This window comes from Rhizobium sp. Pop5 (assembly GCF_024721175.1).
Lineage (GTDB): Bacteria > Pseudomonadota > Alphaproteobacteria > Rhizobiales > Rhizobiaceae > Rhizobium.
This window is the reverse complement of the sequence record NZ_CP099399.1, coordinates 3,409,586-3,577,500: the sequence shown is the minus strand read 5'-3', so window position 1 is coordinate 3,577,500 and position 167,915 is coordinate 3,409,586. Positions and strand designations below refer to the sequence as shown.

The window sequence follows — 167,915 nt, the reverse complement described above, 5'->3', positions numbered from 1 at the left end:
GCTTTGAGCCTGATGCCTGTTCTGCATACATTGTGAAGAGAAGATTGATCTGGAGGCTTCCAGGTGTTGTGGGTTTTGGCCCATGGCGTCCGAGCCCAGTTCTGCTGATCCTATGGATGGCCTAGCCGGCCGGATATAGGGGAAGGACTGGAGGTAGGTAGGAAGCTTGTCGCTCTGGATCGTCAGCGCAAACCGCATAGCGGTTTGTCGCGTGTTGTTCGTGGCCTTTGGGCCACGTCTGACGGACGATCGGATTACCGTTGCCTGACCGCGCGGTATCGGATCAAATCTCGAGAAGCTGGTCTTAAGACCTGACACAAGCGAGCTGCTCGGCGTAGCTCCAATAAAGTGATCAGGTCGAACACGTCGATGGCATTGTTGGATTGACTGGGTTGTAAAAGGTAACCCGGTCTGTTGCCGTTTCCTTCGGGATGCGGGCAGCGAGATGATGAGCATTGGCAATGAGAACGATTAAGTGTCGTAAGGGCATTTGGTGGATGCCTTGGCATGCACAGGCGATGAAGGACGTGATACGCTGCGAAAAGCCGTGGGGAGCTGCGAATGAGCTTTGATCCATGGATCTCCGAATGGGGCAACCCACCTTAAATGCTTGGAAAATCCAAACTGACTGCGGTCGGCTTGGGTTTCCAAGCATTGTGATAAGGTATCTACACCTGAATACATAGGGTGTAAGAAGCGAACGCAGGGAACTGAAACATCTAAGTACCTGCAGGAAAGGACATCAACCGAGACTCCGCAAGTAGTGGCGAGCGAACGCGGACCAGGCCAGTGGCAATTGTGATTAAAGTGGAACGCTCTGGAAAGTGCGGCCGTAGTGGGTGACAGCCCCGTACGCGTAGATATCACGATTGTCCTAGAGTAGGGCGGGACACGAGAAATCCTGTCTGAACATGGGGAGACCACTCTCCAAGCCTAAGTACTCGTGCATGACCGATAGCGAACAAGTACCGTGAGGGAAAGGTGAAAAGCACCCCGACAAGGGGAGTGAAATAGAACCTGAAACCGGATGCCTACAAACAGTCGGAGCCTGTAAGGGTGACGGCGTACCTTTTGTATAATGGGTCAACGACTTAGTGTAACAAGCAAGCTTAAGCCGGTAGGTGTAGGCGCAGCGAAAGCGAGTCTGAATAGGGCGATATAGTTTGTTGCATTAGACCCGAAACCGAGTGATCTAGCCATGAGCAGGTTGAAGGTTGGGTAACACCAACTGGAGGACCGAACCCGCATCTGTTGCAATAGATTGGGATGACTTGTGGCTAGGGGTGAAAGGCCAATCAAACTCGGAAATAGCTGGTTCTCCGCGAAATCTATTTAGGTAGAGCGTCGAGCGAATACCCCCGGGGGTAGAGCACTGGATGGGCTATGGGGACTCACCGTCTTACTGATCCTAACCAAACTCCGAATACCGGGGAGTACTACTCGGCAGACACACGGCGGGTGCTAACGTCCGTCGTGAAAAGGGCAACAACCCTAACCTCCAGCTAAGGTCCCCAAGTCATGGCTAAGTGGGAAAGGATGTGAGGATCCCAAAACAACCAGGATGTTGGCTTAGAAGCAGCCATCATTTAAAGAAAGCGTAACAGCTCACTGGTCTAAATAAGGGTCTTTGCGCCGAAAATGTAACGGGGCTGAAGCCATGCACCGAAGCTGAGGATGTGTAGCAATACACGTGGTAGCGGAGCGTTCCGTAAGCTGATGAAGGGAGACCTGTGAGGGCTCCTGGAGGTATCGGAAGTGCGAATGTTGACATGAGTAACGATAAAGAGGGTGAGAGACCCTCTCGCCGAAAGACCAAGGGTTCCTGCTTAAAGTTAATCTGAGCAGGGTTAGCCGGCCCCTAAGACGAGGCGGACACGCGTAGTCGATGGGAACCACGTTAATATTCGTGGGCCTGGTGGTAGTGACGGATTGCACAAGTTGTTCATTCTTATTGGATTGGATGGGCAGCGGAGCGGTTCCAGGAAATAGCTCCACCGTATAGACCGTACCCGAAACCGACACAGGTGGTCAGGTAGAGTATACCAAGGCGCTTGAGAGAACTATGTTGAAGGAACTCGGCAAATTGCACGCGTAACTTCGGAAGAAGCGTGACCCCATGCTAGGCAACTATTATGGGGTGGCACAGACCAGGGGGTAGCGACTGTTTATCAAAAACACAGGGCTCTGCGAAGTCGCAAGACGACGTATAGGGTCTGACGCCTGCCCGGTGCTGGAAGGTTAAGAGGAGAGGTGCAAGCTTTGAATCGAAGCCCCAGTAAACGGCGGCCGTAACTATAACGGTCCTAAGGTAGCGAAATTCCTTGTCGGGTAAGTTCCGACCTGCACGAATGGCGTAACGACTTCCCCGCTGTCTCCAACATAGACTCAGTGAAATTGAATTCCCCGTGAAGATGCGGGGTTCCTGCGGTCAGACGGAAAGACCCCGTGCACCTTTACTATAGCTTTACACTGGCATTCGTGTCGGCATGTGTAGGATAGGTGGTAGGCTTTGAAGCGGGGACGCCAGTTTCCGTGGAGCCATCCTTGAAATACCACCCTTATCGTCATGGATGTCTAACCGCGACCCGTCATCCGGGTCCGGGACAGTGTATGGTGGGTAGTTTGACTGGGGCGGTCGCCTCCGAAAGAGTAACGGAGGCGCGCGATGGTGGGCTCAGACCGGTCGGAAATCGGTCGTCGAGTGCAATGGCATAAGCCCGCCTGACTGCGAGACTGACAAGTCGAGCAGAGACGAAAGTCGGTCATAGTGATCCGGTGGTCCCGCGTGGAAGGGCCATCGCTCAACGGATAAAAGGTACGCCGGGGATAACAGGCTGATGACCCCCAAGAGTCCATATCGACGGGGTTGTTTGGCACCTCGATGTCGGCTCATCGCATCCTGGGGCTGGAGCAGGTCCCAAGGGTTTGGCTGTTCGCCAATTAAAGCGGTACGTGAGCTGGGTTCAGAACGTCGTGAGACAGTTCGGTCCCTATCTGCCGTGGGTGTAGGAATATTGACAGGATCTGTCCCTAGTACGAGAGGACCGGGATGGACATATCTCTGGTGGACCTGTTGTCCTGCCAAGGGCATAGCAGGGTAGCTATATATGGACGGGATAACCGCTGAAGGCATCTAAGCGGGAAACCCACCTGAAAACGAGTGTTCCCTATCAGAGCCGTGGAAGACGACCACGTTGATAGGCCGGGTGTGGAAGTGCGGCAACGCATGAAGCTTACCGGTACTAATAGCTCGATCGGCTTGATCGTTCTCATTGACTATGCTCATCGAACAAAGTTCGATGAGCCTGACCTTCTGTCCTCACGCGCCAAAGGCGCTGCGGACGCGCCTTGCGCTTGCGGCCTCTGGCCGACGGCCATCGCGAAAGGTAAGACGTGTTCAAAAAAACAGGCTAACGCCTGCCAGCTTCTCAAACATTAAGTTGCGCTTTGCCGACCTGGTGGTTATGGCGGGGTGGCTGCACCCGTTCCCTTTCCGAACACGGCCGTGAAACGCCCCTGCGCCCATGGTACTTCGTCTTAAGACGCGGGAGAGTAGGTCGCTGCCAGGTCTGCAAAGCGCAACTCAATATCTTCTCTGAACAGCAAACGGCCCATGCCGTCACTAAAGGGCCGCTTAACGCGGCCTTTTGTGTTAATATACTGACGCAAATCAAAACGATTTGCGATGGCGCGGGGTGGAGCAGCCCGGTAGCTCGTCAGGCTCATAACCTGAAGGCCGCAGGTTCAAATCCTGCCCCCGCAACCAAATCTCTTCCCTTTATGGACTACCAAATAGCCCGCTATCAGCGGGCTTTTTGCGTTTCTGGACCTCAACAAAACAATCCAGCTCGGGTCAAAAATGCCGAAGCCGGAACCGCCTCGAGAACAGCGGCCGTTTCCTCGCCAGCGAGAGACCCGGAAAGGCCTTCCCAGGCGTCTTGCCCAGCTCGCGCTGCGTGCGCAATCTGCGCTGGAGGTATGGCAAAGGAATCGTCGATGAAGTTGAAGCTGCTGGTGTTTGGCGTTGGCGCAGGGGCAGCGGCAATTGCAGGGATTGCTATTCTTGGACGGGATGCCGGGCCGTCCCTGCCTGCAGATGCGCGGGCCGATTCCGTCTTCATCGACAAGACCGGCCATACGATGACACTATTCAGCGGTGGGCAGACCTTGAGAACCTATGCCGTTTCCTTGGGGCGTGGTGGTCTGAAAGCGAAGACGCGGGAAGGGGATAACCGGACGCCGGAGGGGAGCTACCTGATCGATGCGCGGAACCCGCGCAGCGCTTTCCACCTCTCGCTGCACATCAGCTATCCCGATGCTCGGGACACTGCGGCCGCCGTCGTGCGCGGTGAGAAACCTGGTGACGACATCATGATCCATGGCATTCGCAACGGCCTCGGTTGGCTGGGGATCTTTCACCGCTGGGTGGACTGGACGGCGGGCTGTGTGGCTGTCACCGATGTGGAAATGGAAGAGGTCTGGCGGGTGGTGCCGGATGGTACGCCGGTCGAAATCAGGCGGTAGAAGCGGGCGGTCCGGCAAAAGCATGCGATCGATTTTCGATGTATCGACCTGAAATCGGAACCGATCTCGAAAGGAAGTATGTCGTCCAAAAGGACGCCACCGTTCGGCATCGAGATAGGCAGAAAGCCTGGGACTTGAAGTGCGGCTGGCATATCTGAAAGGTTGTGTCACGCTTTAGATAGTTGCTAAAATAATAATATTCCAATATATGTAGATCAGGCGCTCTAATATTTCCATTCAGTAAGCAACGTCCGTCCATTCTTGGCGGCGGCCGTCGTTCTTTTCAGAAAGACGGCGCGGTTTGATAAAGTAAATCAAAGCGTTACGGGAGGGGGTAATGCGAAAACGGGCATCTTCTCTACTGACGCCTCCATATCGGAGACGTTGTCTTTTGTCGGCAAAATCGGGCTTCCTAGCGCTCTGCGCAATGGTGCTCTCTGCCGGCATTGCTTCCGCACAAGCGCCGACCGAAGAGCAGCGCAATGCGATAAAGTCAGAGTGCCGCTCCGACTTCATGGCGCAATGCTCGGGAGTGACGCCGGGGGGCATTGAGGCGCTCACATGCCTGCAACAGCATAGCGCCACGCTTTCGGCAGGCTGCCGGAAGGCTGTATCGGCGATTAGCACCAAGCCCAAATCGACATCGGCTGAGCCGGCCCCGGCGGCACCTGCGACGACCGGGGCGACAACACCGGCACCCGCGACCGGCACGCCCGCGCATCAGCCGACGCAGGCGCAGCGCAATGCGGTCAAATCGGCCTGCCAGCGCGATTTCATGGCGCAATGTTCCGGCGTAACGCCGGGAGGCGCCGAGGCGCTCAGTTGCCTGCAGCAGCATAACGCTGCTTTATCGGCGCCATGCCAGCAGGCCGTTGCAGCATTGGGAGGATCGGCCCCGGCATCCGGTAATGCTGGCGCGGCGCCGGCGACTACGCCGGCTCCCGCGGGCATGATGCCGGCTTTTTCTCCACGCGAGGAATTGATGATCCTCAGGGAGACCTGCGGACCGGACTTCCGGGCCTTGTGCCGCAGGGTGCCCCTGGGAGGAGGGCGGGGCATTGCCTGCCTGCGGGACAATCTGCAGCGCGTGTCGCCGGCCTGCCATAGGGTTCTGACCTCGGGATTGTAGCGCCCGTTCGAAAGCTGCTCCCCGGAAGAGGCTATCGCGCTCCGGCGGGAAATTCGACGAGCGCGGTGCCGCCAAGGCAGGAAAGGCCCTTCGCCTGCCTGCATGCATGGTTTGCATCTCTCACATTTCATATCCGGCTGCGGCATGCCCCGGAGCCGTCATCTGCAATTCGATGAAATCAATGACGACACGAACGAAAGGCATTGCCATGTCATCGACTTTCCCTTTTCCGCGATTGAAGCGGATGTTCATATATGCGTCGGTTTCCGTCAGTTTGGCGCTGCCGACGAGCGCCTGGGCGGATGATGCAAAAGAGCTGCTCAAGAAGATGTCCGATTTTCTGGCGGCGCAGAAGACAATATCGTTTACCTACCAATCGTCGCTCGAAGCGGTGACGCCTGATTTCGAGAAGCTCCAGTTCGTCAGCTCCGGCACCGCCAATCTGACGCGTCCCGACAAGCTGCGTGTCACGCGGACCGGCGGCTTTGCCGACGTCGATGTCAGTTTCGATGGCTCGTCGCTGACGGTTCACGGCAAGAACCTCGACGCCTATGCCAAGATCGATGGCAAAGGTTCGCTCGATGATCTGATCGACAGGATGATGACCGCAGGCGTGGAGGCGCCGGGCGCGGATCTGCTGTCCTCCGACGTCTATGACGTGCTGATGACCGATGTCACCGAGGCGAAGCACATTTCCAGCGCTTTCGTGGACGGCGTCGAGTGCGACTACTTGGCCTTCCGAACACCTGAGATCGATTGGCAGATCTGGATACAGGCCGGTTCGCAACCCATACCGCGCCGTTACGTCATCACCAGCAAACACATCGTCCAGGCGCCGCAATACACGCTCGAAATCAGCGATTTCAAGAGCGGGGCTGATGTCGCGGCTGCTTCCTACAGCATCGAGATTCCAGCGGGCGCGAAGACGGTCGATCTCAGCGAATTGCAATCGCTCGATGAGCTTCCGGCCCCTGCCGATACGGGAGAAGTGAAATGAACCGCAACAAGCTGCTGCTCGCTCTCGGCCTTGCCGGAGTCCTGACATTTACCGACTTTCGCATCGAAGGGCAGGGAGCCATTCCGTTGTCGATCGGCTTTGCCACGCCGGCGGGGGCGGTCATCGGCCGGCCGCTGACGCCGCTCTCCTATGCGGGTGTTGCCCGCCGAACGACGCGCCGGGTCGTGCGGACGGCGACGACGATCGCCGTGCTTCCGCCGGGGTGCCTCTACGGCCCTTATTACGGCGGTTACTACTATCGATGCGGCTCCCTTTATTACGCCAAGAGCGGCGGCGTTTACGTGCAGGTGATCGTGCAGTAGCGATTGCGGCTGCCCTATCCCACCTTCGATATTTCGGCTTTTGAAACCTCTTCGGCCTTGGGGCGGCGCTTCCAATACTCCTCGAGGCGCTGCAACAGGACGTAGAAGGACGGCACGAAGAGCACGGCAAGGCATGTCGAGGCGATCATGCCGCTGAAGACCGATATGCCGATCGATTTGCGGGCCGATGCACCGGCGCCTGTCGCGAGCACCAGCGGCAGGACGCCGAGGATAAAGGCGAAGGAGGTCATCAGAATGGGCCGGAAACGCAGGCGCGCCGCCTCGACGGCCGCGTCGAGGATTTCCATGCCTTCCGCCCGCTTTTCCCTCGCATATTCGACGATAAGGATGGCATTCTTGGCTGCGAGCGCAATCAGCAGGATGATGCCGATCTGGGTATAGAGATTATTGGCGGCCCCCACCGCCATCAGCACCGCCACCGTGCCGAGGAGAGCGAGCGGCACGGCCAATATGACCGCCAGCGGTAGAATCCAGCTTTCGTATTGGCCCGCCAGGACGAAATAGACGAGGAGCATGGCGAGCGCGAAGACGAAATAGATCTGACCGCCGACCGCCTTCTCCTGGTAGGAGAGCGCCGTCCATTCGAAGCCGACGCCTGGGGGCAGCGTGTGATCGGCAATCTGCTCCATGACATCGAGCGCCTGGCCGGAGCTGAAACCGGCGGCCGGCGCGCCAACGATGGTGGCCGTGGGATAGAGGTTGTAGAGGCTGATCAGAGAAGGACCTTGCGTCATGGTGACATCGACGACCGTGCCGAGCGGCACCATCGTCCCGTCGCCGGCCTTGACCTTGAGGTTGCGAATGTCTTCGGGGCTGACGCGGAAATCGGATGCGGCTTGCACATAGACCTGGAAGGTGCGGCCGAATTTGTTGAACTGGGTCACATAGCTCGATCCGACATAGCCGGAGAGAGCAGAAAAGACCTGGCTTACCGCGATTCCCAGTGTCTCAGCCTTGATGCGATCCACGGAAACGGCAAGTTGCGGCACGTTCGAGCGGAAAGGCGTACTCAGCCTCTGTAGCGACGATTGGGCATCGCCGTTCTTGACGATCGTATCGGCAAGCGATTGCAGCAGCGGATAGTCGGAAACGCCGTTCCTGATCTCGACCTGCATGGTGAAGCCGCTGGCGTTGCCGACGCCCTGGATCGGAGGCGGCACGACGACAAGCGTCTTGGCGGACAGCACGCTTTGCAGCGCGCCATTCAAATGCTGGTAGATCGACAGCAGGTCCTGCCCTTTCTCCTTGCCGCGCTCATCCCAATCCTTGAGGACGACATAGGCCACACCGGCATTCTGCAGGCTGGCATTGTTGTCGAGAACGGAAATTCCGCTGATGGTCAGAACCTGATCGACGCCCGGCGTGGCCTCGGCGATCTTGCCGACCTCTTCCATCACGGCATCCGTCCGTTCCTTCGAGGCGCCGTCGGGCAATTGCGTGCTGATCAGCACATAGCCCTGATCCTCGATGGGCAGGAACGCGGTCGGCAGGCGCGTCAGCCCCCAGACGGCGACGCCGATCAGCGCAAGGGCCGCGAGGGCCATGATGCCGCTGTGGCGGGTCATCGATCCGATCAGGCCGGCATAGTGGCGTTCGCCCCAATCGTAGCCCCTGTTGAAGCCACGGTAAAAGACATTGCGTTTTTCCAAAGGCACCGGCGCCCGCAGCCAGAGGGCGCATTGGGTCGGTTTCAGCGTGACGGCATTGATGGCGCTGATCAGTGCCGTTGCGGCGATGACAAGTGCGAACTGCCGGTAGAGCTGGCCGGTCAGGCCGGGCAGGAAGGCGGCCGGGATGAAGACGGCCATCAGCACCAGCGTGATGCCGATGACGGGGCCGAGCAGTTCCTCCATCGCCTTCTCCGCCGCCTTGCGGCCTGACATGCCCGCCTCGATGTGCCGGGCGACGCCCTCGACGATGACGATGGCATCATCGACGACGATGCCGATGGCAAGAACGATGGCAAAGAGCGTCGACAGGTTGACGGTAAAACCCAATGCCGCCATGGCGGCGAAGGCGCCAATGATGGTGACCGGAACCGTGGTCGCGGGTACGAGCATCGCCCGCCAATCCTGCAGGAAAACGAGAATGACGATGAGAACGAGCACGCCCGCCTCGATCAGCGTGACGTAGACCTCATCGATGGAGGCCTTGACGAATTTCGTCGTGTCGAACGGCAGATGATATTCGAGGCCTTGCGGGAAGCTCTTGGAGAGCTCCTCCATCTTCGCGTTCACCGCCTGCGCGACGGCAATGGCGTTCGCCTCGGGCAGCTGGAAAATGCCGATGCCGGCTGCGGGCCGGCCGTTCTGCATGAAGGACTGGCTGTAGGTCTGGGCGCCGAGTTCGACGCGACCGATATCGCGCACGCGCGTGATGCGGCCACCCTGTCCGGTTTCGACCTTGACGATGATGTTCTCGTAATCGGGCGCATCGTTCAGCCGGCCGTTGACATTCAGCGTATACTGGAAGACCTGCCCCTTCGGCACGGGCGGGATGCCGATCTGGCCGGCCGCGACTTCTTGGCTCTGCTGCTGCACGACATTGACGACATCCTGCGGGGTCAACCCGCGCGCCTGCAGCAGGTTCGGATCCATCCAGATCCGCATGGCATATTGGCCGGCGCCGAACACGGTCACGTTGCCGACTCCGGGCAGGCGGGCGAGTTCGTTCTGCAGATTGATGACGGCATAGTTCGACAGAAACAGGCTGTCATAGCGGCTGTCGGGCGAGGTCAGGGTTACGAAGCCGAGGATCGCTGTCGATTTCTTCTGGGTCGTGACGCCCTGAAGCTGCACTGCTTCGGGAAGCGACGACATGGCGATGGCGACGCGGTTCTGCACCAGAACCTGCGCCTGATCAGGATCCGTTCCGATGGCAAAGGTCACGATCAAGGAATAGGTGCCGTCGCTGGCGCTCGTCGACTGCATATAGAGCATGTCCTGAACGCCGTTGACCTGCTGTTCGATCGGCAGTGCGACGGTATCGACGAGGGTCTGCGCGCTGGCGCCGGGAAAGCGCGTCGTGACCTGCACGGTCGGCGGAACGACGTTCGGATATTGCGCCACGGGCAGTTGGAACAGGGCGACAGCGCCGATGAGCACGAAGACCAGCGCCAGAACATTGGCGAGTACCGGTCGCTCGATGAAGAAGCGCGAGATCATGCTGTTGTCCTTGGACGTTCAGATGAAGCCTGGTGGTGAATTCATTGCATCGTGGTCGTGGCCTTTGCATCGCCGGCAGCACTCGCCGCCGGGTTCATTTCCATCTTCTCGGGCGTAACCTTGCTGCCCGGGATTGCAAGCTGGACGCCTTGGATGACGACCTGATCAGTTGGATCGAGGCCGGACTCGATGACGCGAAGCGCACCTTCGCGCTGGCCCGTCTTGACCTGCTTCTGTTCGATGACATTGTCCTTGCCGAGAACGAGCACGTAGCTGCCCAGCTGGTTGGTGCCGATTGCGTCGTCACGCACCAGCAATGCCTTGTCGTTATGGCCGACCGGTACGCGCACCCTGACGAAGAGGCCGGGCAACATGGCGTGATCCTTGTTGTCGAACAGGGCGCGCACCTGAAGCGTGCCTGTGGAGGCATCGAGCTGAGGCGATACGTAGTCGAGATGCCCCTTGTGCGGATAACCTTCCTCCGTCTGCAAGCCGAGTTCCGCCGGTATGTTCGGAAGGTCCGTCTGCCTGAAAGTGCGCCCCTGCTTGACCAGATCTTGCTTGATCATCAGAACCTGCGTCTCGCTGACGTTGAAATAGGCATAGAGCGGATCGGTCTGGACGATGCTGGCGAGTTTGGTGGGACCGGATATGCCGACGAGCGCGCCGATATCGACGAGATGATCCGTGACGATGCCGTCGAAGGGGGCTAGAACCTGGGTATAGCCGAGATTGATGGTCGCAAGTTCGAGATTGGCCTGGGCATTGAGGATGGCGGCATTCGCCTCGTCGAGCGTCGCCTTGGCGCTGTCGACCGCGGTCTGGGTGGTCACCTGTTGTTTCATTAGATTGACCTGTCGGTCATATTCCTGCTGCGCGCCGACCTGGGAGGCTTGTTGCGAGGCAAGCGACGCTTTCGCCTGATCCAACTGCGCCTGATAGGTGTCGCGCTCGATGCCGAAGAGCTTGGCGCCCTTCTTCACCATCATGCCGTCCTGATAGTCGATGGATTGGATATAGCCCTGGACGCGCGCCTCGATATCGACGGAATTGAGCGGCGCGGTATTGCCGGTGAGTTCGAAATAGAGCGTTACCGGCTGCTGGACCGGCTGCGCGACGCGAACCGAAGGCGGCGGAGGAGGAACATAGGTGTTGCCGCTCTCCTCGCAGCCGGCGAGAATTGCCATTCCGGCAAGTGTTACGAAAAATTGCAGAGCCTGATGCACTCTCCCACGCATTGCCGCCGCCCCGACATTCACGAGCCCCAGTCTTCATGCGCGCCTCGACGGCGGCTCCCGGGCCTGCCGAAGGTTCAAGGCATGTGATATTATGTCGCGGCATTGCTACAAATTGCAATAGCCCTTGGTGCGCAATTGAACTGCCGAAGCACGGAGACGTCGCTACGGCTTTCCGAGCCGTTCGAGGGCGGATTGCAAAGGTGCCTCCGAAACGCGGACTAGTCCGACATAAGGATTGGCCATATCCGAGATCAGGAAGACTGCACCTGCGACGGATAGGGCACAAACGAACAGGATTGAGAGCACTGTTGGATTTACCGGCGCCTGCAGCCCGAAGGTGGAGAAAAGCAATCCGAGCCAACAGACGAGAACGGCGAGAAATGCCCAGGGCAAGCCCTCACGGCCGGATTCGACCAGCAGCCAATGGGTTTCGGCGACCATGCCGCTCACTTCAAGCGCGCGCGCCTGGAGAGACCGCTGCACGTCATCCCGCGGCGACAACGATCGAAGGTCGCCCTGAACCGCTTCGATATCTTGATATTCCCCCAGCGCCGTACCTGATGCCTCGTCGGTGGTCTCGGCCGTCCAACCGCGGCTCAACCGCTTCTCTATGAGTTCCCGCAGCAGCCGGCGCGCATCGTCGGTTTCCGGGCCGTAATGGGCCATGACGCGGTCCAATAGCAATATTCGCGCTGCGGCTGTTCTCATTTCCGCTTCGGCATTGTCGTAGCTCGATTTGGCGGATGCGATCAGCAGGCCGAGCGCTAGGGCAGACAGCGTTCCCACCACCGCGGTCGCGAGCCGGATAACGTCTTTGGATTCCGAATTGAGATGGTGATCCGGCAGGCGGGCGCGGACCATCATTCCTATCGACGTTGCCGCCGACAGAAAAACAAATACAAGCCCGCCAAGCAACAATGAGCTCAAGTCCGGCCTCCAGGTTGTCACGTCGATCCCGCAGGCGACGCTATTGCCTGCGGGATGAGTGACATTTTCCGGGATCATAGCGGAAGACGAACGAAGCGTGGAATCTTTACTTTTCTGTTCTTTAGCCGCGGCTGCAAGACAGCAGGAAGACATTTCCTGCGGGGGTCATTGCTGGAAAATGAGCAGCACGTAAGCCAGGAAAAGCACCAGATGGACCGCGCCTTGCATGAGATGCGTGCGGCCGCTGGCGAAGGTGATGATGCTGACGGCCAGCGTGAGCAGGAGCATCACCAGATCCCCATGTTCCAGGCCAAGCGTTACCGGGTGCCCGTAGAGACGGCTGATGACGAGCATTGCCGGCACCGTCAACCCGATCGTGGACAAGACCGAACCCAGGAAAATATTGATGGAGCGCTGCAGATTATTGGCGATGGATGCGCGCACGGCGCTGATCGCCTCGGGTGTTGCGACAAGGATGGCCATGACGACACCGCCGAACGCGGTCGGAGCACGCAGGGTTTCGATGATGTAGTCGATCGGCAGGGCAAGCTGTTCGACCAGAAAGACCACGGGACCCATGTAGGCGAAAAGCAGGACGGCATGAGGCCAGACCGGCCCACGAGGAGGGGCTTGATCGCTCTGATGCTCATGATGGTTGCTGTCGGCGGCGAAATATTCGTGATGACGACCGGCCTGAAGGAAGAGAAACGTGGTGTAAAGGCCGACCGATATCACGCCGAGTATCAGTTGCCGCGGAGCCGATGGATGTGGTCCGTCCGGGCCGGCAAGAAATGTCGGCATGACCAGGCTGAGCGTTGCCAGCGGTACGATGACCCCGAGATAGGCATTGGCGCCCTGAAGGTTGTGCTGCTGTTCCGGCCGCCGCCAGGCGCCGAGCAGCAACGACAGACCGACCATGCCGTTCAGGATGATCATGACGACCGCAAACAGGGTGTCGCGCGCCAACGTTGGGTTGTTCTCGCCATGAATCATGACGGCTGAGATTGCCATCACTTCGATCGAGGTGATGGCAAGCGTCAGAATGAGTGTGCCGTAAGGCTCTTTCAGCCGTTCGGCCAGACGATCGGCATGCCGAACGACCGACAAGGCGGAGCCGAGAACGACGGCAAACAGCCACCCGAAAACGACGATGAACCAAAACGGGTGGGAAAGCTGCCCGAAGAGCTGTTGCGGGAAGGCGATGAATATCAGGCTGGTTGCGATGCTGACGCCGAGGAACCATTCCCCGCGGAGGCTGGTTTCGCCGATACTTCGTACTGCCGGCCCGTCAGTCATGGGAACCGCCGCCAGGCAAATTTCGCCGCAATAGGATCATCAACGCCATCGTGTGCCCCAGCTCCCGCTGTCTTGCGTCCGCCGCATTAGGGACCGCGTGAAACGATTGCCCTCATGCGAAAGCCCCTCTCCGAGACTATCAAAACGACCGTACCTCACACCAGAGGCCCATCACCGGCTGGAAGGACGAATCCTTTCGCTATTCGCGGCCGGTCGCCGGGATTGCCGCGCCGGTGACGACGGCTGCGGCCGGCGAAATCAGAAAGGCGACGAGGCGGGCGATCGATTGCGGCGATACCCAGCCGTCCGTCTTCGCGTTGGGCATGGCTGCGCGATTCTCGGGCGTGTCGATCGTTCCTGGCAGGATGCAGTTGGCGGTGATGCGGTCGTCGCGGCATTCGGCCGCGATTGCTTCGGTCAATCGGATGACGGCGGCTTTCGATGCAGCATAAGCCGCCTGGTTTGCACCGGCCTTCAGGCCGGGCGCGGCGGCGATGTGAACGATGCGGCCGTAGCCGGCGGCTTTCATCGTCGGGAGAACCGCGGCGCTGATCGTCAGCGCGGTACGGGCGTTCGCCGTCATCATCATGTCCCATTGCGCAGGCGCCTCGGGCCCGACCGGCCCCATCCGGAAACCGCCGACGGTGTTGACCAATGCGCTGATGCCGCCGAAGCGCTTGACCGCCCGGGCGACGGCGGTGGCGCACGAGGCGTAATCGGTGAGCTCCGTTCCGGCGATCGATAAAAACTCGGTGGAGGGGGGAAGTTCGCCGGCCAAGGCTTCCAGCTCCTGGCTCGAACGGTTCATGCAGACGAGCTTCGCGCCTGATGCGGCCAGTTCGCGAACGACGGCGCTGCCGAGATTGCCGCCGGCTCCCGTGACGATCACGGCTTTCTGGTCGTTCATAGCTCGATCTCCTGGCTACGCCTGTCTTGTCGGCGCCCATGCATTTTTGATCCAGGCTGCCTGGCAGCGCAAGCCCAGCGCCGAAGACAAGATCGAGCATATTGCGGAACTGCCCGCGGAGCTATCTGCGGGCAGTGCCTTTCATCATCAGCCGATGGACCCGTCGGGCTGGCTCTTCAGTGATATTTCGCTCGCTCGCGGCCAAGGATTACAGGCGCGTCGAGGTCTGCGATCGGACGGGTAACATCCGCCGGGATGTCGCCGGTGAGCTGCAGGTCAAGATAGCGGGCGCAGCAGACCCGCAGGAAGGAGGTGAAGTTGCCGAGATCGTGGCCGGCATCGATCGATTCATGGTGCAGGCGGGTGATCAGCTGGACCACATTCATGCTGTCGCGCCGGGCGATTTCCTCCAGCTTCGACCAGAAGAAATTCTCAAGCCGGACGCTGGTGACCATGCCATCGATGCGCAGCGAGCGGGTGGTGCTTTCCCAAAGCCGCGCATCCGCCTTGATGAACAATTCGCACATGTCGTCCTCCCGATCTCGCCTTCCTCAGGCGGCGTTGCTTTCCAGCAGAGCTGCGGCATCGAGCACGGCCATGAACTGGCGCAGCCACGATGGATTTGCCGGCCAGGCCGGCGCCGTCACCAAGTTGCCGTCGGAGACCGCATCGGTGATTGCAATATCGGCGTAGATGCCGCCGGCAAGTTCGACTTCCGGTCGGCAGGCGGGATAGGCCGAGCAGGTCCGGCCCTTGAGCACGCCGGCGGCGGCAAGCAGTTGCGCGCCGTGGCAGATGGCGGCGACGGGTTTTCCGGCATCGAAGAAGTGCCGGACGGATTTGATGACGTCGGCATTCAGGCGCAGATATTCCGGTGCGCGGCCGCCGGGGATGACGAGAGCATCGTAATCTTCGGCGCGTATGCTGTCGAACGTGGCGTTCAGCGCGAAATTATGCCCCCGTTTTTCGGAGTAGGTCTGGTCGCCCTCGAAATCGTGAATGGCGGTGGCGACGCTCTCGCCCGCCTTCTTGCCCGGGCAGACGGCGTCGACCGTATAGCCGCAGGCAAGCAACGTCTGAAACGGAACCATCGTTTCGTAATCTTCGGTGAAGTCACCCGTGATCATCAGGATCTTTGAGGCTGGCATCGTATCCTCCTTTGAAACCAACGGACAGAGATTAACAAAGAGCGGCGGTCAGAAGGTACTATGGGAATACTACAGGTGAAAAACTACGCGCACGAGGTCTGTACGACCCGCATCAGACAGCCTTGACGGCCACATCCGGCACAGCGCAGGCCTCACCGCCGCCGAAGAGGCGGGAGCGGGTGAGGAAGCGTTTCTCGCGGCCGTTATCGAGCGAGAACATGCCGCCGCGGCCTGGCACGACATCGATGATCAACTGCGTATGCTTCCATGCCTCGAACTGGCTGGCGCTGATATAGACCGGCACGCCGCCGATTTCGCCGAGCTTGACGTCGCTGTCGCCGATCATGAATTCATCGGCAGGATAACACATAGGCGAGGAGCCGTCGCAGCAGCCCCCGGATTGGTGGAAGAGGATATCGGGGTGGTCACGCCGGATTTCCGTAATCAGATCGAGGGCTGCGTCGGTTGCGAGAACACGCGGTTCGCCGTTGACGGTGGTTTCCATTGTTCTTCCTCCAAGAGTTGGAGGGAATTCCCCTCCCCAACCCCTCCCCACAAGGGGGAGGGGCTATCGTGCCGCTCCGGCAATTTTCCTCGCCGAAGTCTCGGCAAGGAGATGCGCGAATTCCAAAGCAAGACAGTTCAGCGGGTTAAGCCCCTCCCCCTTGTGGGGAGGGGTTGGGGAGGGGTTTTGACCCCTCCCGCCAGGCTAAGCTTCTCAGAAGAAGCCTAGCGCCTTCGGGCTGTAGCTGACCAGCATGTTCTTGGTCTGCTGGTAATGCTCGAGCATCATCTTGTGGGTTTCACGGCCGATGCCGGACTGTTTGTAGCCGCCGAAGGCGGCATGGGCCGGGTAGGCGTGGTAGCAGTTGGTCCAGACGCGACCGGCCTGGATCTCGCGTCCGAAACGGTAGCAGCGGTTGGCGTCGCGGCTCCAGACGCCGGCGCCGAGGCCGTAGAGCGTGTCGTTGGCGATTTCGAGCGCTTCCTTCTCGGTCTTGAAGGTCGTGACCGAGACCACCGGTCCGAAGATTTCCTCCTGGAACACACGCATTTTGTTGTGCCCCTTGAAGACCGTCGGTTTGACGTAGTAGCCGTTGGCCAGTTCGCCGCCGAGATCGTTGCGAGAGCCGCCCGTCAATACTTCCGCGCCTTCCTGCTTGCCGATGTCGAGATAGGCGAGGATCTTTTCGAGCTGCTCGGTCGAGGCCTGGGCGCCGATCATTGTCGCGGTGTCGAGCGGATTGCCCTGCTTGATCGCCTCGACGCGTTTGACGGCCTTTTCCATGAAGCGGTCGTAGATCGATTCCTGGACGAGGGCGCGGCTCGGGCAGGTGCAGACTTCGCCCTGGTTCAAGGCAAACATCGCAAAGCCTTCGAGCGCCTTGTCGAAGAAGTCGTCGTCTTCGGCCATCACATCGGCGAAGAAGATGTTCGGTGACTTGCCGCCGAGTTCTAGTGTCACCGGAATAAGGTTCTGGCTGGCATATTGCATGATGAGCCGGCCGGTCGTCGTCTCGCCGGTGAAGGCGATCTTGGCGATGCGGGGGCTTGTTGCCAGCGGCTTGCCGGCCTCGATACCGAAGCCGTTGACGATGTTGAGTACGCCGGGCGGCAGGAGATCGCCGACGAGTTCGGCCCAGAGCAGGATCGATGCCGGGGTCTGCTCGGCGGGCTTCAGCACCACGCAGTTGCCGGCGGCAAGTGCCGGCGCCAGTTTCCAGGTCGCCATCAGGATGGGGAAGTTCCACGGAATGATCTGGCCGACGACGCCGAGCGGCTCGTGGAAGTGATAGGCGATGGTATCGTGGTCGATCTCGCCGATCGAACCTTCCTGGGCACGGATGCAGGAGGCGAAGTAGCGGAAATGGTCGATCGCCAGCGGAATGTCGGCGGCCATGGTTTCGCGGATCGGCTTGCCGTTGTCCCAGGTCTCGGCCTGGGCGAGCAATTCCAGCTTGTCCTCCATGCGCTGGGCGATCTTCATGAGGATGTTGGAGCGCTCGGCGGCGGAGGTGCGCCCCCATTTTTCCTTGGCCGCATGGGCGGCGTCGAGCGCCAGATTGATGTCCTTTTCATCGGAACGGGGAATGTCGCAGAGTTTGCCGCCGGTGACGGGCGTCAGGTTTTCGAAGTATTTGCCTTCGACCGGCTCGCGCCATTCGCCGCCGATGTAGTTGCCATATTTCAGCTTGAACGGTGACTCGACGACCTTTTGATGAAGCATGTCATCCTCCCTTGATGATCCAGGTTCCCAAGTGAACCAGTGGGAGGAAAATGTGCGCGTTTTGTCGAAGGGAACAGGGAGGCTCTTCGATACCGCAGCGCACAGTGTCGCAGACTTGCGACAGGATCGGCTTCCGATTGCCGCAACGGCGGAACCTTTGAGCCGATCAGTGCAGGTCGAGCTTCTTCATCTTCCGGTGCAGGGTGGCGCGGCTGATGCCGAGGGCTATCGCCGCCTGGGAGACGTTGCCGCCGGCGCGCGACAGCGCCCGCAGCAAGGCTGCCTTTTCCGCCTCGACCATCTCTTCCTGCTGCGAGACGCTCGCCTCGCGGAGAGCATCGGCGGCCGGGATGCCGGCGGCGATCCGCTTGTCGTCCAGCTGCAGCGCGATGCGGGCGGCACGCGTCGCCCCGAGCACGAGGTCATGACGGTCGACGGCAAGCAGGGCGGCGGCCGAATTGGCGCCGGCCGGAACCATCAGGAAGCGGGCGCTGGGAAAGGCTGAACGAAAGAGGTTAAGCTCGATGCGCATCGCCGCATCGCGGACGGTCTGCGTCAGGATTGCCAGGGTCATCTCGTTGACGTCTTCACGGCAGGTGGAGATGTCGAGGGCCGCGGCCAGCTGGCCACGGTGATCGCGGATCGGCGCCGTCGTGCAGCTGAGGCTGGTATTGGCGCAGAAGAAGTGCTGGTCGCGGAAGATGGCGACGGCGCGTTCATCGGCAAGCGCGGTGCCGATGCCGTTGGTGCCGATGCTTGCCTCGGTCCAGACGGAACCGGTCCAGAGGCCGAGTTCGCGGAATTCCTTGTCGTCGCCGGCCGCTCCCCGCCGCTCCAGCGCAATGCCATTCTTGTCAGTCAGAAGCAGGCAGCAGCCGGCCTTGCCGACGGTGGTGAAGAGGCGATCGAGTTCTTCCGTCGCGCTGGCGATCAGCTGCCCGGACTGTTCGCGGGCACGGCGGAATTCCTCATCGGTCAGGCGCAGCGGCGCCCGTTCGTCCTCGGGGGCGAGCTGGTGCATGGTCATGCATCGCCGCCAGGAGGCGACCACCGGAGAACTGGCCGCCGCGGAATCGCGCTGGGCAGAGGTGTAGACATGCTCTGCATGCGCTGATTGTTCGTGCATCTGCTCCTCCCACGGAACTTCAGCACAGTCTGATAGAAAAGCCGCTGGTTTGCAATCAGGTGGCGCGTGGCTGTTGTCAGTGTGCGGCGAAGGGCGCGGCATCACATTTCGGTGTTTGAGCGGTGAGAATGTAACAAAGACTTCTCCCGCCCGTATTTCCCTACAGAACAAGCCTTTGCCATATGGGGAGATCCCGATCATGCTGAACAGACGATTGTTGCTGATGACTACCGTTTTCGGGGCGCTTGCCCTTCGCTCTGGCCTGGCCGGCAAGGCGATCGCTGCCGAAACGTTTGCAGTGACCCACACCGATGAGGAATGGCGTAAGCTGCTGACGCCGGATCAGTTTGTCATCCTGCGTCAGGCTGGGACGGAAAGTCCCTTTACCAGCGCCCTGCTGCATGAGGAGCGGAAAGGAAATTTCGCCTGTGTCGGCTGCGACCAAAAGCTCTTTTCTTCGGCAACGAAATTCGATAGCGGCACCGGCTGGCCGAGCTTTTGGGCACCGCTCGACCATGCCGTTGGCACCACGAACGACACCACTTTCGGGATGGCGCGCACAGCGGTCCATTGTAGCCGCTGTGGCGGCCATCTCGGCCACGTCTTCGACGATGGTCCGAAGCCAACCGGACTTCGCTACTGCATGAACGGCCTTGTCCTGACATTTCATCCAGCCTCGGCCTGATTGAAGCAAGTTCTTGTTTGCTGTTCAGGGCTGCGAGCGCCAGCGCCTATCCGTGCAGCCACGCATCGATGCCGCGCGCGGCGGCGCGGCCGGTCGCCAGGCAGGCCGTGAGGAGGTAACCGCCGGTCGGCGCCTCCCAATCGAGCATCTCGCCGGCGGCGAAGACGCCCGGCAGAGCCTTCAACATGAAGCTCTCGTCGATGCCGCTCCAGCGGATGCCGCCGGCAGACGAGATTGCCTCGCCGATGGGCCGCGTGTCGAGAACAGGCACGGGCAGGGCCTTGATGATGCCGGCGAGCCGCCCGGGATCGGTCCGCTCGCGTTCGGGCACGAGTTCCCGCAACAAAGCCGCCTTGACGCCGTCAAGACCGGCGCCCTTGCGCAGGCGGTTTGAAAAGCTCGATTTGGCGCCCTGCCGCGCAAGGTCGCGCGCCAGCCTTTCGATCGGCCGGCCCGGTGCAAGGTCGAGCGTCAGGACGGCACTGTCATCGCTCCGTAACCGGTCGCGCAACGCGGCTGCATGAGAGTAAACAAGGCTGCCCTCGATGCCGCTTTTTGTAATGACGAATTCGCCGGGAAGCGTGCCGGCCTCGGAGGCGGCGGTGACCGACTTCACCGGTTCGCCGGCGAAACGCTCGCTGAAGCTTGCGCTCCAGCCGACGATGAAGCCGCAATTGGCGGGCTGGAAGGCGTCGATCTCGACGCCCCTCTCCGAGAGTAGGGGCAACCAACCGGCATCGGAGCCGAGGCGCGGCCAGCTTGCGCCGCCGAGCGCCAGCAGGGCAGCATCGCAATGGACTGTGACGCGTCCCTCCGGCGTTTCGAAAACATAGCCCCCTTCGGCAAAGCCGGTCCAGCGATGGCGGGTGCGCAATGTAACGCCTTGGTTTTCCAGCCGCCGGAGCCAGGCGCGCAGCAGCGGAGAGGCCTTCATCACCTTCGGGAAAACCCGGCCAGAGGAACCGACGAAGGTCTCGGTCCCGAGCCCTGCAGCCCAATCCCTGACATCAGCGGGCGTGAAGGCATCGAGGGCCGGGCGCAGATGGGCGGAAGCCGTGCCGAAGCGCGTGGCGAAACGGGCATAGTCCTCGGAATGCGTGATGTTGAGACCCGATTTGCCGGCCAGCAGGAACTTGCGGGCGAAGGTCGGCATGGCGTCATAGACGGTCACCGCATGGCCGGAGAGCGAAAGCAGTTCGGCGGCCGCAAGGCCTGCCGGGCCGCCACCGATGATGGCAATCCGCTTCTGGTTCATGGGTGCCTCGCGCGATTCTGTCTCAGGCAGTTTTGGTGCGGGCGCGGGTCACCTTCAATGGCGCAAGCCGTCAATGGTGCGAATGCCTGCACTGGCCGTGGTCGGCGAGGACTTCGATGACGCGGCATTGGTCGACGCGGCCATGGCCGCAGCCTTCCACCATGGTTTCCAGCTCGGCTTTTAGCGCCATCAGGCTGCGGATGCGCTGCTCGACCTCGACGAGGCGGGCCTTGGCGATGGCGTCGGCCGAGGCACAGGACTGGTTCGGATCGTCCTGCAGGGTCAGCAGCGTGCGGATCGCCTCGATCTCGAAGCCGAGCTCGCGGGCATGACGGATAAAGGCGAGGCGGCTGATGTCGGCGGGCTCGAAGGAGCGCTGGTTGCCTTCGCTGCGGTTCGGCGCCGCAAGCAGGCCGATGCTCTCGTAATAACGCACCGTCGGCACCTTCACGCCGCTTTGGCGCGCAGCTTCACCAATCGTAATCTTTTTCATTATTTTTCTCTTGCACCTCTAGTCGCTAGAGGATGTAGGAGAGATGCTTCTGTTTGGCAAGGAAGCGACGATGGCTGAAACGAGCGAGACGCGATACCGGGTCGGCGGCATGGACTGCGCCGCCTGTGCAACCAAGATCGACACGGCGGTCCGGCGCGTGGCTGGTGTTGCCGATGTTTCCGTCTCGGTGATGGCGGGCACGATGACCGTCCGGCATGACGGCAGCAGTGACCTCAAGGCGATCGAGAAGAGGGTGACGGGGCTCGGCTATTCAGTCGCGCCGCTTGCCGCAGGTGCGGCGCCTGCGCATGAACACGGCACGCATGACCATCACGACCATGACCATGGGCACGATCACGCGGGCCACGACCACGATCACGGCGATCATGCGGGCCATGATCACGATCACGAAGGTCATGATCACGACCATGCCGGCCATGACCATGATCATGGGGATCACGACCACGCTCATGGTGAAAAGGAAATCGAGGGCCTGCACGGGCACGACCACGCGCCGATGTCCGGCCCCTGGTGGCAGAGCAAGAAGGGGCGGCTGACCATCCTTTCCGGTGCAGCGCTCGTTGCCGCCTATGCCGCCGGCCATCTCGTGCCGGCAATCGCCCCCTATGCCTTCATCGTCGCCATGCTGGTCGGTCTCGTGCCGATCGCGCGGCGTGCGGTCATGGCGGCCCTATCGGGCACACCGTTTTCGATCGAGATGCTGATGACGATCGCCGCTGTCGGCGCCGTCATCATCAATGCCGGTGAGGAAGCGGCAACCGTCGTGTTCCTGTTCCTTGTCGGCGAGATGCTGGAGGGTGTGGCTGCGGGCAAGGCGCGCGAAAGCATCCAGTCGCTGACGACGCTGGTGCCGAAGAATGCGCTGCTTGAAGACAATGGGCAGACGCGGGAAGTGCCTGCGGAGAGCCTCGCCGTCGGTGCGATCATCATGGTTCGCCCCGGCGACCGCATCTCGGCAGACGGCGTCATTGTATCAGGCGAGAGCGCGATCGACGAGGCTCCGGTGACGGGCGAAAGCACGCCGGTGCGCAAGGGCGTGGATGCCGTCGTCTTCGCCGGCACGGTCAATGGCGATGCGGTGCTCAGGGTTCGCGTCACGGCGGCCGCCGCCGACAATACCATCGCCCGCGTCGTCAAGTTGGTGGAGGAAGCGCAGGAATCGAAGGCGCCGACGGAGCGCTTCATCGATCGGTTCTCACGCTATTATACGCCGGGCGTGGTGGTTGTCGCAGCCCTCGTTGCGGTCGTTCCGCCGCTGTTTTTCGGCGGTTCATGGAGCGAATGGATCTACAAGGGGCTGGCGCTCCTCTTGATCGGCTGCCCTTGCGCCCTCGTCATCTCGACGCCGGCGGCGATCGCTGCTTCGCTGTCGGCCGGCGCCCGGCGCGGGCTCTTGATGAAGGGCGGCGCGGTCTTGGAAACGCTCGGCAAGGTGACGATGGTCGCCTTCGACAAGACGGGTACGCTGACGGCAGGCAAACCTCAGGTGACCGACATCGTTTCCTTCGGCTTGAGCGAAGCGCAGGTCCTGTCGCGCGCGGCGGTGCTGGAGCAAGGTTCCAGCCATCCGCTGGCGCTGGCAATCCTCAATCGCGCCAAGGCCGGCGGCGTTCCCGTGCCGCCGGCCTTCGAGCTGGAGGCGCTGCCGGGCAAGGGCGTCACCGGCAAAGTCGGGGGCGAGACCCTGGATCTGCTGTCGCCGTCCGCAACTCGCGAGCGCGGGGCGCTCGATGGAGAGCAGGATGGGCGCATCACGGCGCTGAATGACGAAGGCAAGAGCGTATCGGTGCTGCTCGTCAATGGCGCAGCCGCGGGCCTGATCGCCATGCGCGACGAGCCGCGCGAGGATGCCGGGGCTGGACTTTCCGCGCTCAAATCGGCAGGCGTGAAGGCAATGATGCTGACGGGCGACAACAAACGCACGGCGGCGGCCGTTGCCGGCATGCTCGGCATCGACTGGCGCGGCGAGATGATGCCGGAGGACAAACAGCGGGTCGTCGGCGAATTGAAGCGTGAAGGCTTCACCGTCGCCAAGGTGGGCGACGGCATCAACGACGCGCCGGCGCTGGCGGCGGCCGATATCGGCATCGCCATGGGCGGCGGCACGGATGTGGCGCTGGAGACGGCGGATGCCGCCGTGCTGCACGGGCGCGTCGGGGACGTGGCGCGGATGATCGCGCTTTCCAAGCGGACCATGCGCAACATCCTGCAGAACATCACAATCGCGCTCGGCCTGAAGGCGGTCTTCCTCGTGACGACGATCGCCGGCATTACCGGGCTCTGGCCGGCAATCCTCGCCGATACCGGCGCCACCGTGCTGGTGACGATCAATGCGCTCAGGCTGCTTCGCTTAAAGGGATGAATTTTTCCCGAATGGCGATGTAAAGACCACCGATTTGGGCGCGATCGAGAATCCAAACCGCGGAGCGGGCCATCGCTTAGGCCGGCTCTCAGTTTGTCGACAAGGTCTCTCCGTCATGCTCGGCCTTGTGCCGAGCATCTGACCGCTGTAATTGTTTGACAAGAAACCATTTATTTTCAGGTGCTTAATTGAGCGGCGCAGATCCTCGGCACAAGGCCGAGGATGACGTTGCGAGTTTTGCATGGCTTGTCCCAGCCTGGGAGTTGGCGACAGGCCGGGTCTCTTTATCGGACCCTTCTCTACAGCGTCTTTTCGTTAAGCCTTCGTTATCCCTGTTTTTCACAGGAATGCAGTGATTTCAAACCTCCCGTAACGCGATGCACAAACCATCCGTTGACGCGAATTGGGATTCGCGTACTATATCTAGTGTTTGAGGTTCCTTCGATTCGTGAGGATCGGGGGCTAAGATGGGAATACGGTGCGCTTCGCCATTACGGCGCGGCAATGCCGGAGCTGCCCCCGCAACTGTGAGCGGCGAGCAACTGTCCGATTTCAGGTCACTGGAGCATGAGGTTCCGGGAAGGCTGGGCAGGGTGCTTCGACCCGTGAGCCAGGAGACCTGCCTCGAACGAAACGTCCACGGGCGGGGTGTCCGGAAGGTCGCGTGCATGAAGACGGAATCTATCCGTGCCTGTTGCACTGCCCCCGAACATCCGCATGAGCACTTCGGGGTTTGAAGTCATGTCGAGAACATCAAGGCCGCCACCCGCGCACATCCTGCGAGGGATGCTATTGGGCGTTTAAAGCGCCAACTTTGCCAGATCATTATCAAACTTTGCCCCGGACGCCGCATGGCGCCCGATCCCAGTCCTGCGTCCTGAATTCATTGACATCACGAGGAACATGATGAGCGTTACCGTTTACAGCAAGCCTGCCTGCGTTCAGTGCACCGCCACCTATCGCGCCCTGGATCGCCTGGGGGTAGACTATGACATCGTCGATATTTCCCAGGACACCGAGGCGCTCGATCGCGTGCGCGGCATGGGCTACATGCAGGTTCCGGTCGTCGTTGCCGGCGAGAACCACTGGGCGGGCTTCCGTCCCGATATGATCAGCGCGCTCTCCTGATCGGAGAAGAGCGGTGGGGCTGATCGTCTATTATTCCAGCCGATCCGGGAATACCCATCGTTTCGTCGAGAAGCTGGGATTGCGCGCGGCGCGCATTCCCCTCAGCGCTGAAGATATCCACATTCGCGAACCCTACGTGCTGATCTCGCCTACTTATTGCGGGGACGGCGGTAAAGGGGCCGTGCCCAAGCAGGTGATCCGTTTCCTCAATGATGCGGAAAACCGCTCCAACATCCGGGGCGTGATCGCCGCGGGCAACAGCAATTTCGGCGAGACCTACGGGCTTGCCGGCGATGTCATCTCGAAGAAGTGCCAGGTGCCGTACCTCTACAGGTTCGAGCTCCTGGGAACCTCCGAGGATGTCGCCAATGTCAAAGATGGGATGGGACGATTTTGGACACGGGAACAAATTTGACGCGGGATGTGGGCGCAAAGCCGCTGAAGGCTGCGGAAACGCTCGATTATCACGCGCTGAACGCGATGCTGAACCTCTATGACGACGAGGGCAAGATCCAGCTCGACAAAGACCGAATGGCGGCCAAGCAGTATTTTCTGCAGCATGTGAACCAGAACACGGTGTTCTTCCATAACCTCAGGGAGAAGCTCGATTATCTGGTCACTGAAGGCTATTACGAGCAGGAAGTGCTCGACCAGTATTCCTTCAATTTCGTCCGTGACCTGTTCGACCAGGCCTATGCCAGGAAATTCCGGTTCCCCACGTTTCTCGGCGCCTTCAAATATTACACCAGCTACACGCTGAAAACCTTCGACGGGAAGCGCTATCTGGAGCGCTACGAAGACCGCATCTGCATGGTGGCACTGACTTTGGCCCGCGGCGACGAGACCCTTGCCCGCGACATGGTCGATGAGATCATTTCCGGCCGGTTCCAGCCGGCGACGCCGACTTTTTTGAATGCCGGCAAGAAGCAGCGCGGCGAGCTCGTCTCCTGCTTCCTTTTGCGTGTCGAGGACAATATGGAATCGATCGGCCGGTCGATCAATTCGGCGCTGCAACTGTCGAAGCGCGGCGGCGGCGTGGCGCTGTCGCTGACGAATATTCGCGAAGCCGGCGCGCCGATCAAACAGATCGAGAACCAATCCTCCGGCATCATACCCATCATGAAGCTGCTCGAAGACTCGTTCTCCTATGCCAACCAGCTCGGCGCGCGCCAGGGCGCGGGCGCGGTCTATCTCCACGCCCATCACCCCGACATCATGCGCTTCCTCGATACCAAGCGCGAAAATGCCGACGAGAAGATCCGCATCAAGACGCTGTCGCTCGGCGTCGTCGTGCCCGACATCACCTTCGAACTCGCCAAAAACAATGAGGATATGTACCTCTTCTCGCCCTACGACGTGGAGCGCGTCTACGGCGCGCCGTTCACCGAAATCTCGGTGACGGAGAAGTACCGTGAGATGGTGGCGGATGCCCGCATCTCCAAGAAGAAGATCAAGGCACGCGAATTCTTTCAGGTGATCGCCGAGATCCAGTTCGAGAGCGGTTATCCCTACATCATGTTCGAGGACACGGTGAACCGGGCGAACCCGGTCGCCGGGCGCATCTCCATGAGCAATCTCTGCTCGGAGATCCTGCAGGTGAGCGAGGCGAGCGAATACAATGACGACCTCTCCTACCAGACGATGGGCAAGGATATTTCCTGCAATCTTGGCTCTCTGAACATCGCGGCGGCGATGGATTCCGCCGATTTCGGCAAGACGATCGAAACCTCGATCCGGGCGCTGACGGCAGTTTCCGACATGAGCCACATCTCCTCGGTGCCTTCGATCGAAAAGGGCAATGACGAGAGCCATGCGATCGGCCTCGGACAGATGAACCTGCACGGCTATCTCGCCCGCGAGCGCATCTTTTATGGCTCCGAGGAAGGCGTCGATTTCACGAATATCTATTTCTATGCGGTGACCTATCACGCGATCCGCGCTTCGAACCTGCTGGCGGTCGAGCGGGGCACGAGCTTCAAGGGCTTCGAAAATTCGAAATATGCCTCCGGCGACTATTTCGACAAATATATCGAGCAGGAATGGAAGCCGGCGACGGAGAAGGTTCGCGCAATTTTCGACGATGCCGGCATCCACATTCCGACGCAGGAAGACTGGGCGGCGCTCAAGAAAACGGTGATGGCTTCCGGTCTCTATAACCAGAACCTGCAGGCGGTGCCGCCGACAGGGTCGATCTCCTACATCAACCACTCCACCTCCTCGATCCATCCGATCGTCTCGAAGATCGAGATCCGCAAGGAAGGCAAGATCGGCCGCGTCTATTACCCGGCGCCGTTCATGACCAACGACAATCTCGATTATTACCAGGACGCCTATGAGATCGGGGCGGAGAAGATCATCGACACCTACGCGGCGGCGACCCAGCATGTCGACCAGGGCCTGTCGCTGACCTTGTTCTTCCGCGACACCGCAACCACGCGCGACATCAACAAGGCGCAGATTTACGCCTGGAAGAAGGGCATCAAGACGATCTATTACATTCGCCTTCGCCAGATGGCGCTGTCCGGCACGGAGGTGCAGGGCTGCGTTTCCTGCACGCTGTGAATTGATTTCGGCCGCGAGCCGTTGAGCAAATGGCCCCCTCATTCGCCTGCCGGCACCTTCTCCCCGATGGGGAGAAGACATTTGCGGCAGACGCGACATCCCCTCTCCCCTCGGGGAGAGGGCGGGGTGAGGGGGCTCCGAGCGCAATCAGATATTGGAAGGACTTAATCACCATGAACATCGCCGTAAAGCCAATCAGCCGCGTGCGCGCCATCAACTGGAACCGCATCGAGGACGACAAGGATCTCGAAGTCTGGAACCGTCTCACCGGCAATTTCTGGCTGCCGGAAAAAGTGCCGCTTTCCAACGACATTCCCTCATGGGCAACGCTGACGCCGGCAGAGCAGCAGCTGACGATCCGCGTGTTCACCGGATTGACGTTGCTCGACACGATCCAGAACGGCGTCGGCGCCATTAGGTTGATGGAAGATGCCGCGACGCCGCACGAGGAGGCGGTGCTTTCCAACGTCTCCTTCATGGAGGCGGTGCATGCCCGCTCCTATTCCTCGATCTTCTCGACGCTGTGCTCGACACCCGATGTCGACGACGCCTATCGCTGGTCTGAGGAAAACGAGTTCCTGCAGCGCAAATCGGCGCTGATCATGGAGCAATATGCTTCAGGCGACCCTTTGAAAAAGAAGGTCGCGAGCGTCTTCCTCGAAAGCTTCCTGTTCTATTCCGGCTTCTACCTACCGATGTACTGGTCGAGCCGCGCCAAGCTCACCAATACGGCCGATATGATCCGGCTGATCATCCGCGACGAGGCCGTGCACGGTTATTATATCGGCTACAAATTCCAGCGTGGGCTGGAGCGACTTGGCAATGAGCGGAAACAGGAGATCAAGGACTTCGCCTTCGACCTGCTGCTTGAGCTCTATGACAATGAGGCAAGATATACCGAAGCTCTCTATGACGGCGTCGGGCTGACCGAGGACGTCAAGAAATTCCTGCATTACAACGCCAACAAGGCGCTGATGAACCTCGGCTATGAAGCGCTCTTCCCGGCCGAGGCCTGCAAGGTCAATCCGGCGATCCTGTCGGCACTGTCGCCGAATGCCGACGAGAACCACGACTTCTTCTCCGGTTCGGGTTCCTCCTATGTCATCGGCAAGGCGGTCGCGACCGAGGACGAGGACTGGGATTTCTGAGACTTAATTTCAGCTTCCCCTTATCATTTGCCTCTTCATCGACCACATTCAGCGAAACTGGATTCGGTACTCGCCGAAAGTGTGGTTTAGCGGGAGTTTCTGATGTCGTCTTTTCTGAACAAGGCCAAAGCTGCCGTTGAAACGGACGAGGGCATCTGGCCGGTCCGTCGGAGGCGGATTCTCGACTGGCTGGTGAACGAGACGCGCGACGAGCGCTTCATCGACAACATCCTGGTGGAAATGTGCGGGAAGCTGATGGCGGCAGGGGTGCCGGTCGCCCGCGCGACTTTGCATTTCAGGACGAACCATCCGCAATGGATCGGCGCCCGTATCCTCTGGAAGGAGGGCCTGACGGAGGCGAAGATCAACACATTCGCCTATGGTATCGAAAATACACCGGAGTTCCTGACGAGTCCGATCAATGCGATCCATCAGGGTGCCGAAGAGATCCGCAGACAGCTGGAAAGCATAGCCGACGGCGACGCGGATTCATTCTACCGGGAACTGCGCGACGATGGCCTCACCGAATATATCGCCTGGCCGGTTGAACACACGTTCGGCAAACGGCACGTCGTGACATTTTCCACCAGCCGGCCGGGCGGTTTTACGAATGAGCACGTCGATTTCCTGCGCGATCTCTTGCCGGCGCTGACGCTCGTCAGCGAGATCAGGCTGAAAAACATCATGGCGCGCACGCTGCTGCAGACCTATGTGGGGCCGCATGCGAGCGAGCAGATCCTGTCGGGGGTCACGACGCGCGGCAGCGGCGCGACCGTCGGCGCGGCCATCATGATCTGCGATCTGCGCGACTTTACGGCGATCTCGGATCTCTGGCCCCGCGACGATGTCATCCATCTGCTGAACGATTATTTCGATGCCATATCGGACCCGATCGAACGCTATGGCGGTGAGATCCTGAAGTTCATGGGCGACGGATTGCTGGCAATCTTCCCGCTGACCAAGGAAACGGCCTGCACCGATCTGTTGCAGGCGATCCGCGAAGGGCAGGAGTCGATGGCGCAACTGAACCGGCAGCATGAGGGTAACGGACGCGAACCGCTGCGCTACGGCGTCGGCGTGCATGTCGGCGACGTCATGTACGGCAATATCGGCTCGCGCCGGCGGCTGGATTTCACCGTCATCGGCCCGGCGGTCAATATCGCCTCGCGGCTGGAAAGCCTGACCAAGGAGGTCAAGCGTCCGGTGCTCCTGTCGCGGGCCTTCGTTGAAATGGCGGGTTGCGCGAAAGACATGGACGAGCTCGGCACCTTCTCCCTGCGCGGGCTGGGCGAACCCGTCGATGTCTTTGCTTTTCAGGAGCGCTAGGCTTCCCACGGGGTCATACCCCGCGTTTGTTTCCCCAAAGCAGCACGTGCAATTGAGGCAACACACGCGCGTCAAACCATTGGTCGGCGGTCACCTTCCCGACAAGCCAGTGCATCCGGTCCATTACGCCGTCAATATCGATACGGGCGTCGTCGTCATCGGGCGCCGGCGGCGTGTGGTTGCCGGGCTGGAGGAACAAGGGAATATCGGGATAGCGCTGGCTCACCTCTTGGGCGAATGCGTAGTCGGCATCGTCGAAGACGACGATTTTCAACGCGACCTCCGGCCCGCCGGCGGCAAGTCGAAGACAGTTGCCGACCTGCTCCCAGTCCGTCTGCATTCCGCTCGAAGGCGGCTTGGGGCTCAAGACCAGGGTGTCGAGATCGCGAAACCAGTCCCGCGCTACGCTCCCCTGTGTTTCCAGCGCGAAGCGGTATCCGTTGGAATGGCCGAGTTCGATCAGCGGCCCTAGCGGCTGGATCGCCGGATTGCCCCCGGAAAGCGACACCGTCAACGGTTTGCCTCCGGAGAGTTTCGTGACCTCCTGCCAAATCGCCTCAACCGACATGGACATCCATTGATCCCGGAAGGCGCTGTCGACCGCGTGAAGGCTGTCGCACCAGGAACAGCGGTAGTCACAGCCACCCGTCCTGACGAACACGGTCGGCAATCCGATCAACGCGCCTTCGCCTTGTATGGTCGGGCCGAATATCTCGCTGACGCGAATGGTCTCCGCGCTCACGGCCTGTACTCCGCCCAGGTCTTCGGCGTCTCGCTGACGCGGACAGACGATGTCTCGGGGAAGCGCTGCTTGCACCACTCGTAAAAATGCCTGGCCAGGAATTCGGACGTGACTTTGGAATGACCGAATACGTCGTTCAGGTGGCGATGATCGAGAGCCTCGTCGATATAGCGCTTGAGCGGCGCGAGGTCGTGATAGTCGCGAACGAAGCCGTCCTCATTCAGGGTTTCTGCGGAGAGTTCGACGACCACGATGTAGTTGTGGCCATGGAGCCGGGCACATTGATGATCAGTCGGCAGGTGATCCAATTGATGCGAGGCGGAGAGATGAAATTCCTTGGTGATGCGGTACATCAACGCACCTCCGTCGCGGCATATTGCGACACCGCCGCCTTCCAGAAGTCGCGGTCCTCGTATTCCGTGGGATCGGCGACGCCGGCAAGATGGAAGGCTTCGCGGCGTTCCACACAGGTTCCGCAGCGCCCGCAATGGAGGCTGCCGCCCTTGTAGCAGGACCAGGTTTCCGCGAACGGTGTGCCGTGTTTCGCGCCGTCGGCCACGATTGCCGCTTTGGAAACCTCGACATAGGGTGCGAGCAGTTTGACGCTGGCGTAACCGTCGAGCGCCGCGTTCTGCATGCGCTGGAAGGCGTCGATAAAGCCCGGGCGGCAGTCGGGGTAAATGAAGTGATCGCCGCCATGGACGGCGACGGCAACGGCATCCGCCTTCTGCGCGGCCGCCAGACCGAAGGCGATGGCCAGCATGATGGCGTTGCGGTTCGGCACCACGGTGGCCTTCATGGTCTCCTCGGCATAGTGGCCGTCCGGAACCTCGACGTTGTCGGTTAGGGCCGATCCGCTAAGATGACCGCCGATGGCCGCGATGTCGATGATATGGTGCGGAACCGCGAGCCGCGCTGCACATTTGGCGGCGAAGTCGAGTTCCTTGCGGTGGCGCTGGCCGTAGTCGAAGGAGACGAGACCGACAAGCTGTGCTTCTCCTGCCATTCTGTGGGCAAGCGAAACGGAGTCGAGTCCGCCGGAGCAGACGACGATGGTTTTCATATTTTGGATTCCCTTGTTTTGACCGGGTGGGCTGCGACCGGATTACGGCGTGCTTTTAGGATAAATCACGCGCCAGGGAAATAGGTTTAAGATGCCAACCTTCAGAGCGGGGTCTAACCGACTGGAAAATTGATCTGCGGCGGCAGCAGGAGATGCAGATCTGCGGCGTCGGGATTGTTGATGCGCTGCAGCAGCATGCGTCCGAGATCTTCGCCGGCCGCCGTCAGATCCTCGTGGATCGTATCGACCTTCGGCTGCAATTGCGTGAGAAGACGGGACGTCTCCTTGGCAGCGATATCGTAATCGACGGCAAGTGCGCGGCCGGCGTCGCTCATGCCGCTGATGACGGCAAGCGCGGACACCTCGCCGGGACAGATGAAGCCGTCAGGCGCGTCCGGGGCGGCTGCGCGGGCGCGGATAAAGTCACGCAGCAAATCGGCCGGCGTATCGAGATCGACCGCCTCGGGGATCTCATAGGCGATGCCGGCCTCCCGAACCGCCGTCATGAAGCCGTGCAGGATATGCTGGCAGAAAGTCAGCCGTTTCGGCGGCAGGATCACCGTCACTTTTCCGCGGCCCTTTGCAATCAACCGGCGCGTCGCCTCATAGGCGAAGGTGAAATTGTCATAGTCGACATAGGGATGCGGCGTCGAAAATTCGGTGCGGCCATGACAGATGAAGGGAAAGCCGGTTTCGAGCAGCAGGCGGACGCGGGGGTCGAGCGGTTCGGTCCGCGTGAAGATCAGTCCGTCGGCCAGGTGGTTGCGGATGATGTAGTCGGCGGCCTCGACATTGGTCGTCGACAGGAAGTTCGGGGCAACGACAAGATGGTAGGAGGTCTCTTTCAGCGCTTTGGCTATGCCGTACATGATCGAGGTGCTGAAGCCGACCACTTCCTCGTGCGAATCGAGCAGGATGGCGATGACGTTGGTGCGGCCCGTCTTGAGGCGTTGTGCGGCCCGGTCGGGAAGATAGCCGATCTCACGGGCGATGCGATGCACCCGCTGACGGGTCTCGAGCGAAATTTGCGGGGCATCGGAGAGTGCCCGCGACACCGTCGTCACCGCAAGGCCGGCGATCGTGGCGATCGTTCGCAAGGTCGGCTTGCCGCGCTTCGGCATGACGTCGAGATTTTCGCCGCGTTGCGGTCGGGAGGATTCGCTCACTCTGGCTTCCTATGCTGAAATTGCCGGTACAATAACACGATGAGACCTGTGCGCAATCAACGAATGAAAACGTTTTAAATTTTAACACTTCGCTAGCCATCCGGAAAACATTTATATAATTCAATTGGATGATGAAGTAATCATATTTTTCTCGGGTGTCGAGAAAGGGCTTGACGGCCAAGGCTTTATAACGTTTTAAATTAGCAACCGCGCGGAGGAGCGCGGCCGTATGTCGCCCGCCGCAACGGCGGGAAGCATCGGGCGGCAGGGGAGGTCCCGCCGTCGATTTTCAATGGGAGGAAATTCATGCGCAAGTTTTTAAGCTCGGCGGCGATTGCTGTCGTGATGGTTTCTGGTTTGGGTGGGGCTCAGGCTGCCGATGTGAAGGAAGTGCAGATGCTGCACTGGTGGACGTCGGGCGGCGAGGCTGCGGCCTTGAACGTGTTGAAGCAGGATCTGTCGAAGGAAGGCTTTGCCTGGAAGGACGTCCCGGTTGCCGGCGGCGGCGGTGATGCGGCGATGACGGCGCTGAAGGCGATGGTGGCGGCCGGCACCTATCCGACAGCCTCGCAGATGCTGGGCTATACCGTGCTCGACTATGCCCAGGCCGGCGTCATGGGTGATCTGACGGAGACGGCCAAGAAGGAAGGCTGGGACAAGTCGGTGCCGGCGGCATTGCAGAAGTTCTCCGTCTATGACGGCAAGTGGGTCGCAGCCCCGGTTAACGTCCACTCGGTCAACTGGCTGTGGATCAACAAGGCTGTGATGGACAAGATCGGCGGCAAGCAGCCGAAGAGCTTCGACGATCTGATCGCCCTGCTCGACAAGGCGAAGGCGGCCGGTGTCATCCCGCTGGCGCTCGGCGGCCAGAACTGGCAGGAAGCGACGATGTTCGATTCGATCGTGCTGTCGACCGGTGGCCCGGAGTTCTACAAGAAGGCCTTCAACGATCTCGACGAGGCGTCGCTGAAGTCGGACACGATGAAGAAGTCCTTCGACAACCTGGCGAAGATCGTCAAATATGTCGATCCGAACTTCTCCGGCCGCGACTGGAACCTGGCGACCGCCATGGTCATCAAGGGTGATGCGCTGGTGCAGGTGATGGGCGACTGGGCCAAGGGCGAGTTCGTCGCCGCCAAGAAGACGCCGGACAAGGACTTCCTCTGCTACCGCTTCCCCGGCACCGAAGGCAGCGTGATCTACAACTCCGACATGTTCGGCATGTTCAACGTTCCCGACGACCGCAAGGCCGCCCAGGTGGCGCTGGCGACCGCAACACTGTCGAAGAGCTTCCAGTCGGCCTTCAACGTCGTCAAGGGCTCGGTCCCGGCCCGCACCGACGTTCCCGACACCGACTTCGACGCCTGCGGCAAGAAGGGTATTGCCGACCTGAAGGCGGCCAACGAGGGCGGCACGCTGTTCGGTTCGCTCGCCCAGGGTTACGGCGCGCCTCCGGCAATCGCCAATGCCTATAAGGACGTCGTCTCGAAGTTCGTCCACGGCCAGATCAAGAGCTCCGACGAAGCTGTCAAGCAGCTCGTCCAGGCGATCGACGACGCCCGCTGAGTTCTGCCGATGAACACGGCTTCCCCGCGTCGTTCGCGGGGAAGCTTCAGCCCCTGACGGATATGTGGGGGCGATCATGCGGGGACGGCATGCGGGCCAGAAGCCCATGACGACATGCATGACGACATGCAGGGAGGAGATGCATTCGATGAGCACAGTTGCCACCACCGATCCGGTTCTGACGCCGGAGCAAGCGGGCGGGATGTCGATCAGAAGCCGGCTGCAGGATGCGCTGCCGAAGATCGTGCTGGCGCCGAGCTTCGTCATCACGCTGATCTTCGTCTACGGCTTCATCGTCTGGACGGCCTATCTCTCCTTCACCAATTCCAAGACCTTTCCCTCCTATGAACTGACCGGCGCGCGCGCCTATCAGCGGCTGTGGCGCTGGACCTTCGAGAACGATCCGCCGTCTTCCTGGTATACCTCGATCACCAACATGGCGATCTTCGGCTTCCTCTATGTCGGCATCTGCCTGGCGCTTGGCCTGCTGCTCGCCATCCTGCTCGACCAGAAGATCCGCGGCGAGGGGTTGCTCAGACCGATCTTCCTCTATCCGATGGCGCTTTCCTTCATCGTCACCGGGGTCGCCTGGAAGTGGTTCCTCGATCCCGGCCTCGGGCTTGAACAGACGCTGCACCACTTCGGCTGGACGAGCTTCCACTTCGACTGGATCAAGAACAAGGACTTCGTCATCTATACCGTCGTCATCGCCGGTGTCTGGCAGGCCTCCGGTTTCGTCATGGCGATGTTCCTCGCCGGTCTGCGCGGCATCGACGGCGAGATCATGAAGGCGGCGCAGATCGATGGCGCCTCGCCCTTTCAGCTCTATCGCCGCATCATCATCCCGCTGTTGCGCCCGATCTTCCTGTCGACCTTCATCGTGCTCGCCCATATGGCGATCAAGTCCTATGACCTGGTGGTGGCGCTGACCTCGGGCGGTCCCGGCGGCTCGGCCTGGCTGCCGTCGAACTTCATGTATGAATATACCTTCAAGCGCAACGAGATGGCCGTCGGCTCGGCCAGCGCCATCATCATGCTGATGACGATCTCGGCGATCATCGTTCCCTATCTCTATTCCGAACTGAAGGAGAAGGCCCGATGAGCGGCGTCACCTCTGCGATCGGCACGTCCTCATCGGCAGCGGCGGCCAAAGCTCTCGAGCGCGGCAACAGCGCCCGCTGGATCGGCCGCATCGTCATCTACGGTCTGCTGGTGATCTTCGCCATCCTCTACCTGATGCCGCTCTTCGTCATGCTGACGACCTCGTTCAAGACGATGGACGAGATCCAGAACGGCAACATGCTGGCGCTGCCGCAGGCGCCGACCTTCGATCCCTGGGTGAAGGCCTGGGGCGAGGCCTGCGTCGGGCTGACCTGCGCCGGCATCAAGGGCTACTTCTGGAACTCGATCAAGATGGTGGTGCCGGCGGTGGCGATCTCCACCTTCATGGGCGCGCTGAACGGTTATGTCCTGACCAAGTGGCGCTTCCCCGGCCATACGCTGGTGTTCGGGCTGATGCTGTTTGCCTGCTTCATTCCGTTCCAGTCGGTGCTCTTGCCGATGGCGACCATCCTCGGCTCGCTCGGCCGCTTCGGGGTGACGCTGCAGAACGCCACCGGCCTCAGCTTCGGCTTCGGCAATTCCACCGTCAATCTGGTCTTCGTCCATGTCGTCTATGGCTTGGGCTTCACGACGCTGTTCTTCCGCAATTTCTACGAGGCCTTCCCGACCGAGCTGGTCCGGGCCGCCCAGGTCGATGGCGCCAGTTTCTTCCAGATCTTCCGCCGCATCATGCTGCCGAACTCGCTGCCGATCATCGTCGTCACCGTCATCTACCAGTTCACCAACATCTGGAACGACTTCCTGTTTGCCTCGGCCTATGCCGGCACCGGTGACTCCATGCCGATGACGGTGGCGCTCAACAATGTCGTCAACACCTCGACCGGGGTGGTCGAATACAATGTCAACATGGCGGCGGCGATGATCGCCGCCGTGCCGACGCTCATCGTCTATATCCTCGCCGGCCGCTACTTCGTGCGTGGCCTGATGGCGGGCGCAGTCAAAGGGTAACCCATGGCTTTCCTGGAAATCTCCGGCCTCAGAAAGCGCTTCGGCGCCGTCGACATCCTCAAGGGGATCGATCTCGAACTCGAAAAGGGCGGCTTCCTGGTGCTGGTCGGCCCGTCCGGCTGCGGCAAGTCGACCCTGCTCAACACCATTGCCGGGCTGGAGACGATCACCTCGGGCGAGATCAGGATCGACGGGCGCGCCGTCAACGGCCTGCATCCTTCCAAGCGCGACATCGCCATGGTGTTCCAGTCCTATGCGCTCTATCCGAACATGACGGTGGCGGGCAACATCGCCTTCGGCATGGAGATGCGCGGCGTGCCGCAGGAAGAGCGCAAGCAGGCGATCGACAAGGTCGCCAAGGTGCTGCAGATCGGCCATCTGCTTGACCGCAAGCCGAGCCAGCTCTCCGGCGGCCAGCGCCAGCGCGTCGCCATGGGCCGGGCGCTCGTGCGCGATCCCAAGCTCTTCCTGTTCGACGAGCCCTTATCCAACCTCGACGCCAAGCTCCGCGTCGACATGCGCATCGAGATCAAGCGGCTGCATCAGGCGACTGGCAAGACCATCGTCTATGTCACCCACGACCAGATCGAGGCGATGACGCTGGCGACCAAGATCGCCGTGATGAAGGATGGCATCGTCCAGCAGTTCGGCACGCCGGCCGAGATCTACAACAATCCCGCCAACATGTTCGTCGCCGACTTCATGGGCTCACCGGCGATGAACCTGGTCAAGGCCTCGGTCGAGAACGGCGCCGGCGGCCTTGCCGTCTCGCTCGAGCGGCCGAATGCCGCGCCGCTGACGCTGCCCGTCACGACAGGCGCCAACGGCCTCTCCTCCTATGCCGGCCGGCAGGTGATCTTCGGCATCCGCCCCGAGGCGCTGACCGATCCTGACGGCGCCGACCGCAATGCCCGCTCGCTCACCGAAGGCGACTGCCTGATCGAGGTCGTCGAACCCGCCGGTTCCGACACCTTCGCCGTCACCAAGCTCGGCGGCAAGGAAGTCGTCGCCCGCCTGCGCGCCGATGCCGGCATCGCTCCAGGCCAGCACACTCGCCTCGCCTTCAATCTCGACAAGGCCGTCTTCTTCGATCCCGAAACACAGGCAAGGATCGCGTGAGGTCATTATGCGCCGCGCGTCCGACAAGGAGCGCGGCGCACTAATATTTTGAGCTATGCGTCAGGCGACGGCCGTCACGGCAAGCGTTACCGGCGCGAAACGCGAAGAAACCGCTTCGACGGTGATCTCGCCGGTCAGTCCAGTCGCCTCCAGCCAGAAGCCCGCTGTGCCGCCCTGCAGCGGCACATTGGTCGGACCGACGATCTTTGCCGGGCCATGCACCTTCAGCGAAACGCTGTCGTTCATGAATGGCAGGCGCTGGCCGCACTGATCGAGCGCGCGGATGATGACGCGGGTGCTGTCGCGTTCGCGGGCTTTCAGCGTCTGGCTGTCAGCAACGATCTCAAGCGTCGTCGGCAAGGGATCGGCCGCCAGCGTCAGGCTCGCCACCGGCTGGCCGCCGATATAGCCGGTGAGGGTGCCGTCGATCCATTCGAGACCCCACGTGCCGAGTTCATCGGCCGTAAAGTGCCGGTGGTCGAGAACGATTGGCGGATGCGGCAGATGCGGGTAGTTCTCACGGTCCGGACCGATGCGCTTGGAAAGCGCGCCATATTGCAACTCGATCTCGTCGCAATTGGTCAGGATGATCAGCGGCAATACGCCGCCGATATTGCGCTCGCCGCGCGCCCAGAAGGTCGCCGGCTTCATAACGATCTCCTCGGAAGGATCGCATTGGCTGATATAGGCATAGGCCGCGAATTTCGGCTCGCGGAACATATCCATGACGCCGTGATAGCAGATGCGGTCGCCGGAGCCGAAATCCTTGTGGGTGTTGTAATCGAACATGCACCAGCCGATCGCGCCCGAAATGTCAGGATCGCCGTAGGCTGCATTCAGCACCTCCAGGTGACGGCGCACATGTTCGGCCTGACGCTGCTCCTGGTCATAGATCTTCGTCGGGTGCATGTGGCCGTTGAACTCGGTGATGAGGTACGGCACCTTCTGCGACAGACCGGTATTTTCCTGCTGGCCGCGCAGCGCCGTGCGCGGGCGGTTGGAGCCCGGCAGTTCTTCGTTGCCGAGGATGAAGTCGTTCATCGTGTAGACGTCTTCGAGCAGTTCGCTTTCGGTGATATAACGTACGCCGCCGGTCTGGCGGGTGCTGTCCAGCTCACGGGCCAGGCGGTTGGTCTCGACGTAGAAATCGTGGCTATCCTGCGACTCGTTGATGCGCACGCCCCAGATGATGATCGATGGATGGTTCCAGTCGCGCTCGATCATGCGGCGGACATTCTCGATCGATTCCTTCTGCCAGTCGGTATCGCCGATATGCTGCCAGCCAGGGATCTCCTCGAAAACGAGGAGGCCGATCGCGTCGCAGCGGTCGAGGAACCATTTCGACTGCGGATAATGCGAGGTCCGGACGATATTGCACTTCAGCACCGTCTTCATGATGTCGGCATCGCGCTCCTGGGCGGAGCGGCCGGCGGCATAACCGACATAGGGGAAGGCTTGGTGGCGGTTGAGGCCGCGCAGCTTCAGCGGCTTGCCGTTGAGCAGGAAGCCTTCGGGTGTGAATTCAGCGGTGCGGAAACCGAAGCGAGTGGAGAGACGGTCGGAACCGTGCTCGGTCCTAAGCTCGACGGTGACCTCGTAAAGGTTGGGATCGGTAATATCCCAGAGCACGATGCCGGTAAGGCCGCCGAAAGAAAGCCTGGTGCGCTCGCCGATCGTCTCGGTTGCCGCGGTGGCGATAAGGGTGCCGTCGGCCTGCTTCAGCGTGGCGGTGACGGTCGCCGAGAAGCTGCGGCCTTCCGGGTTGGCGATATCGACACGGACGGTCGCCGATTTCTCAGGGGCGAGAACGTCTGCTGTTTCGATCTTGAGATTGCGGATCGAGACCGGATCGGTGACCTTAAGCCAGACGTCGCGATAGATACCGGCATAGGTCAGGTAGTCGATGCGGCCGCCGAAGGGTGGAATGGCCGGGTTTTCGCTGCCGTCGATCTTCACGGTTAGTAGGTTTTCGCCCTTGATCAGCTTGCCGGTGAGGCGGGCCTCGAAGGGGGTGTAGCCGTCTTTGTGAGCGATGATCTCCTCGCCGTTCAGATAGACGACGCTATCGGCCATGGCGGCGTCAAAGATCAGCGAAACCTCGCGGCCCTCGAATTCCGGCAGCCAGCGCACCACCTTCTGATAGGTGAAGGCGCGCTGGTAGCTGGTCTCATCAAAATAGTTAAAGGGCAGCTCGACGGCGGTGTGCGGCAGGCTGACCGACTTGGCGGCGTCGAAGCTTTCGAGCAGACGCTGGCCGAAGCCTTCATGGAAACTCCAGCCTTCGTTGAAGGAAACGACGGAACGCATTCAGGCTCTCCCGATCATGGCATCAGGAGCGGCGCGGCGCATTTCGGCGCGTGAAAATCGGGTCATCGGATATTCCTCCTTGATGCGATAAGGCGCGGGCCGTGCAGGCGCTTCGCGTCAAATCTGATTCATGCGATGCGCTTTAGCTTTTTTCGGTGATGCCGTCATCCGGAACCGCCTCATCCGCCTTGACGGCAAGCATCAGGCGGTCGAGCCCCAGCGGGGGTTGCAGGTGAGCGTGATATTGTGCGGGCCTTCGATCTCGGCGTCGTGGCGTTCGATCAGTTCGACGACCGCGTCGATGAAAGCGGTGTGGTCGAGGCTCAGCGTCGTGAGGTCGTTGCAATCCCAGGCGGCCATGGCAATGCCATCCTGGCCGACGATGGCGATATCCTCCGGCGTGTTTTTGCCAAGCACGCGGCGCGCGGCATCACGCGCGCCGATCGCCATGACGTCGTTACCACAGATGATCGCATCGACCTTGTCGCGGTGCAGCAGGAGCACGGCTTCCTTGAAGCCGGAATCATAGGAATAGTCGCCGAAGGCCTGCGCTTCGAAGGCGAGACCGCGTTTGGCGAGCGCCTCGGCGAACCATCCGCGCCTTAACTTGTCGATCCAGCTTGAATTGGTGCCGGAGAGATAGGCGAAGCGTTTCTTGTCGTCCCGGACGATCTTGTCGATGATCTCATCGGCGGCTTTGGAACCGTCGATGCGGATGCTGGAGACGTTTTCGTTTTCGAGCGGCTCGAAGGAGACGATGATCGGCTTCGTCGTGTGGAAGATATCGACTGCGTCCTGCATCGACACCATGTCGGAAAAGATGACGACGTGGTCGACCTGATAGGTGGAGGCAAGCCGCATCAACTGCAGCCGATCGGAATGGTCGGCGCAGCAGAGGATGATCGGCAGCAGCTGCCGCGCCTGCAGGCGATGGACGAGGAGCTGCTGTTCTTCAGCCTCGCAAGGGTTGCCGATCGCATTGACGACGAGAGCGACGAGGCGTGAGCGTTGGTTGTTCAATGATCGAGCAATGGCGTTCGGCTGGTAGCCATATTCACGCGCGACGGCGAGAATGCGGTCGCGCGTCGCGGGGCCGATGCGCGAATCCGGCGAGAAGGCGCGGGAGATGGTGGCGGAGGAGACGCCGGCGAGTTTCGCCAGCTCTTTCGAGGTAATCCGCCGTTTGTTCATTCCGCTCATCTTCGCCTGTCAGGCGGCGATCCTGACGGGGGCGCCGCCGGCCGCTGCCGATTCCTTGATTGCATCCCACAGCCTAGCGAATCTGAGGCCCATTTCAACGGAGCCGGAGTTTTCCATTTTCCCCTCGCGGATAGCGAGGAAATTCTTCATGGGATTACCGAGAATTTCGGCCGCCTCGCGCGGCGCGGCGGTGCGGCCGGCGCTGATCTCGCGCCAGCCGCCCCAGGCGTCGATGCGCACGATCGATTTCGAATAGAAGAAGGTGATGTCCGAGGCGCAGCCGGGAGGGCCTTCGCCGGCCGCCGTCAGCGTCGCCAGTGCGCCGTTCTTCAGCCGGGCGGAGACGGCGGTTGATATGTCGACCTGTTTGCCGTGATTGTTCATATAGGCCGACACGCTATCGAAATCGGAATTGGCCAGCAGGCAGACGGTGTTCATCATGTGAGCGCCGGTATCGAACATGAAGCCGCCACCTGATATTTCCGGCTGCTGTTTCCAGTGGCCATCATAGTTGGACGCCCAGCTTTCCCAGATCATGCCCGATATGGCGATCAATTCGCCGAATTCGCCGGCAAGCGCCCGCTTGCGCGTGTCGAGCACCAGCGGCGACAGGCCGCCCTGGAAGGCGGTGACGATGGTAACGCCGCTTTTTTTCTGCGCGGCGATCAGTCGCTCGGCCTCGGCGACCGTCGTCACCATCGGCTTTTCCAGGAAGAGGTCGAGGCCTGCCGCGGCGACGGCGGTCGCCTGCTCTGCATGGAAGGCATGGGGGGTGGAGACATAGACGATGTCGAGCTTGCTTTTCATTTCGGCGAGCATCTCGCGATAGTCCTCGAACCCCTTCGGTTCGGGCGCGCCGGCAGCGAGGCAGACGTCGATCAGGCGCTGACGCGAGGCCGCAGTCGTGTCAGCCAGTGCTGCGAATTCGATCTCCGGCATCTTGGCCCAGCTCGTGGCATATTCCGCCGCCTTCAACCCGGCGCCGATAACGCCGAGGCGTAATTTCCCAGACATGAAAATTCCTCCCTGAAGATATTGTGTACACGATTACACAAACTGATCGGTGGAAGCAAGCCGTATATATTTATGTTAAATCAATGATTTAAAGCGGCTCATCGATTCTTTTCAGAATCCGTCTTGTCAGTAATTGGAATGCGTGTACATTTTGTGCCGCCGGTGCTGGAGGGCGCCGTGTCTCTAAAAAAGGGAGGATTTTCGTTGAAGAAGACGGTTCTTGGTGGCCTGTGCGCCATCCTGCTGAGCGCGGTTTCGACGCTGGCGCAGGCTGAAACAATCCGAATTGCAAATCACGGCCAGGCCGGCATCGATGCGATGAAGTCGACGGTCGAACGGATCGAAAAGAAATACGGGGTGACCGTCGAGGTCGTCGAATATCCGGCCCCCGACAAGGATTACCTGACCAAGCTGCTGACGGAACTCGGCGCCGGCAACGCGCCAGACCTGTTCTCCATCCCGACGACGGCTGCCGTCGCCGACATGGTGGAGGCCGGCTACCTCGCGCCCGTTACCACGGAGTTCAAGGCCTGGGACGGTTACGCCAATCTCTATGACGTCGCCAAGGCGCTTGCCGTCAGCCCGGATGGCGAAACCTATGTGATGCCGTTCATGCTCGGTATCCAGGAAATCTATTACCGCAAGGACGTTCTCGAAAAGGCCGGCATCTCCACCGAACAGCCGAAGACATGGCGGGAGCTTCTCGATCGGGCGGCTGAAATCAAGCAGAAGACCGGCGCCTATGGCCTGCTCTTCCCCGCCGGCGTCTCCTGGGGCAGCGGCGCTTTCGACGAAGGCTTCCAGCACCTGCTCGTCGGTTCCAAGACGCCGCAGCTTGCCGATGCCGATGGTAAGCTGGATCTCAACGGTGAGGGCATCAAGGATGTCTTCGGCGTCTACAAGGAACTGATCGACAAGGATCTGATGCCGACGCAGCCGTTGCTCGGGCCCGAGCCCTGGGTCGTGCCGAAGTACCAGATGTTCCCGGCCGGCAAACTCGCCGCGACCACCTGCGGCTCCTGGTGCTACATTTTCGACTGGGGCCGCGAAAGCAAGAACCCGATCCCTGAGGTGACGAAGGTGGTCGGCACCTGGACGGTTCCCGGCCAGAACAGCGGCCAGTACGTGCTCGCCAATCTTGCCGCGCCGTGGGCCGTCAATGCGAAATCGGCCAACACCGAGCTTGCGATCAAGGCGCTGATGGAGATCGGCTCCATCGAAACCCAGGTGTCCTATGCCGCCCGCATCGGCAACATTCCGGCCAGCAAGGACGCTGCAAAGAATGCCGACTTCCAGAAGCTGGCGGAACTCGTTCCGATCCATGCGGCGGCTGAGAACGGCGTATTCCTGAAGCAGGCTTCCGGCTTCGGCACGGTCGCGGAAGGTGTCGCGCGCGCCACCGAAGCGCTGCTGCGCAAGGAAACCGATGCTGCCGGCGCCCAGAAGATCCTTGTCGACTACGTCAAGGAAACGCTCGGTGACGACAAGGTGAAGTAAGTTTCCGCTTTCTTCCCAGCGAATGGGGACGCGGCGCTATTGCCCGCGTCTTCCCGCGTTCATCTGGTAAGCCGCTTCATTCGGCAAGGTTGTCAGCTTCCATGGCCCGAAACTCTCATGAAAAGCGCGCCGAGCGGCAATGGCTGTTGATCCTGCTGCCTTCGCTCGTACTGCTTCTGGCCTTCGTCATCTACCCGGCGATCTATTCCATCTATCTGAGTTTCACCAACGAGGCCCTGACCGGGGCGGCGGCACTTCGGCCGCGCTTCGTCGGCTTCAGGAACTATGCCAGGCTCTTCAACGACGCCAAGTTCTGGAATGCGCTGTTCGTCACCTTCGTCTTCGTCATCGGGTCCGCCGTCATCGGCCAGTTCGTGCTCGGCTTGATCTCGGCAATGGCGCTGCGCCGGCCGATCCGCTTCCGCAGGCTCTTCTCGTCGATCATCCTGCTGCCGAATGCCGCTCCGGAAGTCGTCGCCGGCTTTATGTGGATTTCGATGTTGGCGGGCGGCAACAATGCCACCCTCAGCCGCATCGTCGGCTTCTTCGGAGTCACCCCGGCCGACTGGCTGCAGGTTTTTCCCCTGTCGATGATCATCGTCGTCAATACCTGGCGCGGCATTGCCACCGCGATGATCCTGCTGACCGCGGGCCTCAGCACCATTCCCGCCGAGATCTACGAGGCGGCGCGCATGGACGGCGCGACACCCTCGCAGACGTTCCGCCGCATCACTCTGCCGCTGATGATGCCGACGATCCTGCTCTACATGCTAATCTCGGCCGTCTCAACCATCGCCGTCTTCGGCCTCGTCTATGCGCTGACGCGCGGCGGACCGGGCGGGGCGACCGAAGTCATCAGCATCTATATCTACAACCAGTCCTTCACGGCGTTCCAGCTGGGATATGGCGCCGCGGTCGCCGTCGTCGCGCTCGTGATCTCGCTGATCCTGGGCATCGCCTATGTGCGAGCCATGAAGGTGGAGGTCTGAGATGGCCGTCGTTTCCCCGAGCGAAAGCGCAAACAAGGGCCGTTCCGACCTCATCGCCTATGCGACCTTGTCGCTGATCTCGATTTTCTGCGCCGTGCCGTTCTTCTGGGTGCTGCTCGCCTCGTTTGACGGCAATTCGCAGCTTTTTCTCCATTGGCCGGAGCAGTGGACCTTCGCCAATTATGTCAGGGTCTTCACCAAGGAGGACGGAGCGAAGTGGCTGTTCAACTCGCTCTTCGTGGTCGGCAGCGCCACGTTGCTGGTCATGGTACTTGCCGGGCTCGGCGGTTATGCGCTGTCGCGCACCAGGGCCTGGTGGAAGCTGCCTTTCCTCTATGCGATCCTGCTCATCCGGGTGCTGCCGCCGACGGCCCTCGTCGTGCCGCTCTACAAGTTCCTGCTGACGCTGAACAATGCCGAAGCGGCAGTGCTGCGGCCGATCTTCGGCAGCTATGCGCGCGACATCATGCGCTGGACCGGCTTCATCGACGGCTATCTCGGCCTGATCCTGGTGCTGGCGACGATGCAGTTGCCGCTGGCGCTCTGGATCATGAAGACCTTCTTCGACGGCCTGCCGAGGGACTACGAAGAGGCGGCGCTGATGGACGGGGCGACGCTCATCCAGCGCATCCGCCGGGTGCTGATCCCGCTGGCGCTGCCGGGGCTGGCGGCCGCCGGGCTCTTCGCCTTCATGTCGGCCTGGGGCGACTTCCTGCTGCCGCTGATCTTCCTGTCGTCGCCGGAGCTGCAGACGCTGCCGCTCGGTCTCTTCCGCGCCTTCCTGCGCATCAACGAGATCGACTACGGCCTGCTGACGGCGCTCGCCTTCATCTACCTGCTGCCCGCCGTCGTCGCCTTCGGCTTTGCGCGGCGCTTCCTCGTCCAGACGTTCTCGGGCGGCGTGAAGGGCTGAGATCAGAAAGAGAAACGGATGATCAATCTCAGAAACGTTCGCAAATTCTACGGTGCGCTCGAGGTCATCAAAGGCGTCGACATCACGGTGGAAGACGGGGAATTCGCCGTCTTCGTCGGTCCGTCCGGATGTGGCAAGTCGACGCTGCTGCGCATGATCGCCGGCCTTGAAGGCATCGACGAGGGTGATCTTATCCTCAATGGCAAGCGCATCAACGATGTGCCGCCCGACAAACGCGGCATTGCCATGGTGTTCCAGTCCTATGCGCTCTATCCGCATATGAGCGTTGCCGAAAACATCGGTTTCTCCCTCAGCCTGAAGAAGGTGCCGGGGGCGGAAATCCGCCGGCAGGTGGAAGGGGTCGCCGAGATCCTGCAGCTCACCGACTATCTCGACCGCCGTCCGGCCGCTCTTTCCGGCGGCCAGCGCCAGCGCGTGGCGATCGGCCGGGCCATCATCAAGAAGCCGGCGCTGATCCTGTTCGACGAGCCGCTGTCGAACCTCGATTCGGCGCTCCGCGTGCAGATGCGCGCGGAGCTGCAGCGCCTGCACCGCGAGTTGAAGGCGACCGTCGTTTACGTCACCCACGACCAGGTGGAGGCGATGACGATGGCGGATCGTATCGTGGTGCTGAACAAGGGCGTGGTGGCACAGGAAGGGGCGCCGATGTCGCTCTACCATCAGCCGGACAATGAATTCGTCGCGACCTTCATCGGCTCACCGAAGATGAACATCATCCCGGTCACCGCGACCCGGGCCTCGGCAGGCTCGCTGCATCTTGCGAGCCCGATCGGGCTTTCACTCGATCTCGCCGACGCCGGTGGCGCCGTGCCGCAGGGTGAGGCCAAGCTCGGCATCCGGCCGGAGCATCTGAAGATCGCGTCCGAGGGCCAAGGCAACTTTACCGCCGAGGTCGTCATCGTCGAGCGCCTGGGCGTTGAGACCTACATGACCGTCGGCTCGCAACAGCAGCCGATCGTCGTGCGCGCCGAAGGCGATATCGCGACACGGCCGGGCGACCGTGTGTCGCTGACGACCGATCCCGCCGCCTGCCACCTGTTCGATTCCGCCGGCCGGGTGATCCGTCCGGCAACCGCCTGACATCAAAGATCGAGGAATTCCATGACAATCAAGGTTACCATCTGGAACGAGGGACGCCACGAGCAGCTCCACAGGGAAGTCCAGGAGATTTATCCCGACCGCATCGACGGGGCGATCGCCGCCGGCATTGCTCATCCGGATTTCGAAATCCGTCGGGGTACGCTCGACGATCCCGACGAGGGCCTGCCGGACAGCGTGCTCAGCGATACTGACGTGCTGCTCTGGTGGGGGCATATGGCACATGAGGAGGTCAGCGACGGGCTGATCGACCGCGTGCAGCAGCGTGTTCTCAAGGGCATGGGTCTGCTGGTGCTGCATTCCGGCCACCATTCGAAGCTTTTTCGCCGGCTAATGGGTACCAATGCCAATCTTTCCTGGCGCGAGACGCCGGACGGCGATCTGGAACGCGTCTGGGTGGTCAATCCCTCGCATCCGATCGCCGAGGGCCTGCCGCCCTATTTCGAAGTCAATGCCTCGGAAATGTACGGCGAACCCTTCGACATTCCGCAGCCGGACGAGCTGGTGTTCATTTCATGGTATTCCGGCGGCGAGGTGTTCCGCAGCGGCTGCACCTTCCAGCGCGGGCGGGGGCGCATCTTCTTCTTCAGCCCCGGCCACGAGACTTACCCGATCTATCACGACAAGACCGTGCATAAGGTGATTTCGAACGGGATCCGCTGGGCGCGGCAGAAACACACGGATGGCCGCATCCTGGAGAACTGGCATCGCGCCCAGCCGCTGCACGGCAGGCCGCATGCCATGAAAGGCTAAAGCTACCCGCGTATTTCGGCGGCGCGCTCTGCCCTTAGGGATATTGTGCGCCGTTCGTCTTCGTATAGATCGAATAGACCGAGCGCGTTGCGGTGATGAAGAGCCGGTTTTTCTTGGGGCCGCCGAAGGTGAGATTGGACACCGTCTGCGGCACCTTGACCTTGCCGAGCAGGGTGCCATCAGGCGAGAAGCAGTGCACGCCATCGCAAGCGCTGGTCCAGAGATTGCCGCTGACGTCGAAGCGGAAACCATCGGGGTTGCCGGCATCGAGGCTGCAGAAATAGCGGCTGTTTTCGAGCCTCCTGCCGTCGACGACGTCGAAAACTCTTATATGGCGCGGCACGTCATGGTTTGCCGAGCCGGAATCGGCGATGTAGAGCTTCGTCTCGTCGGGCGAGAAGGCGAGGCCGTTCGGCTGAATGAAATCCTCCACGACGGCTTCGATCGCGCCGCTGGCGGGGTCGATCCGGTAAACGTTGCGGCTGGGTTGTTCGGGCTCTGCCTTGTGGCCTTCGTAGTCCGACAGAATGCCGTAAGTCGGATCGGTGAACCAGATCCCACCATCGGAATGGACGACGACGTCGTTCGGCGAGTTCAGGCGTTTTCCCCGGTAGCTATCGGCGAGAACCGTGATCGTGCCGTCCGTCTCCGTGCGGGTGACGCGGCGGCCGCCATGTTCGCAGGAGACCAGCCGGCCTTGCCGATCACGGGTGTTGCCGTTGACATAGTTGGAGGGCGAGCGGAAGACGGAGACGGTACCGTCCGGCGTCCAGCGCATCATGCGTTCGTTCGGGATATCGCTCCAGAGAAGGCAGTTCAGATCGGAAAACCAGACCGGGCCTTCCGTCCAGCGGCAGTCCGAATAGAGCTCGTCGAGGGCTGCGCTGCCGATGACCAGAGCGCCGAAACGTTCATCGCGGATATCGTAAAGCGGATTGTCGGCCACGCCAGTTTCCTCCTGAATGCTGTCGCTCCCTTGGTAGCGGCAAATACCGGGAGGTGCCAGAGCCCGGCGGCGGAAATGCCGGGCTCCGGTTGCGTCAGAGGGCCGCGACAGGGTGCGGGGAACCGTCGTAAGCTCCCCAGATCGACTGGTCGAAGCAGATGACCGAGCCGGTCATCAAGCCGGATTCGGAAGACGACAGGTAGGCGCAGGCACGCGCCACCTCATGCGGATCGACGAGACGGCCGAAGGGCTGGCCTGATGCCGCCTTCTCGAGCCAGTCGGCCGGTGCATTGTGATATTCGCGCTGGATGCGGTCCTCGCCTTCGGAGGCCATCCAGCCGATGTTGAGGCCGTTGACACGGATGCGGTTGCGCAAGAGTGCATAGGCAGTGTTCTTCGTCAGCGTTTCCAATGCGCCCTTGGAGGCGCAATAGGCAGCGATGAAAGGCTGGCCAGCCTTGGCCGACATCGAGCCGATGTTGACGATTGTCCCCTCGATCTTTTCCCGGCGCATGATCTTTACCGTTTCCTGCATCAGGAAGAACGGCGCGCGCACATTGACGGCAAACATCGCGTCGAAGAGTTCCGGGCTTGTATCGAGGATGGTGCCGCGGTCGGTGATGGCGGCGGCATTGACGAGCGCATCGACCCGGCCGAAAGCCTCGTCGCAGGCGCGCACGACATTTTGCGCGTCCGCGACCCTGGCGAGGTCGGCCTTGACATAGACGATCTTCACGCCGGTCGCGTCCGAAATCTCGGCCGCCTTCGCCTTGCCCTTGGCTTCGTTGCGGCCGCAGATGGCGATGCCTTCCGCGCCGCGTTCGGCGAAGAGGCGGGCAATGGTGGCCCCTAACCCTTGTGTACCGCCTGTGACGATGGCGATCTTGCCGTCAAGGCGGCCGTGGTCCGTGCTCATGTGGTTCCTCCGTTGATTGATGTGCGAATGGCCCCCTGCGCAGGCGGGAGGATATTATGTCGGTGCCGTGTGGCCCCCTCATCCGCCCTACGGGCACCTTCTCCCCGCTGGGGCGAAGGGGGATAGAGACGTTGCCGCGAATTTCTTCTCCCCCGCGGGGAGAAGGTGCCGGCAGGCGGATGAGGGGGCCCCACCCTCTAAGTCAACTCAACTTCTTCCGCGCCTGCTCAGCAAGCGCTGCCGTAAAGACTTCGCCGCACCAGCCCTCTCGCAACGCCTCATGCATCAGCTGCGCCTGTGTCTTCGGCGCCAGCCCGCCGAGTGGCGGGTCGCGGTCGAGGTTGGTCGGGAAGGAATAGCCCTCGGCGCAGGCGGCGACGGCGTTGGCGATTTCATCGGGTGAGAGTTTGCCCTGCAAGGTCTTCAAGGCGGGAAAGAGCATGGCGCTCATTCTTTCGCGGTTGACGGTTTCCATTGCCCGGCCGAAGGCGGAGGAGACCTGCAGGAGGTTGGCGACACGCTTGATATCGGCCGAGCGGTTGGTTCCGGCGGCGTGGAAGAGGGCGGGATTGAAGAAGACGACGTCACCCTTTTCGAGCGGCAGCTGGACATGGTTGGCCTCGAAATAGTCCCGGAACTCCTGCCGTTTGAGGGCAAGATAGCCCGGCACATAGGGCTGGCTGTGCGGCAGGAAGAGTGTCGGGCCGCTTTCGAGCGGCATGTCGCAATGGGCGACCGCGCCCTGCAGTGTCAGTACCGGCGACAGCCGATGCACATGCGCCGGAAACTGCTGGATTATCTCAGATGACTGGAAGCCGAGATGGTAATCGCGATGGGCCGACTGCGCTGCGCCACCCGGATTGACGCGGTTGACTTGCGCCGTCATCTGGTAGCTCGGGCCGAGCCAGGCTTCGCTTGCCAGCGCGATAATGGAGTTGCCGTAATATTCTGCGAAATTCGCGGGATCGGCGAGGCAGTGTTTTTCCAGCGAATTCCAGATGCGGTCGTTGGCGCCGGGCTTGGCGAAGTGATCGCCGCCGCCGGTTGCGGTACGGTGTTGTTCCTCGATGATCGCGTCGAAGATCGTGCTGGCGCGGTCGATGATGCCGGTGTCTTCGTAAGCATGTTTGAACACGACGACGCCGGGACCTTCGCCGAAGGCCTCGCAGATTTCGGCCAGCACGGCGCGCCGGCCTTCCGGCGTAGCGGCCGCTGCCGTCATCTTGCGGCTGTCATAGATCAGGATGTTTTTTTCGACCGCCGATGCCGTAGGGTATTCGCCAAGGATGGTCGTCTTCTCCGCAAGCCGTCTGAAATCGTCGAGATCGCAGGCGTCTTCGCTGAGCCAGACGCGGTCGGCACGCAATTTCTGCAGGTTATCGGTTTTCATAGCGGTTCCTCCCTGGTTCCGATGGCGGCACTATACGCCGGGCTGCGAAGTGATATAGATCAGCAATCCATCAAAAAACCATCAGACGGAGCTCATGGCGCATCTCTTTCTCGTCAAAGACATCGCCTTTCAGGCCGGCCTCAGCACCGCGACCGTCGACCGGGTGCTGAACGGCAGGCCGGGTGTGCGCCGGCAGACGGAAATGCGGGTGAGAGCGGCGATCGCCGAGCTGGAGAAACAGCAGGCCGGTGCAATGGGCAGCGGGCGAACGCTGGCGATCGATATCGTGATGGAGACGCCGCAGCGGTTCAGCGACGCGGTGCGCGCCGCCTTCGAGGCGGAGATGGCGGCTTTCCTGCCCGGCGTCTTCCGCTGCCGGTTCCACTTTGCCGAGGTGATGAAGCCGGCCGAACTGGTCCAGCTTCTCGATCGCATCCGGCTGCGCGGCACGCATGGCATCGTGCTCAAGGCACCTGACGTTGCCGAGGTGGCCGCTGCCGTTGCACGGGCCGATGCCGCCGGCATTCCCGTGGTAACGCTGGTGACAGATTTGCCGAATTCGGCGCGCATCGCCTATGCCGGCGCCGACAACCGGGCGGCGGGGGAGACGGCAGCCTATCTGATTGGGGAATTCCTCGGAAGTGATGGCGGCAAGGTACTGGTGACGTTGTCGAGCGGGCGGTTCCGCGGTGAGGAAGAGCGTGAAATCGGATTTCGCCGGATCATTCGTACCCATTACCCGGATATCGGCATCACCGAGATCAGCGAGGGGCACGGCACCGATGCCGCGACGGGAACGCTTGCAGCGGCAGCCCTTGCGGCTAACCCCGCTATCAATGCCGTCTATTCGATCGGCGGCGGCAATCGGGCGGTGCTCGCGGCCTTCGATGCGGCCAAGCGTCCGGTCCGTGTTTTCGTCGCCCATGATCTGGATGCGGATAATCGCGCTCTGCTTGCTGCACGGCGGATTGGCTTCGTACTGCATCACGATCTCAGAACCGATGCGCGCTCGGCCTTCAGGGCGATCATGAGCCGGACTTCGGCAGCGGGGCGGGCGGTTCCCGCCTCGCTTTCTTCCATCGAAATCGTTACGCCCTACAATATGCCCTCTGGCGATTGAGCCAATCGGGTTTCCTTCCATGGCGAATTCGCGCTACAGCTTCGCATGAACGGGGTGAGTGACATGGATTACAGCGACGTCAGCAGTATCGCAGCCTGGGTCACGGAGCAGGGGCTGAAGGGCGCTTCCGAAGCCGAGCTGATGACCGGCTTCTGCGCGGCCTGTCGGGATGCGGGCCTGCCGCTTGACCGCGGCATGGCGCTGATGGACACGCTACACCCGGTTCATGAAGGCCGGGCCTTCCGCTGGGACAGCGAGGAGGAGATAGAGACTGAATTCGAATATGGTCCGACGAGTTCGGGCGAAGCGGCGTCGAGCTGGCAGCGTTCGGCCTTCTACCATCTCTGGTCGGGCAACGAGCGGGAGGTGCGCCGACGCATCGGCTTCGGCGATCCGATCGATTTCACCATGCTCGACAAGATCGTGGAAGCCGGCAACACCGATTTCGTGGCGATGATGCATCGTTTCAGCGAAGCCGGCACGATCGGTGAAATGGATTGCTTTTTCTCGCATTTCGCGACCAAACATCCCGAGGGCTTTTCCGACCACGATCTCGCCATCTTGCGCAAGCTCGTGCCGGTCCTCGGGCTGGCGATCAAGTGCATCGCGCTCGGGCGTATCGCGCGCACCATAGCGGAAGTCTATCTCGGCGAGGATGCGGCGCGCCAGGTGATGGAAGGCAAGATCACCCGCGGCAAATCGGAACGGATTTCGGCCGCGCTCTGGTTTTCCGATTTGTTGAACTACACCAAGATTTCCGATCGCGTGCCACCGGAGGAAATCATCCCGCTGCTCAACGATTACAGCGAGGTGGCGATCTCGGCGGTCCATGAGGCGGGTGGCAACGTGCTGAAGCTCATCGGCGACGGCGTACTCGCCATCTTCAAGGGCGAGGTGCCGGCCGAGATGTGCCGCGCTGCACTTAGCGCCGAATCGCTGCTGCGGGAAAAGCTCGCCAAGCTGAACGCCGCGCGCGCGGCCGACGGCAGGCCGACGACCGACGTCTATATCGGCCTGCACATCGGCGATGTGTTCTACGGCAATATCGGCAGCCAGGACCGGCTGGACTTCACGGTGATCGGCCCTGCCGTCAACGAGGTCAGCCGCATTGCCTCGATGTGCCGTTCGGTCGATCTCAACCTGTTGATCTCGTCCGATTTTGCAGCGGCGATACCGGAGGAACAGCGCGCATCCCTCGCTTGCGTCGGGCGCTATGCGTTGCGTGGCGTACAGCGTGCGCGGGAACTTTACACGCTCGACAGTGCCCGGCTGAACAACTGATCTCCGAATTGCCTTATCGCAGCAGGCTCAATATCCCGGCAGGTTTCCAGCACCTCGCTTTCCGTGCGGCTGAGAACCGCGACCCCTGCGCCTTCGGCGGCGAGCTTCAATGCGGTCGCCTTGCCGATGCCGGAGCCTGCCCCCGTCACCAATGCGCTCTTTCCTTCCAGCACCATGAGCCACTCCTCTTTGCCTGACCGCGGAGAAGCAATGATCGCAAGGGCTCTTGGTTCCGGAACGATATTGAACCGAAACCTTATTTGACCAGGCTGTGGCGAAGCGCCCATTTTTCCGGGCCGTGGACCGCGGCAAAAAGCAGGCCGGCGAAGAAGGTGAAGTGATCGACGAAGAAGCCGAATTCGGCTTGGTTCTGCTGCCAATGGGAAGGGCCGTGGAAGGAGAAGGCAAGGAAGATCACGTAGATGCCCGCAAGCAGACTCGCCTCGGTGAAGAAGGCGCCCGATATGAAGGCGAGAGCCAGGGCGATCTCGAAGAAGGCAGCGACCCAGGTGAGGAAGGTCGCCATCGGGAAGCCGGCTGCGGCGATATAGCCTGCCGTCGCGCCGATATCGGCGAACTTGAAGCCGGCTGCCATGAAGAAGATGAAGCTGAAGATGATGCGGGCGATGATGATTGCGATTGCTCTGGCCATTCCGAACTCTCCTATTTGAGCTTCCATTATGACGGACGAAGCGCCCGATATCCGACACGGCGAATAAAAAATCTCGCTTGCGCAACCCTTCCATTCTTACCGCCCGGCGAAGCTGCCGTCGGCACTGAGGATTTGGGTTATGAAGCTGTCGTCTTCGTCCGATAGAGCGTTATATTGCCGGTGGGGACGTCGACGTCCTCTTTCCGGATGGGCGGCATTCCGCCGCCCTCGAAAGCTCAATCGAAACAGGAGGACGGCATGCAGATCAATCGCACGGCTTCGGCTCATTGGAGCGGCGGCCTCAAGGACGGCAAGGGCCTGATCTCGACCCAGAGCGGCGCCCTGAAGGATTATCCCTACGGCTTTGCGAGCCGCTTCGAAGGCATTCCCGGCACCAACCCGGAAGAACTGATAGGTGCCGCCCATGCCGGCTGCTTCACCATGGCGCTGTCTTTGATCCTCGGCGAAGCCGGCTTTACCGCCGAGCATATGGAAACCTCTGCCAAGGTGACGCTCGAAAGCGTCGAGGGCGGCTTTGCCATTACCGCCATCCATCTCTCGCTCTCCGGCCGCATCCCCGGCGCCGACGAGGCGACTTTCACCGAGCTCGCCAACAAGGCAAAGGCCGGCTGCCCGATTTCCAAGGCGCTGGCAGCCGTTCCGGTTACGCTCGACGTCAAGCTTGCCTGATTTTTCTCCTTTTATCGATGAAGTGCCGCGCGTTTGACGTCGCGGCACTTTTCAATTGTGGCTGACGCTCGTCGCCACATCTTCTCGAAAATTGACCATGCTCAAGCCGCCGGCCTCCGCGCGCAGCTTGACAAATGATGCCTGATATTTTACGACTGACGAAATTCAAAAATCGTCAGTCGTAATTCGAGGCATCGAAACTCATGGACGACACCACGGAAAATACGCTCGACATCACGCGGCAAGAGAATGTCACGCGCATTCTGGATTCGGCCGAGCGGCTGTTCCGTCACTACGGCTACAGCAAGACGACAGTGGCCGACATCGCCCGCGATCTCGGCATGTCGCCCGCCAATATCTATCGCTTCTTTGCCTCCAAGGTTGAGATCCACCAGGCTCTCTGCGGGCGCATGCTCGCCACCTGCTATCAGCTCGCTTATGACATCCGCCACCAGCCGCTCAGCGCCAGCGAACGGCTGCGCCTCTATGTCGAGACCCAGTATCAATGGACGATGGATACGATGCTCGACGAGATGAAGGTGCACGAGATGATCATCGTCGCGATCGAGCGCGACTGGCATGTCATCGAGAAACATATCGATCGCGTCCATGATCTCATTGCCGAAATCATTGCCGAAGGCATCGCCACTGGCGAGTTTGCCGAGCAGGACCCGGTCGTCGCCTCGCGCTGCTTCGGCGCGGCGACGATCAATCTCTGCCACCCGCAAATGGTGGCGCAATGCCTTGCGAAAACCAACCGCGCAAGCGTCGACGAACTGATCGACTACGTGATCAGAGCCCTGAAGAAATAACGGACGGCAGCCGCCGTCATGACCCCCGAAACGATCCAGGAGTGCGGAAGATGTTTTCGCTCAAGACCCTCAGCCATCGCATGCCGTCCGCCGCCGGCCTCGTGCTCATCGGCGCCATCGGCATCGGCGTTTCCGCCTGTTCGGAGGAAAAGGCTGAGGTCAAGGAAGTCGTCCGCCCAGTGAAAGTCGTCGAGATCGCCAAGGCCGGCGATACGCGCAAGCTCGATTATTCCGGTTCGGTCAAGGCGCGCACGGAGATGAACCTCGGCTTTCGTGTCGCCGGCAAGATCACCGAGCGTCTCGTCGATATCGGTGACCGGGTAACGCCGGGCGATGTTCTCGCCCGTGTCGACGCCACGGATTATCAGCTCGCGGTCAAGACGGCGGACGCCAATCTCGCCTCGGCGGAAAGGGGCGTGGAAACCGCCGATCTCGCCAACAAGCGCGCCGAGCAGCTTTTCGACAAGAGCGTCGCGCCGAAGTCGCAGCTCGAACAAGCAGCGCTCAGCCACGACCAGGCAATCTCGCAGCGCGATGCCGCGCTGTCCGCACTTGATCAGGCGAAAAACCAGGTGAGCTATACCGAGCTAAAGGCCGGCCAGACCGGCATTGTGACCGCGATCAACGCCGATATCGGCCAGGTCGTCGGCTCCGGCAGCCCCGTCGTCACCGTCGCCGTCGACGGCGAGAAGGAGGTGCAGATCGCAGTTCCGGAAAACGACATTGCTGAATTCAAGCCCGGCAAGACGGTCAAGGCAAGCTTCTGGGCCGACGACAAACTGGTGCTCGACGGCAAGGTGCGCGAGGTTTCCGGCAGCGCCGACCAGCAGTCGCGCACTTTCGCGGTCCGGGTGAGCCTGCCGAACGATCCGCGCATCCTGCTCGGCATGACCGCGACGATCGAGGCCAATGTCAGCAACGCCAACAGCTATGTCTCGATTCCGCTCAGCGCGCTTGCTGAAAAGGACGGCAAGAAGATGGTCTGGACCGTCGACCGCGACACGGCGACCGTGCATGGCCGCGACATCAAGGTCGCCGATTTCACCGGCGACGGCGTGCATGTGACCGAAGGCCTGGATACCGGCGATCTCGTCGTATCGGCCGGCACCCAGTTCATGCACGAGGACCTGAAGGTGAAGGTGCCGAACCAGCAGTCGGCCCTGGCCGATACCGACCAGGCCGTTCGCTAATCGCGTCGCAAGAGGGAAACAGGACCATGGACGCCACCACGGAAAAGCGGCCCTTCAATCTGTCGCGCTGGGCGATCGGGCATCCGAGCATTGCCCGTTTCCTCTTCGGGCTGATCATCATCACCGGCGTGCTCGGCCTGATGCGCATGGGCCAGCGCGAAGATCCCGAATTCACATTCCGCGTCATGGTCGTCCAGGCGATCTGGCCGGGCGCTTCCATTCAGGAAATGGAAGATCAGGTCGTCAACAAGATCGAGCGCAAACTGCAGGAAACGCCGCATCTCGACTGGGTGAAGTCCTATACGCGGGCGGGCAGCACGATCATTATGCTGCAGGTCAAGGGCGACACCAATTCGAAGGATGTGGCGGATGCCTTCTACCAGGTGCGCAAGAAGGTCGGCGACATTTCCAACGAACTGCCGCAGAGCCTGCTCGGCCCCTATTTCAACGACGAGTTCGGCGATACCTTCATCACGCTGCATTCGATCAGCGGCGACGGCTATTCCTATCCGGAACTGAAGAAGTTCGCGATCCAGGCGCGCGACATGCTGTTGACGACGCCGGGAGTCGAGAAGGCCGTCATCATCGGCGACCAGCCGGAGAAGATCTATATCGACGTCTCCTCCAAGTCCCTCGCCGAGCGCGGCCTGACCATCCCAGATCTGCAGAACGCCATCAAGGGCCAGAACAATGTCGATCCGGCAGGCTCCGTCGATACCGGCCTGCGCTCGGTGCGCATTTCGGTCGAAGGCGATGTCAAGAAGGCGGCCGATATCCGCGAGCTGCGCCTTCGCGCCGGCGGCCAGGTGACGCGACTTGGCGATATCGCCACCGTCAGTTCCGGGCTTGAAGACCCCTATCAGCGCAAGTACCGTTTCAACGGCCACGAAAGCGTTCAGGTCGGCGTCGTCATGGCCAAGGGCTTCAACGTCACCGATGTCGGCAAGGATGTGGAGGCGACCTATCAGCGCTTCGAGGAGGCGCTGCCCTACGGTGTCGCGGTCGATCAGATCGCCAACCAGCCCGACGTGGTGACGGACGCGATCAGCGAGTTCATGCATGCGCTCGGCGAGGCACTTATCATCGTGCTTGTCGTCTCGTTCCTGTCGATCGGCTGGCGCTCGGGCCTCGTCATCGCCATCGCCATTCCGCTGGTGCTCGCCGCCACCTTCGCGCTGATGTACGAACTCGGCATCGACCTGCAGCGCATCTCGCTCGGCGCGCTCATCATCGCGCTCGGCCTGCTCGTCGACGACGCGATGATCGTCGTCGAAATGATGGAGCGAAAACTCGAGGAAGGGCTCGTCAAGATCGACGCGGCAAGTTTTGCCTATTCGTCGACCGCCTTCCCGATGCTGACGGGTACGTTGATCACCACGGCCGGCTTCATTCCCGTTGGTTTCGCCGCATCGACGGCCGGCGAATACGTCCGTTCGCTGTTTTATGTCGTCGGCATCGCGCTGGTCACCTCGTGGTTCGTCGCGGTCTATTTCACGCCATGGCTCGGCTACATGATCCTCAAGCAGCGTCATCACGCCGGCGAGCATCGCGACGCTTTCGACACGAGCTTCTACCGGCGGCTGCGCGGCACGGTCGCCTGGGCGGTTCGCCATCGGGTCATCGTGCTGCTCTTGACGCTCGGCACGTTCGTCACCAGCCTCTGGGCGTTCCAGTTCATTCCGCAGAATTTCTTCCCGCAATCCTCGCGGCCGGAAATCCTCGTCGATCTCTGGCTGCCCGAAGGCACCAGCATCAAAGAAGTCGAGGTGCAGGCGAAGGCGCTCGAAGCGAAGATGATGGACGATCCCGACAAGCGGTTCATCGCCACCTATATCGGCGAAGGCGCTCCGCGTTTCTTCCTGCCGCTCGACCAGCAGCTGCGCAATCCGAACTTCGCCCAGCTTCTCGTCATGGCCAAGGACGAACCAGCGCGCGAACGGCTGATCGTCAAGCTGCGCACGATCCTTGCGGAGGACTTCCCCTCGATCCGCGGCAAGGTCGACCGCCTGTTCCTCGGCCCGCCCACAGGCTGGCCGGTGCAGATGCGCGTCATGGGGCCTGACCGCCAGGAAGTGCGTGAAATCGCCGATCAGGTGAAGGCACGCTTCGAGGCTAACCCGATGCTCGGCGCCATCCATGACGATTGGCTGGAACAGGTGCCGGCGATGAAGCTGGTGATCGACCAGGATCGTGCCCGGGCGCTCGGCGTCACCTCGCAGCGCGTGCGCCAGATGCTGCAGACCGCCATGTCCGGCGCGCCGCTCGACGATTTCCGCGACGGAGAAGAGACGGTCTCGATCGTCGCCCGTGAGCCGGAGGCCAGCCGCTCGCTGCTCTCCGCGGTCAACTCCGTCTACGTCCCGACGGATTTCGGTGGCTTCGTGCCGGTCTCGCAAGTCGCCAAGGTCGTGCCTGTCATGGAGCAGGGCATTGAATGGCGGCGCAACCGGCTGCCGACGATCACCGTGCGCGCGACGCTGCCCGACGGCGTGCAGCCGAACGACGTCGTCATGAAGATGTATGCCGACATGAAGGACCTGCGCGACAGCCTTCCGGCCGGCTACAAGGTCGAAATCCAGGGCGGCGCCGAGGATGCGGCGGAAAGCCAGATGTCGATCGCCGCCAAAGCGCCGATCATGCTCGCCGTCATCGTCGTGCTGCTGATGGTGCAGCTCCAGCATTTCGGCAAGGCGATGCTGGTGCTCGCGACCGGACCACTCGGAATCATCGGGGCTGCGGCCGCATTGCTGATCAGCGGCGCACCTTTCGGCTTCGTGGCGATCCTCGGCGTCATCGCGCTGCTTGGCATCATCATGCGCAACTCGATCATCCTGGTCGACCAGATCGACCAGGATATCAAGGCCGGCATGCACCGGCAGGAGGCGATCGTCGGCGCGGCCGTGCGGCGTTTCCGGCCGATCATGCTGACGGCGCTGACCGCCGTGCTGGCGCTGATCCCGATCTCGCGCGGTGTCTTCTGGGGGCCGCTCGCCTACGCGATGATGGGCGGCATCCTCGTCGCGACAGTGCTTACCATTCTGGTTCTGCCCGCCGGTTACGCCCTTTTCTTCGGCCGGGAGCCGAAGACGAAGGACGAGCCAGGCCGGGATGCCGACGCCACCCAGGAAGAGGCGGATGACAGATATCCGCCGGCGTTGGCAGCTGAGTGAGGACGGCGCGGCGAAAGCCGCGCCGTTTTCCCTGCAGGGCGCTGCCGTCAAAGCGTGCCGCTACGGATTCTCGTCGCAAGCCGTTTCCCTGCCTCGCCCCGATTCCATTGCCGTCTCGGAAAAGCTAAGCTGTGAGAGCGTGCCGGGAGACAAGCCACGATCCCGGCCGTTTAGAGCAGTTTCGCTTCATGGAAACGAAGATCCGCTCTGAATTTTTGTTTTTACGCAATTCCAGACGGAAAGCCGCTTCGCACTTTTCCTGGAATTGCTCCGGTGACCGGGAGGGCGCGACCATGGCCGAGTATCGTCTGGAAACAAGCTGGCACCCTGTCGAAGGCGGCTTCGGACGCTTGACCTTCACGCTCTTCAACCTTTCGGCCGAGCCGCTGTCCGGCTTCTCGCTCGCCTATACTTCGGAGACGCGGGTAGCCGACGAACATGCCTGCAATGGCGGCAGCCTGAAGCGGCGGGTCGCGCATTTCCACGAATTCCTGCCGCATGATGGGCTGATCGTGCCGCCGGGCGGTCACTGGCGCTTTACCGTCGAGGGACTGACCAGAGAGCCGAAACATGCCACGGCGGGCGTCAAATCGGCCTATCTGACACTTGGCGATGGTCGCCATGTTCCTGTCGCCTTCGGCGATCTGGTGATCGAAGGCCGGGATGGCGGGGTGGCGCCGCCGCTTCTGCCACCGGGGCGGATCGAGCAACCCTATTCGCTGCTGCCCTGGCCGCTGTCGCTCGGGCTGAAAGCCGGAGACCTGCCGGATATTCTCTATCCGGCCGCGAAGACCAAGCCCGACGCGATCAAGGCGCTTTCCCTGGTTCTCGAGCTTTATCAACGGCTCTATCCGGCCGACAACGTGCCGTTTTCGCTCAGTGCCGTAAAGGGCGGTCGGGCCATTCGTTTCGTCACCGAATCGTCGATCGCTGAGTTTGCCTACGAATTGCGCTTTACCGCGCATGAGATCGTGCTTTCGAGCGCGGATGCGGCGGGCCGGCAATATGGGCTGATCAGTCTGGCGCAGCTGCTGCATGGGGCCCATACGGAGCGGGAGATTTTCAAATTCCCGAATTTCGGCACGGTCGCCGACCAGCCACGCTATGACTGGCGCGGCTGCCATCTCGATGTGTCCAGGCAATTCTATCCGGTCGCTGATATCATGCGTCTGATCGATATTCTCGCCTGGAACAAGCTTAACATTTTTCACTGGCATCTGACCGACGACGAGGCCTGGCGGCTGGAGATCAGGGCCTATCCCGCGCTGACGGAGATCGGCGCCCGGCGTGGGCCGGATGAAGTGCTCGTGCCGCAGCTCGGTGACGGGGCGGAACCGCGCTCCGGCTATTACACGCAGGACGACGTCAGGCGGATCGTTGCGCATGCGGCCTCGCTGCATGTCGAGGTGGTGCCGGAGATCGACATTCCCGGCCACAGCACCGCAACACTGCTCTCGCTGCCCGAGCTCGTCGACGGGCAAGAGGCGCCGGACAGTTACCGCTCGGTGCAGGGTTATCCCAACAACGCCCTCAACCCGGCGGTCGAATTCACCTATGAATTCCTCGGCAAGGTGTTCGACGAGATGGTCACGCTGTTTCCCGGCGAATATCTCCATATCGGCGGTGACGAAGTGGCGCGTGGCTCCTGGCTTGCCTCGCCGCTTTGCAAGGCGCTGATGGAGCGGGAGAAACTTGCCGGCACCGCTGAGCTGCAATCCTATTTCCTGAAGCGGATCAAGGCCATGCTTGCGGAACGCGGCAAGAAGCTTGCCGGGTGGAACGAGGTCTCGCATGGCGGCGGCGTCGATCGAGACGGCACTTTGCTGATGGCGTGGGAAAAGCCTGCCGTCGGCATCGAGCTGGCGCAAGTAGGCTACGACGTGGTGATGACGCCCGGCCAGGCCTATTATCTCGACATGGCGCAGGCCGAAGCCTGGGCCGAGCCCGGCGCGGCATGGGCGGGCTACGCTTCGCCGGAGCAAACCTATGCCTACGAGGCCGAGGGCGAACTGCCGGAGGCGCTGCAGGAGAAGATGCGCGGCATCCAGGCCTGCATCTATGCGGCATTCGCTAGGCACCACCAGCGGGCGGTCAAACTTGCGCAGGATGCGGGCGCGAACTGCTTGATCGAGCTCGGCAAGCAGCGGCTCGACATTGGAAAGCCCGCCGCCGACCGGAACGATCGTTGCGCCTGTGATGTTGACCGTCAGCGCCAGGGGCGAGGCGACGAGATCGACATAGACATCGATGGTCCGGGTCGCCTTTTCATCTCCCAGCCGCCACTCTGCGATGATCTCTTCGCTGGAAAGGTCGAGGTCGTGCAGCGTCTTGTGCAGGCGCTCCAGACCGCGGGCGCCGCCGACGGTGTCGACGCAGCCCTTCTGGCCGCAGCCGCAGGCGTAGGCGGGAATGGCGACGGGCGGATTGCCGGCCGCGGACGCAATGATCGGGCCGTGACCCCATTCGCCGGCAAAGCCGCCGGCCTCGTTGACGAGACGGCCGTCGGCGACCAGGCCGCCGCCGACACCGGTGCCGAGAATGGCGCCGAAGACGATGCGATGGCCGCGGCCGGCGCCGAGGCCGGCTTCGGCCATGGCGAAACAGTCCGCGTCGTTGGCGATCAGCACCGGCAGACCGAGTTCCACTTCGAGGTCGGCCGCGAGCGTGCGGCCGTGGATGCACGGAATATTGGCGCAGGTCAGCCGCTGCGTATCGGGATCGACGACGCCGGCGATAGAGAGGGCGATGCGACTCGGCTGTTCGCCGGTCTCGGCTATGATGCCGCGCAAGGCTCCGACGAAAGCGGCAAAATCATCCTTTGGCGTCGGGTGGCGGCCGAGAGCGACGATGTCTGTCTCGGAGCGAGCGATGCCGCCTTTGATGGCGGAGCCGCCGATATCGAATGAAATGATCATTGCCAATCTGCCGTTTCTCTGGTCTTGCAGTGCGTCTGCTCGCACTGTTGGCAGGGAATTACAAGTCTTCATTCGTCGGCAAAGATGGGCGCCACATCGTGTCGAAGGCCAGGCATGATTGAGGCTCCGATCACCTCGGCCGCGCTGCCGCCGCAATTTCCAACCACCCAAGTCATTCAAATGGCATATTGCGCGGCCAAAACTCCAAGCCTGCACTTCTATCACCCATTGGTATCATGACCATCGAAAACGCTGAGTCCCAGAGACGAAGAAGACCACGTCCCAAAGGCCGTCGCCTCTCATCCGTCTTGCGACAGCTGGCCGCCGACCAGAGCCGGGAGCGGATTTCGATCGGCGACCTGTTCCAGACGATGGGCGACAGGGCGATCAGCGCGCTGATGCTGATCTTCGCGCTGCCGAACGCCTTTCCCACCCCGCCCGGCACCTCCGCCCTGCTCGGCGCGCCGCTGGTCTTCCTGGCGGTACAGCTGACCTTCGGGTTGAAACCCTGGCTGCCGCAGGCGATTGCTGCCCGTTCGATACGTCGGGAGGACTTCGAGACCATCGTCGTGCGCATCCATCGCTGGCTCGCCTGGGCGGAGCGCATGCTGCAGCCGCGGCTTGCGATTTTCGCCGAACCGCCGGCGGAATATCTCGCCGGTCTTTCATGCCTGCTCCTGTCGATCGTGCTGGTGCTGCCGGTCCCGCTCGGCAACATCCTGCCGGCGATCACGATCTCGATCTTCGCTTTCGGCATCATGGGCCGTGACGGGCTCTTCGCGCTCATCGGCTTTATCATGACGACCGTGTCGCTCGTCGTCGCCGGCGGCGTGATTTACGGTCTCGTGAAGGCCGGGATCTATCTCGTCATGCAGTGGTTTGTCTGAGCGAGCCCGGTTATTCGGCGGGTCTTGCTCAACAGGCTCGACATTTTCAGGAATTTTGTTTTGATCTGGCACGATAAAGACTCGAATTGTTGTTCAGCGCCGGCAAGGCCGGCTTACTTTGCGCGGTAGGCATTCAATGGCAAAAAGAACCGAGACCCCTGGACGGCTCGACGATGCGGCGCGTGCCGGCTGGCTTTACTATGTCGCTGGGCGCACGCAGGACGAAATCGCCGCCTCGATGGGCATCTCGCGGCAATCGGCACAGCGGCTGGTATCGCTGGCGGTTGCCGAACGCCTCATCAAGGTGCGGCTCGACCATCCGATCGCAGCGTGCCTCGAGCTTGCCAGTCAGCTGCGGCGGAAATTCGGGTTGAAACAAGTAGAGGTGGTGCCAAGCGATCCTGGTTCCTCATCCACGACGGTCGGCATTGCCGAAGCGGCGGCGGCCGAAATCGAGCGCTGGCTGAAGCGGCCGGAGCCGATCGTGCTTGCGGTCGGAACCGGCCGGACGCTGAAGGCGGCCGTCGACCAGCTTCCGGCCATCGAATGTCCCAACCATCGCATCGTTTCGCTCACCGGCAACATCGCGCCGGACGGATCGGCGGCCTATTACAACGTCATCTTCAGCATGGCGGATGCGGTGAAGGCGCGGCACTACCCGATGCCGCTGCCGGTGCTCGTCACTTCGGCCGAGGAACGGGAATTGCTGCACGGCCAGCAACTCGTGCGCTCCACGCTCGACATGAGCGCGCAGGCCGACGTCACCTTCGTCGGCATCGGCGAACTCGGCATCGACGGCCCGCTTTGCGTCGACGGTTTTCTCGAGAAGGACGAGATGATGGAACTCATGCGCGGAGGGGCCGCGGGCGAGATCTGCGGCTGGATCTTCGATGCCGACGGCAAGCTGATCGACAACCCGATCAATGAGCGTGTCGCGTCCGCGCCGATCCCCTCGCGCGAGTCGTCGACGGTCATCGGGCTGGCCAAGGGCAAGCGGAAATACAAGGCGATCAGGGCGGCCGTTGTTGGCCACCAGATCAATTCGCTGATTACCGATGAAGACACCGCTGAGTTTTTGCTCAAGAGCTGAGCAAAAATTTTTCCTTCTAAATCAATAACGTAAGTGTCTCCTTCGGCATCGCAGCAACGATTGCCGATTGACTTTCTTTGCTGTTTGATGAGTAATTGCTCATGAGCAAAGCGAATGCTCACATCTCATCTTCTGGGAGGAAGATATGACATTGAGAACTTTACTGCTGGGCGCCTGCTCAGCATTGGCGTTTGCCGGCATGGCTTCGGCCGAGACGCTGACAATCGCGACCGTGAACAACGGCGACATGATCCGGATGCAGAAGCTGACGGATGACTTCAAGGCGAAGAATCCCGGCATCGACCTTGAATGGGTAACCCTCGAAGAAAACGTGCTGCGCCAGAAGGTCACGACCGACATCGCGACCAAAGGCGGCCAGTATGACGTTTTGACGATCGGCACCTATGAAGTTCCGATCTGGGCAAAGCAGGGCTGGCTGCTGCCGCTCGACAATCTCGGCGACGCCTATGACGTGAATGACTTGCTGCCGGCCATCCGCAGCGGCATCAGCCAGGACGGCAAACTCTATGCAGCGCCGTTCTACGGCGAAAGCTCCATGGTCATGTACCGCAAGGACCTGTTCGACGCCGCCGGCCTGAAGATGCCCGACGCGCCGACCTGGGACTTCATCGCCGACGCTGCGAAGAAGATCACCAACAAGGACAAGGAAATCTACGGCATCTGCCTGCGCGGCAAGGCCGGCTGGGGCGAAAACATGGCCTTCCTGACGGCTATGTCGAACTCCTTCGGCGCGCGCTGGTTCGATGAAAAGTGGAAGCCGCAGTTCGATCAGCCCGAGTGGAAGGACACGCTGAACTTCTACGTCAACCTGATGAAGGAAGCCGGTCCTCCCGGCGCTTCTTCCAACGGTTTCAACGAGAACCTGGCGCTCTTCCAGACCGGCAAGTGCGGCATGTGGATCGACGCAACGGTGGCCGCGTCCTTCGTCTCCGACCCGAAGCAGTCGCAGGTCGCCGACAAGGTCGGCTTCGCGCTGGCCCCGGACAAGGGCCTCGGCAAGCGCGGCAACTGGCTCTGGGCCTGGAACCTCGCTATCCCGGCAGGTTCGCAGAAGGTCGAAGCCGCCGAGAAGTTCGTCGCCTGGGCAACGAGCAAGGAATACACCAATCTCGTCGCCGAGAAGGAAGGGTGGCTGAACGCCCCTCCCGGTACCCGCACCTCGCTCTACGCGAATGCCGACTACCAGAAGGCCGCTGCCTTCGCCAAGATGACGCTGGACTCGATCAACTCGGCCGACCCGACCAAGCCGACCGTCAAACCGGTCCCCTATGTCGGCGTCCAGTTCGTGGCGATCCCGGAATTCCAGGGCATTGGCACGGCGGTGGGCCAGCAGTTCTCGGCAGCCCTTGCCGGCCAGATGTCGGTCGATCAGGCGTTGAAGAGCGCACAGCAGCTGGTAACCCGCGAAATGACCAAAGCCGGCTACATTAAATAAAACCTCCTGAGCAAGAGGCGGATACTTGACAATCCGCCCCTCTGGGCCGCCGACTGCCCGAACTGCATCGGCGGCCTCTTTTTTCAGAAAAACCGTCCCGCGACCGGCCCCCGCTTCAGACCAGATCGGTGATTGCCATGGCAACCTTACACACCCGCTCCGCAGCGCGCCTGATGATCGCGCCCTCCGTGCTGCTCCTTTTTGCATGGATGATCGTCCCGCTCGCGATGACCATCTACTTCTCGACGCTGAACTACAATCTGCTCAGCCCCGGCATGGAAAGCTTTGTCGGCTTCCTGAACTACGAATATTTCCTGTCCGATCCGGCCTTCATCGCAGCGCTGATCAATACGCTCGTGCTGGTCGCCGGCGTACTCCTGATCACCGTCATCGGCGGCATCGCCTTCGCGCTCCTGCTCGACCAGCCGATGTACGGGCAGGGGATCGTGCGCATCCTGGTGATCGCGCCGTTCTTCGTCATGCCGACGGTGGCAGCGCTCGTGTGGAAGAACATGTTCATGAACCCGGTCAACGGGCTCTTCGCGCATCTTGCCAAGGCGCTCGGCCTGCAGCCGATCGACTTCCTGGCGAATGCGCCGCTGTTTTCCGTCATTCTCATCGTCGCCTGGCAGTGGCTGCCCTTCGCCACCCTCATCATGCTGACCGCGCTGCAGTCTCTCGACGAGGAGCAGAAGGAGGCGGCTGAAATGGACGGCGCCGGGGCGATTTCGAAGTTCATCTACATCATCCTGCCGCACATGGCACGCGCCATCACCGTGGTGATCCTGATCCAGACGATCTTCCTGCTTTCGGTCTTTGCCGAAATCCTCGTCACCACCAATGGCGGCCCAGGCACCGACAGCACCAACCTCACCTATCTCGTCTATGCGCAGGCGCTCCTGCAATTCGATATCGGCGGCGCTTCGGCGGGCGGCATCGTCGCAGTCGTGCTTGCCAATATCGTCGCGATCTTCCTCGTCCGCCTCGTCGGCAAGAATCTGGAGGCTTGAGATGGCCAGAAAAGTCACAACCCGGCACAAGGTCATCGTGACAGCGGTCGCCTGGGCGCTCGGCATCCTGATCTTCTTCCCGATCCTCTGGACGTTCCTGACCAGCTTCAAGTCGGAAGCCGACGCCATCGCCTCGCCGCCGCAGTTCCTGTTCTTCCACTGGACGACGGAGAACTATGCGGAGGTGCAGAGCCGATCGAACTACCTCAGCCACTTCATGAACTCGGTGATCATTTCCTTCGGCTCGACGCTGATCGGCCTGATCATCGCCATTCCGGCCGCCTGGGCGATGGCATTTTCGCCGACCAAGCGGACCAAGGACGTGCTGATGTGGATGCTGTCGACCAAGATGATGCCGCCTGTGGGCGCCCTGATCCCGATCTATCTGCTGTTCCGCAATTCGGGCCTGCTCGATACGCGCATCGGTCTGGTGATCGTGCTGACGCTGATCAACCTGCCGATCATCGTCTGGATGCTCTACACCTACTTCAAGGAAATCCCCGGCGAGATCCTCGAAGCCGCTCGCATGGACGGGGCGTCGCTAATGAAGGAGATCGTCTACGTGCTGACGCCGATGGCGGTGCCGGGCATTGCCTCGACGCTGCTTCTGAACATCATCCTTGCCTGGAACGAGGCCTTCTGGACGCTCAACCTCACCGCTTCGAAGGCGGCGCCGCTGACGGCCTTCATCGCTTCCTATTCCAGCCCCGAGGGTCTGTTCTACGCCAAGCTGTCGGCGGCTTCGACCATGGCGATCGCGCCGATCCTGATCCTCGGCTGGTTCAGCCAGAAACAACTTGTCCGCGGCCTGACCTTCGGCGCAGTGAAATAAGAAAAGGGAGAGAAACATGGGCAGCATTACCCTCCAGAAGGTTTCCAAGGTCTTCGGCGAAGCCAAGGTCATCCCTTCGATCGATCTCGATATCAATGACGGCGAATTCGTCGTCTTCGTCGGCCCGTCGGGCTGCGGCAAGTCCACTCTGCTGCGGCTGATCGCCGGCCTCGAAGACGTCTCCGCCGGCAAGATCGTCATCGACGGCAGGGACGCCACCGAAAAGGCGCCCTCGGAACGCGGCCTTGCCATGGTGTTCCAGTCCTACGCGCTCTATCCGCATATGAGCGTGCGCAACAATATCGCCTTCCCGCTGAAGATGGCGGGCATGGACAAAGCGGAAATCGACCGCAAGGTGGCCGACGCCGCGCGGGTGCTGAACCTCACCGACTATCTGGAGCGCAAGCCGCGCCAGCTCTCCGGCGGGCAGCGCCAGCGCGTCGCGATCGGCCGCGCTATCGTGCGCCAGCCATCGGCCTTTCTCTTCGATGAGCCGCTGTCGAACCTCGATGCAGCACTGCGCGTCAACATGCGCCTCGAAATCAGCGAACTGCATCAGCAGCTGAAGACGACGATGATCTACGTCACCCACGACCAGGTCGAGGCCATGACCATGGCCGACAAGATCGTGGTGCTGAACAGGGGCAATATCGAGCAGGTCGGCTCGCCACTCGAACTCTACAGCCGCCCGCGCAATCTTTTCGTCGCCGGCTTCATCGGTTCGCCGAAGATGAATTTCATCAAGGGCCAGGACGCGGCCCAGCTTGGGGCGCATACGATCGGCATCCGTCCCGAACATGTGCTGCTGTCGATGGAGAGCGGCGACTGGAAGGGTAAGGTCGTCGTCGCCGAGCATCTCGGCTCCGACACCTTCCTGCATATCGATGTCGAAGGGATCGGCATGGTGACAGCGCGCGGCAGCGGCGATTTCGCCGCCAAGGCGGGCGATATAGTCTATCTGACGCCGGATCGCTCGCGCATTCACAAATTCAACGAGGGCGGTCTCGCGATCTGAGGCGAGCTGCCGGGCTGGGGGCAGGCATGCGAGCCGGACGATGCCGCCCGGCCGTCTCGGCAAGACCTTCAAGAGGACTGAATCATGACGTGCAAACTATCGCTGGCAACGCTTTCCGACGCGGCGCGCACTGCCGCCATCCCCAGCTATGACAGGGCCTCGCTGAAAGCCGGTATCGTGCACTTCGGCGTCGGCAATTTCCACCGCGCCCATCAGGCGGTCTATCTCGACGATCTCTTCAACCAGGGCGCCGATCACGACTGGGCGATCGTCGGCGCCGGCGTGCTGCCGTCTGATGCCGCCATGCGCGAAAAGCTCGCGGCCCAGGATTTCCTGACGACAGTGGTCGAGCAGGACAACAACAAGACGGCGGCGCGTGTCACCGCGCCGATGATCGATATCCTTCCGGTCGGCGATGCCGCCGCGATCATTGCCAGGCTTGCCGATCCCGACATCCGCATCGTCTCGATGACGATCACCGAGGGCGGCTATTTCATCGATGCATCAGGCACGTTCAATCCGGCCCATCCTGATATCGCCGCCGATGGCCAAAATCCCGGCGCGCCGAAGACGGTCTTCGGCCTTGTTGTCGCTGGCCTGAAGGCACGCAAGGACAAAGGCATCGGACCCTTCACCGTGATGTCCTGCGACAACATTCCCCATAACGGCATCGTCACCGCCAATGCGGTAATCGGCACGGCGGCTCTTTCCGATCCCGCGCTTGCCGATTGGATCCGGGCCAATGTCGCCTTCCCGAACGCGATGGTCGACCGTATCACGCCTGCGACCGGCCAGCGGGAGATCGATTTCCTCAAGGACCATTTCCAGATCGAGGACAACTGGCCGGTCTATTGCGAAGAATTCAAGCAATGGGTGCTCGAAGACAAGTTCACGGCCGGCCGGCCGGCGCTGGAAATGGTCGGCGTAACCTTTGTTCCCGATGTCACGCCCTACGAGCACATGAAGATCCGCATCCTGAACGGCGGGCATGCGGCAATCGCCTATCCTGCGGCGCTGATGGATATTCACTTCGTTCATGACTCCATGGAGGAGCCGCTGATCCGCGCCTTCCTCGCCAAGCTCGAGAAGGACGAGATCATCCCGATCGTGCCGCCAGTGCCGAACACGGCGCTGACGGATTATTTCGCCCTGATCGAGCATCGCCTGCTCAATCCGAAGATCGCCGACACCATTCCGCGGCTCGCCCAGGACGGCTCGAACCGCCAGCCGAAATTCATCCTGCCGTCGACGCTCGACAATCTGCGCCAGGGCAGGGACGTTGTCGGCCTGGCGCTGGTGTCGGCGCTCTGGTGCCGTTATTTCGCCGGCAAGACCGACAGCGGCAAGGATATCGTCTTCAATGATGCCAGCGCCGAGCGACTGCATGTGGCAGCCCTGAAAGCAAAGGACGATCCTTCGGCTTTCCTCGTCTTCGACGATATTTTCGGCGAAGTGGCGAAATCCGAGCTTTTCCGCAAGCGTTTTGCCCATGCGCTCAAAAGCCTGTGGGAAAAGGGCACGCGGGAGACGCTGCAGCTCTATCTCGACGGCAAGCTCGCGGTGTAGGAAATCCGGATGGCGGCATCGCTGCCGCCATCCATCCGGCTTTTCGGACGAAGCGGGGCGGTCATGCGTCCGAATTGAACTCAGGTTGGGTTTTTCATGGCTGATGCTGAACCAGGGCTGGTCATCTTCGATTGCGACGGCGTGCTCGTCGACAGCGAGCCGATCTCGATCAGTGTGCTCGTCGGCGCAATGAGCGATTTCGGGGTCTCGATCACAGAGGACCAGGCCTATGAGCGTTTTCTCGGACGTAGCCTTGCGACGGTCATCGACACGCTGGAAACTGAATTCAACGTCCACGCCGGGGAGGAATTCCTCGAGCGCATCCGCACCGATCTCTACGCCCGTTTCCGCACCGAATTGAAGCCGATCGACGGGATCGCGGCGACGATCGACGAGCTCGGCATTCCCTGCTGCGTCGCCTCTTCAAGTCAGATGGAGCGGATTCGGCTGTCGCTTTCCGTCACCGGTCTGCTTGACAAACTGCCTGATATCTTCAGCGCGACGATGGTCAAGCGCGGCAAGCCGGCGCCCGATCTCTTCCTGCATGCGGCCCGGCAGATGCATGTGGAACCCGCATCCTGCCTCGTTATCGAGGACAGCCCGGCCGGCATCGCGGCCGCCAAGGCGGCGGGCATGACGGTCTTTGCCTTCACCGGCGGATCGCACGCCAACTTCGCCGGATACCGCGCCGAACTCGATCGTCTTTCGCCTGCGGTGGTGTTTGACGCCATGCCGGATTTGATACACCTTGTCCGCAAACACAAGCTGGACGGGACCAAATCTTGATGCGTGATCATGTGGTTGCGGTGGATATCGGCACGGGCAGCGCGCGCGCCGGCGTCTTTAATGCAAGCGGCCGGCTGCTTGCCAAGGCCGAACATCCGATCGTCATGAACCGGCCGCGCGAAAATCATGCCGAACATGATTCCGAGGACATTTGGTCGGCCGCCTGTGTGGCGGTGCGCAGTGCGATGGAGCAATCGGGAATCGCTGCCGGCTCAGTCGGAGCGATCGGTTTCGACGCCACATGTTCGCTCGTGGTGCGCGACGTCGATGGGCGCCAGATCAGCGTTTCCACCGGCGGCGAGAGACGTTTCGACACGATCGTCTGGCTCGACCACAGGGCGCTGAAGGAAGCCGATTTCTGCACAGCGACGGAGCACAGGGTGCTCGAACATTCCGGCTACGTGATGTCGCCTGAGATGGAAATGCCGAAGCTCATGTGGCTGAAGAAGAAGCTGCCCGCCACATGGGAAAAAGCCGGCTACTTCTTTGACCTCGCCGATTTCATGACGTGGAAATCGACCGGATCGCTTGCCCGCTCGCGCTGCACGCTGACGGCGAAGTGGAACTATCTCGCTCATCTCGAGAGAGGCTGGCAGCAGGATTTCCTGGAGCGGATCGGCCTAGAGGATCTTCAGACACGCGGCCAGCTGCCTGAAGAGACCGCGCCTGTCGGAGAGAGCGTCGGCCGGCTGACAGCCGAAGCGGCCGAGGCGCTCGGGCTGACCACGGACTGCCATGTCTCAGCCGGCATGATCGACGCCTATGCCGGCGCGCTCGGCTCACTCGGCGGTTATGCCGCCGACCCTGTGAAGCGCGAGCATCAGTTGGCGCTGATCGCCGGCACGTCGAGCTGCATCGTCGCCTTCTCGCAGGAACGCAAGCCGAGCCACGGCATGTGGGGCCCCTATTATGAGGCGGTCTTCCCCCAATGCTGGCTGGTGGAGGCCGGGCAATCGGCGACCGGCGCGCTGCTCGATCATATCGTGCGCATGCATGCGGCCGGCGGCGAACCGACCGCCGCGTTGCATCAGAAGATCGTAGCGAGGATCGCCGAATTGCGGGCAGAGGAGGGGGATGACTTCGGTGCGCGCATCTTCGTGCTGCCGGATTTTCACGGCAACCGCTCGCCGCTCGCCGATCCGCATGCCGTCGGCGTCATCAGCGGGCTGACGCTTGATGCCTCCTTCGACAATCTCTGCGCCCTCTATTGGCGCACGGCAATGGCGATCGCCCTCGGCATCCGCCACATCCTTGAGAAGATGAAGGAATATGGCTACGTGCCCGATACGCTGCACATCGCCGGCGGGCATGTGAAAAATCCGGTGCTCATGGAACTCTATAGCGACGCCACCGGCTGCAAGGTCGTGGTGCCGAAGATGAACGAGGCGGTGCTGCTCGGCACGGCAATCGCGGCGTCGGTCGCCTGCGGCCTGCACAAGGATTTGGCGGCGGCGGGCGAAGCGATGTATCCGGGCGGCGAGGAGCGGCTTCCCGACAAGACCAAACAGGCGCTCTACGACCGCGACTACCGCCGCCTGCTTGCCATGCACCGGCACCGGGCCGAACTGGAAGCGATGCAATAGGTGTTCAGTGGTTTGCCGCCTCGCCGAGGACGGTCGCAAATTCCAGCATGCGGCGGCGGCGGAGCGCCGCCTCCTCTCCGACTTGCAGGATGACGGATTCCGATAGGCAATCGAGCAGGGCGATCAACGGCGGAAGATTATCGAGATCGGGAGCGCGTGCGGCCGGCAGCGGCAGCATGACGTTCGACTGGTCTGCCATCCAATCCGCCTGCTGCGGCGAAATAAGAACGACCTTGTAGCCGTAGCGCCGCGCGGTCCGGGCAAGCAGGCGTGCCTTGGCGAAGCGGCGACAGTCGATGATGACGAGCAGCGCATCGTCGACCGCCGGCCTGGCGAAGAGTTCGGCGAAACGATTGTCGGCGCCGTCGAGCGGGCGCACGCCGTCGCGGGCCTGCGTCAGCCGCTGACAGAAATGATTGGCGAGACTCGCAAGCCGAGCATGGGTGGCGATCGACACTTCGCGGGCCGTGCTGATCAAGCTGACGGCTTCCGTCCAGTTCGGCTGCGCCGTCAGATGGTAGATATGATGGAGCGCCTGGATTTGTTCGGCGACAAGCACGGCGAGCGGTTTGCCGTCAGCGGCGTCCTGATGCAGCTCGGTCATGGCGCTCTGCAATTGCGCCGGCGACGTCGTCACCGTCTCGCGAATTTCTACTTTGACGCTGTCCAATCCCTGATAGCCGAGCGCACGCAGGAAACGTCCGACGGTCATCGGCGAGAGATCAAGCCTGTCGGCGACGGACGCGGCTGTCTCAAACGGCAGGTCGTTCAGGTGCTCGGTGAAATATTTCGCGATACGACGCTCGGCCGGTGTGCCGGTTTTTGCGTATTGCCTGAGTTTGTGAACAAAATCTTCCACATCAGCCTCCCCCCGTCTTCCCTCAGAGGCGCTCCGCGGACGCGCTATTGCGACCCGTTGTTTTTGCAACTATTACGGAATCTGCTTCTCAGGCCCATACATATTCTGATATCTGACAATATTATATTAGCATTTAATTTTCGACAAGTTTTCTAGTACAGCACGCAATTTTATTCTCTCTTGCCGCTGGCGTCGGCCTTTCCTACATCTTTCGCGCAACCGGAGACGCCGAAGATATGATCCTTGACGCCGCTCGACTATCGCTTTCCAATCTGTTCGCGCCGGAGACACGGTCTGTCTTCTGGAAGGTGCTCGGCCTGACGATTCTCGTCCTTGTCGGCCTCTGGTTCGCGCTGCGCGGGGCCTTCATGGCCTTCCTCTTTCCCTGGCTGACGAGTTTCTTCCCCGATATGCCGGATTGGGCGGGATGGTTGGCCCTGGTTTTCGCGATCCTCGCCGGCGTCGGCCTTGCTCTCGTGCTGGCGCTGCTGCTTTCTCCGGTGACGGCTTTGATCGCCGGCCTGTTCCTCGACGACGTCGCCGATGTCATCGAAAGGCGCGACTATCCCAAGGACGCTCCGGGCACAGCCTTGCCGCTCGGTCCGGCGATGGCAAGTTCGATCAAATTCCTGGGCGTGGTGATCCTCGGCAATATCGTGGCATTGCTCCTCTTGTTCATACCCGGCGTCAATCTGATCGCCTTCTTTCTGGTGAACGGCTATCTGCTCGGTCGGGAATTCTTCGAATTCGCCGCCATGCGCTTCCGTCCGGCGCAGGAGGCGCGGCTCTTCCGCGCCAAACATGCGCCGACCGTCTTTCTCGGCGGATTGGTGATCGCGCTCTTCCTGGCAATTCCCATCGTCAATCTTCTGACGCCGCTCTTTGCAGCCGGCATGATGGTGCACCTGCACAAGCTGATTTCGGCAAGGGACCCGGCTTTTCGAGCCTGAGCTTCAGTGGGGCAGAGCGGAAGCGTCGTACATCGCCGCGAATTCGGCGCTTGGCGGGATCGGCTTGATGATGTCGATCAGCACGCCGTTGGGGTCGGCGGTGATGAAATGCCGTTGGCCGAAATCCTCATCGCGGATTTCTCTCAGAATCGGCAGGCCGGCGCTCCGGCAGACCTTATAGACACGATCGACATCCTCGACTTCGAAATTGAGCAGTAAGCCGCGGACTTCGCCGCGTGCAATGGGGGGAATGGTCTCGTGGCTGCCGTCAAGGATGGCGAGCGCGACGTGTTCCGCTTCGCTCGATTGCAGGTGGACATACCAGTCGTTTTCGAAGAGCGCTTTGAAGCCGAAGTGGGTGCAGTAAAAGGCGGCGGTGCCCGCAACGTCGCCGGTCATAATGACAGGATAATAGCTGGTCGATTTCATTTATCGCTCCCTTGAGATTTACATACAGATTGTATGTTTTTATCTATTAACATACATGCGGTTTGTATGTAAACGGCTTCTATGAGCCGCAGCAATCGCGAGAGAACGGAACAGACAAGACAGGCGCTGATCGACGCTGGACGGCGCATCTTCGTCGATAAAGGTTATGCCGAAACGGCGACACCGGAGATCGTCGCGGCGGCAGGAGTGACGCGGGGCGCTCTCTACCACCATTTCGAGGACAAGAAGGCGCTTTTCCAGGCGGTGATCGAGTGTGAGGCGCAGGAAGTGGCCAGAGCGATCGAGGCCTCTTCAGCGCCGGAAGAGGGGCCGCGGGCTGCACTGATGGCCGGTGCTTCGGCCTATTTCACCGCGATGCGAAAGCCTGGGCGAACACGGCTGCTGCTGATGGAAGCTCCCGCCGTCCTCGGGTCGCCGGCGGCCGCGGCAGTGGATGCCGAGAATGCGGAAGCGAGTCTGCGTGCCGGGCTTGCGGCGCTTGTGCCTGAGGCAGGAGCACTGCTCGACCCACTGACATCACTGCTATCGGCGGCCTTCGACCGCGCCGCGATTGCGATCGAAGGCGGCGGGGAGAGACGGGATTACGAGCAGGCGATTTTGGCCCTACTCGACGGCCTCGCCGATCACCTGCGGCGGTAGCTCGACCAGCGGAGCCGGGATGTCGCAGCTCTTTTCCGGCGACTTGCAGATATCGGCGATGACGCAGCGCTCGCATTCCGGACGCCGCGCCTTGCAGGTATAGCGGCCGTGCAGGATCAGCCAGTGATGGGCGTGATAGAGGTAATGTTTCGGCACGACCTTCATCAGTCGCTCTTCCACCTCATCGGGCGTTTTGCCCGGCGCGAGTCCGACGCGGTTGGCGATGCGGAAGATATGGGTGTCGACGGCCATGGTCGCCTGGCCGAAGGCCATGGAGAGCACGACATTGGCGGTCTTGCGGCCGACGCCCGGCAGGCGCACCAGCTCCTCGCGCGTCTCGGGCACCTTGCCTGCGAATTCATCGACCAGCATCCGCGATAGGGCTATGACGTTCTTGGCCTTGTTGCGATAGAGGCCGATCGTCTTGATGTAGTCGCGGACCTTCTCCTCGCCGAGATCGAGCATTTTCTGCGGCGTATCGGCGGCCTTGAAGAGCGCCCGTGTCGCCTTGTTGACGCCGGCGTCCGTGGCCTGGGCGGAGAGCGCCACCGCCACGACAAGGGTGAAGGGGTTGGTATGCTCCAGTTCACCCCGCGGCTCGGGCCGCTGGATCGAAAAGCGACGGAAAATCTCCTCGCGCTCGGACAGGGAATAGGCGGTCTTCACCGCGGCCGCCGGTTTACGGCGGGTGATCACATTCGAGTTTTGCGATGATCTGGTAACGGATTTGAGTTTCGGATTCGCCATGGAGAATCTATACTCAACGGCCATGATGGAAAGCAACGCCGACAGCTTCAACGAGCAGCCTGTTTTCGCAGCCGAGCTTTTCCCCCACCGTTCGCTCGGACGCAAGGGATTCAAGGTGATGCTAGCCGTCTCCGGCGCTATCTGCTTTCTCTATGGCATGTTCTTTATCGCCACCGGTGCCTGGCCGATCGGCTTCTTCTTCGGGCTGGATTTCGCGCTGCTTTACGGCGCCTTTTGGCTGAACTACCGCTCCGGAAGGGCGCGCGAAGAAGTTACCGTGTCGCGTACCGATGTTTCTGTGCGCAAGTTTGCGCCGTCGGGACGGATGGTGGAGCATCATTTCAATCCGTTCTGGACCCGTTTCCTCGTGCGCCGGCATCAGGAGATCGGCATTCTCTCCATGCATATTTTCGGCCAGGGCCGGCGCACCGATATCGGCTCCTTTCTCAATCCTGACGATCGCGAAAGTTTCGCCAAGGCCTTCAAGGGAGCGCTTGCCACGGTCAAGCAGCGTATCTGACGCATTCCGCAAGAATCGGGTGGTTTGGCGGACTGCCCTTGATTATCTCCTGTCTAAAGGAGAAAAACGATGAATATGATCGCGAAGCTCGACACAGATATCACCCCTGAAGGTCCGGACTACGATACCGTCCGCCAGGTCATCGAACTCATCAGCGAAGAATATCGCGACCAGCCCTCGCTGGAAGCGATCGCGGCGCGGCTGAACCAATCGCCGACGCAGCTTCAGAAGACCTTTACCCGCTGGGCCGGCCTTTCGCCGAAGGCATTCCTGCAGGCCGTCACGCTTGACCATGCAAAGCGGCTGCTGCGCAAGGAAGAGATGCCGTTGCTCGAAACCTCCATCGAGGTCGGTCTTTCCGGCCCGAGCCGCCTGCACGACCTGTTCGTGACGCATGAGGCGATGTCTCCGGGGGAATGGAAGGCCAAGGGCGGCGGATTGACGATCCGCTACGGGTTTCACACCTGCCCCTTCGGAGCGGCGCTCGTCATGGTCACGGATCGCGGCCTTGCAGGCCTTGCCTTCAGCGATGCCGGCGATGAGAAGGCCTGCCTCGAGGACATGAGCTGCCGCTGGCCGCATGCGGAATACATCGAGGACCGGCAGGCGACGGTGCCCTATGCGGAGCGCATCTTCCAGCCGGGTCGTTGGACGTCGGACCAGCCGTTGCGCGTCGTTCTGATCGGTACGGATTTCCAGGTCAGCGTCTGGCAGAGCCTCTTGAAGATCCCCTTCGGCAAGGCGGTGACCTATAGCGATATCGCCAGGGATATCGGCCGTCCCACAGCGATGCGTGCTGTCGGTGCCGCCGTCGGTGCCAACCCGATCTCCTTCGTCGTGCCCTGCCATCGCGCGCTCGGCAAGAATGGAGCATTGACGGGATACCATTGGGGCCTGACCCGCAAGCGGGCGATGCTCGGCTGGGAGTCGGGCCACGCCTGAGCGGCGGTGGTTCCGTTCAGCGAGATTGGATCAAGTCTGTTCTGCCAGTTCCAGCAACGCCCGTGCCGCGCTTTCATCCGTGATCAGCGTGTTGCAGCCGATGCGTTTGATCGTGGCGCGGATAGCGATGGCGCGGTGGGCGCCGCCGGAGGAAAGCACGATGTGCCTTGCCTCCTTCAACATGTCGAGATCGACCGACATGACGCGCCGATTGATCGAGTGATCGACCGAATTGCCGTCCTTGTCGAGGAAGTTGAACATGGTGTCGCAGACGCAGCCGGCATCGACCAGTTCCTGCAGCTCGGCCTTCGATATCCAGCCCTCCGACAGCGAAGTCGAATGCGGGCCGATATCGCCGCAGCTGACGATCGCGAGATCGAGGTTCTCGGCGAGACGGTAAATCGTGTCCAGCCCGCATTTTTCGATCAGATTGCGTTTGGTCTCGATGGAATCGACGAGTAGCGGCGCCAGGAACATGTAACATTCGGCGCCGAGCTGGTTTGCCAGCCGCCATGTATAGTCGATCGGGTTCGTCTGATGGACAGCGACGATGCCGCCAAGCAGCGAAACGATCTTGCAATTGTCACGTCGCGGCGGGCGGAAGCTTGCAAGCGAGGCCGTCATGGTGCGGCCCCAGCCGACGCCGATCGTGTAATCGTCCGGAATGGCTTCCGAGAGGAACTGCCCCAGCGCCAGGCCGACATTCTTTGCCAACGAATCGACGTCGCACGTGGTCGGCGCCGGCACGACGATCGCCTCGTCGAGGCCGTAAGCACGCTCGAGCTTGACCGAAAGTTCGACGCAGTCGCCGATCGAATCGTTGATCCAGATCTGCACTTCGCTGCGTTTCATCGCCTCGTCGAGCAGGCGGATGACGGTGGTGCGGCTAATGCCGAGCTGTTCGGCAACGTCCTTCTGGGTCAGGCCTTCGTTATAATAGAGCCACGCCGCCCTCAACCGCAGCGAGGATGCCTCGGTATAGGCCGTATGCGTGCCGCGTTTGAGCTTGACCACATCTCCTCCCGCACGATTCCCGCCCTCAATCCTTCACAGGGATGAAGGAGCGCAACGACGCGCTTGTTGCCGGGATAATGACGAGTCTGGCACTTATGTCAATTGAAATGCACAAATGTCCTTGACTTTTCCGTGGCGGGATGGCGATAGTCCTCCCGACACAAGTCGTTCTTGTCCGTCCGAGGAGGACATAGTGCGGGCATGCCGAAAGTCACGACCGGCCTTCGAGCCGCAGGCGGCGCCGCTTGCGTTCGGGCAGCCGTTCGTTCGCGGGAACACGGCCACTGTCCTCCACGTTTATGAATCATCCGTGACGGATGCGCGTATCTTTACCTGCAGCATGCAAAGCATCGGTCCCTAGCTCACCTTTTTGCCGGGCGGAACGCGCCGGTCCGCATCCCAAATTCAACAAGGATTATTGACCATGACATCCAAGCTTGACCAACTCCGCGAGATTACCACGGTCGTCGCCGACACCGGCGACATCGAAGCCGTCGCCCGTCTGAAACCGGTGGATTGCACGACGAACCCGAGCATCGTGCTCAAGGCGCTCGGCACGCCGATGTTCGCCGACGCCATCAAGGAAGCCGTCGCCTGGGGCAAGAAGCAGGGTGGCAATCCCGAAGCCGTTTCCTCCGCTGTCGCCGATCGCCTCGCCATCTCCGTCGGCGCAGCCCTTGTAAAGCTCGTCCCGGGTCGCGTCTCGACCGAGGTCGACGCCGATCTTTCCTTCGATACCGAGGCTTCCCTTGCCAAGGCGCGTGCGATCATCGCGGCCTACAAGGATCGCGGCATCGAACGGGACCGCATTCTCATCAAGCTCGCTTCCACCTGGGAAGGCATCCGCGCCGCGGAAGTGCTGCAGAAGGAAGGCATCGACTGCAACCTGACGCTTCTCTTCAGCAAGGCTCAGGCGATTGCCTGCGCCGACGCCAAGGTGTTCCTGATCTCGCCCTTCGTCGGCCGCATCCTCGACTGGTACAAGAAGTCGACCGGTAACGACTACACCGCTGAGGAAGATCCGGGCGTCATCTCCGTCCGTGACATCTACAATTATTACAAGACGAACGACATCAAGACGATCGTCATGGGCGCCTCCTTCCGCAACGCCGGCGAAATCGAAGCTCTTGCCGGTTGCGACCGCCTGACCATCAGCCCGGCGCTGCTCGACGAACTCGCAAAGGACGAGGGCAAGCTGGAGCGCAAGCTCTCGCCGGAGAGCCGCAAGCCGGATGCGAAGGTCTCGGTCGACGAAAAGACCTTCCGCTGGATGATGAACGAGGACGCGATGGCGACGGAAAAACTCGCCGAGGGCATTCGCGCCTTCGCCAAGGATCTGGGAACGCTGCGCACCATGGTGCAGAAGGAACTGCAGCTCGCTGCCGCTTGATAAGGTAGCGCAAACAATCGGAGGCGCGGCTGCCGGCTGGCAGGCGCGCCTTTTTCGTGCTGTTATCAAGGGCATATGCTGTCGGAGACCGATATGGCGGAGAGGGAATGGGCAAATTCGGTTGCGGCATTTGCCTACAAGCATGCGAGCTTCATCATCGCCGTTCTTGGCGGACTGGTGGTCTTTTTGCTTCTGACCTCGCGCGAAGTCAGCGCCGGCAATATCTTGTTAGGCTGGAATGTCAGCGCCGGCGTTTTTGTCGCGCTGAGCTGGCGCAAGATGCTGCGGGCGACGGTTGAGGGTATTCGGAAACGCTCCGCGGATCTCGATTTCTCCGATACGGTTCTGCTGGCTCTTTCGATCGGCGCCGCCCTTGCCAGCATCGCCGGCATCGGCCTCGAGCTTCATTCGATCAAGGAGGCAACACCCGATGTCGCGCTGGCGCGGGCAGGTGCGGCGATTCTGACGATCCTGATCTCCTGGATCTTCCTGCACACGCTCTTCACCATCCACTATGCCCATTATTTCTATGGCGGGGCAGACGAGGAGGGTGGGCTCAAATTTCCCGACGGGATCACGGAGCCCGGCTATTGGGATTTCCTCTACTACTCCTTCACGATCGGCGTTGCAGCGCAGACGGCGGATGTCGCGGTCAGCTCGACCAGCATGCGCAAGTTGACGCTGCTGCATGCCGTGCTCTCGTTCCTGTTCAACACGACGATCCTGGCACTTGCAATCAACGTCGGGGCGAGCCTGCTTTAGATCATCATGCTCTCGCCGCCGCTCTGAAAAGCGACGCGAACTCGGCCAGGTCGCCCGGTGCGACATCGGAAATCGCCCAGAATACGAGCCCGCCATCAGACCACTGCGTCATGTTGTAGCCGTCATGCACTGCTGTCGCCCGCGCTGCCGATGCCGCGGGCCAGATGAACAGGTTGATGACGTGACCGTGGCGCCGGTAGACCAGGGCCGCGACGGCCCGACCACCGATATAGTCGACACGTCCGCCGACCAGCGGAAAGCCTTCCTTGGAGAGATCGCTCACCGGCGGGGAAAAATCGATCTTGCCGTTGAACCAGGGCTTTACCGTATGCTGATCGGAGGTCAGCACGTCGGTGAGATGGTCGGCCATCATCGACCTGACATGGCTTGCCATGATCTGGTTCTGCAAAAGCAGGGTCTGCGACGGTGCGTTGGCGAAAAGGAAGGCGCCTGTTGCCAGAACCGCAAGCGAAGGCACGAAGCTCCATTGCCTTATGAAATCCAGGGCACGGCGCCAGACAGGCGCCTGGCGCGGCAGGCTGGATGCCGTTGCCAGCTGTTCGAAAGACAGCATTGACAAGACTTGCGAACGCAGCGCCTCCGGTGGTCGCCACTTGACGTCATCCTGATCGATGATCTCCCTCACCGTACGGACCCCTTCCATCTCAGTCCTGCAATTCGCACAGGTGGCAAGATGATCCTCGAATTGCGCCGCTTGGACGGAATCGAGTTCGCCATCGACAAAGCCGTGCAGCATGATGCGCCATTCGGGGCAGCCTTTCTGTTGAGCTTCGCTCATCCCGCCGTCTCGCTTTTGCTGCATGCATCCCAGGCTTCACCGAATTCACGCCGCGCCCTGGCAAGCCGCGACATGACGGTGCCTATCGGCGTGTCGATGATTTCGGCGATCTGCCGATAGGAGAGATCCTCAAGTTCGCGCAAGACGAGGATTTCCCGCATTGTCTCCGGAAGTCGGCTGATAACAGCGCGCACGCGCTGCTGCTCGCTTCGCCGGATCGTCGCCGTCTCCGGTGAATCCTCCTCCGAGGCGACCTGGTACCCTTCGCCGTCGTCGAGATCGGCATCGCCGTTGTTGCCGAGATGCCGCTCGAAACGCGCTTTGCGCCGATCCTGCTGACGCCAGGCATGGCAGCAATTCCTGACGATGGCAAAGAGCCAGGCGCGCGGGTCGCCACCACGATAAGTTTCGAAATTGCGGTAGGCGCGAAGGAACGCTTCCTGAACAATGTCCTGCGCGGCATCGGCGTCGCGGCTGAGGAACCGGGCAAAATTGTAGGCGGCGTCAAGATGCGGAACGATCATGTGCTGAAAGCGCTGTAGGAGCTCGTGCTGCGCAGTCGCATCGGCTGCTCGAGCGACGCGATCGCCGTTTGTTTTTTCCGAGAACACAAGGTGGAACAGCCGTACGGCGTTGCCGAGAAGCGCAGCCAGCAGCGAGGGTCGAATGCGAACCTGCGACCTCTGCCGGGCCGGCAGCGACCAGCCGTTCGATTCGATGGGATAGGCGATCTGAGCGTTTGTCATGATCCTCCCTGCCTCAAGAGCAGCCGAATTTAGGCGTGAGACCCGCAGTTCTGCAATGCGGTCCCTTGCCGTCTAGACCGATTGGCGCGCGATTTTATTCCATGTCGCCGCCAATTTATTTGCGCGCCGAGGGGCGTCGGTCACGTGCGATGGAAATGATGAAGCAGTTTCAATTGCTTGAAGGAAAAGTGCCCGGGGTCGGGAATAAGCGCTCTCCGCCGGCGATCTAGTTCGTCAGCGAGGACATCTGAGCAATTGCGTCTTCGCCACCGGAAATGCCGTCAACAAGAGGAGGCATATTCATGTTTACCATGTCACGTCGCGCCGTGCTGGGCTCGGCTGCTGCTGCGGCGGCATTCGGCCTGTCGTCGAAGCTCGAATTCGTCATGCCGGCGCTCGCCGCAACGCCGCTGGAGCCGATGGTCGGCTACTACAAATACAAGGTCGGGGATGTCGAGGTCACGGCGATCTACGACGGCATCTGGAAAAAACCGCATGACCCGACTTTCATCAAGAACGCCTCGATCGAGGACACCAAGGAGGCGCTTTCCAAGGCGGGATTGACGACCGAATTCATGCCGATCCCGCTGACGGTGGTCGTCCTGAAGCTCGGCGATCGCCTGATCATGATGGATGCTGGCTCGGGCGTCGGTCAGTGGCAGGCGAATGCCACGCACCTCCCGGCGAACATGGCAGCCGCCGGCATCGACTACAAGAAGATCGACACGATCTTGCTCTCGCATTTCCACCCGGATCACGTCTGGGGCTTGATGGAAAAGGGAACGAACGATCCTGTCTTCCCGAACGCCGAACTCATCGTCAACGCCGTCGAATATAACTGGTGGACGGAGCCTGGCCGGGTCGAGAAGCTTGCCGAAGGCCGCAAGCCGGCCGGCAAGCGCATCGCCGACGTCTTTCCGAAATGGAAGAACTGGAAGCTCGTCGCCGATGGCACGGAAGTGGCCCCTGGCATGCAGCTTCTCGCGGCGCCTGGCCATACGCCCGGGCATTCGACCTATCTCGTCACCTCCGGCAGCAGGCAGCTGCTCGTCTCGGCCGACATCATGTATGTCCCAGCCCTGCTCGCGCCGCATCCCGAATGGCAAGGCAGCTACGACCAGGATGGGCCAATGGCTGTCGACACGCGCCGGCGCCTGATCGATCGCATCATCGCCGACAATATCGCGATCTGCGGCTCGCACTTCCCCTTCCCCGGCTCGGGCACTTTCGTCAAGGACGGAAGCGCCTATGGCTTCACACCGACAATCCAGGCCTGAAAGGCCGAAAGGAGATTACCATGACGAAATATGCAATTCTCGGATTCGTCTGGCTTTGCGCCATAATTGCCGGCTTTTCCGCGGTGACAGCGCTTCCGGCCTTTGCGGTCGACAACATGCAATCGACGGATGCTCCCGACCTGACGTCGGTACGCGCCAAGATCGATGCCAAGAATTATGCCGGCGCTCTGCTGGAGCTTCGCGGCCTTGCCGAAGACAATCAGCAGGCGGATGTCTATAATCTGATGGGATATACGCTGCGCAAGACCGGCGACTACAGGACGTCGCTGACCTACTATACCAAGGCGCTGGAGCTTCAGCCCGATCACAAGGCAGCGCGTGAATATCTCGGCGAACTCTATGTCGAAACAGGCGAGATGGCGAAGGCCGAGGAGCAGGTGGCATCGCTGAAGCAACTTTGCCCTGATGGTTGCGAGGAACTGGAAGACCTGCAAAAGGCCGTTGCGGCCAAGGCCGGCAACTGACGGGCATATGAACGCAAGGGCAGGCGGATGAACTGCCTGCTCTGCAAACGGAGGATATGATGGAAAACGCTCCAAGCCGGCTGGCCGATCTCACTCTTCTCGTGGGGAGGCTTCTCCTGGCGCTGATCTTCCTGCACGAAGGTTCGACGCTCGCAGCTGATATCGCGGCGACCATCGACACTTTCGCTACGCTCGGCCTGTCAGCGCCGGTGGCACTTGCGGTCATTGTCCTTCAGATCGGCGCTGGCCTTTCCGTTGCGGCGGGTTTTCTCAGCCGGCTTGGCGCACTGGCACTCGGCCTATTTTGTCTGGCAACGGCCTTTCTCTTCCACACCAATTTTGCCAGCCAGAACGAGCTCCTGCATTTCGAGAAGGACCTGGCGATTGCGGGCGGCATGTTCGTCCTGGCCGCCTCGGGTGCGGGATCGATATCGATCGACAATCTGCTGAAACGGCGAATACGCGAAATGCCTGCCTGGTTGAGGGCACTGTTGTAACACCGCGACCAAACGAACTTCACTTCGACGCTACGCCGTTTTCAACAAGCCCGGCGCCTGGTCAGAGGATCGCCTGCCCCGCCAGCAGCGCAAGGACGAGGAAGATCAGGAAGATCACCAGCGCGATGCCGAAGAGGACGCGCGCGATCGTCGCGGTAGCGGCGGATACACCTGAGAAGCCGAAAAAGCCGGCGACGATCGAAATCACGAAAAATATCAGAGCCCATTTCAGCATGGCAGCATCCTTTGCGTTTGCTTGAGAAGACGCTGCAGACGGCAAATTGTTCCGGCTCTTTTCCAAGCCGGCATGATCTGTGTCGGGCACGACTTGATCGGGAGCGGCGGCGGACAATTGCCGGCGCCTTGCGGCCCCGTGACCTGAGATCTCCCGGCGAACCGGGGAGATCCATGTCGAGTGCGTCGCGATCCTTCCCGCCGATCAGCCGTGATTGATCATCACGTGGCGCACGGCGGTATAGTCCTCCAGCGCATAGACCGACATGTCCTTGCCGTAGCCCGATTGTTTAAGGCCGCCATGCGGCATCTCGTTGACCAGCATGAAATGTGTGTTGATCCAGGTGCAGCCATATTGCAGACGGGCGGCGGTCTTCATGCCGCGGCCGATATCCTTGGTCCATACGGAGGAGGCCAGGCCGTAATCGCTGTCGTTTGCCCAGGCGATGGCGTCATCGGCATCGGAGAAGCGAGTGACCGAGACGACTGGGCCGAAGACCTCGCGGCGGACGATCTCGTCGTCCTGCAGGGCGCCCGCTATGACAGTCGGGGTGAAGAAGAAGCCCTTGTCTCCGGACACGGTGCCGCCGGTGGTGATCTCCATGTGTTTGTGCTCGGAGGCGCGGGCGACGAAGCTTTCGACGCGGTCGCGCTGGCGCCTGGAGATCAGCGGCCCGATCTCGTTTGCGGTATCGTCGGCCTGGTTGAAGCGGATGCTCGCGACCGCCGAGGAGAGGTCCGCGACGAAATTGTCGTAGACCTTTGCATCGGCATAGATGCGGCAGGCGGCCGTGCAGTCCTGGCCGGCATTGTAATAGCCGAAGGTGCGGATGCCGGCGACGACGGCGTCGATATCGGCATCGTCAAAGACGATGACCGGGGCTTTGCCGCCGAGCTCGAGATGGGTGCGTTTGACCGTCTTGGCGGCGGCCTGCAGCACCTTCTTGCCGGTCGCGATATCGCCGGTGATCGAGATCATGTTGACCTTGGCATTGTTGATCAGGGCGTTGCCCACGCTTTCACCGCGACCAAGGATGACGTTGACGACGCCCTCGGGCAGGATTTCGGAAAGCAGTTTCGCCATCTTCAGCGCCGTCAGCGGCGTCTGCTCAGAGGGTTTGAAGACAACGGTATTGCCGCCGGCGATCGCCGGCGCCAGCTTCCAGGCCATCATCATCAGCGGATAGTTCCACGGTGCGATCGAGCCGACGATGCCGATCGGATCGCGGCGGATCATCGAGGTATGGCCGGGCAGGTACTCACCGGCGGCCGGTCCGTGCAGGTTGCGCACGGCGCCCGCGAAGAAGCGATAACAATCGACGATCGCCGGGATTTCGTCGTTCAGCACCGAGTTGATCGGTTTGCCGCAGTTCAGCGCCTCAAGCGTGGCGAAACCTGCGTCATCCTTCTCGATGGCGTCGGCGATCTTCAGGAGATAGCCGGAGCGCTCGGACGGCGTCGTCTGCGACCAGCTTGCAAAGGCTTTTTCGGCGGCATCGACAGCGGCGTCGACCTGGGAGAGCGAGGCTTCGGGGAGGTCGATCACCGTTTCGCCCGTCCTCGGATTCAGGATGTGTTCTTCCGTTTCCGTGCCTTTCACGAAACGGGAACCGATCAGCATTTGGGTATCCATGATGTTCTCCCTGTTATTTGCCGGCGCCGGCGATCTGGTCGCCGTCGCGGGTGAGGTAGTAGGCTGCCAGGATCGGCAGGAAGGTGACGAGCACCACGACCATGGCCACCACATTGGTCACGGGGCGCTGGCGCGGGCGGATGAGTTCTTCGAGCATCCAGATCGGCAGGGTCGATTGCTGGCCGCCGGTGAAGGTGGTGACGATGACTTCGTCGAAGGAAAGGGCGAACGCCAACATGCCACCGGCGAGCAGGGCAGTGCCGATATTCGGCAGGATGATATGGCGGAAGGTCTGGAAGCCGTCGGCGCCAAGATCCATCGAGGCCTCGATCAGCGAGCCGGAGGTGCGGCGGAAGCGGGCGACCGCATTGTTGTAAACGACGACCACGCAGAAAGTGGCGTGGCCGAGCACGATGGTCCAGACCGAAAACGGGATATCGAAAAGGCTGAAGGCGGAGCGCAGCGCAATGCCGGTGATGATGCCGGGAAGGGCGATCGGCAGGATGACGAGCAGCGAGATCGCCTCGCGGCCGAAGAACTTCGTCTGGCTGACGGCGGCCGCGCAGAGCGTGCCGAGGATGAGCGCGATCGCCGTGGCGATGACGGCGACCTGCACGGAGAGGCCGAGCGCCGACCAGACATCCGGCCGGCTCCAGGCGATGGCGAACCATTGCAGCGTCAGGCCGGGCGGCGGCCATTGATAGCTCTTCTCCTCCGTCGTGAAGGCATAGACGAAGATCAACACGATCGGTAGGTGCAGGAAGAGCAGCCCACCGGCAGCGGTGATCTTCAAGGGCAGTGGCGATGTCTTGAGATCAGAGCGCATCGAAGGCCCCCATGCGTTTGGCGAGCGAGAGATAGAGCGCCATGATGACGATCGGCACGACGGAGAAGGCGGCCGCCAGCGGCACGTTGCCGGCCGTTCCCTGCTGGGCATAGACGGCCTGGCCGATGAAGAGCCTGGAGGAGCCGATGATCTGCGGGATGATGTAGTCGCCCAATGTCAGCGAGAAGGTAAAGATCGAGCCGGCGACGATGCCGGGGAGAGCGAGCGGCAGCAGCACCGTGCCGAAAGTTTGGCGCGGCGTAGCACCGAGATCCGCCGAGGCCTCGATCAGGTTGCCGGGCACGCGCTCGAGCGCTGCCTGTGTTGGCAGGATCATATAGGGCAGCCAGATATAGACGAAGACGATGAAGGTGCCGAGATAGCTGACCGACAGCGAATTGCCGCCGACGACGGGCAGGTTCAGGATGCCGTCGAGCAGCCAGGAAAGGTGGAGCTTCTCGAAGATCCAGGTGAGGATGCCTTCCTTGGCGAGGATCAGCTTCCAGGCGTAGATCTTGACGAGATAGCTCGACCAGAGCGGCAGCATGACGCCGAGATAGAAGAGCGCCTTCCATTTTCCCTGCGCATAACGCGCCGCGTAGTAGGCGATCGGGAAGGCGATCAGGGCGGCGGCTACGGTGACGAGTGCGGCCATCACGACGGTGCGGATGATGATGTCGAAATTCGTCGGGCTCAGCAGCTGAGCATAAGTCGAGAGCGTGAATTCGTAGTTCACCAGACCCGAGAAATCGTCGATCGAGAAGAAGCTCTGCAAGAGCAAGGCGATCAGCGAGCCGATATAGATGATGCCGAGCCAGAGCAGCGGCGGCGTCAGCATCAGGAGGAGTAAGAGCTTCGGGTGCCGCCAGAACGTATCCGACAGCCCGCCGAAGAAGCCGCCGCGGCGAGGAAGGATCGAGGTCTTGCCGCCTGACATGATAAGCGCCGTCATGCTGCGTCGTCCATGTAATGGATATCGGCAGGCTGCCAGGCAAGCCGGATACCGGCGCCGACAACGGGCACGGCCGTGCCGGCCGGCAGCATGACATGCAACCGGCTGCCCTTGATGTCGACGCTGAGGCGTGTGGCTGCGCCGAGGAAGCTTGCGTTTTCGACTTTCGCCTCGACGCCATCGCTTGCCAGCCGGATCGCTTCGGGGCGCAGGCTCGCCCAGCGCTTCTCGCCGCCGAGCGAGGCCATCAGATCGGGCGCGATCACGTTCGACGAGCCGACGAAATCGGCAACGAAGCGCGTCTTTGGGCAGCTGTAGATATCTTGGGGCGTGCCCTGCTGGACGATGTTGCCGTTATTGAAGACCGCAACGCGGTCTGCCATGGAGAGCGCCTCACCCTGATCATGCGTGACGAAGACGAAGGTAATGCCGAGTGCGCGCTGCAGGCTCTTCAATTCCTCCTGCATCTGTTCACGCAGCTTCAGGTCCAGCGCGCCGAGCGGCTCGTCGAGCAGCAGCACCTTCGGCTTGTTGACCAGCGCGCGGGCGAGTGCGACGCGCTGACGCTGGCCGCCCGAGAGCTGGCCGGGGCGGCGAGCGCCATAGCCCGGCAACTTGACGAGTTCGAGGGCATCGCCCGCGGCCTTGATCCGCTCCGCCTTGCCGACCCCCTTGACCATCAGCCCGTAAGCAACGTTGTCGAGGATATTGAGATGCGGGAAGAGCGCGTAATCCTGGAACACGGTGTTGACGTTGCGGCGATAGGGCGGAATGCCCTCGGCCGTCTCGCCGAAGATCTGGATATGGCCCGCGGTCGGCTGCTCGAAGCCGGCTATCAACCGCAGGCAGGTCGTCTTGCCCGAGCCGGAGGGGCCGAGCATGGCGAAGAATTCGCCTGGCGCGATTTCGAGGTTGACGCCGTCGACGGCGCGAACCTGGCCGAAATGACGCGATACCTGTTGGAAACGGACGGCTGACGTCATGGGAGACTCCGGGTCATGCATTTTCAGCGAGGGCTTTGGTCTTAGCTAATAAAACCCCGCCCCAAACCCCTCCCCACAAGGAGGAGGGGCTTAACCTGCCGTAACCTTTTGCAAATACCTTGGTGTTTCGGCAGGATTCGGCGGTGCCACTCTTAGCCCTCCCCCTTGTGGGGAAGGGTTGGGGAGGGGATCTTACGCATACGAGCGGATCGGCTCACCTTCCGCCGATCACGCCGATGTAATCCGACACCCAGCGATGGTACGGCACGCACTCGCCCTGGGTCGCGCACTTGGCGACCGGCGTCTTCCAGAACTTAATCTTGTCGAAGTGATCGAAGCCGTTGGTGGCGCAGCCGGTATCGCCCATCAGTTCGTTGCCCTTGCAGGCGGCGGGAACGGAGGGCACGGCGCCGAACCAGGCCGCGGCATCACCCTGTACCTTGGCTTTCAGCGAATGCTCCATCCACATATAGGCGCAGTTCGGATGTTCGCTGTCGGCATGCAGCATAGTCGTATCTGCCCAGCCGGTGACGCCTTCCTCAGGGAAGGTCGAGGCGATCTTCTGCTTGTCGGCCTGCAGCAGGTTCACCTGGAAGGGCCAGGAGCCAGAGGCGACGACGCCTTCGTTCTTGAAGTCGTCGATCTGGATCATCGCGTCGTGCCAATAGCGGGAGACCAGTTTGCGCTGGCCACGCAGCAGGTCGAGTGCGGCCTTGTACTGGTCCTCGGTCAGTTCGTAGGGGTCCTTGATGCCGAGATCCGGTTTGTGGGCCATCAGATACATGGCCGCGTCGGCGATGTAGATCGCGCCGTCATAGGCCTGGACGCGGCCCTTGTTCGATTTGCCGTCCGGCAGGGTCTGCTCCTCGAAGACGACATTCCAACTGGTCGGCGCCTTGTCCTTGAAGGTATCGGAATTGTACATCAACACGTTCGGTCCCCAGAGATAGGGGACGCCGTAATGCACGCCGCCGACCGTATACCAGGGCCCGTTCTGCAGGCGCTCATCGACATTCTTGAAGCCCGGGATCAGATCGGTGTTGATCGGCTGCACGCGCTTGCCGGCGATAAGGCGGAGCGAGGCGTCGCCCGATGCCGTGACGAGATCGAAGCCGCCTTCGTTCATCAGCGACACCATTTCATCCGAAGTGGCAGCGGTCTTGACGGAGACCTTGCAGCCGGTCTCCTTTTCGAAATCGGTGACCCAGTCGTAGTTCTTGTCGGTTTCGCCGCGTTCGATATAGCCGGCCCAGGCGACAATGCTGACCGCGCCTTCGCCCTTGCCGAGGGCCTTCAGCGGTTCGGCGGCGACAACCTGTGTCGCGAAGCCCAGGCAGGCGAGCACTGCCGTGCAGGATTTCAAGAGATTCGTCATCATCCGTCTCCCAGTTTTTCTGCCACTTTTGTGGCGGTTCGTTCCCTGGTGAAAAGGTGACGCGAAAATGCCGCTTTCGCAAATTCATTTATCAGAAAGGCGATATCGGAAATTCCGATATCAGCGGACGCGGCCGGACCGCAAACTTTCGGCAATACCGACGAAGTCGCGCGCCGCCTGCGGCAGGCTGGAGCCCTTGCGCCAGACCATCCCGACCTGGACGACCGGTAGCGAGCCGGAGACGTCGCGGCTCTCGATACGGTCGCCTTCCAGCGACCAGGGGCGGTAGACGAGATCGGGGAGCAGCGCGACACCGGCGCCTGTCGCAACAAGGCTGCGCACTGCTTCCACCGAGCGGGTACGGAAGGCGACATGCGGGCGGGCGCCGAGTGCCGAAAGCAGCTTGCCGGTATTCTCCTCGATTTCGTCGACCGTCAGCATGATCAGCGGTTCGCGGGCGATATCGGCGACCGAGATGATGTCGGCCGATACCAGCGGATGGCCCATCGGCAGCCAGAGCCGATAGGGCGAGGTTTCAAGGATTTCCGCCTGCAGCGCCATGCGGTCGCGCAGGTTGGAGATTACCATGACGGCGACATCGAGTTCGCCGCCGACCAGGAGATGTTCGAGATAGCCGCCATTGTCTTCGATCGCGCTGACTTCGATGCCTGGACAGGCGCGCCGGTATCGCGCCAGGAGGTCGGATAGCACGTAGCCGGCGACAAGCGAGGTGACGCCGATGTTCAGCGTGCCGGAAAGCGCGCTTTGCTGGCCGGAAAAGCTGGTACGTGCATCGGAGACGGAGGCGAGGATCTTCGTGGCGTGGCGCAGGAACTGGTGGCCGTTATGAGTGATCGTCAGCCCGCGCGGATGGCGCTCGAAGAGCGCGACGCCGAGGTCGGTTTCGAGCTCCTTCAGCGCTTCCGTCACCGAGGATTGCGAGATCGAAAGGTTCTGCGCTGCCCGGGTCACCGAACCCTGTTCGGCGACGGCGACGAAATATTGGATCTGGCGAAGGGTGAAGGCCATGGCCGTTTAGAGCATGGCGGAATGCGCAGTGGCAAGCGGCCGAAAAAATCGGACCTTTTTTGGTATTTTCCTGAAAGGGGACAGGCTCGGAGTGACCACTTAAACTTTCGGAAACGTCATTTCATTAGCGTTCTCAACACCAGTCCTGCGTTGGAGTTTCAGATGGCGGAGCAGTTGGCGTGAAGGCCTTACTGCGCATATTCCGGCCCTCCCGGAAATTGACAATCATTATCGGCGGAGTCGCTCTTCTGGCGGGCGTTTCCGGCGGCGCGGCGGTGTATGTCGGCAAGGACAGGCTGATCGGTTCCTCGGATGGCGCCTACGGGCTCGAGTGCAGCGACGTCAACCTGGTGACGATCAAGAAGCAGGATCACATCTGGGTTCGGAAATACATCAAGACCGAACCGACCGACGGGATGACACGCGTCACGACCGCACTTCGCGTCGCCCAGGCCATCTATGCCGCGCAGAAGCCGGATCTGGTGCAGGTTGTGGTACTCGACGAGAACGGTCCGACGATTCGCGCCGACATTCGCGGCCGGGCGATCGGCGCCGATGTCGTCTATATCCCGCATCCCGACAAGACCGTTCCCGGCCTGGACGACAAGCCCTACACGGCGCGCTATTATGACGGCAAGGCCAGCGAAAACGGGCTGTTCTTCGGCGAGCGGATAGACATGCCGTCCGACGAGATCGCCATGATCAGCGCTGCTTTCAAGGACCCCGAGGATTGCGTCGATCCGGTTGCGGTTGGCTCGACGAAAAAGGGCGACAAGGACAAGGAAAAGAAGGCTGCCGGCGGTGCCCATGGCGCAGCACCGGCGACCGAAGGCGAAACCACGCCTCCTGCCGAAGGCGGCAGCGCCGATGTCGTCGCGGAGGCCCCGGCTGAAGAGCCGCCGGCAGAAGCCGTCAAGACACACTGAACGAATGGCATGAAAAAGCGGAGCGCCAGCCGGCACTCCGCTTCGTTCTTATGTGCTTCTTATCAGTCGGCTTTGTTGCGGCGCGCCGGGAATAGGATGACGTCGCGGATCGACGGCGCGTTGGTCAAAAGCATGATGAGACGGTCGACGCCGATGCCGAGACCGCCGGCGGGCGGCATGCCCTGGTCGATCGCGTCGAGGAATTCCTCGTCCAGCTGCTTTTCCTTCTCGCCGCGGGCATGCGCCTGTTCGAGCTGCTCCACCATGCGGCGGCGCTGCTCCTCGGGGTCGTTCAGCTCGGAGAAGGCGTTCCCGAGTTCCCAGGCATTGCAATAGGTCTCGAAACGTTCGACCAAACGTGGCTCGCCCGGCACTTCCTTGGCGAAGGGCGAGATGTCCTTCGGGAAATGCGTGACGTGGGACGGCTGGATCAGCGTGGCTTCAACCTTTTCCTCAAAGATGAAGGCGAGACATTCGCCCCAGGTCCAATCCTTCTCGACCGCGAAACCGGCAGCCTTGGCGGCGGCGCGGGCCTCTTCGTCGGTCTTGATAGCGAGGAAATCGATGCCGGTCGCTTCCTTGACGGCATCAGGCATCGGAACGCGCTTGAACGGCCCCTTGAAAGACATGGTCTTGTCGCCGAAGGGGAATTCCGTCGTGCCGTGGATGGAGAGCGCCAGGCTCTCGAACAGCCGCTCGACGAGGTCCATGACGTCCTCGTAGTCGGCATAAGCCCAATAGCACTCCATCATCGTGAATTCGGGATTGTGCCGGGTGGAGACGCCTTCGTTGCGGAAGTTGCGGTTGATCTCGAAGACCTTGTCGGTCAGGCCCGAGACCAGCGTGCGCTTCAGGAACAGTTCCGGCGCGATGCGCAGGTACATGTCGAGCTTCAGCGTGTTGTGATGCGTCTTGAACGGCTCGGCGGTGGCGCCGCCGTAGACCGAATGCAGCATCGGCGTCTCGACTTCCATGAAGCCGTCATTTTCCATGAAACGGCGGATGCCGGAGACGATCTTCGAGCGCTGCTGGAAGCGCAGCTTCGAATCCTCATTGGTCATGATGTCGAGATGGCGCTTGCGATAACGCAGCTCGATGTCGGAGAGACCGTGCCACTTCTCGGGCATCGGCAGCAGCGACTTCGTCAGCATCTCGATCTTCTGCGCGTTGATCGTCAGTTCGCCGCGCTTGGTGCGGCGCACGATGCCGGTGACACCGATGATGTCGCCGATATCGATCATCGGCAGCAGGGCGCGAGCTTCCTCGCCGGTAACATCCTTGTGCGAGAAGATCTGGATCTTGCCCGAGGCGTCGTGGATATCCATGAACATGCCCGAGTTGCGCGAGGAATAGACGCGGCCGGCGACGGTGACGATATCCTGCGTCTCGACGTCGGGTTCCAGGCTCTCGTATTTCGTACCGAGCTCGGCATTGGTCAGCGTGCGATGGAAATGCGCCGGGTAGACCTCGCCGATCTGCTCGCGCAGCAGCTTCAGCTTCTGGGCGCGCACTTCCGTTGCGTCGGAGGAGAGGGTGTTTTCGGTCTTGTTGTCAGCCACTGTCGAGATCCTCTGACTGTTCTTACTTTGCGCCGACGAGGGCGGCGACCGCCTGGGCGGCGAGCTTCAGGCGCTGGCGCACGACGGATCGGCCGAGGATCGCCATGGAATCGAAGAGCGGCAGCGAGCGCGACGAGCCGGAAACGGCAACGAAGAGCGGGGCTACCACGACCTTCAGCTTCTTGCCCATGCGGTCGGCGACGGCACGCAGTTCGGCTTCGATTGTCTCGACGTTCCATTCCAGGATCTTTTCGAGATCCGGCTGGACGGTGTTGAGGATCTCCAGGATCTCTTCCGGCGGCGACTTGATCTTGGCGAAATCGGAGGGCTGCAGGCCGAGGTCGGACTTCAGCAGGAAGCCGGCGAGATCGGGCAGCTCGCCGAGCTTGGAAATGCGCGTCTGCGACAGGCGCAGGCCGGCCGTCAGGCGCTCGTTTTCCATCGCCCAGGCAATTACGCGCGCCTGGAATTCTTCTTCGGACAGTTTTTCGCGGATCCAGCGGCCGTTCAGCCAGTCAAGCTTCTGGATGTCGAAGATCGCGCCGGCCTTGGAGAGATTGTCCGGATCGAACTTTTCGGACAGTTCTTCCATCGTCAGAAGCTCTTCGCCTTCGGCGATCTGGATGAAGAACAGGCCAAGGAAGTTCATCAGCGCTTCGGGGATATAGCCGAGCGCGGTATAATAGGAGATTGAAGTCGGGTTCTTGCGCTTCGACAGCTTCGACTTGTCGGCGTTGCGCATCAGCGACAGATGCATGAAGACCGGCTGGTCCCAGCCGAAATAGCGATAGAGCAGGATGTGCTTCGGCACCGAAGCCAGCCATTCCTCACCGCGCGCCACATGGGTGATCTTCATCAGATGATCGTCGATGACATTGGCCATGTGATAGGTCGGCATGCCGTCGCCCTTGATGAGCACCTGCATATCCACAGAATCCCACGGGATCGACACGTCGCCATAAACGCCGTCGGTAAAGTCGCAGGAACCTTCCGTCGGAATCTTCATGCGGATGACGGAGCTTTCGCCTGATGTCATCTTGGCCGTGACTTCTTCAGCTGTAAGGCTCAGGCAGAGGCCGTCATATTTCGGCTGCTTGCCGGCGGCGCGTTGCGTTTCGCGCATCTGCTCCAACCGCTCGGGCGTGCAGAAGCAGCGGAAGGCGTGGCCCCTGTCCAGCAACTCCTGTGCGTAGGGCTGGTACATCGGCTTGCGGTCGGACTGGCGATAGGGGCCGTAAGGGCCGCCGATATCGGGGCCCTCCTTCCATTCCAGCCCGCACCACTTCAGCGCGTCCAGCACTTTCGTCTCGAATTCCGGGGTCGAGCGTGTCGCATCCGTGTCTTCGATGCGCAGGATGAACTCGCCGCCGTGCTTCTTGGCGAAAAGATAGTTGAAGAGAGCGATATAAGCGGTGCCGACATGCGGCTCGCCGGTCGGCGAGGGAGCGATGCGGACGCGGACGCCGGAAGCTGTCATTGTATGTGCCCGTCAATGAATGCCGGACGGTTCTCGCTGGAATGCGACGTTCGACCGGAAGGATGCAGATATCTTCATCGGCAAACCGGCCGAAAAAGGGCATTCGCCCGCACCATTCGCCGATCGTCCGTTCGGCTGGCCTTAGGCCATATTCAACCCGGCGCGTCAAGAAAAACCGCGTCCGCAAGGGCTCATGGCGCTGCGGGGAGGGCGCGCGCCGGTTGCGGCACGCCCTCCCGCATCAGCCTCAATGCGCGCCGCCGCGTTTCCGCTTGCGGGCGTTGCGTGCAAACATGTTCAGCACCTCGACCAGCGCGGAGAAGGCCATGGCAGCGTAGACATAGCCCTTCGGCACGTGGAAGCCCATGCCTTCGGCGATCAAAGTCGTGCCGATCATCAGCAGGAAGGCGAGCGCCAGCATGACGATCGTCGGGTTCCTCTCGATGAAGTTGGCAAGCGGGGTCGCGGCAACAAGCATGACGGTGACGGCTGCGATGACGGCGATCACCATGATCGGCAGATGCGGCGTCATGCCGACGGCGGTGATGATGCTGTCTACCGAGAAGACCAGGTCGAGCAGCAGGATCTGGCCGATGGCCGATGCAAAGCCGGTCGTTACCGATGTGGCAATGAAATCTTCCTGATGGTCGATGGGATCGACGCTGTGGTGAATTTCCTTGGTAGCCTTCCAGACGAGGAACAGGCCGCCGCCGATCAGGATCAGATCCTTCCAGGAGAAGCCGTGGCCGAAGGCTTCGAAGAGCGGTTCGGTCAACTGTACGATCCAGGCGACGGTGCCGAGCAGCGCCAGGCGCATGACGAGGGCAAGGCCGATGCCAATCTTGCGGGCTTTCTCGCGGTGCTCGGGCGGCAGTTTGTTGGTCAGAATGGAAATGAAGATGAGGTTGTCGATACCGAGAACGACTTCCATCACCACCAGAGTGATGAGCGCCACCCAGGCGGCCGGATCCTGAATGAGCGTCATGATTTCCTGCATCAGCGTATACCCTCTTTGCGTCACATGATGAGACGACGCGCGCAATGTAATGTCGCCTGCCCGTCAGACAAGCGCCGTAAGGGGGTATACGAAACTGATGCGACTTTTATTCCCTGGAGTATGATGTCTTCCGAAAACCGCCCGCACTTTTCGGCATCATGCTCTGATCGGCAACCAGATCTCGGTGACGCCCATGCCGGTATAAGGATCGAAGCGCTCATCGTAGCGCTCGAACATATCAGGCGTGTCGCCGTGCTCCAGGCCGGAGGTTGGCCACCAAGTGTCGAAAATCCGGTGCATGGTCGACGGGATGCCTGAGACATGGCCGCGATGGCTGAAGACGACGTAGCGCTGGCCTGGAAGCTTGAGCGTCTTGAAATCCGCTGGCAGGTCGCCGGCATCGGAGATTTCTGCGGCGGCCATATAGCGGAATTTTTCCGTTTCCCCGTCGATATGCGTGCAGATGCCATAGGCGACATTGCCTTTCTGACCTGGGATATGGCCAAAATGAGCATTGAACTTCTGCCAGAGGGACGGGATGGCGGCATTGCCGCCATAGGGGTAGATCTCCTGCAGGCCGGCAAAGAGCATCGGTTGAAGGGTTTCGAAGCGGGGCGGTTCGAGGTCGTTAAGGCGGGCGGGGTCCATTCTGATCGGCTCCAGTAAAACAAGATTGCGGGCGTGCCCCTGTCTGCGCACCGCATCCGGCGTCATGCCGAACTGGTCGCGGAAGGCACGGGTGAAAGCCTCGTGCGAGCCATAGCCCGCACAAAGCGCAACCTCGAGAATGGTGGACGAACCGCCGACGAGCGCAGGCACGGCGCGGCTGAGGCGCCGCCCTCTGATATAGCCGCTGATCGAGTGGCCGGTGACGAGCCCGAAGACGCGCGACAGATGGTAACGCGACAACCCGGCTGCTCCGGATATTTCTTCCAGCGATAGATCGCTTTCGAAATGGCTCTCTATGAACCAGATCGCCCGTGCGATGGCGCTCATTCTCACTCCCTACAGCGCCGCGCGTCCTTTGAGACGCGCAAAGGACGCTGTAGCACTTTGAATTGCTGCATAGTTATGCAGCGGTTGCGGCTTCTTCCTTAGAGAAAAGCCGGCAGCCGGGTTTGATCGTTATTGCGGAATTTTGGGCGATGAAAGGCTGCCGTCAAGGACGGCTCAGGCGTTCTCGTGCTGGCGCACACCGTAGGCGGCCATGAAGACCCGGATGGCGCCGCGGATGACACGCTCGATTTCGTCGCGCGGTGGCGGCTCTTCCATGCTTCCAAACAGGCGAAGCTTGAAGAAGCTGCCGCTGGCAAGATCGAGAAACTGACCGGCGGCCAGTTCGATATCGTCAATCTCAAGCGCGCCATCGGCGATGCGCCGTTCCAGGAAGTCGCGCAGGACGGTGCGCAGGTTTTCAGGCCCCTTGAAGAAGCGCTGACAGAGGACCGGCATGCGATCGCGAACACCAAGAACGGTGCGCATCGCGCTGATGACCTTTTCGTCGGTCATATGGGTGACGAAGCTGATGCCGAATTCGTACAGGCCGGCTTCCGGATCGTCGTGTTCGGCAAGCGCCGTGCGCATGGTCGCCAGGAAGGTGGCGCGCTCGGCCTCGATCATCGCCGAAAACAGTTCTTCCTTGTTGGTGAAATAGACGTAGAGCGTACCCTTGGAGACACCGGCCTCGCGCGTCACGTCGTTCATGCTGGCGGCGTCGAAGCCCATCTTCATGAAGACGCGTTTGGCGCCGGCGAGAATCTGCTGGCGCTTGTTCGGATCTTCGCCCGCGGCAAATCGGCCTCCGGCAGCGGGAGGACTGAATACGGCGGCGTTGTCGGGTTTAAGCGTCATATCTCCTTAACCGTATTTACGGTTTCGCATTTTCCTTAAAGAAATCGAACCGATTGGTTCTATACATCTTGATATGACGATAGAACAGGTTTATGTCAACTGAACCGAACCGTTCAGTTCGATTATTTACTCCAAGATCGGTAAAGTGGCCATGTCGAGCAACCAGAAGAGCAACGTCGCGCGTATTGTCAGCGAAAATGCCGAGGCCGAAGAGGCAAAGGCCGATGTCGCGGTCGTCGCAGACGCTCCAAAGTCGGAAGCCCGCGAAACGCCGCCAGCGCCAGCCCAGTCGGCGCCGGCCCAGGCTCCGGTTGCCCCTCCCGCTGCCGCGAAAAAGCGCCGTAGCCCGGTGCTGCCGATCGTCGTGCTCGCCCTTCTGGCGGGCGGCGGCTGGTATGGATACGAATGGTGGACGAACGGCCGGTTCATGGTGTCGACCGACGACGCCTATATCGAAGGCGATATCGCGACCATCTCGCCGAAGGTTACCGGCTATGTCGCGAAGGTGAATGTTGTTGCCAACCAGGAAGTCAAGGCAGGAGATATTCTCGCTACCCTTGATAACGGCGACTACCAGAATGCCCTCGAACAGGCGAATGCCCAGATCGCGACCGAGCAGCTTTCGCTGAGCCGTATCGATGCGCAGATCGAAGGCGCCAAGGCGAGCCTCGTGCAGGCTCAGGCGCAGAAGACTGCCCTTGAAGCCACGGTTCGCGGCGCGGAAATCAAGCAGAAGCGCCAGAGCGACCTGCAGGCAAAGTCGGTCGGCACCACCGCAGATCTCGATGATGCCAATACCGCACTCGATCAGGCCAAGGCCAATCTCGCAGGTGGCGATGCCAATATCGTGGCTGCGCAGGCCAATATTGCCATCCTCGAAGCGCAGCGCAAGGAGGCCGAAGGCTCGGTCCGCTCGCTGGAGATCTCTCGAGACAAGGCCGCCCGCGATCTCTCCTTCACAGTGCTCAAGGCGCCGTATGACGGCATCGTCGGTAATCGCTCGGTCCAGGAAGGCGATCTCGTCTCGCCCGGCCAGCGCCTGATGGCGCTTGTGCCGGTACATGAACTCTATATCGACGCCAATTTCAAGGAAACGCAGATCCAGCATCTCGTTCCCGGCTCGAAGGTCAACGTCCACGTCGATGCCTATAGCGATCATCCTGTCGTCGCCACCGTCGAGTCGATCTCACCGGCGTCCGGCTCGGTCTTTTCGCTGCTGCCGCCGGAAAACGCCACCGGCAACTTCACCAAGGTGATCCAGCGCGTACCGGTGCGCATCGCGCTGCCGCAGGATGCCCTCGATAGCGGGCGCCTGCGCGCGGGCCTCAGCGTCGTCGTCGACGTCGATACGCGTACAGCGCCGAGCAAGTAGCCTTTTAAAGGGCGGAGGTGGTCCGATGGCCGGGAGCGCGACAGCAACAGCAGGAACGATTCCGGCAGCGCCTGCCCATGCGGGGGATCGCATGGATCCGAAGAAGCTCATCGCTTTCTTCGCGATGGTGCTCGGCATGTTCATGTCGATCCTCGACATTCAGATCGTCTCGGCCTCGCTTGCCGAAATCCAGGCCGGCCTTTCAGCCGGCAGCGACGAAATCGGCTGGGTGCAGACGGCTTATCTGATCGCCGAAGTGATCATGATCCCGCTTTCGGGCACGCTCGCCCGCATTATCTCGACGCGATATCTCTTCGCGATCTCGGCCGCCGGCTTCACCATGGCGAGCGCGCTCGCGGCGACGGCTACGAATATCGATCAGATGATCGTCTACCGCGCCATCCAGGGTTTTATCGGCGGCGGCATGATTCCGTCCGTCTTCGCGGCCGCCTTCACCATCTTCCCGCCGTCGAAGCGCAGCATCGTCTCGCCGATCATCGGCTTGATCGCGACGCTGGCGCCGACCATCGGCCCGACCGTCGGCGGCTATCTCAGCCACGCCTTCTCCTGGCATTGGCTGTTCCTCGTCAATATCGTTCCCGGCATCATCGTCACGCTCGTCACCTGGAACTTCATCGATTTCGACAAGCCGGAACTGTCGCTCTTCAAGAAGTTCGACTGGTGGGGATTGATCTCGATGGGCGTCTTCCTCGGCACGCTGGAATATGTGCTCGAAGAGGGCAATTCGAACGACTGGTTCAACGATAATTCCATCGCCATTGCAGCGGTTGTTTCCGGCATCGCAGCGATCGTCTTCTTCTACCGCGCCTTCTCGGTGGAATTCCCCGTCGTCGATCTCAAGGCTTTTGCGAACCGGAATTTTTCGTTCGGCTCTGTCTTCTCCTTCATCATGGGGATCGGGCTTTACGGCCTCACCTATATTTATCCCGTCTATCTCGGGCGCATACGCGGCTATGATTCGCTGATGATCGGCGAGACCATGTTCGTCTCGGGGCTTGCGATGTTCTTCACCGCGCCGATCGCTGGGCGGCTGTCGACCAAGATGGACCTGCGCCTGATGATGGTGATCGGCTTCCTAAGCTTCGCCGCCGGCACGTTCATCATGGTGCATCTGACGGCGGACTGGGATTTCTACGAGCTGTTCATCCCGCAAATCCTGCGCGGGTTCGGCCTGATGATGTGCATGGTGCCGATCAACAACATTGCGCTCGGTACGATGCCGCCCTCGCGCATTCGCGGCGCATCCGGCCTGTTCAACCTGACCAGAAACCTCGGCGGCGCTGTCGGCCTCGCCGTCATCAACACGGTGCTCACCAACCGGCAGGACGTGCATTACGAGCGGTTGCGGGAGAATATGGATTGGGGCAATCCGGCGGCGATCGACCAGATGAACAACATGACCGCCAATTTCAACACCTATGGCATGGATGGTGCTTCGGTCGCGATCAAGCAGATGGTCGGCCTTGCCACCAGACAGGCGGTTATCCTTTCCTTCAGCGATGTGTTCCTCATTCTGACCGCGCTTTTCGTTGCGATGATCTTTGGTGTCGCCATGATCAAGAAACCCGCGCCGCAAGGCGGGGAGGAGGTGGCGGCGGCCACTGACCTCCGGCCTGCCGCCCCTTGAAAAGGCCCTCTTCGGAGGGCCTTTTTGTTTGCCGTTTTCGGGGTTATCGTGTCATCAGCCGTATGATCGGTGGTTGACTCGGCGGGCCGCAAGACCGGAAAAATGACGTTGAATCCGCCTCCTTCGATTTTTTGATTTACGTACATCAAAATTGGCGCTAATGGTCTCGCCAGGAGGAATGATGAGGCCAACCGTTCACGATATCGCCGCTGCCGCAGGCGTCAGTCTCGCGACTGTCGACCGGGTTCTCAACCATCGTCCCGGCGTGCGCCACGTCACGCGGGAAAAGGTCGAGACCGCCATTCGCGAGCTCGGCTATATCAGGGATGTTGCCGCCGCCAACCTCGCCAAGGGGCGCACCTATCCGCTGGTCTTCATCCTGCCGGCGAGCGACAATTCCTTCATGCACGGGCTCAATGCCGAGATCCGGCAGGCGATTCTCCGCTCGCCCGCGGAGCGCACCGACATCCGCACCATCGAGGTCCCGGCCTTCGATCCCGCCGCGCTCGTCGCCGTGCTCGAAGAACTTTCCCGGGAAAAGCCTTGCGGCATTGCGATGGTTGCGACCGATGCGCCCGAAGTGCGTGCCGTCGTCGACAGGCTGGTGCGCGCGGGCTTTCCCATCGTCACCCTGGTTTCCGACCTCACCGGCTCGCTTCGCCATCACTATGCCGGTGTCGACAACATCGCTGCCGGTCGCACGGCTGCGCGCCTGCTCGGCCGGTTTCTCGGCCCGCGACAAGGCGAGATCGCGGTGCTTGCCGGCTCCATGCTGGTGCGCGACCATCGCGAGCGGCTGGAGGGCTTCACGTCCGTGATGACCGAGGAATTTCCCGATCTTGCGATCCTGCCGGTTCTTGAAGGCCGCGACGATCCCGAGATCGCTCATATGCTGGTTGCCGATGCACTATCGAGAAACGCCGGCATCATCGGCGTCTACAGCCTCGGCGCCGGCAATCGCGGCCTGGTGCGGGCGCTGAAGGAGAAGGCCGTCGACCGGACGCTGACCGTTATTGCTCACGAACTGACTACCCATACGCGCGCGGCACTCATCGACCACACGATCGATGCGATCCTCAACCAGGACGCCGGACATGAGGTGCGAAGCGCGGTCCGCGTACTGAAAGCCAAGGCGGACGGGCTTGCCGTCATTGAAGCGCAGGAACGCATCCGCCTCGACATATTCCTGAAAGACAATCTGCCGTAACGGCAAAGGAGAATACCAGATGTATCTCGGTCTCGATCTCGGAACCTCCGGCGTCAAGGCGATGCTGATCGACGGCGATCAGAAGATCGTCGGCTCCGCCAATGGTTCGCTCGACGTCTCGCGTCCGCATTCCGGCTGGTCGGAGCAGGAGCCGGCCCACTGGGTGCGCGCCACGGAAGAGGCCGTAGCCGGCCTCAAGGCAAAACATCCCAAGGAGTTCGCCGCGGTCAAGGGCATCGGCCTTTCCGGGCAGATGCATGGTGCGACGCTCATCGATGCCTCCGACAAGGTGCTGCGCCCCTGTATCCTGTGGAACGATACGCGCAGCTACGTCGAGGCCGCAGCCCTCGATGCCGATCCGCGCTTCCGCGCGCTTACCGGCAACATCGTCTTCCCGGGCTTCACTGCGCCGAAGCTCGCCTGGGTCGAGAAGCACGAGCCCGAAATCTTCGCCAAGATCGCCAAGGTTCTGTTGCCGAAGGACTATCTGCGTCTTTGGCTGACCGGCGAGTATCTCTCTGAAATGTCGGATTCGGCCGGTACCTCCTGGCTCGACACCGGCAAGCGCGCATGGTCCTCTGAACTGCTTGCCGCCACCCACCTTTCGGAAGAACAGATGCCGGCGCTTGTCGAGGGTACAGAACAGGCCGGCACGCTGCGGCCTGAACTGGCGGCGCAATGGGGTATCTCCGGGACGGTCGTCGTTGCCGGCGGTGCGGGCGACAACGCGGCTTCGGCCTGCGGCATGGGTACAGTCAGCGATGGCGCCGCCTTCGTCTCGCTCGGTACGTCGGGCGTGCTTTTTGCTGCCAACGGCTCCTATCTGCCGAAGCCCGAAAGCGCCGTGCATGCCTTCTGCCACGCGCTGCCGAACACCTGGCACCAGATGGGCGTCATCCTGTCGGCCACCGACGCGCTCAACTGGCACTCCGGCGTCACCGGCAAGTCGGCGGCTGATCTCACCGGCGAACTCGGCGAAACGCTGAAGGCGCCCACCGGCGTCACCTTCCTGCCTTACCTCTCAGGCGAACGCACGCCGCATAATGATGCCGTCATTCGCGGCGCCTTCATCGGCCTCGAACATGAAAGCAGCCGCGTCGTGCTAACCCAGGCCGTACTCGAAGGCGTGGCCTTCGCCATCCGCGACAATCTCGAAGCGTTGCGTTCGGCCGGTACCGGCATCTCCCGCGTCACGGCGATCGGCGGCGGTTCGCGCTCGCGTTACTGGCTGGCCTCGATCGCGACCGCGCTCGGCGTTCCGGTCGATCTGCCCGCTGATGGCGATTTTGGCGCAGCCTTCGGCGCAGCACGCCTCGGCCTGATCGCGGCAACGGGCGCGGACCCGATCGCAGTCTGCACGCCGCCGGTGACGGCAGGGACGATCGAGCCGGCAACGGCGCTGAGCGGTGCTTATGAGGATGCCTATAAGCGCTACCGGGCGCTTTATCCGGCGATCAAGTCGCTGGCGCATTGAGAACTGGAGCCTGTGGCCCCCTCATCCGACCCTTCGGGCCACCTTCTCCCCGAGGGGAGAAGGAAAAAGAGGCGCTGCAACCCGTCTCTTCTCCCCTCGGGGAGAAGGTGCCGGCAGGCGGATGAGGGGGCCTCTGGCGTAGACCAACGACTGAGAACTTCGAAAAGATACGAACCCAAGGAGACCCAGTATGAGCACCGGATTTTTCGGCGATATCCAGAAAATAAAGTACGAGGGGCCGGACAGCACCAATCCGCTGGCCTTCCGCTATTACCAGCCGGACGAGATCGTCCTCGGCAAGCGCATGGAAGACCATCTGCGTTTTGCGGTGGCCTATTGGCACACCTTCACCTGGCCGGGCGGCGATCCCTTCGGCGGCCAGACCTTCCTGCGCCCCTGGTTCGAAGACACGATGAAGGCTGCAAAGCTCAAGGCCGACGTCGCCTTCGAATTCTTCTCGCTGCTCGGTGCGCCCTACTACTGCTTCCACGACGCCGACGTGCGCCCGGAAGGCAAGAACTTTGCCGAGAACACCAAGAACCTCAACGAGATCGTCGACTATTTTGCCGAGAAGCAGGCCGCAACCGGCACCAAGCTGCTCTGGGGCACGGCGAACCTCTTCTCCAACCGACGCTACATGTCGGGTGCGGCGACCAATCCGGATCCCGATGTCTTCGCTTTCGCAGCCGCGACGGTGAAGACCTGCATCGATGCCACGCAGAAGCTCGGCGGTGAGAACTACGTGCTCTGGGGCGGCCGCGAAGGCTACGAGACGCTGCTCAACACGGATCTCAAGCGCGAGCTCGACCAGCTCGGCCGCTTCCTCAACCTCGTCGTCGAATACAAGCACAAGATCGGCTTCAAGGGCACGATCCTGATCGAGCCGAAGCCGCAGGAGCCGACCAAGCATCAGTATGACTACGACGTCGCGACCGTCTACGGCTTCCTCAAGAAGCACGGTCTCGAAAACGAGGTGAAGGTCAATATCGAGCAGGGCCATGCGATCCTTGCCGGTCATTCCTTCGAGCACGAGCTGGCGCTGGCCAATGCGCTCGGTATTTTCGGCTCGATCGACATGAACCGCAACGACTACCAGTCCGGCTGGGATACCGACCAGTTCCCGAACAACGTTCCCGAGATGGCGCTCGCCTATTACCACGTTCTGGCAGGCGGCGGCTTCAAGACCGGCGGCACCAACTTCGATGCGAAGCTGCGCCGCCAGTCGCTCGACCCGGCTGATCTGCTGATCGGCCATATCGGCGGTATGGATTGCTGTGCCCGCGGCCTGAAGGCAGCCGCCAGGATGATCGAGGACAAGGCTCTGTCGCAGCCGCTCGCCGATCGTTACGCCGGCTGGGAATCGGCCGAGGCGCAGAAGCTCTTCCGCGGCGAATATTCGCTGGACGAGATCACGAACTGGGTCGAAAGCAAGGACGTCAATCCGCAGCCGAGATCCGGCAGGCAGGAACTGCTCGAGAACGTCGTCAATCGTTACGTCTGATGACAGGCGCCGGCGGCCATGGGTCGCCGGCGCTATTCTTCCGGCCGCTACTGCCGGCTCAACGCTTCAACCAGTTGCGCGACGGTGCGGAAACTGAATTTCGCACCACCAGATCCGGCCTCAGCAGAATTTCCGTTTCGGCCGGCCGGCCGTCGGACAGGAGTTCCAGCAGCAGCGCCATCGCCTGTTTGCCGATCGCCGTTCGTGGCTGGCGGATCGTGGTCAGCGACGGCGAGATGAAGACGGCCTGCGGCACGTCATCGAAGCCCGTCACCGAGAAATCCCGGGGAATATCGTAACCTCGCGCGCCAAGCCCGACCATGACGCCGATCGCGGTCTGGTCGTTGACGCACATGAAGGCGGTCGGAAGCGTGTCGCGCATGAAAAGCTGTTCGACCGCATGTCGTCCGCTTTCGATGGTGCCGTCGCCTTCGAGCACGATCCTGGTGTCTGGCGGGACGCCGGCGGCGTCCAGGCCGGCATCGTAACCCATGCGGCGCCTGGTGTAGGCGAGCCGGGTGCGGGAATCGCCGATGAAGGCGATCTTGCGATGTCCCTCGGCCAGCAGCAGGTCCACGGCCTTTCGCGCGCCCTCGGTGTCATCGACGCCGACATAGGGAATGCCGCCGTTGAAGACCGGTTCGAAAACGCCGACGCTCGGCGGCAGCCGGGCGGTCATCGTCTGGTGGCCGAAGGGGAGGATGCCGGTGAAGAGGATCAGGCCGGCGGCCTGATTGGAATTGAAGAACTTCAGATATTCGAGGCCCCGCTGAGCATCGTTCTGGGTGTGGCCGATCAGGATGCCGTAGCCATGGGCGCGCGCCTCGTTCTCCAGTCCGACGAGAATGTTGGAGAAGTTGGGATCGCCGATATCGGGCGCCACCACGAGGATCATGTTGGAGCGGCCGAGCCTCAGGCTGCGCGCCATGGCATTGGTCGTATAGCCGGTGATGGCGATCGCCTGGTTGACCTTGAGCCGCGTCGAGTTGGCGACCTTCTCCGGCATGTGGATCGCCCGGGAAACCGTCGCGATGGAGACCTCGGCGATCCGGGCGACGTCTTCGATTGTTGCGGGCGTAGAATTCGACACTGGCTCTGCCTTGGGGCTGTCTTCGCCGCGACACTACACAGACTTGCCGATAGGTCAAAGGCAGGCTTCGACGGTTCTGCGTAAATCCACCATGTAAACCTTTACATAGGTGATGTAAAGGTTTACACAAAGGTCAAAGCGGACGGGAGCCGCGAGTGCATGGCACTTTGAAGACCGGAGGCGGTTTTCAGAAGGGGAATGTGCACTAGTTCAAGGTGAGGGAGCGTCGCCGGGCGGGTAGCCGGCATATAGCGCTTCCTGGGGGAGGCATGATGACCGTGGAAATCGCCGACACCGCGCCCGTGGTGCTGTCCGCCAGGCGCATCTGCAAATCCTTCAGCGGCGTGCAGGTCCTTTTCAGCGTGAACTTCGATCTTCGCCCCGGCGAAATCCACGCCCTCATGGGGGAGAATGGCGCCGGCAAATCCACGCTCGTCAAGGTGCTGTCGGGTTTCGAGCAGCCGAGTTCCGGCGAGATCCTGCTCGACGGCCAGCCTGTCGTGCTGCCGCCCAATGGTGGTGCGGAAGCGCTCGGCATCGTTATCATCCATCAAGAATTCAACCTGGCCGAACATCTGACCGTGACGGAGAGCCTTTTCCTGGGGCGCGAGGTCACCCGTTTCGGCTTGCTCGACCGCAAATACATGCGTTCCGAGACGCGCAAGGTTCTCGACGTGCTCGGTTCGCATGTCGACGAGAATGCACTGATCAGTACACTTTCCATCGCCGACAAGCAGATGGTCGAGATCGCCAAGGCGATCAGCCGCGATGCGCGCGTGGTGTTCATGGATGAGCCGACCGCCGTCCTGTCACGGGAAGAGATCAGCATGCTCTTCAAGCAGGTCCGCAAGCTGCGCGACCAGGGCACCAGCTTCGTCTTCGTTTCCCACAAACTCGACGAGGTGATGGAGCTGACCGACCGGGTCACGGTCCTGCGCGACGGCCAGTGGATCAAGACGTCGCCGACATCCATTCTGGACGGTGAATCGATCGCGCAGCTGATGGTCGGTCGCGAGCTTTCCAGCCTCTATCCGGCCAAGGTCGAGCCCGATGTCGACGAGGAGGTCGTTCTCAGAGTCTCTTCGGTTTCGACCGGCTATGTCAGGGATGCGAGCTTCGAGGTCCGCAAGGGCGAGATCATCGGCTTCTCCGGCCTGATCGGCTCCGGCCGGACAGAGCTGATGGAGGCGATCGCGGGGTTGCGGACCCGTCTCGAAGGCGAGGTGGTCATCAAGGGGGAGGCGGTTCCTTCGGGTGACGTGCATGCGGCCAATCGCTGCGGGCTCGCCTACATGACCAAGGACCGCAAATCGAAGGGCCTGCTGCTGCGCTCCGGCATGGCGACCAATCTGACCCTGCAATCGCTCGGAAGGCATTCGCGCCATGGCTATCTCAGCCCGAGCAGCGAGGCAGCCGCCCTGGCGAAGGCCAAACGCCGTTTTGACATCAGGGTGCGCGACACCAATATCGTCGCCGGCCGCATGTCGGGCGGAAACCAGCAGAAGCTGCTGCTCGCCAAGGTCATGGAGACCGATCCTGACATCATCATCATCGACGAGCCGACGCGCGGCATCGATGTCGGCACCAAGCAGCAGATCTATCATTTCATCTCGGCGCTCGCCCGGGACGGCCGGTCGATCATCGTCGTTTCGTCGGAGATGCCTGAAGTCATCGGCCTCTGCACGCGGGTGGTGGTGATGCGCGAAGGGCATATCGTCGGCGTGCTCGAGGGAGACGAGATTTCCGAGCAGGAGATCATGCGCTACGCCGCCGGCCTCAAAAGGAAGGCGGCCGCCTGACGCATGTCGCCCAAAAGTGTGCCGCGGTTTTGGGAGGACGACATGCACGGAACAAAGATGAGGGCGCAGCGGGACTTCGCCGAAGCGGAAAATGGATAAGGTGCCCAGAGGTTCTGGGACGGGAGGTTGGTTTTGGACATGAGTGTTAACGAGGAGACCAGGGAAATCCGGCGCAGGTCCTGGCGTGACGTCGATCTGCGCGCGGTTGCCCCGTTTGCCGCCTTGGCCTTGCTTCTGATCGTCGGTGCACTGGTCAATCCGAATTTCATCGGCATCACCAATCTTGCCAACGTTGCGACGCGCTGCGCTTTCATCGCCATTATCGCCGTCGGCGCAACCTTCGTGATCTCCGCCGGAGATCTCGACCTTTCCGTCGGCTCGATGGTGGCCTTCGTCGCCAGCCTGATGATCCTGCTCATCAATTCCGGCGTCATTGCCGACCCGGTGCTGATGCTGACGGCTGCCGCGGCCTTTACCGTCGTTGCAGGGGCGCTTTGCGGCCTCGCCAACGGCCTCATCACCACTGTCGGGAAGATCGAACCTTTCATTGCTACGCTCGGCACCATGGGCATTTTTCGCGGTCTGACCACATGGCTGTCGCAGGGCGGCGCGATCACGTTGCGCTCGAGCGAAATCCAGACGCTCTACCGTCCGGCCTATTTCGGCAACATCCTCGGCATCCCGGTTCCGATCGTGGTGATCCTCGTCGTGACCGCGATCGCGGCCTTCATCCTGTATCGCACGCGTTACGGCCGCCATGTCGTGGCAGTCGGCTCGAACAGCGACGTCGCGCGCTATTCGGGCATTGCCGTCAATCGGGTGCGCACCATTGCCTTCGTGATCCAGGGTCTCTGTGTGGCGATCGCGGTACTGCTTTATGTGCCGCGTCTCGGCTCTACCTCGGCAACAACAGGCATCCTGTGGGAGCTGCAGGCGATTACCGCTGTCGTCGTTGGCGGCACGGCTCTCAAGGGTGGCGCCGGCCGTGTCTGGGGCACGATCTGCGGTGCCTTCATTCTCGAACTCGTCGGCAACATCATGCTGCTGTCGAACTTCATCAGCGAGTATCTCATCGGCGCGATCCAGGGTGCGATCATCATCATCGCTATGCTGGTGCAGCGGTCGCTGGTGCGCAAATCCTAAAGCGTGTCGCGATCTTTCAGATTCGCTTGTCACGCTTTAGGTCTTTGTTTTTACGCATGTCTTTATCGCAAAACCACTGCACACTTTTGCGAGACATGCTCTAGGCAGACGGTTCTCGGATTGGTCGGGCTTTACAGGGCACCCGGCTCGGATTGGACAAGTCCCTGATATTTTTGGGAGGAAATAAGCATGCGCAAGCTCATGTTGGGTCTGGCCGTTGCGGGGGTGGCTTTTGCCAGCGCAGCCTACGCCCAGGACAAGAACTACACGATCGGTGTGTCCATTCCGGCCGCCGATCACGGCTGGACCTCTGGCGTCGTGTTCCATGCCGAGCGTATTGCCAAGAAGCTGATGGCCGAACATCCGGGCCTGAACGTCATCGTCAAGACCTCGCCGGATGCCGCCACACAGGCAAACGCCGTGCAGGACCTCGATACGCAGGGCATCGACGCGCTCGTCATCCTGCCGTCGGATCCGGATCCGCTTGTCAACGCCATCAAGGAAGTCAAGGGCAAGGGCAAGTTCGTGGCGCTTGTCGACCGTGCACCTAGTAGTAACGACAATTCCGTGCGTGACCTCTATGTCGCCGGCAACAACCCGGCGCTCGGCGAAGTCGCCGGCAAATATATTGCTGAAAAGACGCCTGACGCCGAAGTCGTCGTCATCCGCGGCCTGCCGATCCCGATCGACCAGCAGCGCCAGGACGGTTTCGACAAGGGCATTGCCGGCTCCAAGGTCAAGGTTCTCGACCGCCAGTATGGCAACTGGAACCGCGACGACGCCTTCAAGGTTATGCAGGACTATCTGACGAAGTACCCGAAGATCGACGTCGTATGGTGCCAGGACGACGACATGGCGGTCGGCGTTCTCCAGGCGATCGAGCAGGCCAAGCGCACCGACATCAAGTATGTCGTCGCTGGCGCCGGCTCCAAGGACATGGTCAAGAAGGTCATGGACGGCGACAAGCTGATCCCGGTCGACGTTCTCTATCCGCCGGCAATGGTCGGCACGGCGATGGAACTGACGGCTGCTGCGCTCTATGACCAAGTCCCGGTTCACGGCAACTACATTCTCGACGCGACGCTCGTCACCAAGGAGAATGCCAAGGACTTCTACTTCCCGGATTCTCCGTTCTGATCCCGCTGCAGAAGGCGCGCCCATTCGAAAGGATGGGCGCATTTTTTTATGTTTTCCCGATGGCGGGCGGTTGAAAATTGCCGCACGTACATCTTGCCCGACAATGTCCGTCATGGTTAGCTCGCAGCCATACCCATCCGGCTTCACGCCAAATACGCCAGCAAGCAAAGAAGCGTCTTGCTCCAGAAAAATTGCGTGCTACAAGTTCTTCAGAAACGTTTACGGTCGATATTCAGGGAGGAATCTGACATGAAAACGATCAAGGGCCCCGGCCTTTTCCTTGGCCAGTTCGCGGGCGATACCGCTCCTTTCAATTCCTGGGACGCGATCACCAAATGGGCTGCCGACATCGGTTACAAGGGCGTCCAGGTGCCGACCTGGGCGAGCCAGCTGATTGATCTGAAGAAGGCTGCCACGTCGAAGGATTATTGCGACGAATTCGCCGGCAAGGCCCGCGAAAACGGCATCGAGATCACCGAGCTCTCGACCCATCTGCAGGGTCAGCTTGTCGCCGTTCATCCGGCTTATGACGAGGCCTTCGACGGGTTTGCGGCACCTGAGGTGCGTGGCAATCCGAAGGCGCGGCAGGAATGGGCGGTCGAGCAGGTCAAGATGGCGTTGACGGCATCGAAGAACCTCGGCCTCAAGGCGCATGCAACCTTCTCCGGCGCGCTTGCCTGGCCCTTCATCTATCCCTGGCCGCAGCGCCCGGCTGGCCTCGTCGAGACCGCCTTCGACGAACTTGCCCGCCGCTGGACGCCGATCCTCAACCATGCCGATGAGAACGGTATCGACGTCTGCTACGAAATCCATCCGGGTGAAGACCTGCATGACGGCATCACCTTCGAGATGTTCCTGGAGCGGGTGAAGAACCATCCGCGTGCCAACATGCTCTACGATCCCTCGCACTACGTCCTGCAGTGCCTCGATTATCTCGACAATATCGACATCTACAAGGACCGCATCAAGATGTTCCACGTCAAGGATGCGGAGTTCAATCCGACGGGGCGTCAGGGCGTTTACGGCGGCTATCAGGGCTGGGTCGAACGCGCCGGCCGCTTCCGCTCGCTCGGCGACGGCCAGGTCGATTTCGGCGCGGTCTTCTCAAAGATGACGGCCAACAATTTCGACGGCTGGGCCGTGGTCGAATGGGAATGCGCGCTGAAGCATCCGGAGGACGGGGCCCGCGAAGGGGCTGAGTTCGTAGCGGCCCATATCATCCGCGTCACCGAGAAAGCTTTCGACGATTTCGCCGGCAGCGGCACGGATCAGGCGGCCAACCGGCGGATGCTGGGGCTTTAAGTTTCATTTTCCCTTCTCCCCAGCGGGGAGAAGATGCCCGTTAGGGCAGATGAGGGAGATGAGGAGCGATAGCGACGAATGCCTTGAGCGACAAGCGAAAGGCAACTGCCGCGAAGCTCCTTCATCCGACCCTTCGGGCCACCTTCTCCGCGCTGGGGAGAAGGGAAGAAAGATTGAGGAGGACCAGAATGGCAATCGAAGCATCATCCGAACAGACCCGCGAGCCGCGCATCCGGCTCGGCATGGTGGGCGGCGGCGCGGGCGCGTTCATCGGTGCGGTGCACCGTATCGCGGCGCGCATCGACGATCAGTACGACCTCATCGCCGGAGCGCTGTCGTCGACGCCAGAGAAGGCCGTCCAGTCCGGCCGTGACCTCGGTCTCGATCCGTCGCGCACCTATTCCAGCTACCGCGAGATGGCAATCCGCGAGGCGAAGCTGAAGAACGGCATCGAGGCGGTGGCGATCGTCACGCCGAACCACGTGCATTACGACGCAGCCAAGGAATTCCTGAGGCGCGGTATCCATGTCATCTGCGACAAGCCGCTGACATCGAACCTTGCCGATGCGAAGAAGCTGAAGAAGGTCGCCGACGAGAGTGGCGCGCTCTTCGTGCTGACGCATAATTACACCGGCTATCCGATGGTCCGCCAGGCACGCGAAATGATCGCGAACGGCGAGCTTGGCGATATCAGAGTGGTCCAGGCCGAATATCCGCAGGACTGGCTGACGGAAGCGGTCGAGCAGACCGGCCAGAAACAGGCCGCATGGCGCACCGACCCGGCACAGTCGGGCGTCGGCGGGTCCACAGGCGATATCGGCACGCATGCCTATAATCTTGCCTCCTTCATCACCGGGCTGGAACTCGACAGCCTGGCTGCCGATCTCGACAGCTTCGTTCCGGGCCGCCGGCTTGATGATAATGCCCACGTCATGTTGCGCTTCAAGGCCAAGGGCTCGGAGAAGCCGGCTAAGGGTATGCTCTGGTGCAGCCAGGTGGCGCCCGGCCATGAAAACGGCCTGATGGTGCGCGTCTACGGCACCAAGGGCGGGCTGGAATGGACCCAGAAGGACCCCAACTACCTCTGGTACACGCCTTTCGGCGAGCCGAAGCGACTGATCACCCGTGGCGGCGCCGGCGCCGGCGCGGCTGCCGGCCGCGTTACGCGCGTGCCATCTGGGCATCCGGAAGGTTATCTCGAGGCGTTTGCGACGATCTATACGGAAGCCGCGCATGCGATCAACGCCCGCAAGAAGGGCAAGGACGTCGACAAGGCGGTGGTCTATCCCACGGTCGATGACGGCGTAAAGGGTGTGGCCTTCGTCGAAGCCTGCGTCGCGTCTTCCAAGAAGAACGGGGCATGGGTCAAGGTCTGAATTGTCCGATCCGACCCGCGCGTAGCGCTTGATGAAAATGCCGAGGCGGCTGGAGCCGCCTCGGCATTTTTGTTTCAATCTTGATCAGGCAGCAGCGGCATGGCCTTCCTGTAACGTTGCAGTTTTTATCGCCGCCGGCCTGTACTTTGCCCTCGGCCTTGGCTAAATCCCGCGCAAAGGGCCTCAGCTGAAGCGTGGCGCGATCTTTTAGATTCGCCTGCCCCACTTTAGATTTTTGATTTTCCGCATGTCGTCGTGGCAAAACCGCTGCACACATTTGCGCGACATGCTTTAGAGATAGGATTCCAGATGATCGATCCGAAAAAACTCGCAGAGCGCTTTCCCGGCGACTTCACCTTTGGCGTCGCCACCGCCGCGTTTCAGATCGAGGGCGCCAGCAAGGCCGACGGCCGCAAGCCGTCGATCTGGGACGCCTTCTGCAATATGCCGGGCCGCGTCTATCATCGCCACAATGGCAATATCGCTTGCGACCACTATAACCGGCTTGATCAGGATCTGGATCTCATCAAGGAGATGGGTGTCGAAGCCTATCGTTTCTCCATCGCCTGGCCGCGCATCATTCCCGACGGCACGGGTCCGGTGAACGAGGCCGGCCTCGATTTCTACGATCGGCTGGTCGACGGCTGCAAGGCGCGGGGGATCAAGACCTTCGCGACGCTTTACCATTGGGACCTGCCTCTGCTGCTTGCCGGCGACGGCGGCTGGACGGCGCGTTCGACAGCCTATGCCTTTCAGCGTTATGCCAAGACTGTCGTGAACCGCCTCGGCGATCGTCTCGACACAGTTGCCACCTTCAACGAGCCCTGGTGCATCGTCTGGCTGAGCCACCTCTACGGCATCCATGCGCCGGGTGAGCGCAACATGCAGGCCGCTCTCCACGCCATGCATCATATGAACCTTGCCCACGGTCTCGGCGTCGAGGCAATCCGCTCGGAAGCGCCAAACGTGCCTGTCGGGCTCGTGCTCAATGCCGCATCGATCATTCCCGGCTCCGACGGCGCAGCCGATCTTGCCGCCGCCGAACGCGCGCATCAGTTCCACAACGGCGCCTTCTTCGATCCCGTCTTCAAGGGCGAATATCCGAAGGAGTTCGTCGAGGCGCTCGGTGAGCGCATGCCCGTCATAGAGGACGGCGATATGAAGCTCATCAGCCAGAAGCTCGACTGGTGGGGTCTGAATTACTACACGCCCGAGCGCGTTACCGACGATGCCGAACGAAAAGGCGATTTCCCCTGGACGGTGAAAGCGCCGCCGGCAAGTGACGTCAAGACCGACATCGGCTGGGAAATCTATGCGCCCGGATTGAGGCGCCTGGTCGAGGACCTCTATCGCCGCTACGATCTGCCGGAATGCTACATCACCGAGAATGGCGCTTGCGACAACACTAGTGTCGTCGATGGCGCGGTTGACGACACGATGCGCCTCGACTATCTCGGCGACCATCTCGACATCGTGGCGGATCTCATCAAGGACGGGCATCCGATGCGTGGTTATTTCGCCTGGAGCCTGATGGACAACTTCGAATGGGCGGAAGGCTACCGCATGCGCTTCGGCCTCGTCCATGTCAACTACGAGACCCAGGTGCGCACGGTGAAGAAGAGCGGCAAGTGGTACAGCGACTTGGCGGCGCAATTCCCGAAGGGCAACCACACGGCGCCCTAGATTTCATCCTCGTTAAGTGACTGACATTGCTTGGCAGAAGCTTCGCGTCATCGGCAGATGCAGAAATAGATCGCCGGAAAATCTTCAACAGGCGGTTGCTTAAACGTTTTTGAACCCTTGACTGGCAAAATCCGACGGTCAGGGAGTTGTAATGCGTACAGTTGCAAAATCGAGGAGCAGGGGATCGGGAATAGGCCGTCACACCACCGTCACGGGTGTGCTTTTCTCCTTCGCCGTCATTGTCGCCGTCGTTACCATCATGGTGCTGACGGCGCTCGAACGGGTGGCCGAAAATGCCAATCTTCTCGACGACGAGCGCTCGCGCGAAACGACGATCGGCGCGTTGAAGACCTTCGAGGATCAACTCGGCGCGACGCTTGACGATTATGCCGCATGGGACGACGCCGCCACCAATGTCTATGCCCCCGACGGCATGGCCTGGACGGTGAGCAATTACGGCGAGATGTCGGTCAACAGCGCGCTTTTCGACATGGCGATCGTCATCGACGATGAGAGGAAGGCGATCATCGCCTATCGCGACGGCCAGCCGATGGAGGAGTCGCTCACGGATTTCTTCGCGCCGTCACTCTGGACCCTGCTCGACAAGGTCAAGGCCGCCGGCCCTGCCGATCGTCCCCAAGCGGCCGGTTTCGTCACCACCAAACGCGGTATTGCCGCAGTTGGCGTCGCACTGGTGCGGAAAAAATCCGGTGCGCTGGAGGCGCCCGCGGGCCAGCATCGCTATCTTGTTTTCGCCCGTCATCTCGACGATGACAGGGTGACAGGGCTCGGCCAGACCTATGTTATCGGCGGGCTGAGGCTGGCGCCGCCGGCCCTCGAGGCCGATTATTTCGTGCCGATCGCCGATCCGACCGGGGCAATGCTTGCCAAGCTCGTCTGGACCTCGCGTTCGCCCGGCGATGTCGCCTATGCGCAGGTGCGGCCGATGGTCATCCAGGCGCTCGGACTGGTCGGGCTGTTCTTCATGGTGCTGCTTGTCATCGGCTGGCTTGCCGGCCGCCGATTGAAAGGCGAGGAAAACAGCGCCCGTGAGGAGGCGCTGCGCGACAGAGCTGAGCGGTCTTTCCAACCGCGATGGCCTCGGGCTCGCCGTCGATCGCTTCGTCATCGAGGCACGCCAGACCAAGCGCAACGTGCTGCTCCTCTATCTCGACCTCGACGGCTTCAAGGAAGTCAACGACAGCTATGGCCACGGCACCGGCGACCAGTTGATCCGCGCGGTCGCAGCCGGTCTCGATGTGCTCATCCCGCAAGGCGCGGTCCTCGCCCGCATCGGCGGAGACGAGTTCGCCATCGCCTTTCTCTCTGACGGGGAACATGCCGCCGCTCTGCAGCTTTCCGAACAGATCCTCGATTTCCTCGCCGAGCCGCTGGAGATCGGTCGCCGTGTCGTGGTCGTCGGGGCAAGCATCGGCATTGCCATGTCGCCGGCCGGCGCCACCGAACGTGAGGAGCTGGTGCGCCGCTCCGACCTTGCGATGTACAAGGCGAAGGAGGCCGGCCGCGCGCGCATGACGCTCTATGATCCGTCGATGGACGCCGACCGGGAGCAGCGCAATGCGCTGGAAATCGATCTGCGGATCGCCATCGAAAGCGGCGATCTCACGCTCGCCTATCAGCCGCTGGTCGATGCGACGACACATGCGATCACCGGCGTCGAGGCGCTGGTGCGCTGGAACCGCCCGGGCCATGGGCCTGTTTCGCCCGAAGTATTCATCCCGATCGCCGAGACGAGCGGCCTCATCGAATCGCTCGGCCTGTTCGTGCTGCGCAAGGCCTGCGAGACGGCCAAGCAATGGCCTGGCCTCAACATCTCCGTCAACGTCTCGCCGGGCCAGTTCCGTAATCCTGCCTTCACCGACTATGTGCGCTACGTGCTGAAGCAGACGGAGATCGAGGCCGGCCGCGTTACGCTCGAAATCACCGAAGGCTACATGATCCAGAATCCGCAGCGCACCCGCCAGTCGATCGAGCGGCTGAAGGGGCTGGGTGTGAAGGTGGCGCTTGACGATTTCGGTTCCGGCTTCTCCTCCATCGGTTATCTCAGGCAGTTCGGCTTCGACCGCATCAAGATCGACCGTTCGCTGGTCATGGGCGTCAATGAAGACAAACGGCAGCGCGAGATGCTGCAGGCGACGGTGGCGCTTGCCCGCTCGCTCGATATTCCCGTCACGGCCGAAGGCATCGAGACCGAGGCGCAGGCGGTGGCGATGCGCCTGTTCGGATGCGATTGCCTGCAGGGCTATTTTTTCGGAAAGCCTGTCACATCAGATCTCATCTCCGAGATGCTGGAGGAGCGACAGGCAGTGGAGCCAGAAGCCCGGCGTCGTCTCGGCGCTGCCTAAACGGCTACGGGGTTCGGCCGGCCTCACAAAGAATCCAGATTCAGCTGCCGATATGGCGCTGCCCGCGCTTTTTCGCGAGCGCGATCTGGTGCTGCCGCTGGCGGTAGCGCAACCGGTCTTCTTCAGTGCGCGTGTGGTAACAGTGGCTGCAGGAGACGCCTTCCTCGTAGAGCGGTGAGCTGATTTCCTCTGATGTGATCGGGTTTCGGCAGGCGTGGCAGAGCTTGTGTTCGCCTTCCCTAAGCCCGTGCTCGACAGAGACGCGCTCGTCGAAGACGAAGCAGGCGCCGTCCCAGAGGCTTTCTTCGTGCGGCACTTCCTCCAGATATTTCAGGATACCGCCCTTCAGGTGATAGACCTCGTCGAAACCCTCAGCCTTCATGAAAGCGGTGGCCTTCTCGCAGCGTATGCCGCCGGTGCAGTACATGGCGATCTTCGGCTTGTTGTGCAGGCCGGTGTTCTGCCGCACCCACCCGGGAAACTCGCGGAACGTCTTGGTCTTCGGATCGACTGCGCCGCGAAAGGTGCCGATCGCCGTTTCGTAGTCGTTGCGGGTGTCGATGACGATCGTATCGGGATCGGAAATCAGCGCGTTCCAATCCTGAGGCGCGACATAGGTGCCGACCACCTTGTTGGGATCGATGTCCTCGACGCCCATGGTGACGATTTCCTTCTTCAGCTTCACCTTCATGCGCAGGAACGGCATTTTGGAAGCGCGGCTCTCCTTGTGCTCCAGGCCCGAAAACTCCGGCTGGGCGCGCAAGAAGGAGAGCACGGCGCCAATGCCGGTATCCGGTCCGGCGATCGTGCCGTTGATGCCCTCATGCGCCAGAAGCAGCGTTCCCTTGACGCCGTTTTCCTCGCAGAGCGCCTGCAACGGCTCCTGCAGGCTCGCAAAACGCGGCACGGAAACGAAATGGTAGAGCGCCGCCACGAGGAACGGGCTGGTGTGTGTCAGGCTGTCGGTCATCGGCCGGAAATACAGAAAATCGGCGAGCAGCGCAATTGCCTTCACCAATGGCGGCTGCTTCTCAGCTTCCCGCCGTCAGCCAGAGAAGTTCGATACGCTCCGCTTCGTCGTCGGGATCGTCGGTGAAGACAGCTTCGGCCTTGGCAAGCGCCAGCCGCCGGTCTTCCTGCTGGCGGAAGATGATGGCGTCGAGCAGATGCGCCAGATCGTCATTGCGGGTGAAGAGCTGCGGTTCGGACTCGACCAGTTCGGAAAGCACGGTGAGATCGTGAATGTGACCGAGATCCTCGACGAGTTCCTTGGCCGCATCGCGCTTGGCCTGCATCGCGCCCGGCCAGACGTCGCGCAGGAGGCCATGGAAGAGCCGGTAGTCATAGGTGCGTTTGCGCAGATCGTGGAAATCGTCGGCCGATGCCTCGCCGTGGCAGGCCGCAAGGGCAGCCTTCGCCTTGCGCGCCGTGCGGCGCCAGCTTTTCCCGAGCATGCGGGCATTCTTGCGGTGGCCGCCGTCGAAGGCAACCGTATCCACGGCAGCGATCGCTTCCTTCAGAACGTCTGAGGCTTCCATCAGCCGCTGCTCCAGGCCGCTTTCGGCTTCTGCCATCCAATCGCGGCGTCCTTCGAGAATGGTGACGATGCGGCCAAGCGCCTCGCTCTCTTCCTTTTCGCGGGCGGTTTTGTGCAGATATTGGGCGGTGCCGATGAGGGCGGCAGCGTCGCGGATTGCCGAAAGCGATCCAGCGGCATCGCGCAGCCGCACATTTTCCTGCGCCTGGAAATCCGGCACCTCGCGGCGCACCAAGCGGTAGAGCGAGCGCGCGCGCTTCAGGTTCTTGCGGAAGGAATGGATCGCCTCATGCGCACCCTCCGGCCGCTCTTCGAGAACCGTGACGGCGCGGTTTAACTGCTCGGTGGCGACGCTACGGAATTCCTCGGTGAAATCGGCGTCAGGCCGTATGCGATAGGCCATGCCGGTCGTGCCCATATTCTGTGGCTAGGGCCTGGTTGGAATAGCGGAAATCGCCGGTCACTTCGCGGCCAAGCCATGAGGGCAGAGCCGGACTGTCGGCTTCCGACCTCATTTCGACCTCGGCGATGACCAATCCTCGGTGTTCACCGGCAAAGACATCGACCTCCCAGACGAAGCCTTCATGCGGAACGCGGTAGCGCGTTTTCTCGATGACGATGCCAATGGCGTTCTGCAACAGCTCTTCGGCATCGGCGACCGGAATGTCATATTCGAATTCATCGCGGGTGATGGCGCTGCGGCCGATCTTGATCGTCAGTCTGGCCTTCTTGTCGTCGAGGGTGCGCACCCGGACGGAACGATCGTCCATCGAGGCGATGTAACCCTGCTTCAGGACGGATTTGGCTTCGACGGCGGAACGCCATCCATCGCTGCGTACAAGGAACTTCCGTTCGATCTCTTTCGCCATGCCGATGAACCTTTTGTGACGATTGCGACACGGTAGCCCAATTTCCACGCATTTCATACCCATGCTGTAACGTGAACTGGTTTTATCTCGACAAGGTTCCGCGGGGGCGTTATTCGGAATCGGAATTCAATCGTTTCAAGTCAAGAAAGTCGTACGACCATGGGCGAGAAAACAGAGAAGCTCCTTTCCATCCTGAAACTTCAGCCGGTCGTTCCGGTGTTGATCGTCGACGACGCGAAGTCGGCCGTATCGCTGGCCCGCGCGCTCGTCGCGGGCGGTCTGAAAGCGATCGAGATCACTATGCGCACGCCGGCGGCGCTCGAAGCCGTGCGCGCTGTCGCCGCAGAGGTCGAGGGCGCCGAAGTCGGCGCAGGTACGATCCTGAACGCGGCCCATTGGGAAGCCGCCGTTCAGGCCGGTTCGAAATTCATCGTCAGCCCGGGCACCACGCAGGAGCTGTTGGATGCGGCCGCCGATTCCGACGTGCCGCTGCTTCCCGGCGCTGCGACCGCCAGCGAAGTCATGGCTTTGCGCGAAGAAGGCTACCAGGTGCTGAAGTTCTTCCCCGCCGAGCAGGCCGGGGGTGCTGCCTATCTCAAGGCGCTCTCCTCGCCGCTCGCCGGCACATTGTTCTGCCCGACCGGCGGCATTTCGCTGAAGAACGCCAATGATTACCTCTCGCTGCCGAACGTCATCTGCGTCGGCGGCTCCTGGGTGGCCCCGAAGGAACTGGTCACCGCCGGCGATTGGGCTGGCATTACCAAGCTCGCGGCGGAGGCCGCCGCGCTGAAGGCCTGAGGTCGTATATCTGGGGGTAGGGCACGCTTCCCGGCGAGCCCTCCCATTTGTATTTCACCCGTCGCAAACCTATGTTCTCCTCCAGCCTCAAACAGGGAGATGACGACGGATGTTCGACGCAAAGAAGCTTCTCGACCAGTTTTTGGGTTCACAGGTGCCTGGCCTCGGCGGCACGGTCCGCGACAGGGCGGGCGAGGCCGTGCAGACGGCCAGGAACAATCCGCTGGCGACGGGCGCGATCGCAGCCGTGCTTCTCGGCACCAAGACCGGCCGCGGCATTGCCGGCAACGCGCTGGCGATCGGAGGTCTTGCCGCCATTGCGGGCCTCGGCTACCAGGCCTACAAGAATTACCAGTCGGGCCAGGCGCCGGCTGCTCCCTCGGATGCGCCATCGGCCAACAATCCGGTCCTCCTGCCGCCGCCTGTCGAATCCGGCTTCGGGCCGGCGTCGCCTGCCGGCAGCAATGAATTCGTGCTGGTGTTGATCCGGGCAATGATCGCCGCGGCCAAGGCCGACGGCCATATCGACGATGCCGAGCGCGCCCTTATCATGGACAAGATCAAGGCGGCCGATGTCAGCGGCGAGGCTGCGGCTTTCATCGAGCGGGAACTCGCTTCGCCGACGGATATCGATGCGCTTGTCGTCGCCGCGACGACGGAAGAGCAGCGCGTCGAGCTCTACACCGCCTCGCGGCTCACCATCGAACCGGATTCGCGGGCCGAGCGCGGTTATCTCGATTTGCTCGCGGGCCGGCTCGGCCTTGCCGACCAGCTGGTCGATCATATCGAGGCGACGGTCTCTTCCGCCAAGGTTACCTTGTCACAGTAACATCTAGGCCGGTTGCCTTTGTCAGGCGGCTGGCCTATCCCACTCTTCTGAAAAGTGGAGTGAACATGCGCGATCTTTCGAATTTCAAGGGCTGCCCGGCACCGAAGCCGGTCACGCTGAAAGGCCGTTTCGTCACCGTGGAGCCCTATCGGCGCGCGGAACATCTTGAGGCGCTGTGGGAAGGGCTCGGCGGCATGGGCATCAACCCGCTGCTTCTCTATTTCGCGCAGGACGATTTCTCCGGCATCGACGATTTCGCCAACTGGCTGGAGACCGTCTACACCAAATCCGGCTGGCTCACCCATATCTTCCGCGACAACGCCACCGGCAAGATCGTGGGCATGGCGAACTACATGCGCGCCGACCCGGCAAACGGCGTCGTCGAGATCGGCGGCGTGGCCCACGGCCCGGAGATGAAGCGGTCGCCGCTTTCGACCGAAGCGCATTACCTGATGGCCAAGCACGTGTTCGAAGATCTCGGCTACCGCCGTTACGAGTGGAAATGCGACAACAAGAACGAGGCGAGCAAGACGACGGCTGCGCGTTACGGCTTCAGCTTCGAGGGCGTCTTCCGCCAGCACATGATCTCCAAGCGCCGCAACCGCGACACCGCCTGGTTCTCGATGATCGACAGTGAATGGCCACTGATCAACGATGCCTTCGAAGCCTGGCTTTCGCCCGAGAATTTCGACGCTACCGGCGATCAGATCCGCCGACTGCAGGATATCCGCGCAGATCTGGAAAAGGAAAGGCTCGCGTGAGCCCCGAGAGCCGTTCGCAGGCGATCGCCGCCGCCATTATTCTGTTCGGCGCCGGCCTCGTCCTCTATTTCCTGCCGACCATCGTGCTGTGGATCGGCAGCTTCTCGCCGGTGCTGGCGATCTTCGTCGGCGTCTGCCTGATCATGGCGTTTTTCGCGGTCTTCTGGCTGCGGGCGCGCTACCAGCGGGGCAGGGGCAAGTAGGCTCTAACCCTGCAACGAAGCGCCGAGCAGCAGGGCGCCCATCGCGATGACGAGCAGGGCGCCGAAGATTTCGATGGCGTTGCCGACCCAGACCGAAGCCGTCGAGCCGCGTCCGGAGAGGCGAACGGCGGCGCCCTTGGCCGTGACGGCAAGGGTCGCGAGCAGGGAAACGGTGATTGCCGTGCCGAGCGACATGGCGGCGACCGAAAGCATGCCACCGAGATAAAGCCCGTTCAGCAGCGAGAAGGTCATGACCAGCAACGCGCCGGAGCAGGGGCGAAGGCCGACGGCAACGATTGCCGACCAGGCCTCTCGGGCGCTGAACCTGTCGCCGCCGAGCAGCGCCGGGTCAGGCACATGGGCGTTGCCGCAGGTTTCGCAGACCATTCCGGGAACGAAGGTGTGGCCGACTTCCACTGGCTGCGCCTTGCCGTTGAAGGCATAGGCCTTGCGTTCGGCCGCGTTGTCTTTCCAGTCGAGCATCATGGAGGCCGGACCGGCCGGCGTCGCCAATAGCCGGCGGCGCGGCAGATTGCCTGCCATCGAGCGCAGTTTGCGAAACAGCAGCCAGGCGCCAAAGAGAATGACCATGACGAAGCTTGCGATCTCCATCGCATGGGTCGCCGCCGTCAAGGTAATGCCGGTGCCGCGCAGCACCAGCCAGGCGCCGCCGACGAGCGCCACCGCGACCACACCCTGGACGAAGGCCGAGATGAAGGAGATCACTACGCCGCGCTTCAGCTCCACCTCGTTGGCGATCATATAGGAAGAGATGACCGCCTTGCCGTGGCCGGGGCCTGCTGCATGGAAGACGCCGTAGGCGAAGGAGAGGCCGATCAGCGAAGTCAGTTGCCAGGGGTCTTCGCGCATCGCCTTCAAGGCGCCGGTCAGCGCCCGATAAAACGCCTGCTGTTCATAGTTCACATAAAGCAGAAGCGGCGCGAGCGGCCCTCCGGTCGGCTGGAAGCTCGGCTCCGCCGTGCCGATGCCGAGCGGCGATTGCGCATGGGCGAGGCTTGCCGTGGCGAAAAGCGCAAGAACGCCGGCGGATAGAAGGACGAGCGGCAGGCGTTTCGTCAGCATGTGACCTCCAGCCGGGTGGCGAAGAGCTTGGACATGTTGGTGCCTGTGGGATCGTTGAAGAAAGCGTCCGTCAGCGATTGCTTGTTTTGCGAGATGACCTCATCGGCATCCGGCCTTACTACCTGGTGCTTGCAGGTCTTGAAGCCATCGCCGACGATTGCCAGTTCGTTGTCTGTGGGAAAATCGATCGAGGTATAGAGGGTCGGATCGTAGATGCCGAAGGTGAGTTTGCCCTTGAGCGGCATCTTTTCCGCCGGCTTCACCGCGAAGAACATCAGCAGCTGGCCGTCCTTATAGTCGACATGGATGGTGTCGGGCTTCTGGACGGTGATGTTCTTCCCGTTGATCGTCAGGTTCATATAGTAGTCGTAGTCGGCAAGCGATTGCTTCACCGTTTTTCCGACTTCCGCGAGCTCGTCCGGCTCCAGCTTCAGGTCGGTGTTCTTGTCGAAATCCATGACGACGGAGGAGGAGAAGACCTCGTCGAAGCGCCAGACGTTGCGCAATTCCTCGACGCTGCCATCTTTGCCGGCGACGACTTCGAGGCGTGCCTCCACGAAGATGTGCGGATGGGCAAAGGCGGCGGCCGGCGCCAGCGAAAGAAGCGCGGCCATCAGTATCGTCGAATATCTCATCTATCCCGCTGCCCTGTTCGGTGACCCTGACTTCTTGCCAGAAATTGGGACGGAATTGGGACCGGATTCCGCGCCGGAATCATGTGAGGGGCGGCTGGCGCGGGACGGGATGTCGCAGCGCGGCGCAGGCAACGCTAAGGGTGCTTCTTAAACCAGTTGTGCAGATAATCGACGAAGATCCTCACCTTAGCCGGCAGATAGCGCCGGTGCGGGTAGACGGCATAGATGCCGCGGTCGGTCGGGATGTAATCATTGAAGAGCGTCACCAATTCGCCGGTCTCGATCGGCTTGCGTGCGATGAAATCCGGAACGAGGGCGATGCCGATGCCGGCGAGCGCTGCGCGTAATGTCGCATGCGGGCTGTTGACCTCGATCGGCCCTGATATGGCGACGGCAAAGGTGGTGTTGTCAGGGTTGTAGAAGCGGATGCTCGCCTGGGTCCGCGCATTGGTATCGACAATGAAGGGGACGTTGGAAAGATCCGCCGGATGTTCGAGATCAGGATAGCGTTCGAGAAAATCGGGTGTGGCGCAGAGATGGACGCGGAAATCGGAGATCTTGCGCGCGATCATGCCGGAATCCTCGAGCTTGGTGATGCGGATTGCCACGTCGAAACCTTCCTCGATCAGATCGACGAAACGATCGTCGGCAGCGATTTCAAGCGACAGGTCCGGGTTTTCCCTGGCGAAATCGATCAACGACTGACCGACATCGGCATCGACGAAGGTGCGCGGCACCGAGATGCGCAGGCGCCCCTTCAACTGCGCATTGTTTTCGCGCACGAGATCGGCAAGGTTGTCGATCTCCTTGAGAATATCGGAGGCGGTGCGGTAATAGGTGTGGCCGGCTTCGGTCATGGAGAACTGCCGGGTGGTGCGGTTGAGCAGCAGTGCGCCGAGCTCATCCTCCAGTTCGCGCACATATTTGGAGAGCAGCGCCTTGGAGCGGCCGGTACGCCGTGCGGCGGCGGAAAAGCCTTCGGCCTCGACGACATCGATGAAGGCACGTATGCGGGTCAAGGTATCCATGCAAACCCCCGAAGCTGTTTTGGAATATTGAACAAATCGTGCCGATTTGTTCAATTATTTTTTTGACGGCCAGATCAAAAAAACGCTTGATTATGAAGGCGAATATTCTTATTTCCCACTCAGCCCAAAGTCGCACGTGCCCATGGGTGTCCGCCGAACCCTCGAATTGGTGAGGAAATCGGTAAGGTACCTGGAATTAACCCCTCCAGTCGCTATTCCGGCCAACCGGAAAATGCGAGGACGCCTGAAGCAACGACGGTGCGGGCCTTTTTGTTCTCTCCCTGCTTTCCATCAGCGGGGGTTACTGAAGAGGCACACCATCATTGCCGGAAGTGCGGTTGGGATTCTCCCTCCAATCCATGGCAGACAAAGCCGAACTTACACCGCGTCCGCGGCGTTGGTTCACTATCCGCGCATCGAGCGCTTGCTATGGTTCCGGGGTCTCCACCGGCTGGTTCCAATGCGAGTTCTCGTATGCCCTTTGTCCTCCGGTTGATGCCGGAGCTCTGGAATTGGAAGAGGGAATCGATATGACCACCCAGCGCATCCGCGACTTTCTCGCAACCCGACGTCCCGACGGTCCCTGCCTCGTGGTTGACCTCGACGTCGTTCGCGACAATTTCCACGCCTTCCGTCACGCCATGCCGGACAGCGCCATCTACTACGCCGTCAAGGCAAACCCGGCTCCGGAAGTGCTGAAGCTGCTCGCAAACCTCGGCTCCAATTTCGATTGCGCATCCGTTGCCGAAATCGAAATGGCGCTCGAAGCCGGTGCGACCGCCGCCCGCATCTCCTTCGGCAACACGATCAAGAAGGAACGCGACGTTGCCCGCGCTCATGCGCTCGGCGTCAGCCTCTTTGCGGTCGACAGCCACGAGGAAGTCGAGAAGATCTCGCGCGCCGCTCCCGGCGCCCGTGTCTTCTGCCGTGTCCTGACGGATGGCGAAGGCGCCGAATGGCCGCTGTCGCGCAAGTTCGGCTGCGTTCCGCAGATGGCCGTCGACGTTCTCGTCTACGCTCATCAGCTCGGCCTGCAGTCCTACGGCGTCTCGTTCCATGTCGGCTCGCAGATGACCAAAGTCGATGCCTGGGATTCGGCTCTTGCCGATGCCAAGCGCGTCTTCGTCCAGCTTGCCAAGCAGGGCATCTACCTGCAGATGGTCAACATGGGCGGCGGCTTCCCGACCAAGTACCTGCGCGACGTTCCGTCCGCCGAGGCTTACGGCAAGTCAATCTACCAGGCGCTGCGCAAGCATTTCGGCAACCAGATCCCGCAGACGATCATCGAGCCGGGTCGCGGCATGGTCGGCAACGCAGGCGTTATCAAGGCTGAAGTCGTCCTGATCTCCAAGAAGTCGGACAATGACGATGCGCGCTGGGTCTTCCTCGACATCGGCAAGTTCGGCGGTCTCGCCGAAACGATGGACGAAGCCATCCGCTACCCGATTCGCACGGATCGCGACGGCGACGAGATGGAGCCCTGCGTCATCGCCGGCCCGACCTGCGATTCGGCCGACGTGCTCTACGAGAAGAACCTCTATCCGCTGCCGATCTCCCTTTCGATCGGCGACGAGGTCCTGATCGAAGGCACCGGCGCCTACACGACGACCTATTCGGCGGTCGCTTTCAACGGTTTCGAACCGCTGAAGGCCTACGTCATCTAAGGTCGTTTCCGCCGGCCCCGTAACCAGCCGGGGCGGCAATTTCACAATTTCCTTCATCGCCGCTGATAACGGTATTGGGTACGGGAGGCCAAGATGGCCGCTGTTCTTGATTCTGTCCGCGCATTCTTTGCGCCCACCACCTTCACCATCGAGGCCGAAAATCCCTCTGATGTCGTTGCTCGCGAGAACCTGCTCAACCGCGTCATGGGACCGGATCGCCGCAAGAAGTCTTCCGAGAAGATCCGCCGCAACCGCGTTCCGGCCGAGGGCCTTGCGCTCGTCGCACGCGACCGCGATGGCCATGTCATCGGCTCGGTACGGCTCTGGAACATCGAGGCCGGTGTCAACGATGAAGGCACGGCGATCAATGCGCTGCTGCTCGGGCCGCTTGCGGTTTCCCCTCACCACGGCGGCAAGGGCATCGGCTCGGCGCTGATGCGCGCGGCGCTCCTCGAAGCGAAGAATCGCGGGCACGGCGCCGTCCTGCTCGTTGGCGATGCAGCCTATTACGAGCGCTTCGGCTTCTTTGCCGAAAAGGCTCGCCATCTTGTCATGCCGGGTCCGTTCGAACGCTCGCGCTTTCTGGCGCTCGAGCTCACGGAAGGCTGGCTTGACGGCGCGGCCGGGATGATCGTCCCGTCGGGGCGCATGCTGGCTAGCGCGCCGGTTCGCCGCGCAGCCTGACGCATCAGGGCCTGAAAATCGGATCGATTTTCGGAAGACGCGATGCGGGGGTGAAGCTGTTATGGCGTCCTTCGCGTGTCTGAACAGGCGCGCGGCGCCGCAAGGCCCAGCCGATCGGCCGGCCGGGGTTGGGAACCTCTCTCCGGCTGGCAATATCCGCGCCGCTTGACCATGGAGGCAGGCGGGCCTGCCGTGGTTGCGGCGCGGATTGTCTTTTGAGAGCGGCGGGTTCGCCCCGGATACATCGCCGAAAAGTGCCGCCGGCACGCGAAGATGCCGCAGCCAGACCTTTCGCGAACTCTATCCCGGAACGATACTAGATGTTCTGATCCATCGTCTCGGCGGGGATTTCGTCGGCGCGATGGATGCGTACGACGGCTGCCGGCACGCCGGCGACCGTGCAATGCGGGGGAACCGCTTTCAGTACGACGCTACCGGCGGCGATTTTGCTGAAAGCGCCGATTTCGATGTTGCCCAAGATCTTGGCGCCCGCGCCGATCATCACGCCATGACGGATCTTCGGATGACGGTCTCCCGTTTCCTTGCCGGTGCCGCCGAGCGTGACGTTTTGCAGAATCGACACTTCGTCCTCGATGACAGCCGTTTCACCGATGACGATGCCCGAGCCATGGTCCAGCATGATGGACGCGCCGATCTTCGCCGCAGGATGGATATCCGGCCCGAAGACCAGCGAAGCAAGGTTGGAGAGCCAGCTTGCGATCTCTCGCCGGCCGTCGCTCCAGAGCGCATGGGCGACGCGGTGGGTCTGCAGCGCATGAAAGCCCTTGAGATTGAGGAGCGCGTGCAGGAATGTCGTGCAGGCCGGATCGCGTTCGCGCACCGCGAGGAGGTCGGCCTCGACCTTGCGCATGATATCGTCATCAAGCGTGGACAGGATGAGGTCGAACAGATCGTCCGTTTCCACCTGCGCTGCGCAGAGCCGCGCGGCCAGCACGCGGGCGACCAGTTCATTATTGCCAGCGGTGTCCATGACCTCCATGGCAAGCAGCCGCCGCAAAATCGGCTCGCGCGCGGCAAGCGCGGCCGCCTCAGAGCGGATCACCGCCCAGACGGACGTGTCGCCCGAGGGCTGCGGCGGTTGCTCGGCCGAGCCGAGGCCGGTCGATTTCGGCATTTCCCGTTTCCTCTGTCAGCCGCGGCGCAAGACGCTTCCTGCGCTGAGTTCATGTTTCGCCCGTGCAAGGAATTTGGCAAGCCCCAATAGCCTATGCCTTGGGCGCGCGATCCCATATTCTAACCGCCGGTCGGTTGCAGACCGAGTGTCAGCTCCGGAAGCCGGCGCCAGTGATAGAGCACGTCAGGCTCTTTTTCCTCGTTGTCGAGGCCATCTGTCTCCTCCCCGGCGGTAAACCCATGCCGCTCGTAAAAGGCGTGCGCACCGGCATTGCGCTGGAATGTCCAGAGCCGGATCTCGTTCATTTCCTCCTTGGCGCAGTCGAGAAGCAGGGAGCCGATGCCGATACCCTGGAAATCCGGGAGAACGTAAAGTTGCTCTATCCAATCATCGCCATAGGCGATGACGCCGACGAGCTTGCTTCCCACGGCGGCGCCGAGGATCGTGCAGTTCGGCAGGAGATGCATGCGCCAATATTGCTCTTCTTCCTCAGGCGTGTGCAGAACGGGCAGCCAAGGCAGACGCTGCCAGAGCGCTATCCGCCTGATCCCTGCCGCCGCCTGCATGTGGTCGACGCCAAGGATGACGATTTCGGGTTCCGTCAGGACATCGTCCATTTCAGGCAACGCGGCCTCAAGCCGAGATGTCGATGACGCCGCAATCGCCGGCTTCGGAGGCGAAGGCGAGCAGTTTGCCGTTCCCACTCCAACTCATCGCCGTGATTGCACCCTTGCCGGGCCGGCGTAGCAGCGCCTCCTTGCTGTCGGTAATGCGCACGGCCAGGATCATGCCGTCGACGAAGCCGATGGCGAGGATATCCTCCAGCGGATGGAATCTCACCGAGGTCGCCATGATGTTGGCGCGGGTGCCGAGTTCCAGCGGCGCCTTGCCCATCGGCCCGTCCTTGCCCTGAAAAGGCCAGACGATTGCCGCAGGCGCACCCGAGGAGGCGAGCCATTTTCCCTTGACGGACCAGGAGAGGGACTTCACCTTGGCGGGATAGCCGGTCATGCGCATGTGGCGGGCTTCTGCGCCCGGCTTGCTGTCGAGCTTCCAGCCATGCAGGGCGTTTTCCTGCATCGAGGTGACGAGGAAATTGCCGTCAGGCGAGAAGGTGACGCCGGTATGCGCGCCCTTCCATTCGAGATCGACCGGTTTGGCGCTCATGCCGACCCAGTGCAGCGACACCCCGTTATAACGTGCGGCCGCAATGCGCAGCCCCTTCGGTGCGAAGGCAATACCTTCGACCGTGCGCTCCTCGGGAAATTCCTTGGTCGTGCCGTCGGCGAGGCGCACGAGCGAACTCTTGCCGTAGGAGTAGGCAATGGCGCCCTGCGGGCCGGCCGCGACCTGTGAAATCCACTTGCGTGGGGCGACGGCAAGCTCGCTGACGCTCCCGTCGGCCGCGATGCGCAGGACCTTGCCGTCCTCGCCACCTGAGATCAGGCTCTCGCTATAGGGATCGCGGATTGCGGTGAGCATGCCCTGATGGGCTTCTGAAACCCTCTCGCCGCCGTCCAGCCGGTGAAACGTGCCGGCCGCGTTCGCGAAGAAGGGAACATCACCTAAAAATTCGACGGCCAGAACGTGGCCGTCGAGATCAAGCGGTGCAACTGTCGGCATCAGGCGGCTGCCTCGCAGGCCTTGAAGGAGGCTTCTAGCTTTTCACGGTCGAGATCACGGCCGATGAAGACGAGACGGCTTTCATGCTTCTCGCCGTCCTTCCACGGACGCTGGTGGTCACCCTCGATGATCATGTGCACGCCCTGGACGACATAGCGCTCAGGATCGTCCTTGAAGGCGACGATGCCCTTGAGGCGAAGAATGTTGGGTCCCTGCACCTGGGTGATCTTCTGGACCCAGGGGAAGAAACGCTCGGCGTTCATTTCGCCGCCGCGCAGCGATACCGATTGCACCGTCACATCGTGGATCGCCGACATCGCGCCGTGGTGATGATGATCGTGATCATGATGATGGTCGTGATCGCAATCCGGGCCGCAGACGTGGTCGTCATGGCCGTGTTCCAGGAAATGCGGATCGTTTTCGAGCGCGCGCTCCAGGTTGAAGGCGCCCTGATCGAGCACACGGGCAAGGTCGACGCCGGAGCGGCTGGTCTTGTAGACGCGAGCGGCCGGATTGATGGCGCGGACGATGTCTTCGATGACATCAAGTTCTTCCGGGGTGACGAGATCGCTCTTGTTGATGACCACGACGTCGGCGAAAGCGATCTGGTCTTCGGCCTCGCGGCTGTCCTTCAGGCGCAGCGGCAGGTGCTTGGCGTCGACGAGGGCGATGACGGCGTCGAGCTCGGTCTTGGCGCGCACGTCGTCGTCCATGAAGAAGGTCTGGGCGACCGGGACGGGATCGGCAAGGCCCGTCGTTTCGACGATGATGCCGTCGAACCGGCCGGGGCGGCGCATCAGGCCTTCGACGACACGGATCAGGTCGCCGCGCACCGTGCAACAGACGCAGCCGTTGTTCATTTCGTAGATTTCCTCGTCGGACTCGACGATCAGGTCGTTATCGATGCCAATTTCGCCGAACTCGTTGACGATGACCGCATATTTCTTGCCGTGGTTTTCGGAGAGGATGCGGTTGAGCAGCGTCGTCTTGCCGGCGCCGAGATAGCCGGTGAGCACGGTGACGGGAATAGGCTTCTGGGTGGAGATCGCGTCGGTCATGAGAACCTCTAGGATTAGGCGTGCGGCCGACCCGCTTGGATCGGCTGCTTCAGCGGTTGGTCTCATATAATGGCATGGGCACGGCAGTTCAAAGGGTTTTATATGTTATAAGATCACGTCGCCTGGTCGGCGCCCATGGCCGTATCAGCGAAGCTGCGTAACGTCGAAGGCGTCGACATCTTCCAGCAGTTCCAGCAACCCTTTCACCGCATGCGCAATCAGCGCCTCACCCTTTTCAGCCGTCGCCGCCGCGGCATTGCCTGCCACCCCCTGCGCACCGAGATCCGACATCTTCCAGCCGAAGGCATGCGGCCCGTAGGCGCGCAGATGTGTGAAGCGAGCGGCGAACTCCGTCTGCCGCGAGGGAAAATCCTGCGCTTTCGTCATGTCGACCCTGTCGGGATGCAGCGCCAGCATCACCGAGGTCTCGATATCCCCGCCATGGATGCCGATCGCCTTTTCCTCCGGCGCCACCACGCCATCGGGAAGGCCGAAACGGGTCCAGCTCGTCGCCACTGCCAGCATGGCAAAGCGGACCCTTGCCTCGGTCGCGACGATAGTCATGAGAGGCGAATTGCCGCCATGGGCATTCAGCATCACGAATTTGCGGATTCCCTGCGTCGCCAACCCTTCGGCAATGCCGAGCCAGCGGTTGACCGCTTCGTCGAAGGCGAGCGTCTTCGTTCCTTCAACATCCATGTGCTCTATGGAATAGCCGACCGATTCGGCGGGCAGGAAGGTGACCGGCAGGCCGGCGCGCAGTGCCATCTTCAAGCGCCCGACGATGCCTTCGGCGATCAGGGTGTCGGTTTCGAAGGGCAGGTGAGGGCCGTGCTGCTCATGGGCGCCGAGCGGCAGCACGGCGATCGGGCGGCGTTCGTCATGGGCAAAAGCGGGATCGCTATCTTCGAAGCGGAGCGAAGGCGTCATCATCCGGTGGTTGCCTCTTGTTTATGACGAGATCCTGGGCAATGTCATATCGCAGTGGCGCTGGGGCTTAAAGATCAAAGGGATGGCTATGGGCAAGAAGCATAAGGACGGCAAAAAGAACAAGTCCAAAAAGAAGGACCAGACCGAGTATACGCTCGTCGATCTTTCTCCGGCGCTGACCCAGGCGGCTCGTTCCATGCGCACGGTGCTCTCGCGCAACCTGCTCGAAAGCGGGCTCTATGCCGGCCAGGACGGCGTCATTCTCTCGCTTGCAGAGAGCGACGGCATGACGGCCGGCGGCCTTGCCCAGAAGCTCGGCGTCAAGGCGCCGACGATGACGCGCACGATCGGCCGCATGGAGGCGCAGGGCTTCCTCGAGCGCAAGCCCGATGCCGAGGACGCGCGTCTCACCAAGGTCTATCTCACCGAACTCGGCCGCGGCAGCGTGCAGGCGATCGAAATGGCGGCTTCGGCCTGCGACAGGCTGGCGACGCTGGAATTCTCCGAAAAGGAAATCCGCAACCTCGTCCGCCTGCTGAAGGCCATCGACGGCAATCTGCAGGCCGAAGCCCTTCATATCGAAGAACCGGACGAAGAGTGAAATTTCCCTCGAGAGACAAATTGCTTCCGGCGGTTAAATCTTTTAATTAAACATTTTAAGGGGCCGCGCCGGTTTGCCGGTGGGGCCTTGCTGTCTTGCGTGCTGCCTGGAGGAGGACACGTGGTCCAGAAGATCAAGCTTTCGACGATCGCCGAAACGCTCGGCATTTCAACGGCGACCGTATCGCTTGCCTTACGCGACAGTCCGCTCGTCGCCGGCAATACGCGGGAGAAGATCAAGGAACAGGCGCGCGCACTCGGCTATATCTACAATCGCCGCGCCGCCAGCCTTCGCACCTCCCGTTCCGGCATCATCGGCGTCGTCGTGCACGACATCATGAACCCCTTCTACGGGGAGATCCTGAAGGCGATCGAAAGCGAACTCGATCGCAGCCGTCACACCTTCATCCTTTCCAACCATTACGACAATGTCGAAAAGCAGCGCACCTTCATCGAGACGCTGCTGCAGCTTGGCGGCGATGGTGTCATCATGTCGCCGGCGATCGGCACGCCGCCTGAGGACGTGCAGCTGGCGGAAGAAAACGGCATGCCGGCCATCCTCGTCGCCCGTTCGATGGAAGGGCAGGACCTGCCGACCTATCGCGGCGACGACAGCTACGGCATTTCGCTCGCCACCAACCACCTGATCGGCCTCGGCCACCGCTCGATCGCCATGATCGGCGGCACGGATCAGACGTCCACCGGCCGCGACCGCTACCAGGGTTATGTCAACGCGCTGCGCAAGGCCGGTATCGAGGTCGATCCGAACTTGCGCATTCCTGGCCCGCGCTCGAAGCAGGGCGGTTTCGAGGCGGCGGTGCATTTCCTCTCGCTGCCGCAGAAGCCGACGGCGGCTGTCTGCTGGAACGATCTCGTTGCGATCGGCCTGATGAACGGCATCGCGCGCGCCGGCCTGGTGCCGGGGCGCGATATTTCCGTCACCGGTTATGACGATCTCGAGGAAGCTTCGATCGCCACGCCGGCGTTGACGACGGTGTGGAACGGCCAGACCGAGGTCGGGCGCCTCGCCGCCCGGGCGCTCCTCGACCGCCTCGCCGGCAGCCACGAGCCAGACGGAATGCATCTCATCAAGCCGGAAATGCGCATTCGCCAGTCCACCAGTCCCCATCGGCCGCGCGCCTGAACCAGACCGCCACCCAAGAGGAAAAGCCATGTCCCGCATCGCCATTCTCGTTCCTGGGAAGATACACGACCGTGTTCTCGAAAGGCTGAAGGATCGTTTTGAGATCATCGCCGTCGCGCGCGAGGAAAGGCTTGCGTTGGACGGCGAAACCGCCGGCCGCATTCGCGGCGTCGCCGTCTCCGGCACCTTCTCCGGCGCCTGGATGGACCAGTTGCCTAATGCCGAGGTGATCGCCAGTTTCGGCGTCGGCTACGACGGCATGGATGTGAAGCGTGCCGCCGAAAAGGGCATCGTTGTCACCAATACGCCCGATGTTCTGAACGACGAGGTCGCCGATACCGCGATCGGCCTACTCTTGAACACGATCCGCGAATTGCCGCGGGCCGAAGCCTGGCTGCGCGCGGGCAACTGGAAGCCGGGTGCTGCCTATCCGCTGTCGCGCTACTCGCTCAAGGGCCGCCATATCGGGCTCTACGGCCTCGGCCGCATCGGGCTCGAAATCGCCAAGCGGCTGGAGCCTTTCAAGGTGAAGATCAGCTATCACACGCGCTCGCGCAATGCCGATGCGCCCTACGATTATCACCCGACGCTGAAAGAGCTGGCGGAAGCGGTGGATACGCTGATCGCCATCGTTCCGAAGACGCCGCAGACGCACAAGACGATCAATGCCGATATCCTCGCCGCTCTCGGCCCGGACGGCATTCTCGTCAATGTCGGCCGTGGCTGGACCGTGGACGAGGAGGCGTTGAGCGCTGCCCTTGCATCGGGCGCCCTTGGAGCGGCCGGCCTTGACGTTTTCTACGAAGAGCCGACCGTTCCGGCCGGCTTGCTTGCGCCCGAGAATGCCGTGCTGCTGCCGCATGTGGCTTCCGCATCCGTGCCGACGCGCAATGCCATGGCCGATCTCGTCGCAGACAATCTCATATCCTGGTTCGAGAGCGGGGCGGCGCTGACGCCGGTGCCGGAGACGCCGCAAAAAGCTTAGGCGCATCGCACAGAAGTTGATTCATCAGAGGCAGCTCAGATCTTCGATATCCAGGCGGCTCCGTCAATCGACTGTTATTCTTGGGCGATATGTTGCCGGGCGCGATACCTTCGGTTACATTCGCGTCGATTTTTTACAACCGGGTTCGCAACCCTTCCGTGCGGCTGATGCCGTATCCATGGGGCAGCCAAAAGGGGGACTGGCGGCATGTCCGAGCCGAGCGCATCGAATACGACGACCCTCGAGACCGGCCGGGGTCTGATTCCGGCGCTTTCGACCGGCAGCCTTCCCGCCGTCGTGACGGTCATTCTTCCCCCGGAGAAAGTCGGTGAGGCCACCGATCTGGCGGAGCGGTACAGGCTGGCAACGGTGGAGCCGCATGGTCTCATCACCTTCGGCCAGGAAGCCATCGGCGGCTTCGGCGCCAAGCTCGACGCCATCCTCTCGCAAATCACCAATGCGCAGTCGCCGGTGCTGTTCGAATTGTTCCGGACGATCCGGGACGGCATTAATGATGCCGATCTCAAAGGGCTCGAAGCGAGCATTCGCGAGAAGCTGAAGGGGAGCTTCTTCGAGCGCCTGCTGATGGCCGTCGGCCTTGGCGACCCGGCCAGGCGACTCAAGACGGTAACGGACGAGGTTCGCGGCATGCTGCAGAGCAAGGCCAAGTCTCTCGGCGATCTGGTCAAGCCAATGGAGGCTCAGATCGAGGAGGAGAGCGGCAAGCTCATTCTCGAAGTATCGCGTATGAGCACACTGGCGCAGGGATATCGCGATACGATCGTGTCTCTCGGCGTTTTCGTCGAGGCCGGCCGACGCATCCTTGCCGATGCCGGCCGCGAGCTCGATCGGCTGACGAAGGAGGCGGCCTCCGGCGATCCGCTCAAGGTACAGGAAGCCCGCGACTTCTCGCAGAAACTCGACATCTTCCAGAACCGGGTGCTGGTTCTCGAAACCGCCTATGCCAAGGCGCCGGCCGATCTCGATTCAATCGGAATTGCCCGAGGTGCCGCGCTCGCGACCCTTGCGGATACGGTCACGTCGGCGAATGCCGAGTTCAACGACATCAAATCGATCCTGATCCGGCTGCATGCGCTTTTCCAGATGCAGTCGATCCATCAGATGAACGCCATGCGGCGCGAACTGCGCGCATCGCTCCAGCAATATGGATTGCAGGTGCTTGAGGATGTCTCGGTCAATTCGGTCAAGGCCTCCGGCGAGACCCGGCTTGCCGATGCCGAACTGGTGCTCGGCACCGCCCAGCGGCTACGAGCTATCGCCGACAAGGTGGTTGCCGAAGGCGAACGGAACAAAGAGCGTTATGCCGCCGCCCGCGCCAAACTCGAACAAGCACGGCAAATCGTGACCGATCGCCCGATCTGAAGATTGCAGGAGAAAGACAGCGCATGGCAACGTTCAAGCTCAACAAGGGTCAATCATTCCAGATCCAGAAGGAGATCCAGCTCGTCCATTCAGGACTTGTCTGGGATCCGCCCGAGGGTTCGGGGCCGGCCTTCGACCTTGATGTGCATTGTTTTGCGCTTGTCCACCCCGGCGGCGATGCGAACCGGGCGCGGCTCTACAATGAAGGTTCGCATGCACTCTGCTATGCTTTCGTGCGCAGCTCCGGCAATCCGGAAGGGTCGCTCACCAAGAATGCCGACGGTTCCTTTCAGACCGACGACGGCTCGATGTGGCACGAACGCGACGACCGCACCGGGCGCGGCGGCCTGATCAAAAAGTCGGAACCTGACGAGGACGATGATGATGACCATCACGGCGGCGGTCATCATGACGAAGGGTTCCGCGAGGAGTTCAAGATCGTGCTGGCAAAGCTGCCGAAGGAGATTTCGGAGCTGGCAGTCTGGGCGACAATCCATGACGCGGAGCGCAAGAAACAGGACTTCGGCAAGGTCAAGAACGCCTATATCGAGGTCTGCGATGCGATGGACGACGAGCTTTGCCGTTATCAGCTGACGGCCGAGTTTGCCGGCAAGACGACGATACAGGTGGCGTCCTTCCTGAAGCAGCCGGACGGATCCTGGAGATTCCACGCCGTCGGCGCGGGTTCGAACGCCGGACTCGGCGACGTCATCAACGCCTATTTCGGCTGAACAGAAAGTTCATTTGATGAACGGCAAGGCAGACGGACCGCCGGAAAGGCAACCGGGCCAGTCGCCGAAGGTGCTTTTTCCGGAAAGCGCCTCGCCTGATGTTGCCGATCACCCCCGACAGTCCATCGAGCCGAAAGTCCTGTTCGGTTCGCCACGCCCGCCGACACCCAAGGGTGACAAGCCGCGGGTTCTTGCTGCGGGAGAAATTCGCCAGCGGATTCCCTGCAGCGCGGAGGCGCTCCTGAGGATCGACGCCGGTGCCGATATGCCGGTTGCGACGGCGGCGCTGCGCATCATCGATGGGACCAATCTCGACGACCATTATTTCGACGATGTCGTGCGCTTCGGCGCGCGCCTGCAGACCGAGCATGGCAAGCTTGCCGAAAGAGAACTCGCCCTTGCCGATAGCGAGACGTTGGCGAGGGGGAGACAGCTTGGCGCCGAGTTGCTCCAGCGCCTTGGCGATCTTGATCCGGACCGTGTATTTGCCGTGCGCGGCGGCGTCCTGAACGCGATCAAGGCGCTGGCGGCGCCGCGCGATCCCGACACTCTCTTTTTTCAGCTCTATCCCGGGATACAGGCCTCGGCGAGAGAACTCGATGCGCTTGCGCCTGACATCGTCGCGGTCGCCAAGCGGCTTCGTGCGGTCGGCAAAGCCTACGCGGCGCTCGATCGTGATCTTTGTGCCCATATCCTGGCGGGGCGTTTCCTGGTCGATTATGCCGGCGGCGTCCAGCTTGCCGATCGCGAGCGGCAGGCGCATTACGCCTCGCAAGCCGATGCGATCGAGACGAGGGTCGCCAGCCTCTCGGCCACGAAGGCGACGATCGAAATGAGCATGCGCACCGTTGCCGGGATGGCACGGCACGTCGACGCATTGGGACACGCCGCGGAAGGCCTGCTGAATGAGGAGCTGCCGGCCTGGCATGCGGCCTACTCGGCGGCGCTGACAGCGGCCCGAACCCCACAACCGCCAGCTCAGGTAAGCGCCAGATCACTGCTTCGCGACATTCACACACGCATTCTTGCAAAACTCAGACCGGAGGGATGACTTTGACGACATTCAAGCTGCACAAGCCCGAGGAAGAAGTTCGCCGCGTCGGCTTCGTCCTTCAGAAACAGGGCATTCACGAGCGCATTCCTGCGCAGGTTGGTATCAATATCGATGTCTCGGGCTCGATGAACGGCCTTTTTAAATCCGGAGCGGTCCAGGCGGCGATCGAGCGTATTCTTCCTGTCGCTCTTTATTTCGACGATGACGGGCGCATCGACACCTGGGTCTTTTCCAACGGAAACGCAATGGCCTCGATCATCCCGGCGACAGCGAAAAACTATGAAGATTATGTCGAGCGCGAAATCATCACTAACCCGGCTCTTGACGGCGTGCTCTGGGGCGGCACCGACTACGGTCCGGTCATCCGCTCGAACCTGATGGCATATGGTTTGATGGAGGAACAGAACGCCGGCGGCCTGCTCGGCATGATCTTCGGCATGCGGCGTGACCGGTTCGGCGAGGAGACGCGTTCCGGCGTTCCCGCGATCAACTATTTCCTCACGGACGGCGAGAATGCTGACCGGGATGCAGCTTGGGAGTTGCTGGAGAAGGCTGAACATGCCGAATCCCAAATCTACTACGTTATGGTCGGCATCGGCGATGAACGTTTCGACTTCCTGCGCGAAGCGGCCGAGCAATTTCCAAATGTCGGCTTCGTCAGGGTCAAGGATCTTGGGGAATTTGTCGGCAGCGACGACGCCTATCAGAAACTGCTGCCGGCCGAACTCTGCGCATGGCTCAAGCACGAGCATGACGACGAGGACGACGATCACCACTGATAACAGGGCCTGCCGGCCTGCCGACGCGTGCCGTCAGGCGATCGCCTGTGCCGGGACTATCTGCAGTTTTCCAGCGGCGTGACTGCGCACGGCGTCGCCGAAAGCGGCAAACAGCTTGTTCGAAGGCTTATCGGTTTCGGCCCAATATTCCGGATGCCATTGCACTCCGACGGCAAAGGCCTTGGCGTCGATGACGGAGACCGCCTCTACCGTGCCGTCTTCGGCGATGGCTTCCACCTGCAGGCGCGGTGCGGTTCTGGCGATCGCCTGGCGATGCAGGGAATTCACGCGGATTTCGCCCGCGCCGAGAATGCCTGCGATGCAGGAGCCTTCCTTGACGTGGACGGTCTGGCGGATGGCATACATGCCGTCGCGGTCGACGCCTTCAGGGCGACGGTGGTCCCAGATGCCCGGCTGCTCCTGGATCTCGGTTGCGAGCGAGCCGCCGAGAGCGACGTTCAGCTCCTGAATACCGCGGCAAATGGCGAGCATCGGGATGGCGCGGTCGATGGCGCGGCGGATGAGGGGCAGGCTGGTGGCGTCTCGGGCGGAGTCGAAGGGGCCGTCCCTTTCAGTTGCGTCGGCGCCGTAGAGCGAGGGATGCACATTGCTGGCCGAGCCGGAAACCAGGAGGCCGTCGACGCGATCGAGGATCGCGTCCGCATCGTAGCCTTGCTCGAAGGCGGGGATAATGAAGGCCATGACGCCGGCCGCATTCAGCGCGGCACGCAAATATTGATGCTGCACGGCGTGCCAGGTCGCGCCGTCGAAACTGCGGATATCGGCAGGAATGGCAACGATCGGTTTCGTCATGTTTGCACCGGTTAAATCTTTCTGTGTCGTTTTGGCGCCAGAACTGCCGCCAAGTCAACGCTTGGCTGTGTCCGATGGCCAAATTGCGGCATAGACGGCTCGGCAGCGGCCCTAATTTGCCGCTAAGCTGCTGATTTTGATAGATACGCTGATATTGTCTTATTGTCGTCTTGATGCCAAAGGCTAATAGACTAAAGCTTGAATCGCGGCCTTCGCCATGCTTAGCTCTGCCCTCGCTGCGGGTAGGGGTGAAGATTGGCCGCGCAGTGCCATCTATACGGGAGGTTTTTGATGGATCGTCGTTCGTTTTTCAAGAAGGCGGGGACTGCCGGCGCCGGAGCGGTTGCTGCAACGGCATTGGCAGCGCCTGCGATCGCGCAGGAGAATCCGAAGATCGCATGGCGCATGACGTCGTCCTTTCCGAAGAGCCTGGACACGATCTATGGTGGCGCTGAGGATATCGCCAAGCATGTCGCCGCCGCAACGGATGGCAATTTCACGATCCAGCCTTTCGCCGCCGGCGAAATCGTCCCCGGCCTGCAGGCCGTCGATGCCGTAGCCGCCGGCACGGTCGAGGCAGCGCACACCACCTCCTATTATTTCGTCGGCAAGGACCCGACCTACGCCATCGGAACTGCCATTCCGTTCGGCTTGAACAGCCGCCTGACCAATGCCTGGTTTTTCGAGGGCAACGGCAACAAGCTGATGAATGAATTCTATGCCACACAGGGCATGTATGCGCTGCCGGCCGGCAATACCGGCGCGCAGATGGGCGGCTGGTTCCGCAAGGAAATCAATACGCTCGACGACCTCAAGGGCGTGAAGATGCGCATTGCCGGCCTGGCCGGCCGCGTCATGGAGAAGGTCGGCGTCATTCCGCAGCAGATTGCCGGCGGCGATATCTATCCGGCGCTGGAAAAGGGCACGATCGACGCGGCCGAATTCGTCGGTCCCTATGACGACCTGAAGCTCGGCTTCCACAAGGTGGCGAAGTACTATTACTATCCGGGTTGGTGGGAAGGTGGCCCGACCGTGCATGCCTTCTTCAATCTCGAAAAGTGGAGCAACCTGCCGAAGCATTATCAGGCGGCGCTCACCGACGCTTGCGCCTTCGCCAACACTAACATGCTCGCGAAATACGACACGAAGAACCCGACGGCGCTGAAGCAGCTCGTTGCCGAAGGCGCGACGTTGCGCCCGTTCAGCCAGGAGATCATGGAAGCCTGCTTCCAGGCGGCGACCGGCATCTACACTGAAATCTCCGGCACGAACCAGTATTTCAAGAAGATCTACGACGACCAGACCGCCTTCAAGCGGGACGCCTATCTCTGGATGCAGCTTTCGGAATATACCTTCGATACGTTCATGATGATCCAGCAGCGGGCCGGAAAGCTTTAAGCTTTTCTCCGACGTCATCCGTCGACGCTTGATCCCAGCAGATGACAAAACCCCCGGATTTCGGTCCGGGGGTTTTCTTTTCCAGGTTATTTGGCGGGCGCCGGCGGCGATCCTGGCAGGCCGTTCAGTGGCGGCAAGGTCAAGCCGGGGATCTGCGGCGCGTTGTTGCCGCCGCCGCCCACCGGCGGGAGGCCGAGCTGGCCGCCGGGCACTTCGATCTTGATCGAGTTCGGGTCCACTTTCGGGCCGTGGTCCAGCCAGTAGGTGACCGATTGCGGCCAGAAGATCACGATCGCCACCAGAATGAGCTGCATGCCGACCCAGGGGAGCGCGCCCATATAGATATCCGAGGTCTTGACGTCCTTGCTGGCGATCGAGCGCAGGTAGAAGAGCGCGAAGCCGAAGGGCGGGTGCATGAAGCTCGTCTGCATGTTGACGCAGATCAAGACGCCGAACCAGATCAGGTCGATGCCGAGATTGGAGGCGACGGGGGCGAGCATCGGGATGACGATGAAGGCGATCTCGAAGAAATCGAGAAAGAAGGCGAGTACGAAAATGAAGATGTTGACGAAGATCAGGAAGCCGACCGGGCCGCCGGGGAGACCCGAGAGCATATGCTCGATCCAGCGCGAGCCGTCCATCCCCTGGAAGACCAGGCTGAAACAGGTGGAGCCTATGAGGATCATCACCACCATCGAGGTGATATGCGTGGTCGATGTCATCGCCTCACGGATCAGCGGCCAGGTGAGGCGGCGATTCATGGCGGCGAGCGCCATGGCACCGACGACGCCGAGCGCGCCTGCCTCCGTCGGCGTCGCAAGGCCCATGAAGATCGTGCCGAGCACCAGGAAGATAAGCACGATCGAGGGCACCATGCCCATCAGCACCCTTACCAGCAGCGCCCGGTTGAAATCGCCGCGCACTTCCTTCGGCAGCGGCGGCATCGATTTCGGCCGGATGATCGACATCACCGCGATGAAGAGCACGAAGATCGTCACCTGCAGGATCGAGGGGCCGATGGCGCCGAGATACATGTCGCCCACCGACCGCCCGAGCTGATCGGCAAGAACGACGAGCACCAGCGAGGGCGGGATCACCTGGGTGATCGTGCCCGAGGCGGCGATGACGCCGGTGGCAAGGCGCGGGCTGTAACCATAGCGCAGCATGATCGGCAGCGAGATCACCCCCATGGTGATGACGGAGGCCGCCACCGTGCCGGTGATCGCGCCAAGCACGGCGCCGACGAGAATGACGGCATAGGCGAGACCGCCGGGAATGCCGCCGAAGAGCTTGCCAGTGCCTTCGAGCAGGTCTTCGGCAAGGCCGCAGCGCTCCAGCACCGCTCCCATGAAGGTGAAGAAGGGGATGGCGAGCAGCAGGTCGTTGGAAACAATGCCGAAGAAGCGCAGCGGCAAGGCTTGCAGAAAGACCTCGCCGAAATGGCCCGTGGCGATGCCGATGATGCCGAAGAACAGCCCGACGGCGGCGAGCGAGAAAGCGACCGGAAAACCGTAGAGCATGAAGATGACCATGCCCAGGAACATGGCCGGCGGGATGATGCCGAAATCAAACAAATCCGTTCCTCCCCATCCGCCTTACTGCAGCGGCTTTTCGTATGTCGTGTCGATCCGGATGGTGCCGGTCAGTGCTGCTATCCGCTTGATCAGTTCGGACACACCCTGAAGGGAAAGCAATGCGAAGCCGGCGACGAGGATGAGCTTGACGGGCCAGCGGATCAGCCCGCCGGCATTGCCGGATATTTCGCCCTGTTGATAGGAGATCGCGAAAAAGGGCCAGCACAGCCAGGTGAGATAGATACATGCAGGAAGGAGAAAGAAAATCAGGCCGATGATGTCGATCCAGATCTTCGCCTTGTCGGAAACGGCGCCGTAGATCAGATCGACGCGGACATGCTCGTTGTTGCGCAGTGCATGCGAAGCACCGAGCATGACGACGAAGGCGAAGAGATACCACTGGATCTCAAGCCAGCCGTTCGAACTGTAGTTGAAGGCATAGCGGACGATAGCGTTTCCAGCGCTGATCAGACAGCAAAACAGCACCATATATTCGGAAAGTTTGCCCATGATCCGACTGACCGAGTCAATCAGCCGGCTGGCGGCCAGAAGTGCCGACATTCGCCTCCCCTTCTTCTTATCCTGCCGGTGTTTCGGCAGTTTTCCCTCTTTGCAATCGATGTAGACCACGGCCTTTGAAAATGGAAGGATAAATGCCTCGCCTTGGAGCATAGTCTTAGGTGCAGAACGCAGGCTGCGCGTTCGCCGAATATTCGGACAACCCAGGCGTGGATAAATTATTTCAATAATCTCGCGAGTAGGCTGCATTATCTCGCGTAGGATGTAGGGTTCACGCTCTGGTTTTAGAAAATTTGACCAAATGTTTGATTCCATTGAAATCAATTTTTAAAGGGTTGGCCCTAGAATTCCCGCGCACAGGGAAAGTGTGGATGAAGCCAGATAACCCGAACAGGGTCCCTACAGATGTGTATCTGTCGTTTGTGAGCTCCCTTTCGGGGAATCGCATGACGTTGCTTGTTGGCGTCATCGTGCATGTCGCGACATGCCTCGCCGTAGCCGCCAAGACGCAATACTCCATCTACATCTTGCTGTCGGTCGCCTTCCTTCTGGTCTTCGGCGTCCGCATGGCCATCTTCCGGCAGTTCGATCGTGTCGACAAGCAGACCCTGTCGCACGCCGGGATCGAGCGTTGGGAGAGGGTTCTCGTTGCCACCGGAGCCTGCACCACCGCTCTTCTCGGCTTCGCCAGCGGCTACGCCATCTTCGTCGTGCACGATTCCTTTGCGGAGCTTGCCTGCATTTCCGTCACCATGGCGACCATGGTTTCCGTCGTCGGCCGCAACTACGGGTCGCGCTTCGCAGTCGATCTCCAGACGTTCTTCTGCTGCCTGCCGATGATCGTCTGCAGCCTGCTGGCGATGGATTTCTATCGCGGCGTGCTGTCGATCTTCCTCATTCCTTTCTGGCTGACAACGCGGGCGATGGCGAACGGCGTGCGCGAGTTTCTCTACGAGAACGTCATTGCGCGCCGGGAAATCACCATTATCGCCGACCGTTTCGATACGGCCCTCAACAATATGCCGCACGGCCTCGTCATGGTCGATGCCGAAAACCGTGTCCAGGTCATCAACCGCAAGGCCTGCGAGCTTCTGAAGATCGGTGCGCCGGAGCGGCTAAAGGACCGCGATCTCGAGGCCGTGCTGCGCTATGGCGCACGCTACAGCTTCATGGATGCCTCGCAGCCGGAGCTCATCCTGCGCCAACTCACCCAGGTCGCCGAGGGAAGCCTGTCGCGCACGCTCATTCATTTTCCCGAGAGCCTGTCGCTCGAATTCTCCGCAAGCCGAAGGGCCGATGGCGGTGCCGTGCTGATCTTCGAAGATGTGTCGAGCCGGGTGAAGGCGGAACAGAAGATCATGCATATGGTCCGCTTCGATGCGCTGACCGGCCTGCCGAACCGCCAATATTTCGGCCAGCTCGTGCAGGAATATCTTGCCAAACATTCGAGGAAGTCCGGGCCGCTCGGCTTCATGGTGCTCGATATCGACGAGTTCAAACATGTCAACGACATGCGCGGCCATGTCACCGGGGATCATCTGCTCTGTGCGATCGCCGCCCGCATCAGGCAGGCCTCCGGCAATGCTATCCTCGGCCGCCTGATGGGAGACCAGTTCATCCTGTTCTTCCCGCATGCGAAGCATCCAACCTCGCTCGACCTCGAGATTCGCCGAGTGCACGCCGCAATTCAGGGCAACTACGAGGTCGACGAGCTGACTTTCCTCGTTTCGCTCAGCGCCGGTTATGCGATCCTCGAAAGCGACGCATTTGCGCTGGACGAATGGAGCGTCAAGGCGGATCTCGCGCTGTTCGAGAGCAAGTCGCGCTTCAAGGGCGGTATTTCAGGCTTCGAGCGCGAGATGGACGGACGCTATATCGAGCAGCAGAAGCTGAAGGCGGATCTGCGCGAAGCGGTCGCCGCACAGGCGCTGCATCTCGTCTTCCAGCCGATGTTCCGGGCTGACGGATCAAGGATCGAATGCGCCGAGGCCTTAGCGCGCTGGGTGCATCCGGAGAAGGGCTCGATCCCGCCCGACGTCTTCATCCGGCTCGCCGAGGATATGGGCATCATCTCCGACATCACCCGCTTCGTGCTGTTCAAGGCCTGCAGCGAATGCATGACCTGGCCGGAGCATATCGCCGTCTCGGTCAACCTTTCTGCGCGGGATCTGCGCAATGCCGACATCCTGTCCGTAGTCGCCGACGCGCTTGCCCATTCCGGCCTCGACGCGGCGCGGCTGCATCTTGAAGTCACCGAGAGCTGCCTGATCGACGAGCCGGCGGCGGTGCGCGCCATCCTGGCAGAGCTCAGATCCCGCGGCATCACCATCGCCATCGACGATTTCGGAACCGGCTTCTCCAGCCTCAGCTATCTCGACACGCTGCCGCTCGACATCGTCAAGATCGACCGCTCCTTCGTGCGCAACATCGTCGAGGATACCCGCCGCCTCAAGCTCTTGCGCGGTACGGTCAATCTCGCTCGGGAACTCGGCCTGAAGATCGTCATCGAGGGCGTCGAGACCGAGGAACAGCTCGCTCTGCTCAACAAGCACCGCAGCACCGATCTCGTTCAGGGCTATGTTTTCTCGCCGCCGGTGCCTTCTCAGAATATCACCCTGCTGCAACAGGGCGTCGGCCGCCGCACCGTCCAGCGCCGCCGCAACAAGGTCGCCTGAGCGCCCGCCAACGGCCGGTTTTCCCGCTGGAAATCTCCACCCGCGTTAACCTTAATACTTTGAATCCGACGCCATTTGCCGGATTTCCTTGCCTAAATGGCGTGGGCGTATGATTAATGATTCGTTAACAACGGATCATGAGAATGTCAGAGTTACTGTTCACGCGTAGCGATTTCAGCACGAAAATCTTGGAAATTCTGGATCATGTGGAGTATCGCCGCGTCGAGAGCAGCGAAGACATGGAGGAGGTGGAGCGCCTGCGCTACAAGGCTTACAAGGCCCATGGCGCGCTGTCCCTTGCCCCGGAAGGCCTATTGGACGACGTCGATTTCGACAGCCATGCCTATATCTTCGGACTGTACTATTATGGTGAACTGATCAGTACGATCCGCATTCACCACGTGACGCCGGAGCATCGTGTCAGCCGGTCCGGAGAAGCCTTTCCCGAGGCGATGGATGAACTCTTGGACGCCGGGCTGACCTTGATAGACCCGGCGCGCTTCGCGGCCGATCCGGAGCTCACCGCCAACCTGCCATGGGTTCCCTATCTGACGCTGAGACCCGCCATCGTTGCGGCAGCGTATTTCCGGGCTGACCGCGTTATTCAGTCCGTCCGGCCCCCGCATGCCGCCTTCTACAAGCGGGTCTTCTATGCCGATACCATTGTGCCCGGCCGACTGGCGGAGAGTTACGGGGTTGACGTGACATTGATGGCGACGAATGTGATCGAGGTCGGGCGCAAGCTGCTGACGCGCTATCCCTTCTTCATCTCCAGCGCCAGCGAACAGCGCATGATGTTTTCGCGCAATCCCAACGACACGCTGCCGCCGCTCACCATCATTCCGACGGCGCGTTTCGTGCCGCCAGGCGAACTCGGCACCGATCTGCCGCTCTGATTTCTTCTTCTCCCCCGCCTCGAGAGAAGGTGGTTGCGAAGCGGCGGCTGCGGCATTCTCATGCATTGCGCTTTCGCCTGTCATTGTGTAATCCCTGCAGCTAGGGATGTCCCTCGTTCGGCGAGGGAATCAGGCTGCGCAAAGGCATTTGAGGGAGACGAATTTTATGGCCGAACATCATACCGGACCGGTCGAGACCGGCGCGCCGATGGATTACAAGGAACATGAGCAGACCTACAACATGTTCATTGCCGGCACGAAATACGGCACGATGCTTCTCGTCGTCCTCCTGCTTGCGATGACCGCCGGTTTCTTCGGCGGCGCCGGCCTTCTCGGTGGCCTTTTCGTCTTCATCGTTCTTCTCGCCGTGGGCATCGCCCTGTTCCGCTGATCGCGTAGATTCAGAGGAGCAGAGCGTCCTTTGCGCGTCCGAAAGGACGCATGGCGCTCTGAGGGAGGAGAAGCTTCTCCGAAGCTTTGTGAATTAGATGCTCGGCCCGCGCGGGGGAGCCTGCGGCGGTCTGGCTGACCCGGAGGAGGGGGCAGTTGGGCAATATTATTTTCGTTGCGAGGGAAAACACGGACGGGGAGACACGTGTCTCCGCCTCCGCCGAGACCGTGAAGAAGATGAAGAGTTTCGGCTTCGACGTCGTCGTCGAAGCCGGCGCCGGCGTGCCGTCGCGCATTCCGGACGCCGAGTTCGAGGCCGTGGGGGCCAGGATCGGCAGTTTTGCCGATGCCGCCTCCGCCGACGTGGTACTGAAGGTGCGCCGTCCAAGCGCATCCGAGATCTCGGGTTATAAGAGCGGCGCCGTCGTCATCGCCGTCATGGATCCTTATGGCAATGACGAAGCGATCGCGGCTCTGGCAAGTGCGGGCCTTTCGGCATTCGCCATGGAGCTGATGCCGCGCATTACCCGCGCCCAGTCGATGGACGTGCTGTCGTCCCAGGCCAATCTCGCCGGCTATCAGGCCGTCATCGAAGCGGCTGGTGTCTACGACCGCGCCATGCCGATGATGATGACGGCGGCAGGTACCGTGCCGGCTGCCAAGGTCTTCGTCATGGGCGCCGGCGTCGCCGGTCTTCAGGCGATCGCGACCGCGCGCCGCCTGGGTGCTGCGGTCTCGGCCACCGACGTCCGCCCGGCCGCCAAGGAGCAGGTCGCTTCCCTCGGCGCCAAGTTCATCGCCGTCGAGGACGAGGAGTTCAAGGCGGCGGAAACGGCAGGCGGCTACGCCAAGGAGATGTCTGCCGAGTATCAGGCCAAGCAGGCAGCCCTGGTGGCGGAACATATCGCCAAGCAGGACATCGTCATCACCACCGCCCTCATTCCCGGCCGCCCGGCGCCGCGGCTCGTGTCGCGCGCCATGCTCGCCTCGATGAAGCCGGGCGCGGTCGCCGTCGACCTCGCAGTCGAGCGCGGCGGCAATATCGAAGGCGTCGTCGCCGGCGAGATCGCCGATGTCGAAGGCGTCAGGGTGATCGGGTTCGCCAATATGCCGGGCAGGGTCGCGGCCAGCGCCTCGGCGCTCTACGCCAAGAACCTCGTCACTTTCCTCGAGACCATGGTCAACAAGGAAAGCGCGAGCGTCGTCGTCAATCTCGACGACGAACTCGTCAAGGCGACGATGCTGACCTATGCCGGCGACGTCGTTCATCCCGCCTTCGGCGGCGCGAAGAAGGGAGACAGCTAATGGCCAGTGAAGCAATGGACAAAGCGCTGGAGCAGCTCGATCAGGCCGTGACCGCCGTCATCACGGCGGCGGCCCAGGCGCCGGAAGCGGCGAGTGCGGCGACCGGGGGAGCGATCGATCCTTTCGTCTTCCAGTTCGCGATCTTCGTCTTGTCGATCTTCGTCGGCTATTACGTCGTATGGTCGGTGACGCCGGCGCTGCATACGCCGCTGATGGCCGTCACCAATGCGATCTCCTCCGTCATCGTCGTCGGCGCGCTTCTGGCGGTCGGTATCTCCACCAGCGGGCTTGCGACTGGCTTCGGTTTCGTTGCCCTGGTGCTTGTTTCGGTGAATATCTTCGGCGGCTTCCTCGTCACGCAGCGGATGCTTTCGATGTACCGCAAGAAGGACAGGTGAGGGATCGATGACCAATATCGCAGCCTTCCTTTATCTCGTCTCCGGCGTCCTCTTCATCCTGGCGCTGCGCGGCCTGTCGCATCCGGCCACCAGTCGCAAGGGCAATCTCTACGGCATGGTCGGCATGGGGATCGCGATCCTGACGACGCTCGTGCTGGCGACGCCCAACTTCGGCGGCTTCGTGCTGATCATTCTCGGCCTTGCCATCGGCGGCAGCGTCGGTGCCTACGTCGCCCGTACCATCGCGATGACCTCGATGCCGCAGCTCGTCGCGGGCTTCCATTCGCTGGTCGGCCTCGCCGCCGTGCTGGTCGCGGCCTCCGCGCTCTACACGCCTGCTTCCTTCGGCATCGGTGAGATCGGCCATATCCACACCGAGGCGCGCATCGAGATGGCGCTTGGCGTCGCGATCGGGGCGCTGACCTTCACCGGCTCGATCATCGCCTTCCTGAAGCTCGACGGCCGAATGTCCGGCAAGCCGATCCTGCTGCCCTATCGGCATTTGATCAATGCGACCCTGCTGGTGCTGATCGTGCTCTTCATCATCGGGCTTGCCGCCACTGAAAGCCATTTCGACTTCTGGGCCGTTGTGGCGCTGTCGCTGGCGCTCGGCGTCCTGCTGATCGTGCCGATCGGCGGGGCGGATATGCCCGTCGTCGTCTCGATGCTGAACTCCTATTCCGGCTGGGCCGCAGCCGGCATCGGCTTTACGCTCGGCAACCTGGCGCTGATCATCACCGGCGCGCTCGTCGGCTCCTCCGGTGCGATCCTCTCCTACATCATGTGCAAGGGCATGAACCGTTCCTTCATCTCCGTCATCCTCGGTGGCTTCGGCGGCGAGACGGCATCGGGTGCGGCCGATACCTCAGACAGGACCGTCAAGCTCGGCTCGGCGGAGGACGCGGCCTATCTGATGGCGAATGCCTCCAAGGTCATCATCGTGCCCGGTTACGGCATGGCGGTCGCCCAGGCCCAGCATGCGTTGCGCGAGCTCGCCGACAATCTCAAGAAGAACGGCGTCGAGGTGAAATATGCGATCCACCCGGTCGCAGGCCGCATGCCCGGCCACATGAACGTGCTGCTCGCCGAAGCCAATGTTCCCTATGACGAAGTCTTCGAGCTCGAGGACATCAATTCGGAATTCGCCCAGGCCGACGTCGCCTATGTTATCGGCGCCAATGACGTCACCAATCCGGCTGCGCGCGACGACAAGACCTCGCCGATCTACGGCATGCCGATCCTCGACGTCGACCGGGCCAAGACCTGCCTCTTCGTCAAGCGCTCGCTCGGCTCCGGTTATGCCGGCATCGACAATACGCTGTTCTATAAGGACGGCACGATGATGCTGCTCGGCGATGCCAAGAAGATGACCGAGGATATCAACAAGGCGATCGCGCATTGATTGACCCAGATACAGCCGCCCCTTGGGCGGCTGTTCGATTCAGTGGGCCGTGCGTCGCGGCTTACATCATATCTCGCCCGGCACGAGCGTCATCTTCTCGACGCCGATCGCGAGATTCAGCCCTTCCTGGGCCTGAACATTCAGCGGCTGCAGCATGAAAGCCTTGTTGGTGCCGCCGGCGATCACCTTGGCGCCGGCGCCCGCACCGATGCTCGCATCGGCGCCGATCCCGTAATATTCGCCGGCAAGGGCGAATTGCGGAATATCCGTACCGGTCTTTGCCAGCACCTGCCAGATCATGACGCTCTTGCCGGTCTGGCCGACATCGAGGCCGAATTTTTCGACCTTGCCGGCATAGACCGCCTTGGCGCCGCCTGACGCCGGCGTATAGGTGCAGATGAGATTCTTCTGTGAGGTGATGATCAGGCCCTGGCCGCCATCCGATCCACAGACGAGACGGCCAAGCGTGACATAATTTTCCGCGCCCGCCGGGCCTGCCCAGGCTGCGGCCGCCAGCGCCGCGGCTGCGATCATCCTTTGCTTGAACATGGTCTTTCTCCTTTGGAACGACCTGTCCGAAACGAGTGGAGATGGTGATTGTTCCTGGGGTCTATGCCCGCTCCAGCGTGGCGCGTTGCGCCGTCAGCACCCATAACAGGCCTTCGGGCCGGAAATCGACGTCTACCGTGCCGCGGAAGGCGGCGGCGGCATGAGCCTTGATAACGGTCGTGCCGAAGCCGGAACGCGACGGCTCTACGACCGTCGGGCCGCCGCTCTCCTCCCATGTGAAACGGAGCAGAGGCTCCGGCTTGTCTTCCTCCCTGACATCCCGCCATTGGAATCGGACGCGGCCCTGCGGCACGGAGAGAGCGCCGTATTTCACCGAATTGGTGGCGAGTTCATGCAAGGCGAGGCCGAGATTTTGCACCGCATCCGGTTTCAGCACGAAATCATCGCCGCTGATTTCTATCTGCTCGCTTGCTTGCGGGAAGGCCTGCAGATGGATGTCGACGACCCGCCGCAGCGACACGCCTCCCCATTGTTCGCTGGTCAGAAGCTCGATCGATCGCACAAGCCCCTGGAGGCGATCAGCGACGGCGGCCTGGAAGGTCTCGACGCTGTCGGCCTGTTTGGCGAGCTGGCGCATCATCGCCTGGGCGAGCGTCAGAAGGTTTTTGGTGCGGTGAACGAGTTCATGCATGACGAAACGCAGCCGGTCCTCGGTCTGGCTGCGATCGAAGGAGGCATTCGAAAGGGCGATCGCCACCTGGTTCGCCTCGATGACGCTGGTCTCGACGGGCGAGACGATGTGGCCTTCGCCCATGCGGTTCGCCATATCGGCGATCTCGCGGATGGTGGTGCGCACCTGCCTTGCGACGGCATAGGCGGCGAGCACGGCGACGAGCACCAGCGCGATGCCGCCGATAATCAGGAAGCGCCAGGTGCTGAGGATCGAAGCCTGCGCGACCGGTCCCCAGATCACCGTCTTCCACGACCAGCCGGGGATCTGGGCATAACCGAGCAGCATGTGCGGCAGGATCGTCTCGTCCTGGAAGACACCGCGGGAAGCCCTCAGCGCTGGCAGGATCCGCGGGTCGAAGGGCGTGCCGGGCTCGAGATGGGTGGGGCCCGTGGAGGCGACGACGTGGCCGCTCTGGTCGATGACGGCGGCCGACCAGCCGAGGGCAAGGCCCTCCGTCGTCACGAGCTTGCCCAGATCCCTGGCGTCCTGCGTGATGATGAGGGCTGCGACCGGATTGCCGTCACGCGGCAGGGTGACGTTGTAGACCCAGTCGCCGCTGATCCGACCGCGGAAAACGTCGGACGCCTCGATGCGGCCGGAGGCCATGGCCGACTCGAGGGCAGGCATGTTCGCAATCTTCTCGAGCGGTGTGGCGAACGCCCGGCGCGTGTTCAGGAGCTGCTGGCCAGTACGGTCGACGGCGATGACGAACATCGTATTGTCGCGCAGGGCTGTTTCCGTACGCTCGTGGAAGGCTGCGAGGTTGCCGTTTTCGAGCTCCGGGGAGCTCGACAGCAGCCGTAGCGTCGTTGCCATATCCTGAAGCTGACGGTCGATGATGCGGGAAAGGGCGAGCGCATCCTGCGTCGTCTCACGCTTGAGTGTCGAACGCTGATTATCCTCCAACTGCAGCAGAAGCAGCGCCACGAAGGCGAAGATCGGCAGTGCGATCGCCACTGCCATGGCGACGAGATAGGTGCCGATCGAGGCCTTGGGGAAGAACAGAGTGACGATCTTCATCTATTGCGCCATGTCGTAGGCGCGCAGCCCGCAACAGTTTTCGCTCGCGGTCAGGAAAGCAAAGATCCGCATCTCTCGCAAACCGCCCTCAACAGGTTTTCGGACGCCCGATAGCAAGCTATCGAAGCGGACCCATGTTAGGGGGAGCAAGAGCGGGTTGCAACATACTATGACAGGCGGTCGAGGACGGCGGCCGTTTTTTCGCCAGGCTTTTCGACACGGCGGATCTGCCTGGCTGCAGCAGGCGACCGGTGGTCCGGGCCGCCCTGCTGATCTTCTTAGCCGGCTGAGGCAACGCCGACGCGGGCGAGGCCGTCGCGAGCCGGCTGGTATTTCGGATCGAGGCCGACGGCGTGACGATAAGAGCGGGCGGCCTTTGCTTTGTCACCACGGCGTTCGTAAACAAGCGCCTGGTTGGCCCAGGATTCGGCGATGTTGCTGTTGAGTTCGATCGCGTGATTGAAATCGGCGAAGGCGTTATCGTCGTCGTTCAGCGCGATATAGGAAATGCCACGGCCATTATAGGGCTCGGGCGAATTCGGCGCGAGCGAGATCGCCTTCGAGAAATCGTCGATCGCCTTATCCTGCTGATTGCGCTTCTGGTAGATCAGGCCGCGATTGTGATAGGCGCGACCATCGGTGGTGCCGAGTTGGATCGCCTTGCTGAAATCGTTGAAGGCCGGATCGTCCTGGCCGGCCATGCGATAGACATTGCCGCGGCCGATATAGGCGACGTCATAGCTTGGATTGATCTGCAGGGCGGCGTTGTAATCGGCGATCGCCTGCGGCTGCTGGCCCATGTTGCGATAGACGAGTGCGCGGTTGGCATAGGCCTGGAAGAAGCGCGGATTGATCTGCAACGCCGTGTTGAAATCGTTCAGAGCCTGGCGGAATTGGCCGGCGCGACCGTAGGCGGAGCCGCGGACGTTATAGCCTTCCGGGTCTTTGGGATTGGCATTGATGACCGCCGTCAGTGATGCAATGTTCTCTTCCGAACCTTGCGCCTTGTCGATGTGGATCACGGCGTCCGAGGTGGACGTCGTGTCGCAGCCGGCGAGACCGAACATTGCCGCCAGCGCCAAAGCGGGCAGGAATGCGGCTTTCTGCAGGCGCGAGGCGCGGGACGGATTGAAGGTGGTAACAGCCATTCGGGCTCGCTTTCCCCATGCGGCATATCCGGTTCGCGGATATGCGATCTTCAGCGGCAAACTAAAAAGGCGGCGGCGAACCTATCGCCCCCGCCACAATGCATCTGAAAACGTCGAAAAAACGACGGCAACGCTTAGCGTGCGACCAGGCCTTCGCGCTGGGCGCGCTTGCGGGCCAGCTTGCGAACGCGGCGAACGGCCTCGGCCTTTTCGCGGGCACGCTTCTGCGACGGCTTCTCGTAGTAGTCGCGCATCTTCATTTCGCGGAAAATGCCTTCGCGCTGCATCTTCTTCTTGAGAGCGCGGAGAGCCTGATCGACATTGTTATCGCGGACAAGTACCTGCACGAGAATCACGTTCCTTTGGTTTGGTTGATGCCTGAGGCGGCGCAGCGCCAGGGGCAAAAAAATAACGTTCGCGCGGCCGCAGCCTTGCGATTGGTGATGCGGGATAGCAGATCGGGTACGGGAAGTCCAGACAGATATGGGAAGGCGGCCGGAAAAATCACCCTTCGCCCGATATCCGGTTACGATCCGGGGTTTCGGGCTGGGCTTCATCAAGCGCGGCAATCGCCTCCTTGAGCGCCGCGCGGACCCGCAGCCGGTCGGCGGGCTCCAACCGGCTCATATCCAGATGCAGGTCGAGTCCGGAGAGATGCTCACTCAAGACGCGGCTCTTGTGGTCGGCGCCGAGCGTCAGCCCGTCCACGGCATAGGGCACGATCGCGCGCTGTATACCCTTCATCGTGATCGGCGGCAGGGGATGGGCGTCGACGATTTCGTTCACCAACGCATAGGTTTCGTAGCTGATGACGATTTCTCCGCCCTGGGCGATCGATTGCAGACGAGCTGCGAGATTGGCCTCCGCTCCGATGATCGTGTAGTCCATCCGGTCGTTGCTGCCGAAATTGCCGACGTTGCAGTAGCCGCTGTTAATTCCCATGCGCACGACGAAAGGCTCTTCGGTGCCGTTTCTGCGCCATCTGTCCTTGAGTTCGCCGAGACGGCGCTGCATGTCGACGGCCATGCGCAGGCATGCCTTCGCATCTTCCTCCGGCCCCTTCGTTTCCGGATCGCCGAAGAAGACCAGCATCGCGTCACCGATGAACTTGTCCACCGTGCCGCCGTGCGCGAGCGCAATGTTCGACATTTCGGTCAGATATTCGTTGAGCATCTCCGTCAGGGCTTCGGGCTGCAGGCGCTCGGTGGTCGCCGTGAAATCCTTGATGTCGGAGAAGAAGATCGTCAGGCGCTTGCGCTCGGTATGAACGACGACGTCCTTCTGGCCGCTGAAGATGCTCTTGTAGATCTGCGGCGAGAGATAGCGCGAAATCTTCAGGGAAACGCTGGCGAGGAATTCATTCGCCATTTCCAGATCCTGGTTGGCGCTGTGGATTGCGCGTGTCTGCTGCCGCTGGAGCACGATGAAGCTGATGCCGATGACGGCGACGAAAAGGAAATAGCAGAGCAGGTATTTGAAGGCGAAGACGTTGCTCGCGTAGGGCTGCCTTATGATGACTTCCTGAATGCCGCGCACATCGCCGACCTTCCAATCGGTCTTCGGGCTTTCGGGATGGGTATTGTGGCAGGCGACGCAGGCCTGCCCCATGACGACAGGGGTGACGAAGCGCAGGGTATCCGTCAATCCGACGCGGGTGAGATCGTTCAGCGTCTGCTGCGGATTGGCGCGCAAGGCGGTGAGCGCCTGTTTCTCGAAGTCGTCCAGTTCGTGGGATGCGCGGCTCTTGAAGGGAAGGTCGGAGACGAAGCGGTAGGTAATGTTGGCCTGCTGTTCCTTGATGACGTCGCCGAGTTCCAGAGAAAGCGTGGCCGGCAGCGGGATAGCGCCCGGTATATTCGCATAGTTATGGGAGACGACCGTCCCTTCGGTTGCGCCGCTGGCATGCGCGGCCAGAACGCGCCCCACGACATTCGCGGAATAATAGGAGCGGATGCTCGATATCAGCGAGCTCATGTCGCGCGCCTGACGCCGCAGCGTATTTCCCGAGAGATCGCTGATATCGAGCCAGACGGCAAGCGGCAGCCCTGCGAGCATTGCCAGCACGACGACGATCAACCAGTAACCGCTTCGGCGCGCGGCGGTTTCGGAAATCAAGGCGCCCCTCATTCTTTTCTGGAAAACATCCGATTTTCGATCGCTACAAGAACATTTCGCCGCCTGCTCGGCAAGATCGAAGCCTTGTCATTCCCGCCAAAACTAAGCGTCGCACGAGAGGCCGAAAGTAAGGATCGGGAACGCATCTGCGAATGGCGTTTGGATCGAAAGCGGCGTAGCCTGTCTGTCGGCAGGAGCGGATCGCCCCGCCGGCCGCGGAGGGGACTGCCGGTAAGATCATGACGCGCGCGCAGCAAATCGGTGTCGTTATCGGCTTGGCGATCGTGGCTTTCCTCACGATGCTGCGGGCTGGCGATCCCGGGATGTTCAAGCTGATCCGCGGCGTGACTTTCGACGAGTATCAGCGGCTGCTCCCCCGCACCTTCGAGCCGATGCCGGTCCGGGTGATCGACATCGACGAGGCTTCGTTGCGGGAATTCGGCCAATGGCCCTGGCCACGAGACCGGCTGGCCCTCTTGGTGGACCGGCTTTCTAATATGGGTGCCTCGGCCATTGCCTTCGATGTCCTCTTTTCCGAGCCGGACCGGCTGTCGCCGCGCAATGTTGTCCGAGAGGTCGCGGGGGTCGATCCTTCGCTTGCAGAGAAATTGCCCGATAATGACGAGATATTCGCCCGCTCGATTTCCGAAAAGCCTGTCGTGCTCGGTTTCGGCCTTTCCAATAAGGGCAATTACCGGCCGCCGGTGAAAGCGCACTTCGCCATCAAGGACGAAAGCCCCGTCGAGGCTCCGCCCTATCTCGGCGCCTCGACACCGCTCAGGCCGCAGTTGGAGGCCAGTGCGGCAGGACTCGGTCATATCAGCCTGAACCCCGGCAATCCGTCGCCGGTGGTGCGCGCCGTTCCCTTGTTCCTGACCGATGGCCAGCAGCTCTATCCCAATCTCGCGATCGAGGCGCTACGCGTCGCGCAGGGAGAAACGACCTATGTGGTCTCCGGAGCGCCCGAGCGAGCCGGCATCATGACATCGGTGAAGATCGGGGAATACGTCGTGCCGTTGACGGCGGCGGGCGAACTCTGGCTCTATGTCACGCCCGACCGGGCCGAGCGGTATATATCCGTCCGGCAGGTGCTTGCCGCCGAAGGCCCCTCGCCAGAGGTCGCCGCCGCCATCGAGGGCAGCATCGTTTTCGTCGGCACATCGGCCGCCGGCCTGCAGGATATTCGTGTCACCGCGCTCGGCGAGAACGTTCCCGGCGTTTCGCTGCATGCGCAGGCGGTCGAGCAGATCCTCTCCGGCCGTTTCCTGTCGCGGCCGGATTGGGCCGATGGGCTTGAGATCATGACGATCGCGATCCTCGGATGCCTGCTCGTGGTGGTGACGACCTTCGTCAGCCCCGCCGTCGCTCTGATCTGTGGACTGTTGATCACGGCGATGGCGCTCGTGGCGTCCTGGTTGTCATTTCTCTATGCCGGGCTTCTGTTCGATCCGCTGGCTCCGATCATCAGCGGCTCGATCACCCATTTTGCCGCGACTTCGTTCCGCATCCTGGTGATCGACCGGGAGCGGCGCGAGGTGCGGCGTGCCTTTGGCCATTATCTCTCTCCGTCGCTGCTCCATCGCATCGAACACAATCGTGATGCCTTGCGCCTCGGCGGAGACGATCGCGAATTGACGGTGATGTTCGTCGACGTCAGGAGCTTTACCGAAATCAGCGAGCGGCTGGCGCCGACCGATGTCGTTGCCTTTCTGAATACTCTGCTCGATGCGCTGAGCCGCCATGTGGTCGCCAATGAAGGCACGCTCGACAAGTTCATCGGCGATTCGATCATGGCCTTCTGGAACGCGCCCGTCGACGTGGCGGACCATGCAACCAAAGCGGTTCGCGCTGCCCTTGCCATGCGCGAGACGCTCACGGAATTGAATGCCGGCGACGCTTTCGGCTTCGGACCGGGACAGGAGGTCGGGATCGGCATCGGCATTCATACCGGGCTTGCCTGCGTCGGCAATATGGGTGCCAAGACACGCTTCAACTATTCGGCGGTCGGCGATGCCGTCAATGTCGCGGCGCGGATCGAGTCGTGCTGCAAGGAAGTCGGCTTCGATATCCTCATCTCCGACAGCACCGCACGATTGGTGCAGGGAATGGCGGTGATCGAGGCCGGCGCCCTCCCGCTCAAGGGCAAGAGCAGCCGAACGCAGATCCTTGCCGTCGTTGGCGACGAGCGTGTCGCGGCATCCGCGGAATTCGCCGCTCTCGAGGTCGTTCACCGGCAGCTGACGCAGGCCCTGCATTCGCATTCGAGGAACAGCAGAAAGCTCATCGCCACCGCAAAGCTCAGGGCGACGCAGGTGATCGGCGGTCTGGCGGAATTCTACCAACGAATATCAAGCAGGACCGATCATTTCCGGGAGGCGCCGGACGAGGTCGAAAAGAGCGCCGCCGATTGACGGGTCTTAGCGATCGTGGCTGAAGTTCCGGCCGCTGTCGCGGTCGTGATGTCCGTCCCGATTACCGTCGTGGCCGCCGCCGCGATGGTGATCTCCATCATGATCATGATCTCGGTCGTGGTCGTGCCCGCCGTCATCGCCGCGGTCTCCATGGTCGTCGTGGCTTTCCGGCCTGTCATGATGATCGTCACGATCGCGATCTTCGTGGCCCTCCGGCTTATCATACCCGTCATGCCTGTCTGGCTTGTCGTGATGGGGCCTGTCAGGCTTTTCCGGCCGTTCCTTCTGCGGCTCGGCGCGTCTTTCCGGCGGTTCCTGCCGCGGCGGACTGGGAGGCGGGCTGGGCGGCAGGGCGGGATCTGGTGCAGGTTTGTCGCTCCTTTCCGGTGCGGCCGAAGCCATGTTGCAGCCGCCGAGCAGGCCGAGGCGGCCCGAAAGTCGCTGGTTGCCGGAAAGGAAGGGCAGGGCCCGCTGATTTCCGAGCGCCGCGAGAACGCGGCGGTCGGCGGGTCGGGTCGCCGTCATATTGCCGTTCGGCTTGGCGACGACGCAGTCGCAATGTTGCTGCAACTGTCGGCAGCCGCCCGGACCGCAGAAACTGGCCGCCCCGTTCAGCAGCACGACGGCGGTGGTGCCGTCCGGGCCGACATAGAAATCGAATGCGGTGCCGCGCACGCCGATGGTGCCTGCTGGCGTCAGGATCTGGTAGGCTGAGGATTTCGAATTGCCGCTGACCCAGCGAAAGGTTCCCTTCGCCGCCCTGATAGTGAGCTTCTGGACGGATTGTGAATCGTCGAAGACGTATTTATCGATGACGACCGAAGACCCCCAGCCGACCGCCAGCTTGGTGCCATCCCGGAAAAGGAACTGGCCGAGACCGGATTGCGATGTCCGGATGCGCTCGTCGCGATGAACGCTAGTGTTGACCTCAATCGGGCCATCCTGTCCCGTCACTTCGGTCTTGATAACGACAGCCTGGCCGACCGGCTCTGCTGCGGGCGCGGGCTGCGCGCTTCCGAGCGCGATGCAAAGCGCCGCGATGTATGAACTCCGACCCCACATGATACACGTACCCCGGGAACATAAGGAGAATTAACATTTCGGTAACTGCTTGTCTTCTCGCCCAGTTGGGCTAAGCGTGCCGGTGGGCGAGCGGGCGTGCAGGCTTCCGCCCCTCCGTGCAAACGGTATCGCCGGAGATCCGAGGCCAAGCATGGCGTCGACAGAAAACCGCGCAGTTTTCGGCGTCATGTCGCGCAGTGTCAAAAGCAGGGCTCTCGCGCGTCGCAAAAGAACCGTTGTGCCGCATTTGGATTTGCGATTTGTATGGGCGCGGAGAACAGCCCTTGCCCTATAGGAGAAGAAGGCGGATGCGGAAATATTCGGTTTTTGCCGTGGCGCGGGAGGCCATGCGTGGCCACAGAGGCTGGGAGAAGCAGTGGACTTCACCGGAGCCGCGCGCCGAATACGACGTGGTCATCATCGGCGCCGGCGGTCATGGTCTGGGCGCTGCCTATTATCTCGCCAAGGAGCATGGCATCACCAATGTCGCGGTGATCGAGAAGGGCTGGCTTGGCGGCGGCAATACCGGGCGCAACACCACGATCATCCGCTCGAACTATCTCTACGAAGAGAGCATGCAGATCTACGAGCATTCGATGAAGCTCTGGGAAGGGCTTTCTCAGGAGCTCAACTACAATGTGATGTATTCGCCGCGCGGCGTGATGATGCTTTCGCACAATATTCACGACCAGCAGTCCTTCAAGCGGCACATCCATGCCAACCGGCTCTACGGCATCGACAATGAATGGCTGACGCCCGAGCAGGCCAAGGCCTATTGTCCGCCGCTCGATATTTCGGCCAGCGCGCGCTATCCGATCAATGGCGCGGCCCTGCAGCGGCGTGGCGGCACGGCGCGTCACGATGCGGTCGCCTGGGGTTATGCCCGTGCGGCATCAGACCGCGGTGTCCATATCATCCAGAATTGCGAAGTGACGGGCATCCGGCGCGGTCCTGACGGACGGGTGACCGGCGTCGAGACCTCGCGTGGCTTTATCGGCGCCAAAAAGATCGCCGTGTCGGCCGCCGGCCACACGACGACAGTCATGAAGATGGCAGATGTGCGCGTGCCGCTGCAATCGAGCCCGCTCCAGGCGCTGGTTTCCGAGCCGCTGAAGCCGATCTTCCCGTGCGTTGTCATGTCGAACACGGTGCATGCCTATATTTCCCAGTCCGACAAGGGAGAGCTTGTCATCGGCGCCGGCACCGACCAGTACAATTCCTATTCCCAGACGGGCGGGCTGCAGATCATCACGCACACGCTCGATGCCATCTGCGAACTCTTCCCGATGTTCCGGCGCGTCAAGATGATGCGGCAGTGGGGCGGCATCGTCGACAATACGCCGGACCGTTCGGCGATCCAGTCGAAGACGCCGGTTCCGGGGCTTTACGTCAATTGCGGCTGGGGCACCGGCGGCTTCAAGGCGACGCCGGGCTCGGCCAATCTGTTTGCGCACCTGATCGCCCGCGACGAGCCGCATAAGTTCAATGCCGGGTTGACGCTGGAGCGCTTCCGCAGCGGCCGGTTGATCGACGAGGCGGCTGCGGCGGCGGTGGCGCATTGATGAGTGCTTTCGCTCAGATGCTCGCTGCTTTCGTCGCTCACCCCCTCATCCGTCTTGCAGGCGCCTTCTCTCCGCTGGGGAGAAGGGGAGGAGAAGGAATTTCCACATGCTGCTGATCCATTGCCCTTACTGCCAGGAAGAGCGCTCCGAGCTCGAATTCCGCGGCGCGGGTGACGCGCATATCGCGCGGCCCACCGATATCGCTTCGATTTCAGACGAGGAATTCGAGGCCTACTTCTTTCTGCGCGACAATCCGAAGGGGCTGATCTTCGAACGTTGGCGTCATATTCACGGCTGCGGACGCTTCTTCAATGCGGCGCGCGACACGGTGAGCGACAAGTTCATCATGACCTATAAGGCCGGTGAGCCGAAGCCGCGGATCGGCGCGGAAGCCGAGCAGCATAGTCCTGTCGAGACATATGAAGCCCTGGAAGGAGAGGCGCAATGAGCGGCGTCAACCGTATTGCCGGCAAGGGGCGCCTGACGCCAGCCAAGACCGCGCGCTTCAGCTTCGACGGTCAGACCTATGCGGCGCTTGAAGGCGATACCGTCGCCTCGGCGCTGATCGCCCACGGCGTGCATCTCGTCGGCCGGTCGTTCAAGTATCACCGCCCGCGCGGCATTCTCTCGGCCGGCGCCGAGGAGCCGAATGCGCTGATCGATGTCGCCCGCGACGCGGCGCGCAAGCAGCCGAACGTGCGCGCGACGGTTCAGGAAGTCTTTGACGGCATGATCGTCAAGTCGCAGAACCGCTGGCCCTCGCTCGCCCGCGATATCGGCGCCATCAACAATCTGATGTCGCCATTCTTCGCCGCCGGTTTCTACTACAAGACCTTCATGTGGCCGCGCGCCGCCTGGAAGCATGTCTACGAACCGCTTATCCGTCGCGCCGCCGGCCTCGGCGTCGCGCCGACTGAAGGCGATCCGGATCATTATGCGAGCCGCTATGCCCATTGCGACGTGCTGGTTGTCGGCGCTGGCGTTGCCGGTCTTTCGGCGGCGCTGGCCGCGGCTCAGACCGGCGCCAGGGTGATCCTCTGCGACGAACAGCCAGAAGCCGGCGGGGCGCTGCGCTACGATACCGGCGCGAAAATCGACGGACAGGAAGGCTTCGCCTGGGCGCAGAAGACCCTGGCGCAGCTGAAGGCGATGGACAATGTCGAAGTGCTGCTGCGCACGACCGCGTTCGGCTACTACAACCACAATTTCGTCGGCCTTGCCGAACGCGTCACCGATCATCTCGCCAATCCCTCCCATGACCTGCCGCGCGAGCGGCTCTGGCAGATCCGGGCCAAGCGGGTGATCCTCGCCAATGGCGCGATCGAACGGCACATGGTATTTCCGAACAACGACCGACCGGGCATCATGCTCGCCTCGGCGGCGCGGACTTATCTCAACCATTACGGCGTTGCCGTTGGCAAGAACATCGGCATCTATACGGCGCATGACTCGGCTTACGAGGCGGCTTTCGACCTGAAGCGGGCTGGTGTTTCGATCGCCGCCATCGTCGATGTCGAACAGGCGCCGGGTGCGGCGGTGCTGGCAGAGGCGCGCGCGCTCGGCATCGATGTTCTGGCTGGCCAGTCAGTGGTGAATACGGCAGGACGGTTGCGCATCTCGTCGATGACGGTTGCGCGCAACGGCGGCGGTTCGTCGCGTAAGATCGCGGTCGATGCGCTCCTGGTTTCTGCCGGCTGGACGCCGTCCGTTCATCTGTTCTCGCAGTCACGCGGCAAGGTCGCTTTCGATGCCGAAAGCCAGCGCTTCCTGCCCGGAACCTATGCGCAGGACTGCCTTTCGGTCGGCGCGTGCAACGGCACTGACGACCTGCAGCGGACGATCGAGGAATCGCTTGCCGCCGGCGAGCTGATGGCGAAGGCCAGCGGCAAGAGCGGTGGCACGAAGATCGCGCTCTCGGGCGAACAGGCCTATGATTGGACGGGTGGCATGATCGGCGCTGCCGAAGGCGCCGGGCCGAAAACCAACGCCAAGGCCTTCATCGATTTCCAGCATGACGTTTGTGCCAAGGATATCCGCCTTGCCGTGCGCGAAGGCATGCATTCGATCGAGCATATCAAGCGCTTCACGACCAACGGCATGGCCTCGGACCAGGGCAAGCTTTCCAACATGCACGGCCTGGCGATCGCCGCCGAAATGCTCGGCAAGGAAATCCCGCAGGTCGGTCTCACCACCTTCCGCGCGCCTTATACGCCTGTGACCTACGGCACGCTGATCGGCCATTCTCGCGGAGAGCTGTTCGATCCGACGCGAAAGACGCCGCTGCACAGCTGGGAAGAAGCCCATGGCGCCGTCTTCGAAGATGTCGGTAACTGGAAACGCGCCTGGTTCTATCCCCGGGCCGGCGAGACCATGCATCAGGCGGTCGCGCGCGAATGCCGGACTGCACGCGAGACGGCGGGCATCTTCGACGCTTCGACGCTCGGCAAGATCGAGGTTGTGGGGCCGGATGCGGCGAAATTCCTCAACCTCATCTATACGAATGCCTGGGACACGCTGAAGCCCGGCAAAGCCCGCTACGGCATCATGACGCGCGAGGACGGCTTCGTTTACGACGACGGCGTCGTCGGACGTCTCGCGGAGGACCGTTTCCATGTGACGACGACGACCGGCGGTGCGCCGCGCGTTCTCCATCACATGGAAGACTACCTGCAGACCGAATTCCCGGATCTGAAGGTATGGCTGACCTCGGTGACCGAACAATGGGCTGTTATCGCCGTTCAGGGACCGAAGGCGCGCGAGATCGTCGCGCCACTGGTCGAAGGGGTCGACCTTTCGAATGAGGCCTTCCCGCATATGAGCGTTGCCGAGTGCACGGTCTGCGGCGTGCCGGCACGGCTCTTCCGGGTCTCCTTCACCGGCGAGATCGGCTTCGAAATCAACGTGCCGGCCGACTACGGCCAGTCGGTGCTCGAAGCCGTCTGGGCCAATGCCGAGCCGCTCGGCGCTTGCGTTTACGGCACCGAGACGATGCACGTCCTGCGCGCCGAAAAGGGGTACATTATCGTCGGGCAGGATACTGACGGCACTGTGACCCCCGATGACGCGGGAGTTGCCTGGGCGGTTTCCAAGAAAAAGAAGGATTTCGTCGGCATTCGCGGTCTTCAGCGGCCGGACCTCGTCAAAGAGGGACGCAAGCAACTCGTCGGCCTCGTCACCAAGGATCCGAAGCTGGTGCTCGAAGAAGGTGCGCAGGTCGTTGCCAACCCGAACGAGCAGAAGCCGATGACGATGCTTGGTCATGTCACCTCGGCATACTGGTCGGATAATTGCGGCAGGTCGATCGCCTTCGCGCTGATCGCCGGCGGCCGGGCGCGGATGGGCGAGACGCTCTACGTGCCGATGCCGGACCGGACGATCGCCGTCGAAGTGACGGATCTGGTGTTCTTTGACAAGGAAGGAGGCCGCATCCATGGCTGATGTCGCAATTCGCAAGCCCGTGCTTGCCGGCCGTCTCGGCGGCTCCGCAAACGTGCGGCTCACGGTGGCCCCGGCCGCGAGCCGGGTAGCGCTGCGCGCGCCGGCGGAATCGCTCGCCGCACTTTCCTCCGCTCTCGGTGTGTCCGTGCCGACCGCCCCGAAGACATCGAGCCGGGCCGGCGCCCGATCGGTGCTCTGGATCGGGCCTGATGAGTGGCTGGTGATCGATGAGGCAGGCGCCGATCTGATGGCAATATTTGCCGGCGCCGGAGCGCTGCATTCGGCGACCGACGTTTCCCACCGCAATGTCGCGATCATCGTCTCGGGACCAGGCGCGGAGGATACGCTTTCGGCCGGTTGCCCGCAGGATCTGTCGCTGTATTCCTTTCCGGTCGGCGCCGCATCGCGCACGATTTTCGGCAAGGCGGAGATCGTGCTGCTCCGCACCGAAGACGACACGTTCCGGGTCGAGTGCTGGCGGTCGTTTTCGGACTTCGTCTTCGGACTGCTGGCCGAAGCGGCTGGCGATGCGGGACATTGAGGCCGAGGCAATTCCCGCATAGTCCTCCGTTCAAGGGATAGACAGATGCTGCATCATGCTTCCCTCGGCGTTTCCGATATCGAGCGGTCGGCGGCATTTTACGATGCTGCCTTCGCTGCGCTCGGTTATGTCAGGGTCTGGGACGATATCAGGCCGGGGCAGACGGGGCAGGCGGTCGGCTACGGCCCTCCCGGTGGTGGAGACAAGCTGGCGATCAAGCATCGGCCGGAGGGCCAACGTCCGCCCGGTCCGGGCTTTCATCTGGCTTTTGCCGCGTCGAGTCGCGCGGCGGTCGATCAGTTTCATGCGGCGGCGATCGCGCATGGCGGCCGTGACAATGGCGGTCCCGGCCTGCGGCCCGACTATGGCGCGCATTATTATGCCGCCTTCGTTATCGATCCCGACGGACACGCGCTCGAAGCGGTCTTCAATTCGCCGGAGCAATAAGAGCAGCGTTTTGCTCAGGCGTCCTCGGGGCGGTCCTTCGGATCGAACTGGATGATGGTGATCCATTTTGCCGTCAGGGCCGGCTTCTTCTCGTTTTCGATTTCGATGGTCACGTCATAGGTGGTCATCAGCATGCCGCCGCCACGGAACCGGGCATCGGAGAGCAGGAAGCGACCACGGACGCGGGCGCCACTCTTCACCGGCGTCATGAAGCGGACGCGATCGAACCCATAATTGATGCCCATGGTCTGCTCGCGCACTTTCGGCAGGCAATTGTAGTTCATCGCCGACAGCAGAGACAGCGTCAGGAAACCATGGGCAATGGTACCGCCGAAGGGGCTCTCGGCCGCCGCGCGCTCCGGATCGACATGAATGAACTGATGGTCGTCGGTGGCTCCCGCGAAGGCGTCGATCATCGTCTGGTCGACGGTGATCCAATCCGAAAGGCCTGTTTCCATGCCGATCAATCCCCGCACGTCGGAGAGTGAAATTTCCGTGCCCATGCATTCCTCGTGAGATAAGCGCGCCACTTCAAAGCCTTATCGCGCATTTATGACGATTGCGACAAGGATTCGTCCGGGCGGACCCAGGGGTTCATTTTTCCACGAAAAAGGCGACGGAGCGTGGCTCGACGGTAACGTCGGCACCGGCTTTTTTTGTCCCCTCCGGCGTCAGTTGCCGCCAGGCCTCGCCTTTCGAGGGAAGCGTGAATATCTGGCGGCTGTCCGACCGGTTGAAGAGCACGGCAAGCCGGGTCTGCTCGCCTCGAGAGGAGCGGTCGCTGGTCGCAAGCAGCATGCCGAGGGTCGAGAGCGACGGCGTCTCCCATTCAGCGACGGTCATCGCTTCGCCAGAGAGCGAAATCCATTCGACATCGCCATCGCCGGAGAGGAAGCCGGTTTCCCAAAAGGCGGTGAAGCGGCGGCGCAGCCCTGACACGAAGGCGGTGTGGGCGACAAGATCTTCGTTCAGCGTCTTCCAGTCCAGCCAGGTGATCTCGTTATCCTGACAATAGGCATTGTTGTTACCGCGCTGGCTGCGGCCGCCCTCGTCGCCGGCCGTCAGCATGATGCTGCCCCGAGTGGCAAAGAGCGTCGAAATCAGCGCCATGACGTCGTTGATCCGGCGCTTGCGGATGCTGGGATAGTGGGTTTCGCCCTCGACGCCGTTGTTCCAGGAATGGTTCTCGTTGTGGCCGTCGCGATTGTGCTCGCCATTGGCATCGTTGTGCTTGCCGGCATAGGAGACAAGGTCGATCAGCGTGAAGCCGTCGTGAGCGGCGAGGAAATTGACGCTGCGGGTATCCTTGCCGTCATTGCGGGAGAAGATGTCGGAGGAGCCGGCAAGCGCCGTGGCGAGCGAACCCGTCTTCCATTGATCGCCGCGCCAGTAGCAGCGCAGGTCGTCACGAACCCGGTCGTTCCATTCCAGGAAGGGTCGCGGGAAATTGCCGAGCTGGTAGCCGCCGGGGCCGATATCCCAGGGTTCGGCAATCATGACGCGGTCGGCAAGCACATCGTCGGCCAGGATCGCCGCAAGTGTACCATTGGGCTCGAAGCCCGTGGCGGTGCGGCCGAGGACCGGGGCGAGATCGAAACGAAAACCGTCGACGCCGGCGTTGAGCACGAAATGACGCAGGCTGTCGATAACGAGACGCCTGACCTCGGGGTGATCACAGGCGATCGTATTGCCGGTGCCCGTGTCGTTGACGAGTTCACCGGGGCTGTTCTGAGCGTGACGGTAATAATGCAGGTTGTCGAGGCCGCGCAGCGACAGTGTCGCGCCATAGCGATCGCTCTCGCCGGTATGGTTGAAGACGAGGTCGAGAATGACCGCGATGCCTTCGGCGTGGAGAGCCGCGACCGTCTCGCGCAGTTCCGCCATGCCGCCGGGAACAAGCCGTGGATCGAGCGCCATCAGGCCGACGGGATTATAGCCCCAGCCATTGGTGAGGCCGAGCGGCGGCAGGTGGCGTTCGTCGATCCAGGCAGTGATCGGCATCAGCTCGACAGCATCGACGCCGATCCGCTTCAGATGCGCGATGACGGAGGGATGGGCAAGGGCTGCGACGGTGCCACGCTGAGCCTCCGGCACATCCGGGTGAAGGATGGTGAAAGGACGAACCGCCACCTCATAGATAAAGCCGCCCGGTTTGAAGAGCGGCTTTTCGATTGCAGCTGGGGTATCGGTGGTGAC

The 167,915-nt window shown here is 61.4% G+C and carries 146 protein-coding genes, 1 tRNA gene, 2 rRNA genes, 5 pseudogenes and 1 riboswitch (1 of these 155 cut by a window edge); of the genes and pseudogenes, 87 read left to right on the top strand and 67 right to left on the bottom strand.

All coding sequences use genetic code 11. The features are described from left to right. Positions 1-469: 469 nt before the first annotated feature. From NE852_RS19745 to NE852_RS19725, 5 genes are all read left to right on the top strand, one after another. Positions 470-3,267 (top strand): 23S ribosomal RNA (locus tag NE852_RS19745). 187 nt (positions 3,268-3,454) lie between these two features. Further along, positions 3,455-3,569 (top strand): 5S ribosomal RNA (gene rrf, locus NE852_RS19740). A gap of 120 nt (positions 3,570-3,689) precedes the next feature. Further along, a tRNA-Met gene (locus tag NE852_RS19735) sits at positions 3,690-3,766 on the top strand. Between the two features lie 230 nt (positions 3,767-3,996). Beyond that, complete coding sequence (locus tag NE852_RS19730; protein ID WP_008536805.1) at positions 3,997-4,524, top strand: murein L,D-transpeptidase family protein; 528 nt, start codon at positions 3,997-3,999, stop codon at positions 4,522-4,524. A gap of 337 nt (positions 4,525-4,861) precedes the next feature. Beyond that, positions 4,862-5,653: a hypothetical protein gene (locus tag NE852_RS19725; protein ID WP_258155973.1), complete on the top strand. Its 792-nt coding sequence runs from the start codon at positions 4,862-4,864 to the stop codon at positions 5,651-5,653. A gap of 120 nt (positions 5,654-5,773) precedes the next feature. Here NE852_RS19725 and NE852_RS19720 read toward each other — a convergent pair whose 3' ends face one another. Then, entirely contained in the window at positions 5,774-5,905 is a 132-nt protein-coding gene (locus NE852_RS19720) for a hypothetical protein (protein WP_258156727.1), read from the bottom strand. Between NE852_RS19720 and NE852_RS19715 the strand changes: the two genes are divergently transcribed. Both NE852_RS19715 and NE852_RS19710 read left to right on the top strand, forming a co-directional pair. After that, on the top strand, positions 5,862-6,650 hold the full coding sequence (locus NE852_RS19715) for a DUF2092 domain-containing protein (RefSeq protein WP_037175735.1): 789 nt from the start codon (positions 5,862-5,864) through the stop codon (positions 6,648-6,650). The two genes, NE852_RS19720 and NE852_RS19715, sit on opposite strands and share 44 nt — an antisense overlap. Continuing rightward, positions 6,647-6,973, top strand: a complete 327-nt coding sequence (locus NE852_RS19710; RefSeq protein ID WP_008536578.1) for a hypothetical protein — start codon at positions 6,647-6,649, stop codon at positions 6,971-6,973. The genes NE852_RS19715 and NE852_RS19710 overlap by 4 nt, the downstream gene beginning before the upstream one ends. Before the next feature lie 14 nt (positions 6,974-6,987). Here NE852_RS19710 and NE852_RS19705 read toward each other — a convergent pair whose 3' ends face one another. The 10 genes from NE852_RS19705 to NE852_RS19660 form a co-directional block, all read right to left on the bottom strand. Continuing rightward, complete coding sequence (locus NE852_RS19705; RefSeq protein ID WP_258155972.1) at positions 6,988-10,158, bottom strand: efflux RND transporter permease subunit; 3,171 nt, start codon at positions 10,156-10,158, stop codon at positions 6,988-6,990. 41 nt (positions 10,159-10,199) lie between these two features. Continuing rightward, positions 10,200-11,396, bottom strand: coding sequence for an efflux RND transporter periplasmic adaptor subunit (locus NE852_RS19700; protein ID WP_037175742.1), 1,197 nt, complete (start codon positions 11,394-11,396; stop codon positions 10,200-10,202). A 162-nt stretch (positions 11,397-11,558) separates the two neighbouring features. Then, entirely contained in the window at positions 11,559-12,323 is a 765-nt protein-coding gene (locus tag NE852_RS19695) for a DUF4239 domain-containing protein (protein ID WP_258155971.1), read from the bottom strand. A gap of 165 nt (positions 12,324-12,488) precedes the next feature. Beyond that, entirely contained in the window at positions 12,489-13,619 is a 1,131-nt protein-coding gene (locus tag NE852_RS19690) for a calcium:proton antiporter (RefSeq protein WP_008536589.1), read from the bottom strand. A 199-nt stretch (positions 13,620-13,818) separates the two neighbouring features. Next, positions 13,819-14,526, bottom strand: a complete 708-nt coding sequence (locus NE852_RS19685; protein WP_008536590.1) for an SDR family NAD(P)-dependent oxidoreductase — start codon at positions 14,524-14,526, stop codon at positions 13,819-13,821. Between the two features lie 176 nt (positions 14,527-14,702). Beyond that, positions 14,703-15,053 carry a ribbon-helix-helix domain-containing protein gene (locus tag NE852_RS19680; RefSeq protein WP_008536591.1) on the bottom strand — a complete coding sequence of 117 codons (351 nt, stop codon included), beginning with the start codon at positions 15,051-15,053 and terminating at the stop codon, positions 14,703-14,705. Positions 15,054-15,077: 24 nt separating this feature from the next. Next, entirely contained in the window at positions 15,078-15,674 is a 597-nt protein-coding gene (locus tag NE852_RS19675; RefSeq protein ID WP_258155970.1) for a DJ-1/PfpI family protein, read from the bottom strand. A 112-nt stretch (positions 15,675-15,786) separates the two neighbouring features. Then, entirely contained in the window at positions 15,787-16,179 is a 393-nt protein-coding gene (locus NE852_RS19670) for a DUF779 domain-containing protein (protein ID WP_008536592.1), read from the bottom strand. A gap of 213 nt (positions 16,180-16,392) precedes the next feature. Continuing rightward, on the bottom strand, positions 16,393-17,901 hold the full coding sequence (gene adh / locus NE852_RS19665; protein WP_008536595.1) for an aldehyde dehydrogenase: 1,509 nt from the start codon (positions 17,899-17,901) through the stop codon (positions 16,393-16,395). A 166-nt stretch (positions 17,902-18,067) separates the two neighbouring features. Further along, positions 18,068-19,027 carry a helix-turn-helix domain-containing protein gene (locus tag NE852_RS19660; protein ID WP_008536597.1) on the bottom strand — a complete coding sequence of 320 codons (960 nt, stop codon included), beginning with the start codon at positions 19,025-19,027 and terminating at the stop codon, positions 18,068-18,070. Between the two features lie 199 nt (positions 19,028-19,226). Here NE852_RS19660 and msrB point away from each other — a divergent pair, with 199 nt between their 5' ends. After that, positions 19,227-19,712 carry a peptide-methionine (R)-S-oxide reductase MsrB gene (gene msrB, locus NE852_RS19655; RefSeq protein WP_008536598.1) on the top strand — a complete coding sequence of 162 codons (486 nt, stop codon included), beginning with the start codon at positions 19,227-19,229 and terminating at the stop codon, positions 19,710-19,712. A 46-nt stretch (positions 19,713-19,758) separates the two neighbouring features. Here the strand turns inward: msrB and NE852_RS19650 are convergent, their stop codons facing one another. Together NE852_RS19650 and NE852_RS19645 are read right to left on the bottom strand one after the other, a co-directional pair. Continuing rightward, the gene (locus tag NE852_RS19650) at positions 19,759-20,967 is read right to left on the bottom strand and encodes a TIGR03862 family flavoprotein (RefSeq protein ID WP_008536600.1); all 1,209 of its coding nucleotides are present in this window, start codon (positions 20,965-20,967) and stop codon (positions 19,759-19,761) included. A 70-nt stretch (positions 20,968-21,037) separates the two neighbouring features. After that, positions 21,038-21,460, bottom strand: coding sequence for a helix-turn-helix domain-containing protein (locus NE852_RS19645; protein WP_008536602.1), 423 nt, complete (start codon positions 21,458-21,460; stop codon positions 21,038-21,040). A gap of 70 nt (positions 21,461-21,530) precedes the next feature. Between NE852_RS19645 and NE852_RS19640 the strand changes: the two genes are divergently transcribed. The 6 genes from NE852_RS19640 to NE852_RS19615 all read left to right on the top strand — a co-directional run bounded on the left by NE852_RS19640 (position 21,531) and on the right by NE852_RS19615 (position 30,007). Further along, positions 21,531-23,843 carry a heavy metal translocating P-type ATPase gene (locus NE852_RS19640; RefSeq protein ID WP_258155969.1) on the top strand — a complete coding sequence of 771 codons (2,313 nt, stop codon included), beginning with the start codon at positions 21,531-21,533 and terminating at the stop codon, positions 23,841-23,843. 416 nt (positions 23,844-24,259) lie between these two features. Beyond that, positions 24,260-24,485: riboswitch (cobalamin riboswitch) on the top strand. A 264-nt stretch (positions 24,486-24,749) separates the two neighbouring features. Further along, on the top strand, positions 24,750-24,971 hold the full coding sequence (nrdH, locus tag NE852_RS19635; protein ID WP_008536608.1) for a glutaredoxin-like protein NrdH: 222 nt from the start codon (positions 24,750-24,752) through the stop codon (positions 24,969-24,971). 13 nt (positions 24,972-24,984) lie between these two features. Then, the gene (nrdI, locus tag NE852_RS19630; RefSeq protein ID WP_008536609.1) at positions 24,985-25,386 is read left to right on the top strand and encodes a class Ib ribonucleoside-diphosphate reductase assembly flavoprotein NrdI; all 402 of its coding nucleotides are present in this window, start codon (positions 24,985-24,987) and stop codon (positions 25,384-25,386) included. Next, complete coding sequence (gene nrdE, locus NE852_RS19625) at positions 25,365-27,533, top strand: class 1b ribonucleoside-diphosphate reductase subunit alpha (RefSeq protein WP_258155968.1); 2,169 nt, start codon at positions 25,365-25,367, stop codon at positions 27,531-27,533. The genes nrdI and nrdE overlap by 22 nt, the downstream gene beginning before the upstream one ends. 173 nt (positions 27,534-27,706) lie before the next feature. Next, positions 27,707-28,681: a class 1b ribonucleoside-diphosphate reductase subunit beta gene (gene nrdF / locus NE852_RS19620; protein ID WP_008536615.1), complete on the top strand. Its 975-nt coding sequence runs from the start codon at positions 27,707-27,709 to the stop codon at positions 28,679-28,681. Between the two features lie 102 nt (positions 28,682-28,783). After that, positions 28,784-30,007 carry an adenylate/guanylate cyclase domain-containing protein gene (locus NE852_RS19615; protein WP_258155967.1) on the top strand — a complete coding sequence of 408 codons (1,224 nt, stop codon included), beginning with the start codon at positions 28,784-28,786 and terminating at the stop codon, positions 30,005-30,007. A gap of 13 nt (positions 30,008-30,020) precedes the next feature. On the opposite strand, the gene queE is transcribed toward NE852_RS19615, so the two are convergent. The 4 genes from queE to NE852_RS19595 all read right to left on the bottom strand — a co-directional run bounded on the left by queE (position 30,021) and on the right by NE852_RS19595 (position 32,978). Continuing rightward, positions 30,021-30,749, bottom strand: coding sequence for a 7-carboxy-7-deazaguanine synthase QueE (gene queE, locus NE852_RS19610; RefSeq protein WP_008536619.1), 729 nt, complete (start codon positions 30,747-30,749; stop codon positions 30,021-30,023). Then, positions 30,746-31,102 carry a 6-carboxytetrahydropterin synthase QueD gene (gene queD, locus NE852_RS19605; protein WP_008536620.1) on the bottom strand — a complete coding sequence of 119 codons (357 nt, stop codon included), beginning with the start codon at positions 31,100-31,102 and terminating at the stop codon, positions 30,746-30,748. The genes queE and queD overlap by 4 nt, the downstream gene beginning before the upstream one ends. Then, the gene (gene queC, locus NE852_RS19600; protein ID WP_008536622.1) at positions 31,102-31,812 is read right to left on the bottom strand and encodes a 7-cyano-7-deazaguanine synthase QueC; all 711 of its coding nucleotides are present in this window, start codon (positions 31,810-31,812) and stop codon (positions 31,102-31,104) included. The genes queD and queC overlap by 1 nt, the downstream gene beginning before the upstream one ends. Positions 31,813-31,925: 113 nt before the next feature. Continuing rightward, positions 31,926-32,978, bottom strand: a complete 1,053-nt coding sequence (locus NE852_RS19595) for a LacI family DNA-binding transcriptional regulator (RefSeq protein WP_258155966.1) — start codon at positions 32,976-32,978, stop codon at positions 31,926-31,928. A gap of 306 nt (positions 32,979-33,284) precedes the next feature. Between NE852_RS19595 and NE852_RS19590 the strand changes: the two genes are divergently transcribed. The 4 genes from NE852_RS19590 (at position 33,285) to NE852_RS19575 (ending at position 37,733) form a co-directional block, all read left to right on the top strand. After that, positions 33,285-34,544, top strand: coding sequence for an ABC transporter substrate-binding protein (locus NE852_RS19590; RefSeq protein WP_258155965.1), 1,260 nt, complete (start codon positions 33,285-33,287; stop codon positions 34,542-34,544). 148 nt (positions 34,545-34,692) lie between these two features. Next, positions 34,693-35,646: a carbohydrate ABC transporter permease gene (locus tag NE852_RS19585; RefSeq protein WP_008521180.1), complete on the top strand. Its 954-nt coding sequence runs from the start codon at positions 34,693-34,695 to the stop codon at positions 35,644-35,646. Beyond that, on the top strand, positions 35,643-36,614 hold the full coding sequence (locus NE852_RS19580) for a carbohydrate ABC transporter permease (protein ID WP_008521178.1): 972 nt from the start codon (positions 35,643-35,645) through the stop codon (positions 36,612-36,614). Before NE852_RS19585 ends, NE852_RS19580 begins: the two co-directional genes overlap by 4 nt. Before the next feature lie 3 nt (positions 36,615-36,617). Next, positions 36,618-37,733 carry an ABC transporter ATP-binding protein gene (locus NE852_RS19575; protein WP_258155964.1) on the top strand — a complete coding sequence of 372 codons (1,116 nt, stop codon included), beginning with the start codon at positions 36,618-36,620 and terminating at the stop codon, positions 37,731-37,733. A 60-nt stretch (positions 37,734-37,793) separates the two neighbouring features. On the opposite strand, the gene NE852_RS19570 is transcribed toward NE852_RS19575, so the two are convergent. The 3 genes from NE852_RS19570 to NE852_RS19560 all read right to left on the bottom strand — a co-directional run bounded on the left by NE852_RS19570 (position 37,794) and on the right by NE852_RS19560 (position 42,254). After that, positions 37,794-40,040, bottom strand: coding sequence for a glycoside hydrolase family 2 protein (locus tag NE852_RS19570; protein ID WP_008533465.1), 2,247 nt, complete (start codon positions 40,038-40,040; stop codon positions 37,794-37,796). 201 nt (positions 40,041-40,241) lie between these two features. Beyond that, a complete protein-coding gene (locus tag NE852_RS19565; RefSeq protein WP_258155963.1) occupies positions 40,242-41,240 on the bottom strand; it encodes a LacI family DNA-binding transcriptional regulator in 999 nt (332 codons plus the stop codon). Between the two features lie 9 nt (positions 41,241-41,249). Continuing rightward, positions 41,250-42,254: a Gfo/Idh/MocA family protein gene (locus NE852_RS19560; RefSeq protein WP_258155962.1), complete on the bottom strand. Its 1,005-nt coding sequence runs from the start codon at positions 42,252-42,254 to the stop codon at positions 41,250-41,252. Positions 42,255-42,458: 204 nt separating this feature from the next. On the opposite strand from NE852_RS19560, the gene NE852_RS19555 reads away from it, so the two are divergent. From NE852_RS19555 to NE852_RS19535, 5 genes are all read left to right on the top strand, one after another. After that, positions 42,459-43,751 carry an ABC transporter substrate-binding protein gene (locus tag NE852_RS19555; RefSeq protein WP_008533458.1) on the top strand — a complete coding sequence of 431 codons (1,293 nt, stop codon included), beginning with the start codon at positions 42,459-42,461 and terminating at the stop codon, positions 43,749-43,751. Between the two features lie 101 nt (positions 43,752-43,852). Next, positions 43,853-44,740 (top strand): carbohydrate ABC transporter permease, encoded by an 888-nt coding sequence (locus NE852_RS19550; protein WP_008533457.1) that lies wholly within the window; start codon positions 43,853-43,855, stop codon positions 44,738-44,740. Between the two features lies 1 nt (position 44,741). Further along, the gene (locus NE852_RS19545; RefSeq protein WP_037174562.1) at positions 44,742-45,653 is read left to right on the top strand and encodes a carbohydrate ABC transporter permease; all 912 of its coding nucleotides are present in this window, start codon (positions 44,742-44,744) and stop codon (positions 45,651-45,653) included. Positions 45,654-45,671: 18 nt separating this feature from the next. Continuing rightward, positions 45,672-46,754 (top strand): ABC transporter ATP-binding protein, encoded by a 1,083-nt coding sequence (locus tag NE852_RS19540; protein ID WP_258155961.1) that lies wholly within the window; start codon positions 45,672-45,674, stop codon positions 46,752-46,754. Between the two features lie 21 nt (positions 46,755-46,775). Beyond that, entirely contained in the window at positions 46,776-47,525 is a 750-nt protein-coding gene (locus tag NE852_RS19535) for a ThuA domain-containing protein (RefSeq protein ID WP_008536888.1), read from the top strand. 34 nt (positions 47,526-47,559) lie between these two features. Here the strand turns inward: NE852_RS19535 and NE852_RS19530 are convergent, their stop codons facing one another. From NE852_RS19530 to NE852_RS19520, 3 genes are all read right to left on the bottom strand, one after another. Beyond that, positions 47,560-48,471: an SMP-30/gluconolactonase/LRE family protein gene (locus NE852_RS19530; RefSeq protein WP_258155960.1), complete on the bottom strand. Its 912-nt coding sequence runs from the start codon at positions 48,469-48,471 to the stop codon at positions 47,560-47,562. Between the two features lie 94 nt (positions 48,472-48,565). Further along, positions 48,566-49,387: an SDR family oxidoreductase gene (locus NE852_RS19525; RefSeq protein ID WP_258155959.1), complete on the bottom strand. Its 822-nt coding sequence runs from the start codon at positions 49,385-49,387 to the stop codon at positions 48,566-48,568. 202 nt (positions 49,388-49,589) lie between these two features. Then, on the bottom strand, positions 49,590-50,777 hold the full coding sequence (locus tag NE852_RS19520; RefSeq protein ID WP_008533453.1) for a phytanoyl-CoA dioxygenase family protein: 1,188 nt from the start codon (positions 50,775-50,777) through the stop codon (positions 49,590-49,592). Between the two features lie 94 nt (positions 50,778-50,871). On the opposite strand from NE852_RS19520, the gene NE852_RS19515 reads away from it, so the two are divergent. After that, positions 50,872-51,897: a LacI family DNA-binding transcriptional regulator gene (locus tag NE852_RS19515; protein ID WP_008533452.1), complete on the top strand. Its 1,026-nt coding sequence runs from the start codon at positions 50,872-50,874 to the stop codon at positions 51,895-51,897. A 63-nt stretch (positions 51,898-51,960) separates the two neighbouring features. After that, positions 51,961-53,178, top strand: a complete 1,218-nt coding sequence (locus tag NE852_RS19510) for an adenylate/guanylate cyclase domain-containing protein (RefSeq protein WP_008533448.1) — start codon at positions 51,961-51,963, stop codon at positions 53,176-53,178. Positions 53,179-53,198: 20 nt separating this feature from the next. On the opposite strand, the pseudogene NE852_RS19505 reads toward NE852_RS19510, so the two are convergent. Together NE852_RS19505 and NE852_RS19500 are read right to left on the bottom strand one after the other, a co-directional pair. Then, a pseudogene (locus NE852_RS19505) lies at positions 53,199-53,354 on the bottom strand (SDR family NAD(P)-dependent oxidoreductase); the annotation flags it as partial. 80 nt (positions 53,355-53,434) lie between these two features. Next, on the bottom strand, positions 53,435-53,830 hold the full coding sequence (locus NE852_RS19500; protein ID WP_008533446.1) for a DoxX family protein: 396 nt from the start codon (positions 53,828-53,830) through the stop codon (positions 53,435-53,437). A gap of 258 nt (positions 53,831-54,088) precedes the next feature. On the opposite strand from NE852_RS19500, the gene NE852_RS19495 reads away from it, so the two are divergent. The 5 genes and pseudogenes from NE852_RS19495 to NE852_RS19475 all read left to right on the top strand — a co-directional run. Next, positions 54,089-54,520 carry an OsmC family protein gene (locus tag NE852_RS19495; RefSeq protein WP_008533445.1) on the top strand — a complete coding sequence of 144 codons (432 nt, stop codon included), beginning with the start codon at positions 54,089-54,091 and terminating at the stop codon, positions 54,518-54,520. A gap of 203 nt (positions 54,521-54,723) precedes the next feature. Beyond that, a complete protein-coding gene (locus NE852_RS19490; RefSeq protein WP_008533444.1) occupies positions 54,724-55,332 on the top strand; it encodes a TetR family transcriptional regulator in 609 nt (202 codons plus the stop codon). Between the two features lie 50 nt (positions 55,333-55,382). Next, positions 55,383-56,522, top strand: a complete 1,140-nt coding sequence (locus NE852_RS19485) for an efflux RND transporter periplasmic adaptor subunit (protein WP_008533443.1) — start codon at positions 55,383-55,385, stop codon at positions 56,520-56,522. Between the two features lie 26 nt (positions 56,523-56,548). Beyond that, entirely contained in the window at positions 56,549-59,692 is a 3,144-nt protein-coding gene (locus tag NE852_RS19480) for an efflux RND transporter permease subunit (RefSeq protein WP_258155958.1), read from the top strand. Positions 59,693-59,985: 293 nt separating this feature from the next. Next, positions 59,986-61,752 (top strand): annotated as a pseudogene (locus NE852_RS19475) (beta-N-acetylhexosaminidase); the annotation flags it as partial. Here the strand turns inward: NE852_RS19475 and NE852_RS19470 are convergent. Further along, a pseudogene (locus NE852_RS19470) lies at positions 61,720-62,607 on the bottom strand (ROK family protein); the annotation flags it as partial. The pseudogenes NE852_RS19475 and NE852_RS19470 sit on opposite strands and share 33 nt — an antisense overlap. A 308-nt stretch (positions 62,608-62,915) precedes the next feature. Between NE852_RS19470 and NE852_RS19465 the strand changes: the two are divergent. The 9 genes from NE852_RS19465 (at position 62,916) to NE852_RS19425 (ending at position 72,832) form a co-directional block, all read left to right on the top strand. Then, positions 62,916-63,494, top strand: a complete 579-nt coding sequence (locus NE852_RS19465; protein ID WP_008533435.1) for an exopolysaccharide biosynthesis protein — start codon at positions 62,916-62,918, stop codon at positions 63,492-63,494. 136 nt (positions 63,495-63,630) lie between these two features. After that, entirely contained in the window at positions 63,631-64,584 is a 954-nt protein-coding gene (locus tag NE852_RS19460) for a sugar-binding transcriptional regulator (protein WP_008533434.1), read from the top strand. A 145-nt stretch (positions 64,585-64,729) separates the two neighbouring features. After that, positions 64,730-66,040 carry a sugar ABC transporter substrate-binding protein gene (locus NE852_RS19455; RefSeq protein WP_008533433.1) on the top strand — a complete coding sequence of 437 codons (1,311 nt, stop codon included), beginning with the start codon at positions 64,730-64,732 and terminating at the stop codon, positions 66,038-66,040. A gap of 137 nt (positions 66,041-66,177) precedes the next feature. Further along, positions 66,178-67,050, top strand: coding sequence for a carbohydrate ABC transporter permease (locus tag NE852_RS19450; RefSeq protein WP_008533432.1), 873 nt, complete (start codon positions 66,178-66,180; stop codon positions 67,048-67,050). Between the two features lies 1 nt (position 67,051). Then, positions 67,052-67,882, top strand: coding sequence for a carbohydrate ABC transporter permease (locus NE852_RS19445; RefSeq protein WP_008533431.1), 831 nt, complete (start codon positions 67,052-67,054; stop codon positions 67,880-67,882). 16 nt (positions 67,883-67,898) lie between these two features. Next, positions 67,899-68,897 carry an ABC transporter ATP-binding protein gene (locus NE852_RS19440; RefSeq protein WP_008533429.1) on the top strand — a complete coding sequence of 333 codons (999 nt, stop codon included), beginning with the start codon at positions 67,899-67,901 and terminating at the stop codon, positions 68,895-68,897. A gap of 84 nt (positions 68,898-68,981) precedes the next feature. Beyond that, entirely contained in the window at positions 68,982-70,463 is a 1,482-nt protein-coding gene (locus NE852_RS19435; protein WP_008533428.1) for a mannitol dehydrogenase family protein, read from the top strand. A gap of 96 nt (positions 70,464-70,559) precedes the next feature. Continuing rightward, positions 70,560-71,249 carry an HAD family hydrolase gene (locus tag NE852_RS19430; protein ID WP_008533427.1) on the top strand — a complete coding sequence of 230 codons (690 nt, stop codon included), beginning with the start codon at positions 70,560-70,562 and terminating at the stop codon, positions 71,247-71,249. Continuing rightward, positions 71,249-72,832 carry an FGGY-family carbohydrate kinase gene (locus NE852_RS19425; RefSeq protein ID WP_008533426.1) on the top strand — a complete coding sequence of 528 codons (1,584 nt, stop codon included), beginning with the start codon at positions 71,249-71,251 and terminating at the stop codon, positions 72,830-72,832. The genes NE852_RS19430 and NE852_RS19425 overlap by 1 nt, the downstream gene beginning before the upstream one ends. A 4-nt stretch (positions 72,833-72,836) precedes the next feature. Here NE852_RS19425 and NE852_RS19420 read toward each other — a convergent pair whose 3' ends face one another. Then, on the bottom strand, positions 72,837-73,691 hold the full coding sequence (locus tag NE852_RS19420) for a MurR/RpiR family transcriptional regulator (RefSeq protein WP_258155957.1): 855 nt from the start codon (positions 73,689-73,691) through the stop codon (positions 72,837-72,839). Between the two features lie 236 nt (positions 73,692-73,927). Here NE852_RS19420 and NE852_RS19415 point away from each other — a divergent pair, with 236 nt between their 5' ends. Then, complete coding sequence (locus NE852_RS19415) at positions 73,928-74,641, top strand: sulfate transporter family protein (protein ID WP_008533423.1); 714 nt, start codon at positions 73,928-73,930, stop codon at positions 74,639-74,641. A 3-nt stretch (positions 74,642-74,644) separates the two neighbouring features. Here the strand turns inward: NE852_RS19415 and NE852_RS19410 are convergent, their stop codons facing one another. Further along, entirely contained in the window at positions 74,645-75,070 is a 426-nt protein-coding gene (locus NE852_RS19410; protein WP_008533421.1) for a VOC family protein, read from the bottom strand. An 81-nt stretch (positions 75,071-75,151) separates the two neighbouring features. On the opposite strand from NE852_RS19410, the gene NE852_RS19405 reads away from it, so the two are divergent. Next, positions 75,152-75,730 carry a TetR/AcrR family transcriptional regulator gene (locus NE852_RS19405; protein WP_008533420.1) on the top strand — a complete coding sequence of 193 codons (579 nt, stop codon included), beginning with the start codon at positions 75,152-75,154 and terminating at the stop codon, positions 75,728-75,730. Here NE852_RS19405 and nth read toward each other — a convergent pair. Further along, on the bottom strand, positions 75,695-76,477 hold the full coding sequence (gene nth / locus NE852_RS19400; protein ID WP_258155956.1) for an endonuclease III: 783 nt from the start codon (positions 76,475-76,477) through the stop codon (positions 75,695-75,697). The genes NE852_RS19405 and nth overlap by 36 nt on opposite strands. Positions 76,478-76,499: 22 nt before the next feature. On the opposite strand from nth, the gene NE852_RS19395 reads away from it, so the two are divergent. After that, positions 76,500-76,997 carry a DUF2244 domain-containing protein gene (locus NE852_RS19395; protein ID WP_008533416.1) on the top strand — a complete coding sequence of 166 codons (498 nt, stop codon included), beginning with the start codon at positions 76,500-76,502 and terminating at the stop codon, positions 76,995-76,997. Positions 76,998-77,066: 69 nt separating this feature from the next. Continuing rightward, positions 77,067-77,939 carry a bifunctional helix-turn-helix domain-containing protein/methylated-DNA--[protein]-cysteine S-methyltransferase gene (locus NE852_RS19390; protein WP_258155955.1) on the top strand — a complete coding sequence of 291 codons (873 nt, stop codon included), beginning with the start codon at positions 77,067-77,069 and terminating at the stop codon, positions 77,937-77,939. Positions 77,940-77,969: 30 nt separating this feature from the next. Here the strand turns inward: NE852_RS19390 and NE852_RS19385 are convergent, their stop codons facing one another. Then, complete coding sequence (locus tag NE852_RS19385) at positions 77,970-78,953, bottom strand: sugar-binding transcriptional regulator (RefSeq protein ID WP_008533415.1); 984 nt, start codon at positions 78,951-78,953, stop codon at positions 77,970-77,972. 424 nt (positions 78,954-79,377) lie between these two features. Here NE852_RS19385 and tal point away from each other — a divergent pair, with 424 nt between their 5' ends. After that, entirely contained in the window at positions 79,378-80,343 is a 966-nt protein-coding gene (gene tal / locus NE852_RS19380) for a transaldolase (protein WP_008533414.1), read from the top strand. Positions 80,344-80,436: 93 nt separating this feature from the next. Then, complete coding sequence (locus tag NE852_RS19375) at positions 80,437-81,105, top strand: DUF1345 domain-containing protein (protein WP_008533413.1); 669 nt, start codon at positions 80,437-80,439, stop codon at positions 81,103-81,105. Positions 81,106-81,109: 4 nt separating this feature from the next. On the opposite strand, the gene NE852_RS19370 is transcribed toward NE852_RS19375, so the two are convergent. Both NE852_RS19370 and NE852_RS19365 read right to left on the bottom strand, forming a co-directional pair. After that, positions 81,110-81,904, bottom strand: a complete 795-nt coding sequence (locus tag NE852_RS19370) for an anti-sigma factor (RefSeq protein WP_008533412.1) — start codon at positions 81,902-81,904, stop codon at positions 81,110-81,112. Then, positions 81,901-82,653, bottom strand: a complete 753-nt coding sequence (locus NE852_RS19365) for a sigma-70 family RNA polymerase sigma factor (RefSeq protein ID WP_205621982.1) — start codon at positions 82,651-82,653, stop codon at positions 81,901-81,903. Before NE852_RS19365 ends, NE852_RS19370 begins: the two co-directional genes overlap by 4 nt. A gap of 299 nt (positions 82,654-82,952) precedes the next feature. Here NE852_RS19365 and NE852_RS19360 point away from each other — a divergent pair, with 299 nt between their 5' ends. The 3 genes from NE852_RS19360 to NE852_RS19350 are packed head-to-tail and all read left to right on the top strand — an operon-like array spanning position 82,953 to position 84,909. After that, on the top strand, positions 82,953-83,927 hold the full coding sequence (locus NE852_RS19360; protein WP_008533410.1) for an MBL fold metallo-hydrolase: 975 nt from the start codon (positions 82,953-82,955) through the stop codon (positions 83,925-83,927). 20 nt (positions 83,928-83,947) lie between these two features. Then, positions 83,948-84,412, top strand: a complete 465-nt coding sequence (locus tag NE852_RS19355) for a tetratricopeptide repeat protein (RefSeq protein WP_008533408.1) — start codon at positions 83,948-83,950, stop codon at positions 84,410-84,412. A 56-nt stretch (positions 84,413-84,468) separates the two neighbouring features. Continuing rightward, positions 84,469-84,909: a DoxX family protein gene (locus tag NE852_RS19350; RefSeq protein WP_008533407.1), complete on the top strand. Its 441-nt coding sequence runs from the start codon at positions 84,469-84,471 to the stop codon at positions 84,907-84,909. Between the two features lie 61 nt (positions 84,910-84,970). Here NE852_RS19350 and NE852_RS19345 read toward each other — a convergent pair whose 3' ends face one another. The 7 genes from NE852_RS19345 to NE852_RS19315 form a co-directional block, all read right to left on the bottom strand. Beyond that, the gene (locus tag NE852_RS19345) at positions 84,971-85,144 is read right to left on the bottom strand and encodes a DUF1328 domain-containing protein (RefSeq protein ID WP_008533406.1); all 174 of its coding nucleotides are present in this window, start codon (positions 85,142-85,144) and stop codon (positions 84,971-84,973) included. Between the two features lie 204 nt (positions 85,145-85,348). Next, a complete protein-coding gene (locus NE852_RS19340) occupies positions 85,349-86,776 on the bottom strand; it encodes a gamma-aminobutyraldehyde dehydrogenase (protein ID WP_008533405.1) in 1,428 nt (475 codons plus the stop codon). A gap of 13 nt (positions 86,777-86,789) precedes the next feature. Next, positions 86,790-87,602, bottom strand: a complete 813-nt coding sequence (locus NE852_RS19335; protein WP_008533404.1) for an ABC transporter permease — start codon at positions 87,600-87,602, stop codon at positions 86,790-86,792. Next, positions 87,592-88,554 (bottom strand): ABC transporter permease, encoded by a 963-nt coding sequence (locus NE852_RS19330; protein WP_008533403.1) that lies wholly within the window; start codon positions 88,552-88,554, stop codon positions 87,592-87,594. The genes NE852_RS19335 and NE852_RS19330 overlap by 11 nt, the downstream gene beginning before the upstream one ends. Then, entirely contained in the window at positions 88,551-89,537 is a 987-nt protein-coding gene (locus NE852_RS19325; protein ID WP_258155954.1) for an ABC transporter ATP-binding protein, read from the bottom strand. Before NE852_RS19325 ends, NE852_RS19330 begins: the two co-directional genes overlap by 4 nt. A gap of 214 nt (positions 89,538-89,751) precedes the next feature. Continuing rightward, a complete protein-coding gene (locus NE852_RS19320) occupies positions 89,752-90,912 on the bottom strand; it encodes an ABC transporter substrate-binding protein (RefSeq protein WP_008533398.1) in 1,161 nt (386 codons plus the stop codon). 120 nt (positions 90,913-91,032) lie between these two features. Then, a complete protein-coding gene (locus NE852_RS19315) occupies positions 91,033-91,941 on the bottom strand; it encodes a LysR family transcriptional regulator (RefSeq protein ID WP_008533397.1) in 909 nt (302 codons plus the stop codon). Positions 91,942-92,120: 179 nt separating this feature from the next. Between NE852_RS19315 and NE852_RS19310 the strand changes: the two genes are divergently transcribed. Further along, positions 92,121-92,867 (top strand): hypothetical protein, encoded by a 747-nt coding sequence (locus tag NE852_RS19310; protein WP_008533396.1) that lies wholly within the window; start codon positions 92,121-92,123, stop codon positions 92,865-92,867. A 62-nt stretch (positions 92,868-92,929) separates the two neighbouring features. On the opposite strand, the gene lysS is transcribed toward NE852_RS19310, so the two are convergent. The 5 genes from lysS to NE852_RS19285 all read right to left on the bottom strand — a co-directional run bounded on the left by lysS (position 92,930) and on the right by NE852_RS19285 (position 98,751). After that, positions 92,930-94,426, bottom strand: coding sequence for a lysine--tRNA ligase (gene lysS / locus NE852_RS19305; protein WP_258155953.1), 1,497 nt, complete (start codon positions 94,424-94,426; stop codon positions 92,930-92,932). A gap of 22 nt (positions 94,427-94,448) precedes the next feature. Further along, positions 94,449-95,903, bottom strand: coding sequence for a glutamate--tRNA ligase (gene gltX / locus NE852_RS19300; RefSeq protein WP_008533392.1), 1,455 nt, complete (start codon positions 95,901-95,903; stop codon positions 94,449-94,451). A gap of 247 nt (positions 95,904-96,150) precedes the next feature. Beyond that, positions 96,151-96,900, bottom strand: coding sequence for a TerC family protein (locus NE852_RS19295; RefSeq protein WP_008533391.1), 750 nt, complete (start codon positions 96,898-96,900; stop codon positions 96,151-96,153). A gap of 156 nt (positions 96,901-97,056) precedes the next feature. After that, entirely contained in the window at positions 97,057-97,896 is an 840-nt protein-coding gene (locus NE852_RS19290) for an AraC family transcriptional regulator (RefSeq protein WP_258155952.1), read from the bottom strand. 174 nt (positions 97,897-98,070) lie between these two features. Further along, positions 98,071-98,751: a TetR/AcrR family transcriptional regulator gene (locus tag NE852_RS19285; RefSeq protein WP_008533389.1), complete on the bottom strand. Its 681-nt coding sequence runs from the start codon at positions 98,749-98,751 to the stop codon at positions 98,071-98,073. Between the two features lie 151 nt (positions 98,752-98,902). On the opposite strand from NE852_RS19285, the gene NE852_RS19280 reads away from it, so the two are divergent. The 5 genes and pseudogenes from NE852_RS19280 to xylA all read left to right on the top strand — a co-directional run bounded on the left by NE852_RS19280 (position 98,903) and on the right by xylA (position 105,953). After that, positions 98,903-100,123, top strand: a complete 1,221-nt coding sequence (locus NE852_RS19280) for an HlyD family secretion protein (RefSeq protein WP_008533387.1) — start codon at positions 98,903-98,905, stop codon at positions 100,121-100,123. 25 nt (positions 100,124-100,148) lie between these two features. Further along, positions 100,149-101,749 (top strand): annotated as a pseudogene (locus tag NE852_RS19275) (DHA2 family efflux MFS transporter permease subunit). A 203-nt stretch (positions 101,750-101,952) separates the two neighbouring features. Then, entirely contained in the window at positions 101,953-102,978 is a 1,026-nt protein-coding gene (locus NE852_RS19270; protein ID WP_008533382.1) for a LacI family DNA-binding transcriptional regulator, read from the top strand. Positions 102,979-102,997: 19 nt separating this feature from the next. Continuing rightward, entirely contained in the window at positions 102,998-104,452 is a 1,455-nt protein-coding gene (gene xylB, locus NE852_RS19265) for a xylulokinase (protein ID WP_008533379.1), read from the top strand. Between the two features lie 190 nt (positions 104,453-104,642). After that, on the top strand, positions 104,643-105,953 hold the full coding sequence (gene xylA, locus NE852_RS19260) for a xylose isomerase (protein WP_008533378.1): 1,311 nt from the start codon (positions 104,643-104,645) through the stop codon (positions 105,951-105,953). 58 nt (positions 105,954-106,011) lie between these two features. Here xylA and NE852_RS19255 read toward each other — a convergent pair whose 3' ends face one another. Next, the gene (locus NE852_RS19255) at positions 106,012-107,043 is read right to left on the bottom strand and encodes a LacI family DNA-binding transcriptional regulator (RefSeq protein ID WP_008533377.1); all 1,032 of its coding nucleotides are present in this window, start codon (positions 107,041-107,043) and stop codon (positions 106,012-106,014) included. Between the two features lie 272 nt (positions 107,044-107,315). Between NE852_RS19255 and NE852_RS19250 the strand changes: the two genes are divergently transcribed. From NE852_RS19250 to NE852_RS19220, 7 genes and pseudogenes are all read left to right on the top strand, one after another. Next, on the top strand, positions 107,316-108,842 hold the full coding sequence (locus NE852_RS19250; protein WP_258156714.1) for a sugar ABC transporter ATP-binding protein: 1,527 nt from the start codon (positions 107,316-107,318) through the stop codon (positions 108,840-108,842). A gap of 138 nt (positions 108,843-108,980) precedes the next feature. Next, positions 108,981-109,985, top strand: a complete 1,005-nt coding sequence (locus NE852_RS19245; protein WP_008533371.1) for an ABC transporter permease — start codon at positions 108,981-108,983, stop codon at positions 109,983-109,985. A gap of 189 nt (positions 109,986-110,174) precedes the next feature. Further along, entirely contained in the window at positions 110,175-111,122 is a 948-nt protein-coding gene (locus NE852_RS19240; protein ID WP_008533369.1) for a substrate-binding domain-containing protein, read from the top strand. A 249-nt stretch (positions 111,123-111,371) separates the two neighbouring features. Next, on the top strand, positions 111,372-112,424 hold the full coding sequence (locus tag NE852_RS19235; protein ID WP_012759029.1) for a sugar phosphate isomerase/epimerase: 1,053 nt from the start codon (positions 111,372-111,374) through the stop codon (positions 112,422-112,424). Between the two features lie 188 nt (positions 112,425-112,612). Continuing rightward, positions 112,613-113,800 (top strand): Gfo/Idh/MocA family protein, encoded by a 1,188-nt coding sequence (locus tag NE852_RS19230; protein ID WP_258155951.1) that lies wholly within the window; start codon positions 112,613-112,615, stop codon positions 113,798-113,800. 309 nt (positions 113,801-114,109) lie between these two features. Further along, the gene (locus tag NE852_RS19225; RefSeq protein WP_258155950.1) at positions 114,110-115,483 is read left to right on the top strand and encodes a GH1 family beta-glucosidase; all 1,374 of its coding nucleotides are present in this window, start codon (positions 114,110-114,112) and stop codon (positions 115,481-115,483) included. A 151-nt stretch (positions 115,484-115,634) separates the two neighbouring features. Next, positions 115,635-117,849 (top strand): annotated as a pseudogene (locus tag NE852_RS19220) (putative bifunctional diguanylate cyclase/phosphodiesterase). 40 nt (positions 117,850-117,889) lie between these two features. Here the strand turns inward: NE852_RS19220 and NE852_RS19215 are convergent. The 3 genes from NE852_RS19215 to NE852_RS19205 all read right to left on the bottom strand — a co-directional run bounded on the left by NE852_RS19215 (position 117,890) and on the right by NE852_RS19205 (position 120,255). After that, the gene (locus NE852_RS19215; protein ID WP_008533358.1) at positions 117,890-118,819 is read right to left on the bottom strand and encodes a rhodanese-related sulfurtransferase; all 930 of its coding nucleotides are present in this window, start codon (positions 118,817-118,819) and stop codon (positions 117,890-117,892) included. A gap of 61 nt (positions 118,820-118,880) precedes the next feature. Then, positions 118,881-119,789, bottom strand: a complete 909-nt coding sequence (locus NE852_RS19210; protein ID WP_008533355.1) for a CHAD domain-containing protein — start codon at positions 119,787-119,789, stop codon at positions 118,881-118,883. Further along, complete coding sequence (locus NE852_RS19205; RefSeq protein ID WP_008533354.1) at positions 119,767-120,255, bottom strand: CYTH domain-containing protein; 489 nt, start codon at positions 120,253-120,255, stop codon at positions 119,767-119,769. The genes NE852_RS19210 and NE852_RS19205 overlap by 23 nt, the downstream gene beginning before the upstream one ends. A gap of 159 nt (positions 120,256-120,414) precedes the next feature. On the opposite strand from NE852_RS19205, the gene NE852_RS19200 reads away from it, so the two are divergent. The 4 genes from NE852_RS19200 (at position 120,415) to NE852_RS19185 (ending at position 122,846) form a co-directional block, all read left to right on the top strand. Continuing rightward, entirely contained in the window at positions 120,415-121,053 is a 639-nt protein-coding gene (locus tag NE852_RS19200; protein WP_008533353.1) for a 2-dehydro-3-deoxy-phosphogluconate aldolase, read from the top strand. 109 nt (positions 121,054-121,162) lie between these two features. Then, positions 121,163-121,882: a tellurite resistance TerB family protein gene (locus tag NE852_RS19195; protein WP_008533352.1), complete on the top strand. Its 720-nt coding sequence runs from the start codon at positions 121,163-121,165 to the stop codon at positions 121,880-121,882. 65 nt (positions 121,883-121,947) lie between these two features. After that, positions 121,948-122,643, top strand: coding sequence for a GNAT family N-acetyltransferase (locus NE852_RS19190; protein WP_008533351.1), 696 nt, complete (start codon positions 121,948-121,950; stop codon positions 122,641-122,643). Further along, positions 122,640-122,846, top strand: coding sequence for a hypothetical protein (locus tag NE852_RS19185; RefSeq protein ID WP_008533349.1), 207 nt, complete (start codon positions 122,640-122,642; stop codon positions 122,844-122,846). The genes NE852_RS19190 and NE852_RS19185 overlap by 4 nt, the downstream gene beginning before the upstream one ends. A 3-nt stretch (positions 122,847-122,849) precedes the next feature. Here the strand turns inward: NE852_RS19185 and NE852_RS19180 are convergent, their stop codons facing one another. The 3 genes from NE852_RS19180 to NE852_RS19170 all read right to left on the bottom strand — a co-directional run bounded on the left by NE852_RS19180 (position 122,850) and on the right by NE852_RS19170 (position 125,592). Next, the gene (locus NE852_RS19180; RefSeq protein WP_258155949.1) at positions 122,850-123,929 is read right to left on the bottom strand and encodes a nickel/cobalt transporter; all 1,080 of its coding nucleotides are present in this window, start codon (positions 123,927-123,929) and stop codon (positions 122,850-122,852) included. Then, positions 123,923-124,564, bottom strand: a complete 642-nt coding sequence (locus NE852_RS19175) for a DUF1007 family protein (RefSeq protein WP_258155948.1) — start codon at positions 124,562-124,564, stop codon at positions 123,923-123,925. Before NE852_RS19175 ends, NE852_RS19180 begins: the two co-directional genes overlap by 7 nt. Positions 124,565-124,698: 134 nt before the next feature. Next, the gene (locus NE852_RS19170) at positions 124,699-125,592 is read right to left on the bottom strand and encodes a LysR family transcriptional regulator (RefSeq protein WP_258155947.1); all 894 of its coding nucleotides are present in this window, start codon (positions 125,590-125,592) and stop codon (positions 124,699-124,701) included. 530 nt (positions 125,593-126,122) lie between these two features. Here NE852_RS19170 and odc2 point away from each other — a divergent pair. Both odc2 and NE852_RS19160 read left to right on the top strand, forming a co-directional pair. Next, positions 126,123-127,256 carry an ornithine/lysine decarboxylase gene (gene odc2 / locus NE852_RS19165; protein ID WP_008533342.1) on the top strand — a complete coding sequence of 378 codons (1,134 nt, stop codon included), beginning with the start codon at positions 126,123-126,125 and terminating at the stop codon, positions 127,254-127,256. Between the two features lie 93 nt (positions 127,257-127,349). After that, complete coding sequence (locus tag NE852_RS19160; protein ID WP_008533340.1) at positions 127,350-127,940, top strand: GNAT family N-acetyltransferase; 591 nt, start codon at positions 127,350-127,352, stop codon at positions 127,938-127,940. A 316-nt stretch (positions 127,941-128,256) separates the two neighbouring features. Here NE852_RS19160 and cysE read toward each other — a convergent pair whose 3' ends face one another. The 5 genes from cysE to NE852_RS19135 all read right to left on the bottom strand — a co-directional run bounded on the left by cysE (position 128,257) and on the right by NE852_RS19135 (position 132,689). Beyond that, a complete protein-coding gene (cysE, locus tag NE852_RS19155; RefSeq protein WP_008533339.1) occupies positions 128,257-129,075 on the bottom strand; it encodes a serine O-acetyltransferase in 819 nt (272 codons plus the stop codon). Positions 129,076-129,194: 119 nt separating this feature from the next. After that, entirely contained in the window at positions 129,195-129,692 is a 498-nt protein-coding gene (locus NE852_RS19150) for a GNAT family N-acetyltransferase (RefSeq protein ID WP_008533338.1), read from the bottom strand. A 16-nt stretch (positions 129,693-129,708) separates the two neighbouring features. Next, the gene (locus NE852_RS19145) at positions 129,709-130,698 is read right to left on the bottom strand and encodes a WD40 repeat domain-containing protein (protein WP_008533337.1); all 990 of its coding nucleotides are present in this window, start codon (positions 130,696-130,698) and stop codon (positions 129,709-129,711) included. Continuing rightward, positions 130,698-131,756: a GTP-binding protein gene (locus tag NE852_RS19140; protein WP_008533336.1), complete on the bottom strand. Its 1,059-nt coding sequence runs from the start codon at positions 131,754-131,756 to the stop codon at positions 130,698-130,700. The genes NE852_RS19145 and NE852_RS19140 overlap by 1 nt, the downstream gene beginning before the upstream one ends. A 144-nt stretch (positions 131,757-131,900) precedes the next feature. Beyond that, complete coding sequence (locus tag NE852_RS19135; protein WP_008533334.1) at positions 131,901-132,689, bottom strand: creatininase family protein; 789 nt, start codon at positions 132,687-132,689, stop codon at positions 131,901-131,903. A gap of 85 nt (positions 132,690-132,774) precedes the next feature. Here NE852_RS19135 and NE852_RS19130 point away from each other — a divergent pair, with 85 nt between their 5' ends. The 7 genes from NE852_RS19130 to NE852_RS19100 all read left to right on the top strand — a co-directional run bounded on the left by NE852_RS19130 (position 132,775) and on the right by NE852_RS19100 (position 139,362). Continuing rightward, positions 132,775-133,287 carry a MarR family winged helix-turn-helix transcriptional regulator gene (locus tag NE852_RS19130; RefSeq protein WP_008533333.1) on the top strand — a complete coding sequence of 171 codons (513 nt, stop codon included), beginning with the start codon at positions 132,775-132,777 and terminating at the stop codon, positions 133,285-133,287. Between the two features lie 120 nt (positions 133,288-133,407). Next, positions 133,408-134,430 carry a LacI family DNA-binding transcriptional regulator gene (locus NE852_RS19125; protein WP_003590238.1) on the top strand — a complete coding sequence of 341 codons (1,023 nt, stop codon included), beginning with the start codon at positions 133,408-133,410 and terminating at the stop codon, positions 134,428-134,430. Between the two features lie 28 nt (positions 134,431-134,458). Continuing rightward, positions 134,459-135,415 carry a 2-hydroxyacid dehydrogenase gene (locus tag NE852_RS19120; RefSeq protein WP_008533332.1) on the top strand — a complete coding sequence of 319 codons (957 nt, stop codon included), beginning with the start codon at positions 134,459-134,461 and terminating at the stop codon, positions 135,413-135,415. A 207-nt stretch (positions 135,416-135,622) separates the two neighbouring features. Further along, on the top strand, positions 135,623-136,798 hold the full coding sequence (locus NE852_RS19115; RefSeq protein WP_008533331.1) for a hypothetical protein: 1,176 nt from the start codon (positions 135,623-135,625) through the stop codon (positions 136,796-136,798). A gap of 23 nt (positions 136,799-136,821) precedes the next feature. Next, positions 136,822-137,529: a TerD family protein gene (locus NE852_RS19110; protein ID WP_008533330.1), complete on the top strand. Its 708-nt coding sequence runs from the start codon at positions 136,822-136,824 to the stop codon at positions 137,527-137,529. A 16-nt stretch (positions 137,530-137,545) separates the two neighbouring features. Next, a complete protein-coding gene (locus NE852_RS19105) occupies positions 137,546-138,580 on the top strand; it encodes a hypothetical protein (RefSeq protein ID WP_008533328.1) in 1,035 nt (344 codons plus the stop codon). Beyond that, positions 138,577-139,362: a VWA domain-containing protein gene (locus tag NE852_RS19100; protein ID WP_008533326.1), complete on the top strand. Its 786-nt coding sequence runs from the start codon at positions 138,577-138,579 to the stop codon at positions 139,360-139,362. Before NE852_RS19105 ends, NE852_RS19100 begins: the two co-directional genes overlap by 4 nt. 33 nt (positions 139,363-139,395) lie before the next feature. Here the strand turns inward: NE852_RS19100 and NE852_RS19095 are convergent, their stop codons facing one another. Further along, on the bottom strand, positions 139,396-140,175 hold the full coding sequence (locus NE852_RS19095; protein ID WP_008533325.1) for a gamma-glutamyl-gamma-aminobutyrate hydrolase family protein: 780 nt from the start codon (positions 140,173-140,175) through the stop codon (positions 139,396-139,398). A 291-nt stretch (positions 140,176-140,466) separates the two neighbouring features. Between NE852_RS19095 and NE852_RS19090 the strand changes: the two genes are divergently transcribed. Then, entirely contained in the window at positions 140,467-141,573 is a 1,107-nt protein-coding gene (locus NE852_RS19090; RefSeq protein WP_008533324.1) for a TRAP transporter substrate-binding protein, read from the top strand. 86 nt (positions 141,574-141,659) lie between these two features. Here the strand turns inward: NE852_RS19090 and NE852_RS19085 are convergent, their stop codons facing one another. Next, on the bottom strand, positions 141,660-143,147 hold the full coding sequence (locus NE852_RS19085) for a TRAP transporter large permease subunit (protein WP_008533323.1): 1,488 nt from the start codon (positions 143,145-143,147) through the stop codon (positions 141,660-141,662). A 21-nt stretch (positions 143,148-143,168) separates the two neighbouring features. Next, the gene (locus NE852_RS19080; protein WP_258155946.1) at positions 143,169-143,708 is read right to left on the bottom strand and encodes a TRAP transporter small permease subunit; all 540 of its coding nucleotides are present in this window, start codon (positions 143,706-143,708) and stop codon (positions 143,169-143,171) included. 329 nt (positions 143,709-144,037) lie between these two features. Between NE852_RS19080 and NE852_RS19075 the strand changes: the two genes are divergently transcribed. The 6 genes from NE852_RS19075 to NE852_RS19050 all read left to right on the top strand — a co-directional run bounded on the left by NE852_RS19075 (position 144,038) and on the right by NE852_RS19050 (position 150,732). Continuing rightward, complete coding sequence (locus NE852_RS19075) at positions 144,038-146,341, top strand: bifunctional diguanylate cyclase/phosphodiesterase (protein ID WP_037174504.1); 2,304 nt, start codon at positions 144,038-144,040, stop codon at positions 146,339-146,341. 143 nt (positions 146,342-146,484) lie between these two features. Continuing rightward, complete coding sequence (locus NE852_RS19070; RefSeq protein WP_008533317.1) at positions 146,485-147,237, top strand: hypothetical protein; 753 nt, start codon at positions 146,485-146,487, stop codon at positions 147,235-147,237. A 166-nt stretch (positions 147,238-147,403) separates the two neighbouring features. Continuing rightward, complete coding sequence (locus NE852_RS19065) at positions 147,404-147,628, top strand: aa3-type cytochrome c oxidase subunit IV (RefSeq protein ID WP_008533316.1); 225 nt, start codon at positions 147,404-147,406, stop codon at positions 147,626-147,628. Between the two features lie 155 nt (positions 147,629-147,783). Further along, a complete protein-coding gene (locus NE852_RS19060; RefSeq protein WP_008533314.1) occupies positions 147,784-148,932 on the top strand; it encodes a Re/Si-specific NAD(P)(+) transhydrogenase subunit alpha in 1,149 nt (382 codons plus the stop codon). Then, positions 148,932-149,330 (top strand): proton-translocating transhydrogenase family protein, encoded by a 399-nt coding sequence (locus NE852_RS19055; RefSeq protein ID WP_008533313.1) that lies wholly within the window; start codon positions 148,932-148,934, stop codon positions 149,328-149,330. Before NE852_RS19060 ends, NE852_RS19055 begins: the two co-directional genes overlap by 1 nt. A gap of 7 nt (positions 149,331-149,337) precedes the next feature. After that, positions 149,338-150,732, top strand: coding sequence for an NAD(P)(+) transhydrogenase (Re/Si-specific) subunit beta (locus NE852_RS19050; protein ID WP_258155945.1), 1,395 nt, complete (start codon positions 149,338-149,340; stop codon positions 150,730-150,732). A 66-nt stretch (positions 150,733-150,798) separates the two neighbouring features. On the opposite strand, the gene NE852_RS19045 is transcribed toward NE852_RS19050, so the two are convergent. The 5 genes from NE852_RS19045 to NE852_RS19025 form a co-directional block, all read right to left on the bottom strand. Further along, entirely contained in the window at positions 150,799-151,281 is a 483-nt protein-coding gene (locus tag NE852_RS19045; protein WP_008533311.1) for a DUF992 domain-containing protein, read from the bottom strand. A 61-nt stretch (positions 151,282-151,342) separates the two neighbouring features. Continuing rightward, a complete protein-coding gene (locus tag NE852_RS19040; protein ID WP_008533310.1) occupies positions 151,343-152,995 on the bottom strand; it encodes a sensor histidine kinase in 1,653 nt (550 codons plus the stop codon). A 278-nt stretch (positions 152,996-153,273) separates the two neighbouring features. Beyond that, positions 153,274-154,143, bottom strand: coding sequence for a tetratricopeptide repeat protein (locus tag NE852_RS19035; RefSeq protein ID WP_008533309.1), 870 nt, complete (start codon positions 154,141-154,143; stop codon positions 153,274-153,276). A gap of 134 nt (positions 154,144-154,277) precedes the next feature. Further along, on the bottom strand, positions 154,278-154,490 hold the full coding sequence (gene rpsU, locus NE852_RS19030; protein ID WP_003585885.1) for a 30S ribosomal protein S21: 213 nt from the start codon (positions 154,488-154,490) through the stop codon (positions 154,278-154,280). A 157-nt stretch (positions 154,491-154,647) separates the two neighbouring features. Then, positions 154,648-156,270, bottom strand: coding sequence for an adenylate/guanylate cyclase domain-containing protein (locus tag NE852_RS19025; RefSeq protein ID WP_008533306.1), 1,623 nt, complete (start codon positions 156,268-156,270; stop codon positions 154,648-154,650). A gap of 227 nt (positions 156,271-156,497) precedes the next feature. Here NE852_RS19025 and NE852_RS19020 point away from each other — a divergent pair, with 227 nt between their 5' ends. Then, positions 156,498-158,669 (top strand): CHASE2 domain-containing protein, encoded by a 2,172-nt coding sequence (locus tag NE852_RS19020; protein WP_258155944.1) that lies wholly within the window; start codon positions 156,498-156,500, stop codon positions 158,667-158,669. Positions 158,670-158,675: 6 nt separating this feature from the next. On the opposite strand, the gene NE852_RS19015 is transcribed toward NE852_RS19020, so the two are convergent. Then, the gene (locus NE852_RS19015; protein ID WP_008533301.1) at positions 158,676-159,731 is read right to left on the bottom strand and encodes a FecR domain-containing protein; all 1,056 of its coding nucleotides are present in this window, start codon (positions 159,729-159,731) and stop codon (positions 158,676-158,678) included. Between the two features lie 308 nt (positions 159,732-160,039). On the opposite strand from NE852_RS19015, the gene NE852_RS19010 reads away from it, so the two are divergent. From NE852_RS19010 to NE852_RS18990, 5 genes are all read left to right on the top strand, one after another. After that, entirely contained in the window at positions 160,040-161,293 is a 1,254-nt protein-coding gene (locus NE852_RS19010; RefSeq protein WP_258155943.1) for a sarcosine oxidase subunit beta family protein, read from the top strand. Positions 161,294-161,399: 106 nt separating this feature from the next. Next, positions 161,400-161,741, top strand: a complete 342-nt coding sequence (locus NE852_RS19005; RefSeq protein ID WP_008533299.1) for a sarcosine oxidase subunit delta — start codon at positions 161,400-161,402, stop codon at positions 161,739-161,741. Beyond that, the gene (locus NE852_RS19000) at positions 161,738-164,731 is read left to right on the top strand and encodes a sarcosine oxidase subunit alpha (RefSeq protein WP_258155942.1); all 2,994 of its coding nucleotides are present in this window, start codon (positions 161,738-161,740) and stop codon (positions 164,729-164,731) included. Before NE852_RS19005 ends, NE852_RS19000 begins: the two co-directional genes overlap by 4 nt. Further along, positions 164,724-165,272: a sarcosine oxidase subunit gamma gene (locus NE852_RS18995; RefSeq protein ID WP_008533295.1), complete on the top strand. Its 549-nt coding sequence runs from the start codon at positions 164,724-164,726 to the stop codon at positions 165,270-165,272. The genes NE852_RS19000 and NE852_RS18995 overlap by 8 nt, the downstream gene beginning before the upstream one ends. Positions 165,273-165,317: 45 nt before the next feature. Further along, a complete protein-coding gene (locus NE852_RS18990) occupies positions 165,318-165,719 on the top strand; it encodes a VOC family protein (protein ID WP_258155941.1) in 402 nt (133 codons plus the stop codon). A gap of 14 nt (positions 165,720-165,733) precedes the next feature. On the opposite strand, the gene NE852_RS18985 is transcribed toward NE852_RS18990, so the two are convergent. Both NE852_RS18985 and glgX read right to left on the bottom strand, forming a co-directional pair. Further along, the gene (locus tag NE852_RS18985; protein ID WP_222139405.1) at positions 165,734-166,222 is read right to left on the bottom strand and encodes a MaoC family dehydratase; all 489 of its coding nucleotides are present in this window, start codon (positions 166,220-166,222) and stop codon (positions 165,734-165,736) included. A gap of 91 nt (positions 166,223-166,313) precedes the next feature. Beyond that, on the bottom strand, positions 166,314-167,915 hold the 3' portion of the coding sequence (gene glgX, locus NE852_RS18980) for a glycogen debranching protein GlgX (RefSeq protein WP_008533290.1). The gene runs 369 nt beyond the window's last position; the window shows 1,602 of its 1,971 coding nt (coding positions 370-1,971); its start codon lies beyond the right edge, outside the window; the stop codon is at positions 166,314-166,316.

Coding starts and splice junctions, on each gene's coding strand:
- NE852_RS19215 (WP_008533358.1), bottom strand. CDS start 118,819: ATGACCGACAGCCTGACACACACCAGCCCGTTCCTCGTGGCGGCGCTC.
- NE852_RS19520 (WP_008533453.1), bottom strand. CDS start 50,777: ATGAAAACCGATAACCTGCAGAAATTGCGTGCCGACCGCGTCTGGCTC.
- NE852_RS19495 (WP_008533445.1), top strand. CDS start 54,089: ATGCAGATCAATCGCACGGCTTCGGCTCATTGGAGCGGCGGCCTCAAG.
- NE852_RS19545 (WP_037174562.1), top strand. CDS start 44,742: ATGGCCGTCGTTTCCCCGAGCGAAAGCGCAAACAAGGGCCGTTCCGAC.
- queD (WP_008536620.1), bottom strand. CDS start 31,102: ATGTACCGCATCACCAAGGAATTTCATCTCTCCGCCTCGCATCAATTG.
- NE852_RS19535 (WP_008536888.1), top strand. CDS start 46,776: ATGACAATCAAGGTTACCATCTGGAACGAGGGACGCCACGAGCAGCTC.
- NE852_RS19195 (WP_008533352.1), top strand. CDS start 121,163: ATGTTCGACGCAAAGAAGCTTCTCGACCAGTTTTTGGGTTCACAGGTG.
- NE852_RS19170 (WP_258155947.1), bottom strand. CDS start 125,592: ATGGATACCTTGACCCGCATACGTGCCTTCATCGATGTCGTCGAGGCC.
- NE852_RS19025 (WP_008533306.1), bottom strand. CDS start 156,270: ATGAGGGGCGCCTTGATTTCCGAAACCGCCGCGCGCCGAAGCGGTTAC.
- NE852_RS19650 (WP_008536600.1), bottom strand. CDS start 20,967: ATGAACCAGAAGCGGATTGCCATCATCGGTGGCGGCCCGGCAGGCCTT.
- NE852_RS19485 (WP_008533443.1), top strand. CDS start 55,383: ATGTTTTCGCTCAAGACCCTCAGCCATCGCATGCCGTCCGCCGCCGGC.
- NE852_RS19715 (WP_037175735.1), top strand. CDS start 5,862: ATGTCATCGACTTTCCCTTTTCCGCGATTGAAGCGGATGTTCATATAT.
- NE852_RS19015 (WP_008533301.1), bottom strand. CDS start 159,731: ATGTGGGGTCGGAGTTCATACATCGCGGCGCTTTGCATCGCGCTCGGA.
- NE852_RS19730 (WP_008536805.1), top strand. CDS start 3,997: ATGAAGTTGAAGCTGCTGGTGTTTGGCGTTGGCGCAGGGGCAGCGGCA.
- nrdH (WP_008536608.1), top strand. CDS start 24,750: ATGAGCGTTACCGTTTACAGCAAGCCTGCCTGCGTTCAGTGCACCGCC.
- NE852_RS19590 (WP_258155965.1), top strand. CDS start 33,285: ATGCGCAAGTTTTTAAGCTCGGCGGCGATTGCTGTCGTGATGGTTTCT.
- NE852_RS19425 (WP_008533426.1), top strand. CDS start 71,249: ATGCGTGATCATGTGGTTGCGGTGGATATCGGCACGGGCAGCGCGCGC.
- NE852_RS19560 (WP_258155962.1), bottom strand. CDS start 42,254: ATGTCTGGGAAATTACGCCTCGGCGTTATCGGCGCCGGGTTGAAGGCG.
- NE852_RS19065 (WP_008533316.1), top strand. CDS start 147,404: ATGGCCGAACATCATACCGGACCGGTCGAGACCGGCGCGCCGATGGAT.
- NE852_RS19585 (WP_008521180.1), top strand. CDS start 34,693: ATGAGCACAGTTGCCACCACCGATCCGGTTCTGACGCCGGAGCAAGCG.
- NE852_RS19685 (WP_008536590.1), bottom strand. CDS start 14,526: ATGAACGACCAGAAAGCCGTGATCGTCACGGGAGCCGGCGGCAATCTC.
- NE852_RS19480 (WP_258155958.1), top strand. CDS start 56,549: ATGGACGCCACCACGGAAAAGCGGCCCTTCAATCTGTCGCGCTGGGCG.
- NE852_RS19130 (WP_008533333.1), top strand. CDS start 132,775: ATGGGCAAGAAGCATAAGGACGGCAAAAAGAACAAGTCCAAAAAGAAG.
- NE852_RS19295 (WP_008533391.1), bottom strand. CDS start 96,900: ATGCAGGAAATCATGACGCTCATTCAGGATCCGGCCGCCTGGGTGGCG.
- NE852_RS19000 (WP_258155942.1), top strand. CDS start 161,738: ATGAGCGGCGTCAACCGTATTGCCGGCAAGGGGCGCCTGACGCCAGCC.
- NE852_RS19205 (WP_008533354.1), bottom strand. CDS start 120,255: ATGGCGAAAGAGATCGAACGGAAGTTCCTTGTACGCAGCGATGGATGG.
- NE852_RS19440 (WP_008533429.1), top strand. CDS start 67,899: ATGGGCAGCATTACCCTCCAGAAGGTTTCCAAGGTCTTCGGCGAAGCC.
- NE852_RS19645 (WP_008536602.1), bottom strand. CDS start 21,460: ATGAAAAAGATTACGATTGGTGAAGCTGCGCGCCAAAGCGGCGTGAAG.
- NE852_RS19680 (WP_008536591.1), bottom strand. CDS start 15,053: ATGTGCGAATTGTTCATCAAGGCGGATGCGCGGCTTTGGGAAAGCACC.
- NE852_RS19350 (WP_008533407.1), top strand. CDS start 84,469: ATGATGGAAAACGCTCCAAGCCGGCTGGCCGATCTCACTCTTCTCGTG.
- NE852_RS19670 (WP_008536592.1), bottom strand. CDS start 16,179: ATGGAAACCACCGTCAACGGCGAACCGCGTGTTCTCGCAACCGACGCA.
- adh (WP_008536595.1), bottom strand. CDS start 17,901: ATGCTTCATCAAAAGGTCGTCGAGTCACCGTTCAAGCTGAAATATGGC.
- queC (WP_008536622.1), bottom strand. CDS start 31,812: ATGAAAACCATCGTCGTCTGCTCCGGCGGACTCGACTCCGTTTCGCTT.
- NE852_RS19515 (WP_008533452.1), top strand. CDS start 50,872: ATGGCGCATCTCTTTCTCGTCAAAGACATCGCCTTTCAGGCCGGCCTC.
- NE852_RS19110 (WP_008533330.1), top strand. CDS start 136,822: ATGGCAACGTTCAAGCTCAACAAGGGTCAATCATTCCAGATCCAGAAG.
- NE852_RS19410 (WP_008533421.1), bottom strand. CDS start 75,070: ATGAAATCGACCAGCTATTATCCTGTCATTATGACCGGCGACGTTGCG.
- NE852_RS19105 (WP_008533328.1), top strand. CDS start 137,546: ATGAACGGCAAGGCAGACGGACCGCCGGAAAGGCAACCGGGCCAGTCG.
- NE852_RS19100 (WP_008533326.1), top strand. CDS start 138,577: ATGACTTTGACGACATTCAAGCTGCACAAGCCCGAGGAAGAAGTTCGC.
- NE852_RS19450 (WP_008533432.1), top strand. CDS start 66,178: ATGGCAACCTTACACACCCGCTCCGCAGCGCGCCTGATGATCGCGCCC.
- NE852_RS19330 (WP_008533403.1), bottom strand. CDS start 88,554: ATGACGGCGCTTATCATGTCAGGCGGCAAGACCTCGATCCTTCCTCGC.
- NE852_RS19720 (WP_258156727.1), bottom strand. CDS start 5,905: ATGAACATCCGCTTCAATCGCGGAAAAGGGAAAGTCGATGACATGGCA.
- NE852_RS19070 (WP_008533317.1), top strand. CDS start 146,485: ATGTCAGAGTTACTGTTCACGCGTAGCGATTTCAGCACGAAAATCTTG.
- NE852_RS19335 (WP_008533404.1), bottom strand. CDS start 87,602: ATGCGCTCTGATCTCAAGACATCGCCACTGCCCTTGAAGATCACCGCT.
- NE852_RS19245 (WP_008533371.1), top strand. CDS start 108,981: ATGAGTGTTAACGAGGAGACCAGGGAAATCCGGCGCAGGTCCTGGCGT.
- NE852_RS19705 (WP_258155972.1), bottom strand. CDS start 10,158: ATGATCTCGCGCTTCTTCATCGAGCGACCGGTACTCGCCAATGTTCTG.
- NE852_RS19250 (WP_258156714.1), top strand. CDS start 107,316: ATGACCGTGGAAATCGCCGACACCGCGCCCGTGGTGCTGTCCGCCAGG.
- NE852_RS19225 (WP_258155950.1), top strand. CDS start 114,110: ATGATCGATCCGAAAAAACTCGCAGAGCGCTTTCCCGGCGACTTCACC.
- NE852_RS19240 (WP_008533369.1), top strand. CDS start 110,175: ATGCGCAAGCTCATGTTGGGTCTGGCCGTTGCGGGGGTGGCTTTTGCC.
- NE852_RS19510 (WP_008533448.1), top strand. CDS start 51,961: ATGGATTACAGCGACGTCAGCAGTATCGCAGCCTGGGTCACGGAGCAG.
- NE852_RS19315 (WP_008533397.1), bottom strand. CDS start 91,941: ATGGCCTTCACCCTTCGCCAGATCCAATATTTCGTCGCCGTCGCCGAA.
- NE852_RS19360 (WP_008533410.1), top strand. CDS start 82,953: ATGTTTACCATGTCACGTCGCGCCGTGCTGGGCTCGGCTGCTGCTGCG.
- NE852_RS19640 (WP_258155969.1), top strand. CDS start 21,531: ATGGCTGAAACGAGCGAGACGCGATACCGGGTCGGCGGCATGGACTGC.
- NE852_RS18995 (WP_008533295.1), top strand. CDS start 164,724: ATGGCTGATGTCGCAATTCGCAAGCCCGTGCTTGCCGGCCGTCTCGGC.
- NE852_RS19550 (WP_008533457.1), top strand. CDS start 43,853: ATGGCCCGAAACTCTCATGAAAAGCGCGCCGAGCGGCAATGGCTGTTG.
- NE852_RS19010 (WP_258155943.1), top strand. CDS start 160,040: ATGCGGAAATATTCGGTTTTTGCCGTGGCGCGGGAGGCCATGCGTGGC.
- NE852_RS19200 (WP_008533353.1), top strand. CDS start 120,415: ATGGGCGAGAAAACAGAGAAGCTCCTTTCCATCCTGAAACTTCAGCCG.
- odc2 (WP_008533342.1), top strand. CDS start 126,123: ATGACCACCCAGCGCATCCGCGACTTTCTCGCAACCCGACGTCCCGAC.
- NE852_RS19460 (WP_008533434.1), top strand. CDS start 63,631: ATGGCAAAAAGAACCGAGACCCCTGGACGGCTCGACGATGCGGCGCGT.
- NE852_RS19615 (WP_258155967.1), top strand. CDS start 28,784: ATGTCGTCTTTTCTGAACAAGGCCAAAGCTGCCGTTGAAACGGACGAG.
- NE852_RS19455 (WP_008533433.1), top strand. CDS start 64,730: ATGACATTGAGAACTTTACTGCTGGGCGCCTGCTCAGCATTGGCGTTT.
- NE852_RS19395 (WP_008533416.1), top strand. CDS start 76,500: ATGATGGAAAGCAACGCCGACAGCTTCAACGAGCAGCCTGTTTTCGCA.
- NE852_RS19700 (WP_037175742.1), bottom strand. CDS start 11,396: ATGCGTGGGAGAGTGCATCAGGCTCTGCAATTTTTCGTAACACTTGCC.
- NE852_RS19325 (WP_258155954.1), bottom strand. CDS start 89,537: ATGACGTCAGCCGTCCGTTTCCAACAGGTATCGCGTCATTTCGGCCAG.
- NE852_RS19525 (WP_258155959.1), bottom strand. CDS start 49,387: ATGAGCACGGACCACGGCCGCCTTGACGGCAAGATCGCCATCGTCACA.
- NE852_RS19120 (WP_008533332.1), top strand. CDS start 134,459: ATGTCCCGCATCGCCATTCTCGTTCCTGGGAAGATACACGACCGTGTT.
- NE852_RS19035 (WP_008533309.1), bottom strand. CDS start 154,143: ATGGCTGTTACCACCTTCAATCCGTCCCGCGCCTCGCGCCTGCAGAAA.
- NE852_RS19285 (WP_008533389.1), bottom strand. CDS start 98,751: ATGACGCTTAAACCCGACAACGCCGCCGTATTCAGTCCTCCCGCTGCC.
- NE852_RS19490 (WP_008533444.1), top strand. CDS start 54,724: ATGGACGACACCACGGAAAATACGCTCGACATCACGCGGCAAGAGAAT.
- tal (WP_008533414.1), top strand. CDS start 79,378: ATGACATCCAAGCTTGACCAACTCCGCGAGATTACCACGGTCGTCGCC.
- NE852_RS19405 (WP_008533420.1), top strand. CDS start 75,152: ATGAGCCGCAGCAATCGCGAGAGAACGGAACAGACAAGACAGGCGCTG.
- NE852_RS19095 (WP_008533325.1), bottom strand. CDS start 140,175: ATGACGAAACCGATCGTTGCCATTCCTGCCGATATCCGCAGTTTCGAC.
- nrdF (WP_008536615.1), top strand. CDS start 27,707: ATGAACATCGCCGTAAAGCCAATCAGCCGCGTGCGCGCCATCAACTGG.
- NE852_RS19210 (WP_008533355.1), bottom strand. CDS start 119,789: ATGGCCTATCGCATACGGCCTGACGCCGATTTCACCGAGGAATTCCGT.
- NE852_RS19390 (WP_258155955.1), top strand. CDS start 77,067: ATGAATATGATCGCGAAGCTCGACACAGATATCACCCCTGAAGGTCCG.
- NE852_RS19690 (WP_008536589.1), bottom strand. CDS start 13,619: ATGACTGACGGGCCGGCAGTACGAAGTATCGGCGAAACCAGCCTCCGC.
- NE852_RS18985 (WP_222139405.1), bottom strand. CDS start 166,222: ATGGGCACGGAAATTTCACTCTCCGACGTGCGGGGATTGATCGGCATG.
- NE852_RS18990 (WP_258155941.1), top strand. CDS start 165,318: ATGCTGCATCATGCTTCCCTCGGCGTTTCCGATATCGAGCGGTCGGCG.
- NE852_RS19270 (WP_008533382.1), top strand. CDS start 101,953: ATGAGGCCAACCGTTCACGATATCGCCGCTGCCGCAGGCGTCAGTCTC.
- NE852_RS19140 (WP_008533336.1), bottom strand. CDS start 131,756: ATGACCGACGCGATCTCCACCCAGAAGCCTATTCCCGTCACCGTGCTC.
- NE852_RS19320 (WP_008533398.1), bottom strand. CDS start 90,912: ATGACGAATCTCTTGAAATCCTGCACGGCAGTGCTCGCCTGCCTGGGC.
- NE852_RS19115 (WP_008533331.1), top strand. CDS start 135,623: ATGTCCGAGCCGAGCGCATCGAATACGACGACCCTCGAGACCGGCCGG.
- NE852_RS19580 (WP_008521178.1), top strand. CDS start 35,643: ATGAGCGGCGTCACCTCTGCGATCGGCACGTCCTCATCGGCAGCGGCG.
- NE852_RS19355 (WP_008533408.1), top strand. CDS start 83,948: ATGACGAAATATGCAATTCTCGGATTCGTCTGGCTTTGCGCCATAATT.
- NE852_RS19135 (WP_008533334.1), bottom strand. CDS start 132,689: ATGATGACGCCTTCGCTCCGCTTCGAAGATAGCGATCCCGCTTTTGCC.
- NE852_RS19430 (WP_008533427.1), top strand. CDS start 70,560: ATGGCTGATGCTGAACCAGGGCTGGTCATCTTCGATTGCGACGGCGTG.
- NE852_RS19500 (WP_008533446.1), bottom strand. CDS start 53,830: ATGGCCAGAGCAATCGCAATCATCATCGCCCGCATCATCTTCAGCTTC.
- NE852_RS19435 (WP_008533428.1), top strand. CDS start 68,982: ATGACGTGCAAACTATCGCTGGCAACGCTTTCCGACGCGGCGCGCACT.
- NE852_RS19375 (WP_008533413.1), top strand. CDS start 80,437: ATGGCGGAGAGGGAATGGGCAAATTCGGTTGCGGCATTTGCCTACAAG.
- NE852_RS19235 (WP_012759029.1), top strand. CDS start 111,372: ATGAAAACGATCAAGGGCCCCGGCCTTTTCCTTGGCCAGTTCGCGGGC.
- NE852_RS19230 (WP_258155951.1), top strand. CDS start 112,613: ATGGCAATCGAAGCATCATCCGAACAGACCCGCGAGCCGCGCATCCGG.
- NE852_RS19540 (WP_258155961.1), top strand. CDS start 45,672: ATGATCAATCTCAGAAACGTTCGCAAATTCTACGGTGCGCTCGAGGTC.
- NE852_RS19340 (WP_008533405.1), bottom strand. CDS start 86,776: ATGGATACCCAAATGCTGATCGGTTCCCGTTTCGTGAAAGGCACGGAA.
- NE852_RS19180 (WP_258155949.1), bottom strand. CDS start 123,929: ATGCTGACGAAACGCCTGCCGCTCGTCCTTCTATCCGCCGGCGTTCTT.
- NE852_RS19660 (WP_008536597.1), bottom strand. CDS start 19,027: ATGCACGAACAATCAGCGCATGCAGAGCATGTCTACACCTCTGCCCAG.
- NE852_RS19020 (WP_258155944.1), top strand. CDS start 156,498: ATGACGCGCGCGCAGCAAATCGGTGTCGTTATCGGCTTGGCGATCGTG.
- NE852_RS19080 (WP_258155946.1), bottom strand. CDS start 143,708: ATGTCGGCACTTCTGGCCGCCAGCCGGCTGATTGACTCGGTCAGTCGG.
- NE852_RS19445 (WP_008533431.1), top strand. CDS start 67,052: ATGGCCAGAAAAGTCACAACCCGGCACAAGGTCATCGTGACAGCGGTC.
- NE852_RS19175 (WP_258155948.1), bottom strand. CDS start 124,564: ATGAGATATTCGACGATACTGATGGCCGCGCTTCTTTCGCTGGCGCCG.
- NE852_RS19150 (WP_008533338.1), bottom strand. CDS start 129,692: ATGGACGATGTCCTGACGGAACCCGAAATCGTCATCCTTGGCGTCGAC.
- NE852_RS19415 (WP_008533423.1), top strand. CDS start 73,928: ATGATCCTTGACGCCGCTCGACTATCGCTTTCCAATCTGTTCGCGCCG.
- NE852_RS19570 (WP_008533465.1), bottom strand. CDS start 40,040: ATGCGTTCCGTCGTTTCCTTCAACGAAGGCTGGAGTTTCCATGAAGGC.
- NE852_RS19090 (WP_008533324.1), top strand. CDS start 140,467: ATGGATCGTCGTTCGTTTTTCAAGAAGGCGGGGACTGCCGGCGCCGGA.
- NE852_RS19290 (WP_258155952.1), bottom strand. CDS start 97,896: ATGAGCGCCATCGCACGGGCGATCTGGTTCATAGAGAGCCATTTCGAA.
- xylA (WP_008533378.1), top strand. CDS start 104,643: ATGAGCACCGGATTTTTCGGCGATATCCAGAAAATAAAGTACGAGGGG.
- NE852_RS19710 (WP_008536578.1), top strand. CDS start 6,647: ATGAACCGCAACAAGCTGCTGCTCGCTCTCGGCCTTGCCGGAGTCCTG.
- msrB (WP_008536598.1), top strand. CDS start 19,227: ATGCTGAACAGACGATTGTTGCTGATGACTACCGTTTTCGGGGCGCTT.
- NE852_RS19565 (WP_258155963.1), bottom strand. CDS start 41,240: ATGAGCGGAATGAACAAACGGCGGATTACCTCGAAAGAGCTGGCGAAA.
- NE852_RS19190 (WP_008533351.1), top strand. CDS start 121,948: ATGCGCGATCTTTCGAATTTCAAGGGCTGCCCGGCACCGAAGCCGGTC.
- NE852_RS19160 (WP_008533340.1), top strand. CDS start 127,350: ATGGCCGCTGTTCTTGATTCTGTCCGCGCATTCTTTGCGCCCACCACC.
- NE852_RS19005 (WP_008533299.1), top strand. CDS start 161,400: ATGCTGCTGATCCATTGCCCTTACTGCCAGGAAGAGCGCTCCGAGCTC.
- NE852_RS19145 (WP_008533337.1), bottom strand. CDS start 130,698: ATGCCGACAGTTGCACCGCTTGATCTCGACGGCCACGTTCTGGCCGTC.
- NE852_RS19050 (WP_258155945.1), top strand. CDS start 149,338: ATGACCAATATCGCAGCCTTCCTTTATCTCGTCTCCGGCGTCCTCTTC.
- NE852_RS19370 (WP_008533412.1), bottom strand. CDS start 81,904: ATGAGCGAAGCTCAACAGAAAGGCTGCCCCGAATGGCGCATCATGCTG.
- NE852_RS19575 (WP_258155964.1), top strand. CDS start 36,618: ATGGCTTTCCTGGAAATCTCCGGCCTCAGAAAGCGCTTCGGCGCCGTC.
- NE852_RS19280 (WP_008533387.1), top strand. CDS start 98,903: ATGTCGAGCAACCAGAAGAGCAACGTCGCGCGTATTGTCAGCGAAAAT.
- xylB (WP_008533379.1), top strand. CDS start 102,998: ATGTATCTCGGTCTCGATCTCGGAACCTCCGGCGTCAAGGCGATGCTG.
- NE852_RS19075 (WP_037174504.1), top strand. CDS start 144,038: ATGAAGCCAGATAACCCGAACAGGGTCCCTACAGATGTGTATCTGTCG.
- NE852_RS19055 (WP_008533313.1), top strand. CDS start 148,932: ATGGCCAGTGAAGCAATGGACAAAGCGCTGGAGCAGCTCGATCAGGCC.
- NE852_RS19725 (WP_258155973.1), top strand. CDS start 4,862: ATGCGAAAACGGGCATCTTCTCTACTGACGCCTCCATATCGGAGACGT.
- NE852_RS19040 (WP_008533310.1), bottom strand. CDS start 152,995: ATGAAGATCGTCACTCTGTTCTTCCCCAAGGCCTCGATCGGCACCTAT.
- NE852_RS19045 (WP_008533311.1), bottom strand. CDS start 151,281: ATGTTCAAGCAAAGGATGATCGCAGCCGCGGCGCTGGCGGCCGCAGCC.
- cysE (WP_008533339.1), bottom strand. CDS start 129,075: ATGCCGAAATCGACCGGCCTCGGCTCGGCCGAGCAACCGCCGCAGCCC.
- NE852_RS19345 (WP_008533406.1), bottom strand. CDS start 85,144: ATGCTGAAATGGGCTCTGATATTTTTCGTGATTTCGATCGTCGCCGGC.
- NE852_RS19675 (WP_258155970.1), bottom strand. CDS start 15,674: ATGCCAGCCTCAAAGATCCTGATGATCACGGGTGACTTCACCGAAGAT.
- gltX (WP_008533392.1), bottom strand. CDS start 95,903: ATGACAGCTTCCGGCGTCCGCGTCCGCATCGCTCCCTCGCCGACCGGC.
- nth (WP_258155956.1), bottom strand. CDS start 76,477: ATGGCGAATCCGAAACTCAAATCCGTTACCAGATCATCGCAAAACTCG.